Source organism: Curtobacterium sp. 320 (assembly GCF_031455235.1).
Taxonomy (GTDB): Bacteria; Actinomycetota; Actinomycetes; order Actinomycetales; family Microbacteriaceae; genus Curtobacterium.
This window is the reverse complement of sequence record NZ_JAVDSI010000002.1, coordinates 1-225,103: the sequence shown is the minus strand read 5'-3', so window position 1 is coordinate 225,103 and position 225,103 is coordinate 1. Positions and strand designations below refer to the sequence as shown.

Below are 225,103 nucleotides of genomic sequence, written 5' to 3'. Positions count from 1 at the left end.
CGCGTTCGCCCGGCGCAGCTCGTTCGTGTACCGCCGGAAGACCTCGGTGAACATGACCTCTTGCGGGTCGTTCGCGTTGATGTTCCGGGCGTAGGAGTCGATGTCCTGCAGCTCGTTCTTGAGCTTCGAGATCTTCGAGGCCGCAGCGCCGACGGTCAGCCCGAGCGAGTCCGCCTCGAGCTCCTTGATGATCCGCTTGAGCAGGGCCTTCGAGTCGGCGGAGTCGTAGATCGTGAACGACTGCGCGAACCCGAAGCGCTCGGCCTCGCGCCGGAGGATCCGCACGCACGCCGAGTGGAAGGTGGAGATCCACATCCCCTCGGACGCCTGCCCGACCAGCGCCCGCACGCGCTCGCGCATCTCGGCCGCGGCCTTGTTCGTGAAGGTGATCGCCAGGATCTGCGACGGCCAGGCTTCCCGGTTGGCGAGCAGCAGCGCGATGCGGCGGGTCAGCACGCTCGTCTTGCCGGAGCCCGCACCCGCCACGATGAGCAGGGACTCGCCGCGGTACTCGACGGCTTCCTTCTGCTGGGGGTTCAGACCCGCGGTGAAGGGGTCGTCGTAGGCGCGGTCACCGGCGCCGGAACCGTCAGCACGGCCGGGCGTCGAGTCGAAGGGGTCGAGCACGATCGTCATGTCCGGGACAGTCTAGGCCGGGCCTCCGACAGCCGAGCGGGCGAGCACGGCCAGGTCGGTGTGGTCGGCGAACACCCCGTCGACGCCGGTGCGGACGACCGAGGTGAACCACCGCTCCCAGTCGCCGAACGCCGCGACCTCGCCGCCGCGACGCAACGGCGCCGGCAGGAACCGGTTCTCCGGCCGCAGCGTCCACGTGTACACGGCGAGCCCGGCCTCGTGCGCGCGGTCGACGACGGCGCTCCGCACGGGTGCCGGATCCTCGAGCGCGACGCTGTCCACCCCGGCCATCAGCGTCCCCAGGTCGACGCTGATGCCGTGGAACTCCGTCGCGAACGCCGTGAGCGCGTCGTCGGACCGCTCGGCCGCGTACGTGGGAGCCAGCGACCCGTGGGACGCGACCTCGTCCGCCGCGCTGCCCCGCGCCTCCTGGAGGTAGACGAGCCGCCCGCCGGTCCCGCGCTCCCGGAGGTCCCGCAGCACGCCCTTCTCGAAGCTCTCGACGGTGAGGCGCTCGTCCCCGCGCCACCCGGTCTCGGCGAGGACCCCGTCGAGGAGCTGCCCCATCGGGAAGCCCGCTCGGTCGAAGAAGTCGGCGTGCTTGACCTCCGCGACGAGTCCGACCGGCCGGGGAGCCGCGTCGAGGGTCGCGAGCAGGTCCTCGAGGCGGAGGACCGGCTCCTCGCCGTCGTGCTCCGCCGACCCCGGTCGCAGGGCGGGGAGGCGCTCGCGGGTCCGCAGCGTCCGCAGCTCGGCCCACGTGAAGTCCTCGGTGAACCAGCCCGTCGTCTTCTGCCCGTCGACCGTCTTCGTCGTGCGCAGGTGCCGGAACTCGGGGTGGTCGGCGACGTCGGTCGTGCCGGAGACCTCGTTCTCGTGCCGCAGCACCAGCACGCCGTCCTTCGTGGGCACGAGGTCCGGCTCGATCGCGTCGGCACCGAGTTCGATCGCGAGCTCGTAGGCGCTCCGCGAGTGCTCGGGACGGTAACCGGACGCGCCGCGGTGGGCGATCACCAGGGTCATGCCTGCGACACTACGGCCACATCCGGCGCGCGGCGTCCCCGGGCCGGTAGGTTCACGGCATGGGGCTCGCCCGGGGGTGGAAGCGGAGCAGCGTCGCCGCGGCGACGGTGCTGGTCGGCGTCGCGGCGTGGGTCGTGCCGGCCTCCGGATCGGCACCCCTGCACCTCGCCGAGGGCGGGGGCGAGGTCTGCATGGAGGGTCGCACGGACGCCACCGTCGGCATCGCGATGCTCGACCACCCGACGGGCGACCCGATCGTCGTCAGCGCGGTGTCCGCACCGAGGGACGGCGTGCGCATCGTCGACGCGTTCGTGGTCCGGTACCCGCACGGTGCGTCGGACCCGGTCCGGTACGGGACGGACGAGTGGCCCGTCCCCGCCCGCTGGGGCGAGCCGGAACCGGCGCTCGGCGCGTCGGTCGCCGCGGGCGATGCCGCCGACCTCGTCGTGCACGTCCGCCGCGATGCGCGCGACGGCGGCACGGTGGGACCGGTGCGGGTCGTGTACACGCAGGGCGCGCGGCTGTGGTCGGAGACCACGGGCACCGAGGTCTCGCTGCGCGCGCACTGCTGATCCAGGAGGCGCGGTGCCGGTCCGCCCCGAACCTCGCCGTGAGCGGTCGGCGGGCTCCGGGCCGGTTCGGGGCGCGCACGCAGCGCGCGACCGTAGGCTGCGCTCGTCGGGTCCCCACGGGGCCGCTTCCGCTCGCCGCGAATCCTCAGCCTTCCGCGATCGAGCCCACCTAGGCTGAGAGGACTCGAATCTCCAAGGAAGAGGACACCATGGCCTTCAAGCCCGGTTTCGACCAGTCCCCCGCCTTCAACAACCAGGGGCCCAACACCTGGGGTGGGCGCGGCGCTGGTCAGCAGCAGGCCGGCTGGGGACAGACCCCGCAGCAGGCACAGGGCGGGATGACCCCCGAGCAGCTGCAGTACATGTACGACCGTCCGGCGGCCAGCACGGTCGACACGGACCGCATGTCGTACGAGGACACCATCGTCAAGACGCTGCTCGCGTTCGGCGTGCTCGTCGTGGGTGCCGTGGCCGGCTGGAACGCACCGATGATCGTCTGGATCATCGGCGCCGTCGCCGGGTTCGTGCTGGCGCTCGTCAACATGTTCAAGAAGAAGCCGTCGCCCGGGCTCGTCCTGGCGTACTCCTTCGCCCAGGGACTGTTCGTCGGTGGCATCTCGCACTACTACCAGAACGCGTTCGGCGGCATCGTCGTGCAGGCCGTGTTCGGCACGCTCGGTGTCTTCGCCGTGACGCTCGCGCTGTTCGCCTCCGGCAAGGTCCGCGCGACGCCGAAGGCCACGCGCTTCTTCCTCGTCGCGATGGTCGGGTACCTGGTGTTCTCGCTCATCAACCTGGTCCTCATGTGGACCGGCGTGACGCAGACCGCGTTCGGTGCCCTCGGGTTCGAGATCTTCGGCATCCCGCTCGGCGTGATCATCGGCATCCTCGTCGTGGTCATGGCGGCGTACTCGCTGATCCTCGACTTCGACCAGATCCAGACCGGCGTCCGTCGTGGCGCTCCCCGGATCTACGCGTGGACGGCGGCGTTCGGGCTCATCGTCACGATCGTGTGGCTGTACCTCGAGATCCTGCGCATCCTCGCCATCGTCGCGAGCAGCCAGCGCAACTAGTACTCGGCACGACCCGAAGGGCCCCGGCGAACACGCCGGGGCCCTTCGTCGTTCCCAGGTCGGGGGCGGCCGACGCCCCTCCCACGCCGAAATCGCACGACATGCCGCACGTGCATTGCCGAGGTCGCACAACGTGCCGCACGACCTCGCTGCGAGCGGCAGATCGTGCGACCTCGCCGCACGCACGACCTCGCCGACCGGCCTCCGGACCCAGGACGGCCCGGCACGCAGGACGCGTGCCGGGCCGTCAGCGCGGGAGGACTACTCCCACTCGATCGTCCCCGGCGGCTTCGACGTGACGTCGAGCACGACCCGGTTCACGTCGGGCACCTCGTTCGTGATGCGGTTCGAGATCTTCGCGAGGGTGTCGTACGGCAGGCGCGTCCAGTCGGCGGTCATGGCGTCTTCCGACGAGACCGGGCGGAGCACGATGGGGTGGCCGTACGTGCGACCGTCGCCCTGGACGCCCACGGAACGGACATCGGCGAGCAGGACGACCGGGCACTGCCAGATCTCCTCGTCGAGGCCGGCCGCGGTGAGCTCTTCGCGGGCGATCTTGTCGGCCGCGCGGAGCAGCTCGAGACGGTCCTTCGTGACCTCACCGACGATGCGGATGCCGAGCCCCGGGCCGGGGAACGGCTGGCGACCGACGATGACCTCGGGCAGACCGAGCTCGCGACCGACCGCGCGGACCTCGTCCTTGAACAGGGTGCGGAGCGGCTCGACGAGCTCGAACGTCATGTCGTCGGGGAGACCGCCGACGTTGTGGTGCGACTTGATGTTCGCTGTTCCCGAGCCACCGCCGGACTCGACGACGTCGGGGTAGAGCGTGCCCTGCACGAGGAACTTGACCTCGCCGGCGTCCGATCCCTCGGCCGACTCAGCGCGGGCCTCGAGCACGAGGGCCTCGGCCGCGGCCTCGAACGTGCGGATGAACTCGCGCCCGATGATCTTGCGCTTCTGCTCCGGGTCGCTCACGCCGGCGAGGGCGTCGAGGAACTGCTGCTCGGCGTCGATCGTGATGAGCCGCACACCGGTGGAGGCGACGTAGTCCTCTTCCACCTGCTTGCGCTCGTCGGCGCGGAGGAGCCCGTGGTCGACGAAGACGCACGTGAGCTGGTCGCCGACGGCCTTGTGCACCAGGGCCGCGGCGACGGCGGAGTCGACGCCACCGGAGAGTCCGGCGATGACCCGAGCCGAACCGACCTGTGCGCGGATGCGTTCGACCTGCTCCTCGATCACGTTCGCGGAGTTCCAGTCACCGGGGAGCCCTGCAGCACGGTGCAGGAAGTTCTCGAGCACGGCCTGGCCGTACACCGAGTGCTTGACCTCGGGGTGCCACTGCACGCCGTAGAGCTTGCGCTCGTCGGAGGCGAACGCGGCGACGGGGGTCGAGGCGCTGGACGCGAGGACCTCGAAGCCCTCGGGTGCCTTCGCCACGGAGTCGCCGTGGGACATCCAGGTCACCTGCGACTCCGGCTGGTCGCCGAGGAGCGTGCTCGTGCCGGGCGAGAGCGTGACGTCGGTCGCGCCGTACTCGCGCAGCCCGGTGTTCGCCACCTCGCCACCGAGCGCGGTCGCCATCGCCTGGAAGCCGTAGCAGATGCCGAGCACGGGGACGCCGAGGTCGAGGATGTCGCCGTCGAGCGCGGGCGCACCGGTCTCGTACACGGACGACGGGCCGCCGGACAGCACGATGGCCGCGGGGTCCTTCGCACGGACCTCGTCCGCCGTGATCGAGTGCGGGACGATCTCGCTGTAGACGTTCGCTTCACGGACCCGACGCGCGATGAGCTGCGCGTACTGGGCACCGAAGTCGACGACGAGGACGGGACGCTGTTCGGTCTCGCTCACCGAGCGGCCTCCTTCTCACGCTGCTGGGCAGCGGTCAGCTCGTGGTAGGTGTCCATGGCGATCTTCTGCATGCGGTGCTCGACCACGAACGACATGAACGGGATGATGCCCCCGAGGGCGATGAGCAGGAAGCGGATCGGCTTCCAGCGCATGATGCTCCACAGACGGAAGTCGGTGAAGAGGTAGAGCACGTACAGCCAGCCGTGGGCGATGAGGATGCCGATCGACAGGTTGAAGGTGCCGGGCTCCTTGCCCGCCGTGCCCTCCGGCACGAAGAACGCACCGCCGCCGAGCTGCATCTCGAGGTGCAGCGGCGTGTACTTGATGACCATCTCGACCACCAGGGCGAGCAGCAGCACGCCGGTGATGTACGCCGAGACGCGGTACCACTTCACCGCGCCCGGGATCTTCGGGATGTCGCGGGTACGGACGGTCAGAGCCATATCGGCCATCCTACCGTCGGTCGACGAGGGCACCGTCGACGCTGAGTGCGGCCTCACGCCGCTCTTCTTCCTCACGCTCCCAGGCGTCCTTCACGAACCGGTACCAGAGGAAGACGGCGAACCCGGCGAACACGACCCACTCGATCGCGTAGAACAGGTTGAGCCAGTCGAACTGGACCTCGCGCGAGGGCGCACGGTCGGCGATGGTGCCGAGGTCCGCCGCCTTCGCCGTGGTGCCGTCGGCGACGACGTACCCGAGGTACATCCGGTCGTCGAACGCCTTCCACGTGTTCACGAACCGGGCCGGCGCGACCGCCGAGTACTCGCCCTTGTCGTAGGTGTCCTGGTCGGGCGACTCGGCCGGGTAGTAGCGCCCCTCGACCGTGAGCCGCGTGCCGTCCGCCAGACGGTCACCACCGGCGACGGCCGCGGACCGCTCGTCGGACCACCCGATCACCACCGGGAGGCTCGCGCCGCTCGTGTCGTCCACCAGGTGTCCGACGGTCTGGTACGTCCCGCCACCGGTCCGGCCGGTCAGGACGGTGGTGTCACCGGCGACGAACGTCCCCGTGACCGTCACCTTCTGCCCGGCCATCTTCTCGGTCGCGGGCTGCATCGGCCCGGTCACGGCGTCGAGGCTCTTCCGGTTCTCGGTCGTCGCGGGGAGGGGGGTGCCGTTGGCGATGCTCCGCTCGAGCTGCCACTTGCCCAGCCCGGCGAACACCGCCGCGAGCACGAGCGCCAGCAACAGCAGCGCGATCCACCTCGGTCGTCGGGCTACGGCCCACATCTGTATCAGTACTCCGGATCGCGCTGGCGGACCGGGCGCTCGGGGCGCTCGGTGGGGGTCTCGACCGACGACGTCCGGGGCTCGGACACCGTCTCCGGAGACTCATTCTCCCGCTCTTGGCTGCCAGCGGCCTCCACCAGGGCGAACTCCTCGGCGAACTGGCGGTCCCGCTCTGCCCGACGAGCGGCAGCGGCGGCGTCCGACTCGGCCTCTGCCGCCTCGGCCGCGGCAGCCGCTGCGACCGCTCGACGGCCACCGAGACGCGTCCGCAGGCGTGCCAGACGAGCTGGGCGGATCACGAGCCGACCGATGCGGTCCGAGTTGACCGCGAGCAACGGCCCGAGGATCGCCATGACGAGGACGTACAGACCCGCGAAGGCGGTGATGCGGGCTTCGAGCCCGGCAGCGGCCGAGAGCGTCGCGAGGATCAGCGCGAACTCGCCGCGGTTCACCAGGATGACGGCGGTGTTGATCCCCTGCTGGATGTTGAAGCCGTTCATGCGCGCGACGAGCTGTCCCGCGATGGCGTTCAGCGCGACGGTCATGCCGATCGCACCGAGCACCGGCCAGAGCACCTCGCCGAAGGTCGACATGTCGAGCCCGAGCCCGAAGTTCACGAAGAAGAACGCCGCGAACACGTCGCGCATCGGCAGGGCGAGCTGTTCGATGCGGTCGCGGTAGCGCGTGGCGCCGCAGAGCAGGCCGATCACGAACGCACCGATCGCGTCCGTGACGCCGAGCAGGTCGCCGATGCCGCCGAACATGACCGCGAGGCCGAAGAACAGCACGGTGAACAGCTCGTCGTCACGGGTCGCGAAGATCCGGGACACCCACTTGCCGGCGAACCGGGCCAGCGTGAACATCACGATGAGGAACCCGAACGCGAGCGCGAGCTTGCCGACGACACCCCACACGTTCGTGTCGCCGGAGAGGACCACCGAGACGATCGCGAGGTAGATCGCGATGAAGACGTCCTCGATCACGGTGACGCCGAGGATCATCGGGGTCTCGTCGTTCGCCAGGCGACGGAGCTCGATGAGGAGCTTCGTCACGATCGCGCTCGACGAGGTCGCCGTCATGCCGGCGATGATGAGGGCTTCGCGCGTGCCCCACCCGAGCGAGAACCCGAAGGCGAACCCGACGCCCATGTTGATGGCGACGTACGTGCCACCGGACACCAGGAGCTTGCCGGCGTTGCCGTAGAACTCTTCCTGGTCGAACTCCAACCCGAGGTTGAACAGCAGCAGGATGAGCCCGAACGTCGCGATCAGCTCGATCGTGTGCGACTCGACGTTCAGCCCGATCCACGGGGTGTGGGGACTCGCGATGAGCCCCACGACCATGTAGATCGGGATCGCGGGCAACCCGATCGTCTTGCCGAGTCGTCCGAGGACGTAGGCGATGATGAAGAGGATGCCGATGGTGAGGAGCTCACCACCCAGGTGCACGGGCTAGCTCCTCGGCGGGGCCTCGGCCGCAGCGGCCGCAAGCTCTCCGCTGCGGTAGAACGAGAACGCCTTCGCGACCTTCTCGGGTGCACCGGCGACGACGATGGTGTCGCCCGGGAACACGACGAAGTCGGACGACGGGGCCGGGTTGGCGCTGTCACCACGGACGACCGCCACGACCGTCAGGCCGATGAAGCCCGAGTCGTGCAGGTCGCCGAGGGGCTTGCCGGCGATGGCGTCGTCGTAGTCGACCGAGAACCAGTCGATGCTGAGGCCCGGGATCTCGTCGAGCTTGTCGAGGCCCTCGGTGATGCGCGTGCCGCCGAGGAGTTCGGCGAGCGTGTGCGCCTCGTCCTCACTGAGGCGCAGCGACACCTTCTCCGACTTGTCGGCGCCGTCCGAGACGTCGGCGAAGGAGATGAGGTCGGAGTGACCCGACCGGTGCGTGATGACACCGCACTTGCCACCGTCGTCGGTGTAGAAGCTGTGCAGCACGCCGACTCCGGGGAGTTTGACGCGATGGACGTCGACCATGATGGCTCCCTTTTCGAGTACCCCGATGATAACCACCGCGATGGTCCGTCCATTCCGTTCCGCTACAGTCCGGTGGACGGGGACGACAGGGGGAACGCTGTGGACGAGCAGGACAGGACCAACCGGCTGGTGGCCGGCACCGGGATCGCGGTGGTGGCACTCTACGCCGCGCTGCTCGCCGTCCAGGGACTCGTGCTCGATCCACTCGCAGCGGTGCCGGGTGCGTCGCTCGGCAGCATCCACGCGGAACTCGAGCGCCAAGGCTTCGCGGTCGGCACCGACATCGCCGTCGTCGTCGGGATCGCCGTCGTCGGCGTCGCCCTGGCGATCGGCCTCGGCACCTCGCTCGTCGTCACCCGTGCACGGCCGTACGTCACCGCCGCGGTCCTGCTCGGGGTGGTCGCGCTCGGCGGTCCGATGACCTGGTGGAGCGGCTTCTGGCTCGGCATGGACGTCGCCGACGCGTACGGCGTCGGCGGTGGAGCGCACACCGCCTCGGCCGGTGTCCTCCTCATCACCAGCGCGATCGCGCTGGCCGCGGTCCCGTTCGTCCTCGTGATCGGCCAGGCGGTCAGTGTCCGCCGGACCACGCACCGGTCGCGCGCTGCCTGACGGAGCCGACCCGCGCCTCCAGGCAGTCGAGAGCCAGGAGGCACGGGGCGCGTCCTACTCGGGCTCGCTCGTCTTCTCGCCGACCACCTGCTCGTCGGAGGCCTTGGCGCCCTCCGCGCCGCTCGACCGGCCACCGCCGACCACCACGTCGTCCTCGTCGAAGCCGAACGCGATGTCCGGCGCCTCGAGCCGCACGCGGTCCGCCGAGGCGTCGTCGGGCTGCAGCTGCGACTCGCGTTCCGCGGCGACGCGCTTGAGGTAGTTCGACACCTCGTTCTCGGTGGTCTCCTGGTCCCAGCCGAGCACGTCCGCCATGAGCTTCGCGGCGACGGGGGCCGCCGACTCACCGCGGTCCCACGCCTCGATCGAGATGCGGGTCCGGCGGGCGAGGACGTCCTCGAGGTGCAGGGCGCCCTCGTGCGAGGCCGCGTAGACGACCTCGGCGCCGATGTAGTCGTCGGCACCGGGGAGCGGCTCGGCGAGGGACGGGTCCTGCTTCACGAGCCGGAGCACCTCGGTCGCGAGCGTGCCGTAGCGGTTCAGCAGGTGCTCGATGCGGACCTTGTGCACGCCGAAGCTCCGCGCGGTGCGGCCGCGTCGGTTCCAGGCGGCCGGGTAGCCCTCGGCACCGAGCAGTGGGATGTCCTCGGTCGTCGAGCCCGGGATCTTCCCGTCCATCGCCGCGACGGCCTCGTCGATGGCGTCCTTGCCCATCACGCGGTACGTGGTCCACTTGCCGCCGGCGACGACCACGAGCCCGGGGACCGTGTGCGCGACGACGTGCTCGCGGCTGAGCTTCGACGTCTGGTCGGACTCCCCCGCGAGCAGCGGCCGGAGTCCGGCGTACACGCCCTCGACGTCCTCACGCGTGAGCGGGACCGCGAGGACCTTGTTCACGTGCTCGAGGATGTAGTCGATGTCCGCCGCGGTCGCCGCCGGGTGCGCCTTGTCGAGGTACCAGTCGGTGTCCGTCGTGCCGACCAGCCAGTGCCGGCCCCACGGGATCACGAAGAGCACGCTCTTCTCGGTGCGGAGGATCATGCCCGTGTTCGACTGGAAGCGGTCGCGCGGGATGACCAGGTGCACGCCCTTCGACGCCCGCACCTTGAACTGCCCACGGGTCCCGACCATCGCCTGGGTGTCGTCGGTCCAGACGCCCGTCGCGTTGACGACCTGCTTCGCCCGGATGTCGAACTTCTCGCCCGTCTGGATGTCGTGCGCGTGCGCGCCCACGACCCGCTCCCCGACCTTGATGAAGCCCTCGATGCGGACGCGGCTCGCGGCGTGTGCCCCGTACGACGCAGCGGTGCGGACGAGCGAGGCCACGTAGCGCGCGTCGTCGACCTGGGCGTCGTAGTACGTCATGCCGCCGACGAAGGCGTCCTTCTTGAGGCCGGGCATGTTCTTGAGGACCTGGGTCCGGCTGAGGTGCCGGTGGTGCGGGACCCCCGGCGGCCGACCACCGGACCAGCTGAAGACGTCGTACATCGCCATGCCGATGCCGATGTAGAAGCGCTCCCACACGCGGTGGTTGAGCGGGTAGAGGAAGCGGACGGGCTTCACGAGGTGCGGGGCGATGCGCTGCAGCAGGAGGCCGCGTTCGATCAGTGCCTCGCGGACGAGCGCGAAGTTCAGCTGCTCGAGGTAGCGGATGCCGCCGTGGACGAGCTTCGACGACCGGCTCGAGGTCCCCGAGCCCCAGTCGCGGGCTTCGACGATGCCGACGCTGAGGCCACGGGTGACGGCGTCGAGTGCGCTGCCGCCACCGACGATGCCACCGCCGACGACCAGGACGTCGAGCTCCTTGGTCTTCAGGGTCTCGATGGCGGCCGCGCGTTCGTCGGGACCGAGCTTCACCGACGGGTCGAACCCCACCCCCGGGGCGGCGGTCTCGGGCCGGGCGGGCCGGGTCGCGCTGGACGTGCTCGTGCTGGTCTTCGCCATCGTCGCCTCCGTGTCACGGTGACGCCGGGCGTCACCCGCGCCGGAGTGCGGGTGCCACCGTCAGTTCCGGTGGTACGGCGCCACGACCACTTCTACTCGCTGGAACTCCTTGACGTCGGAGTATCCGGTCGTGGCCATCGATCGACGCAGGGCGCCGACGATGTTCGCGCGGCCGTCCCACGTCGGGGTGGGGCCGTTCAGGACGTTCTCGAGCGGGGCGATCGTGCCGACCTCGACCCGGCGGCCGCGCGGCAGCTCCGGGTGGTGCGCCTCGGCACCCCAGTGGAACCCACCGCCGGGGGCCTCGGTCGCGCGGGCCAGTGCGGTGCCGAGCATCACGGCGTCGGCGCCCATCGCGATGGCCTTGACGACGTCGCCGGCGGTGTCGAGCCCGCCGTCGGCGATGACGTGCACGTAGCGGCCACCGGACTCGTCCATGTAGTCACGGCGAGCGCCGGCGATGTCCGCGACGGCCGTGGCCATCGGGGCGTGGATGCCGAGGGCGGCCCGCGTGGTCGATGCCGCGCCGCCGCCGAAGCCGACGAGCACACCAGCGGCACCGGTACGCATGAGGTGCAGGGCCGCCGTGTAGGTCGAGGCGCCGCCCACGATCACCGGGACGTCGAGCTCGTAGATGAACTTCTTGAGGTTGAGCGGCTCGGTGTTCTGCGAGACGTGCTCGGCCGAGACCGTCGTGCCGCGGATGACGAACAGGTCGACACCGGCGTCGACGACGGTCTGCGAGAACTCCTGCGTGCGCTGGGGGCTGAGCGACCCGGCGACGGGGACACCGGCGGCGCGGATCTCGGCCAGGCGCGCGGTGATCAGCTCGGCCTTGACCGGCTCGGAGTAGATCTCCTGCATGCGCTTCGTGACGTTGCCGTCGGTGAGCGCCTTGATCTCGTCGAAGTAGGGCGTCGGGTCCTCGTAGCGGGTCCAGAGGCCCTCGAGGTCGAGGACGCCGAGCATGCCGAGCCGGCCCATCTGGATGACCGTCGCGGGCGAGGCGACGGAGTCCATCGGGGCCGAGAGGATCGGCGACTCGAACGTGAACGCGTCGATCGACCACTGCACGCTCACGTCACGCGGGTCACGCGTGCGCCGCGAGGGGACCACCGCGATGTCGTCGAACGCGTACGCCCGACGTCCGCGCTTGCCAGCACCGATCTCGACTTCACTCACCCGGCAAGCCTAGCGGTCGTGTCCCCCGGGTGACACGGGCGCGACGGGCAGGGCGCGCGGCGGAGGTCAGCGCGTCCGGCGTGCGCGGCGCCTGCGGAGCGTCCGCAGGACGAGCCCGAGCAGCAGCGCCAGCACCACCAGCACGCCGACCAGCGCCGCGGCGACCTTCACGAGCAGCGCCGCCCCGACGAAGAGCACGGCGAACACCAGCCACACGAGGGCGTCGAGCACGAGGGGGCCGGGAGTCCGCACGCGACCGACGATAGCGACCCGGCGGAGGCGGGTCGCGCCTCCTGGCCGGCGACGCGCCGTCCCCGCGACGTGGGCCGCGCACCGGTCCGCATGAGGAGCGGGGCCGTGCGGCGCTGAGCGTCCACGCACGACCCCACTCGGTGCGGGTACCGCCCCCACAGCGGCACCCACGGTCGACACCGCTCGCTCAGCGCGCGGAGTCGACGTCCTTGGCGAGCGTCCCCAGGTACAGCTCGATGACCTTCGGGTCGTCGGCGAGCTCCTTCCCGGTGCCCGAGTACGCGTTCCTCCCCTGGTCGAGCACGTACCCACGATCGCAGATCTGCAGACAGCGTCGCGCGTTCTGCTCCACCATGACGATCGACACACCGGCCTTGTTGATCCGGCGGGTGCGGATGAACGTCTCGTCCTGGCGCACGGGCGACAGCCCCGCGGAGGGTTCGTCGAGCAGCAGCACCTTCGGGTCCATCATGAGCGCCCGGGCCATCGCGACGGACTGCCGCTCACCGCCGGACAGCGATCCGGCGCGCTGGCCCTTCCGCTGGCCCAGGACGGGGAACAGGTCGTAGATGACCTCGAGCCGCTCGGCGAACTTCCGGGGCCGCAGGTACAGGCCCATCTGCAGGTTCTCCTCGATCGAGAGCGAGGGGAAGACGTTGTTCGTCTGCGGGACGAAGCCCACGCCGGCCTGCACGAGCTTGTTCGCCTTGAGGTTGGTGATGTCCTCGCCCTGCAGCGTGACCGAGCCCTCGCGGATGGACACGAGGCCGAACAGGGCCTTGAGGAGCGTCGACTTGCCCGCGCCGTTCGGGCCGATGATGCCGATGAGCTCGCCCGGGTAGCAGTCGAGGTCGCAGCCGTTCAGGATGTTCACCCCCGGCAGGTAGCCGGCGACGAGGTTCTTCGCGCTGAGCACGGGCTCGCGTTCCAGCGTGGCCGCCGGGGCGGCGGTCGCCGGCGACGGACTGGAGGCGCTGCTCGCGTTCGTGGGCTCGCTTGCGTCGGTCATCGGGTCGCCTCCTGCTCGTCTTCTTCCGCTACTTCCTCGGCGAGTTCCTCGTAGGTCTCCTCGTTCAGGAGCGAGTCGTCACCGAGGTCGGTGTCGTGGTGCGCACCGAGGTACGCGTCGATGACCGCACGGTCGTCCATCACCGTGTCGGCCGGGCCCTCGGCGACGACCTTGCCCTCGGCCATCACGACGACCCAGTCGGAGATGTGCCGGACCATGTGCATGTCGTGCTCGACGAAGAGCACGGTCATGCCGTCGTCGCGCAGGGACTGGATGTGCCCGAGCAGCGACTGGGTCAGCGCCGGGTTCACGCCAGCCATCGGCTCGTCGAGCATGATCATCGTCGGGTCGGACATGAGCGCCCGGGCCATCTCGAGGAGCTTGCGCTGCCCGCCGGACAGCGAGCCCGCGTAGTCGTCGGCCTTCGTGTCGAGCTTGAAGCGGGCGAGGAGGTCCTCGGCCTTCGCCGTGATCTCGCGCTCCCGCTTCCGCCAGAGCGCGGGGACGAGTCCGACGAAGAAGTTCTCGCCGGGCTGGTCGCGGGCTCCGAGGAGCATGTTCTGCATCACGGTGAGGCGGCTGAGCGCCTTCGTGAGCTGGAACGTGCGGACCATGCCCTTGTTCGCGATGTGGGTGGCGCTGGTCTTCTGCAGGGTGTTGCCGTCGAACCGGGTCGTCGCGCCGGGGCTCGGCTTGTCGAACCCGGTGAGCAGGTTGAAGAACGTCGTCTTGCCGGCGCCGTTCGGGCCGATGAGCGCGGTGATCGAGCCGCGCTGGACCTCGAGGTGGTCGACGTCGACCGCGGTCATGCCGCCGAAGCGACGGGTGACGTCGTCGACGACCAGGATCGGGTCGTTCTTGGGGTGGGCGTACGACTCAGACACTGAACGTCAACTCCTTCTTGTTGCCCAGGAGGCCCTGTGGACGGAACACGATGAGGAGCATGAGCGCGACGCCGACGAGCACGTAGGAGAACTGCTCGGCCTGCTGCGCGTTCATGATCGAGTTCGGGATGAAGTCACCGGCGAGGGTGCGGATCGCGAGTCGGACGACGAAGAAGAGCACGGCGCCGAGCACCGGTCCGAACACCGTCGCCGCACCGCCGAGGATGAGCGCCGTCCAGATGAAGAACGTCATCGAGCGGCCCATCGCGTCCGGTTGCACCGAACTCGGCAGGACGTAGATGATCCCGGCCAGGGCCCCGAGCGCACCGCCGAACACGAGCGCCTGCATCTTGTACGAGTAGACGTTCTTGCCGAGGGAGCGGACGGCGTCCTCGTCCTCGCGGATGGCCTTCACGACACGGCCCCACGGGCTCCGCATGAGCAGGAACAGCACGAGCGTGAACAGGGCGACGAGCCCCCACGCCGCGATCCGGATCCACCAGCCGTTGACGCCGTTGTTCGAGTACGTGAACCACAGGATCGTGGTGGTGCCGTCGGGGAGCGGGCTGAGCGCGTTGAACGGGTCGCGGTAGCTCGACCCGGTGATGCCGTTCGAGCCACCGGTCGTCGTGGTGAGCAGGCTCGACCGTCCCACCATGCGGATGATCTCGGCGCCGGAGATCGTCACGATCGCCAGGTAGTCGCCGCGGAGCCGCAGGGTCGGGATACCGAGGATGATCGCGAACACGATCGACACGAGCAACGCGACCAGGACGGCCATCACGAACGGCAGCCCGTTGGTGATCGAGATCGCGAAGCCGTAGGCGCCGAGCAGCAGGAACGCCGCCTGGCCCATGTTGACCAGGCCGGTGAGTCCGAAGTGGACGTTGAGGCCGATCGCGGCGAGCGCGAACGCCGCCGTGGTCGGGGCGAGTGCCTCCTGCGTGAGGGAGGACAGCAGGTTGAGGATGTAGTCCATGGCGGCGCTCCTTAGCCGATCCGCTCGGCGCGGCCGAAGATGCCCTGCGGCCGGAACAGCAGGATGAGGATGAGGATCACGAGGGCGGTGGCGTACTTGAAGTCACCGGGCAGCACGAGGTTCGTGAGCTCCACGACGACGCCGATGATCATCGAGCCGACGAGTGCGCCGTAGGCGGTCCCGAGGCCACCGAGCGTGACCGAGGCGAACATGAGCAGCAGCAGCTGCAGGCCGGTCTGCCAGTTCACGCCGTTGAGCACGAGACCGAGCATCACGCCCGACAGTCCCGCGAGGCCGGCGGCGAGCGTCCACACGAACCGGATCACCCGGTCGACGTCGATGCCGGACGCGCTGGCCAGTGCCGGGTTGTCCGACACCGCGCGGGTCGCACGGCCGAAGCGCGTCTTCGCGAGGAACAGACCGGTCGCGACGAGGACGACGAGCGCGATGCCCATCGCCACGTACGACTGCACCGTGAGCGTGACCCCGGCGAACCGGACCGTCTCGGGGTTGCCCTGCTGGATGCGCACGGTCGAGGCGCCGAAGAAGTACTGGAACGCGTACTGCGCGGCGATCGACAACCCGATCGTCACGATCATGAGCTGCGTCAGGCTGATGCGCTTGCGCCGCAACGGCCGCCAGATGCCGGCGTCCTGCAGGTACCCGGTCGCCGCGCACAGCAGCGTGACCACCACCCCCGTCAGCCAGATGTTCCACCCGAGCTGGTTCGCGAAGAGGTAGGCGAGCAACCCGCCGAGGGTGACCTGCTCACCGTGCGAGAAGCTCGACAGGCCGGTCGTGCCGTAGATGAGCGAGAGGCCCACCGACGCCAGCGCGATGAGGAGCCCGAGCCGGATGCCGGACGCGAACTGCTGCCAGGCGCGCTGGGGCGTGACGCTCGTCGCGTCGTCGTTCGTGACGACGCCCTGCTGGTCGGACAGCTGGAAGATCTGCCCGACGTTCGCGTTGAGGCTCGCCGACACGGTGCGCTTCGCGTCCGCCGCGTTCGTCAGGTACTGGCCCTTGGGCAGCGTGTCCTGGTCGACGCTCACGGTGTAGCTGCCCGCCTCGGTCACGCTCACCGACCAGCGCCCGGCGTCGGACGTCGTCGCGGTCTGCGCGAATCCACCCGGCCCGGCGACGTCGACGTCGACGCCGGGGACCGGTTCGCGGTCCGAGTCGGTGATCGTGCCCTGGATGCAGCCGTTCGTCGGGCTGACCGTGCACGGCTGGGTGCTGGCGGGTGCGGTGCTCGCGGACGCCGATGCGCTCGCGGTCGGGGCCGAGGTGGCGCCGATCGCCGGCAGCGTCACCGCCCAGTCGATCAGGAAGGTCGCCAGGAACGCGAGCACGAGGACGGCCATGATGACCGGTCGCTTTCGTCCAGGGCGGAGGCGGAACCTGCGCAGCAGTGCAGGTCCCGGCGGAGTGATGGATCCCACGGAAGAGCCTCTCGTTCGGATGACGAGGACGCTAGGGGGATTGTGTGACACCCGTGTTTCCATCACGTTCCCTGTGTGATTCGTGCCGCAACTGTGACGTTGTGGAGGAAGGGCGGGCGGAGGTCGCGGGACGGGGCCGCACCGCGCCTCCTGGCTGCTCACGGGTGTCCACGGGGCGGAATGCGGAAGAGCGCCTGCGCGTTACCATGGTCTATCCGGAACCCGCCGCAGCGTTCCCGGTGTCTCGACCACTTCACCTCGCCCACGAAGGGGACCCATGGACCAGCCGGATCCGTTCGGATTCATCGGACTCACGTACGACGACGTCATGCTCCTGCCGGGGTACACCGACGTCATCCCGAGCGAGGCGTCGACCGCGTCCCGGCTCACCAAGCGCATCACGGTCAACGTCCCGCTGCTCTCCGCGGCGATGGACACCGTGACCGAGGCCCGCATGGCGATCGCCATGGCCCGACAGGGCGGCATCGGGATCCTGCACCGCAACATGTCGATCGCCGACCAGGCGGCCGCGGTCGACAAGGTCAAGCGCAGCGAGTCGGGCATGATCACCAACCCGGTGACCACCAGCCCGGACGCCACCGTGGCCGAGGTCGACGCGCTCTGCGGACAGTTCCGCGTCTCCGGCCTGCCGGTGGTCGAGGGTGACGGCACCCTCGTCGGCATCATCACCAACCGCGACATGCGGTTCGTGGCGCCGTTCGAGCAGCAGACCACGCTCGTGCGCGACGTCATGACGAAGGCCCCGCTCATCACGGCCCCGGTCGGCATCGACCCGGACGACGCCGTCGCGATCTTCGCCGAGCACAAGATCGAGAAGCTCCCCCTCGTCGACGAGGACGGCAAGCTCCGCGGTCTCATCACCGTCAAGGACTTCGACAAGAGCGAGAAGTACCCGGACGCCACGAAGGACGACGCCGGACGCCTGCGCGTCGGTGCCGCGATCGGCTTCTTCGGCGACGCCTGGGAGCGCGCGACCGCGCTGCGCGAGGCCGGCGTGGACGTCCTCGTCGTCGACACCGCCAACGGCCACAGCGCCGGCGTGCTCGACATGGTCCGCCGCCTGAAGGCCGACCCGGCGTTCGCCGCGGTGGACGTCATCGGCGGGCAGGCCGCCACGCGCGAGGGTGCCCAGGCGCTCATCGACGCGGGTGTCGACGCCGTGAAGGTCGGCGTCGGCCCGGGATCGATCTGCACGACGCGCGTCGTCGCGGGTGTCGGCGTCCCGCAGGTCACCGCCGTGTACGAGGCCTCCCTCGCCGCGCGTGAGGCCGGCGTGCCGGTCATCGCCGACGGCGGGCTGCAGTACTCGGGCGACATCGCGAAGGCCCTCGTGGCCGGTGCCGACACCGTGATGCTCGGCTCGCTCCTCGCCGGCACCGACGAGTCGCCCGGCGACCTGGTGTTCGTCAACGGCAAGCAGTTCAAGGCCTACCGCGGGATGGGCTCCCTCGGCGCCCTGCAGACCCGTGGCAAGAAGACCTCGTACTCGAAGGACCGCTACTTCCAGGCGGACGTCCCCTCGGACGACAAGCTCGTGCCGGAGGGCATCGAGGGCCAGGTCCCGTACCGCGGCTCGGTGGCGAACGTCGTCTACCAGCTCGTCGGCGGCCTGCGGCAGTCGATGTTCTACGTCGGCGGCCGGACCGTCCCGGAGCTCAAGGCCCGCGGCAAGTTCGTCCGGATCACCCCGGCCGGGCTCAAGGAGTCGCACCCGCACGACGTGCAGATGGTCGTCGAGGCGCCGAACTACAGCCGCTGACCCGACCAGCACCCTCGAACGCCCCTGCTCCCGGACGGAGCGGGGGCGTTCGTCGTCGGCCGGCAGTAGTGTCGCGGCATGGTCAGCGCCGTGTCCCACACCTCGATCGACTGCCGTGACGCCTACACGCTCTCCGAGTGGTGGAAGCAGGTCCTCGGCTACGTCGACGTCGCCGACGACCCGAACGCGCCCGGGCACGAGGAGTGCATGATCGTCGCTCCCGACGGGTCGCACCACGTGCTCTTCATCCAGGTGCCGGAAGCGAAGGCCGTGAAGAACCGCATCCACTTCGACCTGCGGCCGACCGACCGGACCCGCGACGAAGAAGTCGTCCGGCTGCGGGGCATCGGTGCGCTCGAACTGGCCGACCGACGCACGGCGACCGGCGGCTGGGTGGTGTTCGCCGACCCCGAGGGGAACGAGTTCTGCGTCCTCCGGTCCCAGGCCGAGCTCGACGCCTGACCCAGGCCAGCCCCCACCCGGGTAGCCGACGTTCGTGTCCGGTCTGCGCGGGTCCGGTCGACCGCGCCCGGGCGGTCAGCTCGAGACCCGCGGGTTTCCGCAGACCCCGCGTCACGGCTGGGTAACGAAACACTTTGCGTACCGCCCCGTCACGCGGCTGAAACACCGTGACCCTACGTTCTCTCACATCCCCAGCGGGACCTGAGGTTCCGCGCAGAGAAAGGGCTCCACGGATGATCAGAACCACCCGTGCCACCACGGCACTGGCAGTGGCAGGAGCGGCGGCGCTCCTCCTCGCCGCCTGTTCCACCACCAGCGGCGGCACCTCACCGTCCTCCTCCGCGTCGGGAGGCGCGAAGAAGGACCCCGCCGCGAGCTGCAAGGCCCCCGACACCCCGGGCACCGACGCGCTGAAGATCGGCACGATCCTCCCGCTCACCGGTTCGCTCGCCTACCTGAACCCGCCCGCGGAGTCCGGTGTGGGACTCGCGGTGCAGGACATCAACGCGGCGGGCGGTGTGCTCGACAAGGACGTCACCATCGACCCCGCCACCGACTCCGGTGACAGCAACGACATGACGGTGTCGAGCTCGGCGGCGACGAAGCTCGTGAACGCGAAGGTCCCGGTCGCGATCGGCGCCGAGTCCTCCAGCGTCACGCTCAACGTCATCGACCAGCTCACGAGCAACTGCATCGTGGAGATCTCCCCCGCGAACACCGCCTCGGACCTGTCCGGCTACTCGTCGTACTACTACCGGACCGCTCCGCCGGACTCGGTGCAGGGTTCGGCGCTCGGCCAGCTCGTCACGGGTGACGGCAACGCCAAGGTCGCGTTCCTCGTCTTCAACGACACCTACGGCACCGGCCTCCGCAACACCGTGCAGAAGGCGATCGAGGACTCGGGCGGATCCGTCGTCTACGGCGGCAAGGGCAAGGGCCAGGAGTTCCCGCCCGGCCAGACGACCTTCTCCTCCGAGGTGACCGCGGCGCTCGCCACGAAGCCGGACGCCATCGTCGTCCTGGCCTTCGACGAGACGAAGTCGATCATCCCGGAGCTGAAGTCGCAGGACGCCGACATGTCGAAGATCTACATGTCCGACGGCAACACCGCCGACTACTCGAAGGACTTCGACAAGGGCACGCTCACCGGTGCGCAGGGCACCATCCCCGGCGCCTCGCCCAAGGACGAGTTCAAGAAGCAGCTCAGCGACTTCTACAAGAAGTCGTCGGGCAAGGACCTCGCCGACTACTCGTACGCGGCCGAGTCGTACGACGCCACCGTCCTCGCCGCCCTGGCCGCGGTGAAGGGCAAGGGCACGGACTCCGGCACCATCCAGGCCAACATGGCCGCGGTGTCCGGTGCCGACGGCGGCACGGAGTGCTCGACGTTCAAGGACTGCGTCGCCCTGCTCGACAAGGGTGAGGACATCCACTACACGGGTCCGTCGGGCATCGGTCCGTTCGACGACAACAACGACCCGTCGAGCGCCTACATCGGCATCTACAAGTTCGACGGCGACAACAAGCCCGTCTACCAGAGCGCGATCCAGGGCTCGGTCAAGAAGTAGTCGGCAGCACCAGATCGACAGCGCCTCGCGGCCCGGCCGCGGGGCGCTGTCGCGTGCGGTGACGGCGGCGGCGGGCCGAGACTCGGCTGCGCGGACAGTTCCGTGGCGGACACGGCGCGAAACTGTCCGCCGGGCCGAGACTCGGGGCCCGACGGGCGGGCCGGCAGGCGGACAGGACACGGGCCCTGGAGGCGCGGCTCGGCCCCGTCAGACCGGCTCGGCCGCGGTGGGCGCCACCGCCCGGCGCCGCGATGCCCGAGCGGCCAGGAACGAGTCGGCCGTCAGGATGACCAGGGCGAGCCACACGATCCCGAAGCCGAACCACCGGGCACCCGACATCGGCTCGTGCTGCACGACCACCCCGACGAGCAGCTGCATCACCGGCGCGAGGTACTGCGTCAGCCCGAGCGTGGACAGGCTCACCCGGCGGGCGGACGACGCGAACAGCAGCAGCGGCACGGCCGTCGCGGGCCCGGTCAGCACCGTCACGAGGACGTGCACCCAGCCCTCGCTCGTGAACGTCACCCCGCCGCCGAGGCCGGTCGCGCCGAGCACCACGAGGGCGACCACGGCGATCGGCAGCAGCCACACGGTCTCGATCGTCAGGCCGCTCAGGGCGTCCACCGTTCCACCGACCCGCTTCTTCACGAGCCCGTACAGGCCGAACGAGAACGCCAGTACGAGGGAGATCCACGGCATCTGTCCGTAGCCCACCGCGATCACGACGACGGCCACGATGCTGATGCCGACGGCGGTCCACTGCAGCGGACGCAGGCGTTCGCGGAGCACCACGACACCGAGCGCGATCGTCACGAGCGGGTTGATGAAGTACCCGAGCGCCGCCTCGACCGTGTGGCCCGTGGTCGTCGCCGCGACGTACACGGTCCAGTTCACCAGGATGAGCACGGCCGCGAGGCCCATCACGAGCATCACCCGACGCTGGGCCATCAGGGGGCGGGTCCGGAGCCAGGAGCGGGTGACGGCGATCGCGATCGCGCAGAACACCAGCCCGAAGACGATCCGCCAGGCGACGATCTCGAACGCGCCGGCGGGGGCCATCGCCGCGAAGAGCAGCGGCATGAGTCCCCACAGCCCGTACGCGATGATCGCCTGCACGACGCCGACGGATGCCTCGCTGCGGGCCGGGCGCGCCGGGGACGGTTCACTCACGGAACCATCCTAGGAACGGGCACCGACGGCGCGGGGTCGAGCCGCGCCTCCTGGACCCGCCGACCCGGCGCGGAACGCGAGAACGCCCCGCCCGGCCGGAGCCGAACGGGGCGTTCGCGATGTGTACTGGACTCAGTGCACGATGACCGCGAGGACATCACGCGCCGAGAGGACGAGGAGGTCCTCGCCCGAGTACTTGACCTCGGTGCCGCCGTACTTCGAGTAGATGACCTTGTCACCCACGGCGACGTCCAGCGGGACGCGGTTGCCGTTGTCGTCGATACGACCCGGGCCCACGGCGACGACCTCGCCCTCCTGGGGCTTCTCCTTCGCGGTGTCCGGGATGACCAGACCGGAAGCGGTGGTCTGCTCCGCCTCGACCTGGCGGATGACGATGCGATCCTCGAGCGGCTTGATGCTGACGGCCACGGTGACCTCTTCTTTCTCGGTACTGACTCGGTACAGATGAAAACCGTGTTGGCACTACGCACAGGAGAGTGCCAACCGCCCCAACTCTAGGGCGTCGTTGGCACTCGGTCAATCCGAGTGCCAACGTCCGACCGGGCTCTCGGCGACCTGGGAGGATCGTCGGGTGGAAGCCGCCGATCTCGCCCAGTTGCTGACCCCCGAGGGGATGGCCCTGCTCGACCGTACCCCGGCCGTGTCCGACGGTGGTGAGATCGTCCGGGTCGTCTCACGACTGCGCTCCGAAGGACACGATCCGGGCCTCGTCGCGGCGGTCCTGACGCAGGCGAAGCTCCGGCAGAAGGCCCGTGGGAAGTTCGGGGACTTCGCCTCCCGCATGCTCTTCACCGAGGCCGGCCTCGAGCAGGCGACCCGTCTGCAGGTCGCCGCCCAGCACGCCGGACGCTTCGCCGCCGCGGGGCTCATCCGGGTCGCCGACCTCGGGTGCGGCATCGGCGGGGACGCGATGGCGATGGCGGCGCTCGACCTCGAGGTCACCGCGGTCGACCGTGACGAGGTCACCGCGGCCGTCGCGACGCACAACCTGTCACTCTGGGACTCCGCCCGGGTGGAGCTCGGCGACGCCGCTTCGTTCGACCTGTCCCGCGTCGACGGGGTCTGGATGGACCCGGCGCGCCGGACCTCCGGCCACGCGAACACGAAGCGCCTCGCCGACCCGGACGACTGGTCCCCCTCGCTCGACACCGTGTTCGCTGCCGCCACGACGACCCCGACGGGCGTGAAGCTCGGGCCGGGCGTCGACCGCGACCTCATCCCGGACACGGCCGAGGCGCAGTGGACCTCCGTGGACCGCGAGGTCGTCGAGCTCGCCCTCTGGTTCGGCCCCCTCGCCCGTCCCGGTGTCCGCCGTGCCGCGACCGTCATCGGGGCGCACGGGATCGCCGAGCTCACGGGCGACGCCGACGCCGCGGACGTCGAGGTCGGCGCGCTCGGCGCGTACCTGTACGAGCCCGACGGGGCGGTCATCCGTGCGCGGCTCATCGGCGACCTCGCCCGGTCGCTCGACGGCCGGATGCTCTCCGACGGCATCGCGTACGTCACCTCGGACCGGGCCGTCACGACACCGTTCGCGCAGGGCTTCCGGGTGCTCGACACGATGCCGCTCGACGTGAAGCAGCTCGCCGCGCGACTCGCAGCGGACGACATCGGGACCGTCGAGATCAAGAAGCGCGGGGTCGACGTCGACCCGGCGCAGTTCCGGAAGCGGTTGCGGTTGCGAGGACGGGGGCGCGTCACGCTCGTGCTCACCCGACTGGAGGGACGGCACACCGCGATCCTGTGCGAGCGGCTGGGGGACGTGGCCGGCTAGGCCGCGGGGCGCGCGGGCGGCGCGCGGCGCGCTCGCGCTGTGCACAACGAAAGTCACCCCGAACCGCGGCGATCCGTGGTTCGGGGTGACCCTCGTTGTGCGAGCGGGTCGCCGGGGTCCCGGTCAGCCGATGAAGGCGCCGGACCCGTAGTCGTCGTAGTTCGAGTACGAGCTCCCCATCGAGGCGAACGCGAACAGCCCGATGATCCAGAGGATCCACACACCGGTCATCACCCAGCCGGCGATGACACCGGTGAGCGCCAGGGCGCGCCCGCTCTCACCGGTCTGCTTGATGCGGCCGAGGGCGAGGTGGCCGAGGATCGCGCCGGCGGGACCGAGCAGGATCGCCATGAAGAACAGCGGGATCGCACCGAGGCCGAACACGATGGACAGGATCGCCAGCGTGTTGGTCTTCGGTCGCTGCGCGTAGGGCTGGTAGCCCGCGGGCGCGTAGGGGTTCTGCTGGCCCGGGGCGGCGTACGGGTTCTGCTGGCCGGGGGCCGCGTACGGGTTCTGCGGCGCGGCGTAGGGGTTCTGCTGCTGCGGAGCGCCGTAGGGGTTCTGCGGCTGCTGCGCGGCGTACGGGTTCTGCGGCTGCTGCGGCTGCTGCGGCGCCGCGTACGGGTTCTGCGGTGCGGCGTAGGGGTTCGAACCCTGCGGGGCGCCGTAACCCGGGTGCGCCTGCTGTCCGGACTGCCCCCACGGGTCGTTCGGCGCTGCCGCCGGTGCCTCGGGAGCGGACGCGCCGTACTGCTGCGGCTGCCCGGAGTCGGGCTGGGCCGCACTCGACGGCACCGACGATGCGGTGCCGTCCGGCGTCTCGCCCGGCTTCGGCCACTGGTTCTGATCGGACACCGTCCACCCCTCTCGGCGCCACGGTCGTCGGCGCCTCATGTGAATCCTCCCACAGACACTCCCCTGCGGGCCGGACGCGACCACGGCGCAGACCGGACCCGGAACGGGGTCGGCCCGCGAGCGTCAGACCTGGACGGTCGTCACCGGCAGCGTCGAGTCTGCCGCGATCCCGAGGTCGCTCGGCGCGTGCCCCTCGGCGACGAGCCGGGCGCCGATCGCCGCGATCATCGCCCCGTTGTCCGTGCAGAGGTCGAACGGCGGGATCCGGAGCTCGACACCGGCGGCAGCACAGCGCTCCTCGGCGACGGCCCGCAGTCGGGCGTTCGCCACGACGCCGCCGCCGAGCAGGAGCCGGTGCACGCCGGTGTCCTCGCACGCACGCAGCGCCTTCGTCAGGAGCACGTCGACCACGGCCTCGCGGAAGCTGGCGGCGACGTCGGCCACGGGGACCTCGCGCCCCTCGTCACGGCAGCGCTCGACCCACCGGGCGACGGCGGTCTTCAGTCCGGAGAACGAGAAGTCGTAGCGGTGCGCGGCCATGTCCTTCGGCAGCGTCAAGCCGCGGGGGAAACGGATCGCGGTGGGGTCGCCGTCCGCCGCGGCCTTGTCGATCTGCGGACCGCCGGGGTACGGCAGCCCCAGGAGCCGCGCGACCTTGTCGAACGCCTCGCCCGCGGCGTCGTCGATCGTCTCGCCGAGCAGTTCCACGTCGCCGACGAGGTCCCGCACGAGCAGCAGCGACGTGTGCCCGCCGGACACCAGGAGCGCCACCGTCGGCAGGTCGATCTCGGACCCGTCCGACCGGAGGACGTCGGCGCCGACGTGCCCGACCAGGTGGTTCACGCCGTAGAGCGGCTTGCCCGTCGCCACCGCGAGGGCCTTCGCAGCGCCGACCCCGACCATGAGCGCCCCGGCGAGTCCCGGTCCCGCAGTCACCGCCACGGCGTCGAGCTCGTCGAGGGTCACGCCGGCCTGCTCGAGCGCAGCGGACAGCGTCGGGGTCATCGCCTCGAGGTGCGCCCGTGCGGCGACCTCGGGAACGACGCCGCCGTACCGCGCGTGCTCCTCCATGCTCGACGCGATGACGTTCGCGAGCAGGGTGTTGCCACGCACGATCCCGACACCGGTCTCGTCGCAGCTCGTCTCGATGCCGAGCACGAGTGGTTCAGCCATCGAGGGCCTCCTGTCCGATGGGGCCGACGCCGGACGGACCGACGCCCGACGGGCCGACGTCGGGAGTCGTCGCGAGCTCCGCCCGCATCACCCACGCGTCCACACCGTCGGGCTGGTAGTAGCGGGGGCGGACGGCGATCCGCTCGAACCCGAACGCCGTGTACATCGCCTGGGCCACGGGGTTGTCGGCGCGTACCTCGAGGAAGACCTCGTGCACGCCACGCCGCCGCGCCTCGTCGAGGAGCTCTGTGAAAAGCACCCGACCGATGCCCTTCCCCCGCTGCTCTGCCGCGACCGCGATCGTCTGGACGTCCGCCACGGGGTTGCCCGCCAGCGAGGAGAGCCCGGCGTACCCGACGATCGTCGGCGCCCCGCCCTCGGTCGTCTCGACGACGACGTAGTACCCGTGCGGCGAGTACAGCTCGCCGGACATCTGCGACGCCGACCAGGCATCGGTCGGGAACGACGCGTGCTCCAGCCACATCACGTCGTCGAGGTCCTGCGGATGGGCGCGCCGCAGGCGCAGCCCGTCGGGCAGCGTCACTGCTTCACCCGCTTGGGCGCACCCGGCATCGTGACGTCCGGATCGCGGAGGTAGAGAGGCGCGTCCTCGGCGAAGGGCGCGCCGGAGGTGAGCCGGTCTGCGGCGAGCGCACCGAGCCTCCAGGCCGGGATGGACAGGGCCGTCACGCGGTCCCAGCCCACGGCGTCGGGCCAGGAGGCGCGGATCGCCTCGTCGAGGTCCGCCGGTTTGGCGAGTCCGGGACCCGCGACGCGCGTGCCGGTCTGGTCGTAGGCGCTCCAGTAGACCTCGCGCCGACGCGCGTCCGTCAGGACGACGAACGAACCGGGTCCGTCCTGGTCGGCCGCGACCGCGTCGTGGCTGACCAGCGGGAGGACGGGGACGCCGCGTGCAGCGGCGAAGGTGCGGGCTGCGGCGATGCCGACGCGGAGGCCGGTGAACGGCCCCGGCCCCATGCCGGCGACGACGCCCGAGACGTCGGCGGGGGTTATGCCGGCTGCGTCGAGGACCTCGGCGAGGAACGGGCCGATGACCTCGGCGTGGCGGCGGCTGTCCTCGGTGCTGCGGCTCGCAAGGGCCTGCCCGCTGCCCGGGTCGACGACGGCGACCGAGGTTCCGGCGGAGGTGTCGATCGCGAGCAGCACGGTCCCATCGTAAGCGGCGGCGCGGTTGCTCGATGCCGATCGAGCGCCGCTCTGGTGGCGGTTCCGCTCAGTGCTCGTCGTCCCGGACGACCGCACGCCGGACCTCCTCGACGGCAGCGGCGACTCCTCGTTCGCGGACCGCCGGGTCCCCGTGTTCGGACTCGTGCACGAAGACGGTGGCTCCGCGGCGCGCTCCGCAGAAGTCGACGACGCCGTGCTCGATCTGGGTCCGCAGCGCCTCGCGGTACCCGTGCCGGTCGTAGACACCGGCATCGTCCCCGGCGACGGGCACGAGGTGGACGGTGAGCCGACCGAGGTTCCGGCGCATGCCCTCGTCGCCGCCGACGTCGTACGCCCACCCGTTCACGAAGACGCGGTCGATCCACCCCTTCAGCAGCGCCGGCAGCGACCACCACCAGACCGGGAACACCAGGACGAGGTCGGTGGCCCGGTCGATGCGCCGCTGTTCGGCGACGACGTCCGTCGGGGCGTCCTCGCCGGTCCGGTAGGTGTGGCGGTCGGCGAGGGTGAAGCGCGGGTCGAAGCCCTCGGCGGCGAGGTCGGCGATCTCCGCCGTCCCCTCGGGCAACGCGCCCCGCAGTCGTTGCGCGACGTGGTGGGTCAACGAGTCGGGGTCGGGGTGGGCGGTCACGATGAGCGTCGGCACACTGCATCTTCGCGAGGGCGGCTGGACGGCAGCAGGACCGCAGGGTCAGAGGACGGCGTCCGCCCAGCGCGGGCCGGAGGCGGTGACGACCACACGGCGCGGCTCGTCGGGGACGTCGTCCGGGTCGAGGTCGTCCGGGGTGCTGTCGTCACCGGCGACCGCGTCGGCGGCACCGGTCGCGCGGACGATCTCGACGTCGAGGACGCTGTCCGAGATGCCGTCGACGAACCCACGCCCCCACTCGACGACGACGATCGAGGCGTCCCAGTCGAGGTCGAGGTCGTCGAGCTCCACCGGGTCGGACAGTCGGTAGGCGTCCACGTGCACCAGGTCCGGCCCGGCCGAGGTCGGGTGTGTCCGGGCGAGGACGAACGTCGGGCTCGAGACCTGCCCGCGGGCGCCGAGCGCTGCGCCGAGCCCCCGCGTCAGGGTGGTCTTGCCGGCGCCGAGCGGACCGGTCAGGACGACGAGGTCACCGGCACGGAGGACGGCCGCGAGTCGGGCACCGAGAGCACCCATCTCCTCGGTGGTCCGGGCCGTGGTGTCGAGCAGCACCCGGGAGTCGGTCACCGTTCGCCCCGGAGGTACTCGGCGACGTGGCCCTCGACCCGGTGCCCTTCGTAGACGCGGGGCACCCGCGAGCCGATCCGGCAGACGATCTCCTCGCCGATGGTGCCGAGCGCGTCGCCCCACTCGAGGACCGTCATCTCGTCGTGCTCGCCCGTGCCGAACAGCACGACGGTGTCGCCGACCCGGACGTCGTCGTCGCCGACGTCCACGAGGAACTGGTCCATCGCGACGCGACCGGCGATCGGGTAGCGCGTGCCGCCGATCGCGACCTCGATGCGGCCCTGCGCCAACCGCGGGACGCCGTCCGCGTAGCCGACCGGAACGAGCGCGAGGGTGGTCTCGGCGGTGGTGCGGTACGTGTAGTCGTACGAGACACCGGTGTCGACGGGCACGCGCTTCGTCTTCGCGACCGAGGCGGTCAGGGTCATCACGGGCTCGAGGCCGAGGTCGGCCGCCGAGACGCCGTCGGCACCGGGGATGCCGAACAGGTTCGCGCCCATCCGGACCATGTCCTTGCGGAAATCCTTGCGCTCGAGCCCGGCGAGCGAGGCGGCGACGTGCTCCGTCGGGATGTCGAGCCCGAGGTCGTCGGCCTGCTCGACCGCGTCGTCGAAGAGCGCCACGGCGGAGGCGTCCTCGTCGTCGGAGGACTCGGCGAGGTGCGTGTAGGCGGCCACGACCTCGATGCGGCCGTCACGCTGGGCGTCACGGGCGAGGGTCACGAGGGCGGGCCAGTCGTCCGGCGTCGAACCGTCGCGGTGCAGGCCGGAGTCGAAGCCGAGGTGCACCCGGGCGGGACGCTGGTCGACGGCGTCGATCACCCGCTGCAGCTCCGGCACGTTCGAGACGCCGAGGTCGACGGCGGAGTCGATCGCGTCGCGGAAGTCCAGCGCGGGGTCGTGCTGCCACGTGAAGAGGTGGACGTCCTCGCCGACGCCGATCGACCGCAGACGCAGGGCCGCGGGGACCGTGAGCACGCCGATCCACCGGATCCCCGCGTCCACCGCGGCGAGGGCGATCGGCTCGAGACCGTGCCCGTAGGCGTCGGCCTTCATGATCGCCATGAGCTCGACCGGGTCCATCCACTCGCGGACCAGGTCGAGGTTGGCGCGGTAGGCGTCGAGGTCGATCCGGGCCCGGCGCAGCGGCGCGTTCACGAGGTCCTCCGTTCGACGCTGCGGCCGACCCGGGCGACCACCTCGTAGTTGATCGTGCCGACTGCGGCGGCCCAGTCCTCGACCGCGGGGTCGCCGTTCGCCGGGTCGCCCCAGAGCACGGCCTCGTCGCCGATCCGGACGTCGGCGTCGCCGATGTCGACGTGCATGGCGTTCATCGCCACGCGACCGACGACCGGGAAGGTGCGGTCGCCGATCCGCACCGAGACGCGGTTGCCGAAGTCGCGGTCGAAGCCGTCCGCGTACCCGAGCCCGATCACCGCGAGCCGGGTGTCCGTCGTCGCGCGCCAGGTGTAGCCGTAGCTGACGCCCTCGCCCGCACGGACCGGCACCGTCCGGAGGACCGCGGCGGTCACGCGCATCGCGGGGCGGAGCCCGAGGTCGGCCGAGGTGCGGTCGGGGAACGGGCTGAGACCGTACAGCGCGAGGCCGACCCGGGCGACGTCGTGCCGGGTCTCCGCAACGGCGAGGCTCGCGGCGCTGGCGGCGAGGTGCACCATGTCGGGAACGATGCCGTTCGCAGCGAGACCGTCGAGCGCGCGCTGGAGGGCGGCGTCCTGGTCGAGGTCGTCGGCGCGGGAGGCGTTCGCCAGGTGCGACATCAGGCCCTCGATGCGGGTGCGGTTGCCGCTGCGGGCCAGGCGGCCGGCGGTGGCGAAGAGCTCGGACCACTCGGACTCGACCGCGCCGTTGCGGCTCAGGCCGGTGTCGACGCAGATGTGCACCGCGGGGACCTCGGAGTCGGCGGCGGCGGAGAGCTGGTCGACGCTCGAGACCGCCGGGGTGATGCCGTACTGCGCGGCGCGACGGAAGTCCTCATCGGGGGCGTGGAGCCACGCGAGGATCCGGACGCCCTCGTCGATGCCGGCGTGGCGGAGGGCGATCCCCTCGTCGATGTCCGCGACGCCGAGCCACTCCGCGCCGGCGTCCACGAAGGCCTGCGCGGACTCCGCTGCGCCGTGGCCGTAGCCGTTGGCCTTGACGACCGCGATGACGCCGGACGGAGCCACCTGTTCGGCGACGGTCGCGTAGTTGGCGATCAGCGCCTCCCGATCGACCGTGATGCCGGTGAACGCGCTCACGCAGATTCCCCTGTTCCTTCGAGGACCACGAACGCCGTCGCGATCCCTCCGTCGTGCGAGAGCGAGAGGTGCACGCTCGTCACCCCGCGCCCGTCCGCCACCTGGCGCGCCCCCTGGCGCAGCGTCAGCGACGGGTTCCGCTGGTCGTCGGAGACGACCTCGAGGTCCTGCCAGCTCAGTCCGGCGCTCGACCCGAACGCCTTGATCAGCGCTTCCTTCGCCGCGAACCGCGCGGCCAGCGACGCGATCGGCCGGGGTTCCCCGTCGCGGACGAGCTCCGACGGGGTGAAGAGGCGCGTACGCATCGCGGGCGTCCGGTCGAGCACCCGCTCGAACCGTTCCAGGTCGACCACGTCGACACCGATGCCGATGATCATCGTGCGACTACTCGACGGTGACCGACTTCGCGAGGTTGCGCGGCTGGTCGACGTCGAGGCCCTTGGCCGCGGCGAGCTCCATGCCGAACATGTGCAGCGGTGCGACCGCGAGCAGCGGCTCGAACAGCGGCGTCGCGAGCGGGATGCGCAGCACCTCGTCGGCGAAGGGCAGCACGGCGGCGTCGCCCTCTTCCGCGATCGCGATCACCCGGGCGCCGCGGGCGCGGATCTCCTGGATGTTCGAGACGACCTTGGGGTGCAGCGACCGCGGGTCGCGCGGCGACGGGACGATCACGAAGACGATCTGCCCCGGCTCGATCAGGGCGATCGGGCCGTGCTTGAGCTCACCGGCGGCGAAGCCCTCGGCGTGGATGTACGCGAGTTCCTTGAGCTTGAGGGCACCCTCGAGCGCGATCGGGTAGCCGACGTGGCGGCCGAGGAAGAGGACGCTCCGGGTGTCGGCCATCCAGCGGGCGAGGTCCTTGATGCCGGACGCGTCGTCGATGGTCTGCTGCAGCTTCGGTGCGAGGCCCTCGAGCTCGGCGACCTGCTCGGCGATCTGCTCTGCCGTGAGGGTGCCCCGCAGCGTGGCGAGGTGCAGCCCGAGCAGGTAGAGCGCGACGCCCTGCGCGATGAACGCCTTGGTCGACGCGACGGCGACCTCGGGCCCGGCGTGCGTGTAGATCACGGCGTCGGACTCGCGCGGGATCGTGGCGCCCTGGGTGTTGCAGATCGACAGGACCTGGGCGCCCTGCTCGCGGGCGTACTTCACAGCCATGAGCGTGTCCATGGTCTCGCCGGACTGGCTGATCGAGACGACCAGCGTGCGGTCGTCCAGCACCGGGTCGCGGTAGCGGAACTCGTGCGCGAGCTCGACCTCGACCGGGACGCGGGCCCACTGCTCGATCGCGTACTTGCCGAGGATGCCGGCGTAGGCCGCGGTGCCGCAGGCGATGACGATGACCCGGTCGACCTGCGCGAGGCGGTCGGCGATCGGGTCGAGGTCCGTCAGCGTCACGGCACCGTCGTGCACGCGGCCGAGGATGGTCTTCGCGACGGCCTCGGGCTCCTCGCTGATCTCCTTCGCCATGAACGACGTCCAGCCGCCCTTGTCGGCCGCGGAGGCGTCCCAGTTCACCTCGAACTCGCTCGGCGATGCCGGGGTGCCGTCGAAGTGGATGACGTCGACACCGTCGGGGCGGATCGTGGCGATCTCGTCCTGCCCGATGGCGAGGGCGCGCTGCGTGTAGGCCACGAACGCGGCCACGTCGGAGCCCATGAAGTTCTCGCCGTCGCCGAGGCCGACCACGAGGGGGGAGTTGCGACGGGCGCCGACGACGACGCCGGGCTGGTCGGCGTGCACGACGAGGAGCGTGAACGCCCCTTCGAGCCGCTGCACGGCCTGCTGCATGGCGGCGGTCAGGTCACCGGTCGCGCGGAACGACCGGGCGACGAGGTGTGCCGCGACCTCGGAGTCGGTCTCGCTGAGGAACGCGACGCCCTCGGCCTCGAGCTCGGCGCGGAGCTCGGAGAAGTTCTCGATGATGCCGTTGTGGATGAGGGCGAGCTTGCCGCCGTCGGCGAGGTGCGGGTGCGCGTTGCCGTCGGTCGGGCCGCCGTGGGTCGCCCAGCGGGTGTGGCCGATGCCCGTCCCGCCGTCGGCGATGGGGTGCGATTCCAGCTCGTCCACGAGGGCCTGGAGCTTGCCCGCCTTCTTCGCGGACGCGAGCTCGTGCGACCCGTCCACGACGGCGATGCCCGCCGAGTCGTAGCCGCGGTACTCGAGCCGACGGAGACCACCGAGGAGGACGTCCTGGCTGCTGTTGCTGCCGACGTAGCCGACGATTCCACACATGGGGACGATCCTACGGTCTGGCTGGACGACGACCCTGCGAACGAGCAGGGCTGGGGATAACGTTTGGGACATGGGACGCTTCGACGACATCGCGATCACGACGCTGCACGGTGAGGACACCACGTTCGGGGCGTTCGCGGACAAGGCGGTGCTCGTCGTGAACGTCGCGTCACGCTGTGGCCTCGCTCCGCAGTACGAGCAGCTCGAGGCGCTCCAGAAGGAGTACGGCCCCCGCGGCTTCACGGTCCTGGGCTTCCCGAGCAACCAGTTCCTGCAGGAGCTCGGCTCGTCCGAGGCGATCGACGAGTACTGCTCCACCACGTGGGGCGTCACCTTCCCGATGTCCGAGAAGGTCAAGGTGAACGGCAAGAGCGCCCACCCGCTCTACCAGGCGCTCAAGGAGACCCCGGACGCCGACGGCAAGGCCGGGCGGGTCACGTGGAACTTCGAGAAGTTCCTGGTCGCCCCGGACGGCGCGGTCACGCGGTTCCGCCCGACGACGAAGCCGGACGCGCCGCAGGTCATCGCCGCGATCGAGGCGGCCCTGCCGGCCTGAGCGCGCACGCCACACGTGGGCGCGGGTGTCGGACGGGAGGCGCGGATCACGCGAGCCGACCGGCTCACGTGATCCGCGCCTCCCGTCTGTACGCTCGTTCCCATGCCGATCCCGGAGACCACCGTCGCGCACCCGACCCCCTTCGTGGAGATCCCGCGTGGCGAGTGGTCGCAGCTCGCTCCGAAGGAGCACCTGTCCCTCACCGAGACCGAGATCGTGCAGCTGCGCGGTCTCGGCGACCGCCTCGACCTGCAGGAGGTGCAGGAGGTCTACCTGCCGCTGTCCCGCCTGCTGACGCTCTACGCGGCGGGCGCACGGAACCTGCACGCGTCGACGTCGGCCTTCCTGGGTGACCGAGCCGGGCGGACGCCGTTCGTGATCGGTGTCGCCGGGTCGGTCGCCGTCGGCAAGTCGACCGTCGCCCGTCTGCTGCGCGAGCTGACGAAGCGCTGGCCGGACACCCCGCGCGTGGAGCTCGTGACCACCGACGGGTTCCTCTACTCCAACGCCGAGCTCGAGCGGCGCGGGATCATGGACCGCAAGGGCTTCCCGGAGTCCTACGACCGCCGGGCCCTGCTGCGCTTCGTCAGCCAGGTGAAGAGCGGCGCGACCGAGGTCCGAGCGCCGTACTACTCGCACCTCGTGTACGACATCGTGCCGGACGCCGAGATCGTGGTGCGACAGCCGGACATCCTCATCGTCGAGGGCCTGAACGTGCTCGCGCCGCCGGTGCACGGGCGGCTGGCACTGTCCGACCTCTTCGACTTCACGATCTACGTCGACGCGAAGACGAAGGACATCGAGGCCTGGTACGTCGACCGGTTCCTCGCGCTGCAGGAAGAGGCCTTCGCGAGCCCGGACTCGTTCTTCCACCGGTTCGCCTCGCTCTCCCGGTCGGATGCCGTGCAGACGGCGACCGAGGTGTGGCGGGCGATCAACGAGCCGAACCTGATCGAGAACGTGTTGCCGACGCGCTCCCGGGCGACCCTCGTGTTGAAGAAGGCGGCGGACCACAAGGTGTCGTCGGTGTTGCTCCGCAAGATCTGACGCGCGGGGCGCGGCGCGGGCCGCGGGGCGCCGCCAGCGGCGGGCCGCTGCGCCGAACCACGAATCCGACGTGGAACCGGGCGCGCGGGCTGGTGCGATGTCGCATCCGTGGTTCGACGCGGCTCGGCCGGCTCGGCCGCCGCCGCGGGGCGGCTCGAGCTGCCGCCGCACAAGCGAAGTCCGTCGGAACCACGCATCTGCGTGGTTCCGACGGACTTCGATTGTGCCAGCGCGCCGAGCGCCTACGCCGCGTCGAGCGCCAGGCGCTCGCGCACCACGGCCGCGAGCTCCTCGGCGATCCGCTCGGCATCGGCCTGGGAGGCCGCCTCGACCATGACCCGCACGACGGGCTCGGTGCCGGACGGCCGGAGCAGCACGCGTCCCGCGTCGCCGAGTGCGGCGGTCGCAGCGGCGACGGCGTCCTGCACGCCCTGGTCGGCGAGGCCGTGCCGGTCCACCCCGCGCACGTTCACGAGCACCTGCGGGAACACCGTCATGCACGACGCGAGCTGCTCGAGCGTCTTGCCCGTCCGGGCCATCTCGGCGACGAGGTGCAACCCGGTGAGGATGCCGTCGCCGGTGGTCGCGAACTCGTTGAAGATGATGTGGCCGGACTGCTCGCCACCGAGCGAGTACCCGCCCTCGGTCATCTTCTCGAGGACGTAGCGGTCGCCGACACCGGTCTCGAGCATCGCGATGCCCGCGTCCGCCATGGCGCGCTTCAGCCCGAGGTTCGACATGACCGTCGCGACGAGGGTGTCGGACGCCAGGCGCCCGCGCTCCTGCAGCGACAGCGCGAGGATCGCCATGATCTGGTCGCCGTCGATCGCGTTGCCGGCGGCGTCGACCGCGAGGCAGCGGTCCGCGTCACCGTCGTGGGCGATGCCGACGTCCGCTCCGTGCGAGAGCACCGCACGGGCGAGGTTGTCGATGTGGGTGGAACCGACACCGTCGTTGATGTTCATGCCGTCCGGGTCAGCACCGATCAGGGTCACGCGGGCCCCGGCGTTGACGAACACCTCGGGCGAGACGCCCGCGGCGGCACCGTTCGCGCAGTCGAGCACGACGTGGATGCCGTCGAGCCGGTGCGGCAGCGTGCCGAGCAGGTGGACGACGTAGCGGTCCTCGGCATCGGCGAACCGGGTGATCCGGCCGACGTCGCCACCGGTGGGGGTCGGTGCGGAGTGGTCGTGCATGGCCGCTTCGATGCGGTCCTCGACCTCGTCCGGGAGCTTCCGGCCGCCCGTGGCGAAGAACTTGATCCCGTTGTCGGGAGCGGGGTTGTGCGAGGCGGAGATCATCACGCCGAAGTCGGCGTCGATGTCCGCGACGAGGAAGGCCGCAGCGGGGGTGGGGATGACCCCGGCGTCGAGCACGTCGACGCCGGCGGAGGCGAGCCCGGCCGCGACCGCGGCACCGAGGAACTCGCCGGAGACGCGCGGGTCGCGCGCGAGGACCGCACGAGGGCGCGGTCGACCGGACGCCCGACGGGCGTCCGCGTGGTGTCCGTGTGTGAGGACGGCCGCGCTCGCCTGGGCAAGACCCAGTGCGAGCGCGGCCGTCAGCTCGCCGTTGGCGAGACCACGAACCCCGTCGGTACCGAACAGACGCGGCATTGCGATCTTCAGCCGGTGACGACTAGCGCTTCGAGAACTGCGAAGCCTTGCGGGCCTTCTTGAGACCGGCCTTCTTGCGCTCGATGACGCGGGCGTCACGGGTGAGGAAGCCGGCCTTCTTGAGGGTGGCGCGGTTGTTCTCGCGGTCGATCTCGTTCAGCGAACGGGCGATGGCGAGACGGAGCGCACCAGCCTGACCCGAGGGGCCACCACCGGTGATGCGGGCCACGACGTCGTAGGCGCCGAGCAGCTCGAGCACCTTGAACGGGTCGTTGATGAGCTGCTGGTGCAGCTTGTTCGGGAAGTAGTCCTCGAGCGAACGGCCGTTCACGACGAACGAGCCGGAGCCCGGGACGAGACGGACGCGTGCGATGGCCTCCTTGCGGCGCCCGACGGCACCGCCCGAGACGTTGAGGATCTGACGGGGAGCGGCCTCGGAAGCGGCGGGTGCGCTCTCCGTGGTGAAGCTCTCCGGGGTCTGGTCGAGGGAGTCAGCGATCTGAGCCATGAGTTTTACCTAGTCCTTGGAAGTCGTCGTGGCCGGAACTACTGTGCGACCTGATCGAAGGTGTACGCCTTGGGCTGCTGCGCCGAGTGCGGGTGCTCCGCGCCGGCGTAGACCTTCAGCTTCTTGAGCTGCTCGCGACCGAGGGTGTTCTTCGGGAGCATGCCGCGGATCGCCTTCTCGACGGCGCGGGTCGGGTGCTTCTCGAGCATCTCCGGGTAGGAGGTCGCCGTGAGGCCGCCCGGGTACCCCGAGTGGCGGTAGTAGACCTTCTTCGCGAGCTTCGAACCGGTCAGGGCGACCTTGTCGGCGTTCACGATGATGACGTAGTCACCCATGTCCATGTGCTGGGCGAAGGTGGCCTTGTGCTTGCCGCGCAGGAGCGCCGCGGCGTGGGTGGCGAGGCGGCCGAGGACGACGTCGGTCGCGTCGATGACGATCCAGTCGTGCTGGACGTCTGCCGGCTTCGGGGAGAACGTACGAGTCACAGTGGTGCTGCTTTCGTGTCGAGGTGAGGAGTCCGTGAATCCCGCTCCGGTGGGTGTTCACGTGGGAGAACCCATGTGAACGGCCCGGTGGAGGGCTCATCTGACTGTCCGGCGCACAGAGCGCGCAGACCAAGGTGAGAGCCTACCCGACGCACGTGACGGCGGTCAAACGGAGACAGGACGGACGGGAGGCGCGGTGCCGGCTGGCACCGCGCCTCCCGTCCGGTGCAGCGAACGTCAGCCGAAGAGGCTCCGCAACCACGCGAGCAGGGCGGCGAGCGCCGCCAGCGCGTCCGCGACCGGACCGCCGTGGCCCGGGTTCCCGCCGTGTCCGGGGTCGCCGCCGTGGCCGGGGTTCCCACCTCCCGGGGTGCCGACGCCCGGCAGGTCGATGCCGACCACGACCGGGTCGTGATCGCTCGCCCGGTACACGTCGTCGCGGTACAGGTCCGTGACGTTGTAGTCGTACCGGCTGTACTCGAGGCCCACCGACTCGACCGAGTTGATGTTCCAGATGTCCACGCCGGTGACGGTCTCGAGCGCAGCGGGGGACGCGAACACGTGGTCGAGCGAGCCGCTCAGTCCGCCGAACACGTACGACCACTCGGCCGCGTCCTCGGTCGGGCCGAGGTCCGTGTAGCCGGCGTCCTCGAGGGCGACGACCGGGTCCTCCTCGCTGTAGGCGTTGAAGTCGCCGAGCATGAACACCTTGTCGGTCCGCGCCTGGCGCTGCATCGCGGTCGAGAACGTCACGAGCGCCTTCGCCTGCTCGACGCGCGAGTGGTTCGACGCGCCCTGCCCGTCGCCCTGGTCGGCGTCGACGCCCTCGCCGGAGCCCTTCGACTTGAAGTGGTTCGCGATGACCAGGAAGGTGTCCTTCGCACTCGGCTTCTGCGCACCCTTGCCCTTGCCGGGCTTCGCGACGACCGGGGCGAAGGCCTGCGCGAGCGGCTGGCGGGCGTTCGTGAACGCCGTCGAGTCGGTGAGGATCGTCGACGAGCCGACGGGCTGCACGCGGTCCTTCTTGTAGATGAGCGCGAGGCGGATGACGTCCTCGCTCGACGGGAGCTTCGACGGGGACTTCGCGTACGCCCAGGTGTCCTTGCCGGTCGCGGCGTTGAGCGCGGCCACGAGGGTCGCCACGGCCGCGTCGCGGTCCTGGCCGAAGCGCGCGGAGTTCTCGATCTCCTCGAGGGAGACGACGTCGGCGCCGAGGCCGTTGATCGCCTTGACGATCTTCACCTGCTGGCGGGCGAGGTCGTCGGCGTTCGCGGCACCGCGGGCGTCGCAGCCGCCCCGGACGGTCACGGGGTCGCCGTCGCGGTCGGTGTAGTAGGTGCAGCCGGTGAGCTGGTCGCCGGTCGTCGGGAAGTAGTTCAGGACGTTGAACCCGGCGAGGCGGATGTCACCGCCGACGTTCTCGGGCGCTGCGGTGCGGACGTCCGAGAACGACGCCGGCAGGTCGGCAGCCGGGGTGGCGCCGGTGATCGGCGACGTCGGCTGGAACTTCCACGAGTCGTTGCGGTAGTCGAGGACGACCGGCTCGCGGAAGGTCGCCGCGGCGCCGACCGTGACCGGGCCCTGGGTGAGCCACGACACCGGGATCGACTGGTTCGCCGCGCTGAGGAAGTTCGTGCTCGCACCGTCGTCGAGGACGACCTTGCGCGCCGCGTTGTCCGCGGTGACGGCGGCGGCCTCGGCACTGCCCGGACGGGCGACCTCGGTCGGCTGGAGCAGGCGCTGCTTCCCCGATGCCAGTACGACCTCGCCGTACTGGTTCGTCGTGTAGTTGTCCGCGACGGTGTAGTCGCCCTGCGGCGCCACGAGCATGCTCTCGAGCGACTCGCGCTGTGCGTCGGTGCGCGGGAAGGTCAGCGTGGCCGGGACCGGCTGGACGACCCCCGCGGCGGGGAGCTTCGTCAGGCCGGCAGCGGTGGGCACGGTCAGCTCGGTCAGGCCGTTGAACTCGGACACCGTGCCGGTGAGGCGCACCGCCTCCCCGATCGCCACGCTGCCGACCGTCGCCGACGAGTAGACGAAGACGGCGTCGGAGGCGGTGTGCGTCCCGAGGTCGAGCGCGCCGCCGGTGCCGGCGGTCTGGACCGTGTAGCCGTTGAAGCCGCCGGTGGCGTACACCGCGGTGACGACGCCGTCGGTCGTGACGGTCTTCCCGGCGAACGGCGAGGCCTCGCCGGTGCCCTGCAGCTGCGCGATGGTGACCCGTTCGGCCGGGGTCGTGCCGCCGTCACCGGGGTCGGTGGGGTCCGTGGGGTCGGTCGGGTCCGTCGGCTGCGTGGTCTCGCCCGCCGCGTTCTCAGGCGTGACGGTCGTCGTCACCCGGAAGTCGGCGGCGTTCGAGTCGGTGTCGGTCGTGCCCTGACGGGTGAGCGCGTCCGGGACGGCGTTCGCCGTGCCGGTCGGTGCGACCGCGGTCTCGAAGGTGTTCGACGTGCCGTAGCCGAGCAGGTCGACGACGCCGGGGGTGCCCGCCGTCACGGCGCCGGCGGGGAGTGTCAGCGCCGTCGCCTGGTCGGCGAGGACGAGGGTGCCGGTCGAGCCGGAGGGGTTCAGCCCGGTGACGGCGTCCGGCTCGGGCAGCGCCTCGCCGTTCGTGCCGTTCGAGCCCATCTGCACGAGGTAAGTGCCGTGCGCGGGCACGGAGCCGGCGAGTTTGCCGACCGAGGGCGCTCCGGTACCGGTCGCCGCGCGGTACTGCACCGACCAGCCGTCGACGCTGACGGGGCTGTCGGTGGGGTTGCCGAGTTCGACGAACTTGTTCGTGAAGGGCTGGTTCGCGCTGCCGCCCTTGAGGTAGGCCTCGGCGATGACGAGCCCGGTGCCCTGGGGGTTCGCGCTGGCCGAGGAGACGGAGACGAGCGGAGCGGCGACGAGCGCGGCTGCAGCGGTGGCGCACAGCAGAGTGCGCCCGACGGATCTGTGCATGGTCGCACGCTACCGACCTGCGGGGCCCCTCAGGTTTCCGGCGGGTGAACGATCCGTTCCACCCCTGATCGGGGTGCAGCCGACGGCGGTGCGGGATGCCCGGGGATCAGGACCCGATCGGCCGCCAGGCGGACCCGACGCGGTGCACGGCCGGCCCGTGTCCGGGGAGCAGGACGTCCGGGATCGGCAGCGCCCGCGCGGACTCGAGCGCTCGTTCCTGGTCGGCCGTGAAGAACGACGTGATCATGCGCGGCCGCGGCTCCCACGACGACGGCTGCGTGTCGTGCCGGCTGACGACGGCGTCCCCGGTGACGATCGCGTTCGCGGCGGGCAGCAGGTAGGCCGTGGACCCGTCGGTGTGCCCGGTGGCCGGCAGCGGCGCGATCGCCCGGCCGACGAAGTCCGCACCCGTGAACGCGCGGGCGGTCGGCACCGCGGTGGGTCGCAGCGCGTCGGAGCGCACTGCGCGGGCGAGCCACCGGAGGACCCGGGGCGCGGCCAGTCGTCCGCCGATCTCGGCCGGCGTCACCTGCTGCCGCGCGGGTCCGCGCACGTTGTCGAGCTCGTCGGCGTGGGCGAGCACCTCGACGTGCGGGTGCCGCTCGAGGATCCCGGGGATGCCGCCGACGTGGTCGACGTGCCCGTGCGTGACGTACACCCGGCGCAGGTCGTCGAGCTCGTGGCCGGCGTACCGCACGGTGTCGAGCACGAGGTCGGTGTCGGCCGGGTAGCCGGCGTCGATCAGTGCGACGCCGTCCTCTTCCGCGAGGACCACCCAGTTCGAGACGGGCCCCTCGACGAACACCACCCCGGGTGCGACGGACACGACGGAGCGGGGTTCGCGGGAGGTCATCCCCCGACGGTACCGCCGAGCGGGCGTGCTCCTGGTCGATCAGCCTGCGACGAGTTCCTTGACGAGTCGGAAGAGGAGCACGCCGCCGGTCGCCGCGTACCAGCCGATCAGCGAGTTCCGCTTGGCGGCCAAGGCCAGTGATCCCCCTGCCGCACCGGCCCCGAGCAGCAGCGTCGGCCAGCGGATCCACGGGTCCTGGTGCGAGACCCCGGCGATCAGCGCTCCGGTCGTCGCGAGGGTCACCAGCACGATGATCGCGGCCCGTCGCCGACGGGCGGTCTTCACCGGGCGCTCCTGGGTCATGCTTCCACCGTCCGTGTTCTGAGGTACCCGCCGACGCACGGGACTGCGATCCAGACGAGACCGGAGGTGACCGCCGGAAGTACGCGTGACTCGCCGAGAACGCCGCCCTGCACCGCGCTGAAACGAATCCATTCGGTCCACTCGCCAGCGAATGACAACGCCACGTCCGCCACGAGCACGATGAGCACGACGCTCACCAGCGCCAGGGGGAGCGAGCGCACGGAGGCCCCGATCCCGAACGCCATGGCCGCGGACGACAGTGTCAGCGCCGCCACCTGCCCGATCGGCGTTCCGATCGAGGCCGAGTTCAGGTGGCCCCCGAGGGACACCGCTGCGACCACGCCGACCGCGGCTGCGACGAGCGACAGGAGCACGACGCCGGCCACCAGGCAGGCGCAGGCCGCGGCTCGCGCTCCGTAGATCGCGCCGCGAGGGAGCCCGGTGAGGATCCCGTCGCGCTCTCCTCCGGCGCGTCCGTCTCCGCCACCGCACACTGCCCCGATGACGGCCGAGACGAGGGCCCCGGGCAAGCTCACCGTGATGATGACCTCCCCGGCATCGAACGAGCCGTTCCGGAGCACGAGCGGAACGCTCGAGATCGCGCACAGGACGACGAAAAGCAGGATGGCGCCGTAGCCGATCATGGCTCCTCGAGTGTCCAAGCGTTTGCGCAGTTCGAGGCGGACGTGCTGGGAAGCGCTGATCAACGACCGACCTCCGCGATGTGCTCTCCCGCTGAGGCTTCTGCGTAGAGCACCTCGAGATCCACGGAGGCCGGGACGATCGAGCGGACGTCGATGTCGTGACCGACCGCCAGTCGCACTCCCTCGGCGACCGCGCAGCCAGCAAGGATCCGGTCGCCGCGGCGTTCCGCCGTCTCTCCGGACGCGGTCAGCGCGTCGATCATCCTCGTCGTGTCGGACACTTCGATGATGCATCCGCTGGACGCCTGGAGGTCCATCGACTGCACGCAAGCGATGCGACCACTGCTCATGACGACGGCGACGTCGATCATGGACTCGAGTTCGGTCAGCAGGTGGCTCGAGATCACCACGACGGCGCCGCGCGCGCGCAGGCGGCGCACGGTCTCACGCACCCAGACGATCCCGTTCGGATCGAGGCCGTTCATCGGCTCGTCGAGCAGCACGACGACTGGATCCCCGAGGAGCGCAACCGCGATCCCGAGGCGCATCTTCATCCCGAGGGACAACGCCCCGACGCGCCTTCGGGCCACCGGTTCGAGCCCGGAGGACTGCAGCGCTGCTGCGACGTCGCTCCGCGGTGCTCCCACGTAGGCGGCCCGCAGACGCAGTGTCTCCCGGACGGTGCGCCCAGGATGGAGCCCGTTCTCGGCAAGGACGGCGCCGATGACCACCGACTGCCCTCCGGCAACGCTGATGGTCCCCGTCGACGGTCTCACGAGCCCCGCGATGGCGGCCATCAGCGACGTCTTCCCCGCACCGTTCGGACCGACGAGGCCGTACGTCATGGCAGGAGCGAACTGGATCGTGATGTCGTCGAGCCGCGGCCGTCCGCGACCGCGCACCCCCACGTTGCACAGACCGATCGTCATGATGCCTTCCTGGAGCTCAGAAGAAGTAGTTCCACAGAGCGTCGAAGAGCTGCTGGATCGTCATCGTCGCGATCGCGTTGATCGCGGCCTTGATCCAACCGGCGACCCCCGCCCACCACCTCTTGAACGCGGCCGAGCCCTTCTTCACGGCGTTCTTCATCGGCGTGATCAACGACGGTGCGTTCCGCTTGACCCAGTTGATGATCGGACCGATCGGGATCCCGTTGGTGGAGGCCCCATCCGTGCCGATGGGCGCGCCGGTCGTCGAGCCACCCACGGGTCCACCTGTCGTGGTGCCCCCGGTCGCGCTGACGAAGCTTGCCGAACTGACACTCGAACTGGACGCCGCCACGGGCGCTGCCGACGCAGCTGTCGCTCCGGCGGTTCCCATCAGCGTGCCGACGACGATCGCCCCGATCACCCTTGCTCTACCGATCCGATTCATTGCCATCCCCTTGTGTGGTGCGGCGCGAGCATCGTTGCCGCGCGGTGCCACTCTGACAGTCAGGATGTCAACGGTCAAATTTCAGTGTGCGATATCAATTCGGCGGACGAGCATGGATCCGCTCACTCGCGTCGCGCCCGGGTCTGCGACGCCCGCGCCGCGAGCTCGTCGTCCGCCGGGTACCCGACCTCGGTCAGGGTGAGGCCCTTGGCCGGCGCAACCTTGAACTCGCTCGTCCGGGCCTCGGCGACCCGCAGTTCCTCGAGCCGGTCGGCGCCGAACCGGCCCTCGCCGACGGCGATCGTCGCCCCCACCATCGCGCGCACCATCGAGTGGCAGAAGGCGTCGGCCTGGAGGCGCGCCACCAGCACGCCGTCCGGCTCGCGGTCCCAGCGGAACTCCTGCAACGTCCGGATGGTCGTCGCCCCCTCGCGCGGCTTGCAGAACGTCGCGAAGTCGTGCAGCCCCAGCAGCCGCAGCGCACCGCGCTCCATCGCCGCCGGGTCCAACCGCGTCGGGTGCCAGACCGTGTGCCCCCGTCGACGTGGATCGCGCAGGGCGTCGGCGTCCGCGATCCGGTACGAGTAGCGGCGCCACAGCGGCGAGAACCGGGCGTCGAACCCCTCCGGCGCGACCGAGGCCCGGGTGACGACGACGTCCCCCTCCGGCGCCGCGATGCCGTTCACGCGCTTGACGAGCCCGTCCAGCGGCGAGCGCCCCGCCCCCCGCTTGGCGGCCAGCGCGTCCCACTGCGCCGGCGTGAGGTCGAGGTGGGCGACCTGCCCGGTGGCGTGCACGCCCGCGTCGGTGCGCCCGGCCACGGTGAGCAGCGGCGGCTCGCCCCACCGGGTGAAGACGGTGGCGAGCGCGGCCTCGAGCGCGCCCTGCACGGTCCGGAGACCCGGCTGCCGGGCCCACCCGGAGAACGCGGCACCGTCGTACGCGATGTCCAACCGCAGCCGCACGCTGCCCCCGCCACCGCCGCCCTGCGGGCCCGCCGTCTCGTCCACCAGGCCACCGTACCGGGGCCGCGCCGCGCCTCCTGGCCCCCGTGCTCACACGCGCCCCGCCCCGGTGTCAGTGCCACGTCAGTGCCGCGTGAGCGGGCCGCGGCACCATCGTCCTCGACATCGACGAACCACGTCGAGTCACCACGAAAGGACCTGCGCGAATGACCACCACACCGCTCGCGGTCGAGGCCACCGGCCTCGTGAAGACCTTCGGGACGAACCGCGCAGTGGACGGTGTCGACCTCCGCGTGGAGGCCGGCACGGTCTACGGCGTGCTCGGCCCCAACGGCGCCGGCAAGACCACCACCATCTCGATGCTCGCGACGCTGCTCAAGGCGGACGCCGGCGAGGCCCGCATCTTCGGACGGGACGTCCGCCGTGAGGCGCAGGCCGTCCGCTCCCTCATCGGGGTGACCGGCCAGTACGCGAGCGTCGACGAGACGCTCAGCGCGACCGAGAACCTCGTCATCTTCTCGCGCCTGCTCGGCCTGGGCCGCGCCGAGTCGAAGCGGAAGGCCGCCGAGCTGCTCGAGCGCTTCGGGCTGACCGAGGCTGCGTCCCGTCCGTTGAAGAACTTCTCCGGGGGCATGCGTCGGCGTCTCGACCTCGCCGCGAGCCTCATCGCACAGCCGCCGCTGCTGTTCCTCGACGAGCCGACGACGGGTCTCGACCCCCGCACCCGCGCCCAGATGTGGGACACGATCCGGGAGCTCGTCGCGACCGGCTCCACCGTCCTGCTGACGACGCAGTACCTCGACGAGGCCGACCAGCTGGCCGACCGCATCGCCGTGATCGACCACGGCCGCGTCGTCGCCGAGGGCACGGGCGACGAGCTGAAGGCGTCGATCGGGTCGAGCTCGCTCCAGCTCCGGCTGGCCGACCCGTTCCGGCTCGACGCCGCCCGCACCATCGTGCGGAACAGCCTCGGCGTCGACGCGGTGGCCAGCCCCGAGGGCTCGCGCCTCACCGCGCCGATGTCCGACCCGGACCGCGTGACCGACCTGCTCGTGTCGTTCCGCGACGCCGGCATCTCCCTCGCCGAGATGAGCGTGCAGAAGCCCACGCTCGACGAAGTGTTCCTGACCATCACGGGTGCCCCGGCCACCACCGACGACGACACCACGCGCGAGCTCGAAGGGAGCATCGCATGACCACCATCGCCCCCACCCCCACCTCGGCGCCGCGGGTCGCCCCACGCCCCGGCATCGGCGGCTCCGGACTCGGCGCGACCGTCCGGCAGTCCTTCACGATGGCGTACCGCGGCCTGGTGAAGGTCCGTCGCACGCCCGAGCAGCTGTTCGACGTGACGCTCATGCCGATCGTCTTCACCGTGATGTTCACGTACATCTTCGGCGGCGCGATCGCCGGCGACGTGTCCAGCTACCTGCCCGTCATCATCCCCGGCATCCTCGTGCAGACGAACATCACGTCCTCGATCGTCACCGGCGTCCAGCTCCGCGAGGACATGGACAAGGGCGTGTTCGACCGCTTCAAGTCCCTGCCGATCGCCCGCATCGCGCCGCTCGCCGGTGCGTTGCTCGCCGACACGGTCCGGTACGCGATCGCCACCGCCATCACGTTCACGGTCGGCATCATCATGGGCCTCCGTCCCGAGGGCGGTGCCGCGGCGGTCGTGCTGGCCGGCGTGCTCGTGATCGTCGTCGCCTGGTCGATCAGCTGGATCTTCGCCTACTTCGGCGTGATCGCCCGCACCGCGTCGAGCGTCTCGGGCATCGCCAACCTGGTGCTCTTCCCGCTGACGTTCCTGTCGAACGCGTTCGTCCCCACGGACACCCTGCCCGGCTGGCTGCGCTGGTTCACCGAGGTCAACCCGATCTCGCACCTCATCACCGCCGTCCGCGAGCTGATCAACCACGGCGCCGTCACCGGTGACCTCTGGATCAGCCTGCTCGGTGCCGCCGTGGTGGTCGCCGTGTTCGCGCCGCTGACGGTCCGCGCCTACATGCGGAAGGCGTAGCGGAGGTCCTCCAGCAGCGTCCTCGCCCGCGCGACGGCCTCGGTCCGGTCCCATCCGGTCGAGGCCGTCTCGGCGTCCGCGACGCGGGCCTCGCCGAGCGCGTCGACGAGGAGCGGTCGGAGCCGTCCGTGGGCGAGCACCGCGAAGTCCTGCCGGGTGCCGAACCGCATCGCGGCACCCCAGCACCGGGCCGCCTCGGCCGGACGGTCGCTGCGCGCCGCCGCGACCGCGAGTCCCGCCAGCGTCGTGCCGATGACGGGCAGGTCGAGCCACCACGGGTGGACGCGGATCATCACGAGTGCGGCCTTCCGGATGCGGCGAGCGACCGCGCGTTCGGCGGCCTGGAGGCGCGGTGCGGCTCCGTCGGGCGCGCCGAGCGCCGCCTCGTCGACCGCTGCGATCCGCGCCGCGCCCGCCATCACGGTCCAGTGCGGTGTCGCCTTCCGGTGCGGCAGCACCCAGTCCCACGCGGCCGTGTACTGCGCGGCAGCGGCATCGAGGTCGCCCTCGAACCGGAGGCACTCCGCGCCGATCGCGACCGCGAGCACGCCGATCTGGGAGCGGTCGCCGTCGAAGCCGCCGCGCCCCGCGACCGGTCGGTGCTGCAGCTCGGCGGCGATCGACCGGGCGGTGTCCACGGCGCCGGTCGCGGCCGAGCAGAGCCCGACGGTCCAGCCGATCTCGTACAGGTCGTCCTCGGCGCCGAAGCGCTCGAGCTGCTCACGGGCGCGGTCGGCGTTCGCGAGGGCGTCCGCGTACCGGCCGGTCTGGGCGAGGAGCTGCGTCATGGTGACGGCCACGGTGCCGATCGTCCACGCGTCGGCGGTGCGCTCCGCGAGCGTCTGCGCCCGGGTGGCGTACCGGAGGGCCGCCGCGAACTCGCCGTCGTTCTCGGCGAGGGGCGCGCTGAGCATGTTGGCGGTGCCGGCCACGCCCTCGTCGGGGTCGTCGCGGAGGCGCGCGAGGAGCGCGGTGCCCGCCGCCGGACGCCCGAGCGTCAGGAGCAGGGCCGCCTGTGCATCGAGCACCGGGAACCCCGTCGTCCCGACGCGGCGGAGGCGCCGGAGCGTGGAGATCGCCCACGCGGCGGTCCGGCGGTCGTCGAACGCCGAGGAGGCCCCGGCGACGACGAGCCCGACGTGCACCGCGGCGACGTCCTCGGGCGCGGGCGGACCCGAGCGCAGCACCGCGACCACGTCGGACGCGATCGCGGTGACCTCGCCGTGGGCACCCCGGAGCGTCCAGTAGGCCCCGAGGGCGGCGAAGACGTGCGCGGTCGCCGAGGCGTCGTCGGCGCGGAGGCTCCAGCGGAGCAGGGTCACGAGGTTGTCGGCCTCGCGCTGGACCTCGTGGAAGCGGTCGAGCTGCTCCGGGCCGGTGAGCGTGAAGAGGTTCCTGGCGGCGGCGAAGTCACGCCCCCAGTGGATCATCGCCGTATGCACGGCCTCGGTGGCACCACGTTCGTCGAGCCGTGCGGCCCCGAACTCGCGGACGGTCTCGAGCAGGCGGTAGCGGACCGGCTCCCCCTCGACCTCGACGAGCTGCACGAGGGACTGCTCGACGAGTTCGGCGAGGTCGTCGAGCGCGTCGTCCCGGCGGTCCGGCGCGGCCACGGCCTCGACGGCGTCGACCGCCAGGCCGTCCGGGAACAGTGCCAGGCGGGTCAGGAGGTCCTGCGCGCCCGCGTCGAGCAGGCGCCAGCTCCACTCGATGACCGCCAGGAGCGTACGGTGCCGCTCCGGGGCGCTGCGGTCGCCGCCGCGGAGCAGGGCGAACCGGTCGTCGAGCCGGCGCTCGATCTCGTCGACGCTCATCCCCCGGATCCGCGCCGCGGCGAGCTCGATCGCGAGCGGCGACCCGTCGAGCCGCGTACAGATGCGGCGGACGGTGTCCACGGGCAGCACGGCCCCGGGTCGGGCCGCCCGGGCGCGCTCGGTGAACAGCCGGACCGCGGCGCCGTCGGCCTCGACCGGGAGGGGCGCCAGGGGCGCCACGACCTCGCCGGCGATCGCGAGCGGTGCGCGCGAGGTCGTGAGGATCCGGAGGTCGGGGATGCTCGCGAGCAGGTCGGCGGCGAACCCGGCGACGTCGCCGACGAGGTGCTCGCAGTTGTCCAGGACGAGGACCGTCGGGGCTTCTCCGAGCGCCCGCCCCACACGCGCTCGCAGGTCGGCGACGACGACCTCCCGCAGCGCCCGGGCGGAGCGGAACTCGGCCACCCCGAGCAGGGCACCGAGCGCGGGGACGACGTCCTCGGCGGTGGCGATCGGTGCGAGCTCGAACACCACCACGCCGGTGGTCGGCGGCACACCGGCGGCGACCGCCTGCGCGAGGCGGGTCTTGCCGAGCCCACCCGCACCGAGGATCGTGACCAGCCGGTTGCGGGACAGGAGGTCCGTGACGGCGGCGAGGTCCTCGTGCCGCCCGACGAGCGTGTTCGGCGCGGCCCGCAGCCCGACCCGACGAGCACGACCGGAGTCGGCGGCGGACCGGCGGAGCAGGTCGGCGTTCAGCCGCACCAGGTCGGCCGAGGGGTCCGCGCCGAGCTCGTCGGCGAGGCGGTCGCGGTGCGTCGCGAACGCGGCGAGCGCCTCGGCGTTCCGGCCGGCGGCGACCAGCGCGCGCATGCACCCGGCGACGGCGACCTCGTCGAACGGGTTCGCCTCGGACTCGGCGAGCCACAGCGCTGCCGCTTCGGCCGCGTCCCCGCGGTCGAGGAGGAGTTCGCCCAGCCGGCGTCGGAGCGCACGGCGGGCAGTGGCCGCGCGGTCGGCAAGCGCGGCGCCGAGGTCCCCGTCGACGTCCGCGCCGGGGTCGCCCCGCCAGCCGTCGAGTGCTGCCCGGACCACCGCGACGTCCTCGCTGGCAGCCGCGCGCTCGGCGGCCGTCAGGTCGACCGAGCCGGGGTCGACCCCGAGTGCGTACCCGGTGCTGGTCGACACGACGACGCCGTCGGCCGTGCTGCGCCGGAGCCGGGAGACGAGGGTCTGCAGCGCTGCACGGGCGCCGCGCGGCTGGTCGTCGCCCCAGAGCTCGTCGATGAGCGCCTCGGTCGTCACGGCGTGTCCGCGCGCGAGCACCAGCGCGACGAGGAACCCGCGTGCCAGAGCCCCGGGCACCGCGGTCGCGCGCCCCTGCTGGTCCTCGACCTCGACCGGCCCGAGGACGGCGACGCGAGAGTGGACGGGCACGTCCCGAGTCTAGGTCGAGCGTCGAGGGTCAGCCGCGGGCGCTCCGGAAGGCGGACGGCCCCGTGCGGGTGTCGAGGTCGTTCGTCGCCCGGCGCTCGGACTCCACGATGCCGCGCATCGCCACGAGTGCGGCGGACGTGACCGCGACGTGCGACGGGTTCTCGCGCGACGCGTCCAGCGCCCGCTCGACCTCGGCGATCGCGTCGTCGCCCGCCTCTTCGGGGCACTCGCCGCGGACCATGCACGCGAGCTCGCGGAGGGCCTTCGCGAGCGGCTCGGCGAACTCGGGGTCCGGTCGCCCGAGCCCCTCCGACACCGGACCCGACCGGGCGACGAGCTCGGTGAGGTCCGTCGTGTACCAGGCGACCCGCTCGAGGGCACGGAAGCGGGCACCGTCCTGCTCGAGCCGTGCCCGGGACCCACGGAGTGCTCCGCGCGGGTTCAGCCGCCGGCTCTCGTGCGCGATCGACACCCGGGAGCGGACGTCGGCGATGGCACGGTCCAGCCGGTCCTGCTGCCGATCCCACGCCTTCTCGTCCCGCTCGCCCTCCTCGAGGACCGCCGCGAGCCCGTCCAGGTGGTCCGCGAGGACCCCGTTCACGGCGTCGATCCGGTGCTCGGCGTCCCAGAAGCGGAGGGGCGGGAAGACGAGGAAGTTCACCAGGAGGCCCACCACGACACCGACGGCCATCTGCACGAGGTACCCGAGCGAGTACCCCTCGGCGTGGGCGCCTCCGACGAGCAGGACGAAGAGCGCGGCAGTCGACACCCAGGAGCTGCCCTCGCCGAGGACGCGGAACCCGCCGACGAGGACGCCGATGCCGACCGCCAGCGCGATCGCCAGGAAGCCCGGGTCTCCGACCCACATCGTGAACCCGGCGATGACGATGCCGAGCGCGATGCCGACGAGCGTCTGGACCCCACTCCGGATGCCGGCGAACACCGTCGTCTGCATCGCCACGACGGCGCCGAGCGGTGCGTAGTACGGGTACTCCGCCGCGACCCCGGGCATGTGTCGCGCGATGAACCACGCGAGGACCGCCGCGACGGCGGCCTTCGCGGCGTGGAGCAGGCGCGGTTGCGTCCCGGAGGTCCGGCTCCACCGCCAGACCCGGGTCCCCACACCCGCGATGTGCTCGAACTGCATCGGTCCCTCTCGTCGTGTCGGCCGGTCACGATACGGTGCCGCGCCTGTGAGACGGAGCGGGTCCGCGTTCTGCGGCTCTGCCGCCTGTGGGCCAGGAGGAACGGGGCGGGCCCGCACCGCGCCTCCAGGCCGCCGTCCGGTCACCCCCAGGACACGACGAAGCCCCCGCAACGCGTGTTGCGGGGGCTTCGTCGTGGTGGGGCTGTGACTACTTGTCGTCCGACTTCTCGGCGGCGTCGGCCTCGACCTCGGCAGCTGCCTCGGTCTCGGTCTCCTCGGCGACGGGAGCGGACTCCTCGGTGGTCTCGGTCTCCTCGACCGGGGCCTCGTCGGTGGTGTCCTCGGCGGCGGGCTCCTCGACCGGAGCAGCAGCGGCCGGGGCCGCGTCGCGCTTGACCGGGGCCGGCGTGCTCGACACCGGCTCGAGGACGAGCTCGATCGACGCGAGGGGAGCGTTGTCGCCCTTGCGGAAACCGAGCTTCGTGATGCGGGTGTAGCCGCCCTGACGGTCCTCGACCTGCGGGGCGATCTCGGTGAACAGCGTGTGCACGACGGACTTGTCGCGCAGGATGCTGATCACGCGACGACGCGCGTGCAGGTCGCCACGCTTCGCGAACGTGATGAGACGCTCGGCGACGGGACGGAGGCGCTTGGCCTTCGTCTCGGTGGTCGTGATGCGACCGTGCGTGAAGAGGGCGTTGGCGAGGTTGCTCAGGAGCAGGCGCTCGTGGGCGGGGCCGCCACCGAGGCGGGGGCCCTTGGTGGGCTTCGGCATGTCAGTTCTCCAGTGGTGAAAGTGTTGCGCGCTGCGTCAGCGGCGCGCGTGCGCGTCAGCGCGAGGTCAGTTGTTGGACTCGTCCTCGTCGTACCCGCTGTAGAAGTGGGCGCCGTCGAATCCGGGGACGGTGTCCTTGAGGGACAGGCCGAGCTCGGTGAGCTTGTCCTTGACCTCGTCCACCGACTTCTGACCGAAGTTGCGGATGTTCATGAGCTGCGTCTCCGACAGGGCGACGAGCTCGGACACCGTGTTGATGCCCTCCCGCTTGAGGCAGTTGTAGCTGCGGACCGACAGGTCCAGGTCCTCGATCGGGGTCTGCAGCTCGTTCGAGAGCACGGCGTCGACCGGCGCGGGGCCGATCTCGATGCCCTCGGCCGCGGTGTTGAGCTCGCGGGCGAGCCCGAACAGTTCGACGAGCGTCCGACCCGCCGACGCGATGGCGTCGCGCGGCGTGATGGCCGGCTTCGACTCGACGTCGACGACCAGGCGGTCGAAGTCTGTGCGCTCACCGGCACGCGTCGCCTCGACGCGGTAGGTGACCTTGAGGACCGGCGAGTAGATCGAGTCGATCGGGATCTGACCGGCCTCGCTGAACTCCGAACGGTTCTGCGTCGCCGAGACGTAGCCACGGCCACGCTCGATCGTCAGCTCGAGCTCGAAGCGCGCGGTGTCGTTCAGGGTCGCGATGACGAGGTCCGGGTTGTGGATCTCGACGCCGGCCGGAGCGGAGATGTCCGCTGCGGTGACCTGACCGGCACCCTGCTTGCGCAGGTACGCCGTGATCGGCTCGTCGTGCTCGCTGGAGACGACCAGGCTCTTGATGTTGAGGATGATCTCGGTGACGTCTTCCTTGACACCGGGAACGGTGCTGAACTCGTGGAGGACGCCGTCGATGCGGATGCTGGTGACAGCCGCGCCGGGGATCGAGGAGAGGAGCGTGCGGCGCAGCGAGTTGCCGAGGGTGTAACCGAAGCCCGGCTCGAGCGGCTCGATGACGAAGCGCGAGCGGAACTCGGAGATCGTCTCCTCGGTCAGGGTGGGGCGCTGTGCAATGAGCACTGTGGGATTCCTTTCGGCGGAGTGTCCGCTATATGACACTCGGCGGTACGACGGGGCCGACCGGGCCCCGACGGGTCTGTTGAGTTGTGATCACGCGCACGCGCTTGCCAGGACGGCACGGCCTGCGCGATCGAACGACCAGGAATGGCCGCGGGCCCTGCTCGCCCCCGTCAGGGGACGAGCAGGGTGCGGCCGGTTGCTCCTCGCGTCAGACGCGACGGCGCTTGGGCGGGCGGCACCCGTTGTGCGCCTGCGGCGTGACGTCGTTGATCGAACCCACCTCGAGGCCAGCGGCCTGGAGCGAGCGGATCGCGGTCTCGCGGCCCGAACCCGGACCCTTCACGAAGACGTCGACCTTCTTGACGCCGTGCTCCTGCGCCTGACGCGCAGCGGACTCGGCGGCGAGCTGCGCCGCGAACGGCGTCGACTTGCGCGAACCCTTGAAGCCCACGGCACCCGAGGACGCCCAGCTGAGGACGGCACCCGACGGGTCGGTGATGCTGACGATCGTGTTGTTGAACGTGCTCTTGATGTGGGCCTGGCCCACGGCGACGTTCTTCTTCTCCTTGCGGCGCGGCTTGCGCGCGGCAGTCTTGGGGGTAGCCATCGGGGTCTCCTATCGAGCCTTCTTCTTGCCTGCCACGGTGCGCTTCGGTCCCTTGCGGGTACGCGCGTTGGTCTTGGTGCGCTGACCGCGCACCGGGAGACCACGACGGTGGCGAAGACCCTCGTAGCTACCGATCTCGACCTTGCGGCGGATGTCGGCTGCGACCTCACGGCGGAGGTCACCCTCCACCTTGAAGTTGCCCTCGATGAAGTCACGGAGGGCGACGAGCTGGTCGTCGGTCAGGTCCTTGACGCGGATGTCACCGGAGATACCGGTCTCGGCGAGTGCCTGGACCGCGCGGGTACGGCCGACGCCGTAGATGTACGTGAGTGCGATCTCCACGCGCTTCTCGCGCGGGATGTCGACGCCTGCTAGACGTGCCATGTGATGGCTGCTCCTGTTGTCGATGGAGGTGTGGAGCAGTACCGGTGCTCGGGCCTCCGACCCGAGGTGTCCCCGCTCGCGCGGATCTTGGTACTGCGTTCGATGTTGAGTTGTGGATCCTGCTCGCAGCCGCCCGAGGGCGATCGCGTCAGGCAGCCGGGACTAGCCCTGGCGCTGCTTGTGACGCGGGTTGCTCTTGCAGATCACCATGACGCGGCCCTTGCGGCGAATGACACGGCAGTGCTCGCAGATGGGCTTGACGCTGGGGTTGACCTTCATTGTTCTTTCCTCGTGCTCGCTGGCTTCGTGCTCGGCAGGGTTGCCGGGCCGTTCCTTTCCAGCTCGCGGATCACTTGTAGCGGTAGACGATCCGGCCGCGGGTCAGGTCGTACGGGCTCAGCTCCACGATCACGCGGTCCTCGGGGAGGATGCGGATGTAGTGCTGGCGCATCTTCCCGGAGATGTGCGCAAGGACCTTGTGTCCGTTGGTCAGCTCAACGCGGAACATCGCGTTGGGCAGAGCTTCGAGCACCGAGCCCTCGATCTCGATGACGCCGTCTTTCTTGGCCATAGCCTCACTGTCGCTTGGTTGGATTACCGGTGTGATCCCCGAGCCGGTCTGCGGGTCGGGCGCCACGCCCAATGGGCATGACACACCAAAGATCGATCCTATGTGGTAAACCCAGGATTGCCAAGTGGAGACGGCGAAGTCCCCACGTCTGGGGCTTCACAGCGCTGTCTGAGCGTTCCACAGTGGTTTGACGGCGCGCTCCGGGGTCCCGTTGGTCACCGGCCCCTAGCGTGGCCGTCGCCCCCGCCCGTGCAGACCGCGCCGCACGGACCACCGAACGGAGACCACGTGCACGACGCCACCCGACGCCCGTTCGCCCGCCACGGCCGCCTCCCGCGCCGCCGCGGATGGGGCACGCTCGCGTCGATCGTGGCGTCCACCCTCGCCGTCGTCCTCGTGAGCGGGACGAGCGTCGCCGCCATCGCGGGTGCGCAGCTCGCCACGGCGCCGAGGACGGTCAAGCTCAGCACGGACGACCAGAGCACCGCGCAGACGGCCGACATCACGGCCATCAAGGGCGGTGCGAACATCCTGCTCATCGGCAGCGACACCCGCATCGGGCAGTTCGACTCGGACGAGGACGTCGAGGGCGCCCGCAACGACGTCACGATGCTGATCCACATCTCGCAGGACCACACCCAGCTGACCGCGGTGAGCTTCCCGCGCGACCTCATGGTGCCGATCCCGGCGTGCACGAACCCCGAGAGCGGGACCACGTACCCGGCGGCCACGTCCGCGCAGTTCAACACGGCCCTCGGGAACGGCGGGGTCTCGTGCGTCGTCGACACCGTCGAGAACCTCACCGGCCTGAGCATCCCGTACGCCGGGCTCATCACGTTCGACGGCGTCATCGAGATGTCGAACGCCCTCGGCGGCGTGGACGTGTGCGTCGCGGACCCGATCAACGACTCCTACACGAACCTGCACCTGACGGCCGGCTCGCACAAGCTCGAGGGCACGGACGCGCTCGCGTTCCTCCGCACCCGGCACGGTGTCGGCGACGGGAGCGACCTCGCGCGCATCAGCTCGCAGCAGGTGTTCCTGTCGGCCCTGCTGCGCAAGGTCACCTCGGACGGGACGCTCTCGAACCCGATCACGCTCTACAAGCTCGCCGGCGCCGCGCTGTCGAACATGACGCTGTCCGACGGCCTCGCCCAGGCGCGCACGCTCGTCGGACTGGCCGGGGCCCTGCGCGGGATGAGCACGGCGAACATGCTGTTCGTGCAGTACCCGGTCGCGGACGACCCCGAGGACAGCGCGCGCGTGATCGTCGACCAGGACGCCGCCCACACCCTCAACGTCGCGCTGCAGAACGACCAGAAGACCTCGCTGAGCGACTCGAGCACGGGGCGCGCGTCGGAGGAGTCCTCCGGCTCGAGCGGGACGGCGACCGCTGCTCCGTCCACGGGGACCTCGACCGGGACGTCGTCGGCCGGTGGGTCCTCGGCCGGGACGTCCTCGGGTACCGCGGCCGGCAGCGGCACCGGCACGGCGTCCGGATCGGCGTCCGGCACCGCCACGAGCGCCGCGACCGGTTCGGCGACGCCGCTGCCCTCGTCGATCACCGGACAGAGCGCGTCCGAGGAGACCTGCTCAGTCGGCAACGACTGAGGCCGGCGCGCTGCGCCCGTCGCCCGGTGCCCGTTGCGCGTCGCGCGCGGGTGCGCACCCTGACGACGAGTGCACGTGTTCCACACGGTGCAGACGTCGTGGACGTGCGCAGGTTCGGACCGGAGGCGCGTGGCGGGGCCGCACCGCGCCTCCTGGCCGTCCGACAGGACCGGACGCGAGGGCGCTCACGCGCCGGGTCAGGCAGTCCCACCTGCGGGAGACGCGACCGACGGGAGGCGCGCCCTACGGGATCGGGACCGGCGTCACACCCAGCGGGGCCAGGCCCGCGGCGCCGCCGTCGGCCGCCGTCAGCACCCAGATGCCGTCGGCGTGCACCGCGATGCTGTGCTCCCAGTGCGCGGCGTCGGAACCGTCGAGCGTGCGGACGGTCCACTCGTCGTCGTCCGTCGAGCTGTCGATCGTGCCGGCCGTGACCATCGGCTCGATCGCGACCACGAGCCCGGGCTTGATCGCCGGACCGGCGCCACGGACGCGGTAGTTGAAGACGGGCGGGTCCTCGTGCATCGAGCGGCCGATGCCGTGGCCGGTGTAGTCCTCGACGATGCCCCATGCGCCGGTCTCGTCGATGGCGTCCTCGATGACGGCACCGACCTCGTGCAGGTGCTTCGCGTGCGCGAGCGCCGCGATGCCGTGCCAGAGCGCACGCTCGGTGGTGTCCGAGAGCGTCTGCCGGGCCGCACTGACACCGGCGTCGCCACCCGGGACGACGACCGTGAAGGCACTGTCACCGTTCCAGCCGTCGACCTCGGCACCGGCGTCGACCGACACGACGTCACCGGGCTGAATCACACGCTCCCCCGGGATCCCGTGCACGATCTCGTCGTTCACCGACACGCAGAGCGTGTGCCGGTAGCCCGGGACGAGCTGGAAGTTCGGGATGCCGCCGCCGTCACGGATGACCCGCTCGGCGATGGCGTCGAGCTCGCCCGTGGTGATGCCCGGACGGATCGCGTCGCGCACCGCCGCCAGTGCGTCGTGGGTCAGCAGACCCGGACGCACCATGGCGCGGAGCTCGTCCGGCGTCTTGTAGATCGAGGGCTTGCGGAACCGCACCACGCTGGCGTCAGACGCCCGCGGTCAGCCCACGCGAGGACAGCGCGGCCTGGATCCGATCGCCGACCTCGTCGATGCCACCGAGGCCGTCGACGTCGACGACGAGCCCACGCTCGCCGTACGCCGCCACGATCGGAGCGGTCTGCTCGGTGTAGACCTGCTGCCGACGACGGATGGTCTCCTCGTTGTCGTCGCTGCGGCCCTGTTCCTCGGCGCGCTTCAGGAGGCGGCCGACGAGCTCGTCCTGGTCGGCGACGAGCTGCACGACCGCGTCGATGCCGGTGCCCTGCTCGGCGAGGAGCGCGTCGAGGTACTCGACCTGCCCGACCGTGCGGGGGTAGCCGTCGAGCAGGAAGCCGTTCTCGGCGTCGGCCTCGTGCAGGCGCGACTTCACGAGCTCGTTCGTGAGCGAGTCGGGGACGTAGTCGCCCGCGTCCATGATCGCCTTCGCCTGGACGCCGAGCGGGGTGCCCTCTGCGACGTTCTTGCGGAAGATGTCACCCGTCGAGACGGCGGGGATCCCGAACGCGTCGGCGATGCGACCGGCCTGGGTGCCCTTCCCGGCTCCGGGAGGTCCGACGATGATGAGACGTGCGCTCAACGGAGAAGCCCTTCGTAGTGACGCTGCTGCAGCTGCGAGTCGATCTGCTTCACGGTCTCGAGGCCGACACCCACGATGATGAGGATGCTCGCGCCGCCGAACGGGAAGTTCTGGTTCGCACCGAAGAACGCCAGCGCCGCCAGCGGGATCAGGGCGATGAGACCGAGGTACAGGGAGCCGGGCAACGTCACCCGGGTGAGAACGTAGTCGAGGTACTCGGCCGTCGGACGACCGGCCCGGATGCCCGGGATGAAGCCGCCGTACTTCTTCATGTTGTCGGCGACCTCTTCGGGGTTGAAGGTGATCGCGACGTAGAAGTACGTGAATCCGACGATGAGCAGGAAGTACAGGACCATGTAGAACCAGTTGTCACCCGAGGTCAGGTTGTTCTGGATCCAGGTCACCCACGCCGCCGGCTCGCTGCCGTCGGAGGGCTGGTTGAACTGCGCGACCAGGGCCGGCAGGTACAGCAGCGACGAGGCGAAGATGACGGGCACGACGCCGGCCATGTTCACCTTGATCGGGATGTACGTGTTGTTGCCGCCGTAGGTGCGGCGACCGACCATGCGCTTGGCGTACTGCACGGGGATGCGCCGCTGCGACTGCTCGACGAACACGACGGCCATCATGATGACCAGGCCGACGAGGATGACGAACAGGAACAGCTCGAAGCCGTTCGACTGCTCGATCGCCCAGAGCGCCGAGGGGAACTGCGCCGCGATGGACGTGAAGATGAGGAGCGACATGCCGTTGCCGATGCCGCGCTCGGTGACGAGCTCGCCCATCCACATGATGAGTCCGGTACCGGCGGTCAGGGTGACGACCATGAGCATGATCGCGTACCAGCTGTCGTTCGAGATGATCGACGAGCAGGAGGCCGAGGCGTTGGTGCCGAACAGGGCGCCGGAGCGGGCGACCGTGATCAGGGTGGTGGACTGCAGCACGCCGAGCGCGATGGTGAGGTAGCGCGTGTACTGCGTCAGCTTCGCCTGACCGGACTGCCCCTCCTTGTAGAGGGCGTCGAAGTGCGGGATGACCACGCGGAGCAGCTGCACGATGATCGACGACGTGATGTACGGCATGATGCCGAGCGCGAAGACCGAGAGCTTCAGCAGCGCGCCGCCGGAGAAGAGGTTGATCAGGTCGTACAGACCCTGCTGCGACGAAGCGCTGGCGAGACAGGTCTGCACGGATGCGTAGTCGACGAACGGCGCGGGGATGTACGACCCCAGGCGGAACAGCGCGATGATCGCGAGGGTGAAGCCGATCTTCTTGCGAAGATCTGGGGTGCGCATGATGCGCGCGACCGCTCTGAACACGAGGACTCCGAACTTCTGGGACCGGCGGCCCGTCGAGGGCCGTCACCGGTGTGGTCGGCAGGACCGACCTGGCCGGCGGACGCCGACCACTGTCAAGGAAACCGTAACGGCGGCCCGTGCGCAAACGCACGGGCCGCCGACGGGGTTACTGGGAGACGGTGCCGCCAGCAGCCGCGATCTTCTCGGCGGCGGACGCCGAGACCTTGTCGACCGAGACCGTGAGCTTCACGCTGATGTCACCCTGACCGAGAACCTTGACCTTCTCGTTCTTGCGGACGGCGCCCTTGGCGACCAGGTCCGCGACGGTGACGTCGCCACCGTTGGGGTAGAGCTCCGCGATCTTGTCCAGGTTCACGACCTGGTACTCGACGCGGAACGGGTTCTTGAACCCGCGGAGCTTCGGGGTGCGCATGTGCAGCGGCATCTGCCCACCCTCGAAGCCGACCTTGACCTGGTAACGAGCCTTCTGGCCCTTGGTACCACGGCCGGCGGTCTTGCCCTTGGAGCCCTCACCACGACCGACGCGGGTGCGAGCCTTCTTGGCGCCCTCTGCCGGACGGAGGTGGTGCAGCTTCAGGACCTGCACGCGCTCGTTCTTCTCGTCGCTCATGCGTCGACCTCCTCGACCTTCACGAGGTGCGCGACCGTCGCGACGTACCCGCGGTTCTGGGCGTTGTCCTCACGCAGGACCGTACGGCCGATGCGCTTGAGACCCAGGCTGCGGAGCGTGTCGCGCTGGTACTGCTTCTCGCTGATAACGGACTTCGTCTGCGTGATCTTCAGCATCGCCATCACGCACCTGCCTTCTCGGACGCGGCACGCAGAGCAGCGGCCTCGGCCTGGAGCAGACGGTCCGGGACGACCCGGTCGACGGGGAGACCGCGACGGCTTGCGACCGCACGGGGCTCCTCGAGCTGCTGCAGCGCCGTGACGGTCGCGTGCACGATGTTGATGGTGTTCGACGAACCGAGCGACTTGCTCAGGACGTCGTGGATACCGGCGCACTCGAGGACGGCGCGGACCGGACCACCGGCGATGACACCGGTACCGGCAGCGGCCGGACGGAGGAGCACGACGCCGGCAGCGGCCTCGCCCTGCACCGGGTGCGGGATCGTGTTGCCGACGCGCGGGACGCGGAAGAAGTTCTTCTTCGCTTCCTCGACGCCCTTCGAGATGGCGGTCGGGACCTCGCGGGCCTTGCCGTAGCCGACACCCACGAGACCGTTGCCGTCACCGACGACGACGAGCGCGGTGAAGCTGAAGCGACGACCACCCTTGACGACCTTGGAGACGCGGTTGATGGTCACGACGCGCTCGAGGAACTGGCTGTCGCCACCCCGACCGTTGCGGTCGTTGCCACGGCCGCCACCCTGCTGACGGTCGCGACCGCCACCACGGCGGCCACGGTTGTCGGCGGAGTCGCGGTTGTTCGATGCCGAACCGGCTGCGGTCTCGACGGGGCGCTCGACGACGGGGACCTCGGGCTCCTTGGCCGCGGGGGCCGTGGTGCTCGTGGCCTCGGCCTCGGTCGCCTCAGCGGCCTCGGTCGTTTCGACGTTGGCGTCTTCGTTCGTGTTCGCGATGTCGCTCACAGGTTCAGCCCTCCTTCACGGGCACCATCGGCGATCGCGGCGACGCGACCGGCGTACTTGCTACCACCGCGGTCGAAGACCACGGCCTCGACGCCAGCGGCCTTCGCGCGCTCGGCGAGGAGTTCGCCGACACGACGGGCCTTGGCGGTCTTGTCGCCGTCGAACGTACGGAGGTCGGCCTCCATCGTCGACGCGCTGGCCAGCGTGTGGCCCTTGGCGTCGTCGATGACCTGGACGAACACGTGACGCGCCGAACGGGTGACAGCGAGACGCGGACGGGCCTCGGTGCCGGTGATCTTCTTGCGGAGGCGGTTGTGACGGCGCGCCTTGGCGGCCGACTTGCTCTTGCCTCGTGTCTTGAGGAGACCCATGATCACTTACCTGACTTTCCGGCCTTGCGGCGCACGATCTCGCCGGCGTAGCGGACACCCTTGCCCTTGTAGGGCTCGGGCTTGCGCAGCTTGCGGATGTTTGCAGCGACCTCGCCGACGGACTGCTTGTCGATGCCGTTGACGGTCAGCTTGTTGTTGCCCTCGACGGCGAAGCTGATGCCCGCGGGCGGCTCGACCGTGATCGGGTGGGAGTAGCCGAGCGCGAACTCGACGTTGTTGCCCTTCGCCTGCACGCGGTAACCGGTGCCGACGACCTCGAGGCCCTTGGAGTAGCCCTGGGTCACGCCGACGATGTTGTTCGCGATGAGGGTGCGGGTCAGGCCGTGCAACGCACGCGAGCTGCGCTCGTCGTCCGGACGGGTGACGAGGACCTGGTTCTCCTCGACCTTGGCCTGGATGGGCTCGGCGACGACGAGCGCGAGCTCGCCCTTCGGGCCCTTGACCGCGACGTTCTGACCATCGATGGAGACGGTCACACCAGCGGGGATGTCAATGGGAAGACGTCCGATACGAGACATTGTCGATCACCACACGTAGGCGAGGACTTCCCCACCCACGCCCTTCTGCTCGGCTTCACGGTCGGTGAGCAGTCCCGACGAGGTCGAGAGGATCGCCACGCCGAGGCCACCGAGGACCTGGGGGATCTCCGTCGACTTCGCGTAGACCCGGAGACCGGGCTTCGAGACGCGCTTGATGCCGGCGATCGAACGCTCGCGCTCGGGGCCGTACTTCAGGTCGATCGTGAGGGTCTCGCCCACGCGGGCGTCCTCGATCTTCCACTCGCTGATGTAACCCTCGCGCTTGAGGATCTCAGCGATGTTCTTCTTCAGCTTGGAGCTGGGAAGCGAGACGGCGTCGTGGTGCGCCGAGTTCGCGTTCCGCAATCTGGTCAGCATGTCTGCGACCGGATCGGTCATCGTCATGATGGTCGTCCATTCTTCGCCTGGTTTCGACACCCGTTCCACGAATGCCGACCTGAGCGATCGGGTGATCCCGGGGCGATTCCCCTGGATCGGTGTGTTCGTGCGTGCGGGCCGGAGGACGTGAATCCTCCGGCCCGCACCGCCCGAAGTATCTTAGACCGTCTGCTCGGCAGAACGGAACGGGAACCCGAGCTGGCGGAGCAGCGCGCGGCCCTCGTCGTCCGACTTCGCGGTGGTCACGACGGTGATGTCGAAGCCACGCACGCGGTCGATGCGGTCCTGGTCGATCTCGTGGAACACGGACTGCTCCGTGAGACCGAACGTGTAGTTGCCGTTGCCGTCGAACTGCTTGTCGCTGAGACCGCGGAAGTCGCGGATGCGGGGCAGTGCGAGGGTCACGAGACGGTCGATGAACTCCCACGCGCGGTCACCACGGAGGGTGACGTGCGCGCCGATGGCCTGGCCCTCACGCAGCTTGAACTGCGCGATGGACTTGCGGGCCTTCGTGACCTGGGGCTTCTGACCCGTGATCGCCGTGAGGTCCTTGATGGCCCCCTCGATGATCTTCGAGTCGCGAGCGGCCTCACCGACACCGGTGTTCACGACGACCTTGACCAGGCCGGGGACCTGGTTGACGTTCGCGTACCCGAACTGCTCGGTGAGGGCAGCCTTGATCTCGTTCTTGTACTTCTGCTTGAGGCGCGGCTCGACCTTGGTCGCCGGCGCGGCAGTCGTGTCGGTCATCAGAGCTTCTCACCCGACTTCTTGGCGTAGCGGACTCGGACGGTCTTCTTGACGCCGTCCTTCTCCACCTCTTCGTTGCGGAAACCGACGCGGGTCGGCTTCTTGGTCTTCGGGTCGACGATGGCGACGTTCGACACGTGGATCGGAGCCTCGTGCTGCTCGATGCCACCGGTCTTCGAGCCGCGCTGCGTCTGGCCGACGCGGACGTGCTTCGTGACGAAGTTCACGCCCTCGACGACGACGCGGTTCTTGTCCTTGAGGACCTCGATGACCTTGCCCTGCTTGCCACGGTCACCGCCGCGCTCCTGCTTGGCACCCGTGATGACCTGGACCAGGTCACCCTTCTTGATGTTCGCCATGGCTTACAGCACCTCCGGCGCGAGCGAGATGATCTTCATGAACTTCTTGTCACGGAGCTCGCGACCGACCGGACCGAAGATGCGCGTGCCGCGCGGGTCGCCGTCAGCCTTGAGGATCACTGCCGCGTTCTCGTCGAACTTGATGTAGGAGCCGTCCTGACGACGGGTCTCCTTCTTGGTGCGAACGATGACCGCCTTGACGACGTCACCCTTCTTCACGTTGCCGCCGGGGATGGCGTCCTTCACCGTGGCGACGATGACGTCACCGAGACCGGCGTAGCGACGACCCGAGCCACCGAGCACGCGGATGGTCAAGATCTCCTTGGCACCCGTGTTGTCGGCGACCTTGAGGCGGGATTCCTGCTGAATCACTGCTGTCTCCTATTCCGAAGCAGGCCGGGGCCTACTTGGCCTTCTCGAGGATCTCGACCAGGCGCCAGCGCTTGGAAGCGCTGAGGGGACGGGTCTCGCTGATCACGACGAGGTCGCCGACACCAGCGGTGCCGAGCTCGTCGTGGGCCTTCACCTTGGACGTGCGACGGATGATCTTGCCGTAGAGCGCGTGCTTCACGCGGTCCTCGACCTCGACCACGATGGTCTTGTCCATCTTGTCGCTCGTGACGTAGCCACGACGCGTCTTGCGGTAGCCGCGAGCGGAGGCGGCGGAGGTCTTCTCTTCGTTCGCCATTACTTCTCCTCGGCGGTCTCGGCCTCGGCCGACTCAGCCGGCTTCTCAGCCTTCTTGGTCGTCTTCTTGGCCTTGGGGGCGGTCTCGACGGGCGCGGGAGTGGCACGGATGCCGAGCTCGCGCTCGCGGAGGACGGTGTAGATGCGAGCGATGTCGCGCTTGACGGCACGGAGACGACCGTGGCTCTCCAGCTGGCCGGTGGCCGACTGGAAGCGGAGGTTGAAGAGCTCCTCCTTGGCCTTCTTCAGTTCGTCAGCAAGACGCTCGTTCTCGAACGTGTCGAGCTCCGTCGGACGGAGCTCCTTGGAACCGATCGCCATTATGCGTCGCCCTCCTCGCGCTTGATGATGCGTGCCTTGAGGGGCAGCTTGTGGATTGCACGGGTCAGCGCCTCACGGGCGATGTCCTCGTTGACGCCGGAGAGCTCGAAGAGCACACGGCCCGGCTTGACGTTGGCGACCCACCACTCGGGGGAACCCTTACCGGAACCCATGCGGGTCTCGGCGGGCTTCTTCGTGAGCGGACGGTCCGGGTAGATGTTGATCCACACCTTGCCGCCACGCTTGATGTGACGCGTCATGGCGATACGAGCGGACTCGATCTGACGGTTGGTCACGTAAGCGGGCGTCAGCGCCTGGATGCCGTAGTCACCGAACGACACCTTGGTGCCACCGGTGGCCTGGCCCGAACGCTTCGGGTGGTGCTGCTTGCGGTGCTTGACTCGACGGGGAATAAGCATGGTTACGCCTCAACTCCTGCGCCGGCCGGCGCGTCCTGCGGGGCCTGCTGCTGACGGCCGCCACGGTCGCCGCCACGGCGGTCGCCGCGCTCGCCACGGGGGCCGCCACGACGCTCCGGGCGCGACGAACGCTGGTTCGCCTGCTCGCGAGCGAGCTCCTTGTTCGTGATGTCGCCCTTGTAGATCCAGACCTTCACGCCGATGCGGCCGAACGTGGTCCGGGCCTCGTAGAAGCCGTAGTCGATGTTCGCGCGGAGCGTGTGCAGGGGCACGCGGCCCTCGCGGTAGAACTCCGAGCGCGACATCTCGGCGCCGCCGAGACGACCCGACACCTGGATGCGGACACCCTTGGCGCCGGCGCGCTGTGCACCCTGCAGGCCCTTGCGCATGGCGCGACGGAACGCGACACGAGCGGAGAGCTGCTCGGCGATGCCCTGCGCGACGAGCTGGGCCTCGGTCTCGGGGTTCTTGACCTCGAGGATGTTGAGCTGGATCTGCTTCTTGGTGAGCTTCTCGAGCTCGCCACGGACGCGCTCCGCCTCGGCGCCACGGCGACCGATGACGATGCCCGGACGCGCGGTGTGGATGTCCACGCGGACGCGGTCACGGGTGCGCTCGAGCTCGATGCGGGCGACGCCGGCGCGGTCGAGGGTCTTCTTCAGGTACTCGCGCACCTTGATGTCCTCGGCCACGTAGTCGGCGTAGCGCTGACCCGGCTTCGTGCTGTCGGTGAACCAGTGCGAGACGTGGTCCGTCGTGATCCCGAGACGGAAGCCGTACGGGTTGACCTTCTGGCCCATTACTTGCTCGCCTTCTTGCTCGTCGCGGCAGCCTCGACCTCATCCGGCGTCGCGAGGACGACCGTGATGTGGCTGGTGCGCTTGTTGATGCGGAAGGCGCGGCCCTGGGCGCGCGGCTGGAACCGCTTCAGGGTCGTACCTTCGTCGACGAAGACGCGGCTCACGTAGAGGTCGCGCTCGTCGAGGAAGCTGTTCGTCGAGTCCGCCTTGACCCGTGCGTTCGCGATCGCCGAGGCGACCAGCTTGTACACGGGCTCCGAAGCGCCCTGGGGGGCGAACTTCAGGATGGCGAGGGCCTCGTGGGCCTGCTTGCCGCGGATCAGCTCGATGACGCGACGGGCCTTCTGAGGCGTGACGCGGATGTGTCGCACGCGTGCGATCGACTCCACCATTTCGTTCCTCCTCTGCGTCGCCGCCTTAGCGGCGACGGCCCTTCTTGTCGTCCTTCACGTGACCACGGAAGGTGCGGGTCGGCGCGAACTCGCCGAGCTTGTGACCGACCATCGACTCGGTGACGAACACCGGGATGTGCTTGCGGCCGTCGTGCACGGCGATCGTGTGCCCGAGCATGTTCGGGATGATCATCGAGCGACGCGACCAGGTGCGGATCACGTTCTTGGTGTTGGCCTCGTTCTGCGTGACGACCTTGCGGAGCAGGTGCTCGTCGACGAAGGGGCCCTTCTTCAGACTGCGTGGCATCTTCTGAACTCCTACTTGCGCTTCTTGCCGGCGTTACGGCGACGGACGATGAGCTTGTCGCTCGGCTTGTTCGGCTTGCGCGTGCGGCCCTCGGCCTGACCCCACGGGCTGACCGGGTGACGGCCACCGGAGGTCTTGCCCTCGCCACCACCGTGCGGGTGGTCGACCGGGTTCATCGCGACACCACGCACGGTCGGGCGGACGCCCTTCCAGCGCATGCGGCCGGCCTTGCCCCAGTTGATGTTCGACTGCTCGGCGTTGCCGACCTCGCCGATCGTGGCGCGGCAGCGTGCGTCGACGTTGCGGACCTCGCCCGACGGCAGACGGAGCTGCGCGTAGGGGCCGTCCTTGGCGACGAGACGCACCGAGGCGCCGGCCGAACGCGCGAGCTTGGCGCCGCCACCGGGGCGGAGCTCGATCGCGTGCACGACGGTACCCACGGGGATGTTGCGCAGCGGCAGGTTGTTGCCCGGCTTGATGTCCGCGCCGGCCCCCTGCTCGATGACGTCGCCCTGCTTGAGCTTGTTCGGCGCGATGATGTAGCGCTTCGTGCCGTCCACGTAGTGCAGGAGCGCGATGCGCGCCGTGCGGTTCGGGTCGTACTCGATGTGCGCGACCTTGGCGTCGATGCCGTCCTTGTCGTGACGACGGAAGTCGATCACGCGGTACTGACGCTTGTGGCCACCACCGATGTGACGGGTGGTGATGCGGCCGGAGCTGTTGCGGCCACCGGTCTTCGGCAGCGGACGAAGCAGCGACTTCTCCGGCGTCGAACGGGTGATCTCAGCGAAGTCGGCGACCGACGAGCCGCGACGACCGGGGGTCGTCGGCTTGTAGTTACGAATAGCCATGATTTATCCCTCTGGTCCTCAGCCGACAGCCGTGAAGATGTCGATCGAACCGGACTTGAGCGTCACGATGGCACGCTTGGTGTCCTTGCGCTTGCCCATGCCGAAGCGCGTGCGACGGGTCTTGCCCGGACGGTTCAGCGTGTTGATGCTCGCGACCTTGACGTCGAAGATCTTCTCGATGGCGAGCTTGATCTCGGTCTTGTTCGAACGGGGGTCCACGATGAACGTGTACTTGCCCTGGTCGATCAGGCCGTAGCTCTTCTCCGAGACGACCGGCGAGATGATGATGTCGCGCGGGTCCTTGTTGAAGCCGCTCATGCGGAGATCTCCTTCGCGGTCTTCGACGCGATGAAGGCGTCGAGTGCGCTCTTGCTGAAGACGAGCGCGTCGGCCTTGAGCACGTCGTAGGCGTTGAGCTGGCCGTACGAGAGCGCGTGGACGTTCGGCAGGTTGCGGATCGACTTGAGCGTGAGCTCGTCGTCCTGCTCGAGCACGACGAGCACGTGCTTGACGGGCGCGACCTTCTCGATGAGCGTGCGGGCGGTCTTGGTCGACGGCACCTCGGCCGCGACGAAGCCCTCCACAGCGGAGATGCGGCCACCGCGGGCGCGGTCCGAGAGCGAGCCGAGCAGAGCAGCGGCGATCATCTTCTTCGGGGTGCGCTGCGAGTAGTCGCGCGGGGTCGGTCCGTGGACGACGCCACCGCCGGTGTGCTCCGGAGCGCGGACCGAACCCTGACGGGAGCGGCCGGTGCCCTTCTGCTTGAACGGCTTGCGACCAGCACCGCGGACCTCGCCGCGGTTCTTGGTCTTGTGGGTGCCCTGACGCGCGGCTGCGAGCTGCGCGGTGACCACCTGGTGGATCAGCGGGACGTTGGTCTCGACGTCGAAGAGCTCGGCGGGGAGCTCGACGGTGCCGGACTTGACACCCGATGCGTCGAGGACGTCGATCGTGGTTGCGGTCGTGGTGGCCATGATCACTTACCCTTCACGGCGGTGCGGACGAAGACGGAGCGACCGCGAGCACCGGGGATCGCGCCCTTGACGAGCAGCAGACCCTTCTCGGCGTCGACGGCGTGCACCGTGAGGTTGAGGACGGTCACACGCTCGCCACCCATGCGACCGGCCATGCGCATGCCCTTGAAGACACGCGACGGGGTCGACGAAGCACCGATCGAACCGGGCTTGCGGTGGTTGCGGTGGGCACCGTGCGAAGCGGACACACCGGCGAAGCCGTGGCGCTTCATGACACCGGCGAAGCCCTTGCCCTTGGAGGTGCCGACGACGTCGACCTTCTGGCCCGCCTCGAACGTGTCGACGGTGAGCTCCTGGCCGAGCGTGTACTCAGCGGAGTCGTTGGTGCGGATCTCCGTGAGGGTGCGGCGCGGGGTGACCCCGGCTGCCTCGAAGTGGCCGGCGGCCGGCTTGTTGACCTTGCGCGGGTCGATGGCGCCGGCGGCGATCTGGATCGCCTCGTAGCCGTCGCGCTCGACGTTGCGGATCTGGGTGACCACGTTCGGGCCGACCTCGATCACGGTGACGGGGATGAACTTGTTGTTCTCGTCCCACACCTGGGTCATCCCGAGCTTCTTGCCGAGGAGGCCCTTGACGGTCTTGGTTGAGTTCGCCATCAGTCCAGCCCCCTTACAGCTTGATCTCGATGTTGACGTCGGCCGGGAGGTCGAGTCGCATGAGCGAGTCGACGGCCTTCGGCGTCGGGTCGACGATGTCGATGACCCGCTTGTGCGTGCGCTTCTCGAAGTGCTCGCGCGAGTCCTTGTACTTGTGGGGAGAACGGATCACGGTGACCACGTTCTTCTCGGTGGGGAGCGGCACCGGGCCGACCACGGTCGCACCGGCACGGGTCACCGTGTCGACGATCTTCCGGGCCGACGTGTCGATGACCTCGTGGTCGTACGACTTGAGCCGGATGCGGATCTTCTGTCCCGCCATGTGTCTCTTTGTCCTCTCTGCGCCGCGCACCCTCGGGCCGCCTGACGCCGCCGCCACCGTGCATTCCTGCAGGGCTTGGCTGTTTTCTGTGAACCAACCGGCCGCATCCGCTGGGGATGACCGCTGTTCTCGTGTCAACCGCGCGGAGCGACCTGGGCCGTTCAGCGTGGGCATGTCGACTCCCGCACGCTCTGGGCACAGCAGTGCCCGTCACGCTTGGTGGGGAGTCGATCGTGTTCTGCTGCCTGCGGCCCAACCCAGCCCTGCTGGACAGGGGGGTTGTGCACTGCCAGAGCAGTGATCCTGCGCACGCGAACGCGCGCGGAATTTCGGAACCGGACAAGTCTCGCATAGGCACGGCATCCGTGCAACCCGGGCGTGTCGCGAATCACGGGCGTGTCGGGATCGGCCCGCTTCCCCGGATCCACGCGGATCGAGGGCCAAGAGGCGCGGGTCGCCCCCGACGCGCGACGTGCCCTCCGGAGCCGGTCCGGAGGGCACGTCGCAGGGGTCGGTCGGGACTACTCCGCGACGACCGGGGGGACGAACCACGGGGGGAAGACCGCGACCCGGGGAGCGTGTCCGCCGTGGTCCTTGAGCACGGCCTTGACCGTCTGGCGGACGCGGTCGTTGGGGACGCCGATGACCGCGACGGCGGAGAACGGCACGCTCGGGCCGGCGAGCAGCTCGAGGCCGAGCATCTCCGGGTCGGTGAAGTCGGTACGGCGGATGAGGTTCGTCGCGGCCTCGGGCCCGACGGCGAACCGGACGTCCTCGGCGTCGGCGTCCTGGTCGGCGACGATGACCGACGCCCCGAAGGCCGACACCGGCACGACGAGCATGATGTACTCCGTCGCCCGGGTCCGGCGGGCCGCGTCGGACCACCGCTCGCCCTCGGCGCCGGTGCGCAGCTCGTCCCAGCGGGTCGCGTCGGGCGACAGCGTGAACGGCACGTGCGCGGCGACCGGGGAGCCGTCGGGGGCGTGTGCCTCGGCGCGGGCGGCCCGGGCAGCGGCGGAGGCGACGTCGACGACCGGCGTCACGGCGTCCGACGCGAGGATCGCACCGGACCCCACGATGTCGTCGAGGTTGTCCACGTGCGTCACGTGGTGCGCGCGGAGCGAGGCGAAGTCACGCGCCTCGGGCAGGTCGGGCACCGGGGACCGCAGCGAGGACGCCGGGGTCGCCGCCTGGCCGGGGACGGTCCGGAGCGAGGTGGTGATCCGGGTGCGGCGCGGGGTCGGGGTGGTGGGGAGTTCTGCGGCCTCGCGCTGCCGTGGCGCGCAGATGTCGCAGAGTTCGGTGGGGAATCCGTGGATGCACTCGTCAGTCACGACTGGTGGGGTCCTTCCGTGCCCGGGTGGGGGTGTTCGGGCACGAGGTCCAACGGTACGTCATCCCGGCCCCTTCCCGGTCACTGTCGGTAGAGCAGTGCGCGGACCTCCGACTCGGCCGCGTGCGTGCGGTCGGGGTCGATGGTCTCGCCGTGGTCGTAGGCGTCGAGCAGGCGCGGGTCGATGTAGCTCTGCCGGCACACCGTCGGGGTGTTGCCGAGTTCCTCGCTCGCGACCTTCACCGCGTGCGACACCGCCTTCTTCCGTTTCGTCACGGACGACTGCGGTCCGGTCGCCGCGAGGTCGACCGCGGCGGCGACGGTGCCGTGCAGGGTGCGGAAGTCCTTCGCGGTGAACTCGTCACCGGCACGTTCCTTCACGTACTCGTTGATGTCCTCGGCTGAGAGGGGCTCCCACTCGGCGCCGCGGCGTGCACGGAACGAGAGCAGCCGGGCGTTCGGTCCACGCCGCTTCATGCCCGCGATGACGGTCGCGAGGTCGGGGTCGTGGATCGAGGACGACCACTCCTGGCCGCTCTTGCCCGGGAAGTCGAGCTCGATGTCGTCGCCGGAGACGTGTGCGTGCGCGCACAGCAGGGTAGAAAGGCCACGGCTGCCGTGCTCGGTGGCGTACCGCTCCGACCCGACCCGCAGGGACCCCTGGTCGAGCATCCGGAAGGCCGCCGCGAGGGCACGCTGCCGGTCGGGCTCCGGCCGCCGGAGGTCCATGGTGACCCCGCGTCGTGCGACCGGCAGGGATTCAGCGAGCGCCAGCGCACGGTCGTACTTGATGCGGTCCATCCGCTCGCGCCAGGACGGGTGGTACATGTACTGCCGACGGCCGGCGCCGTCGATGCCGGTCGCCAGGATGTGGCCGTTCTCGTACGGGGAGATCCAGACGTCGTCCCACGCGGGCGGGATGACGAGGTCCTCGAGACGCTGCCGGACCGCGGCGTCGGTGACGGTGGTGCCGTCCGGGTCGCGGTAGGAGAAGCCACGTCCGCTGCGGACGCGGTGGTAGCCGCGACCGTTGGTCGCGGAGCGGCGGAGACGGGTCACACTCTCGATGCAACTCGCCACCGCCTGTGACCCGGCCCGGCGACGGACTGGAGGTGGGCCCCACCCGCCGGTTCCGGCGCACCGCGCCAGCGGGGTGACGGCCGAGACGGGAGGGACGGTGCCAGCCGGCACCGTGCCTCCCGTCCGCCGCTGGGTCGGGTCCGACCGGACTACCCGTTCGCCTGCTTCCGGCGACGCAGGAACAGGATCGTGCCGCCGGCCGCGAGGAGCAGGAGCGCCGCGATGGACCCCTGCCACGCGATGTCGGTGCCGGTGAACGCGAGCTGGCCGGTACCCGGGCCCGTCGTGACCACACCGGCGCCCGCTGCGGGGTCGGCTGCGACCGCCGGCGCAGCCGGGTACGTGATCGTCAGGGTCGCGGTTGTGCGGCTCCCGTCGTCACCCGCGACCGAGTACGGGACCGTCACGGTGCCGCTGAAGCCGGGAACCGGCGTGAACGTGATCGTCCCGTCGGGGTCCACCGTGAACGTGCCCTGCTCCGGGATCGTCACGGTGGTGACGAGCTCGCCCGTCTCCGGGTCGACCAGGCGCACGGACTCGGGGTCGATCGGGGTCGAGCCGGCCGCGTCGTTGCCGAGCACGTCGACGGTCAGCGGCTCGCCGGGGGTACCGGTCCGGGTGTCGTTCGCTGCCGTCGGCGCTGCACCGACGGTCACGGTGACCGTGGAGGAGGCCGTCCCGCCGTCGACGTCGGCGATCGCGTACGGCACCTCGAGCGTTCCCGTGAAGCCCTTCGCCGGGGTGAAGGTGACCGCACCGGTCGTGGTGTCGACCGTGAAGACGCCCTTCCCGGGCACCGTGCGCGTCGTGACCGGTTCGCCGTCAGCGCCCAGGAGCCGGACCGACCCGGGCACGATCGACGTGCGGGCGTTGCCGGCCGTGTCGTTGCCGAGCACCGGGATCGTCACGGGGATGTCCTGAGCGGTCCGGGCGGTGTCCGGAGCAGCGGTGGGCGCCACCGGGATGACGGTGACGGTGATGGTCGCGGTCGCCGCCACCTCACCCGTGTCACCGATCTGGTACGTGACGGTCGACGCGGTACCGGACCAGCCCTGCGCCGGGGCGAAGAGCACCGAACCGGTCGTCGGGTCGGCGGTGTAGACGCCCTGGCCGGCGACGGTCAGGGTGCGTCCGTCCTCGGACACGACCGCGCCCGCGGGCTGGCCGGTGGTCGGGAACACGACCGTCGTCGGGTCGATCGGGGTCCCGCCCCGGATCCCGGGCCGGTCGTTCGCCGGGGGGGCGATCGACACGGGGGTGTTCTGCCCGGTGGTGGTGACGTCGTCCTCCGCGACCGGGCCGACCGGTGCGACGGTGATCGTGATCGTGGACGAGGTCGTGGTCCCGTCGACGTCGGCGACCCGGTAGGTCACCGCCGAGCCGACTCCACGGAACGTCGGCTCCGGGGTGAACGTCACCTTCCCGCTGTCCGGGTCGACGACGTAGGCACCCTCACCGGGGACGGTGACCTTCCGGCCGTCCTCCGAGACCGTCGAGCCGTTGGGCTGGCCAGCGGTCGGGAACACCACCGTGGAGGGGTCGAAGGGTGTGCCCGCGTTGCCCGCGGTGTCGTCACCGAGGACGTCGACGGTGGTCGGTTCGCCCTGCGCGACCTTCGCGGTGTCCGGGTTCGCCTTCGGGGAGACCGGGGTGACGGTCACCACGATGGTGCCGGTGCCCGATTCGCCGCCGGTGTCGCCGACCTGGTAGGTCACCGGCGTGGTGGTGCCGGTGTACCCCTGCGCGGGCGTGAAGGTCACCTTCCCGCTGTCCGGGTCGATCGTGGAGACGCCCTGTCCGGGCACGGTGATCTGCTTGCCGTCGTCCGACACGATCGCGCCGTCGGGCTGGCCGGACCGCGGGAACACCACGGACGTCGGGTCGATCGGCGTGCCGCGGTCGACGCCGGCAGCGGTGCCACCGGCGACGTCGACCGTGACCGGGGTGTTCTGCTGCGTGGTCGCCGTGTCGTCGGCCGCCTTCGGGCCCACGGGCTTCGCGGTGACCACGATCTGCGCCGTGGACGTGCCGCCGTCGGCGTCCGCCACACGGTAGGTCACCGGCGACGCGTCTCCGCGGAACGTCGGCTCAGGGGTGAACGTGACCGCACCCGTCGTCGCGTCCACGGTGTAGACGCCCGTTCCGGGCACCGTCAGCGTCCGACCATCGTCGGAGACGGCCGCGCCGGACGGCTGCCCCGCGGACGGGAACACGACCGACGCAGCGACCGTCCCGCCCTCGTCGTTGCGGAGGACGTCGATGGTGACCGCCTCGCCCTGGTCCGTGGTCGCCGCGTCGTCCTGCGCCGTGCCCCGGTAGCTGACGGACACCTGCCCCTGGGTCTGGTTCCCGCGGGTGTCCTCGACGGTGTAGGTGACCGGGGTCGGGTTCCGGGTGAAGCCGGACTCGGGGGTGAAGGTCACGGCACCGCTGCTCCGGTCGACGGTCCAGACGCCCTGACCGGGGACGGTGAGGGTCTTGCCGCCGTCGGTCACCGTGGCGCCGGCGACGTCGGGAGCCGTCAGCTGCACGGTGGTGGCGTCGATGTCACCCGTCGCGCCCTGCAGCACGTCGACGGTCGCGGGCTGGCCGGGGGTGTTCGCGGTGGAGGAGCTGTTCTCGACCTTCGGCTTCAGCGGGTTCGAGAACGCGCAGCTCACGTCTCCGCCGGCCGTCGGGACCGTGAACGGTGCCGAGGTCCCCTTGCCGGAGGACACGACGGCGTTGCTCGTTAGGTCGGTGCAGACGTACGACGTGTCGTAGTCACCGGGGTTCGTCGCCTGGTTCCCGGGCGACTGCGTGACGGTGTAGGACTGGCCCGGCAGCAGGATGATCGGGCCCGCGGTGACGGTGTCGTTGCCGTCGGACGTGGTGGCGGTCGCCGGCTTCGGCACGTCGCCGCCGCCGACACCGATCGTCAGCTGGTCGCCGGGCTTGGCCTTCCCGTCGGTGAAGCCGCCCGACGCGGAACCGGTCGACGGCACCGCGCGCGAGCCGAGGTCCGTGACGTTCAGCGCGGTGCCACCCTGGTTGACGCTGCGCTTGGCGACGGTGCCACCGGTGACCGGGTTCACCTGCAGGAACGTGTTGGCCGACGAGCCGGCGATGTAGATGTAGCCGTCGTCGCCGAACGCCAGCGACGTCAGCGCGGCCGCCGGCGTGATGGCCGGGCCGACCGCGGTCGCGGTGGTGGCGCCCCCACCGAGGTCCTCGGCGTTGACGCGGTACAGCTGCGCCGTGCTCGCACTGCTCGAGATGAAGTACAGGTTGCCCTGCCGGTCGAAGGCGAGGTCGCCGTTGGTGCCGGGCGGGTTCGGCGCCGTCACTGAGGTGACGTTCGACGAGACGGTGTTCGTGTCCGGGTCGTACGACGTGAAGGTGAACGTCGAGCCGCTCGAGAGACCACCGAAGAAGAACTTGCCGCTCTTTGGGTCGACGCCGCCCATCTGGTTCGCGACCGACGGCGAGTTCGGACGGGTGGCGGTCTCCCACGTCTCCGTCGACGCGGTGTACTCGAACACGGTCGTGCTGTTCGTCATGAACAGCTTGTCACCGTCGCCCGAGATGCCGATCTGGTTGAGACCGGTCGCGTTGTTCGGCGCCGTCACGGCGGGGGTCGCAGCGCCGCTCGCCCGGTCCACGGCGTACACCGTGGACGAGCCCGAGACGGTCGCGTAGAGCTGCGTCGTCGGGAACGGGGACGCGGCCGATGCCAGCTGCGGCGTCAGGAGGACTGCGCTCCCCGCGACCAGCGCGGTGACGGCAGCTCCTGCGAGCAGTCGGGCGGGGCGGCGGCGCACGGGGGCACGGTGCAGTGCAGACACGCTTGTCCTTCGGGTCGAGGATCGGCGACCCGCAGAGCGCGCGCGACAGTGTCCGCGCAGGCAGGGCCCTGCGTCGGGAGACGGCGGGTGTTCGGGTCACCACGCGTGACCGGTGCGGTCCCGCGACTCCACGGTATCGAGTCGCGGGAAACCGCAACAACACCCCGAGCGGGGTACATCGCGTCCCACCTTGTGGGGACAACTGCGCCGGCTTCCGGAAGGCCGACGGCACGTCTACGCTGCCGCCATGGCGTCGTACACCGTCCGTCCTCTCGACGCGTCCACGTGGAACGCCTTCGACGAGCTCTGCCGCACGAGCGACGGCTTCCCGAGCGGCTGCTTCTGCATCGGCTTCCACGACGAGGGGCCGTCACGGGACGCCGCGTGCAACCGGGAGCGCAAGCACGCCCGCGTCCTCGCCGGCACCACCCACGCCGCGCTCGTCCTCGACGGGTATCGGTGCGTCGGCTGGTGCCAGTACGGGCCGGTCTCCGAAGTCGTCCGCATCAAGAACCGTCGCGTGTACGACCGGACGCAGGTCGGCCCGGATCCCGCCTGGCGCATCGGCTGCACCTACGTCCGCGCCGGCTACCGCCGACAGGGGGTAGCCACCGAGGCGCTCGGCGGTGCGCTCGCCCTCATCGCCGCCGCCGGCGGTGGGACCGTCGAGGGCTACCCGGAACCCGCCGGGACGGTGCCGGCCGGCTTCCTCTTCCACGGCGCGCTCTCGACGTTCGAGCGGTTCGGGTTCGCGCGCCAGCGCGCGATCGGCAAGCACCGCTGGGTCGTCACCACGACGGTCGAACCGGCCTGACGATCGAACCGGGCCCGAGACGGCACTGGAGGCGCTGCGCACGTCGTGCGCAGCGCCTCCAGTTCACCGTCGGCGTCGGACCTACTCGCCGTTGTTGCCGATCTTGTCGTCCAGGTCCTGCGCGGTCTTGTCGATCTGCTCGTCGAACTTCCCGCCCGTGACCTTCTTGATGCCGTCGGCCAGGCCGTGGATGATCTTGTCGGAGACGTCCTCCGCCTTGTCGCTCCGCAGCGCGTCCTCGATCTTGTCCTTGTTCTCGTCCACGAACGCCTTCGCGCGGTCGGTGACCTCCTCCGCCTTGGCGGAGACGTTCTTCTGGATGTCGTCGAAGCCGGCCATGCTGCCTCCCTGCCGGCCGGAGGTGACCCGGCCGCTCGATGGCCGGTCGATCCGGCCGCTTGGCCCACATCGTGCTCCGATCCCCGCGATCTGTCCGCCGAACGCGAGCGAACTCCCGAGAAACGGAAAGCGGGGCCGGACCCGAAGGTCCGACCCCGCTGACGCGTGGTAACCGGAGTTACTTGACGATCTCCTCGACCGTACCGGCGCCGACCGTACGACCACCCTCACGGATGGCGAAACGGAGACCCGGCTCCATGGCGATCGGCTGGATCAGCTCGACGGCCATCGACACGGTGTCGCCGGGCATGACCATCTCGGTGCCCTCGGGCAGCGTGATGACGCCGGTGACGTCCGTGGTGCGGAAGTAGAACTGCGGACGGTAGTTCGCGTAGAACGGGTTGTGACGCCCGCCCTCTTCCTTGGTCAGGATGTAGGCGTTCGCCTTGAACTCGGTGTGCGGCGTGACCGAACCCGGCTTCACGACGACCTGGCCGCGCTCCACGTCCTCGCGCTTGAGGCCACGGATGAGCAGACCGGTGTTGTCACCAGCCTCGGCCTTGTCGAGCAGCTTGCGGAACATCTCGATGCCCGTGACCGTGGTCTTCTGCGTCGGGCGGATGCCGACGATCTCGACCTCGGAGTTGAGGTCGAGCGTGCCACGCTCGACACGACCGGTGACGACCGTGCCACGACCGGTGATCGTGAAGACGTCCTCGATCGGCATCAGGAACGGCTGGTCGGTGGCGCGCACCGGGTCCGGCACGTGCTCGTCGACCTGGGCCATGAGGTCCTGGACGGACTTGACCCACTTCTCGTCGCCCTCGAGCGCCTTGAGCGCCGAGACCTGCACGACGGGGGCGTCCTCGTCGAACTCCTGCGAGCCGAGGAGCTCACGGACCTCGAGCTCGACGAGCTCCAGGATCTCCTCGTCGTCCACCATGTCGGACTTGTTCAGCGCGACGACGATGTAGGGGACGCCGACCTGGCGGGCGAGCAGCACGTGCTCACGCGTCTGGGGCATCGGACCGTCGGTGGCGGCGACCACGAGGATCGCGCCGTCCATCTGCGCCGCACCCGTGATCATGTTCTTCACGTAGTCAGCGTGACCAGGAGCGTCGACGTGCGCGTAGTGGCGCTTCTCGGTCTGGTACTCGACGTGCGAGATGTTGATCGTGATGCCGCGCTCGCGCTCCTCGGGAGCGTTGTCGATCTGAGCGAAGTCACGGGCCTCGTTGAGGTCCGGGTACTGGTCGTGCAGAACCTTGGTGATCGCCGCCGTGAGCGTGGTCTTGCCGTGGTCGACGTGACCGATGGTTCCGATGTTGACGTGCGGCTTGGTCCGCTCGAACTTGGCCTTGGCCACTGTGGGTCCTCCTCAGGACTCGGAGAGCATGCCCCCGGTTCGTGAACCGTTGGCGTGCAGTGTGTGTCTTTACTGTACTTGGTGGCGAGGGGCCCGTCGCCGGGCGCCCCCGCCTGTGGAGAGACGCTGGAGCGTCACTCCCCCGCGTTCTTCGCGATGATCTCCTCGGCGACCTTGGCCGGGACCTGGCTGTAGGTCTCGAAGGTCATCGAGTAGACCGCACGACCAGAGGTCTTCGACCGCAGGTCGCCGACGTAGCCGAACATCTCGGACAGCGGCACGCTCGCGCGGACCACCTTGACGCCCGAGGCGTCCTCCATCGAGGCGATCTGGCCACGACGGGAGTTCAGGTCACCGATGACGTCGCCCATGTACTCCTCCGGAGTACGGACCTCGACGGCCATGATCGGCTCGAGGATCGCCGGACCGGCCTTGCGGGCCGCTTCCTTGTAGGCGATCGAACCGGCGATCTTGAACGCCATCTCGGACGAGTCGACGTCGTGCGCCGCGCCGTCCTTGAGGATGGCCTTCACGCCGACGGTCGGGTACCCGGCCAGGATGCCGACCTGCATGGCGTCCTGGATACCGGCGTCGACCGACGGGATGTACTCACGCGGGACGCGACCACCGGTGACGGCGTTCTCGAACTCGTAGACCTTCTCGGCCGTGACTTCCATCGGCTCGAGGGCGATCTGCACCTTCGCGAACTGGCCGGAACCACCGGTCTGCTTCTTGTGCGTGTAGTCGTAGCGCTCGACGACCTTGGTCAGGGTCTCGCGGTAAGCCACCTGGGGCTTGCCGACCGATGCCTCGACCTTGAACTCGCGCTTCATGCGGTCGACGAGGATGTCGAGGTGGAGCTCGCCCATGCCCTTGATCGTCGTCTGACCGGTCTCGGCGTTGAGCTCGACGCGGAACGTCGGGTCCTCTTCGGCGAGCTTCTGGATGGCCGTGGAGAGCTTCTCCTGGTCGGCCTTCGTGTTCGGCTCGATGGCGACCTCGATGACCGGCTCCGGGAACGTCATCGACTCGAGGACGACCTGGTTGGTCGGGTCGCACAGGGTGTCACCGGTGGTGGTGTCCTTGAGACCGATGACCGCGTAGATGTGGCCGGCGGTCACGTTGTCGACCGGGTTCTCCTTGTTGGAGTGCATCTGGAAGATCTTCCCGATGCGCTCCTTCTTGCCCTTGGTCGAGTTGATGACCTGGGCACCCGACTCGATCGAACCCGAGTAGACGCGGACGTAGGTGAGACGACCGAAGAAGGGGTGCACCGCGACCTTGAACGCGAGGGCCGAGAACGGCTCCGACGCGTCGGGCTTGCGGATGATCTCCTTCTCCTCGTCCTTGACGTCGTGGCCGATCATCGGCGGCACGTCGAGCGGGGACGGGAGGTAGTCGATGACGGCGTCGAGCATCGGCTGGACACCGCGGTTCTTGAAGGCCGAGCCGCACAGGACGGGGTAGACCTCGGACGCGATCGTGAGCTTGCGGATCGCAGCCTTGATCTCGTCCTTGGTGAGCTCCTCGCCGCCGAAGTACTTCTCGAGCAGGGCGTCGTCGGTCTCGGCGACGCGCTCGATCAGCTTGGCGCGGTACTCGTCCGCACGGTCCTTGAGGTCCGCGGGGATCTCCTGGACCTCGTACTGGGCGCCCATGGTGACATCACCCTTGGCGTCGCCCGGCCAGACCTTGGCGTGCATCTCGATGAGGTCGACGATCCCGACGAAGTCGTTCTCGGCGCCGATCGGGAGCTGGAGCACGAGGGGCTCCGCGCCGAGGCGGTTGATGATGGTGTCGACCGTGAAGTAGAAGTCGGCGCCCAGCTTGTCCATCTTGTTGACGAAGCAGATGCGCGGGACGTCGTACTTGTCGGCCTGACGCCACACGGTCTCGGACTGGGGCTCGACGCCCTCCTTGCCGTCGAAGACGGCGACCGCACCGTCGAGCACGCGGAGCGAACGCTCCACCTCGACCGTGAAGTCCACGTGACCGGGGGTGTCGATGATGTTGATCTGGTTGTTGTCCCAGAAGCAGGTCGTCGCGGCCGACGTGATCGTGATGCCGCGCTCCTGCTCCTGCGCCATCCAGTCCATCGTGGCAGCGCCGTCGTGGACCTCACCGATCTTGTGCGTGATGCCCGTGTAGAACAGGATGCGCTCGGTCGTCGTGGTCTTGCCGGCATCGATGTGCGCCATGATGCCGATGTTGCGGACCTTGTTCAGGTCGGTGAGCACGTCCTGTGCCACAGGGTTCCTCCGGAAGAGTTGTAGGAGAGGTTGGCGTCCGTGCGGGCGCCGGGGTTCATGACCACCGGCGCCCGGACGGTGCCGGGACTACCAGCGGTAGTGGGCGAAGGCCTTGTTCGACTCGGCCATCTTGTGCGTGTCCTCACGGCGCTTGACCGCGGCACCGAGACCGTTCGACGCGTCGAGGATCTCGTTCATGAGACGCTCGGTCATCGTCTTCTCGCGACGGGCCTTGGCGTACGAGGTCAGCCAGCGGAGCGCGAGGGTGTTCGCGCGGTGCGGCTTGACCTCGACCGGGACCTGGTAGGTCGAGCCACCGACGCGGCGGCTGCGGACCTCGAGGGTGGGACGGACGTTGTCGAGCGCCTTCTTGAGCGTCGCGACGGCGTCCTGCTGGTTCTTGGCGGAAACGCCTTCGAGGGCACCGTAGACGATGCGCTCAGCGAGGCCCTTCTTGCCGTCGAGCAGGATCTTGTTCACGAGCTGCGAGACGATCGGTGCGCCGTAGACCGGGTCTGCGACGACGGGACGCTTGGGGGCGGGACCCTTACGAGGCATTGGCTCAACCCTTCTTCGCGCCGTAGCGGCTACGTGCCTGCTTACGGTTCTTCACGGCCTGCGTGTCGAGCGCACCGCGGATGATCTTGTAGCGGACACCGGGGAGGTCCTTCACACGACCGCCGCGCACGAGCACCATCGAGTGCTCCTGGAGGTTGTGGCCCTCACCGGGGATGTAGGCCGTGACCTCGGTGCCGTTCGAGAGCTTGACACGAGCGACCTTGCGCAGTGCCGAGTTCGGCTTCTTCGGGGTGGTGGTGTAGACGCGGGTGCACACACCACGCTGCTGGGGGTTCGCCTTCAGGGCGGGCGCCTTGGTCTTGGTGACCTTCGGCGTACGACCCTTGCGAACCAGCTGCTGAATAGTAGGCAACTGTTCTCCTGGTTCTTCGCTCGTGTTCTCCGGCCGGCGCGGTCCGCCGACTTCCTCGTCCCACGCTGATCACCGCCTGACGGCGGATGACGAGTGGGGGACGGAGTGTTCCGGCCGACCGTTGGTCGGACCGGACTTTTCGGGCACGCCCGAAGGCACACACCCGGAAGAGATTACCCGCGTAACCCGGCGAAATCAATCCGGGCGCGTCGCCCTGGAGGCGCGTGACGAGTGCCCTGGGCGAACGGGCGTCGCGTGGGTGATCACGCGGGGCGCGGGGCGCTCCGCCCGGCCGGGCGCGGTGGACCGGACCCACGGCCGCCGGCCGGGCGCGGTGGACCGGACCCACGGCCGCCGGACGGACGTGGCGGGCCGGCACCGCGCCTCCTGGACGCACCGGGGCGCCGTCGTGCGCGGGGTCAGGAGCCCGTGTCGGACGAGCCGTTGCCCACCGCCGAGCGGAACGTCGCCCCCGCGTCCGTGAACTCCGTGACGTACCCGCTGGCGTTGACGTTCATCGGTCCGGCGGACGCCGTGCCCACCCCGCCCGGGCCGGAGATGTCCGCCGTGAACGTGGCCCGGCCGAAGGACGTCGTCGTGACGAGCCAGCCGTTCGACACCCACCCGCCGATCGACACGGTGGGGCGGGTGTCCAGCGTCCACTTCTGGTTCGTGTACGTGTACGCGGCGTCCTGACCATAGGCGTAGAAGCTGCACCCGGCCGGTGCTGCCTCGGTCGAGGCGATGCAGCCGTCGACCCACGCGTCCACCGCCGCCTGGGCGGACCGCTTGCCCGCTGCCGTGAGCTCCGTCGTCATCGAGACGGGGCTCGAGGCGGCGCCCCCGAACCCGGTGACCGTCGCCGTCGTGGCCTTAGCGGAGTACCACTCGCCACCGTCCACCGCGACGTCGTACGTGCCGGGGAGGGCCGTGAGCGTCGCCGTGCCGTCCTTCGACGTGACCACGGACTGCCCGGCCACCGACACCTTCGTGCCCGTGGGGCCGCGCAGGCTGACGTCCACCGCACCGAGCCGCGGTGCCTCGAGCTGCCAGACCGGGAACACCCCCCAGTCGGTGCCCGTCTTGTCGAGCGTGAAGGTGGACGAGACGTCGCGCCCCGCCTGCCGCAGGTACGCCGTCACCGTGGCGGTGTCGCCGTCCGCACGCGTGGCGGCGATCCGGTACCCCGTGACGCGGTCCTTCGCCTTCGCGTAGGCGGCCTTGGTGAGGAGCAGGTCACGTTCGTCGTGCTCGATGCCCGCCACGTCGAGCGCGGCGCCCACCCGACCCGCCGTGAGGTCGTCGAGGAAGGCACGGACCGGACGGTCGGCGGCGTGCGTCGACGTGCCGACCGAGTAGCCGACCACGCCCGCGACCAGGAGCAGCACGACGGCCGCGCCACCCGCGACGATGCTGACGAGCCGACCGCGACCGAGTCGACGACGGGGCCGGGGCTGCGCTCCGGACGCCCCCGCCGGTGGTGCGTCCCGCGTGCCACGGATCGAGTCCACGGCCGGGACGGATCCCCATCCGTCGGCCTGGTGCTGGTCGGTCATCGGTCCCCCGTCGTCCTGTGGTGCTGCAGGAAGACTACCGGCGGGCACCGTCATCGCCGGGCTCCGGGCGCACCCCCGACGCGCGCGACTGGTGCCGTGCCGCGGCGATCCCGCCGACGACGCACAGGAGTGCCACGACCACCGAACCGACGACGAACGGCCCGAGTGCGTAGCCGGCCGGGAACACGAGCAGCTCGGTGAGGTCGCTCCGGACCAGGCTGTAGCCGACCGCCCCGACGCCGAGCATCACCAGGTAGCAGGTCGCCGCGGCGACGAGGCCGGTGACGCCGGGGTTGCCCTCGCGGGAGCCGACTGCGGTCGCGAGGAACACCACCACGGCACCGCCGAGCACCATCGCGGGGCCGAGGTACGGGGTGGCGTCAGGCTGGGAGATGACCTCGACGTCGGCGAGGAGGGCCTCGAAGCCGGTCACCGCGATGACGAGCGCGATGAACAGGATCGACGTCATCGTCGCGATCAACCACCGGGACATGCGGTGATCGTATCGCTGGCGGGGCTCAGGCGGGGGTGGCGTCTGCGCGCTGCGGCTCGTCGGTGTGCGTCTGCTGGTCGGCGTGGGTCGGGTCGGCGTGGGTCGCCTGGTCAGCGTGCTCCTGCGCTGCGGCGACGAGCGCGAGGGCGATCGTGGCCGTGATCACCGGGATGGACTCGGTCATCGGCGCGGCTGCGGTCGGGGCGTCGGTCGTGCTGGTCGCGTCGGGCGTGCTTGTCGCGTGCGTCGCGTCCGTCGTGTGCATTGCGTCGGGCGTGGTGGTCGCGTCGCCGTCCGCGTCCGGGCCCTGGAGGCGCGGCTCGGGTGCCAGGGCGAGCGTTGCCTCCGCCCCGTGGTCGCGCAGCGCCGGTCCGACGATCGGCAGGACCGCCGTGGTCGCCGGGGGCTCGGCGTGGAGCAGCGGCGTCTCGGTCGACGGGGCACCCCGCTTCGCCGCACGACGGGCCTTCGCCATCTTGACGAGCACGACGACCGCGACGATCGCCCAGATGCCGTTCACGATCGTCGACGGGACGGCGTGGTGCGCCGCGACGTTGATCGCCACGGCGAGCCCGCCCACGAGGTTGAACAGCTGGTACACCGGGCCGTTCGGGAGCTTGCCCATCGAGAAGTGCAGGTAACCAGCAAGGACGGTTACCGCTCCGAACCAACCGGGGAACTCCACGATTCCAGCCAACACGCGCGACTCCGGGCACGACGAGGAACGGCCGTTTCGAGCGACCGTTCGAGAGAGGGACGAGCAGCCGCGAGCGCGGGCTCAGGAGCATCGTAAGCACAGCGGGAGGCCGTGCGGAAGAGGGTGCGGCGTGGCGCGTCGGACCCCAGTTGGTGGGGGTCGGATCAGCCGTTCGTGGCGGGGTCCGCGAGCACGTAGACGTACCCGGAGAGCGACCACGATTGGTCGGCCATCGGGTCGCCGCCCGAGTCGGAACTCGTCGCTGCGACCCCGTTCACGAGGAACAGCCGCTGACCGTTCTGCACGTTCTTCGTGAAGGCGAGTGCCTGGTCGTACGACCCCTTGACGGCCGCCGTCACCGGCACGACCACGAAGTTCGCGCTCGTGATCTGGGCGTCGCTGTGCGGGGCCGGCGCCTCGGGCGTCGCTGCGGCTGTCGGCGCTGCCGACGCGGACGCCGTCGACGACGGTGACGCACTCGCGGACGGGGTCGGTTCCGCCGCCGCCACTGGTGCGTACGCCTTGGGGTCACCGATGGTGATCGACGTGACCGTGACGCCGCTGGCAGCGCCGGCGCCGTTCAGCTGGTTCAGCAGCGAGGCGGTGTCGGTCGAGGACGGGACCGAGGCCCGCAGGGAAGCCAGCTCGGCCTTCGTCGCGTCGAGCGACGTGTACGCCTCCTCGAGTCGGTGGAGTTCGGCGCGGTTCCGGGCGTTCGTCGCGTCGATGTCGGACTGCTGGGCGCTGTTGTCGGACGCCTGTGCGAGCTGCGGCTGTGCGCCGAGGAACCACCCGCCCGCGAGGACGGCCAGCGTCGCGGCCAACGCGATGATGAGGGAGAGACGGTTCTTGTTCACTTCGATCCGTCCTTCGTGTACTTACCGTCGAACGCCTTCGCGCCGAGGTGCGCCTGGATGGTCGCCGAGTACTGCCCCGTGTCCTCCTCGAGCGCGACCGACGTGATCGTCGAGTCGACGTAGCCACGGAGCTGCGAGAGGCGTGCGGTCCAGTCCGGGACCGAGGGGATGCTCGGGCTCTGGATCGTCAGCTGCATCGTCGCTGCGCGTGACCCCTGCAACGGGACGGTCGACTGCGCGAAGGACTCCGTGGAGTCCGCCGAGTCGATCGTCATCGCGGTGATGGAGACGCCGGCGGGGAGCACCGACTTCAGCTGCGCGAGTGTCGAGCTCCAGTCGATCTCGGTGGAGCCGCCGACGGACTGGGCGGCCTCGAGCAGGGCCGTGTCGTTCTCCGCCGAGCGGACCTCCGAGTAGCGCTGCTGCTGCTGCAGGAGCGAGGTGGTCTCGTTCTGCGCGGACAGGTACGACTGCGCCGTGTCGAGCTGGTGCACGTACGCGCCGCCGGAGCCCAGGGCCGCGACCGCGGCGGCGACGATCACGCCGAGCCAGGCGCGCCGCGCGATGGCCCGTTCGCGGCGCTCCGTGTGGACCTCGGGCGGGAGGAGGTCGACCCGCGGCTCACGCCCCGCGATCGAGGTGGACGCCGTCGTGCGCGGGCCGCGCGGAGCGCGACCCCGTCCGGGTCCGGTGGTGTCCTCGGGCGCTGCGGCCCGGACGTCGGTGGCGGTCATGCTGCTCGACTCCCCACTGCCAGCCCGTAGGCGACGGCGATCGCGTCCTCGTGGTCCGTCACGTCCTGCACCGGGATCGACCGCGCGAGGTCGACCCCCGCGAAGGCCGAGCCGCGCTGCACCGGGAGGTGGGTGTGCGCGGCGAGCGCCTCGGGGAGGCCGACGAGACGAGCGCCACCGCCCACGAGGACGATGCGCTCGACGTGGTCGCCCGGGCGCGTGTTGACGAAGTAGCTGATCGTGTTCCGGAGGCTCGCGATGAGCTCCGTGACGGCGTCGGCGATGACCGACACGGCGCGCGCGTCGTCCGGCGTGCGAGCGCCCGTACCGATGCCGAGGTGCCGCTTCACGACCTCGGCCTGTCCGAACTCGATGTCGAGCGCTGCCGCGAGCGTCTTGGTGACGTCGTTCCCGCCCGTCGGGATGATGCGGACGAACTGGGGGACGCCGTCGCTCACGAGGACGACGGTCGTCGTGTCGGCGCCGAGCTGGACCAGCGCCGTGGTGCCGTGCAGCCCCGGCCTGCCCACGAGGACGCGGGTGAGGGCGAACGGGATGAGGTCGACGCCGACCGGGTTGAGGCCAGCGAGCTGCGCGGCCTTGACGTTCGCGAGCACCGCGTCCTTGATCGCCGCGACGAGCAGGCCGTGCACGACGGGACCGTTGTCGCTGATCGCCTCGGCGGTCGGGTAGAAGTCGAGGATCGCGTCGCCGACGGGAACGGGGAGCATGTCCTGCACCTGGAACGGCAGGCTCTCGCGGATCTGCGCCAACGGTGCGGCCGGGACGGTCAGGTCGCGGGAGAGCACGCGTTGGTTGCCCATGCCGAGCACGACGTCCTTCGAGCGGAACCGGCCGATGGACCACAGGGAACGCAGTGCCGACGCGACCGTGTTGGGCTCGAGCACCTCGCCACGGCTGACGGCGTCCGGCGGGGTCGGGACCTCGGCGAACCGCAGGACGGTCGGGCGTGCGCGGTCGGCGTTCGCGACCTCGACCGCGCGGATCGAGGATCCCGCGATGTCGATGCCCACGATGCTCTTGCCCATGTTGCTGCTTTCGTCGAGGAGTGGTCGGTGGAGGAGGCGTCAGGCGAGTCCGAGGACCCCGAGGTAGGCGGTCCAGAGAGCGTGTCCGAAGACGATCCCGATCCACGCGCCGATCAGCATCGACGGCCCGAACGGCACGCCACCGCGCCATCGCGCACGTCGTGTGGTGACCAGCGCGATCGCGACGGTACCTCCGACCACGAAGGCGCCGAAAGCACCCACTGCGAGGGGTCCCCATCCGAGGTACGCGAGGACGAGCCCGAGGACGACGGCGAGTTTCACGTCGCCGAGCCCCATCCCGCCCGGGACCGCGACGGCCAGCGCGAGGTAGGCGCCGCCCAGGACCACCGCCCCGATCCCGGCCCGGCCGAGGGCCGCGAGGTCTCCGCTCAGCACCGAGACGACGACCAGGAGGACGGCGAGGACCACGGCGGACGGGTAGACGATCGCGTTCGGCAGGGTGTGCGTCTCGAGGTCGATCAGCGCGAGCGCGACGGAGATCGCCATGAGGTAGAGCAGGGCCGCGAGGAGGATCGCCTGGGCCGCAGGGACACGGACGGGTCCGATCACCACGGGTCCGGAGACCGCGATGGCCGCGACCGCGACGAACAGCAGTGCGGTCGACAGCTCGACGATCGGGTACCGAGGCGAGATCGGCTCGGCGCAGTCCCGGCACCGTCCGCGCAGGAGCACCCAGGAGAGCACCGGCACGTTGTCCCGACGCCGGATGGCGTGCCCGCAGCCGGGGCAGGAGCTCGGCGGCGACACCACCGAGAGGCCGGCGGGGACGCGGTGGACCACGACGTTCAGGAAGGAGCCGACGAGCAGGCCGAGCACGCCGGCGAGGACGACGACGATCGGCAGGACCTCGCCCACGCCGATCACCTGCACGCCCCCGTGCTGGTCGTCGCGCACGAGCCGTCCGCCTTGAAGGCCGCCTGCACCTCCACCTGCGTGGTCACGCCGTAGGAGGTCGACACGGGCTGGAGGAACTTCGGCGGCGCCGTGGTCAGCAGGCGCTGGTCGTAGACGTAGTTCTTCGAGAACCCCGTGCTGCCCGTGGTCGCGACGGGTCCACGCCAGTTCTGCGCGATGGAGCCGATGACCTTGAGCACACCCAGCTTCGACCCGATGTCGTAGTTCTGGTTCCAGAACGTCCCCGCGTTGCTCGCGATCGCCGCGCTGATGGTCAGGGACTCGCCGCCGGAGCGGTTGAGGAGTCGGACGCCGCTCTGGTTGCAGCGTGTGGTGTCGGTGACGTTGCCGACGCCCCACTGGTAGACGGTCGGGTAGGAGGTGCAGCGTGCGGGGTTGTAGACCTCGACGGCGTTCTGCCCGACCAGTCCGAGGATGTCGTTCGTCGCGCTGACGTAGGTGATGTCGTCCGTCACCCAGATGGTGCCGGACGACGCGATGGTCATGGCACCGGCGAACGCGCCGCTGACGAACACGTCCCCCGCCGAGCAGCTGTACGTGTCCGACGCCGACCCGGTCTGTGCGTACGAACCCGACGTGCCGCCGTTGATCCACTCGCCGGCGGCCGGGAAGCCCTGCCCGTTGCTGAAGGGCTGGTTCGTCGTGGTCGTCGTGGTCCCGTTCGATCGCACGGTGACCGTCGTCGTGCAGTACGTGTTCGTGTACTTCGAGGGGAACGTGTTCGCCGCCCAGGAGTTGACGTTGTTCGAGGCGGTCGGCACGTCCTGGACGTACATGAGGTTCGCCGGGAGGGTCGTGATGGTGGCACCGGCAGCGCTCTGCAGGTCCGAGATGGTCCCGCACAGTGCGGCGGACTTCGCGAGGTCGGCCCCCGCCTTGACCTCACCGGTCGACGCGACCACCTGGATCTGCGTCGCCTTGGACCACGGCGACCAGACGGTCATCTTGCCGTTGCCGAGGAACGACACCCGCGTCGGCCCGGTGTAGAGGCAGCCGGGACGAGGGACCGTGGTCGGGGTGTCCGTGCGGGTCTCCTGCGACATGTTCGAGTTCAGCGCGGGGAGCCCGAGGTAGGGCACCGCGGTCGCGGCGCCGCCGTTGAACACGCCGCTGCACGTCCCGCTGGACGGGCGGACGCTCGTGTCGTGCTGCTCGACGGTGCCGTTGAACACCGTCGAGCAGGCCGCGGTGAACACGTCGTTCGTCCGGATGGGACCGTTCAGGACGTCGGTCCCGGCGAACTGCACCGCCTGGCACTTCGTCCCGCTCTGCCACTGGTACATGGTGGTGCAGGAGCTGCCCGAGATCGCCGGGTTCGACGATTCGTAGTTCGTGAAGTAGAGGTAGTTGATGAAGCCGTCGCCCTTGAGGTTGGCGACCAGGGACCGCACGCTGCCGCCTGACTTGCCGGTCACGCGGACCTTCAGGACGCCCTTCGACGAGTAGTTCGAGTTGTCGACCTCGTACCGGTACCACTGATCCGTCGACCCGACGACCCCGGCCCACTTCGAGAAGGCGTCGTTGCCGTTCTGTCCGCTGAAGGTCGATCCGCTGTCCCTGCTGAACTGCGCGTCGGCGTTGCCGTAGAGGGCGTACCCGTTGTCGTTCGAGAGCTTCGACTGGTAGTCGGCGAGCCCCGCGTACGCGGCGGCGATCGCGTTCTGGAAGTTGCGGTCGGTCGCCGACTTCACGGCGCCGGACGTCGACACGGCGATCATGGTCGCGACGAGCAGCATCATGACGGTGCCGAAGATGAGCACGTTGCCGAGGATCATGCCCCGCTCGTCGCGCTGGGCCCGGTCCAGGAGTGCGTGGATCCGCCTCACGGGGTCCCTCCGGTGTTCGTCCCGTAGACCACGTTGAAGAGGTACAGGGTGTTCTGGATGTGGGTGTTCCCGGACAGGCCGGCCGTCGACGAGCCGAGCTCGAGGTTCACGCGCACGGCACGAACGTTCCCGAGCTGGGTCGCGGCGAGCGTGCCGTCCGACTGCGTCGGGACGGTGGTGCCGTTGGCCCCGAGGTACTCGAACAGCGGGTCGCCGTCGACCGTGGGGGACGCGACGGGTCCACCCACGACGACGCTGCGCGTCGGGGTCTGCGTGGTCGCGGGGAACGTCCAGAAGCCGTTGTTGGCGGTGCCGTCCCACTGGTCCAGGACGATCCGCTTCGCAGCGTTGACCGAGTACCGGATCTGGACGGGCTTGTCGGTGCTGTTGCCGTCCAGGTTGATGTAGGCGTAGAAGGTCGTCCGCGTCGGCGCGGCTTCGGTCAGCGCCGCGGCGTAGCTGCCGTCCGCCTTCGGCAACAGGCTCGCCGCGTGGACGTACCGGGTCAGCGAGTTCATCACGATCGACGCCGACCGTGCGTTCTGGTCGGACGTCGTGTTCGTCGAACCGGCCCGGAGCGTGGCGGTGAAGAAGCCGCCGACGGCGACGAGGATGACCATCGCCACGCTCACCGCGACCAGCAGCTCGGAGAGCGTGACGCCCGACTGGTCGGCGTGCAGCCGACGGAGAGCCCCGGTCACGACGTCTGCCCTCGTGGGTCGAGCGTGAGCGTGTTGTCGTAGCTGATGACCACGAGCGCGCTCTTCTGGTTCACGCGGCCGCTCGTGACCGCGTTCACGTTCGAGGCGTTCGAGGCGATCTCGTTCTTGGTCGTCGCGCCGAAGGACGTCCCCGAGTAGAGGGTCCAGGTCCCGAAGGGCAGGGCGATCGTCGCCGTGTCCGCTGACGAGAGCGGGAACTTCATCGTCATGCCGGCGGAGCACCCCGGGTCGCCGGCCGCCGGGTTCGAGGACGACACCGCGGTCACGTAGCGGCTCTTGACCCCCCTCACGGTCGCGACGCCCATCATCACGGACGCCGAGGACGGCACCCCCGGTGACGTCTCGATCGTCCCCGGTGCCGAGCCGACTGCCCCCGAGGGATTCGGTGTCGACCATGCCGACGGGTTCGGGCTGAGACAGCTCGAGGACGACGCCGAACTGTTCGAGTACGGACCCGCGTAGACGGTGTAGCCCGAGGTGAACGGGAACACCGGCAGGCTCGGCGTCGAGGCAGACGTGACGGCGAGCGAGGTGCTGGTGACGTCCCACGGCTTGACCGTGTCGAGGCCGCCGACCGTCGAGGAGAGCACCGTCACCATGTTCGTGGGGAGCGTCGCGTTGTAGCCCTTCGCGTACTGCAGCGTCAGCTGGCTCGCGCGGTCGTACACGAACGGCACCGGTGAGCTCGCACCGGCGGAGACGGTGATCGGCGACTGGGAGGACGGCTGCGCCTGGTTCGTGTCGATGCCACCGGTGGTGTTCGCGGTGACCGTGTAGTCGCCGGGTGCCACGTTGACCGCGTAGGAGCAGCCCTGTGCGTCGGTCGGCTGGACCGCCGTGGTGAGCGCGGAGCCACCGCCGCCGGAGACCGGCGTGACCGTGATGCCGACGCCCGCGTACGGGGCACCGGACGCGGTCGCCACCGAGAGGATGAGCGTGCCGTAGCCGGGGTCGGTCACGGCGTCGCTCGGGGCGATCGCCGAGGTGACCGAGGTCGAGCTCGTACCGCCGCCGCGCGGGTTCGGCCAGCTCACGGTCTCGACGACGCTCTTGTAGGCCAGCTTGCCGGTCGATGTGCCGCACGCACCGGTCGCGCCGTCGCTCTGCACCCAGGACACCGCGCGGTCGATCCGGTACTCGACGTTGCCGACCGTCTTCCGGTTGTCGGTCCCCGCCTTGCCGACGACCTTGAAGATCCCGGCGGTCGACGCCGCGGCGGTCTGCCGGAGCGTGTCGATGTCCTGCGAGGCCAGCGCCACCGCGGTCTCTCGGCCACGGGTCGTCTGGGTGAGCTGCAGGGTGTTCGCGATGCCGTAGGCGATGCCCACCGACATCACCGCGAACACCATCATCGCGACCATGACCTCGATGATCGAGAAGCCGGCTTCGGCGTCGCGCTCGTCGCGCGGGCTGAGGACGTTCCGCAGTCGTTGGATCATGGTCACCTCCTGGTCGGTGTTCGGGTGAGCGAAAGGGCGGTCCGTCCTTCGACGGACCGCCCTTCAGGCGATCAGCTAGCTCAGCAGGTGCCCTTGTCGGCCGAAGTGCTGTCGGTGATCTTGAAGTCCGTCTGCGTGCCACCCTTGCCGCCGATGCAGAACCCGGCGGTCGCGCCGGTCCCCGTCGTCTTGTAGGTGAGGACGTTGCCGGTACTCTGCGTCCAGCCGTACTGGCCGAGCGTCGACGAGTTGAAGTCGGTCGCGGCCGGCAGCGCACCGTTCTTGTCGGTCTGGTACGCGATCACCGCGGTCTTCGCGTTGGCGAGGTCCGACTTCACGGAGGCGTCCTTCGCGTTGTTCTGCACGTTGAGGTACACCGGGATGGCGATCGCGGCGAGGATGCCGATGATGATCACGACGACGAGGAGCTCGATGAGCGTGAAGCCCTTCTCGTCCTCTTCGAGGAGTCCCTTGCGGCGAGCCTCGAGCTTGCCCATGAGAGCGAAGTACATGGTGTTTCCATTCTTTCGGGAATACGATGGGAAGATTGTTCGGGGCGTGCTCGCCGCCGCTGACAAGAGTATTCAGGGCCAATTCCGGGCGGAATCCCGAGAACGGGGGGCAAGTGGGGAACGAAATACCCCCACTCCCGGGGGCAGTGGGGGTAATTCCTCCCCCGCACGAGGGGTAGCGGAAAGTCGCTCCTACTTGACGAGCGACGTGATCTGGAAGATCGGCAGGTACAGCGCAACGATCATCCCGCCGACCACCACGCCCAGGAACGCGATGAGCAACGGCTCGATGAGGGCAGTCAGGGACTCTGTGGTCGCCTCGACCTCGGCGTCGTAGAAGATCGCGATCTTCTCGAGCATGACCTCGAGCGAACCCGCGTCCTCACCGACCGCCATCATCTGCGAGACCATGCTCGGGAATACTTTCTCATTTGCGAGCGGCGCGGATATCGACTCGCCTTTCCGAACACTTTCCGCAACCCGTTCGAGTGCTTTCTGCACGACGAAGTTGTTCGACACTTCACCGACGATCTGCAATGCCTGCAGAATGGGGACGCCGGCCCCGATCATGTTCGAGAAATTGCGTGCGAACCGCGCGATGACGATCTTCTTCGTCAGCGGGCCGAACACCGGCAGACGCATCATCAGCGGGTCGCGGACGGCGCGGAAACGATCGGTGTTCTTGTTGGCGCGGAACCAGAGCCACCCGACGACGACCGCGACGGCCAGCACGGGTCCGAGCCACCGCATCGCGTGGGACATCGTCACGAGGATCTGCGTCGGCACCGGCAGCTGCCCGCCGAGGCTCGAGAACATGTCCTGGAAGATCGGCACGATGAAGATGAGCATGATGACGACCGCGAGCAGCGACATCACCAGCACGACGACCGGGTAGGTCATCGCCGACTTGATGGTCGACCGGAGCTTGTGCTCCTTCTCGAAGTTCGTCGCGATGGAGTCCATCGCCTGGTCGAGGAAGCCGCCCGTCTCACCGGCCCGGATCATGTTGATCATGATCGGCGGGAAGTCGACCGGGTACTTCGCCACGGCATCGGAGAAGGAGACACCGCGCTCGACGTCGTCCCGGACCTTGCCGAGGATCACCTTGAGCTTCTTGTTCTCCGTCTGGTCGGCGAGGATCGACAGCGCGCGGAGCAGGGAGAGCCCCGACGTGAGCATGGTCGACGCCTGGCGCGACATGATCGCCAGGTCCTTGAGCCCCACACCCTTCTCGAACCCCGGGATCTTGATCTCGGTCTGCAGTCCGGTGCCGGGCTTCGCCTCGGTGATGGCGATCGGCGAGACGCCCATGCCCCGTAGACGCTGGACGACCGCTCCTTCGGAGGACGCGTCGAGCCGTCCCTTGACGAGCTTCCCGGCGCCGTCGCGCCCCCGGTAGTCGTAGGCGAGCGACATCAGTGGCCTCCTGAGTACTTGTCGCCGAAGTCGATCTCGGACGCGGCGATCGCGGCGGCCGAGGAGTCGGACGGGGACTCGACGCGCTGCACGAGCCGGTCGAAGCCCTCGTGGTCGTGCACCTTCTCCATAGCGGCAGCCCGCGTGACGGTACCGACGTTGACGAGCTCGGCGAGGTCCTGGTCCATCGTGTGCATCCCCATGTCACGCCCGGCCTGCATGGCGGAGGTGATCTGGTACGTCTTGCCCTCGCGCACGAGGTTCCCGATGGCCGGGGTGGTCCTCATGATCTCGGTGGCGACGACCCGGCCGGCACCGTTGGCCTTCGGCACGAGCGTCTGGCAGACGACACCCTCGAGCGTCGAGGCGAGCTGCGTCCGGATCTGCCCCTGCTGGTGCGGCGGGAAGACGTCGATGACGCGGTCGATCGTGCCGGGAGCGCTCTGGGTGTGCAGCGTGGCGAACACGAGGTGGCCGGTCTCGGCCGCGGTGAGGGCGACGGAGATCGTCTCGAGGTCGCGGAGCTCGCCGATCAGGATGACGTCCGGGTCCTGGCGCAGCACGTGCTTCAGGGCAGCGGCGAACGAGTGCGTGTCTGCCCCGACCTCGCGCTGGTTGATGATCGCCTTCTTGTGGTCGTGCATGAACTCGATCGGGTCCTCGACCGTCACGATGTGGTCGGCCCGGGTCTCGTTGACGAGGTCGATGAGGGCGGCGAGCGTGGTCGACTTGCCGGAACCGGTCGGCCCGGTCACGAGCACGAGTCCGCGCGGCAGCTTGGCGAACTCCCCCACGTGCTCGGGGATGCCGAGCTGCTTGAGGGTCTTGATCTTGGTCGGGATGATGCGGAAGGCCGCGCCCCAGTTCCCGCGCTGCTGGTAGTAGTTCACGCGGAAGCGGTACTCGGGCGACAGCGAGTACGCGAAGTCGAGTTCCTGCTCGTGGTCGAACTGCCCGGCCTGCTCCACTGAGAGCAGGGTCTTGAGGGCGGCGATCACCTTGTTCCGCGCCCACGGCCCGCCGGGGACCGCCGGCCGCAGGGATCCGTCGACGCGCACGGTCGGGGCCGCGTCCGCGGTGAGGTGGAGGTCCGACGCACCCTGGTAGACGACCTGGGCGAGCGCGGTGATGAGGTCGGGGTCGGCGACCTCACGCGCGTGGCGGGTGAAGTTGATCTCGTCGTGGCCGGCGGGCGCGGGCACGTGGGTTGCCGCGACGTGGGCGACGGTCGGGAGGATCGTGGTCGGTTCCGCAGGCACGACCGGCAGGTGCTGGGCCACCGCGTCGGCGTAGCCGTAGGACGCGGTCGACGGCGGGACGGCGGCGGACGGCGTCGCGGGCCGGGCGTGCGGCTGCGCGACCGGCACGGCGACGGGGTCGCCGGACGGCGCCGGCCAGGACCCGCTCGGGACGGACGCGGAGGACGCGGCAGCACCGGGGACGGGCGCAGCCGGAGCCGGCCACGCGGTGTCACCCGACAGGTCGTAGACCGGCGCGGCCGAGGCGGGGGCGATCTGCGCCTGCACGGCCGGCGACGTCGGCTGCTGCGCCGCTGCGGCCGCGAGCCGGGCGGCGCGGCGACCACCGACCTCGTTGCCGGGGCGTCCAGGGTGCCACCCCGCGACCGGCTCGTCGCCGGGCACGGAGATGTCGTAGACGGAATCGGTCATCGTTCCACTCCCACGCCTACGCGACCACGCGCAGGATCTCGTCGATGCTCGTCATGCCGAGCTTGACCTTCTCCCACCCGTCCTGGCGGAGGGTGAGCATGCCCTGCTGCTGGGCGACGCGGCCGATCTCCGCGCTCGAGGCACGCGAGACGGCGAGGCGCTCGATCTCCTCGGTCACGGTCATGACCTCGTGCAGGGCGATGCGGCCGCGGTACCCGGTGTTCGAGCACACGGCGCAGCCGACCGGGCCGAAGAACTCCGGCACGGCGGTGTCCTCGGTGCCCACGAAGCCGAGCGCCACGAGCTGCGCCGGCGTGTACTGCGCCGGGGCCTTGCAGCGGTCGCAGAGCCGTCGTGCCAGACGCTGGGCGACCACGGAGTCGAGTGCCGACCCGACGAGGAACGGCTCGATGTCCATCTCGGTCAGTCGCGTCACGGCCGACGGGGCGTCGTTCGTGTGCAGCGTGGACAGCACGAGGTGACCGGTGAGCGATGCCTCGATCGCGATCTGCGCGGTCTCGTGGTCGCGGATCTCGCCGAGGAGCACGACGTCGGGGTCGGACCGGAGGATCGACCGCAGCGCCGACGCGAACGTGAGTCCGGCCTTCGGGTTGACCTGCACCTGGTTGATGCCGGCCATCCGGTACTCGACCGGGTCCTCGACGGTGATGACGTTGATCTCGGGACGGGCGACCGCGTTGAGGGTCGTGTAGAGCGTCGTCGACTTGCCGGACCCGGTGGGACCGGTGACGAGGATCATGCCGTACGGCTTCGAGTAGGAGCGCTGGTACGCCTGGAAGTTCTGCTCGAGCAGGTTGAGGTCCTTGAGGGACATCGACGTGTTCGTGTTGTCGAGGATCCGCATGACGACCTTCTCGCCCCACACGGTGGGGAGCGTCGCGACGCGGAGGTCGATCTGCCGGCCACCGTGGCGCACCGACATGCGGCCGTCCTGCGGCTTCCGACGCTCGGCGATGTCGATGTCGCTCATGATCTTGAGCCGGCTGATGACGCCGTTCTGGATGTTCTTCGGCGCCGGGGCCATCTCGTGCAGCACGCCGTCGATGCGGTAGCGCACCCGGACCTCGTGCTCGCCGGGCTCGATGTGGATGTCGGACGCGTGGTCCTGGATGGCCTGGGACACGAGCAGGTTGACGAACCGGACGATCGGGACGTCGTCGAGCGCGCCGTCCGTGAGGTCGACCTGCTGCTGGGTCTGCGCCGATGCCTCTTCCTCGAGCGAGGAGGTCAGGTCGTTCAGCTCGTCGTCGGCACGCAGGTAGCGGTCGAGCGCTGCGGCGAGGTCACGCTCGTCGACCTGCAGCGGCTTCACGGGGCGTCCGGAGGCGGTCCGGGCGTCGTCGATCGCCAGCACGTTCGTCGGGTTCACCATCGCGAGGACGAGGACGTCGCCCTCGAACCCGACGCCGAGCACGCCGTGCCGACGGCACAGGGCCGCCGGGAGCATCGACACCGCGGTGCCGTCGACCGGGTAGTCCGTGAGCGGGACGGTCTTGGAGTTGTTCGACGCAGCGCGCGCGGTGATGTACTGCGCCTCGCTGACGAGGCCCTGGTCGACGAGCGAGCGGATCGAACGGTCGTCGATCTCCTCGTCGCCGGTCATCGAGTCGAGGTGCTCGATCGGCAGGGCTCCGTTGAGGATGAGGATCTCGGACAGCGTGGCCATGAGCTGCGGAGCCTCCTTCGGGTCGCGCGCGGTTCGTGGGGACGAGCGCCGCAGGGGTTCGACGCCCGACCACGCTACGTCCGCACGGAACGGCCACCGCAGTCCCACAACGAGGGGGCGAGGGGGTGTTCGGTGGCCCCAGTGCAGGGGTACCCACGGGTATCGACACCGCCGACGGCGTGCGCGCCGAGGGCCGCGACGACCCCCGTCAGAGGGTCGTCGACGCGGTGACGTGCACCGGCCCCGGGACGAACCCGAGCCGCTCGTAGATGCGTCCGGCGCCGGTCGGGTTCTCGGCGTCGACGTGCAGGACCGCGGCGGACAGCCCCTCGGCACGCATCCCCTGCAGCGCGGCGTCGAGGACGATCGGCGCGAGTCCCGTCCCACGTGCCGCCCGCACGACACCGACCCAGTGCACGTACCCGAACGACCGGCCGCGAGCGGCGAAGCCGTCCGGGTCCACCTCGACGAGCGCGAAGGCCACGATCCGGCCCGACGGGTCGACGACGACGCGGCCGAGGTCGAGCCGGGCCGTCGCCGCGGTGAGGAACCCGCGCCAGTCGGACTCGACCATCGGTTGCGATCCCCAGTGGTCGCGGAAGGCGTCGTTCTTCGCGATCCGCAGCGGCTCGATGTCGTCGAGGGTCGCCGCACGCACGCTGTACCCGTCCGGCAACTGCGGGACCGCGGCACCGGCGGGCTCGTCGAGCACCGCCTGCATGTCCACCCAGTGCCGGACGGGCTCGAGTCCGGCACGGGCTGCCAGCCGGAGGGCGCCGGATCCCTGCGGCGCACCGAGCGAGATCGTCGCCGGCAGGTCGAGGTCGAGCGCGGCGAGTCGCTGCCGCGCGCGCCCGATGAGCCACGCGAGCACACGACGGCCGATCCCCCGGCCGCGCAGCGCGGGGTGGACCGCCCCCTCGAGCACCACGCGAGCAGCGGTGACCCGGGAGGGGACGTCGATGACGATGCCGTACGCCTGCACATGCCCATCAGCATCGACGCCGACGAGGGTGTCCCGGGCGAGATCGAGCCCTTCGGTGGACAACGTCCGCTCCAGGCTCGCTGTGGAGGGACGAGCGTGTGGGTCGTCGACCGCGGCAGCCGCCACGGCGAGGGCGTGCACGGCCTCCAGGTCGTCCCGGGTCGCCGCCCGGAAGGTCAGGCCGGCGATCGGGACCGGGAGCTCGAGGTGGGCCGGGGCGGTGATCCGTTCGCGCAGCGTTGCCATCCGCCCAGCCTGCCAGCCGGCACGGGCGCGACGGCGGAAAGTGCTCGACGCGCAGCCCTGCTCCGGGACATGATGAGTCATGGACATCACGAGCGTGACCGTGGGGCTGCCCGTCACCGACATCGAGGCGTCCTGCCTCTGGTACGGCGCCGTGTTCGAACGTGCCGAACCGGACCTCGAGCCCGACGAGGGCATCGCCGAGTACGAGGTCGGCGGCATCTGGATCCAGCTCTACGAGGACGCCGACGCCGAGGAGAACCCCGTGAGCGTCCGCTTCGGCGTCGACGACGTCGCCGCCCAACACGCACGCATCGGCGCACTCGGGATCGACATCGGCCCGGTCGAGTGCGTCGACGGAGCCGTCGACTGGTTCGACGTCCGCGATCCCGACGGCAACGTCCTGAGCCTGTTCTCCCTCGTCGACGAGACCGGCCGGGGCTCCGGACGCGACAACGGGGCGGACCGCGCGGTCTGAGCCGTCGCGCCACCAACGGGAACGGCCCCCGCATCCGAGGATGCGGGGGCCGTTCCGGTGGAGCTCAGGCTCAGTTGTAGGTGCCCGGCGTGAAGTCGTCCGACGAGAAGCTGTCGAAGTCGACGAAGCTCAGGTCGGCGTCCGAGAACGACGAGTCGTCCGCGAAGATGCGGTTCGGGTACCGCTCCGCCTTCGCTTCTTCCGTCGCGTTCACGTCCACGTCGCGGTACCGGCTGAGGCCCGTCCCGGCGGGGATGAGCTTACCGATGATGACGTTCTCCTTGAGGCCGACGAGGTGGTCCTGCTTGCCCTCCATGGCCGCCTGCGTGAGCACGCGGGTGGTCTCCTGGAAGGACGCGGCGGACAGCCACGACTCGGTCGCGAGGGACGCCTTCGTGATGCCCATGACCTCCTGGCGAGCGGAAGCGGTCTTGCGACCCTCCTGCAGCGCCGCACGGTTGAGCTCGTTGTACCGCGAACGGTCCACGAGCTCGCCCGGGAGCAGGTCGGTGTCGCCGTGGTCGACGACGGTGACCTTGCGGAGCATCTGGCGCACGATGACCTCGATGTGCTTGTCGTGGATCGGCACGCCCTGCGAGCCGTACACGTCCTGCACACCGTTGACGAGGTGCTTCTGGACCTCACGGACACCCTTGACGCGGAGGACTTCCTTCGGGTCGACGGTGCCGGCGATGAACTGCTCGCCGAGCTCGACGTGCTGGCCGTCCTCGATGAGGAGCGTCGCACGCTTCAGCACCGGGTAGATGAACGGCTCGTCACCGTTGTCCGGCGTGAGGATGATGCGACGACCCTTGTCGGTGTCCTCGATCGTGGCGCGGCCGGGGGCCTCGGCGATCGGGGACGCGCCCTTGGGGGTACGCGCCTCGAAGAGCTCCGTGACACGCGGCAGACCCTGGGTGATGTCGTCGGCCGAGGCCGAACCACCCGTGTGGAAGGTACGCATCGTCAGCTGGGTACCGGGCTCACCGATGGACTGGGCGGCGATGATGCCGACCGCCTCGCCGATGTCGACGAGGTTGCCCGTGGCGAGCGAACGGCCGTAGCACTTCGCGCAGACACCGACGCTCGACTCGCAGGTCAGGACCGAGCGCACCTTGATGCTCTCGACACCGGCCGCGAGCAGCTTGTCGATGAGGACGTCACCGACGTCCTCGCCGGCCTCGGCGACGACCGTGCCCTTCGCGTCCACGGCCGGGGTGGCCAGGGTGCGGGAGTACACGGTGTTCTCGACGCGCGGGTCGCGCACGAGCTTGCCGTCGGCGCCCACGGTCGCGATCGGGAGCTCGAGGCCCCGGGTCGTGCCGCAGTCGTCCTCGCGGATGATGACGTCCTGCGAGACGTCCACGAGACGACGGGTGAGGTACCCGGAGTCCGCGGTACGGAGCGCGGTGTCGGCAAGACCCTTGCGAGCACCGTGCGTGGCGATGAAGTACTCCGCCACGGTCAGGCCCTCGCGGTACGAGTTGATGATCGGGCGGGCGATGATCTCGCCCTTCGGGTTGTTCACCAGACCACGCATACCGGCGATGTTGCGGACCTGGAGCCAGTTACCACGAGCACCGGACGACACCATGCGGTTGATGGTGTTGTCGACCGGGAAGTTGTCGCGCATCTCCTGCGCGATCTCGTTCGTGGCCTCGGTCCAGATCTTGATCAGGTCGGCGCGACGCTCGGCGTCGGTGATCAGACCCTTGTCGAACTCGCCCTGCACCTTGGCGGCCTGGACCTCGTAGCCCGCGATGATCTCCTTCTTGCGAGGAGGCGTCACGACGTCGGAGAGCGCCACGGTCACACCGGAGCGCGTGCCCCAGTAGAAGCCCGCGTCCTTGATCCGGTCCAGCGCGGCGGCCGTCTCGGTCTTGGAGTAGCGCTCGGCGAGGTCGTTGACGATCGCGGAGAGCACGCCCTTGTCGGTGACCTTCTGGACGAACGGGTAGTTCGCCGGGAGGGTCTCGTTGAAGAGCGCACGGCCCAGGGTCGTCTCGAGCAGCACGGTGTCGCCCTGCTCGTAGCCCTCGGGAGCTTCACCCTCGGCGAAGTGGACGTCCGCCATGCGGATCTTCACGAGCGCGTTGAGGTGCAGCGTGCCCTGGTCCTTCGCGAGGATGGCCTCGGCGACGGAGGAGAACGCACGGCCTTCACCCACGGCGCCCTCGCGGACGGTCGTGAGGTGGTGCAGACCGATGATCATGTCCTGTGCGGGCAGGGTCACCGGACGGCCGTCGGACGGCTTCAGGATGTTGTTCGAGGCGAGCATCAGGATGCGGGCCTCGGCCTGGGCCTCGACCGACAGCGGCAGGTGCACGGCCATCTGGTCACCGTCGAAGTCCGCGTTGAACGCAGCACACACGAGCGGGTGGAGCTGGATGGCCTTGCCCTCGACGAGCTGCGGCTCGAACGCCTGGATGCCCAGACGGTGCAGCGTCGGCGCACGGTTCAGCAGCACGGGGCGCTCGCGGATGATCTCCTCGAGCACGTCCCACACCTGCGGACGCGAACGCTCGACCATGCGCTTGGCCGACTTGATGTTCTGCGCGTGCGACAGGTCGATCAGGCGCTTGATCACGAACGGCTTGAAGAGCTCGAGCGCCATCTGCTTGGGCAGACCGCACTGGTGCAGCTTCAGCTGCGGGCCGACGATGATGACCGAACGGCCCGAGTAGTCGACGCGCTTGCCGAGCAGGTTCTGGCGGAAACGACCCTGCTTGCCCTTGAGCATGTCGCTCAGGGACTTCAGGGCGCGGTTGCCGGTACCCGTGACCGGACGACCACGACGACCGTTGTCGAACAGCGCGTCGACCGCTTCCTGCAGCATGCGCTTCTCGTTGTTCACGATGATCTCGGGGGCACCGAGGTCGAGCAGGCGGCGGAGACGGTTGTTGCGGTTGATCACACGACGGTAGAGGTCGTTGAGGTCACTCGTGGCGAAGCGGCCACCGTCGAGCTGCACCATCGGGCGCAGCTCCGGCGGGATGACCGGCACGACGTCGAGCACCATCGCGGCCGGCGAGTTGCCGGTGGCGAGGAAGGAGCTGACGACGCGCAGACGCTTGATCGCGCGGATCTTCTTCTGGCCCTTGCCCTCGGCGATCTGCAGGCGCAGCGCCTCGGCCTCGGCGGCCAGGTCGAACGCCTCGAGCCGCAGCTTGATCGCCTCGGCGCCCATGTAGGCGTCGAAGTAGATCCCGAAGCGGTCCTGGAGCTCGTGGAAGACGGCGTCCTCGGGCTTGAGGTCGCCCACCTTGAGGTTGCGGAAGTCCTCCCACACGCGCTCGAGGCGGGTGATGTCCTCGTCGAACGACTTGCGGACCTGTGACATCTCCTTCTCGGCGGTGTCCTTGGTGCGGCGCTTGACGTCGGCCTTGGCGCCCTCTTCCTCGAGCGCTGCGAGGTCGTCCTCGAGCTTCTTGAGGCGGTCGGCGATGATCGAGTCGCGCTGCCCCTCGAGGTTCTTGATCTCGAGGCGCATCTCGTTCTCGAGACCCGGCATGTCGGCGTGACGGCCCTCTTCATCGATGTCGATGATCATGTACGCCGCGAAGTAGATGACCTTCTCGAGGTCCTTCGGCGCCATGTCGAGGAGGTAGCCGAGGCGCGACGGGACGCCCTTGAAGTACCAGATGTGCGTGACGGGCGCGGCGAGCTCGATGTGGCCCATGCGCTCACGGCGGACCGAGGACTTGGTGACCTCGACGCCGCAGCGCTCGCAGACGATGCCCTTGAACCGGACACGCTTGTACTTGCCGCAGGCGCACTCCCAGTCGCGGGACGGACCGAAGATCTGCTCGCCGAACAGACCGTCCTTCTCGGGCTTGAGTGTGCGGTAGTTGATGGTCTCCGGCTTCTTGACCTCGCCGTACGACCACTGGCGGATGTCCTCGGCCGTGGCGAGACCGATCCGCAGTGCGTCAAATGAAGTTGCTTCGAGCAATGTTCTTCTCTCTAGCTGGATTCGTTACGAGTACGGGCGGGATCAGATGTCGTCGACGGACGACGACTCGAACCGCGAGGAGATGTTGATGCCGAGCTCTTCAGCGGCACGGAAGACCTCGTCGTCCGTGTCGCGGAGGCTGACCGCCTGGCCGTCGGCCGAGAGGACCTCGACGTTCAGGCAGAGCGACTGCATCTCCTTCATGAGGACCTTGAACGACTCCGGGATACCCGGCTCCTGGATGTTCTCGCCCTTGACGATCGCCTCGTAGACCTTCACGCGGCCGAGGATGTCGTCGGACTTGATCGTCAGGAGCTCCTGGAGGGCGTAGGCGGCGCCGTACGCCTCGAGCGCCCACACCTCCATCTCGCCGAAGCGCTGTCCACCGAACTGCGCCTTACCACCCAGCGGCTGCTGCGTGATCATCGAGTACGGACCGGTCGAACGGGCGTGGATCTTGTCGTCGACCAGGTGGTGCAGCTTGAGGATGTACATGTAGCCGACCGACACGGGCTCCGGGAACGGCTCGCCGGAGCGGCCGTCGAAGAGCTGCGCCTTGCCGGACGAACCGATCAGGCGCTCGCCGTCGCGGTTCGGGAGGGTCGAGTCGAGGAGGCCCTCGATCTCGCGCTCGTAGGCACCGTCGAACACCGGGGTGGCGACCTTCGTGCCGGGCTCCGCGCTGCGGGCTGCCTCGGGGAGGGCAGAAGCCCACTCCTGGATGCCCTCGACGTTCCAGCCCTGCTTCGCGAGCCACCCGAGGTGGATCTCGAGGACCTGGCCGAAGTTCATGCGGCCGGGGACGCCGAGCGGGTTGAGCACGATGTCGACGGGGGTGCCGTCGGCGAGGAACGGCATGTCCTCGACCGGGAGGATGGTCGAGATGACGCCCTTGTTGCCGTGACGACCGGCGAGCTTGTCACCCGCGGTGATCTTGCGCTTCTGGGCGATGTACACGACCACGCGCTGGTTGACGCCCGAGCCGAGCTCGTCGTCGCCGTCCTGCGAGTCGAACACCTTGACGCCGATGATCGTGCCCTCTTCACCGTGGGGCACCTTGAGCGAGGTGTCGCGGACTTCGCGCGACTTCTCGTTGAAGATGGCGCGGAGGAGGCGCTCTTCGGCGCTGAGCTCGGTCTCGCCCTTCGGCGTGACCTTGCCGACCAGGATGTCGCCGGGGCGGACCTCGGCACCGATGCGGATGATGCCGCGCTCGTCGAGGTCGGCCAGGAGGTCCGGGCTGACGTTCGGGAGGTCGCGGGTGATCTCTTCCTTGCCGAGCTTCGTGTCGCGGGCGTCGACCTCGTACTCCTCGATGTGGATCGAGGAGAGCGTGTCGTCCTTCACGAGGTTCTGCGACAGGATCATCGCGTCCTCGTAGTTGTAGCCCTCCCACGGCATGAACGCGACGAGGAGGTTCTTGCCGAGCGCGAGCTCGCCGTTCTCCGTCGCGGGGCCGTCGGCGATGACCTCGCCCTGCTCCACACGCTCACCGGCCGAGACGACCACGCGGTGGTTGTAGCTCGTGCCCTGGTTCGAGCGGTCGAACTTGCGCAGGTAGTAGGTCTGCGTGCCGCCCTCGTCGAGCTGCAGGGTCACGGCGTCGGCCGAGACCTCGGAGACGACACCGGCCTTGTCGGCGGTGACGACGTCGCCGGCGTCGATGGCGGTGTAGCCCTCCATGCCGGTGCCGACGAGCGGCGACTCGGAGCGGAGCAGCGGGACTGCCTGACGCTGCATGTTCGCACCCATGAGGGCGCGGTTCGCGTCGTCGTGCTCGAGGAACGGGATGAGCGACGTCGCGACCGACACCATCTGGCGCGGGGAGACGTCCATGTAGTCGACCTCGTCCTTGCCGACGAGCTCGACCTCGCCGCCCTTCTTCCGGACGAGCACCTTGTCGTCCTGGAAGTGGAAGGAGTCGGTGAGCGGGGCGTTCGCCTGCGCGACGACGAAGTCGTCCTCTTCCGAGGCCGTGAGGTAGTCGATGGTCGTGGTGACCTGACCGTTCACGACGCGACGGTACGGCGTCTCGATGAAGCCGAAGGAGTTGATCCGACCGAACGACGCGAGCGAGCCGATCAGGCCGATGTTCGGGCCTTCCGGGGTCTCGATCGGGCACATGCGGCCGTAGTGCGACGGGTGGACGTCACGGACCTCGACGCCGGCACGCTCACGGGACAGACCACCCGGGCCGAGGGCCGAGAGGCGACGCTTGTGCGTCAGGCCCGCGAGCGGGTTGTTCTGGTCCATGAACTGCGACAGCTGGGACGTCCCGAAGAACTCCTTGATCGCGGCGACGACCGGGCGCACGTTGATCAGGGTCTGGGGCGTGATCGCCTCGATGTCCTGCGTGGTCATGCGCTCGCGGACGACGCGCTCCATGCGGGACAGACCGGTGCGGACCTGGTTCTGGATGAGCTCACCGACGGCGCGGATGCGACGGTTGCCGAAGTGGTCGATGTCGTCCACGTCGAGGCGCAGCTGCACCGGCTCGCCGTCACGGACACCGTCGAGCGTGGTCTTCTCGGCGTGCAGCGAGACCAGGTACTTGATCGTGCGGACGATGTCCTGCACGGTCAGGACCGAGTCGCTGAGCGGCGCGTCGATGCCGAGCTTGCGGTTGACCTTGTAGCGGCCGACCTTCGCGAGGTCGTAGCGCTTCGGGTTGAAGTAGAAGTTGTCGAGGAGCGCACGCGCGGCCTCGGCGGCGACCTGCTCGCCCGGACGCAGCTTGCGGTAGATGTCCTTGAGCGCCTCTTCCTTGGTGAGGATGGCGTCCTTCTCGAGGGTCGACTCGATCGAGGCGAAGCCCTGGAACTCGTCCATGATCTCTTCGCTCGTCATGCCGAGCGCCTTGAGGAACACGGTGACCGACTGCTTGCGCTTGCGGTCGATGCGCACGCCCACCTGGTCGCGCTTGTCGATCTCGAACTCGAGCCAGGCACCACGCGACGGGATCACGCGGGCGGAGTAGATGTCCTTGTCGGAGGTCTTCTCCTGCTGACGCTCGAAGTACACGCCCGGCGAGCGGACGAGCTGCGAGACCACGACACGCTCGGTGCCGTTGATGATGAACGTGCCGCGCTCGGTCATGAGCGGGAAGTCGCCCATGAAGACGGTCTGCGTCTTGATCTCACCGGTCATGTGGTTCATGAACTCGGCGTTGACGTAGAGCGGGGCAGCGTAGGTCTTACCACGCTCCTTGCACTCGTCGATCGAGTACTTCGGGTCCTCGAGCTCGGGCGACGTGAAGCCGAGCTGCATGGTCTCGCCGAGGTCCTCGATCGGGGAGATCTCCTCGAAGATCTCCTCGAGCCCGGAGTGCAGTGCGAGGTCGGTGCGACCCTGCTCCTGGCCTTCGGCGAGGCGGGCCTTCCAGACGTCGTTGCCGACGAGCCAGTCGAAGCTCTCCGTCTGGAGTGCGAGCAGATCAGGAACCGTGAGGGTGTCCGTGATCTTGGCGAACGAGAGTCGCGAGTGGTTGCGACCGTTCTTGGGGTTGGTGGATGCGTTGGGCGCAGCAGCCAAGGGTTTGACCTCCGGTAGGCCCCGTCGGGCCGGTACTGACGAGCAGCACGTAGGTGAGTGGATTGACGCTTCAGCGCACCCCTCGAAGACACGCGATCACGCGACGGCCGGTGAGCTGTGCACGTGTGCGATGATCTGGGTGGACGGGACCCGCCGACATATACGGGACCGGCACCACCAGGGCACGTTCTGGAAGAACGCTGCGTCGACCGCAATATGACGACACGGATGCCAGGGAGCGCGAACTGCCATCATAGGTCGGGCCCGTCGCGGATGTCCAGTCCTGGCTTGACCGAATTCGGCAGTGCCGTGTATAAGCCGGTGGACAGCGCGGGTATTCCCCCGCACTGCGCCCGGGAACGCGCCCGTCAGCGCAGGGCGCGGAAGGCCGCCTCGGGCTGCCGCGTCCGCACGAACGTGACACGTCCGCGGTCGTCGGTGAACTCGATCCCGAGCCCCGGCGTGAGGATGAGCGCGCGGACGCCGCGTCCGATCCGGAGCCCGATGCCGCCGTACGTCGACGCGTCCGCCTCGACGAGTCGCACGTCGGTGATCCGGTCGCGGGCGATCCGTCGCGCGGGCAGCGGCCGGAAGTGCAGGACGACGTGGGTGTCCGTCACCGTCCACCCCGATCGGGCGACGAGGAGCAGGAACCCGACCGCGACGCCGACGAGCGCCGGCACCAGCAGCGCCGTCTCCGGAGCGTCGCCCGGCCATCCGAGCACCGCTGCGGTCAGCCCGAGCCCGCCCACCAGCAGGACCGCACCCACCGCACGCATCCAGGTCGGCGCGTGCTCGCGCTCGGTGTGGGTGGACGGACGGGAGGCGCGGGTGGCGACCGCGGGACGGCTCGCGGTGGCGCGGCGGTACGTGGGCACGCTCATGGTGTCGGTCATGCGGGTCGACTCCTCGTGGGATCGGGTCCGTTCGTGCGCATATTTTACATAGCGCACGCAATGTGTTCGATGGTCGCGGCGGGCGGACCACGGGCGGCGCGCAGGAGAGCGGGGAGCCCGGCGCACGCCGACGGCGCGCACACGAGGGGCAGTGGGGGTGCCGGACGGTCGCGCCGCGGTCACGAGCGGGGTGCGGAAGCGCGCGAGGTGTGGGGCACTGCGCGGATCGACGCACCGAGGTGACGACCCGGTGAACGGTAGGCGACGACCCTTGGCGTCCGCTGGTGGTGCATGTGCACGCATTCACCTGCGCCGGGTTGACCGGTCGGGACCGCGGACCCGGGTCAGCGCAGGACGAGGGCGACGGCCTCCGCGCGGGTGCGGACGCCGAGCTTCGTGAACACCTGGTTCACGTAGGACTTCACGGTGGGCACGGTGAGGAAGAGCTCGGCGGCGATCTGCGGGTTCGACCGACCCTCGGCGATGCGCTCGAGCACGTCCGCCTCGCGCGGGGTGAGCGTCGGGAAGCGCGCACGGAGCGACTCGGTCGGGTCGGGCGTCGCGACGGGCGCGGGCCCGGTGCCGTCGGCCAGCTGGGCGACGAGCCGGGCGCCCACGGTGGCGTCGAACGTCGACTGCCCCGACGCCACCGCACGGATCGCCGTCGCGATCTCGCCGCGACCGGCGTCCTTGGTGAGGTACCCGCGCGCACCGGCCCGCAGCGCGGCCAGGATCGACTCGTCGTCGGCGAACGTGGTGAGGACGAGCACGGCGACCCCGGGGTGCCCCTCGGTGATGCGTGCCGTCGCCGTCGGGCCGTCGACGCCGGGCATCCGGAGGTCCATGAGCACGACGTCCGGGGACTCCCGCTCGACCGCGGCGACCGCCTCGGCGCCGTCCGACGCCTCGCCGACGACCTCGAGGTCGTCCACGAGCGAGAGCACCGTCACCAGCCCGTCGCGCACGATGGCCTGGTCGTCGACGACGAGGACGCGGATGGTCACGGGCGGTCCCCCTCGGCGGCCAGCTCGTCGACCGGCAGGTGCATCGCCACGACGAACTCGTCGTCCGACCGGTCCGCCTCGACCGCGGCGCCGCTGCCGAGCTCCGCGAAGCGTTCGCGCATCCCGAGCAGGCCGTGGCCGCCGCCGGACAGCGGGTTCGCGACCACGACGTCCACGGCGTCGCCGTCCCGGATGACGGACAGGGACACGGGACGGCCGGGGGCGTGCCTGCGGGCGTTGCTGAGCGCCTCCCGGACCACCTGGACCACGGCGGCGCGGTGGGCCGCATCGAGGTCGGTGAGCGCCGTGTCGCCCTGCGTCACGATCTCGCCGCCGAACGACCGGTGCGCGTCGATGAGGGCCGCCAGGCCCGTCGCGGGGTCGGTGGTCGGACGGGAGGCACGGTGCGGGACCTCGGGCGAGCCCGCGTCCGCCTCGGTGTCCGTCTCCGCGTCGTCGCGCAGGGCGTGCACCGCACGTCGCGCCTCGGCCAGGCCGTCCGCGGCGAGCGCGCGGGCCTCGGCGGCGCGCTTCGTGGCGTCGTCGACCCGGCCGGCCTCGAGCAGGGCCTCGACCGCGTCGAGCTGGAGCACCAGTCCGCCGAGGGAGTGCGCGAGCACGTCGTGGATGTCCCGGGCGGCGCGGGACCGGTCCGCGAGGAGTTCGGCGCGCTGCTGGTCCCGCTCGGCCTCGCGCGCCCGTTCCGCCGCGATGCGGAACTGCCGACGGCTGAAGCCGATGAGGACGCCCAGGAGCATGCCGCCGCTCGTCCCGAGGACGAACTGGACCGAGGCGTGCTCGATCGAGGCGGACACCGCGACGACCACGATCGCGGCGAGTGCGGCGACGGATGCCGCCCAGACCGGGACGCGGAGGTTCGCGCCGAGCAGGACGATCCCGACGATCACGGGGACGATCATGAGCGAGTCCGTCGGCACCACCGTCAGGGTGCCCGCGGCGATCATCAGGACCCCGGCGACGACGAGGAGCCGGGGTGTGCGACCGAACTCGCGGAGCGCCCACGCGGCGAGCGCCACCGCGCCGAGCACCCACACCCACGCGGGGTGCTGCAGGGCGATGCCGTTCTTCACGAACCAGAACGCGACGATCGCGATGCCGAGGGCGTTGAGCCCCCAGGCGGCGCCCGGACGGGACCGGCCTCCGGGGAGGTCGGTCTCGTCCTGGCCGGTCAGCAGGGTCACCGGACCATCATGCCGCGCGGCTGGCGGTCGCCGCGGGGGATGCGGCCGTCGATGACGACGGCGCGTGCGGCGCGGTTCAGTGCGAGGACGAGCAGGATCGTGCCGGTCGACGTGAGCAGGTGCGCGCCGAGGTGGCCGCCGAGCACGTCGAGGCCGACGCGGACGGCGATGAGGACGATCCACAGCACCGCGCCGAGCGCACCCGTACGGGACTGGATCGTGCGGCCCTTGGCGTCCGGAGTGCCGACCGTGCGGAAGCGGGTGATGCTGCCCATGGTCAGTCCGACCCCGATCGTGATGAGCGCTTCGATCCCGAGGAACACCACGTCGGTCGTCGTGATCGTCGCCTTCGTCTGGGCGAGGACGACCACGCCGACGATCGCCATGATGAGCGGCGTGCGCCAGATGCGCGCCGGGTCGAGGTACTGCCAGGTCGCCTGGCGGTACCCGAGGAACGCGACCAGGGCGATGCCGACGAGGATGTTCACGAGGAGCTGGACCGACATGGTGTCCGCCTTCCGAGGAGGTCCGGCGGGCGTCTCCCGGCCGGTGGTACCAGCCTCGATCGACGGCGTCGGCGGGCACACCAACCAGGGGTGGGGACGCGGGTGGTGATCGCGGTGGTGTTCGATTGGTGCCATGGCTGATGCGTTCGACGGGTTCCGGATCGGTGCGGGGTACGCGGTGGTCGAGCCGGACCGGCACCGCCCGGGGTCCTTCACGCTCGTCGTCGACGGGACGCCGCAGTCGCACGTCGACCTCGAGGACCCGACGCACCTGGCGTTCGAGTACATCCGGCGGATCGGGCACGCCATCGACCTGCTCCCGGACGGCCCGGTCACGGCGCTGCACCTCGGCGCCGGGGCCCTGACGCTCCCCCGGTACGTCGCGGTCACGCGGCCGGGCTCCCGGCAGCAGGTCATCGAGCTGGAGCGGGACCTGGTCGACCACGTGCGGGACGCGCTGCCCTTCCCCCGCGGGGCCTCGATCCGGGTGCGGTACGGCGACGCCCGGGAGGTCCTCGGCAAGCTCCCCGCCGGACTGCGCGGCACGGTGGACCTGGCCGTGGTGGACGTGTTCGGCGGCTCGCAGATCCCCGCGCACGTGACGAGCATCGAGTTCTACCGCGAGGTCGCGGAGTTCCTGTCGCCCACCGGCATCGTGGCCGTGAACGTGGCGGACGGAGCCGGGCTCGCGTTCGCCCGGGGGCAGGCGTCGACGCTGCAGGCGGTGCTGCCGTCGGTGGCGGCCGTCGCGGACACCGGGATGCTCAAGGGCCGGCGGTTCGGGAACATCGTGCTGCTCGGGTCGCCGACGGACCTGCCCGTGGCGGAGATGCCTCGTCGGTACTCCTCCGACCCGATGCCGGCGAAGGTCGTGCACGGGGCGGAGCTGCGGGCGTTCATCGCCGGGGCGCCGATCGTCACCGACCAGACCGCGGTGGCGTCGCCGGAGCCGAACCGGAGCGTCTTCGGCGGCTGACGCGCGACCGCGGGTCGGGCCGACGGTCGCCGTGCGATCGGGCGGAAGCCGCGCACGCGGAGGGTCCGCCTGCCAGGATGGGTCTGAACGACCGCGCAGGTGCGCGACCGAGCAAGGGGATCCCTGATGACGAACGACGACCGGAGCAACGAGGACCGGACGGGCGACGGCCAGGCGCCGAGCTGGGGCGGAGCGCCGCAGCAGCCCGCTCCCTCGGCCGACGAGCCGCGCTACGGCGAGCGGGTCGACCCCGCTCCCACCTCCACGCCGCAGTACGGCGAGCCGGCCCCGCAGGCCGACGCGCCGCGCTGGGGCGAACAGGCCCAGCAGTACCAGGCACCGCAGGGCGAGACCCCGCAGTACGGGTCGACCCAGTACGCCGAGCAGCAGGGCCAGTACGGGCAGCCGCAGCACGGGCAGCCCCAGTACGGGCAGCAGCCCTACGCGGCGGCTCCGGCGAGCGCCGGTGCCCCCTCGTGGCAGGGCTACGAGGAGCCGAAGGCCAAGAAGAAGACCGTCGGTGTGGTGGCGTTCGTCCTCGGGCTCGCGTCGCTCGTGGTCGGCGTCATCGGTGGCTGGCTTATGGGGGCTGCGCTCGCGAGCAGCGACGCCCTCCGGAGCGTCGTACCGACGGACGGGTCGACGCCCGACCAGAGCCAGTTGCAGCAGCAGCTCATGAACGACCCCAACGTCGTGTCACAGCTCGGGGTCGGGGCGATCGTCGCCGGGATCGCTGCGCTCCTCGGCCTCTGGGCGCTCGTGCAGGGCATCGTCGCGATCGTCACGAAGCGCGGCCGGGGCTGGGGTGTGTTCGCGATCATCCTCGCGGTCGTCGCCACGATCGCGACCTTCGCCACCTACATCGGCGTCGCGGCCGCGGCGGTGGTGAACGGCGGCAGCTGAGCTCCGGAGACCGTCCCGGACGGCCCGTCGTGCACCCGCACGGCGGGCCGTCCTCGTCCCCGCGGTCGACACGAGCGTGACCCCCGTGCGCGTGGCACCGCTCGCTCTCGGGGCGGCGCGGCTACCCTCGAACCGATGTCCCTCCCGCCCGACGACCGCCAGCAGCCCGACCGCACCGACCGCGCCCGGGAACCGCGTCATGCGGCGCCCGTGACGGCCGGCGTGAGCCCCGGCAGCACCTTCGCTCCGATCAGCCTGCGCCCCGCGGTCGACGCCGACGCCGTCCAGCAGCGGCTGCGCGACCTCGGACAGAGCCGCAGCACCGAGGCGCTCGCGGAGCGTGCCGAGCTCCTCCGCCTGCTCGGTCGGCTCGACGAGTCGCTCGTCATCGCCGAGGAGGTCTTCCGCCTGACGATGTTCACGGGGGAGCGCTCGGACAAGGTCTCCGCACGGATCCGTCGCGCCCACGTCCTGCACGACCTGGGGCGGTACGAGCGTGCCGCGACCGAGTCGGCCCTGGCACGGGACACCGCCCGGACCGAGGAGTGGCCGGAGCTCGAGGGCGCAGCGGCCGAGCTCGAGGGCTGGTCGCTGTTCGAACTCTCCCGCTTCGACGAGGCCCGTGCCGCGCTGTCCCGGGCGTACCAGGCGTTCCGCCAGGCCGGTGCGCCGTCGGAGCGCACCGAGGCGCTCCGCACGGCGGTCGAGGCAGCGCTCCGGGCCTCGGTCGCGCAGCCCCCGGCCGAGGACAAGCCGCGCACCGCCCGCGACGTCGCCGCACGCCGTGCGGACGAGGACGAACCGGCCGCACCCCGCGCTCCGGAGCCCGTGCAGCAGACCCCGACGGTGCGCCGCCGGGTCCTCGGTGCGCCGGACGCCGCCCGGACCGAGGCGGACGAACTCTGGGGCCGCATCGCCGCACGTGCCGCGCAGAAGGGCCAGGCCGGGCGCGACGAACCCGGCGACGACGAACGGTGACGACGCTCGAGGCCGTCCGGTCCCGCGCCGAACACCTGATGACGGCACACCTCGGGGCGGGCAGCTGGTCGTTCGGGTTCGACCACGCGAAGACCCGGGCGGGCCAGTGCGACTTCGCCCGCAAGCGCATCACGGTGAGCCGCCACCTCGCCGTGCGGTTCTCCGAGGACGACGTCGACCAGGTGCTCCTGCACGAGATCGCGCACGCGGTGGCCGGGGCCCGCGCCGGCCACGGACCCACGTGGCGCCGGACGGCGAAGGCACTCGGCTACACGGGCTCGCGCCTGTACGACGGCCCCGTGGCGAGCGAACTCGCACCGTGGATCGGCACCTGTCCGGCCGGGCACGAGCACTTCCGCTACCGCACCCCGACCCGGCCGCTGGCGTGCGCGAAGTGCTCCCGCCGGTTCGACGCCCGGAACGTCATCGCGTGGGAGCGCCGGGCGGCGGAGGCCAGCCGAGCTACCGCATGATGCCGATCGCATGCGGAGGCGCGCCGGTAACCCGTTAGCCTGGGCGGATGCACACGGGGCAGCACATCCGCACGGACACCGGTTCCACGTGGTTCTTCGACGCCGGACGGATCGCCCTCGACTTCGCGCACACCGGCGGGTTCGCCGACGACGCGGACGGCCGACGTCCGCGAGCGCAGCTCGGCGAACTGCTCGCGACACCGGCCGACCTCGACGAGTGGCTGAGCGACCACACCGAGCCGATCGACGTCGGCGCGACCGCCCGCGAGCTGCAGGACGCCCGGGCCCTCCGTGCAGCGATCGCCCGGCTGGCCGTCGCCGCGGCTCCGGGTCCGGCCTCGACCGCGGCGGAACGGACCGCGGTGGCTGCCGGCCTCCGCGCCGGGACGGGTCGCACGCGCCCGGCACCGGACGACATCGACACGGTCAACCTGTTCGCCGCGCTGCCGGACGTGCCGCCGAGCCTCCCCGGTGGTCGTCGTCGTGCGGGCGCGAACCGGGTGCGGCTCGCCCAGGCGCTGTCGAGCGTCGCACGGGACGCCGTGGCCCTGTTCACCGAGGTCGGCTTCGACGACGTCGCCGCGGACGGACAGCCGACGCGCTTGAGCCGGTGCTCGGCGGACGACTGCGGCCTCGTCTTCTACGACTCGTCGCGCGGGGGCACACGCCGGTGGTGCTCGATGCAGCGGTGCGGCAACCGGGCGAAGGTGCGGGCGCACCGGGCCCGACGCGCGGCGGTCTGAGCCGACCCGCGCCTCCTGGCCTGCTCGTGGCTCCGGCCCGGGCCGATTCGCGTGCCACACGAAAACAAGGATTCGGCGCGCCGAATCCTCTGGCATGCTGTCTGCATGACCGACACCGCTGCCCGTCCTGCCGAGACGACCACGCCTCGGAAGCGCGCGGCCGGCCTGACCCTGCTCGGCCCCGCGTTCGTGGCCGCCATCGCCTACGTCGACCCCGGCAACGTCGCCGCGAACCTCACCGCGGGCGCGAAGTACGGCTACCTGCTGCTCTGGGTCCTCGTCGCCGCGAACGCCAGCGCGGTCGTCGTGCAGTACCTCTCCGCCAAGCTCGGCGTCGTCACCGGCAAGTCCCTGCCGGAGCACCTCGGCCTGCGGATGAAGCGCACTCCCCGACTGCTGTTCTGGGCGCAGGCCGAGGTCGTGGCCGCCGCGACCGACATCGCCGAGGTCATCGGCGGCGCACTCGCGCTGCACCTGCTGTTCGGGCTGCCGCTCGTCGCCGGCGGGGTGATCACCGGCGTGGTCTCGATGGCGATCCTCACCCTGCAGAGCCACCGCGGCACCCGGACGTTCGAGGCGGTCGTGACGGCGATGCTCGCGATCCTCACGGTGGGGTTCTGCGCCGGGCTGCTGTTCGCGCAGGTGTCACCGGGCGAGCTCGTCTCCGGACTCGTCCCGCGGTTCGAGGGGTCCGAGTCGGTGATGCTCGCCGCCTCGATGCTCGGCGCGACGGTGATGCCGCACGCGGTCTACCTGCACTCCGCCCTGGCGCGCGACCGGCACGGCGACGTCCCGGCGGGCCCGGAGCGTCGTCGGGTGCTCGTCGCGACGCGCTGGGACGTCGGACTGGCGCTCCTGGTGGCCGGCGGGGTGAACATCTGCATGCTCGTCCTCGCGGCGGCGACGCTGCCCGGGGTCGCCGACACGGACTCGATCCCCGGAGCGCAGCGGGCGATCGCCGAGCACGTCGGCCCCGTCGTGGGCGTGCTGTTCGCGGTGGGGCTGCTGGCGTCGGGACTCGCCTCGACCTCGGTGGGCTGCATGGCCGGCGCCGAGATCATGAAGGGACTGCTGCACGTGCGGATCCCGCTGCTGGCCCGACGGCTGGTCACGCTCGTGCCGGCCATCGTCCTGCTCGCGGTGAACGCCGACGCGACGATGCTGCTCGTGGTGAGCCAGGTCGTGCTGAGCTTCGGGATCGCCTTCGCGATCGTGCCGCTGGTCGTCTACACGTCCCGCCGCAGCGTGATGGGTGCAGACGTCAACGCGATGACCACCCGCGTCGTCGCGGGGGTCATCGCGTTGGTGATCGTCGCGCTCAACGTGGCGCTCATCGTGCTGACGCTGGCCGGTTAGTCGACGACGCGGACGCCCTTCCAGAACGCCACGTAGCCCGAGTAGTCCTTGCCGACACGGTCGAACGACGACGGGATGGGCGTCGGGTACGACCAGGCGTTGTCCTGCAGCGCCTGCCCGTCGACGTTCACCGTGTAGTACTGCGTGTCGCCCTTCCACGGGCAGTGGTACTGGGTGGGGCTCTCGGTGAACAGCTCGCTCTTCACGCTCGACGGCGGGAAGTACCAGTTGCCCTCGATCTGGATGAGGTCCTCCTGCGGGGCCTCGGCGATCACGGTGTCTCCGACGACTGCCTTCACGGCACGCTCCTTCGCTCTGCGTTCCGGCGGGGTACCGGATGTGGAGGTCGAACGCTACGCGCGCGAACTCGATTCCCGCAGGGTCTCCAGCTGGCCGTCCACCGCGAGCGCCGCGTGCACGTCGGCCGGTGCGAGCGCCGCGGCCGCCTCGGAAGCGCTGACCAGGTGCTTCACCGCCCGCCGCAGTCCCGTGTACGCGGCACAGGCGGCCGCCGCCTCGGGCGAGGTGTGGTCGATCCCGACCTCGGCGAGCGCGTCGACGACGGCTCCGGCCGCGAGCAGGTCCTCGACCGCGAAGTCCGGCGCGTCCGGCACGTCCGCGGCCTCGCCCGCCGCTTCCGCGGCGTCGTCACCGGGTGCGTGGTGGCGTCCGGCGGCGACGATCGCGACGACGCAGCGGTCACCGCGTTCGGCCTGGAGGCGCGTCACGCGTTCCGCGACCGCCGTCGCGTTGCCGAGGTGGCCGAGCACGACCTCCGGACCGTCCGGCACCTGCGCGGCGACCGCGCGGAGCGCCCGTCGGCGGGCGGGTCCGTCGTGCGCCGCGGACGCCGGGAGGACGTCGACCCAGACGACCAGGTGCGTCCCCGGAGCGATCCGCGCGGCGCCGCCGGTCCCCCATGCGAAGCGGACCTGGTACTTCTCCTGCGTGCGTGCTGCCACCTGCGACACGATAGCCGTCGGCGGGTCCCTGATCCTTTCCACAGGTGCTCCGCCGTCCGGGGTTCGTCAGGGTCGGCGACCGTAGGATCTGTTGCCATGGAGATCGCCCCCGCACCCACTCTGACCGGCGACCGCGTGACGCTCGAGCCCCTCGGCTCCGAGCACGCGGACGACCTGCGGGCGGCGGTCGCGGACGGCGATCTGTGGCGCACCTGGTACACCTCGATCCCCGCCCCGGCGCAGGTCGACGACGAGATCGACCGGCGGCTCGCCGAGCAGGCAGCGGGACGGATGGTGCCGTTCGCGGTGCGCGACCGCCCGACCGGCCGGGTCGTGGGGTCGACGACGTTCCTCAACCCCGACACGGGCAACCGCCGGGTCGAGATCGGTGCGACGTTCCTGTCGCGGTCGACGCAGCGCACGGGCATCAACACCGAGGCGAAGCTGCTCATGCTCTCGCACGCGTTCGACGTCTGGCAGTGCATCGCGGTCGAGTTCCGGACCCACTGGCACAACCTCCAGTCCCGCACGGCCATCGCGGCACTCGGTGCGAAGCAGGACGGGGTGCTCCGGAACCACTCGATCGGCCGTGACGGCACGCTGCGGGACACCGTGGTGTTCTCCGTCATCGCGTCGGAGTGGCCGACCGTCCGGTTGTCCCTCGCCGAACGGCTCCGTCGGCACGACCGCGCCGAGGGTGCTCGACGCCGAGCCGCCCGTCACGCCTGACGCGGTGCCGTCCGGCACGCCTGCCGCCGGGCCCGCCGCTCGTCCACCGGGTCCGAGTAGCGTTCGCGGCATGCACGTGGGCATCCGGATCACCCTCGACGCACCGGTCGAGGCCGTGCGTGACGCGCTGCTGTCCCCGGCGGTGATGGTCGCCGTGACGAAGCCGTTCCTGGTCTACCGGTCGCGCGATCCGCAGGGGTTCCCGGTGCGCTGGGTGCCGGGCGAGCCGCACCCGATCACCGCGAGCGCCTTCGGCGTGGTCCCGAGCGGCGACACGCACGTCGACCTCGACCTGTACGAGGTGCGCGGTGTGCCCGTGCAACGCGACAACGGCGGTGGCACGAGCGGGCTGTTCGGACGGATGTCGATGCAGCACCGGATGGCGACCGTCGACCTCGGGGACGGTCGGACGCTCCTCGTCGACCGGCTCTCGTACCGGATGCGGCCCGCGGTGCTCGGAGTCCTGCTCTGGCCGGGGATGTGGGTGATCTGGCAGTGGCGCGCGCTGCGGATGCGCGCCCTCGCGCCCGGTTGGCGGCGCGCCCGACGAGCCGCGGCCTGACCGCCGGACCCGCGCCGTTCCTCCAGGCAGGGCGTACGCTCGTACCGTGAGCCAGACGCATGAGCCGGCAACCGACGACCGCGTGCACAGCACGCTCGCCACCGTGGACTGGCGGCGGATGACCTTCGACCTGTACCGACGGGTGCGGGCGACGACCGACCCGGAGACCGCCCACGCACTGTGGCGCGAGACCCGTGACGCGATGTTCGGCGAGCACCCGGCCAGCCCGCTCCTCGACGAGGACGCCCGCGACTTCGAGTCCCTGCCCGTCCCGGACTACGACCCGTCGTGGCGCTTCCGTGCCCGGATCGAGCCGGCGGAGCCCCTCGCGATGGACGTCGAGACGGGTACCGACGGCATCGTGCACTTCGACCGGCTCGGCGTCGTGACCCTGGCCGGCATCGGTTCCCTCGACGTGTGGTCGCACGGCGGCTACGCGGGCGGCGTGTTCATCCCGGTCAAGGACTCCAGCGCCGGCAAGGCCCGCGGGACCTACGGCGGCGGACGTTACCTCGTCGACACGATCAAGGGCGCGGACCTCGGGGGCGACGACGGCGAGCTCGTCCTCGACTTCAACTTCGCCTACAACCCGTCGTGCGCGTACGACCCGGCGTGGGCGTGCCCGCTCGCGCCTCCGGGCAACACCGTCGCCGTCCCGATCCCCGTCGGCGAGCAGTACGACTTCTAGGGTGGAGCACATGTCGGGTCTCGTCGCGATCGACGCCGGAGGGCGCATCCCGCCGTTCGAGCAGGTCCGGTCCCAGATCGCCGCGCAGATCAGCGCCGGGTACCTCGTGGACGGTGAACGACTGCCGAGCGTCCGTGGACTCGCGGATGAACTCGGGCTCGCCGCCGGGACCGTGGCGCGGGCGTACCAGTTGCTGGAAGAGGCCGGGCTCGTGCAGACCGCACGCGGCGCCGGTACGCGGGTGATCCGACCGGCCGAGGTGCCGTCGTCGGTGACCGATGCCGCCCGTGCCCTCGCTGCCGCCGCACGGGCCGCGGGGCTGTCCGCCGACCAGGCAGCTGCCGCGCTGCGGGACGCCTGGCCCGCCTGACGCGGGCGCGGGCGCTGCGTCAGCAGCGCTCGAACACGTAGTCGTCGCTCGACGGCGTCACGAGGTCCCGGTCGCGCAGGATCGTCATCGCCGGCCGCTTCGCCGAGGCACACACCGAAGACCACGGCTGCTCGCTGTTGTCCGAGTACTCGACGTCGATGACCCGCTTGCCGTACGCCTTCGTGTACTCGCCGCACTCCTGGTAGACGAAGCACTCCTCGGCGACCACGAAGTCGAAGCCGGTCTGCTTCCGCCCGGACGCCCCGAGCTGCGGCGTGTTCTTCTGCCCGACCGCGAGCCCCTCGCCGTGCCCGAGACGGACGAGCGCGGCGGCGAGTGCGAGGTTCCCGGACCGCGTCAGCTTCCCCTTCGAGCGCGTCCACGAGTCGAGGTTGTCGAACTCGACGGCGTCGAACCCGCGATCGGCGCACCGGGCGACGGACTTCGTCAGGACCCGTACGATCGTCGCGCGCTTCGCAGCGGTCGTCGTGTCGAGCAACATCTCGTCCGGCCAGCCCGGGTCGGACACCGGCTGGCCCGATCGGTCGCGGAGGATCGCCGTCGGGTGGTCGCGCTTCCACATCGCGGCGTCCTCCGGCTGGGTCTGGAAGCCGTTGACGTAGCAGATCGAGTACTTCCCCGTCGCCGGTCGTGCGGTGCTGTCGCGCTCGACGATCGTGACACCTGCCGGCGGCGTGTACGAGCCGCCCAACTGGTAGTCGGGGACACCCGAGGTGGGCAGGTTCCGGTACGACGCGGCGGGCGCCGCGGCGGCGCAGGACGCCGTGCCCAGGACGGCGACGAGGGCCGTCGCGACGGTCAGCAGGACGGTTCTGGTGCGCACCGGTGCATCCTCGCACGAGCCGGCGGACACCTCGGCCTGGGGGATCCGACCCGCGCACGCTATGCTGGACGTACTCGAGGCGCCGATCGCCTCGTGCGTCGTACGGACGCCCCCGAACTCCCGGTCCACGGACCGATGATCGAGCACCTCCCGAAGGTGCCAGGCTTCTCTGCTGCGGCGACTGCGCCAGCCACACCCGTTGGCGCGCATCCCGCCCGCGCGCTGCCTCGCAAGCGCGACCACAGCCGGAGCACTCCGGTTGGAAAGGTCACCATGACCAACGAAGACATCCGTTTCTCCGACCTCGGCGTCCCCGCGCCGATGGTCGCCGTCCTCGCCGACCAGGGCAAGGAGACCGCGTTCCCCATCCAGGAGGACACGCTCCCCGACTCCCTGCAGGGCAAGGACGTCCTCGGCCGTGGCCGCACCGGCTCCGGCAAGACGATCGCGTTCGCGATCCCGCTCGTCGCCCGCCTCGCCGCCAGTGGCCGCAAGCGCCGCGCCGGCCGGCCCCGTGCCCTGGTGCTCGCCCCCACCCGTGAGCTCGCGACCCAGATCGACGTCGCCCTCGCCCCGCTCGCCAAGGCCATGGGCCTGAACACCACGACCGTCTTCGGCGGCGTCGGGCAGGGTCGCCAGGTCGACGCCCTGCGCGGTGGCGTGGACGTCGTCGTGGCGTGCCCCGGCCGTCTCGCCGACCTCATGCAGCAGGGCCACGTCAACCTCGGTGACATCGAGGTGACCGTCCTCGACGAGGCCGACCACATGGCCGACATGGGCTTCCTGCCCGGTGTGACCAAGATCATGCAAGCCACGCCCGAGCAGGGGCAGCGTCTGCTGTTCTCCGCCACGCTCGACAACGGCGTGGACAAGCTCGTCAAGAAGTTCCTGCACAACCCGGTCATGCACTCGGTCGACGAGGCGAACAGCCCCGTCGAGGCGATGACCCACCACCTGTTCGAGGTCGCCGACGCCGATGCGAAGAAGGACCTCGTCCGGACGCTCGCGAGCGGCACCGGTCGTCGCATCCTCTTCATGCGCACGAAGCACCACGCCAAGCGCCTCGCCAAGCAGCTCAGCAGCCAGGGCATCCCGGCCGTCGACCTGCAGGGCAACCTGTCGCAGGGTGCCCGTGAGCGGAACCTCGCGAAGTTCTCCTCCGGCGAGGCCCTCGTGCTCGTCGCCACCGACGTCGCCGCCCGCGGTGTGCACGTCGACCACGTCGAGCTCGTCGTCCACGTCGACCCGCCGACCGAGCACAAGGCGTACCTGCACCGCTCGGGCCGCACCGCCCGCGCCGGTTCGTCCGGCGACGTCGTCACCGTGACGATGCCCGCCGAGCGTCGCGACGTCGCGCAGATGATGCGTGCGGCCGCGATCAAGGTCACTCCGCAGCAGGTCACGGCGAACTCCCCCGCCGTCACGGAGCTGGTCGGCGAGATCGCTCCGGTCCGCCACGTCGCCCCGGAGCAGCCGGCACAGCAGCAGCGCCAGCCCAAGCCGCGCACCACCGAGTCCGACAACGCGGGCGGCGGCCGTCGCCGTGGTCGCGGCGGTCGTCCCGGAGGCGCGGCGCAGCCCGCGCGCACCGGCTCGGCTTCCGGGTCGTCCGGTGCAGGGCGTCGCGGCGGTCGTCCCGCCGAGGCCGGCGCCGGCGCGTCGACCGGATCCGCCGGTGGGCAGCGCTCGGGTGCCGCGTCCGGCGGTCGCCGCAGTGGTGGCAGCCGTCGCGCGTCGAGCGACACCGTCCGTGGCGGGTCCGCTCCGGTCTGGTCCTCGGAGGGCGGCTACGCCGCCGGTCGTGGGTCCGGCACCGAGTCGGGCGGCAACCGTCGTGGTGGCTCGCGCCGCGCCTCCCGTCCCGCCGGTTCCGCGCGCTGACCTCTCGATCTCAACCTCCACGCCGCCTGAGCACGGACGCACTCCACGGGCGTAGGTTCTCCTTCACCGGATGCCGCGCGAGCGGCTGACGGGGAACTGTCCGCTGTCGGAAGGAGAGCCTATGGCTGGGATCGAAGACGTCAAGAACGCCGCTGCGAAGGCAGCTGGCAAGGCCAAGGAAGCCGTCGGGAACGTGACGGACAACGACCGCCTCAAGGCTGAAGGCAAGACCGATCAGGTCAAGGCCGACACCAAGCAGGCAGGTACGAACGTCAAGGACGCCGCTTCAGGCGTGGCCGACAGCCTCAAGAACGACAACAAGTAAGCCGGTCCAGTACCGCGCTGCGAAGCCCCCGGGTCCGATTCGGATCCGGGGGCTTCGTCGTGTGCGGGTGGCGTCGGCCGCTACATGAGGGCGCCGACCGATGCGAGTCCGGCGCGGAGGAGCGCTCCGCGACCGCCCTCCATCTCGTCGGCGACGGCGTCGGAGGCCGCCTCCATCGGGCTCATCCAGGTCAGCTCGAGGGCGTCCTGCCGGGGCTCGCACGTGCCGGTCACGGGGACGACGTACGCGAGGGAGATCGCGTGCTGCCGTTCGTCCGTGTAGACGGACGCGCCGGGCAGCGGGAAGTACTCGGCCACGGTGAACGGGGTGGGGCTCGACGGCAGCTGCGGGAACGCCATCGGCCCGAGGTCCTTCTCGAGGTGCCGGAACAGTGCGGTCCGGATCGACTCGCCGAACATCACGCGCCCGGAGACGAGCGTGCGGGCGATGGAACCGCTCGGGGCGACGCGCAGCAGCACGCCCACCTCGGTGACGACGCCGAGGCCGTCGGTGCGGACGGGCACCGCCTCGACGTAGCAGATCGGCAGTCGACGGCGGACGTTCGCGAGCTCCTCGTCGGACAGCCAGCCGGAGTCGGGGTCGGGGGTGCGCAGCGAGGCCATGCACCGTGTCTACCAGTCACCGCGGCGAGTTCGGCGGAAGGCGCGGGGGTTGGGGATGGTTGATGCGTCAACTACTGTCGTCCACATGATCGATCGCGATGCCGTGCAGTGGACCCGGAGCCCCTCCGAGCGTGCGGGGACGCCGCTGCTCGTGACGATGCACGGGGTGGGGTCGAACGAGCGCGACCTGCTCGGACTCGCCCCGGCGCTGCCGTCGTCGTGGACCATGGCGTCGTTGCGTGCGCCGATGCCGTTCGGGCAGGGGTACAGCTGGTACCCGCTCGGGACGCCGGGCTCCCCGGCGCTCGGGCCCGTCGACGAGTCCGTCGCCGGAGTCTTCGAGTGGATCGACTCGGTCGCGGCCGATCACCCGCGGATCGGACTGCTCGGGTTCTCGCAGGGCGGGTCGATGGCGCTGCAACTGCTCCGGGCACGGCCCGCTGCGTTCGCGTTCGCGGTGTCGCTGTCCGGGTTCGTCGTGCCGGGCGTGACGGACTCGCGTGACGAAGCAGTCGCCGCCGTCCGGCCCCGGGTGTTCCTCGGGCACGGCGACCTCGACCCGGTGATCCCCGGCGAGGCCACCGCCCGGACGCAGGCGTGGGCGGCGACGAACACCACCGTGACGGATCGCACGTACGAGGGCCTGCCCCACGCGGTGTCCGCAGCGGAGCTGGCGGACGTGGCCGCGTTCGTCGGCGCGTAGGCGCGCTCGGCGCGTCCCGCGGCGCGCTTGGTGAGCAGAAATGGTCGGGTCCGACGTGCGGACTCGACCATTGCTGCTCACGATGCGGACGGGAGGCGCGGTGCCAGCTGGCACCGCGCCTCCCGTCACGGGTTCCGACGTCAGTCGGCGAGGATCTGCAGGAGGTCCTTGCGGAGCTGGTCGATCTTGGCGGTCGCCGCCTTCGCCTGCTCCTCCGTCGCGCTGGTGCGGTACATGTGCAGGACGCCCATGGTCTTCCGGAGCGCCTCGATGAACTCGCGGGACGAGTCCGGGAGACCCGGCGCGTCGAAGGCCGCGGCGATCTCGTCCGCCTTCGCCTCCGCCTCGGCCTTGCCGGCGTCGGTGAGCTCGAAGAGCGTCTTCCGGCCGTCACCCGTGGAGACGACGAGGTCCTCGTCCACGAGCTGCTGGAGCGTCGGGTAGACCGAACCGGGGCTCGGCTTCCAGGCGCCGCCGGTGCGTTCGGCGATGGTCTTGATGACGGCGTAGCCGTTCTGCGGGCCCTCGGCCAGCAGGCCGAGGATCGCGAGGCGGACGTCGCCGCGGCGACGGCGTTCGCGGCCGAAGCCGGGACCGCCGAACCCCGGACCGCCGAAGCCGGGTCCGAAGCCGCGGCCGAAGCCGGGGCCGAAGCCGCCGCGTCCGCCGTGGTCGTGGTCACCGCGGTCGCGGCCGGGGAAGCCGGCGCCGTGGTGCTGCCGCGGGCCGCCGAAGCGGGGGCCGCGCGGGTGCTGGGTGGTGTCGAAGTCGTTGTGCATGGGTCGCATGATGCGTCCTTCCGTCGTGCTGAGTCGGCTCGCGAACGGTCTGACCGGAATCATCTTCGTCGTATCGCGATGTGTTAACGATAGATCGGTAACTATCGCTCTGTCAAGGGGTACGTCCGCACGGGCCGCTGTCGGTGGTGACGGGCAGGATGGGACGGACCATGACGGACGTCCTCGAGCGCTTCTCCCCCGCCACCGCGGAGTGGTTCCGCGGCGCCTTCGCCGCACCGACCCCGGCGCAGGCCGGTGCGTGGGACGCCGTCTCCACCGGGCAGCACGCGCTCGTGATCGCCCCGACGGGGTCCGGCAAGACGCTGGCATCGTTCCTGTGGTCGATCGACCGACTCATCAGCTCGACCGACCGTCCGCCCGCGAAGCAGCGAACCCGGGTGCTCTACGTGTCCCCGCTGAAGGCCCTCGGCGTCGACGTCGAACGGAACCTGCGCAGCCCGCTCGTCGGCATCACCCAGACCGCGCGGCGCCTCGGGCTCGAGCCACCCGACGTCACGGTCGGGGTCCGCAGCGGTGACACCCCGTCGTCCGATCGGCAGAAGCTGCTGCGGCAGCCGCCGGACATCCTCATCACGACGCCGGAGTCGCTGTACCTCATGCTCACCTCGCAGGCGCGCGAGACCCTGGTGAACGTCGACACCGTCATCGTGGACGAGGTGCACGCCGTCGCGTCCACCAAGCGCGGCGCCCACCTGGCGGTCTCGCTCGAACGGCTCGACGACCTGCTCGAGAAGCCCGTGCAGCGCATCGGGCTGTCGGCCACGGTGCGCCCCCCGGAAGAGGTGGCGCGGTTCCTCGGCGGACGCGCACCGGTGTCGATCATCGCCCCGCCGGCGCAGAAGACGTTCGACCTGCGGGTCGTCGTGCCGGTCGACGACATGGCCGAGCTCGGTGCACCGCCCGTCGGTGCGGACGCGACCGAGTCACCGACGAACGGGTCGATCTGGCCCCACGTCGAGGAACGCGTGGTCGACCTGGTCGAGGAACACCGGTCGACCATCGTGTTCGCGAACTCCCGCCGCCTGGCCGAGCGGTTGACGGCACGGCTCAACGAGATCCACGAAGAACGCGTGCTCGCGGCGGCGGGCTCGGTCGGTGACGGGGCGCTGGTGCCGGCCGGGGCCTCCCCCGCCGACGACGGCCTGCCGGTCGCGCGCGGGCGTCCGCAGTCGCCGGCACGGACCTCGGCACACGCCGTCGCACCGCAGGGCACGAAGCGGCCCCCGGCGCAGGTGATCGGCGCGTCCGGGCAGACCGGTGGCGGGGGCTCCGACGCCGCGGTGCCGGTCCTCGCCCGCGCCCACCACGGTTCCGTCTCGAAGGACCAACGCGCCATCATCGAGGACGACCTGAAGTCCGGTCGACTGCGCTGCGTCGTCGCGACGAGTTCGCTCGAGCTCGGCATCGACATGGGCGAGGTCGACCTCGTCGTGCAGGTCGAGGCACCGCCCTCGGTCGCCAGCGGCCTCCAGCGCGTCGGTCGCGCCGGGCACCAGGTCGGCGAGATCTCCCGCGGCGTGCTGTTCCCGAAGCACCGCGCCGACCTGGTGAACAGCGCCGTGACGGTCGAGCGGATGGTCGCCGGGCAGATCGAGTCGATCTCGGTGCCGGCGAACCCGCTCGACGTCCTCGCGCAGCACACCGTGGCAGCGGGGGCGATCGACACGGTCGACGTCGAGCACTGGTTCGAGCTCGTGCGGCGGAGCGCCCCGTTCAGCGGTCTGCCCCGCTCCGCGTTCGAGGCCACGCTCGACCTCGTGACCGGGCGCTACCCGAGCGACGAGTTCGCCGAGCTCCGCCCGCGCCTGGTGTGGGACCGTGTGCACGGCACCCTGACCGGGCGTCCGGGTGCCCAGCGGCTCGCGGTCACCAGCGGCGGGACGATCCCCGACCGCGGCATGTTCGGCGTGTTCATGGTCGGTGAGAAGGCCTCGCGCGTCGGCGAGCTCGACGAGGAGATGGTCTACGAGTCCCGCGTCGGCGACGTCTTCGCGCTGGGTGCGACGAGCTGGCGCATCGAGGAGATCACCCACGACCGGGTGATCGTCAGCCCCGCGTTCGGGCAGCCGGGCCGCGTGCCGTTCTGGAAGGGCGACGGCATCGGTCGCCCGGCGGAACTCGGCCGTGCCACCGGGGCCTTCGTGCGCGAGGTCGAGGGGGCTTCCGACGACGACGCTCGTGCCAGGGTCGCCGCCGGCGGGCTCGACGAGCGGGCCGTGACGAACCTGCTCACCTTCCTCCGTGACCAGCGCGCCGCGACCGGACACGTGCCGAACGACACGACCCTGGTGATCGAGCGCTTCCGTGACGAGCTCGGCGACTGGCGGCTCATCCTGCACTCGCCGTACGGCATGCAGGTGCACGCGCCGTGGGCCCTGGCCGTCGCCGCACGACTCCGTGAGCGCCACGGGATCGACGGCGACGCCATGGCCGCCGACGACGGGATCGTCGTGCGCATCCCCGAGACCGATGCCGAGCCTCCCGGCGCCGACCTGTTCGTGTTCGAGCGGGACGACCTCGAAGCGCTCGTGACGGACGAGGTCGGGGCGTCGGCGCTGTTCGCCGCGCGCTTCCGTGAGTGCGCCGCGCGGGCCCTCCTGCTGCCCCGCCGGAACCCCGGGCAGCGGTCCCCACTCTGGCAGCAGCGGCAGCGGGCCTCGCAGCTGCTCGAGGTCGCCCAGAAGTACCCGTCCTTCCCGATCGTGCTCGAGACCGTGCGCGAGGTCCTCCAGGACGTGTACGACGTGCCCGCCCTGCTGGGGATCGCGGACGACATCGCGGGCCGGCGCATCCGGTTGGTCGAGACCGAGACGGAGACGCCGTCACCGTTCGCGCGCTCGCTGCTCTTCGGGTACGTCGCCGCGTTCATGTACGAGGGGGACTCCCCGCTCGCCGAGCGTCGGGCGGCCGCACTGTCCCTCGACTCGACGCTGCTCGGCGAGCTGCTCGGTCGTGCCGAACTCCGCGAGCTGCTCGACCCGGCGGTCATCGCCTCGGTCGAGCGTGACCTGCAGCGGCTCTCGCCGGACCGCCGGGCGCGCGACGCCGAGGGGATCGTCGACGTCCTGCGGCTCGTGGGCGCGCTCGACCTCGACGAGATCGTGGACCGGAGCTGGCTGGCGGAGGCGGACGACCGCGCCGCAGCCACGACCGAGGTGCAGACCGTGCTCGCCGCGCTCGAGCGAGACCGCCGCGTGCTCGCGTTCTCGCACGCCGGCGCGACCCGCTGGGCCGTGATCGAGGACGCCTCCCGCCTGCGCGACGCCCTCGGGGTGCCCCTGCCGATCGGCGTGCCGACGGCGTTCGTCGAACCGGTGGCCGACCCGCTCGGCGACCTGGTCGGCCGGTACGCCCGGTCGCACGGGCCGTTCTCCGCGCAGGACGCCGCCGGACGGCTGGGGCTCGGGATCGCCGTCGTGCAGGACACCCTGCGCCGCCTCGTCGCCGACCGTCGCGTGGTCGAGGGCGAGTTCCGTCCCGATCGCCAGGGTGCGGAGTGGTGCGACGCCGAGGTGCTCCGCCGCATCCGCACGAAGTCGCTCGCGGCGCTCCGGCACGAGGTCGAGCCCGTCGCCCCGGACGCCCTCGCGCGGTTCCTGCCCGCGTGGCAGCACGTCCGGACCGCCGGTACCCGCGGTGGGCTGCGCGGCGTCGACGGGGTGCTCCAGGTCGTCGACCAGCTCGCCGGGGTGGCACTGCCCGCGAGCGCATGGGAGACCCTCGTGCTGCCGGCACGCGTCGGCGACTACGCGCCGAGCATGCTCGACGAGCTCACCGCCACGGGCGAGGTCCTCTGGTCCGGCGGCGGCACCCTGCCGGGCAACGACGGCTGGATCCGCCTGCACCTCGCCGACACCGCGGCCACGACCCTGGCGGAGCCCTCCGGCGACGAGACGACCGAGCTCCAGCGGGACGTGCTCGGTGCGCTCGCGGGCGGCGGCGCGTACTTCTTCCGGCAGCTCGGTCAGGCCGTGGGCAGCACCGACGACACCGCCCTGTCGACCGCACTGTGGGACCTGGTGTGGGCCGGACAGATCACGAACGACACCTTCGCGCCGTTGCGGGCGATGCTCGGCGGGAAGGCGAAGAGCTCGAGCGCACCCCGCGCACGGGCGTACCGCGGGCGTCGTCGGCCGACGATGCCGACCCAGTCCGGTCCGCCGTCCGTCGGCGGCCGGTGGTCCTTGCTCCCCCTCGCCGAGTCCGACGCGACCGTCCGGGCCGCCGCGACCGCCGAACAGCTGCTCGAGCGGTACGGCGTCGTCACCCGCGGCGCGGTGCAGGTCGAGGGCGTCCGGGGCGGGTTCGCCGGCGTGTACCGGGTGCTCTCCCGCTTCGAGGAGTCCGGCCGGGCGCGCCGGGGTTACTTCGTCGAGGGTCTCGGCGCCGCGCAGTTCGCGACGGGGCCCACCGTCGACCGGCTCCGCACGTACGCGCGCGACATCGACGACGACGAACGGGCCGACCCGGACCGGCCGCGTGATGCCCTGACCCTCGCGGCGACCGACCCGGCGAACGCGTACGGGGCATCGCTGCCGTGGCCGTCCGACACCGCCGCCGGGCCCGACGACGACGGTCCGGGCAGCGCCGACGGTACCGCTGGTCGTTCCGGTGCGCCCGCCGACTCCGCTCCCGCGAAGACGACGGGCCGCGGGCACCGGCCCGGGCGCAAGGCGGGTGCGCTCGTCACGACGGTCGACGGGCACCTCGCGGTGTACGTCGAACGCGGTGGCAAGTCGGTGCTGACCTTCACCGACGACCCGGCGGACCTCGCCGTGGCCGCGGCGTCGATCGCCGCGAGCGTGCGGAGCGGCCTGCGGAAGCTCTCGGTCGAGCGGGTGGACGGCGACTTCGTCCTCGAGACCCCGCTCGGTTCGGCGCTGCGCGAAGCCGGGTTCACCGCCACGCCGCAGGGGCTGCGTCTCCGTGTCTGAGCGCACGACGGGGGCGCCCGGTGCCTGAGGGCGACACCGTCTTCCGCGCCGCCCGTCGGCTCCACGCCGCACTGGCGGGGAAGGTCCTCACCCGCAGCGACTTCCGGGTGCCGGCGTTCGCCACGCTCGACCTCGTCGGCCGCACGGTGGACGAGGTCGTCCCGCGTGGCAAGCACCTGCTCCACCGGATCGGCGACCTGACCGTGCACTCGCACCTCAAGATGGAGGGGCGGTGGGACGTCTACGCACCCGGGGACCGCTGGCGTCGCCCGGCACACCAGGCACGGGTGGTGCTCGACGCTGCGGAGGTCTCGACGGTCGGCTTCGCGCTCGGGGTGCTCGAGGTCGTCCCCCGCGACCAGGAGTCCGAGATCGTCGGGTACCTCGGCCCCGACCTGCTCGGTCCCGACTGGGACGCCGACCTCGCGCTGGCGAACCTGACGCGGGACCCTGATCGTCCGGTCGGCCTCGCACTGCTCGACCAGCGGGTGCTCGCCGGCCTCGGGAACGTGTACCGCAACGAACTGTGCTTCCTGCGCGGTGTCCTGCCGACTCGTCCGGTGCGCGAGGTGCACGACCCGGCGCGGATGATCGCCCTGGCGAGCCGGCTCATCCTCGCCAACCGTGACCGCAGCGCCCGTGTGACCACCGGGGTCGATCGGCCCGGTCGGCGCTTCTGGGTGTACGGCCGGGCGGGGAAGCCGTGCCTGCGCTGCGGGACGCCGATCCGGTACGGGGAGCTCGGTGAGTCGGAGCTGACCCTGCGCGACACCTACTGGTGCCCGCGCTGCCAGACCTGACGAGGCGCGGCGCCGGCGCTACGCGCGCGACATGATCCACGCCAGCATGTACGACCGCGAGTTCGCCGAGTCGACCACCGCGTCCGGCAACGCCCGCGCCTCCCGCAGCGCCGTGGCCGCATCGGCCCGTGATGCCAGCGCCCGGTACATGAGCAGGTAGTCGCCGAACTGCACGTCGTACCTCCCGTCCGGCACGGCCTCGGCCAGCACCCGGCGGATCTGCGCCGCCCCGCCGGCATCGACGTACGAGGCCGCCACGGCCGGCATCGGGATGAGCTCGATCCCCGCGGGCGCGGCCGCCGCGGCGCTGAACCAGGTCGCGTGGTCGCGCTTGCCGCCCCAGGTCAGCGAGACCACCCGGTGCCGGAACTCCGGGAACGCGGACAGGTCCGGGTCGAGCACGTCCCGCGCGGCCGAGGCCGCCTCGTTCGAGAGCAGCCAGGTCCCGACGGACCGGAGCGACGACGACCCCGACGACGACCCCCACGACGAGCCGGACACCGCTCCCCACAGCGCGACGCCGTTCCACGCCGAGACGGCCTCGGACGACGACTCCTGGTTGTTCCCGTCGGCGAACGGCGAGAACCCGGACGCCCACGAGTGCTGCACGTACGGGTCGTAGACGCGGAGCGCCGGGAACGAGGCGGTGGCCTCCGGTGACGCGATGTCCGCCGCGACGAGGTCGGCCACGGTCCGCCACCGGCTCACGAGCGCCGGGTCGTCGGCGGCGAGGACCGCGGCTGCGGACAGCACGTAGCCGTAGTGGAAGTGGTGGTCGTTGAACTCGTCGGAGCCGAACGAGGCCTCCTGCCCGACGAGCCCGTGCAGCGTGGGGTCGTAGGCGAAGCACCGCGCCGTGCGGGTCCCGCACCCGGCGGGGTCGAACCACTGGTCGAGCTCGTCGACGACCGAGGTCTTCAGCGCGTCCGCCACCGACGAGAGGTCGAGCTGCGTCGCGAGCCGGTACAGGTTCGCGACGCGGTACAGGTCCTTCCCGCCGCCGTAGCTGTCCGCGGCGTACGACGAGGCATCCACCGTGGACGCGTCGGCGCGGACCTGGGTGACGAGCGCCGCTCGCTCCGCGGACGACAGCCCCGACAGGTCGAGGGTGTCCGAGGGCCGGACCGTGTCGACCGCGAACCGCAGGGCGGTGCCGGTGCAGACCGGGGCCGGTCCCTGGACGGTCTCGTAGTGCAGGCCGGTGCACTCCAGGCCGGTCGTGCCCTGCCCCGGCTGCGGGACGAGCACGCCCCGGTCGCCGGAGCCGAAGTCGTACGTCAGCGTCGTGCGCTGCTTTCCCCGCGAGGCGCTGCGGTCGAGCGCGACCCCCGTGAGCGGACGGGCGGCGACGACGAGCCGGGCCGTCTGTGCCGCGGTCGCGCCGTCCGGGACCGGCAGGAGCACGACGCTGCCGCCGGACCGCAGGTCGATCGCGTCGCCGTCGATCGTCCCGTCGCGGACGACGAGCTGCCAGGTCCGGCCGCCGCTGGTGACGGTCCCGGTACCGTCCCCGGTGCCGTCGATCGGCGAGGTCGCGGTGACGGTGCCGGCACGCGCGGCGGTGTACGTCACGAGCGGCGAGCCCTCGGCGACCACCGTGTGCCCGAGGACGGTGGAGCCGTCACGGTGCTCGACGGTCACGGACACCGAGTCGTAGTCCGACACCCGGGTCGAGGTCGCACCGAGGTCGAGTCCGACCTGCTGCGTCGCGCCGCCGGCGATGGTCTTCTCGGTGGCCGTGACGGTGGGGAGCCCGGCCGCGAAGCCGTCGTCGGTCACCTGCCACGAGATCGGGCTGGGGAACACCGGCTGCGGTGCCGCGCCGAAGACGAGTCCCGAGAACCAGCGGTTCGTCGGCGGCAGCAGGCCGTCGGCGAGGCGCATCGCGCCCGCCTTCGACGACGCGACGTCGCCGAGAGCGGCGACCGCGCGCGCCTGTGCCGCACCGTCCGTGGTGGGCGAGGTGGTCTCGCCGGGGTGATCCGTGCCTCCAGGGCCGGTGCACGCGGTCACGAGCATCGCGACGGCCGTCACGACGGTGACGCTGGTGGACAGCCTGGAGGCACGGCGCACGCCGACCCGACGGCGCGCGTCCGGCGCCTGGTCGCGACGGGCAGACCGAGGCAGCCGGAGCATGGGGCTACAGTCCGATCTGCCGCGCGAAGTCACGGACGAGGTCCGTGACACCCGCGAGCCGGCCGTCGTCCCGCAGGTGCAGGGTGGCGTCCACCGGCGTCCCGGGGCTCGTGATGCCGCTCGACGGCGACGCGGAGAGCTCGGGGCTCTCGACGTCGACCGTGGTCTTCGCCTGCCCCTGGTCGTTGGTCTCGACGCTGACGCTCATCACGGTGCCCCGGATCGTCGTGTCGTTCGGGAGCACGAGGTCGACCGCGGCGCCGTTCCGGATCCGCCCGTAGTCCCGGGCCGTCACGATGAAGCTCGAGGTGACGAAGAGGCTGTCCTCCTTGTGGATCGTGCCGAGCTCGGAGCCGGCCTGCACGTATCCGCCGGTCTTCACGTCGACCTTGGCGACGGTGCCGGAGACCTCGGCCTTGAACGTGATGAAGCCGTCGGCGCCGATGTCGTACGCGCTCGTCTGCGTGTTCGCGCCCACGACGCCCTTCCGGATGTCCTGCGCGAGCTGGAGGCTCTGCACCTGCAGGAGCTGGTCGCCCTTCCGGACGGTGTCGCCCTCCTCGACGTACTCCTCGGTGACGGTCCCGCCGTAGTCGGTGCCGACGGCGTACTCCTGCGCGGCGATCGCCGCCGAGGTGCTCGCCACGGCGCTCTGCCGCTGGTTGAAGACGAGCGTGCACGCCGCCGCGACGACGAGCACCACGATGAGTCCCGCGAACAGCCGGAGTCGGTTCGTCCAGGTCATGCCGTCACCCCGTCCAGCATCGCGGTCAGCCGGTCCGTCACACGGTTCCGAGCCTGTTCGCGGAACGCGGCGATGATGAACGCGAGGAACACGAGGGTGTTCGTGGTGTTCCAGGCCGTCGCGAGCGTCAGCTGCCCGTTGTCGAGGTCACGCCAGACCGCCACGACGCTCGTCAACGCCAGGAACACGAACACGAGCACCTGCGGGACGATGAAGTTGAACGGGGAGGGCGTCCGACCACGGGAGGCACCGGTGACGTGCCACGCCTGTTCCTTGCCGCAGACGACGTTCCAGAGCGCGCTCGCGTAGATCGGGAACGAGACCGCGGCGAGCAGGAGCGTCTCGTACCGGAACGACCCGAGGGCGTAGAACGCGAGGAGCACCTGCGCGCCGTAGAAGCCGAGGTAGAACAGCACCCACTCGCCGGCCCCGATCGTCAGGTTCATCGGGCGCAGGTCGAAGTAGATCTCGAGCGGCGGCACGAGCAGGAGGAGCCCGGGGACGATGCCCGTCAGGTAGAAGCTCGCGGTGACGAGGTACTGCAGTCGCTGGTCCATCGTCAGCCGGTGCTTCGGGCGGAACGGGAAGTGGGTGAGCAGGATCTCGAAGCCGCCCGTGGCCCACCGGAGCTGCTGCTTGGTGAAGCCCTCGATGGTCTCCGGGGCGTCGCCGACGGCGAGGGTCATCGGGATGAAGACGGTCTTCCAGCCGCGCTCGTGGAGCATCAGGCTCGTCCAGACGTCCTCGGACTTCGAGTCGGTGTACATGCCGCCGATCTCGTCGATGGCCTCGCGGCGGAAGATGACGTTCGTCCCGACGCAGAACGCCGCGTTGAACCGGTTCCGGCCGGGCTGGATGAACCGGTAGAACACCGTCTGCATGTACCCGGCACCCCGCGAGACGAGGTTGTGGAGGTTGCCGTACGACTGCGGGGTCTGCACGAAGGCGATCCCGTCGTCGGCGAAGAACGGCACGGTCTCGAACAGGAAGTCCGGCTTCGGCACGAAGTCCGCGTCGAAGACCGCGAAGTAGTCGCCCTTGGCGAGCGTCAGCGCGTGGTTGATGTTGCCCGCCTTCGCGCCGTGCGACGAGAGCCGACGGACGTACCGGGCGCCGAGCTCCTCGGCGAGCGCCCGCACCTCGTCGCTCCGCCCGTCGTCGAGCACCCACGTGCGGTGCTCGCCGCGCATGGCCACCGCGGCCTGCACGGTCGCGGCCACCTTGGTGAGCTCCTCGCCGTAGACGGTGATGAAGACGTCGACGTCCACCCGGCGTCCGCGCACGTGCATCGGCCAGCGGTGGGGCTGGTCGGCGGCGCCGCTGCGGGCGATGGTGTCGCGGTCGAACAGGGTGTCCTGGGTGTGGTGGAACGCGAAGTCCCGGGGGTCGGAGCCGCCGGAGAGGATCGTCCACATGGACAGGAGCGCCTGCCCCACGAGCACGCTCTCGGCGACGATCACGAGTCCGTACGGCAGGAAGTCGCCCCGGTTCGCCGGGTCGAGGAGGAACACCGCGTACGCCATCACGCCGAGCGTGGCGACGAGCACGATGAGGACCATCACGGGGCTGTGCGCCCGGCTCTCGGCACGCGGTCGGACGTAGGGCACCGGCTCGGTCTGCCGGCGGCGTCGGGCGCGCTCGCGGTCGCGCGGCGTGAGCGGGGCCGGGAGCTGGAAGTCGAAGGACTGCAGCTCGTCGGTCGCCTCTGGTGCTCGGAGTGGCGTCGGGGTACGACGAACGTCGGGTGGTGCGGACATGGCGTGGTCTCCTGTCGGGTTCGGAGAGGACTCACGCGTGGTCGAGCGCAGGCGCCGACGCATCGTGAGACGGGCGTCGGCGGCTGCGGCGACATGGATCCGGACCCTCGGGAGGTCCGGCCGGCGAGGGACTAGGGATCCTGCGCCGGCGGTGCTCGCGACCGTGGGTGCGGTCGCGGTGTTCGCTGTTTCGTGTCGTGGTGCGGTCGTGCTGTCGACGGCCCGTCGCCGTCGGTGTTGCGAGCGTAGGTCCGACGGTGGTGCTGGTTCGTGACGAACGTGTGAACAAGTCTCGGGGGCGGCGATCGTGCGGTTTCCCGCAAGCGGCCGCCCCCGACGCGACGTCAGGCCGCGGAGCGTCCCGCGGCGGGGCGTCGGCGCAGGGTGGCGTCGAGCACGGCCGGCGGCTGGTACTGCTGGTCGAGCCGTCCGACGTCGGTGCCCGGCGGGACGATCGCGTCGATGCGGTCGAGGACCTCGTCGGAGAGCACCACGTCGGCGCCGGCGAGCAGGTCGTCGAGTTGTTCCACGGAACGCGGGCCGATCAGGGCGCTCGTGACGCCGGGGTGCGCGATCGCGAAGGCCATCGCGAGGTGGGTCATCCGGATGCCGGTCTCCTCGGACAGTGCGACCACCTGTTCCACGGCGTCGATCCGTCGCTCGTCGCGGTTGTGCCGGAACATGGTCGCGCGGGCGAGGTCGGTGTCCTGCCCCTTCCGGAAGCGGCCGGTCAGCATGCCCCCGGCGAGGGGGCTCCACACGAGGGACCCCATGCCGTACCGCTGGACGACCGGGAGGACCTCGCGCTCGATGCCGCGGTTGAGGATCGAGTACGTGGGCTGCTCCGTCCGGAAGCGCTCGAGCCCGCGGCGCTCCGACGTCCACTGCGCCTCGACCTGCATCGACGCGGGGAAGTCCGAGCTGCCGATCGCCCGGACCTTGCCGCTGCGGATCAGGTCGGTCAGGGCGGACAGGGTCTCCTCGAGGTCGACCGTGTCGTCGGGTCGGTGCGCCTGGTACAGGTCGATGTGGTCGGTGCGCAGGCGCCGCAGCGACCCCTCGACGGCCTGCGTGATCCACCGCCGGGAGTTGCCGCGCCGGTTCGGGTCGTCGCCCATCGGGCCGTTGAACTTGGTGGCGATGACGACGTCGTCCCGGCGGCCGGCGAGCGCCTTGCCGAGCAGTTCCTCGGAGCCGCCCTGCGAGTAGCGGTCGGCGGTGTCGATGAAGTTGATGCCCGCGTCGAGTGCGCGGTGGACGATGCGGATCGAGTCCTGCTCGTCGCCGTTGCCGATGCTGCCGTCGGTGCCGAGCATCATGGCGCCGAGGGCGAAGGGGCTGACCTGGATGCCGGTGCGGCCGAGGGTGCGGTACTGCATGTGCGGTTCCTCCTGTCGATGGCGTTCCGGGTGTCGGTGCCGTATCGTGGCCCGAAGTGGAACGCTCTTCCGGAACTATACGGAACGGCTTTCCGTTTACGCAAGAGGAGGACTCCGTGCGCGCCGACGCCCGACGCAATGCCGACGCCCTGACCGACGCCGCCAAGGCCGTCTTCGCGACCGACGGGGTGGACGCCCCCGCGAAGCTGATCGCGGACCGGGCCGGGGTCGGCGTCGGCACGCTGTACCGACGGTTCCCGCAGCGCTCGGACCTCGTCGTCGCGGTGTTCCAGCGGGCGGTCGAGTCGACGGCGTCCGCCGCGGACGAGCTCGCCGCCGCGCACGCTCCCGACGAGGCGCTCGCCCTGTGGCTGCAGCGGTTCACCGAGTTCGTCGCGACGAAGCGCGGGCTCGCCGCCGCCCTGCACTCGGGCGACCCGGCGTTCGAGGCGCTGCCGGACTACTTCCTCGCGCGGCTCGGTGGCGCCCTCGGTGGGCTCCTCGAGGCCGCGGCGGCCGCGGGGACGATCCGCCCCGACGTCGACGCGCAGCAGCTCCTGCACGCGGTGGCCGACCTGTGCCACGGGGCTCCGACGATCGAGCAGAGCCAGCTGCTCGTCGGGCTGCTCGTGGACGGGCTCCGCTACCGCGCGACGGCCTGACCGGCGGGGTGGAGCCGCTCGGCCGCGGTCGCCTGGACGGCCTCGGTCACGCGCTCGAGCAGCGGTGAGGCCAGGTTCCAGCGCTGCCACCAGAGCGACACGTCCGCCCGACGCCCGGGAGTGAGCTCGACGAGGTCGCCCCGGTCGAGGGCATCGAGGCACTGGGCCTCCGGCAGCATCCCCCAGCCGAAGCCGAGCGACACCGCACGGGCGAAGTCCGCCGAGGTCGGGACGAAGTGCCGCGGCCCGGACGGCGCGTGGCCGAGCACCCGCCGCAGGTACCCCTGCTGCAGGTCGTCGTCGCGGTCGTAGTCCACGAGGGGCACCCGGTCGAGGAGCCGTGTCATCCGCTGCTCGCTGTCGACACCCGGCAGGTACCGGGCGACGAACGACGGGGAGGCGACTGCCCGGTACCGGTCGATCCCCAGCGGCACCGAGGAGCACCCCTGCACCGGCTCGGCCTCGGCCGTGACCGCCGCCATCACGGTGCCCGCGCGGAGGAGTTCGGCGGTGCGGTCCTGGTCCTCGCGGTGGAGGTCGAACACGACCTCGGTGTCGGCGCGCACGAGGGCGAGCGCGTCGAGGAACCAGGTGCCCAGCGAGTCGGCGTTCACCGCGAGCGGGATCGACGGGACGACCGAGTCGCCGCCGCCGAGCGCCCGGGTGGTCTCCTCGTCGAGCAACCGGGCCTGCCGTGCGTGGCGGAGGACGACCTCGCCGTCGGGGGTCGGGCGGACCGGCGTCGTCCGCTGCAGGAGCACCCGGCCCACCTGCTGCTCCATCGACTTGATCCGCTGCGACACCGCCGAGGGCGTGATCGACAGCGCTCTGGCCGCGGCGTCGAGCGTCCCGTGGTCGACCGCGGCGAGCAGGGTCTCGAGGTGTTCGCGCTGCAGTCGTGGCATGCAGCTGAGCTTACGCAGCATCAGGAACGTGAGCTGTCCTGAACGTGGCCGTCGCCGTACGGTCGGACCGTGACCACACTCCTCCCCCTGCTCGCCGGCCTCGGTACCGGGCTCGCGCTCATCGTGGCGATCGGTGTGCAGAACACGTACCTGCTCCGGCTCGCAGTGACCTCGTCGGTACGGGTCGTCGCGGCGGCGGTGGTGGTCTGCGCACTCTCGGACGCCGTGCTGATCCTCGCGGGGGTGCTCGGCGTCGGGGTCGTGGTGGAGCGGTTCCCGGTGGCGCTCGTGGTGATCCGCTTCGTCGGTGCGGCGTTCCTGGTGACCTACGGGGTGCTCGCGGCTCGTCGGGCGCTGTGGCCGTCCGGCGCGGCGATGCGGGTGGAGTCGGCGGCGACGGACGACGGCGTGCCGGTGGCGACCGCGGCGGTGGGACCGGCCACCTCGGCGACGGTGGGTGCGGGGCGGACGCGAACCGCGCCTCCTGGACCCCGACGAACCGACCGCGCCGTCGCCCTGCGCACCGCCGTCGTGACGATGCTCCTGTTCACGTGGGCCAACCCGCACGTCTACTTGGACACCCTCGTGTTCCTCGGGTCCGTCGCGAACCAGCAGGGGCCGGCGGAGCGGTGGTGGTGGACGGTGGGGGCGGTCCTCGCGAGTTGCCTGTGGTTCGGCGCGCTCGGGTTCGGCGGACGGCTGCTGCGACCGTTGTTCGCGAAGCCGCTGACGTGGCGCGTCTTCGACGGGCTCGTCGCGCTCGTCATGCTCGGGTTCGGCGCGGCGCTCGCACTGGGCGCCTGACGCGGCGCGCGGCGACTGGCCGCGCCCACGACCGCGTGGAAACACGTTTCCGACACCGAACCAGCCCCCGCGCGTGGTTCGGTGTCGGAAACGCGGTTCGACCCGCCCGCCGCGCCAGAGCCAGCGCGCCCGCCCGCGCTACTGCAGCCCCTTGCCCACCCGGCTGTTGCGACGGCTGTACCCGAAGTAGATCGCGAACCCGACCACGAGCCAGATGACGAACCGGAGCCACGTCTCGACCTCGAGGTTCAACATCAACCAGAAGCACAGCACCGCCGAGACGATCGGCAGCACCGGCGACCACGGCACCCGGAAGGCACGCGGCGCGTCGGGCCGCGAACGACGGAGCACGATGATCCCGATCGACACGAGCACGAACGCGGACAGGGTGCCGATGTTGATCATGCCCTCGAGCTTGTCGACCGCGGTGAAGCCGGCGAGCAGCGCGACGACGACACCCGCGACGACCTGGACGCGCACCGGCGTCTGCGTCTTCTCGTTCGTCTTCGAGAACCAGCGCGGCAGCAGGCCGTCACGGCTCATCGCGAAGACGATGCGGGACAGGCCGAGCAGCAGCACCATGACGACCGTCGTCAGACCGATCAGGGAGCCGATCGCGATGATGCCGGCGGCCCACGGCAGCCCGACGATGTCGAAGGCCGACGCCAGCGACGGCGTCTTCTCCTCGGCCAGGCGCTGGTACGACACCATGCCCGTGATGACGACGCTGACGCCGACGTAGAGCAGCGTCACGATGCCGAGGCCGATGAAGATGCCGCGCGGCAGGGTCTTCTGCGGGTTCTCGGTCTCCTCGGCGCTGGTCGCGACGACGTCGAAGCCGATGAACGCGAAGAACACGAGGGAGGCCGCGGCGAGCAGGCCGAAGACGCCGTACTGGGCGGGCTCCGAGCCCGTGAACCAGGACACGAGCGACTGGGTCCAGACGCTCCCCTCCGAACCGCGGGCGGGCGACGCCGGCGGGATGAAGGGGGTGAAGTTCGCGGCCTTGACGAAGAACGCACCGGCGACGATGACGAACACGACGATGGCGACCTTGATGACCGTGATGACGGCCGAGACCCGCGACGACAGGCGGGTGCCGAACGCGAGCAGCACCGTGAAGATGCCGACGATCAGGACCGGGCCCCAGGTGAACGGGATCGGCCCGAGCTGGATCGTGCTCGGCAGGTCGACGCCGAACACCTCGAACGCGGTGCTGAGGTAGATGCCCCAGTACTTCGCGATGACGGCGCTGGCGGTGAGGGTCTCGAGGATGAGGTCCCACCCGACGATCCAGGCGAGCAGCTCGCCCATCGTGGCGTAGGTGAACGTGTACGCGGAGCCGGCGACGGGGATCGTCGAGGCGAACTCGGCGTAGCACATGATCGCGAGGCCGCAGGTGACGGCGGCGAGCAGGAACGAGATGATGACGCCTGGTCCGGCGAAGTTCGCGGCGGCGTTCGCACCGACCGAGAAGATGCCGGCGCCGACGGCGACCGCGATCCCCATCGCGGCGATGTCGAACGTCTTCAGGGAGCGTTTCAGGGACCGGCCCTGCTCCTCGGAGTCGGCCAGTGAGGCCTCGATCGACTTGATGCGGAGCTTCTGTGCCATGGGGTGGATCCCGTCATCGGCTGGCGGCGGACCCCGCGACATTACTGGTGTACCACCCCGACACGCAAACACCGCGGACGGGTGTGGCCCGGCAGCGCGGCCTGCGACAGCGCGTGGTCCGGGGCCCCGGGAGGCGCGGCTCGGCTCAGACGGACCGGCGCCAGTCCGACAGGAACCGCGCTCCGGCGTCGTCGTGGATCACGCCGTCGGGTGCCGTGAGCACCGGGTAGGGCGTCGCCGGGACCCCGTCGGACGGGCGGACGTCGACGTGCGCCACCTCGTGGCCGTTCGCGTGCAGCCAGTCCGCCATCGCGTAGTCGCTCCGGGAGTCGCCCATCGTCCGCCACGCCAGGGGCAGCTCGCCGTCCTGCGCGAGGAGCTCGAGCGACCGCTCGGCGCCCATGTCCTTGCCGCTGCGGTCGGACTCGACGTCGGTCGAGATGATCGTCGGGTCGATCCGCCACTGCACGGCACCGTCGGCGTCGGGGCGGACGTCGTCGAGCCGGCGGACCCCGAGTCCGCGGCGCTGGAGTGCGGCCATGGCCTTCGCGTCGAACTCCGGCTGGCGGGCGAGGTACGTGGCGTTCGGCACCTCGACGCGCTGCTCGATCGAGACCATCGCGCGCTTCGTCTCGTCGAAGAAGACCAGGTCGGCGTACTCGTCGCGGACGAGCTCGCGCATCTCGTCGGCGTAGTCCCGCGGCAGCGCCAGGTCCTCGGCGACGGTCAGCTCGCCCATGCCGCCCTCGTACTGCGGGCCGATCGAGCACCAGACGGCGCCCTTCTCGCACACGGCGTGCACGCGGCCGCCCGCGGCGAGACCGCCGGCGAGCAGGGGTCCGACGACCTCCTGCCGGATGAAGGCGTCGCTCCGCCCCGTGTTGAACACGACGGGGATGCCCTCGGCCGCGAGCGCGACGAGGTCCTCGATGATGCTCGGGATCGCGATGGTGCGCGAGACGGGGCTGGCGATGGGCCCGTCGACGTCGAGCAGGAGTCCGAGGCGAGGTGCGTTCACGACGACCATCCTTGCAGCCCCGGTGGTCAGCGCCGTGCGGCCGTCCGCGCGGTGAAGCGGTCGAGCAGCTGGCCGAGGGCCTCGGGCGCGGGCACGTGTCCCTGGCCCGGCACCTCGGCGTACTCCGACCCCGGGACGGCCTCGACGACCGCCCGGGCCGCCTGCCGCATCCACTCGAGGCCGTCACCACCGGCCGCGACGAGGACGGGCACGCCCACGGCTGCGGCCACCCGCTCGGGGATCGCGAGACCGTTGAGGACCCGGACGTCACGGCTCAGCACGTGCGCGTCGACGACGAGGGACCGCCACAGCGCACCCTTCAACCGGAGTGCGGTGATCTGGCCCATGGGGACGCCGAGGACGTGCGCGAGGAACGCCCGGACGGCCTGGGCGCGACGCCCGACCGCGACGTGCTCGTCGAGGACGTCCGCGAAGACGACGTCGTCGGCGTGCGGATCAACGGTGGCGCGGTAGGGCGGCTCCCAGAGCACGGCGGCGTCGAGTCGGACCCCGCCCGCGAGGCCGTGCAGCACCACGCCCGCGCCCACGCAGAGGCCGACCGCCGTGACGGGACCCTCGACGTCGGCGACGACGGCCGCGAGGTCCTCGACCTCGCGCTCGATCGCCCACGGGTCGGTGTCGCCGCTCGCGCCGCGGCCGCGTCGGTCGTAGGTGATGACCCGGTAGCGGTCCTGCAGGGCCGCGGTCAGGCCGGTGACGAACGGGGTGCCGTGGTGGTCGAACGCCCCGCCGACGACGACGAGCGCGGGGCCGGTCCCGGCGTCGGACACGGCGAGCACCGTGCCGTCCGCGGAGACGACCGTGCGGTCGACGTGCTGGTCCATGGGGTCCTCGAAGGTGGGTCGACCGCGGTGCGCCGCTGGCGCGCGTGGGGTCCTTCGGGTCTGGTCCTTGGCGGGTCGGTTGTGTCGAGCATGACAGCCCCGTGGCCCCGCGTCGACACCCGCAACCAGGGGGAGAACGCCGGTCCGGCCGCTCTCGACTCAGACGAGTGCCGTCGTGCCCACCGACTCCCGCTCGAGCAGGGACCGCTTCACGTCGAGCCCCCACGCGAAGCCGCCGAGCGTGCCGTCGGTCCGCAGCACGCGGTGGCACGGCACGAACAGCGCCGGGGCGTTCCGCGCACACACGCTCGCCGCGGCCCGGACGGCGTCGGGTCGCCCCATCGCGGCGGCGAACCCGGTGTAGGTCAACGTCCCGCCGGCGGGGATCAGTCGGAGCTGCCGCCAGCCCTCGGCGAAGAGCTCGGTGCCGAACTGGCGCACCGGCACCTGCATCGCGTGCTCGACCTCGCCCGCGTAGAACGCGTCGACGGCGTCCGCCGAGGCCACCCGGCCGTCGACCACGCGTTCCGGTCGGTGCCGGTCGGCGAGGCGCGCGAGGATGCGCTCCGCGTCGTCCGTCCAGCCCGAGGCGAGGACACGACCCTCGGTGTCCTCGAGCACGGTGAAGGGGCCGTCGGGGGTGTCCAGCGTCTGGATCGTCGCATCGGTCATCGTTCGTCCTTCCGGGCGGCCGGAGCCGCGGTCGTGTGGGTCGCACCGGTCGTCGCCGTCGCGCGGTCGATGATCGGTCGCCAGCAGTGCATCGTGAGGTAGCTCCGCCACGGCGCCACCTGCTCCGACCATAGGGAGAGCTCGCGCGCCGAACCGGGCAGACCGAGTTCCTGTGCACCGTTGCGCACCGCGAGGTCGCTGTGGAGGAAGACGTCCGGGTGGTGGCGGACGCGGAGCGCGACGTAGTCGGCGGTCCAGGGCCCGATGCCCTTCACCGCGAGGAGTCCGGCGCGCAGCTCGTCGAGCGACTGCCCGCCGTCGACCACGAGCGACCCGTCGGCGAGCGCGGCGGCCACCCGGAGGATCGTGTCGACGCGGGCAGCCGGGCCACGGAGCACCTCGTGCCCGCGGGCCGCGATGACGGCGGCGGACGGGAACAGCAGGCCGTCCGGCGCGATCGCGGACGGCACGGGCGCACCGAGCGCCGCGACCAACCGCGTCTGCGCCGTCCGGGCCGCGGCGACGGACACCTGCTGGCCGATGAGGGTCCGGAAGACGATCTCGTGCGGGTCCACGGCGCCGGGCAGCCGGATGCCGGGGACCCGGGCGACGGCGTCGGCCAGCTCGGGCACCGCGCCGAGCACGGCGTCGACGGCTTCCGGATCGGCGTCGAGGTCGAAGTACGAGCGCACCCGCGCCACGAGTGTCGGGAGGTCGGAGAGGTCCGTGACCCGCACCCGCAGCTCGATCCCGGTCCCCCGACCGGCCGCCCCGGGGACGGCGGCCGACGCGCTGAACCAGGCCGCGCCTCCTGGCAGGTCGAGCACCCGTCCGTACGACGTGACCCGCCCCGTGTCGTCGACCTCCACCTGCTCAGTGCCCGCCAGGGCGTGCAGCGCGTGCCAGTCGAGGAGCCCCTGCGCGTCGAAGGGCGCCCGCGCCGGCAGGTGCACGTGCAGCGCCCCGTCCGCGACCGGTCGGAGCGTGCGGCGTGCGCGGAGCTCGGTCGGCGTGACCGCGAAGACCTCGCGCACGGTCTCGTTGAACTGGCGGACGCTCGCGAACCCGGCGGCGAACGCGACGTCCGCGACGGGCAGGTCGGACGAGGTGAGCAGCGTCCGCGCGGTCTGTGCGCGGTGCGCCCGGCTGAGCGCCTTGGGTCCGGCGCCGAGCTCGGCGGTCATGATGCGGTTGAGCTGCCGCTCGGAGTACCCGACGCGGGCGGCGAGGCCGGGCACGCCGTCGCGTTCGACGACGCCGTCGAGGACGAGGCGCATGGCGCGTCCGGCGACGTCCTCGCGGAGGTCCCACTCGGGGCTGCCCGGTGTGGCCTCGGGCAGGCAGCGCTTGCAGGCGCGGAAGCCGGCGAGGTGCGCGGCGGCGCTGGTGCGGTAGAAGGTGACGCCGGACTCCCGGGGCGTCCGGGCCGGGCACGACGGGCGGCAGTAGATGCCGGTGGAGTGCACGGCGGTGACGAACTGCCCGTCGAACCGGGCATCGCGGGAGGCGACGACCCGGTAGCGCTCGGCGTGCAGTGTGTCTGGTGCGGTGGACATGCCCACAGCCTGACACGGCGCACCGACATCGACTGGCGGAAATCAGACAGGGCAGCGGACGTCCGTCGGTGCGGGAACGGCGGCCTGGAGGCGCGGCTAGCGTGGGCTGCGTGACCCTGGTGGACGACGTGGCCGGCTCCGGCGACCTGCCCTGCCGGACCGACGTCGAGATCGCGCTGCTGCTGGTGTCCCGGCGGCACCGGTACGAGGGGCGACCGGCGGACGGGGCGCTGCCCGCCGTGGACGGCGAGCCGGACGACCTGCGCGAGCGCGTCGAGCTGCGCGCGGGACTCGGGATCGTCGGCGACCGGTACTTCGCGTCGCGGGCGCACGTGCACGCCTCGGTGACCGTGATCGGTCTCGAGGGGCTCGACGCCGTCGCCGCCGAACTCGGTGCGGCCGTCGACCCGGTCGCGACCCGGCGGAACGTGTTCCTCCGCGGGGTGGACGTCGAGGCGCTCCGGGGCCAGCCGTTCGCGCTCGACTCCGGGCAGGGGGTGGTCCGCTTCCGCGGATACCGGCCGGCGAACCCGTGCGCCTGGATGGACCACGAGGTGGCCCCGGGGGCGTTCCGGGCGATGCGCGGGCGGGGCGGGGTGCGGTGCGACCCGGAGTCCGACGGCGTCCTCGCCCTCGGTCCCGCGGTGCTCCGCACAACCCGCCCCGTCGCGCTCCCCTGACGCGCCGGCGCGCTCGGGGCGCCGAGACTCGGACCCGCGGACTCTTTCGCGCTGCCGCAGCCCACGCCGAGTCCGCCGAGCCGAGACTCGGCCCAGCCTCCTACGCGGTCAGTGCGGACTCGATCGCGTCGACGAACGCCGGCAGGTCGTCCGGGTTCCGCGAGGTGATGAGCCCGCCGTCGACCTGGACCTCCTGGTCGACCCACTCGGCCCCGGCGTTCCGCACGTCGGTCTGCAGCGACGGGAACGACGTGATCGTCTTCCCCGACACGACGCCGGCCTCGATGAGGGTCCACGGCCCGTGGCAGATCGCGGCGACCGGCTTGCCGGCCTCCGCGAACGCCTGCACGAGGGAGACCGCCTGCTGGTCGGTGCGGAGGGTGTCGGCGTTGATCGTGCCCCCGGGGACGACGAGCGCGTCGAACGAGCCGGCGTTGACACCGGCGATGGTGGTGTCCGGGTCGACGTTCTTGCCCGGGTCCTTGTCGCCGACGAGGGTCGCGATCGCCCCGGTCTCCTGCGCCGCCACCGTCACGGTCGCGCCGCGCTCGCGGAGCTGGTCGATCGGGACGACGATCTCGTCCTGCTCCACGCCGTAGTTCGTCGCGATGACGAGGATCTTCTTGCCGTCGAGTGCTGCCATGGTCGTTCCTTCCGCGGCCCGGTCGTTCCGGCCGCACGACCAGCGTCGTCGGGGAGCGCTGGAAGCGTCCGCAGGTGGACAGCCGTGGGCGGCGGTCGGGTCAGCCGCGGATGCGGAAGGCCGTTCCCTCGCGCTCCACGGAGATGCCGTCGTAGCCGCCCACTCGGTACAGTCCCGCGGTGACGTCGGCCTCGAGCGTCCCCACGACGACCGTGGTCGCCCCGGAGGCGATGGCGGCCTCGAGCCCGGCGGGTGCGTCCTCGAAGGCCACGCAGTCGGCGGCGTCGACACCGAGCAGTGCCGCACCGCGCAGGTACCCGTCCGGGTGCGGCTTGCCGTGCTCGACGTCCTCGGAGGCGACGAGCGCCTCGGGCACGTGCACCCCGGCGGCCTGCATCCGCTCCACCGCGAGGTCGCGGGGCGCACTCGTGACGATCGCGACCGGCACCCCGGCGTCGACCAGGCGGGACACGAACGCCCCGGCGCCCGGGACCTCCGAGATGCCCTCGGTGCTCTCGCGCTCCTCGGCGACGAGCCCGGCAGCGATCCGCAGCTGCTCGTCGTGGTCGAGGTCGGGCAGGAAGCGCTGGATCGTGCTGATCGCCTGACGACCGTGCGAGAAGGCGAGGATCTCCGCGGGGTCGATGCCGTGCTCGACACCGAACCGGGTCCAGGTCGCCTCGACCACCGCGGTCGAGTCGACGAGCGTCCCGTCCATGTCGAAGAGGACCCCGGACGCCACGATGTCGATCACGCGCCCGACCCTAGCGTGCCGCCCCGGTCACTCGCCGGGGTCGGGCGCCCGTACGTACCGGGTGAGCAGCACTCCGTCACGCCCGAGGAGCACGTGGGCCGGCCGGAAGCGCCGGAGGTCGGGCGAACCGCCGTGGGTGATGCGTGGGCCGGCGCCACCCTCGAGCGACGGGTCGACCGTCAGCGTGAGTTCGTCCACGAGGTCCGCCGCCACGAGCGCCCCGAAGAACGTCGGTCCGCCCTCGCAGTGCACCGTGCCGAGGCCGCGCGACACCAGGGCGTCCCGCAGGGCGACGGGGTCGACCGTGTCCGGGTCGTCGTCGGAGCTGCACGGCACGACGTCCGCGACCGCCGCGAGCGCCGCGGCCCGGGGCGACGACGCTGCGGTCGTCGAGGTGAGGACGATCGGACGCACCGGCGCCTCGGTGAACACCCGGGACGCCGGGTCGAGGGACAGCGAGCCCGAGACGATCGCGAACACCGGGTGGTCGGGCAGCCCGTGTGCCCGACGCCACGCCACGTCGGCGTCGTGCAGCACCATCGGCCCGTAGCCCTCGTCACGGACGGTCCCCGCGGCCACCAGCACCGCGTCGGCCACCCGGCGCAGCAGGTCGAACACGCGCAGGTCGTCCGGCCCGCCGAGCGAACCCGAGACCCCGTCGCCCGCGGCCGTCGCCGAGCCGTCGAGCGTCGTCACGAAGTTCACGCGCAGCCAGGGTGCGACCGCCCCCGCCGTGTACAGCTCGAGCAGCTCGTCGTCGGACAGGTCGGCGATCGACGGCGGGAGGACGCTCACGTGTTGTGCCGCGCTTCCACCGGTGCCCGCCAGCCGAGCGTCGCCTCGACCATGCGCATCGCGTCCACACTCTCGGCGACGTCGTGCATCCGGACGACCCGCGCGCCGAGCATCGCGCTCACGGTCGCGACCGCCAACGACCCGGCCAGTCGCTCACCGCGGGGACGCCCGAGGGACTCCCCCACGAAGTCCTTGTTCGAGACCGCCGCGAGCACCGGGTAGCCGAGCGCGACCACCTCGGGCAGGCGTCGGGTGAGCTCGAGCGTGTGCACCGTGTTCTTGTTGAGGTCGTGCCCCGGGTCGACGACGATCCGCGACTCCGGGATGCCCGCCGCGAGGGCCCGGTCGACCCGCTCGCGCAGGAACCCGACGACCTCGGTCGTCACGTCGCCGTACTGCGGCGGGGCCGGCAGCGGACGACGGGGCTCCGCCAGCGAGTGCGTGACCACGATCGTCGCGTCGGAGTCCGCCACGACGGCCGCCATCCGGGGGTCGGACAGCCCGGTCGTATCGTTCACCACGCTCGCGCCGGCCTCGATCGCCGCTGCCGCGACCTCGGGCCGGAAGGTGTCGACGCTGATCGCCACGTCGGACTCCTGCGCGAGCTGCCGGACGACGGGGACGACGCGGTCGATCTCGTCGGCGGCGGGCAGCTCCGGCCCCGGCGCGAACTTCACGCCGCCGATGTCGACCCAGTCCGCGCCCTGCTCGGCCGCGTGCACGGCGGCCTCGACGGCACGGTCGAGTGCGAACGTCGCGCCGCGGTCGTGGAACGAGTCGGGCGTGCGGTTCACGATCGCCATGACGGCGATGCGGTGGTCGAAGTCGAAGGTCCGGCGGCCGATGGTGCGCACGGGCTCGCGCAGGTCGGGGACGACCCACCCGGGTGCGGTGGCAGCAGGGCCCTGAAGGCGCGACCCGCCTCGCTCGGTCGTCACGCGTCCGCCCCGCGGCCGGCTCCGACGTCCGCGCCTGCACCGATCAGGGCGATCGCCTCGGCCCGACCGGCGGCCTCGGCCAGGGTGCCGGTCGCCGCCACGGTCACGGTCGTCGACCCGGTCTGCCGCTCCCCACGGGTCGTCACGCACTGGTGCTGCGCGTCGAGGACCACGAGGACGCCGGCGGCCCCGAGCCCCTCGGCGATGGTCGCCGCGACCTGCTCGCCGAGCCGCTCCTGCAGCTGCGGACGGGAGGCCACCGCGTCGAGTACGCGCGACAGCGTGCCGAGGCCGATGAGCCGGTCCCCCGGCGCGTACGCGAGGTGCGCCACACCGAGGAACGGGAGCAGGTGGTGCTCGCAGACGGACCGGAACTTCACGTCGCGCACGATGACGAGCTGCCCGCGGTCGCCCGGTTCGGCGTGGACCGTGCCGTCGCGGGCGATCGCCACCGCGTCCGTCCCGATGCCGGAGAAGAACTCGGCGTACGACTCGGCCACACGAGCGGGCGTGCGGGCGAGTTCCGCGCGGTCGGGATCCTCGCCGATCGCGAGCAGGAGCTCCCGCACGGCGGACTCGATGCGCGCACGGTCCAGACGTTGGTTCACCCGTCCATCCAACACCAGCCCTGGCCGCAGAACGCGACCGGCCACCGGGGGTGACGTACCCCGTCGAGGCGAGCCGCGCCTCCAGGAAATCCCCTGGAAGGAAGCTGTGACGTGCCGGAAACCCAGCGCCCTTTAAGCTTGTTCGGTGAGCGCCCCGCAGACCGACACCACGCCCCGGAACCGCTTCGCGACCGGCCTCGACCGCTTCTTCTCCATCACGCACCGCGGATCGACGATCCCCCGCGAGATCCGGGGCGGCCTCGTCTCCTTCGTGACGATGGCCTACATCGTCATCCTCAACCCGCTCATCCTCGGTGGGTTCAGCCAGGACCAGGCGCCGCAGGACGTCCTCGGCGGCTGGCTGCAAAACGCCCAGGTCGCCGCGGCCACCGGACTCGTCGCCGGGCTCATGACGATCGCGATGGGCCTCATCGCGAACCTGCCGTTCGGCATCGCCGCGGGGCTCGGGATCAACTCGTTCCTCGCCGTCAGCGTCGTGCACCAGGTCACCTGGGCCGAGGCGATGGGCCTCGTCGTCATCAACGGCGTCGTGATCGTGATCCTGGCGTTGACCGGCATCCGGACGATGATCTTCACGGCCGTGCCCGCCCAGCTCAAGGCGGCCATCACCGTCGGCATCGGCCTCTTCATCGCGTTCATCGGCCTGGTCGACTCCGGGTTCGTCCGCACCACGAAGAACGCCTCCCCGCCGCTGCAGCTCGGCGAGGACGGCTCCATCGCAGCACTGCCGACCATCGTCTTCCTGATCGGCCTCGTCATCATCGGCACGCTGATGGCCCGCAAGGTCCGGGGCGCCCTGCTCATCGGCATCGTGGCGACCACGGTCATCGCGATCATCCTGCAGGCGATCTTCAAGGTGCCGACCTCGGTCGACTCGCCCACCGGCTGGAACCTCAACGCGCCGGGGCTGCCCTCCGCGCTGTTCGCCGTGCCGGACCTGTCGCTCGTCGGCCACGCGGACGTCTTCGGCGCCTTCACCCGCATCGGTCCCATCGCCGCGTCGATGCTCGTCTTCACCCTCGTCTTCACGAACTTCTTCGACGCCATGGGCACGATGACAGGCCTCGCGAAGGCCGCCGGTGTCGCGAACCCCGACGGCACCTTCCCGCGCCTGAAGTCGGCGCTCGTCGTCGAGGGTGCCGGTGCCATCGCGGGTGGTGGCGCCTCGGTGTCGTCGAACACCGTGTTCATCGACTCCGCCGCCGGCATCGGCGAGGGCGCCCGGACCGGCATGGCCTCCGTCGTCACCGGTCTGCTGTTCCTGGCGTCGATGTTCCTCACGCCGCTGACGCAGGTCGTCCCGCTCGAGGTCGCCGCCGCCGGGCTGGTGGTCGTCGGTGCGCTCATGGTGGCGCAGGTGAAGGACATCGACTGGACCGACTTCGGGGCGGCGCTGCCGGCGTTCCTGACGATCGTGATCATGCCGCTGACCTACTCGATCGCGAACGGCATCGGTGCGGGCTTCATCAGCTGGGTGCTCATCAAGCTGCTGTCCGGTCGTGGCCGTCAGGTGTCGTGGCTGCTGTACGTCGTGGCGGCGGGCTTCCTGCTGTACTTCGCGCGGGGGCCGCTCGAGGTGCTGCTCGGCGTCGGCTGAGGCGCGGCGCGGGCGCGCTGCGCGGCGCGGCGCGCTTGCGTTCGCTCGCGTTTCGCACAACGAAAGTCGCCCCGAACCACGGACAGTCGTGGTTCGGGGCGACTTTCGTTGTGCGCGGGCGCAGGGCCCGGGAGGCGCGGCCTCAGTCCGCCAGGTCGGCCGGCGTCGCCTCGTGGTGGCGTCGGCCCCGGGAGCGCCGGTCCTCCTTCATGCCCGCCTCGAACAGGTGCTTCCGTCCCTGCACGAGCTCGTCCCGCGCGGTCCGTTCAAGCTCCTTCGCGAGGGCGTAGTACCCGTCGTCGTAGTCCTCGACGACCTGGAACGTCCACCGGCCGGCGATGACGTTGCGTCCGACGAGCTCCGAGTCGATGCGGTCCGCCAGCTCGGTGTGACCCGCGCCCCGGAGCTGCTCGACGGCCTCGCCGAGGTTCAGGTCCGCCATCCCGGTCAGTCGGTGGAAGCCGTAGAGCAGTCCGCGGGCGTGCTCGATCACCTCGACCGCTGCCGACAGGGTGCCGAGCGCCTCGACTGTGGCGTCCGAGACCCCCTCGGGCACGCGGTGCTGCTCGTCGGGGCCCTGTGCGTCGTCGTGCGGTGCGTCGTTCGTCATGGGTCCCGTCTACCGGACCGCTGCTCCCACCGCTCCGAGGTGCCGGGGTCGGCCGGGGGCGGTACGGTTCGGGCATGACCAGGTGGGTCGCGCTGCTGCGCGGGGTGAACGTCAACGGGATCACGATCAGGAGCGCCGAACTCGCGGCGCTGTTCCGAGAACGCGGCTACCAGGACGTCCGGACCGTCCTCGCCTCGGGGAACGTGGTGTTCGGCTCGGACGGCACGGCCGCCGCCCTGAAGACCGACATCGAGCAGTCGCTCCGGGACCGCTTCGGATACGACGCCTGGATCGTGCTCGTCCCCCACGACGACCTCGCCGCCGTCGTGGACGGCTTCCCGTTCCCAGCCGCCGAGGACCGCCACGACTACGTCGTGTTCGGCTCCGACGAGGACGCCCTCGACGACCTGCTGGCCGATCTCGAGGTCGACGAGTCCGTCGAGCGCGTTGCCCGAGGTGCGGGAGTCGTCTACTGGTCGTGCCCGAAGGGGTCGAGCACGGACACGGTGTTCGCGAAGCGGGCCGGTGCCGCACGCTTCAAGCGGACGACGACGACCCGCAACGCGAACACGCTCCGGAAGCTCCTGTGAGCCGGGGTGGTCTGCACCACGTCGAACTGCGCACCGCCGACCTCGACGCGTCCGGTCCCGCGTGGGACTGGCTCCTGACCGAGCTCGGCCACGAGCCCTTCCAGCGGTGGCCCGACGGGCGCAGCTGGCGGCTCGGCGACCTGTACGTCGTACTCGAGACCGCCCCGCTGCCGGGCGAGCACGATCGACGACGACCGGGCCTGAGCCACCTCGCGTTCCACGCCGGCGGCATCGACGACGTGGCCCGGATCTGGGCGGCCGCACCCGCGCACGGATGGCGACGCCTCTACGAGGACCGCCATCCGCACGCCGGCGGGCCGGACCACCACGCGGCGTTCCTCGAGGACGCCGAACGGTTCAAGGTCGAACTCGTCGCCGACTGAGCGGCGACGACCGGCCGCGGACAGCCACGGTCAGGACTGCGGAGGCTGCCCGTTGCTCGCGGTGGTGCCACCGTCGACCGGCAGGATCGCCCCGGTGATGAACGACGCCGCGTCACTCGCCAGGAACAGCACGGCCGCCGCGACCTCGTGCGCACGACCCGCGCGGCCGAGGGCGATCCGCTCCTCGAACTTCTCCTGCAGCTCCTCGTCCTCCGCCTGGTCCTGCGTGAGGTCCGTCCACACGAGCCCCGGCGCCACGGCGTTCACGCGGACGCCGAACTGCCCGTTGTCGAGCGCGGCGGCCTTGGTGAAGTTCGAGACCCCGCCCTTCGCCGCGTTGTAGGGGCTCATCCGCCAGTCCGCGTCCTCGCCGGACACCGACGAGGTGTTCACGATCGACCCCTTCGTGGCACGGAGGAACGGCAGCGCCGCGCGCGTGCCGTAGAACACGCTGGAGAGGTCGGTCTCGATCACGCGGTGCCACTCGTCCGGCGTGATGTCCGTGATGTCGCCGGAGCTGAAGGTACCGGCGTTGTTCACGAGCACGTCGATGCGGTCGAACCGCTCGATGGCCGTGTCGACGACCCGCTGCCAGTCGGCGGGGCTCGCGGCGTCGGCGTGGAGCGCCACCACCTGGTCGCTCGGCAGGCTGTCGCCGACCGCTCGCACCTTCTCGTCGACGCTGTCGGTCAGGACGACGGACGCGCCCTCGTCGACGAACGCCCGTACGGTCGCCTCGCCGATGCCGGACCCGGCACCCGTGACGATCGCCACCTTGCCCTCGAACCGGTTGCCCATGGTGTCTCCTCTCGTTGCACGATCCGTGCCCGGGGAGACGCCATCGGCCCGGCGGGGCACGGCGAGCCATGTTGCCCGCACCCGCCTGGGCGCGTCCGGAGGGACTCAGGCGGTCGCTTCGTCCGGCTCCAGGTCGCGGTCGAGCGAGATCGTCGGGATCGACGCCGTGATGACCGATCCGTCGGCACGGAGGGTGCCCTGGATGTCGGCCGTCGTCGGCGTGCGCCCGGACATCCGCGGGCCCTGGTGCGGCAGTGGCACGACGGTCGGCTCGCCGGCCGTGACGTCCCACTGCTGGTTGTGCACCCACGCCGTGAACCCGGAACCCGTCTCGACCGTGAAGGTCATGGCGTCCTGCTCGAGGTCGACGCGCACCCGTGACCCGCGCACGGTGAGCCGGTAGGTGATCCGCTCCCAGTCCTTCGGCAGCCGCGGGTTGAAGGTCATCCGGCCGCCGTGGTCCCGCATGCCGCCGAACCCGTTCACGACCGCGCCCCAGATGCCGCCCGTCGAGGCGATGTGCACCCCGTCGGTCGTGTTGCCGTGCAGGTCGGCGAGGTCGACGTACAGCGCCGTCTGGAAGTACTGCAGCGCGAGGTCGTGGTACCCGACCTCGGCCGCCATGATCGACTGCACGACGGCCGACAGTGTGGAGTCGCCCGTCGTGAGGGCGTCGTAGTAGTCGAAGTCGCGACGCTTCTCGGCAGCGGTGAACTCGTGCCCCTGCAGGAACAGCGCGAGCACGACGTCGGCCTGCTTGAGCACCTGGAACCGGTAGATCACCAGCGGGTGGTAGTGGAGCAGCAGCGGTCGCTTGCTCTCGGGGGTGTTGTCGAGGTCCCAGAGTTCCTTGTCGAGGAACTGGGCGTCCTGCGGGTGGATGCCACGGTGCGGATCGAACGGGATCTCCATCGACTCGGCCGCGTGCTCCCAGTCGGTGACCTCTTGCGCCTGCAACCCGGTCCGCCGCACCATGCGGTCGTACTCTTCCGGGTCGTCGGCTGCGAGCTCGCGGCAGGCGTTCACGGCGAACCACAGGTTCGCCCGCGCCATCACGTTCGTGTAGAGGTTGTCGTCGACGACCGTCGTGTACTCGTCGGGACCGGTGACGCCGTCGATGTGGAACTTCTTGTCGCCGTTCGACCGCCAGAACCCGAGGTCCTCCCACAGACGGGCGGTCTCGACGAGGATGTCGATCGCACCGCGCTTGAGGAATTCGCGGTCGTCCGAGGCGCGGACGTACTGCATGAGCGCATGCGCGATGTCCGCGTCGATGTGGTACTGCGCGGTGCCGGCGGCGTAGTAGGCGCTGGACTCCTCGCCGTTGATCGTCCGCCAGGGGAACAGCGCGCCGTGCTGGTTCAGCTCGCGGGCGCGGGACCGAGCTGCGTCGAGCATGTTGTAGCGGAACCGCAGGGCGTTCCGGGCGACGATCGGCGCCGTGTAGGACAGGAACGGCAGGACGTAGATCTCCATGTCCCAGAAGTAGTGGCCGCCGTACCCGGAGCCCGTGACGCCCTTCGCCGCGATGCCGTGCCCGTCGGTCCGGGCCGTGGCCTGGGCGAGCATGAACAGGTTCCACCGGACGGCCTGCTGGAGCGCGGGCTGCCCGACGATCTCGACGTCGCTCCGCGCCCAGAAGTCGTCCATCCACTCGGCCTGCCGCGCGAACGCGGCGTCGACGGACTCGGCACGCGAGCGATCGAGGGTCCGCTCGCAGCGGTCGGCGAGTTCGCGCGCCGGGACCCCGCGGGACGTGTGGTAGACCACGTGCTTCGTCAGGCGGATCGGCTGCCCGGCGCGCGCCTGCACGCGGTAGACGTGCTTCGCCAGGTCGTCCTCGATCGACGAGGACTCGTCCCAGCTGTTCTCGGTCTCGAGGTGGTGCTCGACGCCGACGCAGATCGTCATGCCCGAGCTCGCCGCCTGGTACCCGAGCAGCGAACGGCCGCCGGTGCTGCGCTTGAGCTTCGGCTCGAGCACCCGCTCGGTGAACGCCTCGGCCTTGCGCGGGTCGAACGCGTTCGCCGCCGCACGCATCCCCGCGTGGTACTCGTCCTGCACGTCCTGCCGGTTGAGGATCTGGCTCGACAGCAGGATCGAGGCGTCCGCGTCGAGCACGGTCACCTCGTAGTCGATGACCGCCAGGTGCCGGTCGGTGAAGGACACCAGCCGCCGCGACCGGATGAGGACGCGCTTGCCCGAGGGCGTCGACCACTCGGTCTCGCGGAACAGGTACCCGCCCCGGAAGTCGAGCCGCCGGGTGTGCCGGAGGATGTCCGCCTCGGCCAGGACGAGCGGTTCGTCGTCGACGTACAGGCGGATCACCTTGGCGTCGGGCGCGTTGATGATCGTCTGCCCGGTCTTCGCGAAGCCGAAGGCGTCCTCGGCGTGGCGGATCGGCCAGGTCTCGTGGAAGCCGTTGATGTACGTGCCGTACTGCACGCCGCCACGACCCTCGTCGAGGTTGCCGCGCAGGCCCAGGTACCCGTTGCCGACGGCGAAGTTCGCCTCGGCGACGCCCTGCTCGTCGGGCGCGTACTCGGTCTCGACGAGGGCCCACTCGTCGATCGGGTAGCGGACGCGGTCCAGCGGGTCGGAGGTGATGGGGTTCATGGTGCTCCGTGGGGGAGGAGGGTGTTCGTGGGAGGGTCGGGAGGGCCTGGAGGCGCGAATCGCCTCGGCCGCTGGCGCCTACGTCGTGCTCGTGGCCGGTTCCGGCAGCTCGTCGACGAGCTCGTCGAGGTCGCCGACCACGACGTCGGCACCGTGCGCCCGGAGCGCGTCGGCCCCGGCTCCGCGATCGACGCCGATGACGAGCCCGAAGGCACCGTTCCGTCCCGCCTCGACCCCGCTCGTGGCGTCCTCGACCACGACGCACTCGGCAGCGGTCAGGCCGAACCGGCTCGCGGCGTCGAGGTAGGTGTCGGGCGCGGGCTTGCCGGCCAGACCGTCTTCGCGGGCGACGAGGCCGTCGACCACCACGGGGAAGCGCTCGAGGATGCCGGCCGTGCGGAGCACCTGCACGGCGTTGGCGGAGCTCGACACGACGGCGACGGAGAACCCGGCGTCGATGGCGGCGACGAGGAACCGGAGCGAACCGGGGTAGGGCTCCACCCCGTGCTCGGTCAGCTCGGCCGTGAACTCGGCGTTCTTCCGGTTGCCGAGCCCGCACACCGTGTCGGCGTCCGGCGGGTCGTCCGGGGTGCCCTGCGGCAGGTCGATGCCGCGGGACTCGAGCAGGGAGCGCACCCCGTCGTACCGGGGCTTGCCGTCGACGTACGCGAAGTAGTCCTGTTCCGTGTACGGAGCGACGCCGTGCTGGGCGAGGTAGGGCGTGAACAGCCGGCTCCACGCACGCATGTGGACGTCGGCGGTGGGGGTGAGGACACCGTCCAGGTCGAACAGGAGCGCTCGCTGGTCAGCGAGTCGCGCGGGTGTGCGCCGGTCCGGCGTCGTCATGTGCTGCCCTCCGGGGGACGGGGTCGTCGACGTTGCTTCCGGACGAGTCTAGGACCGCTCCAGGACCGATGTTCAGGCGCGCCGGGCCCCTGTGGAAAGAGTTCACACACTCGTTCGCTGTGCAGGAGGTCAGCGCAGCGCAGCGCCCGACGGCAGCGTCCGCACCCACTCCTCGATCGCCGAACCGATCTGCTGCCGGGCGTCGGTCCGCGAGATCGTCGCGGTGTCGTCCCCGGGCTGCGCACCGTACGCACCGAAGTCGGCGTGGTTCGCGCCCTGCACCTCGACCGTCATCGCGTTCGACGGCAGCAGGTGCCGCGCGGCGTCGACCTTCTCGGGGGTGGAGAGCCCGTCACGCGACCCCGAGACGCTGAGCACGCTGATGTACGACTTGCTGATGTCGTTCGCGCAGTAGCTGCCGAGCAGGAGCAGCCCGTCGGCGTCCGGCGCGAGCTGGCACGCGCGCACGCCACCGAGCGAGTGACCGCCGACCGCCCAGGACCGGACGTCGGGGGCATGGGACTCGAACGTCGACAGCGGGCGGGTGTCGAAGAAGGCGAGGTGCAGCGTCGGCTTGGTGATGACGACGGTCGTCCCGCTGGCGACCACCTGCCGGAACGTCGCCATGTACGCGTACGGGTCGACCTTCGCGCCCGGGATGAACACGATGCCCGCGCCGTTCGCGGTGCCGGTCGGCGTCATCACCACGGCGTCCCCGGCGTCCCGGACGGCCACACGATCGTCCCGCCAGACCTGCAGCGCCGCGCTCCGGGTGCCCTGCATGACGATGTTCGCCCAGACGAGGAACACCACCGCGATCAGCACGACCACGGCGACGACCCAGGCGGTCCAGCGGAGTGCTCGGTTCATGGTCTCCCTGCTTCCTGCGGGCGTCGGGCGCTGACGGTGAGCCAGCGCTCGTCGGCACCCGGGCGCGTGGTCTCACGGACGTCGACGTCGGTCCAGCCGGAACGGGTGACGACCTCGGCCAGGGGTCCCGGCGTCCAGTAGGTGAAGTGCCGCGCGAGATCGAGCTTCCGCGTGCTCCACGCGTCGCCGTCGCCGAGCTTCACGGTGGCGGCCAGCACACCGCCGGGGTGCACGGCGTCGCGGAGCCGCACGAGGACGCCCTCGAGCTCCGTCCGACCGACGTGCAGCAGCACGGCGTTCGCGAACACGGCCTCGTACGGGCCGCCGAACGCGTCCGAGCGCACGTCGACGAGGCGCGCCTCGTGCCCCGCGGACCGCAGCGCGTCGACGAACGACCGCGCTCCGTCGGTCCGGTCGACGACGAGTCCGGCCGCCTCGAGCGCGAGGGCGTCACGCCCCGGGCCCGACCCGAGCTCGAGCACCCGCGCCCCGACCGGGACGAGTGCGAGCAGGTCGTCGACGAGCCCGGCACGGTGGTCGACGGTGCGCTCGGCGTAGCGGTCGGCCGCACGCTCGTAGGCGTCCAGCGTGCGCTCGGCCGTGAGGTCACGACGCATCACGACCTCGTGCCGACCGTCGGGCAGCGGGTCACCGGGCTCGTCGGCCGCGGTGAAGCCACAGCGCTCGTACGTGCGACGGGCCGTGGCGTTGTCCGGCATGACCGACAGCTCGAGGGTGTCGGCCCCGGCGCTCGCGGCCCAGGTCGCGACCGCACGGATGAGCGCGGCCGCGACCCCTCGGCCGCGGGCGGCGGGGTCGACCCACATCGAGATGAGTTCGGCGGAGCCGGGGTCCTCGCCCGGGACGCCGCTGGCCATGCCGACGACGGAGTCGTCCTCGGCGTGGGCGAGCAGGTCGAGCGCTCCGGGGATCGAGAGGCGGGTCCGCCACCGGTGCTCGGGCGCGTCGGCCCAGTCGGCGAGCGTGGACCCGAAGGCCTCCGGTGCGTCCTCGAGCGCCGCGAGCCGGACCGGACGCCAGGTCTCCCAGTCGTCCGCCGTCACCCGGCGCAGCGCGATCGTCACGCCCCGACGCTACCGCCCGCGGGTGCGAGCCGACCCTGCCGGGCCGACCCGCGCCTCCTGGACCGGATCAGACCGCCGCAGCCTCCGTGGCGGCCGCACGCAGCTCCGCCGCCGCGGCTGCGACGTCGTCCGCGCTGTAGATGGCGCTCCCGGCGACGGCGATGATCGCTCCGGACGCCTGCACGGCCGCGATCGACGACGCGTTCACGCCGCCCGCGATCGAGAAGGGGACGCCGGAGGCCTCGCCGGCCTCGAGCAGGGTGGAGAAGGTGAAGCCCTCCTCGGCCTGCTCGTCGAGCCCCGCGTGCACCTCGACGAACTGCGCGCCGAGGGCGACGACCTCACGGGCCCGTGCGGGCTTGTCCGCGACGCCGATGAGGTCGACGACGACGCCCTTGCCGTGCTTCTCGGCAGCGGCGACCGCGCCCGCGATGGTCGAGTCCCCGGCGACGCCGAGGACGGTGACCAGGTCGGCGCCCGCAGCGAACGCGATGTCCGCCTCGAGCTCGCCGGCGTCCATGGTCTTGAGGTCGGCGAACACGGTCTTGTCCGGGTGGGCCTCCTTCATCGCAGTGATGACGGAGAGCCCGGCGCTCTTGATGAGCGGCGTGCCGAGCTCGAGGACGTCGACGCTCGGGGCGGCCTTCGCGGCGAGGTCGAGCGCGGCCTCGGTGGTGAGGGTGTCGATGGCGAACTGGATCTGCATGGGTGTGCCTTTCACTCGAGGTTGGCGTGGCTGGGCCACAGGTCGTCGGCGGAGCGTCCGCTCCGGGTCCACAGGGCGTGGAAGAGTGCGTCGCCGAGCAGGACCACGGCCTGCTCGAAGCGGCTGCCCGCGTACTGCTCGGAGGCGCTGCCCGATCGGTCCGTCTTCGTCGCGGCGGGCACGACGAGGGTGACGGCGGCGAGCGCGCCGAGCGGCGAGTCGTCGGTCGTCGACACGGCGAGCACGTCAGCGCCGACGTCGACCGTGGTGCGCGCCGCCTGGACGATGCCGGTGGTCGTGCCGGAGCCGCTCGCGACGAGCAGGACGTCCCCCGTCCGGATGGCCGGGGTCGTCACCTCGCCGACGACGTGCACGTCGAGTCCGAGGTGCATGAGCCGCATGGCCGTCATCCGCAGCGCGAGGCCGGAGCGGCCGGCCCCGTGGACGAACACGCGCTCGGCACCGCTGAGGAGGTCGAGCGCTGCATCGGTGTCGCCCCGGACCGTCTCGGCGAGGTCGGCGGACTCGCGGACGATCAGGGCGAGGGCGTCGGTCACGGTGTCAGCGGGCATGCCATCGATCGTGGTCGGGACGCGGGTCCGCCGCCGCTACCCGACACGGCGGGGTCCCCATCCGATCGGGTGGCCCCACCCGCTCGGGTGGGAGTCGTACGGTTGGTCACGTGACCGACAACGTGCGCGACGACGGGACGACGGCTCCGTCGGCCGTCCCGGAGGCGCGGCGCGACCCCGCAGGACGCCTCGCCGCCGCCGACCACGCGCGCACCGTCGCGGAGCAGGCGGACCGGCACGCACTCACCCTGGAGTCGGTGCTCGCCGTGCTCCGGTCGCCGCGCGTGGGCGACGCGGCCGCCCGTGCCGAGGCCGTCGAGATCGCGTCGGCAGCGCTCGTCGACCTCCGGACCGTGACGGACCGGCAGCGCGGCGCGTTGCTCGAACCGGTCACGGGGGCGTTCTCGCGGCTCCGGGCCGACCTCCGTCCGCTCGTCCGGTTCGGGGACCTCGACGTGCAGTTCGTGGAACCGCCGGCGACCGGTCGGGCACTCCCCGGCGACGTCGCCCACAGCGCCCGGGCGATCGTGCGGACGGCGGTGCTCGCCCTCGTCGACGAGGGAGCTGCGCGGCGCGTCCGGATCCAGTGGGACTGCGACGGCCGGAACCTGCTCATGCAGCTCCGCGACGACGGAGCCGGCACGCTCGACGTGCACGACGACACCGTCCGGCCGATCGCCGAGCGGGTCGCGACCCTCGACGGCGAACTGCACGTGGCGTCCACGGCGGGCTGGGGGTCCGTGCTCGACATCGCGATCCCGCTCGACCCGCCGGCGGGGACGCCGGTGTCGTCGGAGGCGTCCGACCTCACGCCGCGGGAGCAGGACGTGCTGCGGCTCGTCGCCACCGGGATCGGCAACCGGGAGATCGCCGACGGGCTCGGCATCAGCCCGAACACGGTCAAGTACCACGTGGCCAACCTGCTCCGGAAGCTCGGCGCGCGGACCCGGGCGGAGCTCGCCGCGGTCAGCTCCCGGGCGTGATCCCGGCGGGGCTGAAGCGGTAGCCCATGCCCGACTCGGTCACCAGGTAGCGCGGGTGTCCCGGGTCCGGCTCGAGCTTCCGCCGCAGCTGCGCCATGTACAGCCGCAGGTACCCGGAGTCGTTGCCGTGCGACGGTCCCCACACGTCGGTGAGGAGCATCTCGCGCGTCATGAGCCGGTCGGGGTTCGTCACGAGGACCTCGAGCAGCCGCCACTCGGTCGGGGTCAGTCGGATGGCCGGACCGGACGGCGGCGTGACCTGCTTCGCGACGAGGTCGACGACGAGGTCCCCGATCGACACCGAGGGCGTCGCACCCGCGGCCGACGCTGCCGCGACCTGCCGCCGTCCGAGCGCCCGGAGTCGGGCGAGCAGCTCGTCCATCTGGAAGGGCTTCGTGACGTAGTCGTCCGCGCCGGCGTCGAGTGCGTCGACCTTGTCCGACGAGTCGGTCCGACCGGACAGCACGAGCACCGGGACCTGCGACCAGGCCCGGATGCCCTCGAGCACCCCGATGCCGTCGAGCCGGGGCATCCCGAGGTCGAGCAGCACGAGGTCGGGCCGCTCGGTGATGACCGCGTCGATCGCGGCCCGGCCGTCCCGGGCGGTGACGACGTCGTACCCGCGGGCGGCGAGCGTCACGGCGAGCGCCCGGACGAGTTGCACGTCGTCGTCGGCGATCAAGACCTTCATCGCGTACGGCCCTTCATCGGATCTCCACTCCCAGGTGTCCGGCGATCGGCAGCCGCACCACGACGGTGAGTCCGCCGCCGGGGGTGGCGTCGACCTCGATCGTGCCGCCCATGCCCTCGGTGAACCCGCGAGCGAGGGCCAGTCCGAGTCCGAGTCCGGTGTCGTTGTCGGTGTCACCGAGTCGCTGGAACGGCTGGAACACCTCGTCGACGCGGTCCGACGGGATGCCGGGACCCCGGTCGGCCACGCGGAGCTCGACGCCGCCGCCGAACGCACTCGCGGCGATGCGGACCCGGGTGTCCTCCGGGGCGTACCGCACGGCGTTGGCGAGGAGGTTCACGACGACGCGCTGCAGCAGCACGGCGTCGGCGAGCACCGGCGGGAGGTCGGCGGGCAGGTCGAGGTCGACGTCGTCCGGACCGAGCTCGAGCTCGTCGAGCGCGGGGGCGACCACCGTCTCGAGGGCGAGCGGCACCGGCGTCACGGCGAGCACCCCGGCCTGCACGCGACTGACGTCCAGCAGGTCCGCCAACAGCACCGCGAGCTGACGCAGGCTCTCGTCGGCGGTGGCGAGCAGCGCCTCCTGGTCGTCCGCCGACAACTCGATGTCCGGCGCCCGCAGCGTCTGCACGGCCGCCGAGGCGGCCGCGATCGGCCGCCGCACGTCGTGGCCGACGGCCGCGAGGATCGCGCTCCGCACCCGGTCCACCGCCGCGATGCGCTCGGCGTCGACGGCCGCGCGGGTGAGGTCGCGGTGCTCGACGGCGGCGTCGAGCTGCTGCTCGACGACGCGCAGCAGTCGGCGCTGGGTCGGGTCGTCGGGGGCGCCCGCGAACTCCAGGACGGCGCCGGACGGGAGGGACGTGGCGGCGTCCGGCGTCTCGCCGAACGTCCCGGACGTGGCCGGCACCTCGTCGCCCTGCCGGATCCGGACGCCGGCGAAGCCGAAGGCCTCGCGCGTCCGGTCGAGCAGCGCCTGCAGGGCGTCGTCGCCACGGAGCACGCTGCCGGCGATCCCCATGAGGAGGCCCGACTCAGCGGCGGCGCGGCGGGCAGCTCGCGAGCGACGGGCCGAGCGGTCCACGACGAAGCTCACGAGCACGGCACTGATGACGTACATGACGAGGGCGACCAGGTGCCACGGCTGCTGCACGGTGACCCGGTGCAGGGGTTGCACGAAGAAGAAGTCGAGGCTCAGCCCGGACAGCACGGCGGCGAAGACGGCCGGCCACATCCCGCCGACGAGCGCCACCACGAGCACGAGCAGCTGGTAGGCGAGCACGTCCACGGTGATCGAGTCGGGGTCGGTGCTGAACGACAGCAGCCAGGTGAGCAGTGGACCGGCGACGAGGGAGAGCACGAACGCGGCGACGATCCGGCCGCGGGACAGGCTGCCGCCGAGCCTCGGCAGGGCGAAGCCACCGCCCGCCCGCTCGTGGGTGACGACGTGGACGTCGATGTCGCCGGACTCGCGGATGACGGTGTTGCCGATGCCCGGGCCCGTGATCGCCGCGGCGAGCCGACTGCGGCGGCTCACCCCGATGACGATCTGCGTGGCGTCGATCGACTTCGCGAACCGCACCAGGGTCGTCGGCACGTCGTCGCCGACCACCTGGTGGTACGTCCCGCCGAGCTGTTCGAGCAGGGTGCGCTGCTTCCCGAGCGCCCCCGGGTGGCGCTCGCGGAGGCCGTCGTTCGTCGTGACGTGCACGGCGGCGAGCTCGCCGCCGGCGCTGCGGGCTGCGATCCGGGCGCCCCGGCGCAGCAGGGTCTCGCCCTCGGGACCGCCGGTCAGGGCGACGAGGACGCGTTCCCGGGTCTCCCACCGGTGGTCGATGCCGTGCTCGGCGCGGTAGGCCTTGAGCGCGTCGTCGACCTCGTCGGCGAGCCAGAGCAGGGCGATCTCGCGCAGGGCGGTGAGGTTGCCGAGCCGGAAGTAGTTCGACAGCGCCGCGTCGATCCGGGTCGCCGGGTAGACGAGCCCGTCGGACAACCGCTCGCGCAGCGCCGCCGGGGCGAGGTCGACCACCTCGATCTGGTCCGCCGCGCGCACCACGGCGTCCGGGACGGTCTCGCGCTGGACGGTGCCGGTGATCTCGCGGACGACGTCGCCGAGGGACTGCATGTGCTGCACGTTCACGGTGGAGATGACGTCGATCCCGGCGTCCCGCATCGCCTCGACGTCCTGCCAGCGCTTCTCGTTCGTGCTGCCGGGCGCGTTGGTGTGGGCGAGTTCGTCGACGAGGGCGATGTCTGGCCGGCGGGCCAGCACGGCCTCGAGGTCGAGGTCGTCGAGCTGGACGCCGCGGTGCTCCACGATGCGCCGTGGGACGACCTCGAGCCCGTCGACCAGTGTGGCCGTGGCGGCGCGGCCGTGGGTCTCGACGACGGCGACGACCACGTCGCGGCCCTCGGCGCGCAGTCGGTGCCCCTCTTCGAGCATCGTGAACGTCTTGCCGACACCGGGCGCCGCACCGAGCAGGACCCGCAGCTTCCCGCGCTTCACGTGCTCATCCTCTCGCGTCCACCCTTGCTCCACGACCGATCGACTGATATTCTCCTTACAACCGTTCCCACCAAGGCTCGAGCATCAGCTTCCTCAAATCGGGTGGGACTGTCCCGTCCCGCGTCCGTCTCGGACGCGGGACGGTGTTCTTCCCCGCTCACGTTCGTTCCCTGCGCTGTAGTTGCTGCCGGCTTGCCCGAGATCACACGTTCCCCCGATCTCGGAGCCGATCGATGCCAGACCCGACGGTCGCGATGTCCCACTACCGCCACGCGCAGTTCCGGCAGGCGTTGCACGCGCAGGGGCTCGACGACTCCGCGTCCTCGGTCTGGCGGGTGCACGACTTCGACAGCTCGCTGCGATCGGTCACGCTCGGTCTGGTCGAGCAGGTCGAACTCGCGCTCCGTGGTCGGCTCGACGTCGCAGCCGGAGCCCGTTACGGATCTCGCTGGTACGTCGACCCGCGGTCCTTCCGCGCGACGTTCGACCACGGTGCGATGCTCCGCCGCGTCCGATCGGCACTCGAGCACGCGGCCGATCCCGCCGTCGGGTCGGCATGGCGCGAGCGGCGGTTCGAACGCGTCCCGTTCGGGATGCTCGCCGAAGCGCTCAGCCTCGGCGAACTGTCCCGGATCGCCGCAGGTGTCGAGCCGGCCACCCGCGACGAGATCGCCGCAGCGTTCCGGCTCCCACCCGCGACGCTCCGCCCCTGCCTGCAGCACCTGACGCACGTGCGCAACTGCTGCGCGCACCACACGCGGATCTGGGCCCGGAAGTTCCGGATCCCGCCGCCGACGTTCGGCTCCCCACCCGACCTCGTCGCACGACTGTCGAGCCTGCCGAAGCGGACCCCGGTGCACTCGCTCGAGCTCCTGGCCCACCTCGCCGAGACGGTCGGACCGTGCGACCGCCACGCCGCAGCCGTCCGGCGCCTCGTCGACGAGCACGACGACCTGGTCGTCGGCATCGGCGGGCGGCCGACCTGGGCAGCGGCGTGACGGCACGGTCAGGACGCCTTCGCGAGCGCCAGGTTCAGCTCGAGCACGTTCACCACGGGCTCGCCGAGGAACCCGAGCTGCCGCGCCTCGGTGTGCTGCTCCACGAGCGTCCGCACCGCCGACTCCGACATCCCCCGCGCAGCGGCCACGCGGGACACCTGCTGCAGCGCGTACTCTGGGCTGATGTCCGGGTCGAGGCCGGAGCCCGACGCCGTCACCGCGTCCGCCGGCACGTCGGAGACGGGGACCCCGTCGGCCTTCGCGACCGCCGCACGCCGCTCCTGCACGCTGCGGAGGAGGTCGGGGTTCGAGGGCCCGAGGTTCGACCCGCTCGACGCCCCGGCGTCGTAGCCCTTCTCCCCCGCGGCGCTCGGCCGCGACTGGAACCACCGGTCGGCTCCGCGGCCGTCGAACGACTGCCCGATGAGCGACGACCCGACGACGGTGCCGTCCGACGACGTCACCATCGAGCCGTTCGCCTGGTCGTGGAACGCGGCCTGGCCGACGCCCCACACCGCGAGCGGGTAGGCGATGCCGAGCACCACGGTGCTGAGCAGGGTGAGCCGGACGGCCACCCCGAGTGAGCGGAAGGAGGAACGAGATGCAGACGTCATGAGGAGAACCCCGGGATGAGACCGACCACGAGGTCGATGAGCTTGATGCCGATGAAGGGGACGATCACGCCGCCGAGCCCGTAGAGGAGCAGGTTCCGGCCGAGGATCGACGATGCCGAGGCGGCGCGGTAGGCGACGCCGCGGAGGGACAGCGGGATGAGCGCCACGATCACGAGCGCGTTGAAGATGACGGCGCTGAGGATCGCGGACGCGGGACTGTGCAGCCCCATGACGTTGAGCGCGGCGAGCCCGGGGAACGCCATCTGGAACATCGCGGGGATGATCGCGAAGTACTTGGCGATGTCGTTCGCGATCGAGAACGTCGTGAGCGCCCCGCGGGTGATGAGCAGCTGCTTGCCGATCCGGACGACGTCGATGAGCTTCGTCGGGTCCGAGTCGAGGTCGACCATGTTGCCGGCCTCCTTCGCCGCGGTCGTCCCGGTGTTCATCGCCACGCCGACGTCCGCCTGCGCCAGGGCCGGGGCGTCGTTCGTGCCGTCACCGGTCATCGCGACGAGGTTCCCGCCCTCCTGTTCCTTGCGGATCAGGGCGAGCTTGTCCTCCGGCGTGGCCTCGGCGAGGAAGTCGTCCACACCAGCCTCGGCGGCGATCGCCTTCGCGGTGCGCGGGTTGTCGCCGGTGATCATCACCGTGCGGATCCCCATCTCGCGCAGCTCGGCGAACCGTACCGCCATGCCGTCCTTGACGACGTCCTTGAGGTGGACGACCCCGAGCAGCGTGACCGCACCGGAGGGTGCGCGGCGTCCGACGACGAGCGGGGTACCGCCCTGGTCCGAGACCTCGACGACCGTGGCGTCGATGGCCTGCGCGACCGCCTCGGGGACACCGGCTGATCCGGTTGCAGCCCAGGCGAGCACTGCCGACGCGGCACCCTTGCGCACGGAGCTGCCGTCGGGCAGGTCGACGCCGGACATGCGCGTCTGTGCGGTGAAGGGCACCTCGACGGCACCGACAGGGAGGTCCGGGGCGACGCCCGCTCCCGCGGCGAGGTCGACGATGGACCGCCCCTCGGGGGTCCCGTCCGCGGCGGACGACAGGGCGGCCGCCTCCATCAGGGCCGGCTCCGTGACACCGGGGACCGGCACCACGCGCGACGCCCGACGGTTGCCGTACGTGATCGTCCCGGTCTTGTCGAGCAGCAGGGTCGTGATGTCCCCGGCGGCCTCGACCGCACGGCCGGACATCGCCAGGACGTTGTGCTGCACGAGTCGGTCCATGCCCGCGATGCCGATCGCGGAGAGCAGCGCACCGATCGTCGTCGGGATGAGGCAGACGAGCAGGGCGATGAGCACCGGCACGCTCACGGTCGCCCCGACGAGCCCGGCGATCGGCTGCATCGTCAGGCAGACGATCACGAACACGATCGACAGCGAGGCGAGCAGGATGTTCAGCGCGATCTCGTTCGGCGTCTTCTGTCGGGCGGCACCCTCGACGAGCCGGATCATCCGGTCGATGAAGGTCTCTCCGGGGGTCGACGTGATGCGCACGACGATGCGGTCCGAGAGCACCCGGGTGCCGCCGGTGACGGCACTCCGGTCGCCGCCGGACTCGCGGATGACCGGGGCGGACTCACCGGTCACGGCCGACTCGTCGACGGACGCGATGCCGTCCACGACGTCGCCGTCGCCCGGGATCACCTCGCCCGCGACCACGACCACGACGTCGCCCTTGGCAAGGTCGACGGACGCGACCTCCTCGGTCTCGTTGCCGGTCGCCGCCGCGTCGGACAGGTCGTACCGGAGCACCCGACGGGCACTCGTGGTCGAGCGGGTCTTCCGCAGCGTGTCGGCCTGCGCCTTGCCCCGGCCCTCGGCCACCGACTCCGCGAGGTTCGCGAAGACGACGGTGAGCCAGAGCCACACGGCGATGGCGATGGTGAACGCGGACGGCTCGACGACGGCTGCTGCCGTCGTCAGCGCGGCGCCGACCTCGACGATGAACATGACGGGATTCCGCCACATCAGTCGCGGGTCGAGTTTGCGCAGGGCACCCGGGAGGCCCGCCACGAGTTGACGGGGTCCGAAGGCGGACGAGCGTGTGGCCGGCCTGGAGGCGCTGGTCGCCTCGTGCTCGGAGGTCGCGGTGGTCATGGTCTCGGCTTTCATCGGGCGAGGGCTTCTGCGAGCGGTCCCAGTGCGAGCACCGGGAAGTAGGTGAGTGCGGTCACGACGACGGCGACGCCGCCGAGCAGGACGATGAACAGCGGCCGGTGCGTGGGCAGCGTGCCGACGGTCTCCGGCACCCGGTCCTGGGTCGCGAGGGACCCGGCGAGCGCCAGCACGAACACCATCGGGACGAACCGGCCGAGCAGCATCACGACGCCGAGCGCGGAGTTCATCCACGTCGTGTTCGCCGTCAGGCCGCCGAACGCCGAGCCGTTGTTGTTCGCGCCCGAGGTGAAGGCGTAGAGGAGCTCGGACAGACCGTGGTTGCCCGGGTTGAAGATCGACGTGCCGACGACCTGCTCGCGGACGCCCGGGAGCACCAGGGACAGGCCGGTGCCGAGGAGCACCAGGGTCGGGGTGACGAGGATGTAGAGCGACGCGAAGGTCATCTCGCGGGCCCGGATCTTCTTGCCGAGGTACTCGGGGGTCCGACCGACGAGCAGCCCACCGATGAACACCGTGATGACCGCGAGCACGAGCATCCCGTACAGCCCGGAGCCGACGCCGCCGGGGGTGACCTCGCCGAGCATCATGTTGACGAGCGCCATCATCCCGCCGATCGGCGTGAAGCTGTCGAACATGCCGTTCACGGCGCCGGTCGACGTCGCGGTCGAGGTCGTCCCGAAGAGCGTCGTACCGAGGATGCCGAACCGCACCTCCTTGCCCTCCATGGCGGCCCCGGCGGCGTGGGTCGCGCTGCCGCCGCCGCCGAGCTCGGCGATCGACATCACCGAGAGCGAGACCAGGAAGATCGCGCCCATCACGGCGAGGATCGCGTAGCCCTGACGGTCGTCGTCCACCATGCGGCCGAACGTGCGCGGCAGCGAGAACGGGATGACGAGCATGAGGAAGACCTCGACGAGGTTCGTCCACGCCTGCGGGTTCTCGAACGGGTGCGCCGAGTTCGCGTTGAAGTAGCCGCCACCGTTCGTGCCGAGTTCCTTGATGGCCTCCTGCGAGGCGACGAACCCGTCCGGGATGTGCTGCGTCCCGCCGACCAGGGTCGTGACGTCGGTGCCGCTCCCCCACGACTGGATGACACCACCGGCGACGAGCACGATCGCGAACACGAACGCACCCGGCAGCAGGAGCCGGCCGGTCCCGCGGACGACGTCCACCCAGACGTTGCCGAGCGTGCCGGAGCGTCGACGGGCGAAGCCGCGGACGAGCGCCACGGCGACGGCGAGCCCGACCGCCGCGGAGAGGAAGTTCTGCACCGCGAGGCCGGCCATCTGCACCGTGTACCCGACGGTGACCTCCGGCGAGTACGACTGCCAGTTCGTGTTCGCGACGAACGACGCCGCCGTGTTGAACGCGAGCGACGGACCGACGTTCGGCAGCCCGAGGTCGCCGGGCAGCACGACCTGGATGCGCTGCAGGAGGTACACGAGCAGCAGCCCCACGGCGCTGAAGAGCAGCACGCCGCGCAGGTACGCGGGCCACGACTGCTCGGCATCGGGGTCGACGCCGATCACCCGGTAGACCCCGCGCTCGATCCGGCTGTGCCGCGTCGGCGTGAACACCCGCGCCATCCAGTCGCCGAGCGGCCGGTAGGCGACGACGAGCAGCAGCACGAGGGTGGCGACCTGGACGATCCCGGCCCAGGTGTCCGCGGTGCTCATCAGAACTTCTCCGGGCGCACGAGGGCCCAGACGAGGTACACGAGCGAGGCGACGCCGAGGACGGCGGCGGCGATGGTGATGACGATCACAGCCGTTCCACCGCCTTGGCGATGAGTGCCACCACGCCGAACACGGCGAGGACACCGGCGACGACGAAGACGTCGAACACGAGGGACTCCAGAGGTTCACGGGGTCCGCGCCGGGCGACGCGGACGGCACCACGTGTGGTGCCGAACCGATGCTGGATCCGGCACCGCACCTCCAGACCCGTCCCTAACGGTTTCCTGACGCGCTCCTGACACACGCATGCGCGTCACTAACGCCCGCTCGCTCGCCCCAGCCGTTCGGCGAGCACGGCCGTCGCCGCACGGAGTTCGTCGGGCCCCTCGACGGTGAAGTCCGCGGTGGCACCGGCGAACGCCGCCGCGAGGCCCTCCCACGACCAGGAGCCGCGCGTGAGACGGCACCGGTCCGGGCCGAGCGGCTCGAGCACGGCGTCGTCGGGGAGGTACGGCGCGACGGTCTCGGCCGTCACCTCGAGGACGGCGGTGCCGATGCACGGCCAGACGTCCTCGCGGTCGGACCCCTTGAACCGCGCGGCCACGAACGCTGACGGATCGCCACCGGGCACGGGACGCGGCGTGAACGGCACGCGCGTCCGCATCCGCGGGGTGATGCGGTCGACGCGGTGGGTGCGCCAGTCCGCGCGGTCGAGGTCCCAGTCGAGCAGGTACCAGCGGCCGTTCCGGGCGACCACCGCGTGCGGCTCGACCCGGTGGGGCGTCTCGTCGGGGCCGTACCCGAAGCGGAGGACCTCGCCGAGGTGGGCGGCTTCGCTCACCGCGACGAGGACCTCCGGGTCGACGGGGGTGCGGCCGGCCGACGTGACCGCGTCGATCGCATCCACCCGTGTGCGCAGTCGCGCGGGCATCACCTGCCGCACCGTCGCGAGCGCCCGGGCGGCCGATTCGGCGATGTCCGCGCCGGACGCGGGCGCCACGGCGAGCGCGATGGCGATCGCGACCGCCTGGTCGTCGTCGAACAGCAGCGGGGGCAGGTCCGCACCCGCTGCCAGCCGGTACCCGCCGGCCGGGCCGCGCAGTGCCTCCACGCGGTAGCCGAGGCCGCGGAGCCGGTCGACGTCGCGGCGGAGCGTGCGCGGGCTGACCTCGAGCCGCCCGGCGAGCTCGTCGCCGGGCCAGTCCCGGTGCACCTGCAGCAGCGAGAGCAGCGCGAGCATGCGCGAGGACGGTCCGGACATGCCTCCAGTATCAGTGGAGAAGCGGACAGGATCTGACCGCAATGCCCGGGATGCTGGTCCCATGAGCATCGAAACGACAACCCACCTCAACTTCGACGGACAGGCCCGCGCGGCCCTCGACTTCTACGCCTCGGTCTTCGGCGGCGAGGTCGCGTCCATGACCTACGGCGCGATGGGCGCCTCGAACGAGCCGGACTGGGCCGACCGCATCGTCTGGGGTCAGGTCGCCACCGACGCCGGGCTGCGGGTGATGGCCTTCGACGTCTGGCCGGGGCAGCCGTACGACCAGGGGACGAACGCCTTCTACGTGTACGTGCACTGCGACGACGACGCCGCCGAGCTCGAGCGGTACTGGGCGGCGCTGTCCGAGGGGGCCGAGATCCGGCAGCCGCTCGGTCCGTCGGCCTGGGCACCGCTGGCCGGGCAGCTCCGCGACCGCTTCGGCGTGATCTGGGCGCTCGACGTCGCGGCGCCGACCGAGTAGCGCCGACCGATCAGCGCCGCTGTGCGGCCCGGGGGCGACCCCCGGGCCGCACGCCACGACGTTTCCGAGCCACTTCCCCACGAAATCCGACCGCCGGTAGCGTGCCGGCATGCCCGAGTTCCGTCCGATGCCCGGCTACGAGCTCGGCGACGGGTGGGTGGCCGCGCGTCGACGTCGCTCCCGGTTCGGCCGGGTGTGGCGCTGGGCCGGCCCGCCGGTGGCGCTCCTCGCCGTCGTCGCGGCCGTCCTGCTGTTCCGCTGGTACGCCGGCGTGGCCGACCAGGTCGAGTGGGAGTGCGCCGTGTCCAGCTGCGGCACGAACGACCCGCGGTCGTTCGCACCGGAGGGGTGCTGGGCACTCCTGGTACTGGCTTCGCTCGGCGTCGGACAGCTGCCGGGTCGCTGGTGGTGGCGCGCTGCGCTCCTGCTCGGGTTCGCCGTCGTCGCGGCGTGGTCCATCGACTGGTGGCGGCTGCCGGGGATGGACCTCGGGCTGTTCGTGACGCCGATCGGCGCGGGTGGAATCGGCGCCGTGCTGCTGCTCGCCCGGATCGGGATCGCGGTCGATCGTGCACGTGGTCGAGCCCACACCGCCCGGCGACAGGCGCGGTGACGGGCGGTCAGCGCGCGGGACTCCACGTGCTGACCGTCACGGCAGCGGTGACGCTCGTCGGCGCGAACACCTGCTCCGGATCGACGTGGTGGTGGCTCGGCCCCATGTGCACCACGTCGTGGACGTCCTCGGCGGACAGCTCCATCGTCCACGTGAGGTCCTCGGCCGACCGCTGCTCGAACGCGGGCGTGAGGGAGTCGTGCAGCCGCCGTTCCTTCTCGGGGTCCACCGTGATCGTCGCCTCGGCCAGCTCCGCCAGGTGTCCGGTGCGCGGGGTCACCACCACGAGGAGGCCGTCGGGGTGCAGCACCCGCGCGTACTCCGTCTGGTTGCGTGGCGCGAAGACGTCCAGCACGACCGCGGCTGCGCCGTCGACGACCGGGAGGCGCTCGGTCACGTCCCCGACGACGGCCCCCGCACGCTCGTGGATGCGAGCGGCCCGTCGGATCGCGACCGCGGACAGGTCGAGCGCGACCCCGAGCCGCGAGACGGCCTCGAGCGCGTGCGCGAGGTACGTGCCCGGCCCGGACCCCACGTCGAGGACGACACCGGGCACGTCCACGGACGCGACCGCCCGGGCCACGGCCCGTTCGACCGGTGCGTAGTGCCCCCGCCCCAGGAAGCGGAGTCGGGCGTCGACCATCTCCGGGGTGTCCGCCGTCAGCGCACGACGCTTCGCGGGCAGCAGCGTGAGGTGCCCCTGCTTGGCCTCGTCGAACCGGTGGCCCGTGGCGCAGCCGACCTGGCCACCGTCGACACGGCCGAGGGGCTCGGCGCAGACGGGGCAGGCGAGCATCGGCAGCAGGTCGTCACGCACCGGCCCAGCGTACGGGGCCTCGCTAGCCTGGCCGGATGTCGCTGCAGCAGCTCTTCGGCCTCGACGGACGCACCGCCCTGGTGACGGGAGGCAGTTCCGGTATCGGACAGGCCATCGCGGTCGCACTGGCAGACGCCGGCGCACACGTGCTCGTCGCTGCCCGGACCGCGGCGACCATCGACGCCACCGTCGCAGCGATCCGGCAGGCGGGTGGCTCGGCCGACGGCATCGTCGCAGACCTGTCCACGCGCGCCGGAGCCCACGCCCTCGCCGACACTGCGGGCGATGTCGACGTGCTCGTCAACTCCGCGGGGATCAACCTGCGGCCGCCCATGGCCGACCTCGACGAGGACACCTGGGACGCCACGATGGCCGTGAACCTCGACGCGCCGTTCGTGCTCGGGCAGCGGCTCGCGCCCGGCATGGCCGCTCGCGGGTACGGCCGGATCATCGGCATCAGCTCCCAGCAGGCGCACCGACCCTTCGCCGCCAGCGGCGCGTACGGGGTCTCGAAGGCGGGCCTGGAGGCGCTGGCCCGGTCCCAAGCAGAGGCCTGGTCCGGGCACGGGGTCACGTCCAACGTCCTCGTCCCCGGTTTCGTCCGGACCCCGCTCAACGAACGGCTCGGTGCCGACCCCGCGACCGTCGCCGCCCTCGCGGCACGGACCCTGGTCGGGCGGAACGGGCTCGCCTCGGACTTCGCCGCCGCCGCGGTGTTCCTCGCCGGCCCCGGTTCGGCGTACGTCACGGGGCAGTCGATCGCGATCGACGGCGGGTTCTCCGTGCACTGATCCCGGTACGGTCGGGGCATGGCCGTCATCCACCGCGCAGAACTCCGCCCGTCGAAGCTCGAGGCGCTCGCCGCCTGGCTGCCGGACCAGCCCTGGAGCGGGGTCTCCGCCGGCGACGACCTCGCGATCGCGGGGAAGTTCCGGTTCGACGACCCCGCGGGCGAGGTCGGCGTCGAGACGGTCCTCGTGCGCACCACGGACGGCCGGGTGCTCCAGGCGCCGCTGACCTACCGCGGCGCTCCGCTCGACGGCGCCGAGGCCTTCCTCGTGACCGAGATGGACCACTCCGTGCTCGGACGACGCTGGGTCTACGACGCCGTGGGCGACCCGGTGTACGCGGACGTCCTGCGCCGGGCGATCGCCACGGGCGGGCACGAGGCCACCCTCGAGCGCGCCGACGGATCCGGGGCGTGGGACGCCGAGGGGACGGCATCGGGCAGCGGGTCCGACGCCGACTCCCCCACCGTGACGGCCGTGGACGCGCAGACCTCCGGCGCCCTGACCTCCGTCGCGACCGACCACGGGACGCTCGTCGTCGCCCGTGCCGTCGGGGCGGAGCTGCCCGCTGGTCGCACGCTCACCGGCAGCTGGGCCAACGGGACCGGCGTGCTCGCGGTCCTGGTGCCCTGAACCGGACCACCTGACGGCCGCGACGCCCGTGGCGGGGCTGAGCCGCGCCTCCCGTCCGTCGCTCGTACCGATGCCGGTACGGACAGGGCCTGCCTGCCCGGGCACGCCGATGGCAGGATCGAGGGCGTGAAGACACTGGAGTTGCCACAGACGGACCTCACCGCCTCCGACGTCGTCGTCGGCCTGATGCGGATCAACGACATGAGCGACGAGGACATCCGCGCGCTCTACCGCGCCTCGCGCGACGCCGGCGTGACCATGTTCGACCACGCCGCGGTGTACGGCGGGTGGCACGGCTGCGAGGAGCGCTTCGGCTCGGCCGTCACGCTCTCCCCCGCCGAGCGCGCCGAGATCGTGCTGCAGACCAAGGTCGGCATCCGCCCGACCCCGAACGGCGCGTACTTCGACTTCTCGTACGAGCACATCATCGAGTCCGTGCACGAGTCCCTCACGGCGCTGCAGACCGATCACATCGACGTCCTGCTGCTGCACCGTCCCGACGCCCTCGTCGAGCCGGAAGAGGTCGCGAAGGCCTTCGACGAGCTGCACGCCGCCGGCAAGGTCCACCACTTCGGCGTCTCGAACCACACGCCGGGGCAGGTCGACCTGCTGCGCCGCTCGGTGCGGCAGCCGCTCGCGTTCAACCAGGTGCAGCTGAGCATCACGCACGCGAACGTCATCGCGCAGGGCGTCACGGCGAACATGGGCGGCCTCGACCAGTCGATCGACCGCGACAACGACATCCTCAACCACTCGCGCAGCAACGACATCACGCTGCAGGCCTGGTCGCCGTTCCAGAAGGGCTTCTTCGACGGCGTCTTCCTCGGCGACCGTGAGCACTACGCCGAGCTGAACGACGTGCTCGAGGAGCTCGCGGCCGCGCACGGGGTCACCCCGACGGGCATCGCCGTGGCGTGGATCACCCGCCACCCGGCGCACTTCCAGGTCGTCCTCGGCACGACGAACCCGCAGCGCGTCCGGGACTCGGCCGCCGGGTCGGACGTCGTGCTCTCGCGCGAGGAGTGGTACCGCGTGTTCACCGCCGCGGGGCACACCGTCCCCTGAGCGGATCGGGCAGGGTGGGACCTGTGCTCCACGACCTCACCCTGCCCGTCCCCCTCGTCGCCCGCTCCGGCCCGGTCAGCGTCCGGGACGCCTCGCCCGACGACCTCGACGCCCTGATGGCGCTGCTGTCGGACGACCCGATCAGTGCCGCACGCGGGGACGTCGCCGCGCCGGAGGACGAGCCGCTGTACGCCGCCGCGCTCCGGGCGATCGTCGAGGACCCGGCGAACGCGCTCCTCGTCGTGACGGACGAGCGCGGAGTCGTCGTCAGCACGCTGCAGCTCACGCGGATCCCCGGGATGGCCCGGCGTGGATCCGCCCGGCTGCTCGTCGAGGCGGTCCGGGTGAGCAGTGGCGTGCGGTCGGGCGGGATCGGCAGCGCGGTGATGCGGTGGGTGACCGAGGTCGCCGCCCGGGAACTCGGGACGCCGCTCGTGCAGTTGACCTCGGACGCAGACCGGACGGACGCGCACCGGTTCTACGAGCGGCTGGGGTTCACGGGCTCGCACGTCGGGTTCAAGTACCGCGTGCCCGGCGGGCCCGCCGGGCGCTGACGCGGCGCGGGGCCCGCGGCGTCGCTTGCCATCGCACAACCGAACGCGCGTCGAACCGCGGTTCCGCACGGTTCGTGGTGCTTTTGGTTGTGCGCAGCACGGGCGCTGCCGCGCGGGGCGCGGGGCGCGGGTCAGTCGGCGTCGATCGGGGCGCTCGGGACCGCCACGTCCACGGGCGACACCCCCGCGGGGTCGGCCGACGCCCCGCCGACGACGTCGAACGTGATGCCGAGCTCGGCCGCCGACTCCTCGTCGAGCTCGAGGCCGTCTTCCTTCACCTGGTCCTCGGGGATGGCTCGGCCACCGGACGGGTCCCACGAGTTCGCGATCGACATGCGCCCGAGCATGCCCGGTCCGCTTGGCAATCGCCCTGGAAACGCGTCAGAGGTCGTCCGGGTGCAGGCGGTCGCCGGCCTGCGGACGTCGGAACACGGGGCCGCCGCCGGCCTCGTCCTCGTCGTCGTGACGGACCGGCGAGACGCTCGGGTCGGCGGAGTCCTCGCCGACGTCGGCGCCGCGGTCCTCCTCGATCTGCAGCTCGTCCTCGTCGGAGCCGTCCACGGGGATCGAGCGGCCGTCCTGTTCGGGATCGAAGGGTGTGCTCATCGACATGGGTCGAGCATGCCCCCGCCCGGTGAACGGCGGGTCAACGCTGTCCGTCCGCCGCGATCAGCTCGAGCTGGGTGAGCGGCAGGTCGGAGACGGCCGTGAACGTGAAGGCCGTCCCGGAGCCCTGCAACCGGAACACCCGGGTCTGCCCGGCCCAGTCGAACACGGCGTCCTGCACGGCGACGCGGGTGTCCCCGAGCGCGGCCTCCCACGAGTGGACCCCGGGTTCCGCCGCGGTGACCGTGTAGAGCGAGGTCGGGACGTCGGGGACGTCGAACGACACCGAGGTCCCCGCGGCGAGCGCCGTGACCGTCCGCCCCGTGTCGTCGACGAGCGAGGAGGCGGGCGACGGGAGGTCGGCGGACGACAGGCCGACCGGCAGCAGGTCGACGGGGGTGTCCCGGTACCCGTGCACGTCGGACGCGGACACCGGGCGGGTGTCCGATGCCCAGCCCTGCGGCTCGGGCGACAGCGTGAACACGATCCGCGACGCCGACACCACCACCGAGTGGGGGATGCTCACCGACGTCCAGGGTGAGCCGTCGACCGTCACCGACGCGACGTACGCGCCCTCGGAGCCGTCGGCGACCTCGATGACGGTGGGCGCGCCTCCCGGCTGCTGCAGCACCGTCCTGCGGACCGACGGCGGCACGAGGACGTAGGTGCCCGTGGACGGCGCCAGCGGGTAGAGGCCGATCGTCGCGAAGACGTACCAGGCGCTCATCTCGCCGTTGTCCTCGTCGCCGGGGTAGCCCTGCCCGAGGTCGGACCCGACGAAGAGCCGGTGCAGCGCCTCGCGGACGATGCGGTGCGCCTCGTCGTGCCGCCCGGTGAACATCGGGAAGAACGGGATGTGGTGCGCGGGCTGGTTGGAGAGCCCGAGCATCCCCATCCGCACGTCGCGGGCCTCGGTCATCTCGTGGATCGGGAAGCCGTACGAGCCGGAGCGGACGGTCGCGCCGGTCTCCGGGGTGGTGAAGAACGCGTCGAGCGCGGCGTCGAAGCGGGACGGGCCGCCGTGCAGGTCGACGACGCCGGACCCGTCGTGCGGAGCGGTGAAGGCGGTCCCCCACGCGTTCGTCTCGGTGTAGTCGTCGCCCCAGTCCCGCGGGTCGAACTCGGTGCCGACCCGCCACGACCCGTCGGGGTCGCGCCCGATGAAGAAGCCCCGTTCGGAGTCGAACACGTTCCGGTACTGCAGCGAGCGACGGGCGAACCACTCCGACTCTGCCTCGTAGCGGGCGAGGTCGGCGGGTGTCCGGGCGCGCGAGGCGAGCAGGCCCGCCATGACGGCGAGGCCCCAGTCGTTGATGGCCGCGTCGAGGGTCCAGCTCATCCCCTCGTGGGTCGCGGTGTCGACGTGGCCTCGGAAGGCACCCGGGAGGCTCCCCTTGCGTCCGACACGCTCGTCGCGCGGCGGGACGGTCGCGTTCCGCAGTGCGCTGCGGTACGCCTGCGCGAGGTCGAACCCGGTGACGCCCTTCACCGCGAGGTCCGCGAAGACGGTGTCGCTCGTGGTGCCGGTCATGCAGTCCTCGGCGCCGGGGGCACTCCACCGGGGCGTCCACCCGCCGTCGTGGTGGTGCTCGACGAAGCCCTGCGCGAGGTCGCCCGCCGTCTCCGGGGTGAGCAGGGCGAGCAGCGGCCAGGCGGTCCGGTAGGTGTCCCAGAAGCCGTTCGTGGTGGTGAACGGCCCGTCGACGACCTCGGGTCCGGGCTCGTCGCGGATCGGCTCGGCCTGCACGGAGCCGTACGGGGAGCGGTGCCGGGGAACCCCGTCGCGCGCGGTCTCGCCGGCACGGTTCGGGTAGAGGAACAGGCGGTAGAGCCCCGAGTACAGGCTCGTCAGCTGGTCGGGGGTCGCGCCCTCGACGGAGAGCGTGGCGAGCTCGTCCGTCCAGAGCTGCTCGGCACGGGCGCGCATGGTGTCGAACGGGCCGGCGGCGTCGAGGTTCGCGCGGGCGTCCTCGAACGAGACCGTGGAGATCCCGAGCAGCACGTCGGTGCCCTCGGCCTGGTCGGACAGCGACAACCAGCCGCGGAGCTGCTGCTCGCCGACGGTGGTGTGGTCGGCGGTCACCCCGGGGACCCGGACGTGCACGAAGTGGGGCGGGGTGCCCGGACGGTCGTCGAGCAGGACCTCGACCACGGCGGTGCCGTCCGTGACCGTCACCGAGACGTCCGAGACCCGGCCGTGGTGGTCGAGCACGATGCTCCGGGTGCCGGTGAACCGGAAGCCGAGGGCGAACTCCCCCGCGGTCATCTCGGCCGTGACGCACTCGTCGAGGTCGACCCGGTAGCGGTGCGGGCCGTCCTGCTCGTCGTCGTGGTCGAAGCCGAGGGCGCGGGCGGCCCGGTCAGGATCGGGGGTGTCGAGCGGGGAGGGCATGACCTGGAAGACGCCCCGGTCCCCCATCCACGGTGACGGGATGTGGCTCGTCGCGAAGGCCTGGATGGCCGGGCGGACCCGGCCGGTCGCGTCGGTGCGGTCGTGCTCCTGGTATGCGTACGGCCAGCGGTTGCTCGAGGCGTCGGTCATCGGCAGGCCGAAGACCCCGCCGTGCGGGATGCCGACCAGCGGGGCGTTGTTGCCGCGGGAGAACCGCGAGGACGCCTGCGTGCCGCGGGTCGTGCGGACGTGGTCGAGCGGGGTGCGCGGGACGGGGCGCGCGGGCCCGATGCGGACGGCGTCGAGCCAGCCGCGGAGGTGCGGGCGCGACTGGTCTGCGGTGGTGGGGTGCGGGGCGGAGCCGAGCCGAGCCTCCAGGCGGTCGACGACCCGGCCTGCGAGCGGCGTGAGGTCCACCGCCCGACGGTTCCACTGGTCGACCCACTGCTTGCGCGCGGCGTCCTGCGCCTCCGGCGTGAGCGTGTCGCCGTACTGGTCGCGCGCCGCGTCGCTCAGCCGCGTGCCGTCGGTACAGACCAGGTCGAGCGCGAACGCCGTCGCGTCCCAGAAGTGCGGCAGGTCGTCCTCGGTGGGTTCCGTCGCACCGTCCGGCAGCACGCGCTCCGGGAACCACACCCACGAGAGTTCGTCACCCGACTCGATCGTCCGACCGGCGAACCCGGGGACGACCGCGGCGGCGACGTGCTCACCCGCCGGTCGTTCGACCAGCCAGCCCTCCGCCGAACCGAAGCCGACACCGTTCCGCGCGGCGACGGCCGTCGTCGGGCCACCGCTCCGTTGGAGTTCTCGCACCGGCCCAGCGTATTTGGTCCACCGTCTGGAGGAAAACCCTCGGCGTGTCAGCCCTTGTTGTGCCCCGGTGCGTTCGCCGAGTTCCCCGGGCCGGAGCCGGAGCCGCCCGGACCACTGGTGTCGACGGCCGGGTCGGCGCCGTCCTGCGGAGCCTGCACGGGGTTGGACGCCGGACTCGACGGCTGCGGCCCCACCGAGGGGTCGTCCGCCGGGTCGCTCGGCTGTGCCGGCTCGGACGGCTGCTCGGCCGGTTCGGACGGCTGCTGTGCGGGCTCGGACGGCTGCTCGGCCGGTTCGGAGGGCTGCTCCGCCGGCTCGGACGGCTGCTCCGCCGGCTCACTCGGCTGCTGGTCGCCGGTCGAGGGCGAGCTCGACTCGGTCGGTGCCGGCGTCGACCCGTCGTCCCCGTTCAGGGCGAACACGGCGACGACGATGCCGGCGAGCACGAGCACACCGATCACCACGGCGGCGATGATCGGCCCGCGTCGGCGCCGAGGTCGGTCGTCCGGCGCCGGTGCCGGGGGTGCCGAGACCGGGCCACGCGGGCCTCCGGCACGGCCGACCGCTCCGGTCGCGCCGTCCGCACTGCGGCCCCCCTGCGCGCCGAGCACCGTGGTCGCGACGTCGTCGGAGGCGTTCGGCCGCTGCGCGTCCAGGACGCGCGTCGCGTCGTCGGCGCCGCCGGGCTGCGCGGTCGGCATGGCTCGCGTGGCGTCGTCGGCCCCGGAGGCGCGACTCGCCGGCATCGCCTGCGTCGCCTCGTCCGCACGGGCGGCACCCGCAGCGCCCGCCGCCGCGGCACCGGCCGCCGCACCCGCCACGGCCGGCGTGACCGTGCCGGGGCCGCCTGGGAGGAGCTGCGTGGCCGGAGCGGCGTCGTCGTGGCCGAGCGCACGGAGTCGCTGTGCCGCCTCGGCCGCCGAGGGCCGGTCCGCCGGGTCCTGCGCGGTCATGACGTGCAGGAGCGTGCGCCAGGCGGTGGGCAGGTGTGGGTCGATCTCCGGACCGCGGGTGAGGCGAGCGGTCGCGGACTCGACCGCGCTGCCCGGGAACGGCTGCTTGCCGGTGAGCGCCTCGAGGAGCATGAGCCCGAGCGCGTACACGTCGGCCTTGCCGGTGATCGGCTGCGCCAGGACCTGCTCCGGTGCGATGTACGCCGCCGTGCCCATCACCGTGCCGGTCTGGGTGGCCCGGGCGCCGTCCCGCAGCAGGGCGATGCCGAAGTCCGCGAGCTTGACGTGGACGCCGTCGCTCTCGAGCAGCACGTTCGCCGGCTTCACGTCGCGGTGGACGATGCCCTGCGCGTGCGCCGCCGCGAGGCCGTCCGCGACCTGCGCCCCGACACCGGCGGCGGTGGCACGGTCGAGCGGCCCCTCGCGCAGTCGCGTCGCGAGGTCGCTGCCCGGGACGAGTTCCATCACGAGGTACGAGTCGCCGTCGACGTCGTCGAGCGCGGCGTCGTACAGGGTCACGAGTGCCGGGCTGCGGAGCGCCGCGAGGGTCTGGATCTCCGCCTCGGCACGGGCGCGTTCGCCGTGGTCGACCGCTCCGATGCGGAAGACCTTGACCGCCACCTCACGCCCGAGCTGCTCGTCGACCGCTCGGTAGACGGAGGCCATGCCGCCGTGCCCGAGCGTTCCCGTGACGCGGTACCGACCGCCGAATACCCGTTCTTCCATGCGGGGCAACCTACCGGGACGACCTGACGGGTCGCGCACCGCGGCGGAGCGCCGTGAGGTAGAGCCGGTGCGCCGTGATCACCAGCGCGAGCCAGGCGAGCCCGAACGCCCACGCCGCCAGGACGTCGGTCAGCCAGTGGTGGCCGAGGAACACCCGCGAGATGCCGACCGAGACGACGAAGACGGTGCCGGCGACGATCGTCAGCACCCGGGTCACGAGCTTCGACTGCCGGAGGAGCAGCAGGTACACGATCGTCCCGACGATGACGGTCGCGTTGAGCGTGTGCCCGGACGGGAACGACGGCGAGTGCTCGTACGGCGGGACGGCATCGCGCAGCGGCGGGCGGGCACGGCCGATGAGGTCCTTGCCCGCGATCGTCATGAGCAGGGACCCGCCCGAGGCCGCGACGAGCAGCACGAGGGGCGTCCAGGCACGACGCTGGATCGTGAACCCGACGAGGAACCCCAGGGCGACGATCGGCATCCCGATGGTGCCGGCGACGTCCGTCCACCAGGTCACGAGGGTGTCGGCCGTCGGCGACCGGAGCGTGAGCATCCAGTCGAGCACGGGGCGGTCGAGCACGGCGACGTCGTCGGCCTCGCGCACGGCGTCGTAGACCTCGGACGCCGCCCAGGTGGCGGTCACGGCGACCCCGATGCCGATCGCGAGGGTGACCACGAGCAGCGGGAGCGCACCCCAGCGGTGGCCGAGCGCTGCCCAGCCGTCCGCGGACGCCCGGCCGGCGCGGGTGCGCCACGTCGTGAGGTCGACGTCGCCGACGCGCTGGTCGGGGGCCTCGGGGTGATCGGTCTGCATCAACCCACCCTGCCCGAGTCCCGGTGTGCGGGTGCGGGAGGTCAGCGGAGTGCCGGTGGACGCATCGTGACGGCCACGACGTTCGACGCGCGGAAGACCCTGATCCCCTGGCGCTCCACCTCGCTGAGGATGCCCAGCTCGCACAGCTTCGCCACGGCGTTGCTCGCGGCCTGGTACGTCCTGCCCGTCGCCGCTGCGAGCATCGGGATCGAGACGAACGGCGTACCGATGAGGAAGTCAGCGATCTCCAGCACCATCCCGCGTCCGCCGCTCGCGCGGATGCGCTCGCGGTACTCGGCCTGGACGGCGAGCAGCTCGGTCATGCGCGTGCCGGTGTCGATCGCCGACTGCTCGATGCCATCGGCGAAGAACCGCACCCAGGCGTCCCAGTCCCCGGACGCGCTGACCTCGGCCAGGTGGTCCTGGTACCGCTCTCTTCGCGCCTCGAACCACGGGGACACGCTCAGGAGCGGCTCGGTCAGCACTCCCGCACGCATCAGCTGCAGGACGATCAGGAGCCGACCGAGCCGACCGTTGCCGTCGTTGAACGGGTGGATGGTCTCGAACTGGTAGTGCGCCATCGCCGTTGCGAGGACCGGATCCTCCTGCCGATCGCCGGCATCCTCGATCCAGTGCACGAGGTCCGTGAGCGCCGCGCGCAACCCAGTACCGGGTGGCATCGGGACGAACCGCGCGTCCTCGATGCCGCCACCACGGGTGCCGATCGCGACCGGGACCTCACGGACGCGTCCTGCCTGCCCGGTGTCGGCAGCCGTGCCGCGGACGAGCAGCCCCTGTAGTTCCTCCAGGAGACCGAGGGTGACCGGCGCGGTCGCGACCCAGTCGAAGGCCCGCTCGGCGGTCTCGACGTAGTTCAGCACCTCGGACAGGGCAGCCGAGCGCCCGCTCCCCCCGACCGCCTCGGCTGCGAGCACGTCGTCCAGCGGCGCGAACGTCCCCTCGAGCGCTGACGTGCTCTGTGCCTCGCGTCGGAGGGTCGGTTGGCGGAGGATCCCGGGGTTCGGAAGCAGGACGGCGCCCTGTTCGAGCCGGCCCAGCGCACGGTTCGCCCGCGAGACAGCGGCCCAAGTACTCCCGCTGAGCGGTGGGGCATCCCCGAGCGGGTGCGGCGAGAAACCGAAGTGGTCGTACCGCAAGCCGGTGCGACCGTCGACACCGCCGACCGGTACGAGCGCACCGAGCGGGCTGTCGCGGAAGCGGGCGATGTTCACCTGACGAGTTTAGGCGCCAGGACTTGAATCACGAGAGAACATGTTCAATCAACAAGCCTGGTACTTGCATCATCGCCAGGTGGTTCAAGTCTTCGTCAGTCCTTCGCGGCGCCGTAGTCGTCGACGACCGCCACCGAGAGCGGGAACACCACCGGGAAGTCGCGGAACAGCAGTCGCCCGGCGTCGGCGGCGGCGGCCCGGATCTGCTCGGCCACCCACTCGGCGTGCTCGGCCGGGGTGTGCACCACGATCTCGTCGTGCACGAAGAACACCAGGTGCGGGCCGTCCGTCACCGGCCCCCGGAAGCGCTCGGCGAGCCGCGAGCGCAACGACCCCATCCACGCCAGCGCCCACTCGGCAGCGGTGCCCTGCACGATGAAGTTCCGGGTGAACCGCCCCCAGCTCCGTGCCCGCGACTCCGCCGCCCGCTGCATCGCCGGCGTCCCCTCGACCGTGTAGGCCTGGTTCCGCGCCGCGAACCACGAGGCGTCCGGCACCGGTGACGTCCGGCCGAGCAACGTCGTCACGGGTTCGCCCCGCTCCCCCGCCCGGGCTGCCCGGCTGACGAGTCCGAGGGCGGCCGGGAACGCCCGCTCGAGCCGCGGGACGAGCCGCCCGCCCTCGCCCTGGGTCGCCCCGTACATCGCGCCGAGCATCGCGCCCTTGGCCTGCTGCCGGGTCTCGACCGCTCCGGAGGCCACGACGCCGTCGTACAGGTCGCGCCCGTCGCCGGCCGCCGCCATCGCCCGGTCGCCGGCCATCGCCGCGAGCACCCGGGGCTCCAGCTGTGCCGCGTCGGCCACCACGAGCTTCCACCCGTCGTCCGCGACCACGGCGGCGCGGATGCCCTTCGGCAGCTGCATCGCTCCCCCGCCGTCGGCCGCCCAGCGCCCGGTGACGACCCCTCCGACCAGGTACTTCGGGTGGAACCGACCGTCGTGCACCCACTCGTCGAGCCAGGTCCAGCCGTTCGCGGTCAGCAGCCGGGCGAGCCGCTTGTACTCGAGCAGCGGTTCGATGACCGGGTGCTCGATCTCCTGCAGCTCCCACTTCCGTGTGCTCGTGACCATCAGGCCGGCTCGGCGCAGGGACTTCAGGACGTCGGCGGGCGAGTCCGGGTTGAGCGACGGGTCACCGAGCCGCTCGCGCACGACGGCCGCGATCTCCTCGAGCCGCCGAGGGCGCACGCCGTACGGCACCCGCGGTCCGAGCGCGTCCTCGAGCAGTCGTTCGTGCACGTCGGCGCGCCAGGGCAGCCCGGCGTGGAGCATCTCCGCCGCCACGAGCGCGCCGGCGGACTCCGCCGTCACCAAGAGCCGCAGCGCACCCGGCGCGGTCGACGACGCGACCGCGTCGAGCTGCTCCCGCAGCTCTGCCACCGGGTCCAGCTCGTCGTCGGGGGGCGACACGTCGAAGAGCGCGTCGTCGAAGAGGCGGGCGTGCGTCGGGCGGGTGACCCGCGCCTCCTGGACGGCGGCGTCCCACGCGTCGACGGGCGCGGCGGCGAGCGCGGTGTCCCGTGCCGCGAGGGCCGATCGCAGGATGCGGCGGCACAGGCGCAGGTCGATGCAGCGTCCGACCCGGCCGCCGGCCGCGAGCACGGCCGGGTACCAGCGCGCGGTGTCGTCCCACACCCAGCGCACGTCGGGCGCGTCCCGGGACGCGACGAACGCCGGGAGGCGCGGCTCGTCCACCCGGATCGGCTCGCCGTCTGCGGTCCCCGCGTCGGTCAGGGGCGTCGCGAGGACGCCGCCGTCGACGCGGCGGAGGACGAGGTGCACGGAACGATCATGCCGTGCGCCACCGTCAGTCCGGTGATCAGCTCATCCGGTCACTGCGCGGGGTCCTCCCGCGGATCCGTCGCTCCGGGGTCGCCGGGGCGGACCGCGGCGCTGTCGGAGACGTCGATGCGGACGTCGCCGTCCTCGGCGCGGGACACCTCGACCCGTGGGTCGGCGTCGTGCTCGTCGGAGCCGGACATGCGTCGGAAGGTGTCCTGGCGGCGTTCTTCGAAGGACATGTCGACACCGTCGTCGAGGTGGTCGCGGTCGGGCTTCGTCATGGGAGGGACGGTACTCAGCAGAGCGGGACGTTCACCGCGAGCCCGCCCATCGCGGTCTCCTTGTACTTCGTGGACATGTCGGCGCCGGTCTGCCGCATCGTCTCGACGACCTGGTCGAGCGACACGTGGTGCACGCCGTCACCCCGGAGCGCCATCCGCGCCGCGTTGATCGCCTTGTTCGCGGCGATGGCGTTCCGCTCGATGCACGGGATCTGGACGAGCCCGCCGATCGGGTCGCAGGTGAGCCCGAGGTTGTGCTCCATGGCGATCTCGGCGGCGTTCTCGACCTGCTCGGGCGTTCCTCCGAGCACTTCGGCGAGCCCCGCGGCCGCCATCGACGCCGCCGATCCGACCTCGCCCTGGCAGCCGACCTCGGCGCCGGAGATCGACGCGCGCTCCTTGTAGATCGAACCGACGGCGCCCGCGGTCAGCAGGAAGCGCACCACGGTGTCGTCGCGGTTCGCCGGCGTGACCGTCGGCACGTAGGTGAGCGCGTAGTACAGGACGGCGGGGATGATGCCGGCGGCACCGTTCGTCGGAGCGGTGACCACCCGTCCACCGGTGGCGTTCTCCTCGTTGACGGCCATCGCCATGAGGTTCACCCATTCCATCGCGAAGAGCGGGTCGTGCCCGGGGTCGTCGGCGGTGAGCTGCTCGAACCAGTTCGCGGCGCGGCGTCGAACGGTGAGCCCACCCGGGAGCGTGCCCGAGCGTTCGACGGACCGTTCGACGCAGGACTCCATGACGCCGTGGATGCGGAGGAGGCCGGCCCGGACGTCGTCGGCGCTGCGCGTGGCGGTCTCGTTGGCGAGTGCGACCCCGCTGACCGGCAGCCCGCTCGCCGCGCAGGCCGCGAGCAGCTCGGCGCCGCTCGAGAACGGGTACGGCACGGCGTCGTCGACGGGGATCGCGGTCTCGGCGACGTCCCCCTCGGAGTCGTTCGTGACGAAGCCGCCGCCGATCGAGTAGTACGTCTCCTCGGCGATGGTCGCCCCGGACGCGTCGGCGGCGCGGAGGCGCATCGCGTTCGGGTGGCGGGGGAGCATCGTCAGCGGGTGGAGCACGATGTCGGCGAGCCGGAACGGGACGCTCGCCCCACCCTGGAGCCGGAGCACGCCGGTCCCCTCGAGCTCGGCGAGCGATCGGGTCATCGCGTCGGGGTCCACGGTCTCGGGGTCCGACCCCATCAGGCCGGCGACGACCGCGCCGAGCGTCCCGTGGCCCTGGCCGGTCGAGGCCAGCGAGCCGTAGAGGTCGACGGCGATCGTCGCGACGGGAGCCTCGGCCACGCGGGCGGCGAAGGCGCGTCCGGCCCGCATCGGTCCGACGGTGTGGGAACTCGACGGACCGATCCCGATGCTGAACAGATCGAAGACGGAGACCGGCACCCCGCCACACTAACCCGTCCGGACGGGTGGGGGATCAGCGCCGGGAGCCCTGGTTCGGCATGAGGATCCAGAGGACGACGTAGGCGATCCAGAGCGGCCCCGGGAAGAAGCTCAGGATGACCCAGGCGATGCGGACGAGGGTGCGGGACCAGCCGAACCGGTCGGCGATGCCGGCACAGACCCCGGCGAGGAGGCGGCCGGTGCGGGGGCGGATGAGTGTGTTCATGTCGTCGACGGTACGGAGGATCGATCCGACTTCGAATACGGGGGACACCCGGGTCCGTGGTGGGGACAACCCCACCCCCTCCACGTCTGACTCCTGTGGACCGCTCCATCCCCGCTGTCATGGGAGACTGACGACATGCCCATCCTCAACAAGGACATGCAGGTCTGCATCTCACTCGCCGCTCGACCGAGCAACATCGGCACCCGCTTCCACAACTTCCTCTACGACGAGCTCGGGCTGGAGTTCGTCTACAAGGCGTTCACCACGACCGACCTCGCCGGCGCGGTGACCGGCATCCGGGCACTCGGCATCCGCGGCTGCTCGGTCTCGATGCCCTTCAAGGAAGCGATCATCCCGCTCGTCGACGTCGTCGAGGAGTCCGCGGCGGCGATCGAGTCGATCAACACCGTGGTGAACGACGACGACGTCCTCACGGCGTCGAACACCGACTACGAGGCAGTCGCGTCGCTGCTCGCCTCGCACGCCGTCGATCCGTCCGCGAGCGTGCTGCTCCGCGGCTCCGGCGGCATGGCCAAGGCGGTCACGGCGGCGTTCCGGGGTGCCGGGTTCGACGACCTCACCGTGGTCGCACGCAACGAGCAGTCGGGGCCGGCCCTCGCGGCGCAGTACGGGTACGAGTGGGTCGCCGACGAGCGGGACGCGCCGGTCACCGACGTCCTGGTGAACGTCACGCCCCTCGGCATGCGCGGCGACCAGCAGGACGCGCTCGCCTTCGACCAGGATCGCGTCGGGGCGGCGACGACCGTGTTCGACGTGGTCGCGTTCCCGTCCGAGACCCCGCTGATCCGCGCCGGTCGCGCTGCGGACAAGCAGGTCATCACCGGTGCCGAGGTGATCGCGCTGCAGGCGGCGCGGCAGTTCGAGCGGTACACGGGCGTCGCGCTGACGGACGACCAGGTCCGCCGGGCGAGCGAGTTCAGTCGCAGCGAGGCCTGATCGGCTCGTCGGTGTACCGCATGCCCATCCGGGTGCGGACCTCGTCGAGGGTCGCCTCGGCGATCTCGTTCGCCCGACGGTTCCCGGCCGCCAGCACCGCTGTGACGATCGACGGGTCGCGAGCGAGTTCGGCACGACGGCGTCGGTGCGCGGCGAAGCGCTCGTTGACCGCCTCGACCGCGACACGCTTCACCGCCGCCGCGCCCGCTGAGCCGATCTCGTCGGCGATCGCCTCCGGGGTCGAGTCCGTGCAGAGTGCCGCGGTCGTGAGGAGCGCTGCGACCCCCGGCCGGCGCTCGGGGTCGAAGGTGATGTGCCGATCACCGTCCGTGCGTGCCCGTCGGATGACGTCCGCGGTCTCGTCGTCGGTCATGCCGAGCGCGATGGCGTTGCCGTAGCTCTTGCTCATCTTCCGGCCGTCGACACCGGGGACCTCGGGGGACGTCGTGACGAGCGGTTCCGGCTCGGGGAACAGCGCGCCGAACCGGTCGTTGAACCGCCGAGCGATCGTCCGTGTCATCTCGACGTGCGGCAGGTTGTCCTTCCCGACCGGGACGAGGTTGCCCTTGCAGAACAGGATGTCCGCGGCCTGGTGGACGGGGTAGGTGAGCATCAGGCCGCTGAGCGCGCGACCGGATGCCGCGACCTCGGCCTTCACGGTCGGGTTGCGGTGCAGCTCCGCTTCGGTGACGAGGCTGAGGAACGGCAGCAGCAGCTGGTTCAGCGCCGGCACCGACGAGTGCGTGAAGACCGTCGTCGCGGCCGGGTCGAGTCCGGCCGCGAGGTAGTCGAGCACCGCCTCGCGGACGTTCGACGCGACGTGGTCAGCGGTGTCCCGATCGGTGATGACCTGGTAGTCGGCGAGCACCAGGAAGGTCTCGACGCCGCGCCGCTGCAGCGCGACGCGCTCGGCGATCGTGCCGAAGAAGTGCCCGAGGTGCAGCCGACCGGTCGGCCGTTCGCCGGTCAGGACGCGGAACCGGTCCGGTCGCGCCCGGATGCGGGCGTCGAGGTCGTGCATGCGGTGTTGTGTGGCGGTGAACGTGTCCACTGGAGTTGCCCTCTCGAGAGAAAGGGCTGCACGACGGTCCTGCGGTCTGCGAGCTGCCGTGCAGCCCGCGACCATGCGTCAGGAGGCTGCTACCGCAGCCACCACGAAGAACGAGGAGAACGCATGTCGGGATCGTAGCGCGAGCGTCGGCGCAGCGACACCCGTCCCCACCGCTCGATGTCGGCGCTCTACGCTGGTCGGATGCTCTCCCGACGTGACGCCGCCGTCCGGCTCGACATCTCCCTCGAGATGGCGACCCGGCACGGGATCCCCTCGCACCTCAGCGAGGCAGAACTCACGGCGATCGAGCAGGACCCGCCCGCCTGGCTCGTGCAGTCCCGAGCCAACCGCACCGGCACCAAGAAGGTCTGGGTCCGCCTCGAGTGCGTGGTCTGCGGCTTCGCGGAAGAGGCACGGCCGAAGAAGTGGTGGCCCGACTGGGACCACCTGATGTGCGACTACCACGAGCCCTACCAGGCGCCGGACCCCGTCGCGGGCTTCACCCGGCACGAGGTCGAGGGCATCGGCAGCCGCTTCGTCGCGCTCGTCGACACCCGGCCGTAGCGCGGAGCGCACCCGCACCCGCGGCCGCACCCGCCCCCGCACCGAGACGCACCCGCGCCGCGCCGCGCCGCGCCCTGATCGTGCACCGTCCACGACGGAAGGCACGGTACCGACCGGCACCGCGCCTCCCGTCGTGCCCGCACACGGCGCCCACCGGCGCCGTCACGCGGCTCCGTCAGTCGACGGCGTCCCCGATGGCGGCACCGACCCCGGCCGCCGCCACGACGGCGCCGGCCCAGGCCACCGCTGCCGGGGTGGCCGCAACGGGACGGAGACCACGGAACGTGGTCGCCTCGTCACTGTCGAACGGGACGGCGTCGAGCTGTCGTGTCTGCTGCATGCGCTGCTTCCTTCCTCGATGTCCTGCTGATCAGTTCCCGACGGCCTCTTCGACCGCGTACGCGGCGACCGCACCCGTGAAGACCGAGGTGGCGGCGAGCGCTGCGAGCGGGGTCGCGGCGAGGGGCTGCTCCGGTGCGAACCGCTGCCCGCGGTCGCTGTCGAACGCGATGTCGGCGATGGTGGTCATGCTGGATTCCTTCCGTTCTGCGATGGTGATGGTCGGGCGCTGGGCCCGGTTCCCGGCCCGGTGGGCCGAGGTCACTCTCGTCGTGCCGAGACGAGGAAGACGGCGGCTGCGATGCCGAGCACGACCAGGACCGACAGCCACGCGAAGCCGGGCAGGTCGAACAGGAGTATCGCCACCGCGATGGCGATGAGCACGACGGGTGCTGCGAACCACAGCGCGGTCCGTGTGTTGGCGTTCATCTGGTCTCCTCCTTCGGTCGTGCGGACGCTGCGGAGGCGGCGTCCGGCTGCCGACGGGGGCCGTCCCCGTCGTGCATGGGTTCCCGTCGGGAGGCGAAGAGCTCCTCGACGGGCACGGTGTCGTCGTGACCGCCCGTGCGGACGATCGCGAACTGGACGGCATCGGCACGACCACCGGTCTGCGCGGCGACGACGCGGCGGACGAAGGCGAGCAGCGCACGGTAGTCGGCGCCCGTCTCGTACCCGTCCGGCAGCTGTTCCGCTGCCACCAGGAACCGTCCGACCACGTCGAACATGCCCTTGTCGACCCGCCGGTCCGGGAACCACAGCATGTGCCGGAGCCGGCGCGCTGCGACGTCCTTGGTCCGCGTCCACTCGCTGACCACGTCGTCCTGCCGGTACCGGTGCAGCAGCTCGAAGTCCATCGAGGCGGGGATCGGTGCGAAGAAGCGCCAGTTCGGGATGAGCAGCGCGGCGGTGTCGACCTGCCGGACCCGGTCGAACCGACGGTTCGGGTGCTGGCCGATGACCGTCGCGATGATCCAGAGCGCGAGGCCGATCGCGAGGGGCAGTGCCCCACCGTCTCCACGGCGCCTCATCGGTCCACCCCGATCGCCTCGCGGACGAGTGCGCCGACCCGTCGGACCGGTCCGGGGTGGACGAGCAGCCCGTCGTGGGTGGACCGGACGACCTCGCGGCGACCGTCGTGCTCGTGCGCGACGCGTTCGTGCGCGGCGCTCACGGCCGGCTGCAGTTCGTCGCTCGTGCTCGCCGTGACGACGAGCACGTCGGCACCCTCGGGGATGCGGCGTCCGGGTCGGTCGGCGACGAGGTCGGGCTCCGCCGCCTGCCACTCCGCGCGGCCGGTGCGCCACAGTCGGGTGTTCCGGTACACGGGGCTCAGGTCGTCGGTCCGTCCCGGGCGTGCGGGGATCGCCCAGGTCGTGGCGTCGAGCAGCCATCCCCAGCCGGTCCGCAGGGACCACTCCATCAGCGGGAAGCCGTCCGTGAGCGACCGGACGGCGGTCAGGACGTCCTCGTCGGGTCGGTCCACGAAACCAGTGGTCGGGTCGAGGAGGACCACCCCGGCGACGTCGCGCCCGAGCTCGGCCGCGTGGCGTCGGAGCAGGTGGCCGCCGAACGAGTGCCCGACGAGCCAGAGGGGTCCGTCCCCGGCGTGGCGGCCGACGAGGAAACGGAGGTCCTCCGCGTAGGTGGCGAGCGTCGCGCCGGGTGCCGTGCTCGCCCCGGTACCGGGACGATCGTACGTCAGCGTGGCGACGTCGCCGCCGAGCTCCGCGATGATCGGGTCCCAGTACTCCTGGACCGCGACGAGCGAGTTCTCGAACACCACCAGGGGTGCGCCCGGGCCCGAAGCCGCCGGCCGGTACCGCACGGCCAGGCGCGAGCCGGCGGGCGTCTCGACCACGGTCTGCCCGGCACGGGGACGTCGACTGCGCCGGGCGTCCACGACCTGCCGGACCACGGCCTGCGTCCCGACCGCGGCCCCGATCACGCCGAGGACCCAGGGGAACCCGTCGTGACGACGCGGCACGACCGATCGACGGTCCGCGGTGACGTAGAGCACCGCGGGCTGCAGTGCGAGGAACGCGGGGAGGAACCGACCGAGCCCCATGGTCGCGGCGATGGTGAGGTGCATCCCGGCGATCGCGCCGAGGTACGCCACGCGCATCCTCGGGCCGAGCACGAACACGATCGGGAACGCGCACTCGAGGACGAGTGTGGCGACCTCGCCCACCCGCGCCAGTGCCGGCCGGTCGCGCAGGACCCGCCACACCCACTCCGAACCGTAGGTCCGCGTGCGCATCACCCCGAGCAGCGCCGAGCCGTTCCGCCAGGGCTCACCCATCAGCTTCACCCACCCCGAGACGAGGTACGACAGCGTCGCCTGGCTCGCGACCGCCCACAGCGCGGTGTCCACCGTCGCGGGTCGTCCGGAGGCCCGGGCAACACCCGACAGCGCCTGCGTGAAGAACGCCGCCTGGTCGCTGCCGTCGCCGCCGTTGTGGTGCAGCGGCCCGAGCGCGTAGCCGGTGAGCACCGTGACGGCTGACGCCGCGGCGCGGACGCGTCGGTCGCGGACCGGGGACAGGTGGACGAGGGCGGCGGCCACCCGGAGCCCGTGCATCGCGGTCACCACCCGGGGCCGGTAGACGCGGTCGAGCACGCGGCGCAGTCGCTCGTTGCGGACGAGCGCGGAACCCCGCAGCAGGGTCCAGTCGTTCAGGCCGCCAGTCCGGCGGTTGTTCGCGTTCGCGAGGTGCTCGAGACTCCCCATCAGCACCACGAGCGCGGAGGCCCGCTCGGTCGCGGCGAGCACGTTCCCGCGGTCGGCCGACCGGTCGACGACACTGCGGACGACGCGGTCCACGAACCCGATCACGACGCCACCTCGAACTCGACCGTGTACGTGGGGGATTCCGGCGTCACCGGACCGCCGTCCCGGTCGCCCGTCACGGACCGCACCACGAGCCCGAGCTCCGCACCGAGGTCCGTGAGGACCTCGACCGGTGTGAGGAGGCTCACCTCGTTCCCGATGGTCGTCCGTCCGCCGTCGTGCCACAGGTGACTGACCTGCCAGAGCCCGGTCGGCTCGTCCAGGGTCGCGTAGGTCTGCAGACCACGGCCGGCGCCCGGGTAGGGGACGAACCAGGTCTCACGACGACGTCCGCCGTGCAGGCCGAGCACCGCGTCGGGGTTGTGCGTCTCGACGACCAACCGGCCGCCGTCGGCGAGGTGGTCCCGAGCGGTGGCGAGCGTCTCGCGCTGGTGCTCGCGGGTCAGCAGCATCGAGATGGACGCGCAGACGCAGAAGACCAGGTCGTACCGCCGCCCGAGGCGGAGGTCCGTCATCGAGCCCTGTACCAGGTCGAGGTCGACGCCGGCCTCGTCGGCGCCGTCGCGGCACCGGTCGAGCATCTCGGCGGACAGGTCGACGCCGGTGACGGTGATGCCCCGCTGCGCGAGCGGGATCGCCACGCGACCGGTCCCCACGCCGAGCTCGAGCGCCGTCGCCGGTGCGCTGGAAGCGAGCACGTCGACGAGCCCCGGGTCCGGCGGGAAGACGTCGTCGTAGATCTCCGCGAACTGCTGCCCGTACGTGTGCTGCACGACCCGACCCCCCTCGGCGCCGGGCTCCCTCGGCCCGACACCGAGGGACGGTAGACCTGTACGTCCGCTCAGTAACACGAGTCCCGACGATCGCTCAGGCTGCTCGGAGGCGTTCGCCAGGTCCGGTCGGCACCCCGCCCCGGCGCGTGCGCCGCGTCGAGCCGCACCAGCTCGGGAAGCAGCAGGATGCGGACCGGATCGGGTCGGTCGGGCATGCGGTGGACCGGTGTGTACCCCGGCTCCGCGGTCAGTCGGCGACCACAGGACGGACGGGAGGCGCGGTGCGGGCCCGCTCCGCGCCTCCCGTCCCTCAGGACGTCGCGGCGCGACCCGCGGCCACCCAGCCGAGCCGCCGCAGCGTCTCGCGGTTGCGGATCCAGATCATCGGCTGCATCAGGAGGTCCGGCATCCAGGCGCCCGGCCCCGCCACGGCGTTCTCCACGATGGTGACCTTGCAGCCACGGCGGTGCTCCTCGACGACGAGCTCGACCCGGGCCTCGCCGAGGGGCCACCCCTTCGGCTGGATGACCATGCGGTGCGGGGCGTCCCACTCGAGGACCGTCGTCACGTCGTCGATCACGAGCGGCCAGACGCCGAACGAGTGGTGCAGGCGGGTGCCGACCGCCGGCCAGCCCGGGTCCTGCCCGCGCATCCGCGAGGCGCCGACGACCCACGTCGTGAAGAGCCAGCCGTCCGCGAGCACGTCGAAGACGTCCTCCGGGCGGCAGTGCAGGATGCGGACGTTCTTCGCCATGGTCAGTCCTCCGGTGTGAGATCGACGTGCTCGGGCAGCCCGAACGTGTGCCGCAGGGCGCTCCGGGCCGCGTGCCAGCCGGCCATGCCGTGCACACCGGGGCCGGGGGCGGACGCCTCGGAGCAGAGGTACATGCCGCCGCCCATGCGCCACGGGTCGGACGACAGCACCGGGCGCTTGACCAGCTGCCAGAAGCTCGCGGCCCCCGCGGCGATGTCACCGCCGACGTAGTTCGGGTTGTACGCGCCCATCTCGACCGCGGTGCGGCTGCTCGACTGCAGGACGGTGTCGCGGAACCCGGGCGCGAACCGCTCGATCTGCCGCGTGATCGCCTCGGTCTGGTCGACGTCCGACCCGGCGGGGACGTGCGCGTAGGCCCAGAAGACGTGCTTGCCCGCGGGCGCGCGGCTCGGGTCGACCACGGTGGGCTCCGAGCCGAGCACGTACGGACGCTCGGCGTGCTGGCCGCGTGCGACCGCGCCCTCGGCGGCCGCGATCTCGGCGCGGGTCCCGCCGATGTGCACCGTGCCGGCACGGCGGAGTGCCTCGTTCGTCCACGGGACCGGGTCGGAGAGCGCGAAGTCGACCTTCGCGGCGGCGTTGCCGAACCGGAAGCGCCGGAGGGCACCCCGTCGCGGCGTCGGGATCTGCTTCCCGGCGATCCGCAGCATCCCGGGGACGCTCGTGTCGAACAGCACCGCCTTGGCCGGGGTGAGGTCGGCGAGCGAGCGGACCTCGCGCCCGGTCTCGATCCGGCCGCCGTGCGCGACGAGGTCGGCGGCGAGCGCGTCGACGATCGCCTGGCTGCCGCCGATCGGGACGGGCCAGCCCCGCGCGTGCGCGTAGGCACCGAGGGACAGCGCGGCGGCGGCCGTGGCGAGGGACGGCATGTGCTGGATCGAGTGGGCCGCGACGCCGGAGACCATGGCGGGGGCGACCTCGTCGCGGAAACGCAGGTTCCACGCACTCGTGCCCTGCTCGAGCGCCCGCAACCCGAACCGGAGGACGCTCAGCGGGTGCCGCGGGACGTGCAGCAGGGCGCCGGTGGCGAAGTCGGCGACCTGGTCGGCGTTGCCGGACAGGGGGGCCATGAGCTGCCGGAACGCCGGGCCGTCGATGCCGAGCGACTCCGCGGTGCGCGCGAGGTCCTGGTACGCGATCCCGGCACGGCCGCCGTCGAGCGGGTGCCCGTACTGGACCTCGGGCAGACGGAGTTCGATGCGGTCCTCGAGGCGGAAGCGCCGGAAGAACTCGGACTGCAGCGCCATCGGGTGCACGGCGGAGCACACGTCGTGCAGGAACCCGGGCAGCGTGAGTTCGGCGGTCCGCGCACCACCGCCGATCGTGTCGGCGCGTTCGACGACCTCGACCGACAGCCCGGCGCGCGCGAGCGTCACCGCCGCCGCGAGTCCGTTCGGTCCGGCTCCGACGACCACCGCATCCACCATGCCCCCGAGCCTAGGGACCGCTGCTGCGCGCCGTCTCGGGCAGCGCACCCGCATCCCCTCACGGCGAGCGGTGATCGAGGCGCGCTCCGCACCGTTCGGCGCCCCGGAGGCGCGGGTCTGCCACGCCCCCGCGTGCAGCCCGTCATCGCGTCCGTTCCACGGCCGTTCCCGGTCCTGCGGATGACCGTTCCGGTTCGCGAACCCCGTGATCCGCGAACCGGAACGGTCACGGCGCGGACGACTTCAGCAGATCCGCTCCGAGCCGCAGCGCGTGGACCGAGGTGCCGGGCATCAGGCGCGGGCCGATTGCGGGCGACGGGCCGCAACGCCGTCGAGATCGCTGCGCTCCGATGGCCGGTACGGTCAGACGCGCGCCGCGTCCGGGTCCGCCGGGTCCGACCCGTCGTCGCCCGCGTCCGCTGCGTCGGGCTCGTCGGCGTCCACCGGGGTCGATCCCACCGGGTGCTCCGCCAGCAGCGCCGCGAAGTCCTCGTCGAGCATCTGCTGCAGCCGGTCGTCCCGCCCGACCTCGTAGTCGTCCGCCGGACGCTGCGCCCACCCGAGCCGCCCGACTACGGTCGTGCCGATGTCGTCCCAGGCGCGGGCACGGGCGGCGAGGACGATGCCGTCGACGAAGCCCTGGTCGTCCCGGCGCTTGTCGAGCATCGTCGCGAGCTGCTCGTACGTCGCCTCACGCGTGCGGAGCTTGAGGTCGTCACCGCGGCGGTAGTCGTGCTGGTGCCGCGAACGGCCCTTCTGCTTGCTCGACCTCGAGCGGATCTCGCGCATCCGGGCAGCGTCACCGCGCTGTTCCTCGGCCATACGGTGGAGTTCCTCGCGCGCGGCGTCGGCGATGACGGCGTGGTCGAAGTACCCCTCGTCGCGGAGGGCGTTCGTGATGATCCGGTTGCCCACGGCGATGGTGACCGCGGCCTTCGCGATGAGGAAGCCCTCGTCGACGGCGCGCTTCAGTTCGACCTGACTGACGGGTCGGTCGCGCACGTCGTGCTTGCTGCGTCGTCCGAACAAGGCCATGCAGTCGACGATACCGGCGTCCGGTGACCATCCGTCCGCAGGTGGACCCGGATCAGGCCCTGGAGGGACGACCCGCCTCCCACGGATCCGTAGCGTCGGGTGCATGGTCACGTCCTCGGAATCCCCCCGCACCGGGCTCGGCACGGCGAGTCTCGTCCTCGGCGTCTGCTCGTTGCTCGCCGGCTGGACGTTCGTCGCGCCGATCGTCGGGCTGTGCCTCGGCGTCGCCTCGCGGAGCCGCGAACCGTTCGCCCGCGGGCGTGCCGGGTGGGGGATCTTCCTGAACCTCGTCGCACTGGCGGTGTGGATCCTGCTGCTCGTGCTGCTCGTGGTGGGCGGCGCGTTCGCCGTGTGGTCGGGCGCGACGCAGGGCCGCTGACCCGGTCGGCCCTGGGCCCCGGGGCTGCCCGCTCAGAACACGAGGCCGTACACGGCGACGTCCACCCGCACCGACCCCAGGGGCATCGCGCTCCGCAGGGTGCCCTCGTGCGTGAAGCCGAGCCGCTCGGCGAGGCCCCGGCTGCGCACGTTGTCGACCGCCGTCCGGATCTCGGCACGCGCGGCGCCCCGCGCCCGGGCCACCCCGACGAGGACGGTGGCGGCGCGCCGGGCGACACCCCGTCCCTCCTGGCCCGCGTCCACCCAGTAGCCGAGCGATGCCTGCCCCAGGTACGGGTCGAAGGCGAGCGAGGCGGCACCCACGACCCGGTCGTCCTGCCGGATGACGCAGGGCAGCGCGCGGTCCATCGCGTACTGGCCGAGCAGGTGTTCGGTGTGCAGGCCGATCGTCTCGACGGTCTGCTCCTGCCACGCCCACGGCTCCGCGGCACGGAGCCGGTCGGCGTTCGCGACGACGAGCTCGTGCAGCGGCCGGACGGTGGTGAGGTCGCGCAGCGTCAGCGTGTACCCGTCCCTGAGGTCCCGTCCGAACGCCGCCACCCCTCAGAGACTAGGCACGCGTGCGCCTACTCGTACCGGAGCGCCTCGATCGGGTTCTGCCGGGCCGCCCGACGCGCCGGCAGCGTGCCCGCGAGGAAGGCGATGAACATCACCACGAGGATGATCGTGATCACCGAGGACGGCGCGAACTGCATGATCTGCAGCCCGGGCAGGTCATTGAGGACGGTCCCGGCGAGGACGTTCGAGATCCCCGTGCCGAGCAGGATCGCCACGCCCGCACCGATCGCGCTGCCGAGGAACCCGATGAACACGGCCTCGAGCGAGAACAGCGTGTAGACCTTCCCGCCGCCCATGCCCATCGCCTTCATCAGCCCGATCTCACGGGTGCGCTCCTGCACGCTCATGAGCAGCGTGTTGATGATGCCGAACCCGGCCGCGACGAGCGCGATCACGGCGAAGGCGTTGAGCACGCCGACGATGCCGTTGATGACCGTCTGGAACTGGCCGAGCTGGTCTTGGATGGTCTGCCCGGTGTAGCCGTCCTTCGACAGGGCGCTCTTCACGCTGCTGGCCGACGCACCGCTGTCGAGCGTGGCGGTGGCGCTGGCGTACGAGGTGGCGATCGACGAGGGCTTGCCGGTCTCCTGCGCGGCCTGCATCGCGTCGGTGAGCGCGGCGTTCGCTCCGGCACCGCCGCCGAACAGCGACTCGTTCTGCACCCCCGCGATCGTGGCGGTCAGGGTGTGTTCCTTGCCCTGGTAGTCGTCGACCGCGACGGTCAGCTCCTTGCCCACGGCGGCCTTCGCGCTGCCGAGCCCGAGGTTCTCCAGGTAGTTCGTGGGCAGGAGCACCTGGTTGCCGGCGGAGGACGTGTCGTCGAGCTGCTTCCCGGCGGCGAGGTCGGCGTCGAGCTCCCCGGCGTTGGCGGCGATGTCGACGACGTACTTGCCCTTCCCGTCGTACTCGACCCACTTCGTGCTCAGGGCGACGGCGGGGCGGACGCTCTTCACCCCCGAGACGTCCGTGATCTTGTCGACGTCCGACTGGGACAGGTACGCGAACGAGGCCGGCCCGCGGTCCACGCTCTGGCTCGACTCGTCGGGGTCGTACTTCGCCGGCCCGGAGTCGGTCGACGACTCGACGGCCTTGGTGATCGTCAGCGACCCGGTGTCGCCGATGGAGGCCACCTGGGTGTCGATGTAGTTGCTGACGCCCGTGCCGATGGCCGAGGTCAGGGTGATCGTGAACGCGCCGATGAAGATCGCGATGACCGTCAGCGTCGTGCGCAGCTTCGACCGGAAGGTGTTCGCGACCGCGGTGCGGAAGAGGTCGAGGACGTTCATGCGGAGTGCCTTCCGTGGGTGGCCGGCGCGTCGACGGCGTCGTCGCTCCCGCCCACGATGAGTCCGTCGCGCACGTTGACGCGCCGGTCGCAGCGTTCGGCGAGTTCCTCGTCGTGGGTGACGACCACGAGGGTGATGCCCCGGTCGCGCTGCAGCCCGAAGAGCATGTCCTCGACCACCTGCCCCGTGTTCGTGTCGAGGTTGCCGGTCGGCTCGTCCGCGAAGATGACGCTCGGCTCCCCGACGAGTGCACGCGCGATGACCACGCGCTGCTTCTGCCCGCCGGACAGGTCGTTGGCGTCGTTCTTCGCCTTGTCGGCCAGGCCGAGGGCGTCGAGTGCGGCCATGCCCCGGCGCTTCCGCTCGGCACCGGAGACGCCGGCGATCTTCAACGGGAGCACGACGTTCTCGAGCACCGAGGTCTTCGGCGTGAGGAAGAACTGCTGGAAGACGAACCCGAAGGTGCTGTTCCGCGTGCGGTTCACCTGCCGCGCGCTGAGCGTCGCGGCGTCGGTGCCGTCGAGGAGCACCTGGCCCGCCGACGGCTTGTCGAGCAGCGCGAGGAGGTGCATGAGCGTGGACTTCCCGGAGCCGGACTTGCCGACGATCGCGAGGCTCTCGCCCTGGTCCACCTGCAGCGACACGCCCTTGAGCGCGTCGAACCGCGTCGCGCCGCGGCCGTAGGTCCTGGCGAGGCCGCGGGCCTCGAGCACGGGAGTGGTCATGCGCCCACCGTACTGTCCGCTGCACGACTGCAAGTTTGCGTTTGCTGTAAACGATGTGACGTTCCGGTTACAGTCGGGCCATGCCCGACACCGCGCCCGCCTCCGAGATGGGCCTCCGCGACCGCAAACGCCTCGAGACCCGGCACCGGATCGCCGAGGCGGCACGCTCCCTCGCACTCGAACAGGACATCGACCGCACCACGATCGAGCAGATCGCCGCGCGCGCCGAGGTCTCCCCGCGCACGTTCTTCAACTACTTCGAGAGCAAGGAGGACGCGGTCCTCGGGCACACCGAGCTCGACCTCGCGCCCGAGACGCTCGACGCCCACCTGGCCGCCGTCGCGGGGGAGCCCGCGGCGCAGGCCGTGGTGGACCTGGCGTTCCTGGTGTTCGGGGAGTCCTTCGGTGACGAGCACGAGCGGCTCGCCCGGAAGGAGGTGATCGTGCGCTTCCCGCAGCTCATGCGCCGCCAGGTCTCCCGGATGACCACGGTCGCCGAGGCGATGACGGGCGCGGTCCGGACGATCCTCGAGCGGGACCCGGCCTGGGGTCCGGACGCGGCCACGCCCCAGGCGGCCGAGATGCTGCTCGGCATGTGCATGACCGGGCTGCGGAGCTCGGCGCGCCACGAGGGGTCGGACCCGGAGGAGGTCCGCGCGCAGGTGGTCGCGACGATCCGCGACACCGCCGCGCGCATCACGGCTTCGTGATGAAGCCCTCCTTGACCATCCAGTCGAAGGCGACGTCGGCGGGCTCCCGACCCTCGACGTCGACCTGCCGGTTCAGCTCCTGCAGCACGGCGTCCGTGAGCTTCGGCGAGATCTGGTCGTAGACGTCCTCGAGCTGCGGGTACTCCTTGAGCGTCGCCGAGTCGAGCACGGGCGCGACGTTGTACGCCGGGAAGAAGCCCTTGTCGTCCTCGAGCACGGTGAGCCCGAGCGACTTGATGCGGCCGTCGGTGGTGAAGACCTCACCGAAGTTGCACTTGCCACGATCGGTCGCGGTGTAGACCGTGCCGGTGTCGAGGATGCTGACGTTCTTCGTCGGGATGCCGTTGTCGCCCGAGCCGCCGAGCTCGAGCCCGTACTTCTTCAGCATCGGCTTGAAGCCGTCGGCACGGGAGTTGAACTCGGACTCGACGCAGAACGTCCGATCGCTGACGGGGAGGTTCGTGATGTCGGAGAGGGACTTGATGTTCCCGAGCTCCGAGACGGCTTCGTCGCGGACGGCGAAGGCGTACGTGTTGTTCATCGGCGCCGGCTCGAGCCAGGTGAGGCCGTTGCCGGCGTCCTCCTGCTTCACCGCTTCCCACTGCTCGGTCTTGTCCGGGATGCCCTCGCTGTGGCCCATGAAGGTCAGCCAGGCCGTGCCCGTGTACTCGTAGGTGAAGTCGGCGCCGTGCGAGGTCATCAGCTCGCGGACGGCGACACTGCCCGGCACGTTCGTCTCGTCGGTGACGTCGAACCCGGCGGCCTTCGCGGCGAGCACGGCGATCTTGCCGAGCACGAGCTGCTCGGTGAAGTTCTTCGAGGTCACGGTGATGTGCGCGCCGTCCGGCAGGTCGTCGATGCGCTGGATCGAACCGGGGTCCGCGGCGGGGACGAAGGACGTCGCCGGCTGCAGGCCGCAGCCGGTCAGCACGAGGGCGGCCGCGCCCGCCACGGCGGTGGCGGTCGCGACCCGGCGACGGACGGTCGGACGGGAGGCGCGGCGTGCGCCCCGCAGATCGGCGCGCGGCGCGTCGTGGGTCGCGTTCAGGGCGTGGGTCCCGTGGGTCATCGGAGTCCCTTCGGTCGTGCGACCGTCTCGACCACGCGGCCGATCCAGTCGATGGACAGGGCGAGGAGCGCCACGAGGAGCGCCCCGGAGACGAGGACCTTCGGCAGGAACAGGTTCACGCCCGTGGTGATGAGCAGTCCGAGGCCACCGGCGCCGACGAACGTCGCCAGGCTCGCGGTGCCGACGAGCAGCACCAGCGCGGTGCGGATGCCGGAGAGCATGACCGGCACGGCCAGCGGCAGCTCGACCTTCACGAGCACGCTGAACGCGCTCATGCCCATGCCCCGCCCGGCCTCGACCAACCGCGAGTCGACGCTCTGGATGCCGATCATGGTGTTCCGGAGCACCGGCAGGATCGCGTAGAGCACGAGGGCGACGACGGCCGACCACGAGTTCAGGCCGAGCCACGCGGCGAGCAGCACGATGAGCCCGACGGCCGGTGCCGCCTGCCCGAAGTTGGCGACGGCGAGCACGTACACGCTCGCCCGGCGGAGCGGCCCGCGGGTGAGCAGGACGCCGAGCGGGATGCCGATCACGAGCACGAGCACGGTCGACTCGAGGGTCAGCACGAGGTGCTGCCCGGTGAGCGCGAGGATGTCCGCCGGGTTGAGCGTGGTGCGCTCGGTCGGCGTGAGGTCCGCCGTGGCGAGCCAGACCGCGAACCCGGCGAGGACGACGAGGATGGCGATCGGCTGCACGAGCAGCCCCTTCCACCCGGTGCGGCTGCCCGTCCCCGTCCCGGCGGCGACCGCGCTCACAGGTCCTCCCCGCTGGTCGCCACCACGGGCGACGACGGCATGGTCTCGATCGGGTTCGTGTTCGTCCCGACCGGCGTGTACGCCTGGTCCTGGGCGGCGGCGGCGCGCGACCGGGTGATCGCGTCCATGACCGTCTCGACCGTGATGACGCCCTGGAACGCCTCGCCGCGGCCGGTCACGAGTGCGGCGCCGGCGCTCGACACGAGCATGGTGTCGAGCGCGTCGTTCAGGGTGGCGGCCCCGCCCACGACGGGCAGGTCGGGCTCGATGCCCTCCGGGATCCGGTCGAGCCGCTCGAGCTGACGACGCGTCGGCCACCCGATCGGACGCTGTCGGCGGTCGACGACGACGGCGTGCCCGTGGCCACCGGCCTCCTGCATGCGCTGCAGCACGGCCTTCGCCTCCTCGCCCGGCGAGCAGGTCACCGCGGGGGCGAGCTCGACGTCGCGGACCCGGTTCAGCGTGAGCTGCTTGAGTCCGGCGCCGGACCCGATGAAGTTCTCGACGAACTCGTTCGCCGGCTCGGCGAGGATCCGCTCCGGGGTGTCGTACTGCACGATGTGGGCACCCTCGGTGAAGATCACGATCCAGTCGCCGAGCTTCACGGCCTCGTCGAAGTCGTGGCTCACGATGACGATCGTCTTGTGCAGCTCCTCCTGGATGCGGAGGAGCTCGTCCTGCAGGCGCTGGCGGGTGATCGGGTCCACCGCGCCGAACGGCTCGTCCATGAGCAGGACGGGCGGGTCCGCGGCGAGCGCCCGGGCGACGCCGACGCGCTGCTGCTGACCGCCGGAGAGCTCGCGGGGGAACCGGTCGCGGTAGGTGTCGGGGTCGAGCGAGACGAGGTCGAGGAGCTCGTCGACGCGGGCCGCGATCTTCTCCTTCGACCACCCGAGCATCTTCGGGACGATCGCGATGTTCGCCGCCACGGTCATGTGCGGGAAGAGCCCGCCGGCCTGGATCACGTAGCCCATGCGGCGACGGAGCTCGTCCGCGTCGATCCCCGTGACGTCGTCCTCACCGACGACGATGCGTCCCTCGGTCGGTTCGATCAGGCGGTTGATCATCTTGAGCGTGGTCGTCTTGCCGCAGCCGGACGGGCCGACGAGCATGACGATCTTGCCGGCCGGGATCTCGAGTGTGATGCCGTCGACCGCGGGCTTCGCCTGACCGGGGTACCGCTTCGTGACCTCGTCGAGCAGGATGCGGCGGCCGGTGACGTCGCCGGCGGGAGCGGTGGTGGTGGCGGAGTCAGTGCTGGACACGGATACCTCTCGAGATGGTCAGACGGCCGAGGCCGAGGAGGAGCAGGTCGAGGACGAGGGCGAGCAGGACGACCCCCACCACCCCGACCGTCACGGAGAAGAGGGCGTTCGCACCGCCGAGGCGGGACAGCCCGGAGAAGATGAAGCCGCCGAGCCCGGGGCCGAGCGCGTAGGCGGCGATCGCGGCGATGCCCATCACCATCTGCGCGGACACCCGCACACCGCTGAGGATGATCGGCCACGCCATCGGCAGCTCGACCTGGAGCAGGGTCCGGAACCGGCTCATGCCGATGCCCCGCGCCGACTCGACCACCGTCGGCGGGATCTCGGCGAGACCGACGACGGCGTTGCGCAGGATCGGCAGCGTCGCGAAGAAGACGACCGTCACCACGGACGGCACGACGCCGAAGCCGAGCGGCACGATGAGCAGACCGATGACCGCGAAGGACGGGAGCGTCAGGCCGATCGCCGAGACCCCGTTCGCGACGGAGGTGAGCCGTTCGCTGCGGTAGACGAGCGTGGCGAGGACCACGGCGATGAGCGTCGCGAGCACCGTGCACTGGACGACCAGTGAGAAGTGCTGCCACGACGCGAACCAGATCTGGTCCCACCGCTCCCCGATGTACTGGAACACGCGCAGAACGCTCCCCTCCGGTCGGCCGAACTGCCCACGGGTCGGGGCACAAGTGGGTTCGAACCTACGCAGGGGGCAGGGTCACCGCACAACCGAGGACGGGCGCCGGAGCGACTCCCTGCGGATCCGCGAAGCCGGAAACACCCGGTCAGGACAGGTGCAGCGCCCCGACCCTGGGAGAACGGTAACGATCGCGAGCAGTCGTCGGCTATGCGCCGAGGTCGCGGAGTCCCGACCGCTCGGCGACGTCGACCAGGTGCTCGCGCCAGAGGACCCACTCGTCCGGGGTCTTCTCGGCGAGGTTGCCGTCCCCGTCACCCGCGAGCCCGTCGAGCATCTCGCGCACGATGTCGGCGTGCCCCGCGTGCCGGGCCGTCTCGTACCCCATGTGCACGAGGATCCGGTGCAGGGTCACCCGCCGGCGGTCCTCCGGCCACCAGGGAACGACCCCGCGGGCGTCGAGGTCGAGCGCCTCGATCGTGGCGTCCGCGTGCGCGGCACTGCGGTGGTGGAACGCGACGACGTCGTCCAGGGTCTCGTCGAGCGTCGCGTACATGTCGTCGCCGTCCTCGGACTCGAGCCAGGCGGGCGCGTCCGGCAGCGGGCGTCCGAAGACCTCGCCGAAGTACATGGCCTGCACGCCCGCGACGTGCTTCACGAGTCCGAGCACGTTCGTCCCGGTCGGCGTGACCGGCCACCGCGCCTGCCGTTCGGCGAGCCCGTCGAGCTTGGCGACCAGTGCCGCGCGGTGCTTCTGCAGGTACCGGTGCAGCGTCCGCTTGAGGACCTCGGCGTCGATGCCGGTCGTCGACCCCTCGTCCGACAGCATCGAGCCGCCGCTCGAGGCGATGGTCGGTGCTGCCGGTGCGGGGTGGACCTCGGGGACCGGGTCGGCGCTCGTCATGCCCTCGATCGTGCCACCGAACGCTCGCGGACGCGCTCCGACTCCTGGACGGCGACCCGTTCGGCGGTGAGCAAGAGCCCGGCGACCTCGCCGGAGTTCCGCGCCGGGGCGTCGTTCCAGCTGGTGAGGTCGCGGACCCGTCCCATCCGGACGTCCGGCGCCGGGCACCAGAGGACCGGCTGTCCCTCGTCGACGGCGAGGGCGTGCCACACCAGGTCGAGGGCGCGCTGGACCTGCTGCGAGTGCACGGCGTGCGGGCCCCCGGCAGCGGAGACCACGGAGCCGACCAGGCACGCGGCGACGAGGGGGCGGCCCTGCACGTCCATCGCCGCGGCACTGGAGGCCTTCCGCATCCGACCGTGCTCGTCGACGTACGCGAACCACGCGTGCTGGATCCACCCCCGTTCGATGACGCCGCGCGCCCCGGAGAGCAGCCGGGCGAGGTCGTCCAGCTCCTGCAACCGGGCCTCGACGCGACGGTCGCGCGCAGCGGAACGGCGTGCGGAGAACCGGTCGAGGAGCCCGCGGAAGCCGGTGCGGGTCGGGGTGGACGGGACGGGAGAGGCGTCGGTGGCGACGTCGTGCTGGACGCGGAACTCGAGGGTCATGACGGCCCCTCCGATCTTCACGTGCACGGATTGGTGCGGTCACGATAGCCCCGCGCGGACTCAGTCGTCCAGCACTTCTCCGATCACCCGGCGTGCGACGGCGCGGAACGCGCGGTCGTCGGACAGGTGGAGTGCCGAACCGATCGAGACGGCCCAGGCACGCGCCCGTTCCCAGGTGTCGTCGTCGGCCGCGACGCGCGTGCGGAAGGTGCGCCGCGCCTCCCGGTCGAGCGTGAGCCACGCGGTGGCGAGGTCGACGGCCGGGTCGCCCGCCGTCACGTCGCCGAAGTCGACGACCGCCGCCAGGCGGGTCCCGCCGTCCGGCGCGGTGTCGAAGAGCACGTTGAAGGGGTGCAGGTCGCCGTGCACCCAGACGGGAGGCCCGGCGTACGCGGGCAGCGCCGCCGCGGTCCGCCAGACTGCCGCGAGTTCACGGGCCCGGGGCACGTCCGCCGTCGCGAGTCGCGTCAAGACGCTGTCGCTGCGCGTGGCGAGCGGCACCGCACGGACGGGGTTCACGGGGGCGTCCGGCGGCGCGGGGACGTGCAGCAGCTCGACGAACGCGGCGAGCGCCTCGGCCACGTGCACGCCGCCGGCGCGTTCGCCCGCCGGGGTACCGGGCAGCCAGCGGACGACGCTCCACGACCACGGGTACCCGAGGGCCGGGCGGCCGGTGCGGACCGGATCGGGGACGGGCACGATCGCCGCCACCCGGTGCGCGATCTCCGGCAACCACCGCTGCTCGTGCTCGATGAGCGCCGCAGCGGCTGCCCGGCGGGGGAGCCGCACGGCGAGCAGCTCGCCGAGCCGGACCACGACGTTGTCCCAGCCGCTCGCCACGATCGCGAGCGGGAGGTCCGCGAGGTCCGGGTGCTGGTCGCGGAGCAGGGCGGCGACGAGCGGGACGTCGAGGTCGACCTCGGCGGCGGGGGTGGCCATCGGGTCAGGGTAGCCGGGGGCGCGCACACCCGTGAACTGGGGAGAGCCGGGCGGGGCGGGCGCTCGGTAGCCTCGAGGGACCAGCGACGTGGGTGTCCGTGGGGGGACCCGCGTCGCGTGGCGGTCGGGTCAGGCGTCGTCGGGCAGCGGGGCGATCAGCGCGACGAGCCGGGGGATCTCCGGGCGGACCCGGTCGGAGACGATGGCCGCGAGCAGGACCGTCCAGAGCTCACGGAGCCGAACGTACAGGTCCGACCGGTCGGCGAGGACGTCCGAGACGGTCTGCACCCCCGTGTACGCGGGGATGACGACGCGGCCGACGAGTTCCGGGTCCCACGCGGGGTCGACCTCGCCGGCGTCGATGCCCTGTCGGACGAGGTCGGTCACTACGGCGATCCAGTCGGCGTACGGGTCCTGCCGGGCCACGTCCGCCGTCGCGGCCTCGGTGGACAGACGGATGCCGGCGCTCACGACGGTCTCGTGGATCATCTGCGACGCGAGGCCCTGGGACATCCACATGAGCACCTCGAGCGGGGTCGTCCCGCGGGCGGCCGCCGCCTCGCCGTACCGCCGGGAGACCTCGTGCTGCCGGGCGATCACCGCGCCGGCGAGGTCGGCCTTCGACGTGAAGTGGAAGTACAGCGCACCCTTGGTGAGGCCGGCCCGCTCGGCGACGGCGTCCATCGAGGTGCCGAGGTACCCGCGCTCGTCGAACTCGCCCGCCGCCGCGTCGAGGATCGCGGCACGGGTGGCGACCGCTCGCTGCTGCCGCGTGCCACCGTCCTGCGCCATGATCCTGCAAGCGTACCGATGCGGCCGTCCCAGGCGGTGTCCGGGTGACGTCCGGGAACCTCCCCGGTCGGCTGTCGTACGGTTCCCGGCATGGACGGATGGCGGAACCCGGTGCGCTGGGCACGGACGGGTCGGTGGCTGCTGCTGCCGATCGCCGTGCTCGACTGGGTCGCGCTGGCGCCGCAGACCGTCGTCGTGCTGGCGTTCGCGATCGCCGTGGTCGGGCTGGCCGGCATCGCCGCGGCGCTCGTCGCCCGGATGCTCCGAGGGTCGCGGGGTGCGATGGCGGCACTCGGGGTGGTGCTCCTGCTCGGCGGACTCGTCGTGTTCGGCCTCGATCCGTTCCCGGGGTCGTTCCCGCTCATCGACGCGTGGTGGCCGGAGTCGATCACGCAGCCGCAGGTCGTGGGGAGCGCCTACTGGCAGCTCGCCGGTCTCGGGATCGAGCTCGCCGGGTTCGGCATGCTCGCGACGCTGCTGGTCGTGTCCCTGACCGCGAAGCCCGCGCAGCGCTGACGACCGCGGGCGCGGGCGCTCAGTCGCGCGTGAGGACGAGGAGCGTGCCGGCCGTGGCGACACCCCGGACCCGGTCGACCAGGCTCGCGGTGTCGTCGGCGCCTCGCACCCATCCGATCAGCGTGTCGAGGTCCCCGACCGCGGCCAGCAGTCCGTCGGTGCACAGCACGACGCGGTCACCCGACGCGAGTTCGAGCGCACCGGGGGTCCGCGGCGTCCCGTCCGGTTGCAGGCCGATCGGCAGGTCGTGCGACCGGAGCACCGCGGCACCGCCGTCCGCGCGCACGACCGCCGCGAGGCCGTGCCCCGCGTCCCGGTGCACGACGTGACCCGACGCGGGGTCGAGCCGCAGGTGGAAGAGCGACCCGACGGTGTCCGCAGCCGACAGGTCGGCGGCGACCTGCGCCTCCAGGCCGACGATCGCGGTCTCCACGTCGACGTCGGTCCGCGCGATCACGGCTGCCCGGACCGCTGCTGCCAGGAGCGCCGAGGCGCGACCGGCTGCCGGGACGGCTCCGACGGTGCAGTGCAGGCGGCCGTCGGCGGCGACCCGCCAGTCCGCGACGTCACCGGAGTCCTCGCGGGGGAGCGTCAGCACCTCCAGCGAGTACCCCGGGACCTCGACGGGTCCGGGGACGAGGCCCTCCACGACCCGCCGGACCCGGTCGCGCTCGATCGTGTGCCCGAGCTCCCGCTCCGCCCAGCGCGCGAGGTCGCGGAGCAGGTCGATGTCCTCGGCCGTCAGCGAGCGCGGCGTCGCGTCCATGATGCAGAGCGTGCCGACGCGCGTGCCGTCGAGCATCGACAGCGGTGCGCCCGCGTAGAACCGGATGCCGTGCTCAGCCACCGCGGGGGTGTGGGCGAACCGGGGATCGAGCGTGGTGTCCGGGATGACCATCGGCTCGGGGCTCAGGACGGTCGTCGCACAGAACTGCTCGCTCGCCGGCACGCTGGAGCCCTGTTGCCACCCGAAGGTCGACTGGGACGTGACGAGTCCGTCGTGGACGAGGTTGAGGAAGGTCAGCGGGACCCCGAAGGCCTCCTGCGTCATGCGGGTGATGCGGTCGAAGCGCTCCTCGGGGCCGCTGCCGAGGACGCCGAGCGCCTCGACCACGGCCGACCGGTGCGCTGCGGCGTCGAGGTGGGTCACCCGTCCTGTCTACCCGCACCCTCGCCCAGGAACCAGTCCCGCGGGTGGGGGTCGGCGGTCAGTTCGCGTCGCTCGGACACCGGCGCCGCCCACGCGGCCGCGTTCGACAGCACCCGCTGGACGTCCGGGTGGTGGTACACCGGGTACTCCTGGTCACCGGGGGAGAAGTAGAAGACCTTCCCGAGGCCCCGGCGGTACGCGACGCCCGAGCGGAAGACCTCGCCGCCGGCGAACGTCGACAGGAAGACCTCTTCGTCGGGGCGCGGGATGTCGAAGTACTCGCCGTACATCTCCTGGCGGTCGATGACGATCGGGTGCGGGACGCCCGCGGCGATCGGGTGCTCGGGTGCCACGGTCCAGACGAGCTCGCGCTCCCCGTCGTTGCGCCACTTCAGGGAGCAGGTCGTGCCCATCAGGCGCTTGAACGGCTTCGAGTAGTGCCCGGAGTGCAGCACCACGAGGCCCATGCCCGCGTGCACGGCATCGACCACGAGGTCGACGACGGCGTCGCTGACCTCGTCGTGGGCGGCGTGGCCCCACCAGAACAGGACGTCGGTGGTGGCCAGGCGCTCGGCGGTGATGCCGTGGTCGGGTTCCTGCAGGGTGGCCGTGCTCACGGTCGCGTCGGGGTGGTGCTCGCGGAGCGCGGCGGCGATCACGGTGTGCATGCCGTCGGGGTAGTGCCCGACGACGGTCTCGTCACCCCGGCTCTCGTGCACGTTCTCGTTCCAGACGACGATGTTCAGGGGACGGGATTCGGTCGGCGTCGACATGGCTCCCACGCTAGTCCGCTTGGTCGTCGAATCGATACGACCACCGGAGTGTCGGGGGTTTCCCGGGAGGCGTCCGCGACGATGTCCGCATGACTCCCCGCTCCCTGTTCCGCGCCGCCGCGGTCGCCGAACTCGTGACCTGGACCATGCTCATCGCCGGGATGGTGCTCAAGTACGGCCTCGGTGCCGGCGACTGGGGCGTCCGGATCGGAGGCGGGGTGCACGGGTTCGTGTTCCTGGCGTACCTCGTCGTGACGACCGTCGTCGCGGTGAACCAGCGGTGGTCGGCCGGAGCGCTCGTGCTCGGGTGGGCGAGTGCCGTCGTGCCGTACGCGACGGTGCCGTTCGAGGTCGCCGTGGCCCGGCGCGGGATGCTCGAGGGTCCGTGGCGCCGTGGTGCCGAGGGGCGCGTCGGGTTCTGGGACCGCCTGCTGTTCTTCGTGGTGCGGCACCCGGCGGTGTCGATCCTCATCGGCGTCGTCGCCGTCGCCCTGGTGTTCGTGGCGCTGCTGGCCGCAGGCCCGCCCGTCCCGTCCCGGAACTGACGCGACAGCGGTGGTCGCGACCACACGACGGACGGGAGGCGCGGTGCCAGCTGGCACCGCGCCTCCCGTCCGTGCGTCCCGCGGCTACAGCGCGGCGAGGATCCCGTTCAACGTGGCGGACGGGCGCATCACGGCGCTCGTCTTGGCGTCGTCCGGACGGTAGTACCCGCCGATGTCCGCCGGGTGCCCCTGCACGCTGTTCAGCTCCTCGACGATCGTCGACTCCTGCTCGTCGAGCGTCGCCGCGATCTCGGCGAACGCCGAGGCGAGCTGGGCGTCGGTCGTCTGCGCCGCGAGCTCCTGCGCCCAGTACTTCGCCAGGTAGAAGTGGCTGCCGCGGTTGTCGATCGACCCGAGCTTGCGCCCAGGCGACTTGTCCTCGTCGAGGAACGTGCCGGTCGCACGGTCGAGCGTCTCGCCGAGGATCTTCGCCCGCTCGTTGCCCGTCACACCGGCGAGGTGCTCGAGGCTGACCGCGAGGGCGAGGAACTCGCCGAGGCTGTCCCAGCGCAGGTAGTTCTGCTCGACGAGCTGCTGCACGTGCTTCGGCGCCGAACCACCGGCACCGGTCTCGAACAGGCCGCCGCCGCCGAGGAGCGGGACGACGGAGAGCATCTTCGCCGAGGTGCCGAGCTCCATGATCGGGAACAGGTCGGTGAGGTAGTCGCGGAGCACGTTGCCCGTGACGGAGATGGTGTCCTCGCCGCGGCGGATGCGCTCGAGCGAGAAGCGCATCGCGTCCTCGGGGGAGAGGATCTCGATCTGCAGGCCGTCGGTGTCCTGCTCGGCGAGGTAGGTCCGCACCAGGCCGATGAGGTTCGCGTCGTGCGCACGGGTCTCGTCGAGCCAGAACACCGCGGGGGAGCCGGTCGCACGGGCACGCGTCACGGCGAGCTTCACCCAGTCGCGGATCGCGACGTCCTTGGTCTGGCAGGCGCGCCAGATGTCACCGGCCTCGACTTCGTGCTCGATGACCGTCTCGCCGCCGCTCGTGACCACGCGGACGCGGCCGGCTGCCGGGACCTCGAAGGTCTTGTCGTGCGAGCCGTACTCCTCGGCCTTCTGCGCCATCAGGCCGACGTTCGGCACCGAGCCCATGGTGGCCGGGTCGAACGCACCGTTGGCGCGGCAGTCCTCGATCGTGGCCTGGTAGATGCCGGCGTAGCTCGAGTCCGGGATGACCGCGAGGGTGTCGTGCTCCTCGCCGTCCGGACCCCACATGTGGCCCGAGGTGCGGATCATCGCGGGCATGGAGGCGTCCACGATGACGTCGCTCGGGACGTGCAGGTTCGTGATGCCCTTGTCGGAGTCGACCATCGCGAGCTCGGGGCCCGCGTCGATGCCGTCCGCGAACGCCTGCTTGATCTCCGCACCGTTCGGCACGGCGTCGAGCCCGGCGACGATGGAGCCGAGGCCGTCGTTCGGGTTGAGCCCGGCGGCGGCGAGGTCGGCGCCGAAGCGCTCGAAGACGCTCGGGAAGAACGCCCGGATGACGTGGCCGAAGATGATCGGGTCGGAGACCTTCATCATCGTGGCCTTGAGGTGCACCGAGAACAGGATGCCCTGCTCCTGCGCCGCGCGGATCTGGTCCTGCAGGAAGGCCTCGAGCGCACGGACGTGCAGCACCGTGCCGTCGACGACCTCGCCCGCGAGGACGGGGATCGACTGCTTGAGGACCGTGGTCGCACCGTCGGCACCGACGAACTCGATCGTCAGGACGTCGTCGGCGGGGGCGATCCAGGACTGCTCGTTCGAGCGGAAGTCGTCCGTGCCCATCGTCACGACGTTCGTCTTCGAGTCGTGGCTCCAGGCGCCCATGCGGTGCGGGTGCTTGCGGGCGTAGTTCTTGACGGAGAGCGGTGCGCGGCGGTCGGAGTTGCCCTCGCGCAGGACCGGGTTCACGGCGCTGCCCTTGGTGCGGTCGTATCGGGCGCGGGCGTCGCGCTCGTCGTCGGTCGTCGGCTCGTCGGGGTAGTCCGGCAGGTCGTAGCCCTGCGCCTGGAGCTCCTTGATCGCGGCCTTGAGCTGCGGGATCGACGCCGAGATGTTCGGCAGCTTGATGATGTTCGCCTCGGGGGTCTTCGCGAGGTCCCCGAGCTCGGCGAGGGCGTCGTCCAGGCGCTGCTCGGCGGTGAGCCGCTCCGGGAACTGGGCGATGATCCGGCCCGAGAGCGAGATGTCGCGGGTCTCGACGTCGACACCTGCGGTGCCGGCGAAGGCCTGGATGACCGGGAGGAAGGAGTGGGTGGCGAGGAACGGCGCCTCGTCCGTGAGGGTGTAGATGATCTTGGCCATGCTGGCGGGTACTCCCTTGTTCGACCGTCGGTACGTCCACGCTACTCGCGCAACGGGATGTCTCGACATCAAGATACATGGTGCCGCCTGCGTGGAGCAGATGCTCGGATGACTTCCTGGAGGCGCACTGTCGACTCATAGGAACGTCGCGTGGAGTGGTCTTCCGCACCACACGACCGCAGGAGGCGCGCATGTCGACGACACGGCAGACACCGGAGGACTTCGGGTGGTCCGCGGAGGATCTCCGTTCGGCGTACGCCGTGGACGGCAGCGGGCCGTACCGGTACGCGCCGGACGGGTCCGGGCCGTTCTCGTACGACGAGGACGGCTCCGGGCCGTGGTTGGTCGGTCCGACGCCGCGTCGTGGGCTCGCCCGCTTCGCGCCGCGGGACCGTGGGTCGGGCTCGCGGTTGCGGCGGATCGGGACCGCCGTGACCGCGGGCACGCTCGCGCTCGTCCTGGCCGCCGGCAGTGTCGCGGTCGTCGCCCACGTCCTTCCTCCACACCACGCGGTCAACGCCTCGGCTGTCCACAGCGCGGAGCCGGACCGGGACTGATCGCCCGGAACGGTGCCACGCTGTGGGAGTGATCGAACTCCTCGTCATCGGTGTGGTCGCCCTGGTCGCCATCGCGGGCGCCGCCGTGCTCGGCCCGCGCATCGGGGTCGCCGCGCCGCTCGTCCTCGTCGCGGTGGGGGTCGCCGCGAGCCTCGTGCCGTGGATCCCGCACGCCCGGATCGAACCGGAGTGGATCCTCGCAGGGGTGCTGCCCCCGTTGCTGTACTCGGCGGCGGTGTCGATGCCGTCGATGAACTTCCGGCGGGAGTTCGGCGCGATCAGCGGCCTGTCGGTCCTGCTCGTCGTCGCGTCGAGCCTGGTGCTCGGACTCTTCTTCGCGTGGGTCGTCCCGGGGCTGGGCTTCTGGTGGGGCATCGCGCTCGGGGCGATCGTCAGCCCCACCGACGCCGTCGCGACCTCGATCGTCAAGCAGACCTCGGTGTCGCGGCGCGCGATCTCGATCCTCGACGGTGAGTCACTGCTCAACGACGCGACCGCGCTCGTGCTCCTCCGCACCGCGATCTTCGCCGCGGGCGCGTCGTTCTCGTTCTGGGGCGCACTCGGGGACTTCGCCCGGGCCGTCGCGATCGCCGTCGTCATCGGCTGGTTCGTCGGCTGGCTCAACGTCTGGGTGCGGTCCCGGGTGCCGAACGCCGCGGTGAACACGGCGCTGTCCTTCGCGGTGCCGTTCGTCGCCGCGATCCCGACCGAGCACTTCGAGGGGTCCGGCCTGGTCGCGGCGGTCGTCGCGGGGCTGTTCACGGGCATCGTCGGCCCGCGCAGGCTCCCCCCGGGGCACCGGCTGTCGGACGCCCAGAACTGGCAGACGATCGAGCTCGTGCTCGAGGGTGCCGTGTTCCTGACGATGGGGCTGCAGCTCGCGTCGATCCTCGGCGACGTGCAGGACCAGCACGCCGGGATCGGGCCGGCGCTCCTCATCGCCGTCGGCGCCCTCGTGCTCACGGTCCTCGTCCGGGCGGCCTACGTCGTGCCGCTGCTGCTCGCCCTGTCCGCCAGCGCCAAGCGCGGCGAACGGATGCAGACCCGCTTCGCGGAGATGCACGCGCAGGACCGCGACGCCATGAGCGAGGTGATCCGCGAACACCGCCCGGGCAACCGGGCGCCGTCCGAACGGGAACTCGACCGGTTCGCGGTGCGGGTCCGACGCACCCTGGCGGACATCGCGTACTACACGAAGGCGCCGCTCGGCTGGCGGGAGGGCACCGCGGTGGTCTGGGCGGGGATGCGCGGCGCGGTGACCGTCGCGGCGGCCCAGACGCTCCCCGAGGGCACGCCCCAGCGGTCACTGCTCGTCTTCGTCGCGTTCGCCGTGGCCCTGCTGTCGCTCGTGGTCCAGGGCGGGACGATCGGGCCGCTCCTCCGTCGCATCGCCGCGCCGACGACGGACATCGCCAAGCAGGACACCGAGGAACGCAAGCGGCTCCTCGAGCTCATGCGGGCAGCGGCGGAGCAGGTCCCAGGGACGAGCGAGGCCGGACCCCGCGCGCGGGAAGAGCTCGAAGCCGCCGACCCCGCCGAACTCCGGGCGTGGATGGGGCGCGAGAAGGCCCGGCGCCTGGCGGTGCTCGAAGCGCAGCGCGCCGCGATCCTCGACGCCCGCGACGACGGCAGCTTCGACGCCGAGGTGCTCGAGTCGATGCTGCAGAACCTCGATGCCGAGCAGATCGCCCTCGAGCTCAGGGGCGCTCCCGCACGGTGACGGTCACTCGCCGATGCGCACCCGGAAGACCCGGACGCCGGCGGTCTTCAGGGCCGCGAGCCCCACGCGCATCCGGAAGTTCCGGAACGGCCGCTCGAACCCGGACGGTGCCGACGCCGCGCCGATCTGGTGGAGCACCTCGGACGTCAGCGTCCGCTCGACCTTCGGCGCGAGCCGGGTCAGCCCCGAGACCGTCACGACGATTCGGACCGCGTGCGGCGCGAGCAGCGGGTCGATCATCTCGGCGGCCTCGTGCGCACGGTGGAACGCCGGGTCGTCACCGGGCCGACGGATCGCGATGACCGCGAGTTCGGCGTCCCAGGTCTCCTCGGGATCGGGCAGGTCGTCCACCCCGACCACGCGCATCCGGGTGGCGTCGACCCCGGCCCGGACGGCAGCGGTCCGGAGCACCGGCAGGAGCTCCTGCGTCCCGGCGAGCACGACGTGCGCCGACGCCAGGTCGACCGGTTCGTGCCGCTCGCGCGGTGTTCGGGCCATGTGGAGGGTCCTTTCCGCTCGCTCACTGCGGACACTACTGATCGGGCGGCATCCGGGGCCGGGGCGGGCTGTGGGATCAGCAGCCTCCCAGCACTTCGGTAACGATGAGATCACGAACGGACCTGTACAAAGCGACAGAGTCGTGCAGAATGGTGGGCGGCCATGACGACTGCACGCGAACTCGACCAGCACCCGGACACCCCGGTGGTGCACCTGTCCCGTCGCGCCGCCCTCGAGGCCGAGCGCGCCGCAGCCCGCAAGCCGGCCCGCCGCGAGCGGACGCCGAAGGCCGAGCGCGCACCGAAGGCCGAGCGCACGCCCGCGCCGCCTCGCGCGCCGAAGCCCGAGCGCACCGGTCGCCGAGCGGCCGCAGCGCGTGCGACGACCGAGCACGTCGACGCCCGCATCCAGCGCGTCGTCCGCCGCCCCGCGCCCAGCGTGCCCGCCGTCGCCCGGCCAACCCGCGCCTCCAGGTCCCGCCGCGCCAGCCGCGTGACGCTCACGAGCGCCCTCGCCGCCCTCGCGATGTTCGCCGCGTCCGCGATGCCCGCGCACGCCAGTGCCGGCACCTCGATGGCGACCGCGACCCTCGCACCCTCCGTCCGCACGCAGGACTACGCCGTGACGCAGGCGATCTCCGCCTCCGCCCTCGACCGCGACGGCTTCACGGTCGGCGGCGGTTCGGCCGGGGCCCCGGGCACGTCGGTGTCCTACGGCGGCGAGGTCCGGTCGCCGTTCCCCGGGCCGGTACGGATGAGCTCGGGCTTCGGCTACCGCTCGGCTCCGTGCGGCGCCTGCTCGTCGCTCCACCAGGGCCTCGACTTCAACCCGGGCATGGGCGCGCCGATCGGTGCCGTGGCCGCGGGGACCGTCCGGGTCTCCGGCACGTACTTCTCGTACGGCACCGCGGTGATCATCGACCACGTGATCGACGGGCGCGAGGTCTCGACGCTCTACGGCCACATGATCCCCGGCTCCTCGCCGCTGAAGGTCGGCGACACCGTCGAGGCCGGACAGTTCATCGGCAAGGTCGGCTCCTCCGGGGTCTCGACCGGGGCGCACCTCCACCTCGAGGTCCTGATGGACGGCCAGACCCCGATCGACCCGGAAGCCTGGCTCGAAGCGCGCATCGGGCGTTCCCTCACCGCCTGATCAGGTTCCCTGTGCATGCTCACAGGCATGGACGACTGTCACAGACCGCCCGCCCGTCGCCGATCTGAGCCGGCAGCCCGCTGATGGGACCCGACACCTGGATCGCCTTCGGGCTCGTGGTGCTCTTCGTGCTCGTCGGTGGCGTGTTCGCCGCAGCCGAGATCGCCCTCGTCTCCCTCCGTGAATCCCAGCTGCAGCAGCTCGAGCGCCGCGGGTCCCGCGGGATGCGCGTCGCCGAGCTCGGCCGCGACCCGAACCGCTTCCTCTCCGCCGTGCAGATCGGCGTGACCGTCGCCGGGTTCTTCTCGGCCGCGTACGGCGCATCGTCGATCGCTCCGGACGTCGCGCCGCTGTTCACGGGCCTCGGGCTCGAGCAGGGTGCTGCCGAGACGGTGGCACTCGTGCTGATGACCCTCGTGATCGCCTACCTCTCGCTGGTCTTCGGCGAGCTCGTGCCGAAGCGGCTCGCCCTGCAGCGGGCCGAGGGCTTCTCGATGGCCGTCGCCCCGACGCTCGACCGGTTCGCCACGCTCATGCGCCCGGTGATCTGGCTGCTCTCGAAGTCGACCGACACCGTCGTGCGGCTGCTCGGCGGGGACCCGAACGCCCGGAGCGAGTCGATGAGCACCGAGGAGCTCCGCGGTCTCGTCGAGGACCACGACGCCATCGACGCCCAGGGACGCCGGATCGCCCGGAGTGCCCTCGACGCGGGCGACCGGATCCTCCGCGAGTCGATGCGGCCCTGGTACGACGTGTCCACGATCGACGCGGGCACCTCGATCGCCGCAGCCACCGACCACGCCATCGACCTCGGGCACACCCGGTACCTCGTCACCGACGGCACGCGGGACCACGTCGACGGGTTCGTCCACCTGCGGGACCTGCTGCGCCCGGAGGACCCCACCGCACCGGTGTCGACCCTCGTGCGTCCGGTGCTCGCGCTGCCCGAGACGAAGTCGCTGTCGAGTGCGATCGCGGACATGCGCACCGAGGGACACCAGATCGCCCTGGTCGTCGACGAGTACGGCGGCAGCGCGGGCATGGTGACGCTCGAGGCGCTGCTCGAGGACCTCGTCGGACGCATCCGCGATGAGTACGACGAGCCCGCGGCCGAGCACGACGGCGTCGACGGGGCGACCGTGCTCGAGGACCTCGTGGCCGACGGCGGCCCGGCCCTCCCCGACGGCGACTACGAGACGGTGGGCGGCTTGGTGCAGGTGGCGCTGGACCGCGTGCCGGAGGTCGGGGACGTCGTCGAGGTCGGCGGCCACCGGCTCGAGGTGACCGCCATGGACGGTCACCGCGTGGCGCGCGTCCGCATCACGGCCGACGTCACCGCCTGACGCGGGCGCGCCCCGCTCGGCGGCAACGCGGAGCGTTGCGCGGGGCGCGCCGACCGAGCCTGCGAGGGAGGACGGTGCGGACCCGCCCCGCGCCTCCCGTCCGTCCCGGGTACGGGCAGGGCCTGCCGCGGTACCAGCCACGGGACGTACGCTCGTCGCATGGGTATCGACGTGCGCAACGAGATCCGCGACTTCCTGTCCTCGAGGCGGGCGCGGCTCACCCCCGAGCAGGTCGGCATGCCGTCGTTCGGCGGCGGTGTCCGACGGGTGCCGGGACTGCGTCGGCACGAGGTCGCCATGCTCGCCGGGGTCAGCGTCGACTACTACACGCGGCTCGAACGGGGTTCGCTGAAGGGCGTCTCGGACAGCGTGCTCGAGGGGCTCGCCGGTGCGCTGCAGCTCGACGAGGACGAGCGCGTGCACCTGTGGGACCTCGCCCGCCTGGCGAACGCCGGCGTGAAGGTCATGCACCGCAACGTCCCGACCCGCGTGCGACCCGGTGTGCAGCGGCTGCTCGACTCGATCACGGGAGCGCCCGCCTGGGTGCGGAACGAGCGCGGTGACGTGGTCGCGACGAACGAGCTCGGTCGCGCGCTGTACGCGCCGATGTTCGCGGGCCCCGGTCGCCCGGTGAACACCGCGCGCTTCACGTTCCTCGACCCCGCGGCGAAGGAGTTCTTCGCGGACTGGGCGCAGACCGCTCGGGACGCGGTGGCGATCCTCCGTGCGGCCGCGGTCTCGAACCCGTGCGAGCCCGGACTCGTGACCCTCGTCGGCGAGCTGTCGACCCGGAGCGAGGAGTTCCGCACGTGGTGGGCCGCCCACGACGTCCGGATGCACCGCACCGGCAAGAAGCGGCTCGTGCACCCGATCGTCGGTGAGCTCCGGCTCGACTACGAGGCGCTGGAACTCGTCGCGGACCCGGGCCTGGTGATGTTCTCGTACTCGGCCGAACCCGGCAGCGAGTCCGAGCGGTCCCTGGCGCTCCTCGGGTCGTGGGCTGCGACCGAGCGTGCCGAGCACTACGCGGCGCTGCGTGAGTCGGAGACCGAGTCGGTCGACTGACCCCCCGCCCGACGGGCGTCAGACGGTGGGGGTCGTGGGACCGGTCTCGTCCGGGCCGGCGCTACCGTCCTCGATCCCGTCGACGACGGCGTCGTACCGCAGCCGCTCGATGCGCAGCTGCCGCTCCGTCGCGGACAGCCGCAGCACGCGGATCGCGGCGAACACGAGCACGATGAGCGCGACCGTCAGCACGGCGAGCGCCACGACGAACGCGATGTACAGGACACTGACGACGGCGAATCCCCCGGATACCATGGCCCGACCGTAACAGGCCCGGTCCGTAGGCTGGGGCCGTGACGAGGACGATGGACGGTTCAGCGGGGGATGCCGACTCCGCCCGCATCGGTCAGGACCACCGGAAGTACCGTCGGCCGGAGCCGTCCTTCGCCCGGGCGATCGCGAAGGCCCTCGGTGACGCCCGGACGGTCCTCGACGTGGGCGCCGGCGCCGGGTCCTACGAGCCCACCGACCGCGAGGTGACCGCGGTCGACGCCACCGCCGAGGACCTGCCGTTCGCCGACGACACGTTCGACGCCGCGATGACGACCTTCTCCGTGCACGAGTGGGGCGACCTCGAGCGTGGGCTGGTCGAGCTGCGCCGGGTGACCCGGGGTCCGATCGTCATCCTGACGTGCGACCCCGACCGTGTCGAGGACTTCTGGCTCGCCGAGTACGCCGCCGAGGTCATGGCGACCGAGGCCCGGCGGTACCCCGCGCTCGCCCGAATCCCGGCGGCTCTCGCCGACGACGCGGTGACGACAACGCGCCTGCCGATCCCGTTCACGTGCGTCGACGGGTTCTCCGAGGCGTACTACGCGCGGCCGGAACGCCTCCTCGACCCGGGCGCACGACGGGCGGACCCGGCGTGGAGCTCCGTCGACGAGATGACCGCGCGGCGGTCCGTCGCCGCGCTCCGCACGGCCCTCGAGTCCGGCGAGTGGGACCGAGCCCACGGCGCGCTCCGCACGCAGCCGACGTTCGAGGGCTCGCTCGTCCTCCTCACCGCGCAGCCGCGCCCGGCTTGACACGTCGACGTAGGCTGGTGGGGTGAGCTTCCAGGAGGTGGTCGGCGCCCGTTTCGCCGACATCAGGGCGTGATGCCCCCGGTCGCACCGTTCGGTGCGGCCGCCGTCATCGAACCCTGAACCCTCCGCCCGGTGCGGCATGCGTCCGCGTGCCCCGGGCCCGTCCGAGAGCGAACCACCATGCTGCCCATCAGCGAGAAGACCATCCGCACGTCCTTCGTCAACGCGTCCCGCAAGGAGACCGGCGACCTCACCCTGCCCGCCGACTTCGAGACCGTCGACTGGGACGCACTCGACTACCTCGGCTGGCGCGACCCGAAGCTCGCCCGGCGCGCGTACGCCGTCGTGCCGACCCTCGAGGGCGACCTCGTCGGCATCCTGTTCCGGCAGGCCGAGGCCTCGCCCCGTGCCCGGGCGCAGTGCTCGTGGTGCCAGGACGTGAAGCTCCCGAACGACGTCGTGTTCTACAGCGCGAAGCGGTCCGGCACGGCGGGTCGCAACGGCAACACCGTCGGCACGCTCGTCTGCCAGGACTTCCAGTGCTCGCGCAACGTCCGGCGGACGCCGCCGCTCGCGTACGAGGGCTACGACGTCGAGGCCGCACGGCTGCAGCGGATCGAGGACCTGCAGCTCCGCGCGGCGTCCTTCGCCGCGGAGGTCTAGTCGCGACTGCGCACGGGGACGACGAGTGCGCGGCGTGCAGCGCGCGCAGACGTCGTCGAGGTGCGCACCTGCGGTTCGGGAGGCGCGGTGCGGGTCCGACCCGCGCCTCCCGTCCCGCAGCGGCGACCGTTCCGGGACCGTGGGCCACGTCGCGCGGGAAACCACGGCGTAACCCCCGTGAAACGGGCGTTCCGTAGCGTGGCGGCATGGACATCGGCGATCTCGACGACGCGACCGTCTCCGACGCGGTCGCCACGGCAACCGGGTGGGCGGCGGTCCCGGCGTGGGCCGACGCACTCGCCGCCGGACGACCGCACGGCTCCGTCGCCGCGCTCCTGGCGCGTGCCGCCGCCGAGGCCCGGGGGTGGGGCGCCGCCGAGCTCGACGCCGCCCTCGCGCAGCACCCGCGGATCGGTGAGCGGGGCAGCGATGCCTCGTCAGCCCGGGAGCAGTCGGCCATGCGCACCGCGGACGACGACGTCGCCCGGGCGATCGCCGCGGGGAACGCCGACTACGAGCGGCGGTTCGGCCGGGTGTTCCTCGTGCGCGCGGCCGGCCGGACGCCCGAGGAGCTCCTCGCCGAACTCCGACGGCGGCTCGGCAACGATCCCGACGTCGAGGTCGCCGAGGCCACCGGTGCCCTCGCGGACATCGCACTGCACCGCATCCGCGCGACCTTCGCCGTCGCCCAGCTGACCACGCACGTCCTCGACGCGACCCGGGGCGCACCCGCCGCGGGGATGGGCCTCGTGCTGAGCACCGTCGACGGCGACGTCCTCGCGACCGGCACGACCGACACCGACGGACGCGCTGCCCTCGGGGCGGACGTCCTGCCGCGAGGCGACCTCCAGCTGCGCTTCGACACGGGCGCGTACCACCGCGCCGCCGGCGTACCGACGTTCCACCCGTTCGTCGTCGTGGCCTTCACCGTCGGCGGGACCGAGCACCTCCACGTGCCGCTCCTGCTCAGCCCGTTCGCCTACAGCACCTATCGAGGAAGCTGATCCCATGCCGCGCGGGGCATGTGTCCCGCCCGCAGCGCACGAGCGGGCCAAATGTGTGCGGCTCGCATGGCGAACGGCGCACGTTCCGCCCGCTCACCGGGCCGGGATGACGGGGGGTGGGTCGCGTCCGTCACCGGACCGACGCCCGGAACGCACGCCGAGACGGCCTGGAGGCGCGGTGCCAGCCGGCACCGCGCCTCCAGGCCGTCATCCGGTCGCGTCTACCGACCGATGGTCGACATGTCGGGGTAGCGGTCACCCGTCGGCACCGGCAGCGCCGACAGGCGCGCGATCTGGTCCGCGGTCAGGGTGAGGTCGGCTGCGCCGACGTTCTCCTCGAGTCGCGAGACCCGCTTCGTGCCGGGGATCGGCACGACGTCGTCGCCCTGCGCTAGCAGCCACGCCAGCGCCACCTGGGCCGGGGTCCCGCCGACCTCGGTCGCGATCTCCTTGACGGCGTCGACGATGCGCATGTTCTCGGCGAAGGCCTCCTCCTGGAAGCGCGGGTTCGCCAGGCGGAAGTCGTCGGCGTCCAGGTCGGACGGCTTCGTGATCGCTCCCGTCAGGAACCCGCGGCCGAGCGGCGAGTACGGCACGAGGCCGATGCCGAGCTCGCGGAGGGTGTCGAGCACGTCGCCCTCGGGGTCCCGGGTCCACAGCGAGTACTCGCTCTGCAGCGCCGTGATCGGGTGGACCGCGTGGGCCTTCCGGATCGTCGCGGCGCTCGCCTCGGAGAGCCCGATGTGGCGGATCTTGCCCTCCTGCACGAAGCCGGCGAGCTGCCCGATGACGTCCTCGATCGGGACGGCCGGGTCGACGCGGTGCTGGTAGTACAGGTCGATGTGGTCGGTGCCGAGGCGGCGGAGCGAGCCCTCGAGCGCCTCGCGCACGGACTCCGGTGCGGAGCTGATGCCGCGGCCCGTGGCGGGCGTCTCCTCGCCGGCGGTGTGCGTGATGAGGCCGAACTTCGTCGCGATGACGACGTCGTCGCGGCGGTCTCCGAGGGCCCGGCGGAGCAGGTCCTCGTTCGTGTAGGGGCCGTACGCCTCGGCGGTGTCGAACAGGGTGACGCCGAGGTCGATCGCGCGGTGGATGGTGCGGATCGACTCGTCGTCGTCGGTGCCGGCGCCCGTGTAGAAGGCGCTCATGCCCATGGTGCCGAGGCCGACGGGTCCGACCTCGAGGTCTGCGAGCTTGCGTGTCTGCATGTTTGCAGGTCTACTCCGGGTCCCTCGGTTGGAGGGAGGCACTGACCGGACCCGTCAGCCGGGAATGCCGGTTCGTGCGGTTCCTCCAAGGTTCCGCACGTTCGTGGCCCGACCCTGGTGTGATCGTGGCGTGAACCTGTACTTCCGGCTGTTCCTGCTCCAGTTGCGCGTCCGGCTCCGCCCCGCGATCGGCGGGCGGCGACCGACGCTCTGGGACGAGGTCCGCACGCCGTTCCGGGTGACCCTGACCGACCTCGACCCGCTGCGGCACGTGAACAACGGGAAGTACCTGTCGATGCTCGACCTCGGGCGGCTCGACCTCATGCTGCGCTCGGGGTTCTGGGGTGCGATCGCCGAGCGCGGCTGGTACCCGGTCGTGTCGGCGCAGACGATCACCTACAAGCGGTCGTTGACGCTCGGCCAGCGGTTCGAACTCGTGACCCGGGTGCTCGGGATGGACGACCGCGCGGCCTACCTGGAGCAGACGTTCGTCCGCCGCGGGACCGTGGTGGCACGGGCCGTGGTGCAGGCGCGGTTCCTGCTGCGTACCGGCGGGACGGTGTCCCCGTCGGAGCTGCTCGAGGCCGCGGGCGCGTCCGATAGAGACCTGTCGGTGCCGGATTGGGTGCACGAGTGGGCCGGGGCCACCCGGATCAGCAGCTCGGGTACGCTCGCCGGCACGGGGTCCGAGACCCCGGGACGAGAGGGGACGTCATGACCATCGTGTGGATCGTGATCGGCGTCGCGGTGCTGATCGCCGCCGTCATCACCGTGCTCGAGGTGCAGAACCACCGACGAGCGAAGCGCCTCGCGCACCTCGGACCGGCCGACCCGCGGCTCGGGGCCCAGGCGAGAGCGGACGCCGAGGCCGCGCACTCGGTGACCGAGGGGCTGTCGAAGGCCGCGCACCCGGGTGTCACCGGCGCCGGCGGTGGGGTCTCCGGACCGTGACCCGTCCCGCCACCAGGCGTGCGGTGCTCGCCGGGGGAGTCGGACTCGGGATCGCCGGGGTGCTCGCCGCGTGCAGTCGACCGGCGCCGTCCCCGTCCCCGTCGGCCACGAGTACGCCCGGCCCCACCGGGACCCAGACCGCGTCACCGACGCCGGGCGGCCCCGACTCGTGGGACGCCCTCGCCGCCGCGGTCTCCGGACGGCTGCTGCGCTCCGGGTCGAACGGGTGGAACACCGCCCGGCTCGTCGAGAACCCCCGGTACGACGACGCCGACCCGCAGGGCATCCTGCGCGCGGCCGGCACCGCGGACGTCCAGGCCGGGCTGGCCTTCGCCCGGAACACGAACACGCCGGTGGCGCTCCGTTCCGGCGGGCACTCGTACACGGGCTGGTCGGCGGGCGGTGCGAGCGGCACCGACGTCCCGCGGTCGCTGGTGATCAGCACGCAGGACCTCGACGGCATCGACGTGCACGACGACGGCACCGTGACGATCGGTCCCGGTGCGCAGCTCGGAGACGTCTACTCCACGCTCGCCGCCGCCGGACGGGCGATCGGCGCCGGCTCCTGCCCCACGGTCGGGATCGGCGGCCTGACGCTCGGCGGCGGGGTCGGTGTACTCGTCCGCTCCTTCGGGCTGACGTGCGACCAGCTCACCGGTGCGACCGTCGTCACGCCGGACGGCACCGTGCACGAGGCCTCCGCGACCGCCGAGCCCGACCTGTTCTGGGCCTGCCGCGGCGGGGGCGGCGGGACCGTCGGCGTCGTCACCGCACTGACGTACCGGACCCAGGCCGCGCCCGGCGTCCTGCTCTTCTCGATCACCTTCGCGTGGTCGGCCGCCGCGGCGGTCGTGCGCGCCTGGCAGGACTGGGCGCCAACCGCCGACACGCAGCTGTGGTCGACGCTCAAGCTGCTGAACGGGAGCCGGCACACCGCCCCGACCGTCACTGTGACGGGAGTGTGGACGGGTTCGGAGACCGGCGCTGACACCACCGTCGACGGTTTCATCGCCGCCACCGGAGCGAAGCCGCTCGCCCACACCGCGCGGCAGCTCACCTACGGTGCCGCGATGTCCGCGTTGGCGGGGAAGCCACAGCGGGTGTCCGAGGCGGCGACGTCCTCGATCGGATCGGTGAAACTGTCCGACGAACAGATCGACGTGCTCGTCGCCCACGCCGAGGCGGCCGGCGACGTGGCGGGGAACCTCGAGGGCGGGGTCGCGCTCGACGCCCTCGGCGGTGTCGTCTCCGACGTCGGACGGACCGACACCGCGTTCCCGTGGCGGTCGGCGCTCATGACCGTGCAGTACACCGCAGTGTTCGCGGACGGATCGGACCCGGCACCCTTCGACGCCTACGTCCGGGGGTTCCGGAAGGCGATGCGGCCGGCGTGGGGTGACGCGGCGTACGCGAACTACTGCGACGCGGCGATCACGGACCCGGCGGACTACTTCGACGTGAACACCTCGCGGCTGCACCGGATCGCCGAGCAGGTGGACCCGGACGGGGTGCTGGCGCAGCCGAACTGGGTGTGAGCGGTGGCCCTCCGGACGACGGTGGGCCGCCCTACGATGACCGCATGGACGCGGACGACCTGGTACTCCCCGACGCCGCTGCCTGGCGCGCCTGGCTCGACGCGCACGAGGACGACCCCGACGGCGTGTGGCTCGTCCTCGCGAAGAAGGGCACCACGGAGCCGACGACGCTGACCTACGACCAGGCGCTCGACGAAGCGCTCTGCTCCGGCTGGATCGACGGCCAGAAGCGCGGGCGGGACACCGCGACCTTCCGCCAGCGGTTCACCCCGCGGCGCAAGGCGTCGATCTGGTCGCAGCGGAACATCGGACTCGTGGCCACCCTCGAGTCCGCGGGGCGCATGCGCGACCGGGGCCGGGCCGAGGTCGAGCGTGCGAAGGGCGACGGCCGGTGGGACCGCGCCTACGCCGGCGCCGCGACGGCCACCGTGCCGGACGACCTGCGGGCAGCGCTCGACGCCGCTCCCGCGGCCGCAGCGCTGTTCGCCGAGCTCGACGCCACGAACCGGTACGCCGTGCTCCACCGGATCACGACCGCGCCGAGTGCGACGGCGCGGGCGAGCCGGCTCGCGAAGCTCGTCGGCGGGCTCGAGCGGGGCGAGACCCCGTACCCGCGCAAGCCCTGACGGCCGCGTCGAACCACGAAGACGACCTCGAACCAGGCGCGCGGGCTGGTTCGACGTCGGAAACGTGGTTCGACGCACCCACGCCGGCGCCCGCGCCCGCCGTCAGCGCCGCAGGCCGACGAGCACGCCCCGGTGGTCGCTGCCGTTCGCGGGCAGGACCTCGGTCGACGTCGTCCCGAGCCCCCGGGTGAAGACGTGGTCGATCCGCACGACGGGCAACTGCGCCGGCCAGGTCGCCCCGAACCCGCCGCCCTCGTCGAGCATCCGGGTCAGCGGGAGCATCTCCGGGTCGGCCGCACCGCCGTTGAAGTCCCCCGCGACGACGAGCCGCTCCGACTCGTCGTCGCGGACCGCCTCGGTGAGCGACGCCAGCATCCGCGGCCGACCGTCCTCGCCGCCAGGTCGCAGTGAGTCCATGTGCACGACGTACAACCGGACGTCGCCGACCCCGGTGTCCACCGTCACACGGAGCGCCCGGGCCCAGCCCAGACCGAGCGTGAGGGGTTCGCCGTCGCGCAGGGTCGTCCGACTCCACACCCCGATCGACCCGACCCGGTAGTGGTGCGGGTACCGCTCGTCGAGGACGCCCGCGACCGCCGTGCCCGAGGTCTGGGTGAGCTCCTCGAGCGCGATGACGTCCGGATCGCGCGCCGCGATCGACCTCGCGGTGGCGGCCGGGTCGGGGTTGTCGGCCTCGATGTTCTCGGTGACGACCGTCAACTGCGGCGAGCCCGAGGTGCCGGGAGCGAGCACGCCGGGCAGGACCGCGACGGCCCACGCGGCGGCGAAGGCGAGGGACAGCACGGCGAGCCGCTTCGACCGGGTGCCGAGTGCCGCACCGGCGACGGGGACGAGCAGGAGCGCGAGCCACGGCAGCAGCGAGCCGATCACGGACCCCGAGCTCCCGAGGACGCCCAGGACGGCGGGGACGAGGAGGACGACGATCCCGGCGAGCAACGCGATCCCGACGACACCGATGACGAACGAGCGGCCGGGACTCCGTCTGCGGGAGCGGAGGGGCACGCCGAGGAGCATAGGAACCGCTTCTGACAGATCCCGGGGGACACCGGTTCACCAGACCTGCAACGAAGCAGGCGTAGACCGGGGACATGACCACTGGCACCGACACCACGAACCGTCCGGCCGCCGCCGCCGGCACCTTCCGCATCGGTGGTGACCTCGAGGTCCACCGCCTCGGCTACGGCACCATGCAGCTCACCGGCCCCGGCGTCTGGGGACCCCCGAAGGACCACGACGAGGCGATCCGCGTCCTCAAGCGCGCCGTCGAGCTCGGCGTGGACTTCTTCGACACCGCCGACTCCTACGGCCCCTACGTTGCCGAGGACCTGCTCCGCGAGGCGCTGCACCCCTACGGCGACGACATCGTCATCGCGACGAAGGCCGGCCTCACCCGCACCGGGCCGAACGAGTGGCCGCCGGTCGGCCGCCCGGAGTACCTGCGCCAGGAGGCCGAGATGAGCCTCCGCCGCCTCGGCCTCGAGCGCATCGACCTGTTCCAGCTCCACCGCATCGACCCGAAGGTCCCGCTCGAGGACCAGGTGGGCGAGCTGAAGAAGCTGCAGGACGAGGGCAAGATCCGCCACATCGGCCTGTCCGAGGTGTCGGTCGACGAGGTGAAGGCCGCGCAGGAGATCGCCACGATCGTCTCCGTCCAGAACCTGTACAACCTGCAGAAGCGCGACGCCGAGGAACTCCTCGACTGGTCGACCGAGCAGGGCATCGGCTTCATCCCGTGGTTCCCGCTCGCGACCGGCGGTCTCACCGGCAGCGACTCCCCGCTGACCGAGATCGCCGAGCGCAAGGGCGCCACCCCGGCCCAGCTCGCCCTGGCCTGGCTGCTCAAGCGCTCGCCCGTGGTGCTGCCGATCCCCGGCACGTCGAGCGTCGCCCACCTCGAGGACAACCTCGCGGGCGCGACGGTCGAGCTGACCGACGACGAGTTCGAGGAGCTGTCGAAGCTGGGTCACTGACGCGACGCGGTGACGGACTGGAGGCGGGGGGGGCGCGGGGGCCCCGCCCCCCCGCCCCGCGGGGGGGGGGGGGGGGGGGGGGTAATAGACACGGAGTGTGGGGGGGGGGCGGGGGGGGCCACGATTTGGGGGGGCGCGCGCGGTTGG

Annotated in this window: 233 protein-coding genes (1 of these 233 cut by a window edge); 62 read left to right on the top strand and 171 right to left on the bottom strand. The window is 71.3% G+C overall.

Going from position 1 to position 225,103, the window contains the following annotated elements; genetic code table 11:
- Together J2X60_RS04410 and J2X60_RS04405 are read right to left on the bottom strand one after the other, a co-directional pair.
- Window positions 1-636 carry the 5' end (the start) of a UvrD-helicase domain-containing protein gene (locus J2X60_RS04410; protein ID WP_309886602.1) on the bottom strand. 1,830 nt of this gene lie to the left of the window's left edge, so 636 of the gene's 2,466 nt are visible here — the first part of the coding sequence; the start codon lies at window positions 634-636; its stop codon lies beyond the left edge, outside the window.
- A 12-nt stretch (window positions 637-648) separates the two neighbouring features.
- Window positions 649-1,659: a glycerophosphodiester phosphodiesterase family protein gene (locus J2X60_RS04405; protein ID WP_309886601.1), complete on the bottom strand. Its 1,011-nt coding sequence runs from the start codon at window positions 1,657-1,659 to the stop codon at window positions 649-651.
- Window positions 1,660-1,718: 59 nt separating this feature from the next.
- On the opposite strand from J2X60_RS04405, the gene J2X60_RS04400 reads away from it, so the two are divergent.
- Both J2X60_RS04400 and J2X60_RS04395 read left to right on the top strand, forming a co-directional pair.
- A complete protein-coding gene (locus J2X60_RS04400) occupies window positions 1,719-2,231 on the top strand; it encodes a hypothetical protein (protein WP_309886600.1) in 513 nt (170 codons plus the stop codon).
- Between the two features lie 209 nt (window positions 2,232-2,440).
- A complete protein-coding gene (locus tag J2X60_RS04395; protein WP_070417722.1) occupies window positions 2,441-3,304 on the top strand; it encodes a Bax inhibitor-1/YccA family protein in 864 nt (287 codons plus the stop codon).
- Between the two features lie 261 nt (window positions 3,305-3,565).
- Here the strand turns inward: J2X60_RS04395 and guaA are convergent, their stop codons facing one another.
- Genes guaA through J2X60_RS04370 form a run of 5 tightly spaced genes read right to left on the bottom strand, consistent with a single transcriptional unit; the run spans window position 3,566 to window position 8,373 of the window.
- Window positions 3,566-5,158 (bottom strand): glutamine-hydrolyzing GMP synthase, encoded by a 1,593-nt coding sequence (gene guaA, locus J2X60_RS04390; protein WP_092385237.1) that lies wholly within the window; start codon window positions 5,156-5,158, stop codon window positions 3,566-3,568.
- Complete coding sequence (locus J2X60_RS04385; protein WP_070417720.1) at window positions 5,155-5,601, bottom strand: DUF3817 domain-containing protein; 447 nt, start codon at window positions 5,599-5,601, stop codon at window positions 5,155-5,157. Before J2X60_RS04385 ends, guaA begins: the two co-directional genes overlap by 4 nt.
- Window positions 5,602-5,611: 10 nt before the next feature.
- Window positions 5,612-6,391: an SURF1 family cytochrome oxidase biogenesis protein gene (locus J2X60_RS04380; protein ID WP_309777261.1), complete on the bottom strand. Its 780-nt coding sequence runs from the start codon at window positions 6,389-6,391 to the stop codon at window positions 5,612-5,614.
- Window positions 6,392-6,396: 5 nt separating this feature from the next.
- On the bottom strand, window positions 6,397-7,839 hold the full coding sequence (locus tag J2X60_RS04375) for a cation:proton antiporter (RefSeq protein WP_309886599.1): 1,443 nt from the start codon (window positions 7,837-7,839) through the stop codon (window positions 6,397-6,399).
- A gap of 3 nt (window positions 7,840-7,842) precedes the next feature.
- Window positions 7,843-8,373, bottom strand: a complete 531-nt coding sequence (locus J2X60_RS04370) for a cation:proton antiporter regulatory subunit (RefSeq protein WP_022906983.1) — start codon at window positions 8,371-8,373, stop codon at window positions 7,843-7,845.
- A 99-nt stretch (window positions 8,374-8,472) separates the two neighbouring features.
- Here J2X60_RS04370 and J2X60_RS04365 point away from each other — a divergent pair, with 99 nt between their 5' ends.
- On the top strand, window positions 8,473-8,985 hold the full coding sequence (locus J2X60_RS04365; protein WP_309886598.1) for a hypothetical protein: 513 nt from the start codon (window positions 8,473-8,475) through the stop codon (window positions 8,983-8,985).
- A 54-nt stretch (window positions 8,986-9,039) separates the two neighbouring features.
- Here the strand turns inward: J2X60_RS04365 and J2X60_RS04360 are convergent, their stop codons facing one another.
- The 7 genes from J2X60_RS04360 to J2X60_RS04330 form a co-directional block, all read right to left on the bottom strand.
- Window positions 9,040-10,929: a glycerol-3-phosphate dehydrogenase/oxidase gene (locus J2X60_RS04360; protein ID WP_309777267.1), complete on the bottom strand. Its 1,890-nt coding sequence runs from the start codon at window positions 10,927-10,929 to the stop codon at window positions 9,040-9,042.
- A gap of 60 nt (window positions 10,930-10,989) precedes the next feature.
- Window positions 10,990-12,111, bottom strand: a complete 1,122-nt coding sequence (locus J2X60_RS04355; RefSeq protein ID WP_071294790.1) for a GuaB3 family IMP dehydrogenase-related protein — start codon at window positions 12,109-12,111, stop codon at window positions 10,990-10,992.
- A 66-nt stretch (window positions 12,112-12,177) separates the two neighbouring features.
- On the bottom strand, window positions 12,178-12,363 hold the full coding sequence (locus J2X60_RS04350) for a hypothetical protein (protein ID WP_139199221.1): 186 nt from the start codon (window positions 12,361-12,363) through the stop codon (window positions 12,178-12,180).
- 187 nt (window positions 12,364-12,550) lie between these two features.
- The gene (locus J2X60_RS04345; RefSeq protein ID WP_309777270.1) at window positions 12,551-13,372 is read right to left on the bottom strand and encodes an ABC transporter ATP-binding protein; all 822 of its coding nucleotides are present in this window, start codon (window positions 13,370-13,372) and stop codon (window positions 12,551-12,553) included.
- Entirely contained in the window at window positions 13,369-14,256 is an 888-nt protein-coding gene (locus tag J2X60_RS04340; protein ID WP_070417714.1) for an ABC transporter ATP-binding protein, read from the bottom strand. The genes J2X60_RS04345 and J2X60_RS04340 overlap by 4 nt, the downstream gene beginning before the upstream one ends.
- On the bottom strand, window positions 14,249-15,235 hold the full coding sequence (locus J2X60_RS04335; protein ID WP_070417713.1) for a branched-chain amino acid ABC transporter permease: 987 nt from the start codon (window positions 15,233-15,235) through the stop codon (window positions 14,249-14,251). Before J2X60_RS04335 ends, J2X60_RS04340 begins: the two co-directional genes overlap by 8 nt.
- A gap of 11 nt (window positions 15,236-15,246) precedes the next feature.
- Entirely contained in the window at window positions 15,247-16,599 is a 1,353-nt protein-coding gene (locus tag J2X60_RS04330) for a branched-chain amino acid ABC transporter permease (RefSeq protein WP_071294793.1), read from the bottom strand.
- A 355-nt stretch (window positions 16,600-16,954) separates the two neighbouring features.
- On the opposite strand from J2X60_RS04330, the gene guaB reads away from it, so the two are divergent.
- From guaB to J2X60_RS04315, 3 genes are all read left to right on the top strand, one after another.
- The gene (guaB, locus tag J2X60_RS04325; RefSeq protein ID WP_070417711.1) at window positions 16,955-18,457 is read left to right on the top strand and encodes an IMP dehydrogenase; all 1,503 of its coding nucleotides are present in this window, start codon (window positions 16,955-16,957) and stop codon (window positions 18,455-18,457) included.
- A gap of 78 nt (window positions 18,458-18,535) precedes the next feature.
- Window positions 18,536-18,919 carry a VOC family protein gene (locus tag J2X60_RS04320; protein WP_309886597.1) on the top strand — a complete coding sequence of 128 codons (384 nt, stop codon included), beginning with the start codon at window positions 18,536-18,538 and terminating at the stop codon, window positions 18,917-18,919.
- Window positions 18,920-19,152: 233 nt separating this feature from the next.
- A complete protein-coding gene (locus tag J2X60_RS04315; protein WP_309777275.1) occupies window positions 19,153-20,487 on the top strand; it encodes an ABC transporter substrate-binding protein in 1,335 nt (444 codons plus the stop codon).
- A gap of 207 nt (window positions 20,488-20,694) precedes the next feature.
- On the opposite strand, the gene rarD is transcribed toward J2X60_RS04315, so the two are convergent.
- Together rarD and groES are read right to left on the bottom strand one after the other, a co-directional pair.
- Window positions 20,695-21,657: an EamA family transporter RarD gene (rarD, locus tag J2X60_RS04310; protein WP_309777277.1), complete on the bottom strand. Its 963-nt coding sequence runs from the start codon at window positions 21,655-21,657 to the stop codon at window positions 20,695-20,697.
- 132 nt (window positions 21,658-21,789) lie between these two features.
- Window positions 21,790-22,086, bottom strand: coding sequence for a co-chaperone GroES (gene groES / locus J2X60_RS04305; RefSeq protein ID WP_017885484.1), 297 nt, complete (start codon window positions 22,084-22,086; stop codon window positions 21,790-21,792).
- A 163-nt stretch (window positions 22,087-22,249) separates the two neighbouring features.
- Here groES and J2X60_RS04300 point away from each other — a divergent pair, with 163 nt between their 5' ends.
- The gene (locus tag J2X60_RS04300; RefSeq protein WP_309886596.1) at window positions 22,250-23,452 is read left to right on the top strand and encodes a THUMP-like domain-containing protein; all 1,203 of its coding nucleotides are present in this window, start codon (window positions 22,250-22,252) and stop codon (window positions 23,450-23,452) included.
- A gap of 123 nt (window positions 23,453-23,575) precedes the next feature.
- Here the strand turns inward: J2X60_RS04300 and J2X60_RS04295 are convergent, their stop codons facing one another.
- The 10 genes from J2X60_RS04295 to glmS form a co-directional block, all read right to left on the bottom strand.
- The gene (locus J2X60_RS04295; protein ID WP_309886595.1) at window positions 23,576-24,307 is read right to left on the bottom strand and encodes a DUF4190 domain-containing protein; all 732 of its coding nucleotides are present in this window, start codon (window positions 24,305-24,307) and stop codon (window positions 23,576-23,578) included.
- 123 nt (window positions 24,308-24,430) lie between these two features.
- A complete protein-coding gene (gene tsaD, locus J2X60_RS04290) occupies window positions 24,431-25,480 on the bottom strand; it encodes a tRNA (adenosine(37)-N6)-threonylcarbamoyltransferase complex transferase subunit TsaD (protein WP_309886594.1) in 1,050 nt (349 codons plus the stop codon).
- Window positions 25,473-26,024: a ribosomal protein S18-alanine N-acetyltransferase gene (rimI, locus tag J2X60_RS04285; RefSeq protein ID WP_309777295.1), complete on the bottom strand. Its 552-nt coding sequence runs from the start codon at window positions 26,022-26,024 to the stop codon at window positions 25,473-25,475. The genes tsaD and rimI overlap by 8 nt, the downstream gene beginning before the upstream one ends.
- Window positions 26,021-26,647 (bottom strand): tRNA (adenosine(37)-N6)-threonylcarbamoyltransferase complex dimerization subunit type 1 TsaB, encoded by a 627-nt coding sequence (tsaB, locus tag J2X60_RS04280; RefSeq protein ID WP_309886593.1) that lies wholly within the window; start codon window positions 26,645-26,647, stop codon window positions 26,021-26,023. The genes rimI and tsaB overlap by 4 nt, the downstream gene beginning before the upstream one ends.
- A 67-nt stretch (window positions 26,648-26,714) precedes the next feature.
- Entirely contained in the window at window positions 26,715-27,314 is a 600-nt protein-coding gene (locus J2X60_RS04275) for an NAD(P)H-dependent oxidoreductase (RefSeq protein WP_309886592.1), read from the bottom strand.
- A gap of 45 nt (window positions 27,315-27,359) precedes the next feature.
- On the bottom strand, window positions 27,360-27,884 hold the full coding sequence (gene tsaE, locus J2X60_RS04270; RefSeq protein ID WP_396127775.1) for a tRNA (adenosine(37)-N6)-threonylcarbamoyltransferase complex ATPase subunit type 1 TsaE: 525 nt from the start codon (window positions 27,882-27,884) through the stop codon (window positions 27,360-27,362).
- Window positions 27,881-29,041, bottom strand: coding sequence for an alanine racemase (gene alr / locus J2X60_RS04265; protein WP_309777300.1), 1,161 nt, complete (start codon window positions 29,039-29,041; stop codon window positions 27,881-27,883). Before alr (J2X60_RS04265) ends, tsaE begins: the two co-directional genes overlap by 4 nt.
- Window positions 29,038-30,141, bottom strand: coding sequence for an alanine racemase (alr, locus tag J2X60_RS04260; protein WP_254790717.1), 1,104 nt, complete (start codon window positions 30,139-30,141; stop codon window positions 29,038-29,040). Before alr (J2X60_RS04260) ends, alr (J2X60_RS04265) begins: the two co-directional genes overlap by 4 nt.
- Window positions 30,138-30,518, bottom strand: a complete 381-nt coding sequence (locus J2X60_RS04255) for a holo-ACP synthase (RefSeq protein WP_229085749.1) — start codon at window positions 30,516-30,518, stop codon at window positions 30,138-30,140. The genes alr (J2X60_RS04260) and J2X60_RS04255 overlap by 4 nt, the downstream gene beginning before the upstream one ends.
- Window positions 30,519-30,525: 7 nt before the next feature.
- Window positions 30,526-32,373, bottom strand: a complete 1,848-nt coding sequence (gene glmS, locus J2X60_RS04250; RefSeq protein ID WP_309886591.1) for a glutamine--fructose-6-phosphate transaminase (isomerizing) — start codon at window positions 32,371-32,373, stop codon at window positions 30,526-30,528.
- 70 nt (window positions 32,374-32,443) lie between these two features.
- Between glmS and J2X60_RS04245 the strand changes: the two genes are divergently transcribed.
- Together J2X60_RS04245 and coaA are read left to right on the top strand one after the other, a co-directional pair.
- Window positions 32,444-32,929, top strand: coding sequence for a glutathione peroxidase (locus tag J2X60_RS04245; RefSeq protein WP_309886590.1), 486 nt, complete (start codon window positions 32,444-32,446; stop codon window positions 32,927-32,929).
- A gap of 102 nt (window positions 32,930-33,031) precedes the next feature.
- On the top strand, window positions 33,032-33,976 hold the full coding sequence (gene coaA, locus J2X60_RS04240) for a type I pantothenate kinase (RefSeq protein WP_309886589.1): 945 nt from the start codon (window positions 33,032-33,034) through the stop codon (window positions 33,974-33,976).
- Window positions 33,977-34,218: 242 nt separating this feature from the next.
- Here coaA and glmM read toward each other — a convergent pair whose 3' ends face one another.
- The 10 genes from glmM to J2X60_RS04190 form a co-directional block, all read right to left on the bottom strand.
- Window positions 34,219-35,592 (bottom strand): phosphoglucosamine mutase, encoded by a 1,374-nt coding sequence (gene glmM / locus J2X60_RS04235; RefSeq protein ID WP_309886588.1) that lies wholly within the window; start codon window positions 35,590-35,592, stop codon window positions 34,219-34,221.
- Window positions 35,593-35,614: 22 nt separating this feature from the next.
- Entirely contained in the window at window positions 35,615-36,100 is a 486-nt protein-coding gene (gene rpsI, locus J2X60_RS04230) for a 30S ribosomal protein S9 (protein ID WP_022906971.1), read from the bottom strand.
- Window positions 36,101-36,138: 38 nt separating this feature from the next.
- Window positions 36,139-36,585 (bottom strand): 50S ribosomal protein L13, encoded by a 447-nt coding sequence (gene rplM, locus J2X60_RS04225; RefSeq protein ID WP_022906970.1) that lies wholly within the window; start codon window positions 36,583-36,585, stop codon window positions 36,139-36,141.
- 237 nt (window positions 36,586-36,822) lie between these two features.
- A complete protein-coding gene (locus J2X60_RS04220; RefSeq protein WP_309886587.1) occupies window positions 36,823-39,528 on the bottom strand; it encodes an ExeM/NucH family extracellular endonuclease in 2,706 nt (901 codons plus the stop codon).
- A 106-nt stretch (window positions 39,529-39,634) separates the two neighbouring features.
- Window positions 39,635-40,381 (bottom strand): MBL fold metallo-hydrolase, encoded by a 747-nt coding sequence (locus tag J2X60_RS04215; RefSeq protein ID WP_309886586.1) that lies wholly within the window; start codon window positions 40,379-40,381, stop codon window positions 39,635-39,637.
- Between the two features lie 39 nt (window positions 40,382-40,420).
- A complete protein-coding gene (locus J2X60_RS04210; protein ID WP_309886585.1) occupies window positions 40,421-40,684 on the bottom strand; it encodes a hypothetical protein in 264 nt (87 codons plus the stop codon).
- Window positions 40,681-41,328 (bottom strand): hypothetical protein, encoded by a 648-nt coding sequence (locus tag J2X60_RS04205; RefSeq protein ID WP_309886584.1) that lies wholly within the window; start codon window positions 41,326-41,328, stop codon window positions 40,681-40,683. Before J2X60_RS04205 ends, J2X60_RS04210 begins: the two co-directional genes overlap by 4 nt.
- Before the next feature lie 59 nt (window positions 41,329-41,387).
- Window positions 41,388-42,257 (bottom strand): ATP-binding cassette domain-containing protein, encoded by an 870-nt coding sequence (locus tag J2X60_RS04200; RefSeq protein WP_309886583.1) that lies wholly within the window; start codon window positions 42,255-42,257, stop codon window positions 41,388-41,390.
- Between the two features lie 16 nt (window positions 42,258-42,273).
- The gene (locus tag J2X60_RS04195) at window positions 42,274-42,534 is read right to left on the bottom strand and encodes a hypothetical protein (RefSeq protein ID WP_309886582.1); all 261 of its coding nucleotides are present in this window, start codon (window positions 42,532-42,534) and stop codon (window positions 42,274-42,276) included.
- Window positions 42,535-42,824: 290 nt separating this feature from the next.
- Complete coding sequence (locus tag J2X60_RS04190; RefSeq protein WP_309886581.1) at window positions 42,825-43,712, bottom strand: tRNA pseudouridine synthase A; 888 nt, start codon at window positions 43,710-43,712, stop codon at window positions 42,825-42,827.
- Window positions 43,713-43,873: 161 nt separating this feature from the next.
- Here J2X60_RS04190 and J2X60_RS04185 point away from each other — a divergent pair, with 161 nt between their 5' ends.
- Window positions 43,874-44,863 (top strand): ATP-binding cassette domain-containing protein, encoded by a 990-nt coding sequence (locus tag J2X60_RS04185; protein WP_309886580.1) that lies wholly within the window; start codon window positions 43,874-43,876, stop codon window positions 44,861-44,863.
- On the top strand, window positions 44,860-45,690 hold the full coding sequence (locus J2X60_RS04180) for an ABC transporter permease (RefSeq protein ID WP_092385277.1): 831 nt from the start codon (window positions 44,860-44,862) through the stop codon (window positions 45,688-45,690). Before J2X60_RS04185 ends, J2X60_RS04180 begins: the two co-directional genes overlap by 4 nt.
- Here J2X60_RS04180 and J2X60_RS04175 read toward each other — a convergent pair.
- The 8 genes from J2X60_RS04175 to infA form a co-directional block, all read right to left on the bottom strand.
- Window positions 45,672-48,881, bottom strand: coding sequence for a BTAD domain-containing putative transcriptional regulator (locus J2X60_RS04175; RefSeq protein WP_309886579.1), 3,210 nt, complete (start codon window positions 48,879-48,881; stop codon window positions 45,672-45,674). The genes J2X60_RS04180 and J2X60_RS04175 overlap by 19 nt on opposite strands.
- Before the next feature lie 28 nt (window positions 48,882-48,909).
- Window positions 48,910-50,028: an aromatic acid exporter family protein gene (locus J2X60_RS04170; protein ID WP_309886578.1), complete on the bottom strand. Its 1,119-nt coding sequence runs from the start codon at window positions 50,026-50,028 to the stop codon at window positions 48,910-48,912.
- A 208-nt stretch (window positions 50,029-50,236) separates the two neighbouring features.
- Window positions 50,237-50,803 (bottom strand): 50S ribosomal protein L17, encoded by a 567-nt coding sequence (gene rplQ / locus J2X60_RS04165; RefSeq protein WP_070417691.1) that lies wholly within the window; start codon window positions 50,801-50,803, stop codon window positions 50,237-50,239.
- A 66-nt stretch (window positions 50,804-50,869) separates the two neighbouring features.
- Entirely contained in the window at window positions 50,870-51,865 is a 996-nt protein-coding gene (locus J2X60_RS04160; protein WP_022906362.1) for a DNA-directed RNA polymerase subunit alpha, read from the bottom strand.
- 208 nt (window positions 51,866-52,073) lie between these two features.
- Window positions 52,074-52,472, bottom strand: a complete 399-nt coding sequence (rpsK, locus tag J2X60_RS04155) for a 30S ribosomal protein S11 (protein WP_017885507.1) — start codon at window positions 52,470-52,472, stop codon at window positions 52,074-52,076.
- Between the two features lie 9 nt (window positions 52,473-52,481).
- Window positions 52,482-52,856, bottom strand: coding sequence for a 30S ribosomal protein S13 (gene rpsM / locus J2X60_RS04150; RefSeq protein WP_058728274.1), 375 nt, complete (start codon window positions 52,854-52,856; stop codon window positions 52,482-52,484).
- A 162-nt stretch (window positions 52,857-53,018) separates the two neighbouring features.
- Window positions 53,019-53,135 carry a 50S ribosomal protein L36 gene (rpmJ, locus tag J2X60_RS04145; protein WP_022903266.1) on the bottom strand — a complete coding sequence of 39 codons (117 nt, stop codon included), beginning with the start codon at window positions 53,133-53,135 and terminating at the stop codon, window positions 53,019-53,021.
- 70 nt (window positions 53,136-53,205) lie between these two features.
- Complete coding sequence (gene infA / locus J2X60_RS04140; protein WP_017885509.1) at window positions 53,206-53,427, bottom strand: translation initiation factor IF-1; 222 nt, start codon at window positions 53,425-53,427, stop codon at window positions 53,206-53,208.
- Window positions 53,428-53,715: 288 nt separating this feature from the next.
- On the opposite strand from infA, the gene J2X60_RS04135 reads away from it, so the two are divergent.
- Complete coding sequence (locus J2X60_RS04135; RefSeq protein ID WP_309886577.1) at window positions 53,716-55,038, top strand: LCP family protein; 1,323 nt, start codon at window positions 53,716-53,718, stop codon at window positions 55,036-55,038.
- 243 nt (window positions 55,039-55,281) lie between these two features.
- Here J2X60_RS04135 and map read toward each other — a convergent pair whose 3' ends face one another.
- The 26 genes from map to J2X60_RS04005 form a co-directional block, all read right to left on the bottom strand.
- Entirely contained in the window at window positions 55,282-56,061 is a 780-nt protein-coding gene (gene map / locus J2X60_RS04130; protein ID WP_396127776.1) for a type I methionyl aminopeptidase, read from the bottom strand.
- Between the two features lie 61 nt (window positions 56,062-56,122).
- Window positions 56,123-56,713, bottom strand: a complete 591-nt coding sequence (locus J2X60_RS04125) for an adenylate kinase (protein ID WP_070417689.1) — start codon at window positions 56,711-56,713, stop codon at window positions 56,123-56,125.
- A complete protein-coding gene (secY, locus tag J2X60_RS04120; protein WP_022906357.1) occupies window positions 56,710-58,032 on the bottom strand; it encodes a preprotein translocase subunit SecY in 1,323 nt (440 codons plus the stop codon). The genes J2X60_RS04125 and secY overlap by 4 nt, the downstream gene beginning before the upstream one ends.
- Window positions 58,033-58,177: 145 nt before the next feature.
- Window positions 58,178-58,642, bottom strand: coding sequence for a 50S ribosomal protein L15 (rplO, locus tag J2X60_RS04115; RefSeq protein ID WP_022906356.1), 465 nt, complete (start codon window positions 58,640-58,642; stop codon window positions 58,178-58,180).
- A complete protein-coding gene (gene rpmD / locus J2X60_RS04110; RefSeq protein WP_022906355.1) occupies window positions 58,639-58,824 on the bottom strand; it encodes a 50S ribosomal protein L30 in 186 nt (61 codons plus the stop codon). The genes rplO and rpmD overlap by 4 nt, the downstream gene beginning before the upstream one ends.
- Window positions 58,824-59,624 carry a 30S ribosomal protein S5 gene (gene rpsE, locus J2X60_RS04105; protein WP_070417687.1) on the bottom strand — a complete coding sequence of 267 codons (801 nt, stop codon included), beginning with the start codon at window positions 59,622-59,624 and terminating at the stop codon, window positions 58,824-58,826. Before rpsE ends, rpmD begins: the two co-directional genes overlap by 1 nt.
- On the bottom strand, window positions 59,621-59,995 hold the full coding sequence (rplR, locus tag J2X60_RS04100; RefSeq protein ID WP_031261773.1) for a 50S ribosomal protein L18: 375 nt from the start codon (window positions 59,993-59,995) through the stop codon (window positions 59,621-59,623). The genes rpsE and rplR overlap by 4 nt, the downstream gene beginning before the upstream one ends.
- A gap of 2 nt (window positions 59,996-59,997) precedes the next feature.
- Window positions 59,998-60,534, bottom strand: a complete 537-nt coding sequence (gene rplF / locus J2X60_RS04095; RefSeq protein ID WP_031261772.1) for a 50S ribosomal protein L6 — start codon at window positions 60,532-60,534, stop codon at window positions 59,998-60,000.
- A 6-nt stretch (window positions 60,535-60,540) separates the two neighbouring features.
- Entirely contained in the window at window positions 60,541-60,939 is a 399-nt protein-coding gene (gene rpsH, locus J2X60_RS04090; protein ID WP_022906351.1) for a 30S ribosomal protein S8, read from the bottom strand.
- A gap of 153 nt (window positions 60,940-61,092) precedes the next feature.
- A complete protein-coding gene (gene rplE / locus J2X60_RS04085; protein ID WP_022906350.1) occupies window positions 61,093-61,683 on the bottom strand; it encodes a 50S ribosomal protein L5 in 591 nt (196 codons plus the stop codon).
- Window positions 61,683-62,042 carry a 50S ribosomal protein L24 gene (gene rplX, locus J2X60_RS04080; RefSeq protein WP_022906349.1) on the bottom strand — a complete coding sequence of 120 codons (360 nt, stop codon included), beginning with the start codon at window positions 62,040-62,042 and terminating at the stop codon, window positions 61,683-61,685. The genes rplE and rplX overlap by 1 nt, the downstream gene beginning before the upstream one ends.
- A 3-nt stretch (window positions 62,043-62,045) precedes the next feature.
- Window positions 62,046-62,414, bottom strand: a complete 369-nt coding sequence (rplN, locus tag J2X60_RS04075) for a 50S ribosomal protein L14 (RefSeq protein ID WP_017885523.1) — start codon at window positions 62,412-62,414, stop codon at window positions 62,046-62,048.
- A gap of 31 nt (window positions 62,415-62,445) precedes the next feature.
- A complete protein-coding gene (rpsQ, locus tag J2X60_RS04070; protein WP_022906348.1) occupies window positions 62,446-62,730 on the bottom strand; it encodes a 30S ribosomal protein S17 in 285 nt (94 codons plus the stop codon).
- Window positions 62,730-63,050, bottom strand: coding sequence for a 50S ribosomal protein L29 (rpmC, locus tag J2X60_RS04065; RefSeq protein ID WP_022906347.1), 321 nt, complete (start codon window positions 63,048-63,050; stop codon window positions 62,730-62,732). Before rpmC ends, rpsQ begins: the two co-directional genes overlap by 1 nt.
- Window positions 63,050-63,469 carry a 50S ribosomal protein L16 gene (gene rplP / locus J2X60_RS04060; protein WP_022906346.1) on the bottom strand — a complete coding sequence of 140 codons (420 nt, stop codon included), beginning with the start codon at window positions 63,467-63,469 and terminating at the stop codon, window positions 63,050-63,052. Before rplP ends, rpmC begins: the two co-directional genes overlap by 1 nt.
- A gap of 2 nt (window positions 63,470-63,471) precedes the next feature.
- Window positions 63,472-64,269, bottom strand: a complete 798-nt coding sequence (gene rpsC, locus J2X60_RS04055; RefSeq protein ID WP_022906345.1) for a 30S ribosomal protein S3 — start codon at window positions 64,267-64,269, stop codon at window positions 63,472-63,474.
- Window positions 64,269-64,661, bottom strand: coding sequence for a 50S ribosomal protein L22 (gene rplV / locus J2X60_RS04050; protein WP_022906344.1), 393 nt, complete (start codon window positions 64,659-64,661; stop codon window positions 64,269-64,271). The genes rpsC and rplV overlap by 1 nt, the downstream gene beginning before the upstream one ends.
- Before the next feature lie 25 nt (window positions 64,662-64,686).
- Window positions 64,687-64,968, bottom strand: a complete 282-nt coding sequence (gene rpsS, locus J2X60_RS04045) for a 30S ribosomal protein S19 (protein WP_022906343.1) — start codon at window positions 64,966-64,968, stop codon at window positions 64,687-64,689.
- 11 nt (window positions 64,969-64,979) lie between these two features.
- Window positions 64,980-65,819, bottom strand: a complete 840-nt coding sequence (gene rplB / locus J2X60_RS04040) for a 50S ribosomal protein L2 (protein WP_070417686.1) — start codon at window positions 65,817-65,819, stop codon at window positions 64,980-64,982.
- An 18-nt stretch (window positions 65,820-65,837) separates the two neighbouring features.
- Window positions 65,838-66,137 carry a 50S ribosomal protein L23 gene (gene rplW, locus J2X60_RS04035; RefSeq protein ID WP_022903283.1) on the bottom strand — a complete coding sequence of 100 codons (300 nt, stop codon included), beginning with the start codon at window positions 66,135-66,137 and terminating at the stop codon, window positions 65,838-65,840.
- Window positions 66,134-66,793, bottom strand: a complete 660-nt coding sequence (gene rplD, locus J2X60_RS04030) for a 50S ribosomal protein L4 (protein WP_070417685.1) — start codon at window positions 66,791-66,793, stop codon at window positions 66,134-66,136. The genes rplW and rplD overlap by 4 nt, the downstream gene beginning before the upstream one ends.
- Window positions 66,794-66,795: 2 nt before the next feature.
- Window positions 66,796-67,449, bottom strand: coding sequence for a 50S ribosomal protein L3 (gene rplC, locus J2X60_RS04025; protein WP_070417684.1), 654 nt, complete (start codon window positions 67,447-67,449; stop codon window positions 66,796-66,798).
- Between the two features lie 13 nt (window positions 67,450-67,462).
- On the bottom strand, window positions 67,463-67,771 hold the full coding sequence (gene rpsJ / locus J2X60_RS04020; RefSeq protein ID WP_022903286.1) for a 30S ribosomal protein S10: 309 nt from the start codon (window positions 67,769-67,771) through the stop codon (window positions 67,463-67,465).
- A 521-nt stretch (window positions 67,772-68,292) separates the two neighbouring features.
- On the bottom strand, window positions 68,293-69,105 hold the full coding sequence (locus J2X60_RS04015; RefSeq protein WP_070417683.1) for a DarT ssDNA thymidine ADP-ribosyltransferase family protein: 813 nt from the start codon (window positions 69,103-69,105) through the stop codon (window positions 68,293-68,295).
- Window positions 69,106-69,185: 80 nt separating this feature from the next.
- Window positions 69,186-70,163: a DNA topoisomerase IB gene (locus tag J2X60_RS04010; protein ID WP_309886576.1), complete on the bottom strand. Its 978-nt coding sequence runs from the start codon at window positions 70,161-70,163 to the stop codon at window positions 69,186-69,188.
- 170 nt (window positions 70,164-70,333) lie between these two features.
- A complete protein-coding gene (locus tag J2X60_RS04005) occupies window positions 70,334-73,984 on the bottom strand; it encodes an Ig-like domain-containing protein (RefSeq protein WP_309886575.1) in 3,651 nt (1,216 codons plus the stop codon).
- A gap of 271 nt (window positions 73,985-74,255) precedes the next feature.
- On the opposite strand from J2X60_RS04005, the gene J2X60_RS04000 reads away from it, so the two are divergent.
- Complete coding sequence (locus J2X60_RS04000) at window positions 74,256-74,822, top strand: GNAT family N-acetyltransferase (RefSeq protein WP_309886574.1); 567 nt, start codon at window positions 74,256-74,258, stop codon at window positions 74,820-74,822.
- Window positions 74,823-74,903: 81 nt separating this feature from the next.
- On the opposite strand, the gene J2X60_RS03995 is transcribed toward J2X60_RS04000, so the two are convergent.
- The 20 genes from J2X60_RS03995 to J2X60_RS03900 all read right to left on the bottom strand — a co-directional run bounded on the left by J2X60_RS03995 (window position 74,904) and on the right by J2X60_RS03900 (window position 96,532).
- Entirely contained in the window at window positions 74,904-75,161 is a 258-nt protein-coding gene (locus tag J2X60_RS03995; RefSeq protein WP_309777373.1) for an Rv0909 family putative TA system antitoxin, read from the bottom strand.
- A 178-nt stretch (window positions 75,162-75,339) separates the two neighbouring features.
- Entirely contained in the window at window positions 75,340-76,527 is a 1,188-nt protein-coding gene (tuf, locus tag J2X60_RS03990) for an elongation factor Tu (protein WP_070417678.1), read from the bottom strand.
- A 134-nt stretch (window positions 76,528-76,661) separates the two neighbouring features.
- Window positions 76,662-78,776, bottom strand: coding sequence for an elongation factor G (gene fusA / locus J2X60_RS03985; protein ID WP_309777375.1), 2,115 nt, complete (start codon window positions 78,774-78,776; stop codon window positions 76,662-76,664).
- Window positions 78,777-78,863: 87 nt separating this feature from the next.
- Window positions 78,864-79,334: a 30S ribosomal protein S7 gene (rpsG, locus tag J2X60_RS03980; RefSeq protein WP_022903294.1), complete on the bottom strand. Its 471-nt coding sequence runs from the start codon at window positions 79,332-79,334 to the stop codon at window positions 78,864-78,866.
- 4 nt (window positions 79,335-79,338) lie between these two features.
- The gene (rpsL, locus tag J2X60_RS03975) at window positions 79,339-79,707 is read right to left on the bottom strand and encodes a 30S ribosomal protein S12 (protein WP_017885540.1); all 369 of its coding nucleotides are present in this window, start codon (window positions 79,705-79,707) and stop codon (window positions 79,339-79,341) included.
- Between the two features lie 419 nt (window positions 79,708-80,126).
- Window positions 80,127-81,263 (bottom strand): hypothetical protein, encoded by a 1,137-nt coding sequence (locus J2X60_RS03970; protein WP_309886573.1) that lies wholly within the window; start codon window positions 81,261-81,263, stop codon window positions 80,127-80,129.
- Between the two features lie 34 nt (window positions 81,264-81,297).
- On the bottom strand, window positions 81,298-81,756 hold the full coding sequence (locus tag J2X60_RS03965) for a DUF6121 family protein (RefSeq protein WP_070417675.1): 459 nt from the start codon (window positions 81,754-81,756) through the stop codon (window positions 81,298-81,300).
- A gap of 25 nt (window positions 81,757-81,781) precedes the next feature.
- Window positions 81,782-82,441 (bottom strand): hypothetical protein, encoded by a 660-nt coding sequence (locus tag J2X60_RS03960; protein WP_309886572.1) that lies wholly within the window; start codon window positions 82,439-82,441, stop codon window positions 81,782-81,784.
- A 176-nt stretch (window positions 82,442-82,617) separates the two neighbouring features.
- Complete coding sequence (pilO, locus tag J2X60_RS03955; protein ID WP_309886571.1) at window positions 82,618-83,310, bottom strand: type 4a pilus biogenesis protein PilO; 693 nt, start codon at window positions 83,308-83,310, stop codon at window positions 82,618-82,620.
- Window positions 83,307-84,044: a hypothetical protein gene (locus J2X60_RS03950; protein ID WP_083295164.1), complete on the bottom strand. Its 738-nt coding sequence runs from the start codon at window positions 84,042-84,044 to the stop codon at window positions 83,307-83,309. The genes pilO and J2X60_RS03950 overlap by 4 nt, the downstream gene beginning before the upstream one ends.
- Complete coding sequence (pilM, locus tag J2X60_RS03945; protein WP_309886570.1) at window positions 84,041-85,093, bottom strand: type IV pilus assembly protein PilM; 1,053 nt, start codon at window positions 85,091-85,093, stop codon at window positions 84,041-84,043. Before pilM ends, J2X60_RS03950 begins: the two co-directional genes overlap by 4 nt.
- A 39-nt stretch (window positions 85,094-85,132) precedes the next feature.
- Window positions 85,133-86,008 carry a prepilin peptidase gene (locus tag J2X60_RS03940; RefSeq protein WP_309886569.1) on the bottom strand — a complete coding sequence of 292 codons (876 nt, stop codon included), beginning with the start codon at window positions 86,006-86,008 and terminating at the stop codon, window positions 85,133-85,135.
- Window positions 85,975-87,804, bottom strand: a complete 1,830-nt coding sequence (locus J2X60_RS03935) for a hypothetical protein (RefSeq protein WP_309886568.1) — start codon at window positions 87,802-87,804, stop codon at window positions 85,975-85,977. Before J2X60_RS03935 ends, J2X60_RS03940 begins: the two co-directional genes overlap by 34 nt.
- A 47-nt stretch (window positions 87,805-87,851) precedes the next feature.
- Window positions 87,852-88,556 (bottom strand): type II secretion system protein J, encoded by a 705-nt coding sequence (locus J2X60_RS03930; RefSeq protein WP_071302480.1) that lies wholly within the window; start codon window positions 88,554-88,556, stop codon window positions 87,852-87,854.
- On the bottom strand, window positions 88,553-90,016 hold the full coding sequence (locus tag J2X60_RS03925; RefSeq protein ID WP_309886567.1) for a prepilin-type N-terminal cleavage/methylation domain-containing protein: 1,464 nt from the start codon (window positions 90,014-90,016) through the stop codon (window positions 88,553-88,555). The genes J2X60_RS03930 and J2X60_RS03925 overlap by 4 nt, the downstream gene beginning before the upstream one ends.
- Before the next feature lie 80 nt (window positions 90,017-90,096).
- Window positions 90,097-90,528 (bottom strand): prepilin-type N-terminal cleavage/methylation domain-containing protein, encoded by a 432-nt coding sequence (locus tag J2X60_RS03920; protein ID WP_309886566.1) that lies wholly within the window; start codon window positions 90,526-90,528, stop codon window positions 90,097-90,099.
- Window positions 90,529-90,720: 192 nt separating this feature from the next.
- Entirely contained in the window at window positions 90,721-91,944 is a 1,224-nt protein-coding gene (locus tag J2X60_RS03915; RefSeq protein ID WP_083295163.1) for a type II secretion system F family protein, read from the bottom strand.
- A complete protein-coding gene (locus tag J2X60_RS03910; protein ID WP_309886565.1) occupies window positions 91,944-93,614 on the bottom strand; it encodes a PilT/PilU family type 4a pilus ATPase in 1,671 nt (556 codons plus the stop codon). Before J2X60_RS03910 ends, J2X60_RS03915 begins: the two co-directional genes overlap by 1 nt.
- A gap of 16 nt (window positions 93,615-93,630) precedes the next feature.
- Entirely contained in the window at window positions 93,631-95,301 is a 1,671-nt protein-coding gene (locus J2X60_RS03905) for a GspE/PulE family protein (RefSeq protein WP_071295202.1), read from the bottom strand.
- A 208-nt stretch (window positions 95,302-95,509) separates the two neighbouring features.
- Window positions 95,510-96,532 (bottom strand): GNAT family N-acetyltransferase, encoded by a 1,023-nt coding sequence (locus J2X60_RS03900; protein ID WP_309886564.1) that lies wholly within the window; start codon window positions 96,530-96,532, stop codon window positions 95,510-95,512.
- A gap of 79 nt (window positions 96,533-96,611) precedes the next feature.
- Here J2X60_RS03900 and J2X60_RS03895 point away from each other — a divergent pair, with 79 nt between their 5' ends.
- A complete protein-coding gene (locus tag J2X60_RS03895) occupies window positions 96,612-97,007 on the top strand; it encodes a VOC family protein (protein WP_071295200.1) in 396 nt (131 codons plus the stop codon).
- 70 nt (window positions 97,008-97,077) lie between these two features.
- Here J2X60_RS03895 and rpoC read toward each other — a convergent pair whose 3' ends face one another.
- The 6 genes from rpoC to J2X60_RS03865 form a co-directional block, all read right to left on the bottom strand.
- The gene (rpoC, locus tag J2X60_RS03890) at window positions 97,078-100,959 is read right to left on the bottom strand and encodes a DNA-directed RNA polymerase subunit beta' (protein ID WP_070417663.1); all 3,882 of its coding nucleotides are present in this window, start codon (window positions 100,957-100,959) and stop codon (window positions 97,078-97,080) included.
- A 42-nt stretch (window positions 100,960-101,001) separates the two neighbouring features.
- Window positions 101,002-104,490: a DNA-directed RNA polymerase subunit beta gene (gene rpoB, locus J2X60_RS03885; RefSeq protein ID WP_070417662.1), complete on the bottom strand. Its 3,489-nt coding sequence runs from the start codon at window positions 104,488-104,490 to the stop codon at window positions 101,002-101,004.
- 368 nt (window positions 104,491-104,858) lie between these two features.
- Complete coding sequence (locus J2X60_RS03880) at window positions 104,859-105,386, bottom strand: hypothetical protein (protein WP_071302476.1); 528 nt, start codon at window positions 105,384-105,386, stop codon at window positions 104,859-104,861.
- A 344-nt stretch (window positions 105,387-105,730) separates the two neighbouring features.
- On the bottom strand, window positions 105,731-106,390 hold the full coding sequence (locus J2X60_RS03875; RefSeq protein ID WP_309886563.1) for a response regulator transcription factor: 660 nt from the start codon (window positions 106,388-106,390) through the stop codon (window positions 105,731-105,733).
- Window positions 106,387-107,592, bottom strand: a complete 1,206-nt coding sequence (locus tag J2X60_RS03870; protein ID WP_309886562.1) for a histidine kinase — start codon at window positions 107,590-107,592, stop codon at window positions 106,387-106,389. The genes J2X60_RS03875 and J2X60_RS03870 overlap by 4 nt, the downstream gene beginning before the upstream one ends.
- A complete protein-coding gene (locus J2X60_RS03865; protein ID WP_071302473.1) occupies window positions 107,589-108,098 on the bottom strand; it encodes a hypothetical protein in 510 nt (169 codons plus the stop codon). The genes J2X60_RS03870 and J2X60_RS03865 overlap by 4 nt, the downstream gene beginning before the upstream one ends.
- A gap of 133 nt (window positions 108,099-108,231) precedes the next feature.
- Between J2X60_RS03865 and J2X60_RS03860 the strand changes: the two genes are divergently transcribed.
- The 6 genes from J2X60_RS03860 to J2X60_RS03835 all read left to right on the top strand — a co-directional run bounded on the left by J2X60_RS03860 (window position 108,232) and on the right by J2X60_RS03835 (window position 113,527).
- Window positions 108,232-109,074 carry a spermidine synthase gene (locus tag J2X60_RS03860; protein WP_070417657.1) on the top strand — a complete coding sequence of 281 codons (843 nt, stop codon included), beginning with the start codon at window positions 108,232-108,234 and terminating at the stop codon, window positions 109,072-109,074.
- Between the two features lie 126 nt (window positions 109,075-109,200).
- Window positions 109,201-109,977, top strand: coding sequence for a hypothetical protein (locus J2X60_RS03855; RefSeq protein WP_309886561.1), 777 nt, complete (start codon window positions 109,201-109,203; stop codon window positions 109,975-109,977).
- A 135-nt stretch (window positions 109,978-110,112) separates the two neighbouring features.
- Window positions 110,113-110,955 carry a hypothetical protein gene (locus J2X60_RS03850; RefSeq protein WP_309886560.1) on the top strand — a complete coding sequence of 281 codons (843 nt, stop codon included), beginning with the start codon at window positions 110,113-110,115 and terminating at the stop codon, window positions 110,953-110,955.
- Window positions 110,952-111,428 carry a SprT-like domain-containing protein gene (locus J2X60_RS03845; protein ID WP_309777405.1) on the top strand — a complete coding sequence of 159 codons (477 nt, stop codon included), beginning with the start codon at window positions 110,952-110,954 and terminating at the stop codon, window positions 111,426-111,428. Before J2X60_RS03850 ends, J2X60_RS03845 begins: the two co-directional genes overlap by 4 nt.
- 47 nt (window positions 111,429-111,475) lie before the next feature.
- Window positions 111,476-112,171 carry a CGNR zinc finger domain-containing protein gene (locus J2X60_RS03840; RefSeq protein WP_309886559.1) on the top strand — a complete coding sequence of 232 codons (696 nt, stop codon included), beginning with the start codon at window positions 111,476-111,478 and terminating at the stop codon, window positions 112,169-112,171.
- Between the two features lie 105 nt (window positions 112,172-112,276).
- Complete coding sequence (locus tag J2X60_RS03835) at window positions 112,277-113,527, top strand: Nramp family divalent metal transporter (RefSeq protein WP_229085561.1); 1,251 nt, start codon at window positions 112,277-112,279, stop codon at window positions 113,525-113,527.
- On the opposite strand, the gene J2X60_RS03830 is transcribed toward J2X60_RS03835, so the two are convergent.
- Complete coding sequence (locus J2X60_RS03830) at window positions 113,524-113,826, bottom strand: DUF427 domain-containing protein (protein WP_070417652.1); 303 nt, start codon at window positions 113,824-113,826, stop codon at window positions 113,524-113,526. The genes J2X60_RS03835 and J2X60_RS03830 overlap by 4 nt on opposite strands.
- 54 nt (window positions 113,827-113,880) lie before the next feature.
- Window positions 113,881-114,489 carry a 2-phosphosulfolactate phosphatase gene (locus tag J2X60_RS03825; protein WP_309886558.1) on the bottom strand — a complete coding sequence of 203 codons (609 nt, stop codon included), beginning with the start codon at window positions 114,487-114,489 and terminating at the stop codon, window positions 113,881-113,883.
- Between the two features lie 96 nt (window positions 114,490-114,585).
- On the opposite strand from J2X60_RS03825, the gene J2X60_RS03820 reads away from it, so the two are divergent.
- The 4 genes from J2X60_RS03820 to J2X60_RS03805 all read left to right on the top strand — a co-directional run bounded on the left by J2X60_RS03820 (window position 114,586) and on the right by J2X60_RS03805 (window position 116,838).
- Window positions 114,586-115,218 carry a GNAT family N-acetyltransferase gene (locus tag J2X60_RS03820; RefSeq protein WP_070417650.1) on the top strand — a complete coding sequence of 211 codons (633 nt, stop codon included), beginning with the start codon at window positions 114,586-114,588 and terminating at the stop codon, window positions 115,216-115,218.
- 70 nt (window positions 115,219-115,288) lie between these two features.
- Complete coding sequence (locus J2X60_RS03815) at window positions 115,289-115,780, top strand: hypothetical protein (RefSeq protein WP_070417649.1); 492 nt, start codon at window positions 115,289-115,291, stop codon at window positions 115,778-115,780.
- Between the two features lie 118 nt (window positions 115,781-115,898).
- Window positions 115,899-116,468 (top strand): DUF1684 domain-containing protein, encoded by a 570-nt coding sequence (locus J2X60_RS03810; protein WP_309780394.1) that lies wholly within the window; start codon window positions 115,899-115,901, stop codon window positions 116,466-116,468.
- A gap of 10 nt (window positions 116,469-116,478) precedes the next feature.
- Window positions 116,479-116,838, top strand: coding sequence for a GntR family transcriptional regulator (locus J2X60_RS03805; RefSeq protein WP_071295229.1), 360 nt, complete (start codon window positions 116,479-116,481; stop codon window positions 116,836-116,838).
- Window positions 116,839-116,857: 19 nt separating this feature from the next.
- Here J2X60_RS03805 and J2X60_RS03800 read toward each other — a convergent pair whose 3' ends face one another.
- Window positions 116,858-117,682, bottom strand: coding sequence for an endo alpha-1,4 polygalactosaminidase (locus tag J2X60_RS03800; protein ID WP_309886557.1), 825 nt, complete (start codon window positions 117,680-117,682; stop codon window positions 116,858-116,860).
- A 273-nt stretch (window positions 117,683-117,955) separates the two neighbouring features.
- On the opposite strand from J2X60_RS03800, the gene J2X60_RS03795 reads away from it, so the two are divergent.
- Together J2X60_RS03795 and J2X60_RS03790 are read left to right on the top strand one after the other, a co-directional pair.
- Window positions 117,956-119,563 carry a DEAD/DEAH box helicase gene (locus J2X60_RS03795; protein WP_309886556.1) on the top strand — a complete coding sequence of 536 codons (1,608 nt, stop codon included), beginning with the start codon at window positions 117,956-117,958 and terminating at the stop codon, window positions 119,561-119,563.
- A gap of 121 nt (window positions 119,564-119,684) precedes the next feature.
- Window positions 119,685-119,888: a CsbD family protein gene (locus J2X60_RS03790; protein WP_070417647.1), complete on the top strand. Its 204-nt coding sequence runs from the start codon at window positions 119,685-119,687 to the stop codon at window positions 119,886-119,888.
- 80 nt (window positions 119,889-119,968) lie between these two features.
- Here the strand turns inward: J2X60_RS03790 and J2X60_RS03785 are convergent, their stop codons facing one another.
- A complete protein-coding gene (locus J2X60_RS03785; RefSeq protein ID WP_070417646.1) occupies window positions 119,969-120,511 on the bottom strand; it encodes an NUDIX hydrolase family protein in 543 nt (180 codons plus the stop codon).
- 85 nt (window positions 120,512-120,596) lie between these two features.
- Between J2X60_RS03785 and J2X60_RS03780 the strand changes: the two genes are divergently transcribed.
- A complete protein-coding gene (locus J2X60_RS03780) occupies window positions 120,597-121,214 on the top strand; it encodes a prolyl oligopeptidase family serine peptidase (protein ID WP_309886555.1) in 618 nt (205 codons plus the stop codon).
- 140 nt (window positions 121,215-121,354) lie between these two features.
- On the opposite strand, the gene J2X60_RS03775 is transcribed toward J2X60_RS03780, so the two are convergent.
- Window positions 121,355-121,993: a PadR family transcriptional regulator gene (locus J2X60_RS03775; protein WP_070417644.1), complete on the bottom strand. Its 639-nt coding sequence runs from the start codon at window positions 121,991-121,993 to the stop codon at window positions 121,355-121,357.
- Window positions 121,994-122,163: 170 nt separating this feature from the next.
- Here J2X60_RS03775 and J2X60_RS03770 point away from each other — a divergent pair, with 170 nt between their 5' ends.
- Window positions 122,164-126,948 (top strand): DEAD/DEAH box helicase, encoded by a 4,785-nt coding sequence (locus tag J2X60_RS03770; protein WP_309886554.1) that lies wholly within the window; start codon window positions 122,164-122,166, stop codon window positions 126,946-126,948.
- Window positions 126,949-126,968: 20 nt separating this feature from the next.
- The gene (locus J2X60_RS03765; RefSeq protein WP_070417642.1) at window positions 126,969-127,748 is read left to right on the top strand and encodes a DNA-formamidopyrimidine glycosylase family protein; all 780 of its coding nucleotides are present in this window, start codon (window positions 126,969-126,971) and stop codon (window positions 127,746-127,748) included.
- A gap of 18 nt (window positions 127,749-127,766) precedes the next feature.
- Here the strand turns inward: J2X60_RS03765 and J2X60_RS03760 are convergent, their stop codons facing one another.
- The 4 genes from J2X60_RS03760 to J2X60_RS03745 all read right to left on the bottom strand — a co-directional run bounded on the left by J2X60_RS03760 (window position 127,767) and on the right by J2X60_RS03745 (window position 133,765).
- Complete coding sequence (locus J2X60_RS03760) at window positions 127,767-129,884, bottom strand: glycosyl hydrolase (protein ID WP_309886553.1); 2,118 nt, start codon at window positions 129,882-129,884, stop codon at window positions 127,767-127,769.
- A gap of 4 nt (window positions 129,885-129,888) precedes the next feature.
- A complete protein-coding gene (locus tag J2X60_RS03755) occupies window positions 129,889-130,629 on the bottom strand; it encodes an HlyD family efflux transporter periplasmic adaptor subunit (protein WP_309886552.1) in 741 nt (246 codons plus the stop codon).
- A complete protein-coding gene (locus tag J2X60_RS03750; RefSeq protein ID WP_071295185.1) occupies window positions 130,626-132,386 on the bottom strand; it encodes a glycosyltransferase in 1,761 nt (586 codons plus the stop codon). The genes J2X60_RS03755 and J2X60_RS03750 overlap by 4 nt, the downstream gene beginning before the upstream one ends.
- 344 nt (window positions 132,387-132,730) lie before the next feature.
- Window positions 132,731-133,765, bottom strand: a complete 1,035-nt coding sequence (locus J2X60_RS03745) for an aldo/keto reductase (RefSeq protein WP_070417638.1) — start codon at window positions 133,763-133,765, stop codon at window positions 132,731-132,733.
- 116 nt (window positions 133,766-133,881) lie between these two features.
- On the opposite strand from J2X60_RS03745, the gene J2X60_RS03740 reads away from it, so the two are divergent.
- A complete protein-coding gene (locus J2X60_RS03740) occupies window positions 133,882-134,427 on the top strand; it encodes a helix-turn-helix domain-containing protein (RefSeq protein ID WP_309886551.1) in 546 nt (181 codons plus the stop codon).
- Here the strand turns inward: J2X60_RS03740 and J2X60_RS03735 are convergent.
- Window positions 134,409-135,332, bottom strand: coding sequence for a LysR family transcriptional regulator ArgP (locus J2X60_RS03735; protein ID WP_309886550.1), 924 nt, complete (start codon window positions 135,330-135,332; stop codon window positions 134,409-134,411). The genes J2X60_RS03740 and J2X60_RS03735 overlap by 19 nt on opposite strands.
- A gap of 69 nt (window positions 135,333-135,401) precedes the next feature.
- On the opposite strand from J2X60_RS03735, the gene J2X60_RS03730 reads away from it, so the two are divergent.
- Complete coding sequence (locus J2X60_RS03730; RefSeq protein ID WP_309886549.1) at window positions 135,402-136,136, top strand: LysE family transporter; 735 nt, start codon at window positions 135,402-135,404, stop codon at window positions 136,134-136,136.
- Between the two features lie 138 nt (window positions 136,137-136,274).
- On the opposite strand, the gene J2X60_RS03725 is transcribed toward J2X60_RS03730, so the two are convergent.
- The 5 genes from J2X60_RS03725 to J2X60_RS03705 all read right to left on the bottom strand — a co-directional run bounded on the left by J2X60_RS03725 (window position 136,275) and on the right by J2X60_RS03705 (window position 141,841).
- Complete coding sequence (locus tag J2X60_RS03725; RefSeq protein WP_070417635.1) at window positions 136,275-137,750, bottom strand: amino acid permease; 1,476 nt, start codon at window positions 137,748-137,750, stop codon at window positions 136,275-136,277.
- A gap of 145 nt (window positions 137,751-137,895) precedes the next feature.
- Entirely contained in the window at window positions 137,896-138,777 is an 882-nt protein-coding gene (locus J2X60_RS03720; protein WP_070417634.1) for a hypothetical protein, read from the bottom strand.
- 17 nt (window positions 138,778-138,794) lie between these two features.
- Window positions 138,795-139,613 (bottom strand): alpha/beta fold hydrolase, encoded by an 819-nt coding sequence (locus tag J2X60_RS03715; protein ID WP_229085572.1) that lies wholly within the window; start codon window positions 139,611-139,613, stop codon window positions 138,795-138,797.
- 159 nt (window positions 139,614-139,772) lie between these two features.
- Window positions 139,773-140,285, bottom strand: coding sequence for a methylated-DNA--[protein]-cysteine S-methyltransferase (locus J2X60_RS03710; protein ID WP_070417632.1), 513 nt, complete (start codon window positions 140,283-140,285; stop codon window positions 139,773-139,775).
- Window positions 140,282-141,841, bottom strand: a complete 1,560-nt coding sequence (locus J2X60_RS03705; RefSeq protein WP_309886548.1) for an AlkA N-terminal domain-containing protein — start codon at window positions 141,839-141,841, stop codon at window positions 140,282-140,284. Before J2X60_RS03705 ends, J2X60_RS03710 begins: the two co-directional genes overlap by 4 nt.
- Before the next feature lie 110 nt (window positions 141,842-141,951).
- Between J2X60_RS03705 and J2X60_RS03700 the strand changes: the two genes are divergently transcribed.
- On the top strand, window positions 141,952-142,521 hold the full coding sequence (locus J2X60_RS03700) for an MOSC domain-containing protein (protein WP_309886547.1): 570 nt from the start codon (window positions 141,952-141,954) through the stop codon (window positions 142,519-142,521).
- Window positions 142,522-142,621: 100 nt separating this feature from the next.
- On the opposite strand, the gene J2X60_RS03695 is transcribed toward J2X60_RS03700, so the two are convergent.
- From J2X60_RS03695 to folE, 5 genes are all read right to left on the bottom strand, one after another.
- Window positions 142,622-143,164 (bottom strand): type 1 glutamine amidotransferase domain-containing protein, encoded by a 543-nt coding sequence (locus tag J2X60_RS03695; protein ID WP_092385362.1) that lies wholly within the window; start codon window positions 143,162-143,164, stop codon window positions 142,622-142,624.
- A gap of 100 nt (window positions 143,165-143,264) precedes the next feature.
- Entirely contained in the window at window positions 143,265-143,918 is a 654-nt protein-coding gene (locus J2X60_RS03690) for an HAD-IA family hydrolase (RefSeq protein WP_071302454.1), read from the bottom strand.
- Between the two features lie 27 nt (window positions 143,919-143,945).
- Window positions 143,946-144,713: a pyrimidine reductase family protein gene (locus J2X60_RS03685; protein WP_309886546.1), complete on the bottom strand. Its 768-nt coding sequence runs from the start codon at window positions 144,711-144,713 to the stop codon at window positions 143,946-143,948.
- On the bottom strand, window positions 144,710-145,651 hold the full coding sequence (gene folP / locus J2X60_RS03680) for a dihydropteroate synthase (protein WP_309886545.1): 942 nt from the start codon (window positions 145,649-145,651) through the stop codon (window positions 144,710-144,712). Before folP ends, J2X60_RS03685 begins: the two co-directional genes overlap by 4 nt.
- Window positions 145,648-146,259: a GTP cyclohydrolase I gene (gene folE, locus J2X60_RS03675; protein WP_309777440.1), complete on the bottom strand. Its 612-nt coding sequence runs from the start codon at window positions 146,257-146,259 to the stop codon at window positions 145,648-145,650. The genes folP and folE overlap by 4 nt, the downstream gene beginning before the upstream one ends.
- A gap of 145 nt (window positions 146,260-146,404) precedes the next feature.
- On the opposite strand from folE, the gene J2X60_RS03670 reads away from it, so the two are divergent.
- Window positions 146,405-147,877, top strand: coding sequence for an NCS2 family permease (locus J2X60_RS03670; protein ID WP_071295179.1), 1,473 nt, complete (start codon window positions 146,405-146,407; stop codon window positions 147,875-147,877).
- A gap of 142 nt (window positions 147,878-148,019) precedes the next feature.
- Here the strand turns inward: J2X60_RS03670 and J2X60_RS03665 are convergent, their stop codons facing one another.
- Entirely contained in the window at window positions 148,020-148,487 is a 468-nt protein-coding gene (locus J2X60_RS03665) for a hypothetical protein (protein WP_309886544.1), read from the bottom strand.
- Window positions 148,488-148,561: 74 nt separating this feature from the next.
- On the opposite strand from J2X60_RS03665, the gene J2X60_RS03660 reads away from it, so the two are divergent.
- Window positions 148,562-149,077 (top strand): DUF1697 domain-containing protein, encoded by a 516-nt coding sequence (locus tag J2X60_RS03660; protein WP_261646728.1) that lies wholly within the window; start codon window positions 148,562-148,564, stop codon window positions 149,075-149,077.
- A complete protein-coding gene (locus J2X60_RS03655; protein WP_309886543.1) occupies window positions 149,074-149,460 on the top strand; it encodes a VOC family protein in 387 nt (128 codons plus the stop codon). The genes J2X60_RS03660 and J2X60_RS03655 overlap by 4 nt, the downstream gene beginning before the upstream one ends.
- Before the next feature lie 30 nt (window positions 149,461-149,490).
- Here the strand turns inward: J2X60_RS03655 and J2X60_RS03650 are convergent, their stop codons facing one another.
- From J2X60_RS03650 to hxlB, 7 genes are all read right to left on the bottom strand, one after another.
- Window positions 149,491-150,258 carry an SDR family NAD(P)-dependent oxidoreductase gene (locus J2X60_RS03650; protein WP_309886542.1) on the bottom strand — a complete coding sequence of 256 codons (768 nt, stop codon included), beginning with the start codon at window positions 150,256-150,258 and terminating at the stop codon, window positions 149,491-149,493.
- 105 nt (window positions 150,259-150,363) lie between these two features.
- A complete protein-coding gene (locus J2X60_RS03645) occupies window positions 150,364-152,874 on the bottom strand; it encodes a glycosyl hydrolase family 65 protein (protein ID WP_309886541.1) in 2,511 nt (836 codons plus the stop codon).
- A gap of 78 nt (window positions 152,875-152,952) precedes the next feature.
- A complete protein-coding gene (locus J2X60_RS03640; protein WP_309886540.1) occupies window positions 152,953-153,720 on the bottom strand; it encodes a beta-phosphoglucomutase family hydrolase in 768 nt (255 codons plus the stop codon).
- Window positions 153,721-153,849: 129 nt separating this feature from the next.
- Entirely contained in the window at window positions 153,850-154,590 is a 741-nt protein-coding gene (locus tag J2X60_RS03635; protein WP_309886539.1) for an alpha/beta hydrolase, read from the bottom strand.
- Window positions 154,587-155,675: a bifunctional GNAT family N-acetyltransferase/class I SAM-dependent methyltransferase gene (locus J2X60_RS03630; protein ID WP_309886538.1), complete on the bottom strand. Its 1,089-nt coding sequence runs from the start codon at window positions 155,673-155,675 to the stop codon at window positions 154,587-154,589. Before J2X60_RS03630 ends, J2X60_RS03635 begins: the two co-directional genes overlap by 4 nt.
- A gap of 67 nt (window positions 155,676-155,742) precedes the next feature.
- Window positions 155,743-156,381 (bottom strand): 3-hexulose-6-phosphate synthase, encoded by a 639-nt coding sequence (gene hxlA / locus J2X60_RS03625; protein ID WP_309777452.1) that lies wholly within the window; start codon window positions 156,379-156,381, stop codon window positions 155,743-155,745.
- Between the two features lie 11 nt (window positions 156,382-156,392).
- Window positions 156,393-156,953 (bottom strand): 6-phospho-3-hexuloisomerase, encoded by a 561-nt coding sequence (gene hxlB, locus J2X60_RS03620; protein WP_309777453.1) that lies wholly within the window; start codon window positions 156,951-156,953, stop codon window positions 156,393-156,395.
- A 110-nt stretch (window positions 156,954-157,063) separates the two neighbouring features.
- Here hxlB and J2X60_RS03615 point away from each other — a divergent pair, with 110 nt between their 5' ends.
- Window positions 157,064-157,936, top strand: coding sequence for a LuxR C-terminal-related transcriptional regulator (locus J2X60_RS03615; protein ID WP_309886537.1), 873 nt, complete (start codon window positions 157,064-157,066; stop codon window positions 157,934-157,936).
- On the opposite strand, the gene J2X60_RS03610 is transcribed toward J2X60_RS03615, so the two are convergent.
- Window positions 157,920-158,627: a response regulator gene (locus J2X60_RS03610; RefSeq protein WP_070417615.1), complete on the bottom strand. Its 708-nt coding sequence runs from the start codon at window positions 158,625-158,627 to the stop codon at window positions 157,920-157,922. The two genes, J2X60_RS03615 and J2X60_RS03610, sit on opposite strands and share 17 nt — an antisense overlap.
- 13 nt (window positions 158,628-158,640) lie before the next feature.
- A complete protein-coding gene (locus J2X60_RS03605) occupies window positions 158,641-161,133 on the bottom strand; it encodes an ATP-binding protein (RefSeq protein ID WP_309886536.1) in 2,493 nt (830 codons plus the stop codon).
- Between the two features lie 233 nt (window positions 161,134-161,366).
- On the opposite strand from J2X60_RS03605, the gene J2X60_RS03600 reads away from it, so the two are divergent.
- Window positions 161,367-162,131: an Abi family protein gene (locus J2X60_RS03600; RefSeq protein ID WP_309886535.1), complete on the top strand. Its 765-nt coding sequence runs from the start codon at window positions 161,367-161,369 to the stop codon at window positions 162,129-162,131.
- Between the two features lie 8 nt (window positions 162,132-162,139).
- Here the strand turns inward: J2X60_RS03600 and kdpC are convergent, their stop codons facing one another.
- The 6 genes from kdpC to J2X60_RS03570 are packed head-to-tail and all read right to left on the bottom strand — an operon-like array spanning window position 162,140 to window position 167,814.
- The gene (kdpC, locus tag J2X60_RS03595; protein WP_309886534.1) at window positions 162,140-162,745 is read right to left on the bottom strand and encodes a potassium-transporting ATPase subunit KdpC; all 606 of its coding nucleotides are present in this window, start codon (window positions 162,743-162,745) and stop codon (window positions 162,140-162,142) included.
- On the bottom strand, window positions 162,742-164,856 hold the full coding sequence (kdpB, locus tag J2X60_RS03590) for a potassium-transporting ATPase subunit KdpB (protein ID WP_309886533.1): 2,115 nt from the start codon (window positions 164,854-164,856) through the stop codon (window positions 162,742-162,744). Before kdpB ends, kdpC begins: the two co-directional genes overlap by 4 nt.
- A gap of 11 nt (window positions 164,857-164,867) precedes the next feature.
- Entirely contained in the window at window positions 164,868-166,553 is a 1,686-nt protein-coding gene (kdpA, locus tag J2X60_RS03585; protein WP_309886532.1) for a potassium-transporting ATPase subunit KdpA, read from the bottom strand.
- The gene (gene kdpF / locus J2X60_RS03580; protein WP_070417610.1) at window positions 166,553-166,642 is read right to left on the bottom strand and encodes a K(+)-transporting ATPase subunit F; all 90 of its coding nucleotides are present in this window, start codon (window positions 166,640-166,642) and stop codon (window positions 166,553-166,555) included. The genes kdpA and kdpF overlap by 1 nt, the downstream gene beginning before the upstream one ends.
- Window positions 166,639-166,812 carry a hypothetical protein gene (locus J2X60_RS03575; protein ID WP_309777464.1) on the bottom strand — a complete coding sequence of 58 codons (174 nt, stop codon included), beginning with the start codon at window positions 166,810-166,812 and terminating at the stop codon, window positions 166,639-166,641. Before J2X60_RS03575 ends, kdpF begins: the two co-directional genes overlap by 4 nt.
- A 57-nt stretch (window positions 166,813-166,869) precedes the next feature.
- The gene (locus tag J2X60_RS03570) at window positions 166,870-167,814 is read right to left on the bottom strand and encodes a WYL domain-containing protein (RefSeq protein ID WP_309886531.1); all 945 of its coding nucleotides are present in this window, start codon (window positions 167,812-167,814) and stop codon (window positions 166,870-166,872) included.
- A gap of 61 nt (window positions 167,815-167,875) precedes the next feature.
- Between J2X60_RS03570 and J2X60_RS03565 the strand changes: the two genes are divergently transcribed.
- Both J2X60_RS03565 and J2X60_RS03560 read left to right on the top strand, forming a co-directional pair.
- Window positions 167,876-168,298, top strand: a complete 423-nt coding sequence (locus J2X60_RS03565; protein WP_309886530.1) for a VOC family protein — start codon at window positions 167,876-167,878, stop codon at window positions 168,296-168,298.
- A gap of 109 nt (window positions 168,299-168,407) precedes the next feature.
- Entirely contained in the window at window positions 168,408-168,911 is a 504-nt protein-coding gene (locus J2X60_RS03560; RefSeq protein ID WP_309886529.1) for a hypothetical protein, read from the top strand.
- 7 nt (window positions 168,912-168,918) lie between these two features.
- Here the strand turns inward: J2X60_RS03560 and J2X60_RS03555 are convergent, their stop codons facing one another.
- On the bottom strand, window positions 168,919-169,728 hold the full coding sequence (locus J2X60_RS03555; RefSeq protein ID WP_309886528.1) for a putative RNA methyltransferase: 810 nt from the start codon (window positions 169,726-169,728) through the stop codon (window positions 168,919-168,921).
- A 35-nt stretch (window positions 169,729-169,763) separates the two neighbouring features.
- Here J2X60_RS03555 and J2X60_RS03550 point away from each other — a divergent pair, with 35 nt between their 5' ends.
- From J2X60_RS03550 to J2X60_RS03535, 4 genes are all read left to right on the top strand, one after another.
- Window positions 169,764-170,519 (top strand): SDR family oxidoreductase, encoded by a 756-nt coding sequence (locus J2X60_RS03550; protein WP_309886527.1) that lies wholly within the window; start codon window positions 169,764-169,766, stop codon window positions 170,517-170,519.
- Between the two features lie 18 nt (window positions 170,520-170,537).
- Window positions 170,538-171,149, top strand: coding sequence for a CG0192-related protein (locus J2X60_RS03545; RefSeq protein WP_309886526.1), 612 nt, complete (start codon window positions 170,538-170,540; stop codon window positions 171,147-171,149).
- A 126-nt stretch (window positions 171,150-171,275) separates the two neighbouring features.
- A complete protein-coding gene (locus tag J2X60_RS03540) occupies window positions 171,276-172,214 on the top strand; it encodes an aldo/keto reductase family oxidoreductase (protein WP_092385400.1) in 939 nt (312 codons plus the stop codon).
- A 23-nt stretch (window positions 172,215-172,237) separates the two neighbouring features.
- Window positions 172,238-172,768 (top strand): GNAT family N-acetyltransferase, encoded by a 531-nt coding sequence (locus tag J2X60_RS03535; protein ID WP_309886525.1) that lies wholly within the window; start codon window positions 172,238-172,240, stop codon window positions 172,766-172,768.
- Between the two features lie 131 nt (window positions 172,769-172,899).
- On the opposite strand, the gene J2X60_RS03530 is transcribed toward J2X60_RS03535, so the two are convergent.
- The 10 genes from J2X60_RS03530 to J2X60_RS03485 all read right to left on the bottom strand — a co-directional run bounded on the left by J2X60_RS03530 (window position 172,900) and on the right by J2X60_RS03485 (window position 183,983).
- Window positions 172,900-173,103, bottom strand: a complete 204-nt coding sequence (locus J2X60_RS03530) for a hypothetical protein (protein ID WP_309886524.1) — start codon at window positions 173,101-173,103, stop codon at window positions 172,900-172,902.
- A 46-nt stretch (window positions 173,104-173,149) separates the two neighbouring features.
- Window positions 173,150-173,380 carry a hypothetical protein gene (locus tag J2X60_RS03525; protein WP_070417603.1) on the bottom strand — a complete coding sequence of 77 codons (231 nt, stop codon included), beginning with the start codon at window positions 173,378-173,380 and terminating at the stop codon, window positions 173,150-173,152.
- A 34-nt stretch (window positions 173,381-173,414) separates the two neighbouring features.
- Window positions 173,415-176,579 (bottom strand): GH92 family glycosyl hydrolase, encoded by a 3,165-nt coding sequence (locus J2X60_RS03520; RefSeq protein WP_309886523.1) that lies wholly within the window; start codon window positions 176,577-176,579, stop codon window positions 173,415-173,417.
- A gap of 47 nt (window positions 176,580-176,626) precedes the next feature.
- The gene (locus J2X60_RS03515; protein WP_309886522.1) at window positions 176,627-178,258 is read right to left on the bottom strand and encodes a protein kinase domain-containing protein; all 1,632 of its coding nucleotides are present in this window, start codon (window positions 178,256-178,258) and stop codon (window positions 176,627-176,629) included.
- 10 nt (window positions 178,259-178,268) lie between these two features.
- Entirely contained in the window at window positions 178,269-179,075 is an 807-nt protein-coding gene (locus J2X60_RS03510; protein WP_309886521.1) for a phosphatase PAP2 family protein, read from the bottom strand.
- A gap of 41 nt (window positions 179,076-179,116) precedes the next feature.
- Window positions 179,117-180,307 carry a Fic family protein gene (locus J2X60_RS03505; protein ID WP_070417600.1) on the bottom strand — a complete coding sequence of 397 codons (1,191 nt, stop codon included), beginning with the start codon at window positions 180,305-180,307 and terminating at the stop codon, window positions 179,117-179,119.
- 95 nt (window positions 180,308-180,402) lie between these two features.
- Complete coding sequence (locus J2X60_RS03500) at window positions 180,403-182,088, bottom strand: bifunctional 3'-5' exonuclease/DNA polymerase (RefSeq protein ID WP_309886520.1); 1,686 nt, start codon at window positions 182,086-182,088, stop codon at window positions 180,403-180,405.
- A 50-nt stretch (window positions 182,089-182,138) separates the two neighbouring features.
- A complete protein-coding gene (locus J2X60_RS03495; protein ID WP_309777483.1) occupies window positions 182,139-182,369 on the bottom strand; it encodes a hypothetical protein in 231 nt (76 codons plus the stop codon).
- 14 nt (window positions 182,370-182,383) lie between these two features.
- Window positions 182,384-183,757 (bottom strand): L-serine ammonia-lyase, encoded by a 1,374-nt coding sequence (locus J2X60_RS03490; protein WP_309886519.1) that lies wholly within the window; start codon window positions 183,755-183,757, stop codon window positions 182,384-182,386.
- Window positions 183,758-183,791: 34 nt separating this feature from the next.
- Window positions 183,792-183,983 (bottom strand): PspC domain-containing protein, encoded by a 192-nt coding sequence (locus tag J2X60_RS03485; RefSeq protein ID WP_309777485.1) that lies wholly within the window; start codon window positions 183,981-183,983, stop codon window positions 183,792-183,794.
- A 135-nt stretch (window positions 183,984-184,118) separates the two neighbouring features.
- On the opposite strand from J2X60_RS03485, the gene J2X60_RS03480 reads away from it, so the two are divergent.
- The gene (locus tag J2X60_RS03480) at window positions 184,119-184,940 is read left to right on the top strand and encodes a shikimate 5-dehydrogenase (RefSeq protein WP_309886518.1); all 822 of its coding nucleotides are present in this window, start codon (window positions 184,119-184,121) and stop codon (window positions 184,938-184,940) included.
- Here the strand turns inward: J2X60_RS03480 and trpS are convergent.
- Window positions 184,921-185,961, bottom strand: coding sequence for a tryptophan--tRNA ligase (gene trpS, locus J2X60_RS03475; protein ID WP_309886517.1), 1,041 nt, complete (start codon window positions 185,959-185,961; stop codon window positions 184,921-184,923). The genes J2X60_RS03480 and trpS overlap by 20 nt on opposite strands.
- Window positions 185,962-186,192: 231 nt before the next feature.
- Here trpS and J2X60_RS03470 point away from each other — a divergent pair, with 231 nt between their 5' ends.
- Window positions 186,193-186,555 (top strand): hypothetical protein, encoded by a 363-nt coding sequence (locus tag J2X60_RS03470; protein WP_070419333.1) that lies wholly within the window; start codon window positions 186,193-186,195, stop codon window positions 186,553-186,555.
- A gap of 175 nt (window positions 186,556-186,730) precedes the next feature.
- Here J2X60_RS03470 and J2X60_RS03465 read toward each other — a convergent pair whose 3' ends face one another.
- From J2X60_RS03465 to J2X60_RS03425, 9 genes are all read right to left on the bottom strand, one after another.
- Window positions 186,731-186,895: a hypothetical protein gene (locus J2X60_RS03465; protein WP_156794816.1), complete on the bottom strand. Its 165-nt coding sequence runs from the start codon at window positions 186,893-186,895 to the stop codon at window positions 186,731-186,733.
- Window positions 186,896-186,925: 30 nt separating this feature from the next.
- Window positions 186,926-187,084: a hypothetical protein gene (locus tag J2X60_RS03460; RefSeq protein WP_156794815.1), complete on the bottom strand. Its 159-nt coding sequence runs from the start codon at window positions 187,082-187,084 to the stop codon at window positions 186,926-186,928.
- Between the two features lie 71 nt (window positions 187,085-187,155).
- Window positions 187,156-187,323: a hypothetical protein gene (locus J2X60_RS03455; protein WP_309886516.1), complete on the bottom strand. Its 168-nt coding sequence runs from the start codon at window positions 187,321-187,323 to the stop codon at window positions 187,156-187,158.
- Window positions 187,320-187,922: a hypothetical protein gene (locus J2X60_RS03450; RefSeq protein ID WP_309886515.1), complete on the bottom strand. Its 603-nt coding sequence runs from the start codon at window positions 187,920-187,922 to the stop codon at window positions 187,320-187,322. Before J2X60_RS03450 ends, J2X60_RS03455 begins: the two co-directional genes overlap by 4 nt.
- Window positions 187,919-189,727 carry an alpha/beta fold hydrolase gene (locus tag J2X60_RS03445; protein ID WP_309886514.1) on the bottom strand — a complete coding sequence of 603 codons (1,809 nt, stop codon included), beginning with the start codon at window positions 189,725-189,727 and terminating at the stop codon, window positions 187,919-187,921. The genes J2X60_RS03450 and J2X60_RS03445 overlap by 4 nt, the downstream gene beginning before the upstream one ends.
- Window positions 189,724-190,455, bottom strand: coding sequence for a class I SAM-dependent methyltransferase (locus J2X60_RS03440; protein WP_309886513.1), 732 nt, complete (start codon window positions 190,453-190,455; stop codon window positions 189,724-189,726). Before J2X60_RS03440 ends, J2X60_RS03445 begins: the two co-directional genes overlap by 4 nt.
- Window positions 190,456-190,765: 310 nt before the next feature.
- The gene (locus tag J2X60_RS03435) at window positions 190,766-191,209 is read right to left on the bottom strand and encodes an SRPBCC family protein (RefSeq protein ID WP_309886512.1); all 444 of its coding nucleotides are present in this window, start codon (window positions 191,207-191,209) and stop codon (window positions 190,766-190,768) included.
- Window positions 191,210-191,211: 2 nt separating this feature from the next.
- Window positions 191,212-192,657, bottom strand: coding sequence for an NAD(P)/FAD-dependent oxidoreductase (locus tag J2X60_RS03430; RefSeq protein WP_071294161.1), 1,446 nt, complete (start codon window positions 192,655-192,657; stop codon window positions 191,212-191,214).
- A 363-nt stretch (window positions 192,658-193,020) separates the two neighbouring features.
- Window positions 193,021-193,692: a hypothetical protein gene (locus J2X60_RS03425; RefSeq protein WP_071294162.1), complete on the bottom strand. Its 672-nt coding sequence runs from the start codon at window positions 193,690-193,692 to the stop codon at window positions 193,021-193,023.
- 103 nt (window positions 193,693-193,795) lie between these two features.
- Here J2X60_RS03425 and J2X60_RS03420 point away from each other — a divergent pair, with 103 nt between their 5' ends.
- A complete protein-coding gene (locus J2X60_RS03420; protein WP_309777500.1) occupies window positions 193,796-194,071 on the top strand; it encodes a hypothetical protein in 276 nt (91 codons plus the stop codon).
- 32 nt (window positions 194,072-194,103) lie between these two features.
- On the opposite strand, the gene J2X60_RS03415 is transcribed toward J2X60_RS03420, so the two are convergent.
- The 3 genes from J2X60_RS03415 to J2X60_RS03405 are packed head-to-tail and all read right to left on the bottom strand — an operon-like array spanning window position 194,104 to window position 196,660.
- Window positions 194,104-194,631 (bottom strand): GNAT family protein, encoded by a 528-nt coding sequence (locus J2X60_RS03415; protein WP_309886511.1) that lies wholly within the window; start codon window positions 194,629-194,631, stop codon window positions 194,104-194,106.
- A 26-nt stretch (window positions 194,632-194,657) separates the two neighbouring features.
- On the bottom strand, window positions 194,658-195,935 hold the full coding sequence (locus J2X60_RS03410) for an ABC transporter permease (RefSeq protein ID WP_309886510.1): 1,278 nt from the start codon (window positions 195,933-195,935) through the stop codon (window positions 194,658-194,660).
- A complete protein-coding gene (locus J2X60_RS03405) occupies window positions 195,932-196,660 on the bottom strand; it encodes an ABC transporter ATP-binding protein (RefSeq protein WP_309777504.1) in 729 nt (242 codons plus the stop codon). The genes J2X60_RS03410 and J2X60_RS03405 overlap by 4 nt, the downstream gene beginning before the upstream one ends.
- Before the next feature lie 80 nt (window positions 196,661-196,740).
- Here J2X60_RS03405 and J2X60_RS03400 point away from each other — a divergent pair, with 80 nt between their 5' ends.
- The gene (locus J2X60_RS03400; RefSeq protein WP_309777506.1) at window positions 196,741-197,370 is read left to right on the top strand and encodes a helix-turn-helix domain-containing protein; all 630 of its coding nucleotides are present in this window, start codon (window positions 196,741-196,743) and stop codon (window positions 197,368-197,370) included.
- Here the strand turns inward: J2X60_RS03400 and J2X60_RS03395 are convergent.
- From J2X60_RS03395 to J2X60_RS03360, 8 genes are all read right to left on the bottom strand, one after another.
- Window positions 197,357-198,439, bottom strand: a complete 1,083-nt coding sequence (locus J2X60_RS03395) for a glycine betaine ABC transporter substrate-binding protein (RefSeq protein WP_309886509.1) — start codon at window positions 198,437-198,439, stop codon at window positions 197,357-197,359. The two genes, J2X60_RS03400 and J2X60_RS03395, sit on opposite strands and share 14 nt — an antisense overlap.
- Window positions 198,436-199,197, bottom strand: a complete 762-nt coding sequence (locus J2X60_RS03390) for an ABC transporter permease (RefSeq protein WP_309777509.1) — start codon at window positions 199,195-199,197, stop codon at window positions 198,436-198,438. Before J2X60_RS03390 ends, J2X60_RS03395 begins: the two co-directional genes overlap by 4 nt.
- A complete protein-coding gene (locus tag J2X60_RS03385) occupies window positions 199,194-200,462 on the bottom strand; it encodes an ATP-binding cassette domain-containing protein (protein WP_309886508.1) in 1,269 nt (422 codons plus the stop codon). The genes J2X60_RS03390 and J2X60_RS03385 overlap by 4 nt, the downstream gene beginning before the upstream one ends.
- On the bottom strand, window positions 200,449-201,096 hold the full coding sequence (locus J2X60_RS03380; RefSeq protein ID WP_070417568.1) for an ABC transporter permease: 648 nt from the start codon (window positions 201,094-201,096) through the stop codon (window positions 200,449-200,451). The genes J2X60_RS03385 and J2X60_RS03380 overlap by 14 nt, the downstream gene beginning before the upstream one ends.
- A 208-nt stretch (window positions 201,097-201,304) precedes the next feature.
- Window positions 201,305-202,000 (bottom strand): DinB family protein, encoded by a 696-nt coding sequence (locus J2X60_RS03375; protein WP_309886507.1) that lies wholly within the window; start codon window positions 201,998-202,000, stop codon window positions 201,305-201,307.
- Window positions 201,997-202,608 carry a hypothetical protein gene (locus J2X60_RS03370; RefSeq protein ID WP_139199256.1) on the bottom strand — a complete coding sequence of 204 codons (612 nt, stop codon included), beginning with the start codon at window positions 202,606-202,608 and terminating at the stop codon, window positions 201,997-201,999. Before J2X60_RS03370 ends, J2X60_RS03375 begins: the two co-directional genes overlap by 4 nt.
- Window positions 202,609-202,668: 60 nt before the next feature.
- On the bottom strand, window positions 202,669-203,547 hold the full coding sequence (locus J2X60_RS03365) for an aminoglycoside phosphotransferase family protein (protein WP_309886506.1): 879 nt from the start codon (window positions 203,545-203,547) through the stop codon (window positions 202,669-202,671).
- A gap of 129 nt (window positions 203,548-203,676) precedes the next feature.
- Window positions 203,677-204,339 carry a ScbR family autoregulator-binding transcription factor gene (locus tag J2X60_RS03360; protein ID WP_071302407.1) on the bottom strand — a complete coding sequence of 221 codons (663 nt, stop codon included), beginning with the start codon at window positions 204,337-204,339 and terminating at the stop codon, window positions 203,677-203,679.
- 90 nt (window positions 204,340-204,429) lie between these two features.
- Here J2X60_RS03360 and J2X60_RS03355 point away from each other — a divergent pair, with 90 nt between their 5' ends.
- Complete coding sequence (locus J2X60_RS03355) at window positions 204,430-204,855, top strand: hypothetical protein (RefSeq protein ID WP_309886505.1); 426 nt, start codon at window positions 204,430-204,432, stop codon at window positions 204,853-204,855.
- Between the two features lie 19 nt (window positions 204,856-204,874).
- Here J2X60_RS03355 and J2X60_RS03350 read toward each other — a convergent pair whose 3' ends face one another.
- Window positions 204,875-206,005: a GAF domain-containing protein gene (locus J2X60_RS03350; protein ID WP_309886504.1), complete on the bottom strand. Its 1,131-nt coding sequence runs from the start codon at window positions 206,003-206,005 to the stop codon at window positions 204,875-204,877.
- Window positions 206,002-206,778, bottom strand: coding sequence for a ThuA domain-containing protein (locus J2X60_RS03345; RefSeq protein WP_309886503.1), 777 nt, complete (start codon window positions 206,776-206,778; stop codon window positions 206,002-206,004). Before J2X60_RS03345 ends, J2X60_RS03350 begins: the two co-directional genes overlap by 4 nt.
- A gap of 89 nt (window positions 206,779-206,867) precedes the next feature.
- On the opposite strand from J2X60_RS03345, the gene J2X60_RS03340 reads away from it, so the two are divergent.
- Window positions 206,868-207,323 (top strand): DUF3817 domain-containing protein, encoded by a 456-nt coding sequence (locus J2X60_RS03340; RefSeq protein WP_309886502.1) that lies wholly within the window; start codon window positions 206,868-206,870, stop codon window positions 207,321-207,323.
- A gap of 84 nt (window positions 207,324-207,407) precedes the next feature.
- On the opposite strand, the gene J2X60_RS03335 is transcribed toward J2X60_RS03340, so the two are convergent.
- The gene (locus J2X60_RS03335) at window positions 207,408-209,618 is read right to left on the bottom strand and encodes an NADP-dependent isocitrate dehydrogenase (RefSeq protein ID WP_309886501.1); all 2,211 of its coding nucleotides are present in this window, start codon (window positions 209,616-209,618) and stop codon (window positions 207,408-207,410) included.
- A gap of 191 nt (window positions 209,619-209,809) precedes the next feature.
- Here J2X60_RS03335 and J2X60_RS03330 point away from each other — a divergent pair, with 191 nt between their 5' ends.
- Window positions 209,810-210,175, top strand: coding sequence for a hypothetical protein (locus J2X60_RS03330; RefSeq protein WP_309777522.1), 366 nt, complete (start codon window positions 209,810-209,812; stop codon window positions 210,173-210,175).
- Window positions 210,176-210,203: 28 nt separating this feature from the next.
- Entirely contained in the window at window positions 210,204-211,895 is a 1,692-nt protein-coding gene (locus J2X60_RS03325) for a cation:proton antiporter (RefSeq protein ID WP_309886500.1), read from the top strand.
- Between the two features lie 3 nt (window positions 211,896-211,898).
- Here the strand turns inward: J2X60_RS03325 and J2X60_RS03320 are convergent, their stop codons facing one another.
- Entirely contained in the window at window positions 211,899-212,393 is a 495-nt protein-coding gene (locus J2X60_RS03320; protein ID WP_309886499.1) for a hypothetical protein, read from the bottom strand.
- Window positions 212,394-212,555: 162 nt separating this feature from the next.
- Between J2X60_RS03320 and J2X60_RS03315 the strand changes: the two genes are divergently transcribed.
- The 3 genes from J2X60_RS03315 (at window position 212,556) to J2X60_RS03305 (ending at window position 215,953) form a co-directional block, all read left to right on the top strand.
- Window positions 212,556-213,545 (top strand): M23 family metallopeptidase, encoded by a 990-nt coding sequence (locus J2X60_RS03315; protein WP_309886498.1) that lies wholly within the window; start codon window positions 212,556-212,558, stop codon window positions 213,543-213,545.
- A gap of 83 nt (window positions 213,546-213,628) precedes the next feature.
- Window positions 213,629-214,888 carry a hemolysin family protein gene (locus J2X60_RS03310; RefSeq protein WP_261645911.1) on the top strand — a complete coding sequence of 420 codons (1,260 nt, stop codon included), beginning with the start codon at window positions 213,629-213,631 and terminating at the stop codon, window positions 214,886-214,888.
- Window positions 214,889-215,047: 159 nt separating this feature from the next.
- Window positions 215,048-215,953, top strand: a complete 906-nt coding sequence (locus J2X60_RS03305; RefSeq protein WP_070417554.1) for a helix-turn-helix transcriptional regulator — start codon at window positions 215,048-215,050, stop codon at window positions 215,951-215,953.
- 18 nt (window positions 215,954-215,971) lie between these two features.
- Here J2X60_RS03305 and J2X60_RS03300 read toward each other — a convergent pair whose 3' ends face one another.
- Window positions 215,972-216,208, bottom strand: coding sequence for a hypothetical protein (locus J2X60_RS03300; RefSeq protein WP_309886497.1), 237 nt, complete (start codon window positions 216,206-216,208; stop codon window positions 215,972-215,974).
- A 38-nt stretch (window positions 216,209-216,246) separates the two neighbouring features.
- Here J2X60_RS03300 and J2X60_RS03295 point away from each other — a divergent pair, with 38 nt between their 5' ends.
- The 3 genes from J2X60_RS03295 to uraD all read left to right on the top strand — a co-directional run bounded on the left by J2X60_RS03295 (window position 216,247) and on the right by uraD (window position 218,645).
- Window positions 216,247-216,978, top strand: a complete 732-nt coding sequence (locus J2X60_RS03295) for a methyltransferase domain-containing protein (RefSeq protein WP_309886496.1) — start codon at window positions 216,247-216,249, stop codon at window positions 216,976-216,978.
- A 180-nt stretch (window positions 216,979-217,158) separates the two neighbouring features.
- Window positions 217,159-217,641, top strand: coding sequence for an FBP domain-containing protein (locus J2X60_RS03290; protein ID WP_309886495.1), 483 nt, complete (start codon window positions 217,159-217,161; stop codon window positions 217,639-217,641).
- Between the two features lie 206 nt (window positions 217,642-217,847).
- Window positions 217,848-218,645 carry a 2-oxo-4-hydroxy-4-carboxy-5-ureidoimidazoline decarboxylase gene (gene uraD / locus J2X60_RS03285; protein ID WP_309886494.1) on the top strand — a complete coding sequence of 266 codons (798 nt, stop codon included), beginning with the start codon at window positions 217,848-217,850 and terminating at the stop codon, window positions 218,643-218,645.
- Between the two features lie 221 nt (window positions 218,646-218,866).
- Here uraD and J2X60_RS03280 read toward each other — a convergent pair whose 3' ends face one another.
- The gene (locus J2X60_RS03280; protein WP_309886493.1) at window positions 218,867-219,853 is read right to left on the bottom strand and encodes an aldo/keto reductase; all 987 of its coding nucleotides are present in this window, start codon (window positions 219,851-219,853) and stop codon (window positions 218,867-218,869) included.
- A gap of 130 nt (window positions 219,854-219,983) precedes the next feature.
- Between J2X60_RS03280 and J2X60_RS03275 the strand changes: the two genes are divergently transcribed.
- From J2X60_RS03275 to J2X60_RS03260, 4 genes are read left to right on the top strand one after another with little or no spacing between them, the layout of a single operon-like run.
- Window positions 219,984-220,571: a thioesterase family protein gene (locus J2X60_RS03275; protein WP_309777534.1), complete on the top strand. Its 588-nt coding sequence runs from the start codon at window positions 219,984-219,986 to the stop codon at window positions 220,569-220,571.
- The gene (locus J2X60_RS03270) at window positions 220,568-220,804 is read left to right on the top strand and encodes a hypothetical protein (protein ID WP_070417548.1); all 237 of its coding nucleotides are present in this window, start codon (window positions 220,568-220,570) and stop codon (window positions 220,802-220,804) included. Before J2X60_RS03275 ends, J2X60_RS03270 begins: the two co-directional genes overlap by 4 nt.
- Window positions 220,801-222,339 (top strand): FAD-binding protein, encoded by a 1,539-nt coding sequence (locus J2X60_RS03265; protein ID WP_309886492.1) that lies wholly within the window; start codon window positions 220,801-220,803, stop codon window positions 222,337-222,339. Before J2X60_RS03270 ends, J2X60_RS03265 begins: the two co-directional genes overlap by 4 nt.
- 44 nt (window positions 222,340-222,383) lie before the next feature.
- Window positions 222,384-222,965, top strand: a complete 582-nt coding sequence (locus tag J2X60_RS03260; RefSeq protein ID WP_309886491.1) for a YdeI/OmpD-associated family protein — start codon at window positions 222,384-222,386, stop codon at window positions 222,963-222,965.
- Between the two features lie 102 nt (window positions 222,966-223,067).
- Here the strand turns inward: J2X60_RS03260 and J2X60_RS03255 are convergent, their stop codons facing one another.
- Window positions 223,068-223,988, bottom strand: a complete 921-nt coding sequence (locus tag J2X60_RS03255; RefSeq protein ID WP_309886490.1) for an endonuclease/exonuclease/phosphatase family protein — start codon at window positions 223,986-223,988, stop codon at window positions 223,068-223,070.
- 86 nt (window positions 223,989-224,074) lie between these two features.
- Between J2X60_RS03255 and J2X60_RS03250 the strand changes: the two genes are divergently transcribed.
- The gene (locus J2X60_RS03250) at window positions 224,075-224,956 is read left to right on the top strand and encodes an aldo/keto reductase (protein WP_309886489.1); all 882 of its coding nucleotides are present in this window, start codon (window positions 224,075-224,077) and stop codon (window positions 224,954-224,956) included.
- The last annotated feature ends 147 nt before the right edge of the window (window positions 224,957-225,103 follow it).

Coding starts and splice junctions, on each gene's coding strand:
- J2X60_RS04405 (WP_309886601.1), bottom strand. CDS start 1,659: ATGACCCTGGTGATCGCCCACCGCGGCGCGTCCGGTTACCGTCCCGAG.
- J2X60_RS04400 (WP_309886600.1), top strand. CDS start 1,719: ATGGGGCTCGCCCGGGGGTGGAAGCGGAGCAGCGTCGCCGCGGCGACG.
- J2X60_RS04395 (WP_070417722.1), top strand. CDS start 2,441: ATGGCCTTCAAGCCCGGTTTCGACCAGTCCCCCGCCTTCAACAACCAG.
- J2X60_RS04385 (WP_070417720.1), bottom strand. CDS start 5,601: ATGGCTCTGACCGTCCGTACCCGCGACATCCCGAAGATCCCGGGCGCG.
- J2X60_RS04380 (WP_309777261.1), bottom strand. CDS start 6,391: ATGTGGGCCGTAGCCCGACGACCGAGGTGGATCGCGCTGCTGTTGCTG.
- J2X60_RS04370 (WP_022906983.1), bottom strand. CDS start 8,373: ATGGTCGACGTCCATCGCGTCAAACTCCCCGGAGTCGGCGTGCTGCAC.
- J2X60_RS04360 (WP_309777267.1), bottom strand. CDS start 10,929: ATGGCGAAGACCAGCACGAGCACGTCCAGCGCGACCCGGCCCGCCCGG.
- J2X60_RS04345 (WP_309777270.1), bottom strand. CDS start 13,372: ATGACCGACGCAAGCGAGCCCACGAACGCGAGCAGCGCCTCCAGTCCG.
- J2X60_RS04335 (WP_070417713.1), bottom strand. CDS start 15,235: ATGGACTACATCCTCAACCTGCTGTCCTCCCTCACGCAGGAGGCACTC.
- J2X60_RS04330 (WP_071294793.1), bottom strand. CDS start 16,599: ATGGCCGTCCTCGTGCTCGCGTTCCTGGCGACCTTCCTGATCGACTGG.
- guaB (WP_070417711.1), top strand. CDS start 16,955: ATGGACCAGCCGGATCCGTTCGGATTCATCGGACTCACGTACGACGAC.
- J2X60_RS04320 (WP_309886597.1), top strand. CDS start 18,536: ATGGTCAGCGCCGTGTCCCACACCTCGATCGACTGCCGTGACGCCTAC.
- J2X60_RS04315 (WP_309777275.1), top strand. CDS start 19,153: ATGATCAGAACCACCCGTGCCACCACGGCACTGGCAGTGGCAGGAGCG.
- tsaD (WP_309886594.1), bottom strand. CDS start 25,480: ATGGCTGAACCACTCGTGCTCGGCATCGAGACGAGCTGCGACGAGACC.
- J2X60_RS04255 (WP_229085749.1), bottom strand. CDS start 30,518: ATGATCATCGGCATCGGTGTCGACGTGGTCGACCTGGAACGGTTCGAG.
- glmS (WP_309886591.1), bottom strand. CDS start 32,373: ATGTGTGGAATCGTCGGCTACGTCGGCAGCAACAGCAGCCAGGACGTC.
- J2X60_RS04245 (WP_309886590.1), top strand. CDS start 32,444: ATGGGACGCTTCGACGACATCGCGATCACGACGCTGCACGGTGAGGAC.
- coaA (WP_309886589.1), top strand. CDS start 33,032: ATGCCGATCCCGGAGACCACCGTCGCGCACCCGACCCCCTTCGTGGAG.
- glmM (WP_309886588.1), bottom strand. CDS start 35,592: ATGCCGCGTCTGTTCGGTACCGACGGGGTTCGTGGTCTCGCCAACGGC.
- rpsI (WP_022906971.1), bottom strand. CDS start 36,100: ATGGCTCAGATCGCTGACTCCCTCGACCAGACCCCGGAGAGCTTCACC.
- J2X60_RS04220 (WP_309886587.1), bottom strand. CDS start 39,528: ATGCACAGATCCGTCGGGCGCACTCTGCTGTGCGCCACCGCTGCAGCC.
- J2X60_RS04215 (WP_309886586.1), bottom strand. CDS start 40,381: ATGACCTCCCGCGAACCCCGCTCCGTCGTGTCCGTCGCACCCGGGGTG.
- J2X60_RS04210 (WP_309886585.1), bottom strand. CDS start 40,684: ATGACCCAGGAGCGCCCGGTGAAGACCGCCCGTCGGCGACGGGCCGCG.
- J2X60_RS04205 (WP_309886584.1), bottom strand. CDS start 41,328: ATGATCGGCTACGGCGCCATCCTGCTTTTCGTCGTCCTGTGCGCGATC.
- J2X60_RS04200 (WP_309886583.1), bottom strand. CDS start 42,257: ATGACGATCGGTCTGTGCAACGTGGGGGTGCGCGGTCGCGGACGGCCG.
- J2X60_RS04185 (WP_309886580.1), top strand. CDS start 43,874: ATGACCACCACACCGCTCGCGGTCGAGGCCACCGGCCTCGTGAAGACC.
- J2X60_RS04180 (WP_092385277.1), top strand. CDS start 44,860: ATGACCACCATCGCCCCCACCCCCACCTCGGCGCCGCGGGTCGCCCCA.
- J2X60_RS04170 (WP_309886578.1), bottom strand. CDS start 50,028: ATGCAGTTCGAGCACATCGCGGGTGTGGGGACCCGGGTCTGGCGGTGG.
- rplQ (WP_070417691.1), bottom strand. CDS start 50,803: ATGCCGAAGCCCACCAAGGGCCCCCGCCTCGGTGGCGGCCCCGCCCAC.
- rpsK (WP_017885507.1), bottom strand. CDS start 52,472: ATGGCTACCCCCAAGACTGCCGCGCGCAAGCCGCGCCGCAAGGAGAAG.
- rpsM (WP_058728274.1), bottom strand. CDS start 52,856: ATGGCACGTCTAGCAGGCGTCGACATCCCGCGCGAGAAGCGCGTGGAG.
- rpmJ (WP_022903266.1), bottom strand. CDS start 53,135: ATGAAGGTCAACCCCAGCGTCAAGCCCATCTGCGAGCACTGCCGTGTC.
- infA (WP_017885509.1), bottom strand. CDS start 53,427: ATGGCCAAGAAAGACGGCGTCATCGAGATCGAGGGCTCGGTGCTCGAA.
- map (WP_396127776.1), bottom strand. CDS start 56,061: ATGGTGCGTCCGGGTCTGCTGACCCACGACGCACTGGCGGCGGTGCGC.
- rplO (WP_022906356.1), bottom strand. CDS start 58,642: ATGAGCGACGAGAAGAACGAGCGCGTGCAGGTCCTGAAGCTGCACCAC.
- rpmD (WP_022906355.1), bottom strand. CDS start 58,824: ATGGCGATGCTGAAGATCACGCAGACGAAGTCCGTTATCAGCGAGAAG.
- rplR (WP_031261773.1), bottom strand. CDS start 59,995: ATGGGTCTCCTCAAGACACGAGGCAAGAGCAAGTCGGCCGCCAAGGCG.
- rplF (WP_031261772.1), bottom strand. CDS start 60,534: ATGTCTCGTATCGGACGTCTTCCCATTGACATCCCCGCTGGTGTGACC.
- rpsH (WP_022906351.1), bottom strand. CDS start 60,939: ATGACGATGACCGATCCGGTCGCAGACATGCTGACCAGATTGCGGAAC.
- rplE (WP_022906350.1), bottom strand. CDS start 61,683: ATGACCGACACGACTGCCGCGCCGGCGACCAAGGTCGAGCCGCGCCTC.
- rplX (WP_022906349.1), bottom strand. CDS start 62,042: ATGGCGAACATCAAGAAGGGTGACCTGGTCCAGGTCATCACGGGTGCC.
- rpsQ (WP_022906348.1), bottom strand. CDS start 62,730: ATGGCGAACGAAGAGAAGACCTCCGCCGCCTCCGCTCGCGGCTACCGC.
- rpmC (WP_022906347.1), bottom strand. CDS start 63,050: ATGGCGATCGGTTCCAAGGAGCTCCGTCCGACGGAGCTCGACACGTTC.
- rplP (WP_022906346.1), bottom strand. CDS start 63,469: ATGCTTATTCCCCGTCGAGTCAAGCACCGCAAGCAGCACCACCCGAAG.
- rpsC (WP_022906345.1), bottom strand. CDS start 64,269: ATGGGCCAGAAGGTCAACCCGTACGGCTTCCGTCTCGGGATCACGACG.
- rplV (WP_022906344.1), bottom strand. CDS start 64,661: ATGGTGGAGTCGATCGCACGCGTGCGACACATCCGCGTCACGCCTCAG.
- rpsS (WP_022906343.1), bottom strand. CDS start 64,968: ATGCCACGCAGTCTGAAGAAGGGCCCCTTCGTCGACGAGCACCTGCTC.
- rplB (WP_070417686.1), bottom strand. CDS start 65,819: ATGGCTATTCGTAACTACAAGCCGACGACCCCCGGTCGTCGCGGCTCG.
- rplW (WP_022903283.1), bottom strand. CDS start 66,137: ATGAGCGGCTTCAACAAGGACCCGCGCGACATCATCATCTCGCCGGTC.
- rplD (WP_070417685.1), bottom strand. CDS start 66,793: ATGGCCACCACGACCGCAACCACGATCGACGTCCTCGACGCATCGGGT.
- rplC (WP_070417684.1), bottom strand. CDS start 67,449: ATGGCGAACTCAACCAAGACCGTCAAGGGCCTCCTCGGCAAGAAGCTC.
- rpsJ (WP_022903286.1), bottom strand. CDS start 67,771: ATGGCGGGACAGAAGATCCGCATCCGGCTCAAGTCGTACGACCACGAG.
- J2X60_RS04000 (WP_309886574.1), top strand. CDS start 74,256: ATGGCGTCGTACACCGTCCGTCCTCTCGACGCGTCCACGTGGAACGCC.
- J2X60_RS03995 (WP_309777373.1), bottom strand. CDS start 75,161: ATGGCCGGCTTCGACGACATCCAGAAGAACGTCTCCGCCAAGGCGGAG.
- rpsG (WP_022903294.1), bottom strand. CDS start 79,334: ATGCCTCGTAAGGGTCCCGCCCCCAAGCGTCCCGTCGTCGCAGACCCG.
- J2X60_RS03970 (WP_309886573.1), bottom strand. CDS start 81,263: ATGACCGACCAGCACCAGGCCGACGGATGGGGATCCGTCCCGGCCGTG.
- J2X60_RS03965 (WP_070417675.1), bottom strand. CDS start 81,756: ATGTCCCGGTGGTTGATCGCGACGATGACGTCGATCCTGTTCATCGCG.
- J2X60_RS03950 (WP_083295164.1), bottom strand. CDS start 84,044: ATGACCGCCACCGACGTCCGGGCCGCAGCGCCCGAGGACACCACCGGA.
- pilM (WP_309886570.1), bottom strand. CDS start 85,093: ATGGGCAAGAGCATCGTGGGCATCGACATCGCGGGATCCTCGATCCGC.
- J2X60_RS03935 (WP_309886568.1), bottom strand. CDS start 87,804: ATGATCCTCGGCAACGTGCTCATCTTCGGCACCGTCATGATGCTGCTC.
- J2X60_RS03925 (WP_309886567.1), bottom strand. CDS start 90,016: ATGATCCAACGACTGCGGAACGTCCTCAGCCCGCGCGACGAGCGCGAC.
- J2X60_RS03920 (WP_309886566.1), bottom strand. CDS start 90,528: ATGTACTTCGCTCTCATGGGCAAGCTCGAGGCTCGCCGCAAGGGACTC.
- J2X60_RS03915 (WP_083295163.1), bottom strand. CDS start 91,944: ATGTCGCTCGCCTACGACTACCGGGGGCGCGACGGCGCCGGGAAGCTC.
- J2X60_RS03910 (WP_309886565.1), bottom strand. CDS start 93,614: ATGACCGATTCCGTCTACGACATCTCCGTGCCCGGCGACGAGCCGGTC.
- J2X60_RS03905 (WP_071295202.1), bottom strand. CDS start 95,301: ATGGCCACGCTGTCCGAGATCCTCATCCTCAACGGAGCCCTGCCGATC.
- J2X60_RS03900 (WP_309886564.1), bottom strand. CDS start 96,532: ATGGCAACGCTGCGCGAACGGATCACCGCCCCGGCCCACCTCGAGCTC.
- J2X60_RS03895 (WP_071295200.1), top strand. CDS start 96,612: ATGGACATCACGAGCGTGACCGTGGGGCTGCCCGTCACCGACATCGAG.
- J2X60_RS03880 (WP_071302476.1), bottom strand. CDS start 105,386: ATGACCGACACCATGAGCGTGCCCACGTACCGCCGCGCCACCGCGAGC.
- J2X60_RS03865 (WP_071302473.1), bottom strand. CDS start 108,098: ATGTCGGTCCAGCTCCTCGTGAACATCCTCGTCGGCATCGCCCTGGTC.
- J2X60_RS03860 (WP_070417657.1), top strand. CDS start 108,232: ATGGCTGATGCGTTCGACGGGTTCCGGATCGGTGCGGGGTACGCGGTG.
- J2X60_RS03855 (WP_309886561.1), top strand. CDS start 109,201: ATGACGAACGACGACCGGAGCAACGAGGACCGGACGGGCGACGGCCAG.
- J2X60_RS03850 (WP_309886560.1), top strand. CDS start 110,113: ATGTCCCTCCCGCCCGACGACCGCCAGCAGCCCGACCGCACCGACCGC.
- J2X60_RS03840 (WP_309886559.1), top strand. CDS start 111,476: ATGCACACGGGGCAGCACATCCGCACGGACACCGGTTCCACGTGGTTC.
- J2X60_RS03835 (WP_229085561.1), top strand. CDS start 112,277: ATGACCGACACCGCTGCCCGTCCTGCCGAGACGACCACGCCTCGGAAG.
- J2X60_RS03820 (WP_070417650.1), top strand. CDS start 114,586: ATGGAGATCGCCCCCGCACCCACTCTGACCGGCGACCGCGTGACGCTC.
- J2X60_RS03815 (WP_070417649.1), top strand. CDS start 115,289: ATGCACGTGGGCATCCGGATCACCCTCGACGCACCGGTCGAGGCCGTG.
- J2X60_RS03810 (WP_309780394.1), top strand. CDS start 115,899: ATGACCTTCGACCTGTACCGACGGGTGCGGGCGACGACCGACCCGGAG.
- J2X60_RS03805 (WP_071295229.1), top strand. CDS start 116,479: ATGTCGGGTCTCGTCGCGATCGACGCCGGAGGGCGCATCCCGCCGTTC.
- J2X60_RS03795 (WP_309886556.1), top strand. CDS start 117,956: ATGACCAACGAAGACATCCGTTTCTCCGACCTCGGCGTCCCCGCGCCG.
- J2X60_RS03790 (WP_070417647.1), top strand. CDS start 119,685: ATGGCTGGGATCGAAGACGTCAAGAACGCCGCTGCGAAGGCAGCTGGC.
- J2X60_RS03785 (WP_070417646.1), bottom strand. CDS start 120,511: ATGGCCTCGCTGCGCACCCCCGACCCCGACTCCGGCTGGCTGTCCGAC.
- J2X60_RS03780 (WP_309886555.1), top strand. CDS start 120,597: ATGATCGATCGCGATGCCGTGCAGTGGACCCGGAGCCCCTCCGAGCGT.
- J2X60_RS03775 (WP_070417644.1), bottom strand. CDS start 121,993: ATGCACAACGACTTCGACACCACCCAGCACCCGCGCGGCCCCCGCTTC.
- J2X60_RS03770 (WP_309886554.1), top strand. CDS start 122,164: ATGACGGACGTCCTCGAGCGCTTCTCCCCCGCCACCGCGGAGTGGTTC.
- J2X60_RS03760 (WP_309886553.1), bottom strand. CDS start 129,884: ATGCTCCGGCTGCCTCGGTCTGCCCGTCGCGACCAGGCGCCGGACGCG.
- J2X60_RS03755 (WP_309886552.1), bottom strand. CDS start 130,629: ATGACCTGGACGAACCGACTCCGGCTGTTCGCGGGACTCATCGTGGTG.
- J2X60_RS03750 (WP_071295185.1), bottom strand. CDS start 132,386: ATGTCCGCACCACCCGACGTTCGTCGTACCCCGACGCCACTCCGAGCA.
- J2X60_RS03745 (WP_070417638.1), bottom strand. CDS start 133,765: ATGCAGTACCGCACCCTCGGCCGCACCGGCATCCAGGTCAGCCCCTTC.
- J2X60_RS03735 (WP_309886550.1), bottom strand. CDS start 135,332: ATGCCACGACTGCAGCGCGAACACCTCGAGACCCTGCTCGCCGCGGTC.
- J2X60_RS03725 (WP_070417635.1), bottom strand. CDS start 137,750: ATGGCACAGAAGCTCCGCATCAAGTCGATCGAGGCCTCACTGGCCGAC.
- J2X60_RS03720 (WP_070417634.1), bottom strand. CDS start 138,777: ATGGTCGTCGTGAACGCACCTCGCCTCGGACTCCTGCTCGACGTCGAC.
- J2X60_RS03715 (WP_229085572.1), bottom strand. CDS start 139,613: ATGGACCAGCACGTCGACCGCACGGTCGTCTCCGCGGACGGCACGGTG.
- J2X60_RS03710 (WP_070417632.1), bottom strand. CDS start 140,285: ATGACCGATGCGACGATCCAGACGCTGGACACCCCCGACGGCCCCTTC.
- J2X60_RS03705 (WP_309886548.1), bottom strand. CDS start 141,841: ATGTCCACCGCACCAGACACACTGCACGCCGAGCGCTACCGGGTCGTC.
- J2X60_RS03695 (WP_092385362.1), bottom strand. CDS start 143,164: ATGGCAGCACTCGACGGCAAGAAGATCCTCGTCATCGCGACGAACTAC.
- J2X60_RS03665 (WP_309886544.1), bottom strand. CDS start 148,487: ATGACGAACGACGCACCGCACGACGACGCACAGGGCCCCGACGAGCAG.
- J2X60_RS03660 (WP_261646728.1), top strand. CDS start 148,562: ATGACCAGGTGGGTCGCGCTGCTGCGCGGGGTGAACGTCAACGGGATC.
- J2X60_RS03650 (WP_309886542.1), bottom strand. CDS start 150,258: ATGGGCAACCGGTTCGAGGGCAAGGTGGCGATCGTCACGGGTGCCGGG.
- J2X60_RS03645 (WP_309886541.1), bottom strand. CDS start 152,874: ATGAACCCCATCACCTCCGACCCGCTGGACCGCGTCCGCTACCCGATC.
- J2X60_RS03640 (WP_309886540.1), bottom strand. CDS start 153,720: ATGACGACGCCGGACCGGCGCACACCCGCGCGACTCGCTGACCAGCGA.
- J2X60_RS03635 (WP_309886539.1), bottom strand. CDS start 154,590: ATGAACCGAGCACTCCGCTGGACCGCCTGGGTCGTCGCCGTGGTCGTG.
- hxlA (WP_309777452.1), bottom strand. CDS start 156,381: ATGCAGATCCAGTTCGCCATCGACACCCTCACCACCGAGGCCGCGCTC.
- hxlB (WP_309777453.1), bottom strand. CDS start 156,953: ATGCCCGCTGACACCGTGACCGACGCCCTCGCCCTGATCGTCCGCGAG.
- J2X60_RS03610 (WP_070417615.1), bottom strand. CDS start 158,627: ATGAAGGTCTTGATCGCCGACGACGACGTGCAACTCGTCCGGGCGCTC.
- J2X60_RS03600 (WP_309886535.1), top strand. CDS start 161,367: ATGCCAGACCCGACGGTCGCGATGTCCCACTACCGCCACGCGCAGTTC.
- kdpC (WP_309886534.1), bottom strand. CDS start 162,745: ATGACGTCTGCATCTCGTTCCTCCTTCCGCTCACTCGGGGTGGCCGTC.
- kdpB (WP_309886533.1), bottom strand. CDS start 164,856: ATGACCACCGCGACCTCCGAGCACGAGGCGACCAGCGCCTCCAGGCCG.
- kdpA (WP_309886532.1), bottom strand. CDS start 166,553: ATGAGCACCGCGGACACCTGGGCCGGGATCGTCCAGGTCGCCACCCTC.
- J2X60_RS03570 (WP_309886531.1), bottom strand. CDS start 167,814: ATGTCCGGACCGTCCTCGCGCATGCTCGCGCTGCTCTCGCTGCTGCAG.
- J2X60_RS03565 (WP_309886530.1), top strand. CDS start 167,876: ATGAGCATCGAAACGACAACCCACCTCAACTTCGACGGACAGGCCCGC.
- J2X60_RS03560 (WP_309886529.1), top strand. CDS start 168,408: ATGCCCGAGTTCCGTCCGATGCCCGGCTACGAGCTCGGCGACGGGTGG.
- J2X60_RS03550 (WP_309886527.1), top strand. CDS start 169,764: ATGTCGCTGCAGCAGCTCTTCGGCCTCGACGGACGCACCGCCCTGGTG.
- J2X60_RS03545 (WP_309886526.1), top strand. CDS start 170,538: ATGGCCGTCATCCACCGCGCAGAACTCCGCCCGTCGAAGCTCGAGGCG.
- J2X60_RS03530 (WP_309886524.1), bottom strand. CDS start 173,103: ATGTCGATCGCGAACTCGTGGGACCCGTCCGGTGGCCGAGCCATCCCC.
- J2X60_RS03525 (WP_070417603.1), bottom strand. CDS start 173,380: ATGTCGATGAGCACACCCTTCGATCCCGAACAGGACGGCCGCTCGATC.
- J2X60_RS03515 (WP_309886522.1), bottom strand. CDS start 178,258: ATGGAAGAACGGGTATTCGGCGGTCGGTACCGCGTCACGGGAACGCTC.
- J2X60_RS03510 (WP_309886521.1), bottom strand. CDS start 179,075: ATGCAGACCGATCACCCCGAGGCCCCCGACCAGCGCGTCGGCGACGTC.
- J2X60_RS03495 (WP_309777483.1), bottom strand. CDS start 182,369: ATGACGAAGCCCGACCGCGACCACCTCGACGACGGTGTCGACATGTCC.
- J2X60_RS03485 (WP_309777485.1), bottom strand. CDS start 183,983: ATGAACACACTCATCCGCCCCCGCACCGGCCGCCTCCTCGCCGGGGTC.
- J2X60_RS03480 (WP_309886518.1), top strand. CDS start 184,119: ATGCCCATCCTCAACAAGGACATGCAGGTCTGCATCTCACTCGCCGCT.
- trpS (WP_309886517.1), bottom strand. CDS start 185,961: ATGCACGACCTCGACGCCCGCATCCGGGCGCGACCGGACCGGTTCCGC.
- J2X60_RS03470 (WP_070419333.1), top strand. CDS start 186,193: ATGCTCTCCCGACGTGACGCCGCCGTCCGGCTCGACATCTCCCTCGAG.
- J2X60_RS03465 (WP_156794816.1), bottom strand. CDS start 186,895: ATGCAGCAGACACGACAGCTCGACGCCGTCCCGTTCGACAGTGACGAG.
- J2X60_RS03460 (WP_156794815.1), bottom strand. CDS start 187,084: ATGACCACCATCGCCGACATCGCGTTCGACAGCGACCGCGGGCAGCGG.
- J2X60_RS03455 (WP_309886516.1), bottom strand. CDS start 187,323: ATGAACGCCAACACACGGACCGCGCTGTGGTTCGCAGCACCCGTCGTG.
- J2X60_RS03450 (WP_309886515.1), bottom strand. CDS start 187,922: ATGAGGCGCCGTGGAGACGGTGGGGCACTGCCCCTCGCGATCGGCCTC.
- J2X60_RS03435 (WP_309886512.1), bottom strand. CDS start 191,209: ATGGCGAAGAACGTCCGCATCCTGCACTGCCGCCCGGAGGACGTCTTC.
- J2X60_RS03430 (WP_071294161.1), bottom strand. CDS start 192,657: ATGGTGGATGCGGTGGTCGTCGGAGCCGGACCGAACGGACTCGCGGCG.
- J2X60_RS03425 (WP_071294162.1), bottom strand. CDS start 193,692: ATGGCCTTGTTCGGACGACGCAGCAAGCACGACGTGCGCGACCGACCC.
- J2X60_RS03420 (WP_309777500.1), top strand. CDS start 193,796: ATGGTCACGTCCTCGGAATCCCCCCGCACCGGGCTCGGCACGGCGAGT.
- J2X60_RS03410 (WP_309886510.1), bottom strand. CDS start 195,935: ATGAACGTCCTCGACCTCTTCCGCACCGCGGTCGCGAACACCTTCCGG.
- J2X60_RS03405 (WP_309777504.1), bottom strand. CDS start 196,660: ATGACCACTCCCGTGCTCGAGGCCCGCGGCCTCGCCAGGACCTACGGC.
- J2X60_RS03400 (WP_309777506.1), top strand. CDS start 196,741: ATGCCCGACACCGCGCCCGCCTCCGAGATGGGCCTCCGCGACCGCAAA.
- J2X60_RS03395 (WP_309886509.1), bottom strand. CDS start 198,439: ATGACCCACGGGACCCACGCCCTGAACGCGACCCACGACGCGCCGCGC.
- J2X60_RS03375 (WP_309886507.1), bottom strand. CDS start 202,000: ATGACGAGCGCCGACCCGGTCCCCGAGGTCCACCCCGCACCGGCAGCA.
- J2X60_RS03370 (WP_139199256.1), bottom strand. CDS start 202,608: ATGACCCTCGAGTTCCGCGTCCAGCACGACGTCGCCACCGACGCCTCT.
- J2X60_RS03365 (WP_309886506.1), bottom strand. CDS start 203,547: ATGGCCACCCCCGCCGCCGAGGTCGACCTCGACGTCCCGCTCGTCGCC.
- J2X60_RS03360 (WP_071302407.1), bottom strand. CDS start 204,339: ATGGCGCAGGACGGTGGCACGCGGCAGCAGCGAGCGGTCGCCACCCGT.
- J2X60_RS03355 (WP_309886505.1), top strand. CDS start 204,430: ATGGACGGATGGCGGAACCCGGTGCGCTGGGCACGGACGGGTCGGTGG.
- J2X60_RS03345 (WP_309886503.1), bottom strand. CDS start 206,778: ATGTCGACGCCGACCGAATCCCGTCCCCTGAACATCGTCGTCTGGAAC.
- J2X60_RS03340 (WP_309886502.1), top strand. CDS start 206,868: ATGACTCCCCGCTCCCTGTTCCGCGCCGCCGCGGTCGCCGAACTCGTG.
- J2X60_RS03335 (WP_309886501.1), bottom strand. CDS start 209,618: ATGGCCAAGATCATCTACACCCTCACGGACGAGGCGCCGTTCCTCGCC.
- J2X60_RS03330 (WP_309777522.1), top strand. CDS start 209,810: ATGTCGACGACACGGCAGACACCGGAGGACTTCGGGTGGTCCGCGGAG.
- J2X60_RS03320 (WP_309886499.1), bottom strand. CDS start 212,393: ATGGCCCGAACACCGCGCGAGCGGCACGAACCGGTCGACCTGGCGTCG.
- J2X60_RS03315 (WP_309886498.1), top strand. CDS start 212,556: ATGACGACTGCACGCGAACTCGACCAGCACCCGGACACCCCGGTGGTG.
- J2X60_RS03310 (WP_261645911.1), top strand. CDS start 213,629: ATGGGACCCGACACCTGGATCGCCTTCGGGCTCGTGGTGCTCTTCGTG.
- J2X60_RS03305 (WP_070417554.1), top strand. CDS start 215,048: ATGGGTATCGACGTGCGCAACGAGATCCGCGACTTCCTGTCCTCGAGG.
- J2X60_RS03300 (WP_309886497.1), bottom strand. CDS start 216,208: ATGGTATCCGGGGGATTCGCCGTCGTCAGTGTCCTGTACATCGCGTTC.
- J2X60_RS03290 (WP_309886495.1), top strand. CDS start 217,159: ATGCTGCCCATCAGCGAGAAGACCATCCGCACGTCCTTCGTCAACGCG.
- uraD (WP_309886494.1), top strand. CDS start 217,848: ATGGACATCGGCGATCTCGACGACGCGACCGTCTCCGACGCGGTCGCC.
- J2X60_RS03280 (WP_309886493.1), bottom strand. CDS start 219,853: ATGCAGACACGCAAGCTCGCAGACCTCGAGGTCGGACCCGTCGGCCTC.
- J2X60_RS03270 (WP_070417548.1), top strand. CDS start 220,568: ATGACCATCGTGTGGATCGTGATCGGCGTCGCGGTGCTGATCGCCGCC.
- J2X60_RS03260 (WP_309886491.1), top strand. CDS start 222,384: ATGGACGCGGACGACCTGGTACTCCCCGACGCCGCTGCCTGGCGCGCC.
- J2X60_RS03250 (WP_309886489.1), top strand. CDS start 224,075: ATGACCACTGGCACCGACACCACGAACCGTCCGGCCGCCGCCGCCGGC.